137 protein-coding genes and 2 pseudogenes (2 of these 139 cut by a window edge) are annotated in these 164,487 nt (G+C 44.1%); 71 read left to right on the forward strand and 68 right to left on the reverse strand.

What is annotated here, in order from left to right:
* The 3 genes from FM038_RS00800 to FM038_RS00810 all read left to right on the forward strand — a co-directional run.
* Positions 1-475: the final stretch of an efflux RND transporter permease subunit gene (locus FM038_RS00800; protein WP_142873116.1), read on the forward strand. Its footprint begins 2,675 nt before the window's first position; 475 of the gene's 3,150 nt are visible here — the last part of the coding sequence; its start codon lies beyond the left edge, outside the window; it ends in the stop codon at positions 473-475.
* Positions 476-840: 365 nt separating this feature from the next.
* Positions 841-1,260 carry an RDD family protein gene (locus FM038_RS00805; RefSeq protein ID WP_142873115.1) on the forward strand — a complete coding sequence of 140 codons (420 nt, stop codon included), beginning with the start codon at positions 841-843 and terminating at the stop codon, positions 1,258-1,260.
* Positions 1,261-1,285: 25 nt separating this feature from the next.
* Entirely contained in the window at positions 1,286-1,996 is a 711-nt protein-coding gene (locus FM038_RS00810) for a lipase family alpha/beta hydrolase (RefSeq protein ID WP_142873114.1), read from the forward strand.
* Positions 1,997-2,012: 16 nt separating this feature from the next.
* On the opposite strand, the gene FM038_RS00815 is transcribed toward FM038_RS00810, so the two are convergent.
* From FM038_RS00815 to FM038_RS00830, 4 genes are all read right to left on the reverse strand, one after another.
* Positions 2,013-5,099, reverse strand: coding sequence for a response regulator (locus tag FM038_RS00815; protein WP_142873113.1), 3,087 nt, complete (start codon positions 5,097-5,099; stop codon positions 2,013-2,015).
* Positions 5,100-5,126: 27 nt separating this feature from the next.
* Positions 5,127-6,143 carry an ABC transporter substrate-binding protein gene (locus FM038_RS00820; protein WP_185965798.1) on the reverse strand — a complete coding sequence of 339 codons (1,017 nt, stop codon included), beginning with the start codon at positions 6,141-6,143 and terminating at the stop codon, positions 5,127-5,129.
* A 216-nt stretch (positions 6,144-6,359) separates the two neighbouring features.
* Entirely contained in the window at positions 6,360-7,976 is a 1,617-nt protein-coding gene (locus FM038_RS00825; RefSeq protein WP_142873111.1) for an AbgT family transporter, read from the reverse strand.
* A gap of 227 nt (positions 7,977-8,203) precedes the next feature.
* Complete coding sequence (locus FM038_RS00830; RefSeq protein WP_142873110.1) at positions 8,204-9,367, reverse strand: helix-turn-helix domain-containing protein; 1,164 nt, start codon at positions 9,365-9,367, stop codon at positions 8,204-8,206.
* Between the two features lie 259 nt (positions 9,368-9,626).
* Here FM038_RS00830 and FM038_RS00835 point away from each other — a divergent pair, with 259 nt between their 5' ends.
* The 4 genes from FM038_RS00835 (at position 9,627) to FM038_RS00850 (ending at position 15,251) form a co-directional block, all read left to right on the forward strand.
* Positions 9,627-12,008, forward strand: coding sequence for an acylase (locus tag FM038_RS00835; RefSeq protein WP_142873109.1), 2,382 nt, complete (start codon positions 9,627-9,629; stop codon positions 12,006-12,008).
* 824 nt (positions 12,009-12,832) lie between these two features.
* The gene (locus tag FM038_RS00840) at positions 12,833-13,402 is read left to right on the forward strand and encodes a LemA family protein (RefSeq protein WP_142873108.1); all 570 of its coding nucleotides are present in this window, start codon (positions 12,833-12,835) and stop codon (positions 13,400-13,402) included.
* A gap of 67 nt (positions 13,403-13,469) precedes the next feature.
* A complete protein-coding gene (locus FM038_RS00845; protein WP_142873107.1) occupies positions 13,470-14,480 on the forward strand; it encodes a DUF3137 domain-containing protein in 1,011 nt (336 codons plus the stop codon).
* A 69-nt stretch (positions 14,481-14,549) separates the two neighbouring features.
* Positions 14,550-15,251 (forward strand): lytic transglycosylase domain-containing protein, encoded by a 702-nt coding sequence (locus FM038_RS00850; RefSeq protein WP_142873556.1) that lies wholly within the window; start codon positions 14,550-14,552, stop codon positions 15,249-15,251.
* On the opposite strand, the gene FM038_RS00855 is transcribed toward FM038_RS00850, so the two are convergent.
* A complete protein-coding gene (locus tag FM038_RS00855; RefSeq protein ID WP_223292974.1) occupies positions 15,248-16,693 on the reverse strand; it encodes an MATE family efflux transporter in 1,446 nt (481 codons plus the stop codon). The genes FM038_RS00850 and FM038_RS00855 overlap by 4 nt on opposite strands.
* Before the next feature lie 128 nt (positions 16,694-16,821).
* On the opposite strand from FM038_RS00855, the gene FM038_RS00860 reads away from it, so the two are divergent.
* Genes FM038_RS00860 through FM038_RS00870 form a run of 3 tightly spaced genes read left to right on the forward strand, consistent with a single transcriptional unit; the run spans position 16,822 to position 18,569 of the window.
* Positions 16,822-17,715 (forward strand): LysR family transcriptional regulator, encoded by an 894-nt coding sequence (locus FM038_RS00860; protein ID WP_142873106.1) that lies wholly within the window; start codon positions 16,822-16,824, stop codon positions 17,713-17,715.
* A 39-nt stretch (positions 17,716-17,754) separates the two neighbouring features.
* A complete protein-coding gene (locus FM038_RS00865; RefSeq protein WP_142873105.1) occupies positions 17,755-18,132 on the forward strand; it encodes a nuclear transport factor 2 family protein in 378 nt (125 codons plus the stop codon).
* A gap of 53 nt (positions 18,133-18,185) precedes the next feature.
* Positions 18,186-18,569, forward strand: a complete 384-nt coding sequence (locus tag FM038_RS00870) for a GFA family protein (RefSeq protein WP_142873104.1) — start codon at positions 18,186-18,188, stop codon at positions 18,567-18,569.
* 72 nt (positions 18,570-18,641) lie between these two features.
* Here the strand turns inward: FM038_RS00870 and FM038_RS00875 are convergent, their stop codons facing one another.
* The 3 genes from FM038_RS00875 to FM038_RS00885 form a co-directional block, all read right to left on the reverse strand.
* The gene (locus tag FM038_RS00875; RefSeq protein WP_142873103.1) at positions 18,642-19,484 is read right to left on the reverse strand and encodes a 23S rRNA (adenine(2030)-N(6))-methyltransferase RlmJ; all 843 of its coding nucleotides are present in this window, start codon (positions 19,482-19,484) and stop codon (positions 18,642-18,644) included.
* A 75-nt stretch (positions 19,485-19,559) separates the two neighbouring features.
* Positions 19,560-20,807 carry a winged helix-turn-helix domain-containing protein gene (locus tag FM038_RS00880; protein ID WP_142873102.1) on the reverse strand — a complete coding sequence of 416 codons (1,248 nt, stop codon included), beginning with the start codon at positions 20,805-20,807 and terminating at the stop codon, positions 19,560-19,562.
* Positions 20,808-20,998: 191 nt separating this feature from the next.
* The gene (locus tag FM038_RS00885; protein WP_142873101.1) at positions 20,999-23,296 is read right to left on the reverse strand and encodes an OmcA/MtrC family decaheme c-type cytochrome; all 2,298 of its coding nucleotides are present in this window, start codon (positions 23,294-23,296) and stop codon (positions 20,999-21,001) included.
* 284 nt (positions 23,297-23,580) lie between these two features.
* Between FM038_RS00885 and FM038_RS00890 the strand changes: the two genes are divergently transcribed.
* The 4 genes from FM038_RS00890 (at position 23,581) to FM038_RS00905 (ending at position 26,385) form a co-directional block, all read left to right on the forward strand.
* Positions 23,581-24,330 carry a class I SAM-dependent methyltransferase gene (locus tag FM038_RS00890; protein ID WP_142873100.1) on the forward strand — a complete coding sequence of 250 codons (750 nt, stop codon included), beginning with the start codon at positions 23,581-23,583 and terminating at the stop codon, positions 24,328-24,330.
* 233 nt (positions 24,331-24,563) lie between these two features.
* Complete coding sequence (locus FM038_RS00895; protein WP_142873099.1) at positions 24,564-25,580, forward strand: hypothetical protein; 1,017 nt, start codon at positions 24,564-24,566, stop codon at positions 25,578-25,580.
* Positions 25,581-25,611: 31 nt separating this feature from the next.
* Positions 25,612-25,785 carry a hypothetical protein gene (locus tag FM038_RS00900; protein WP_185965797.1) on the forward strand — a complete coding sequence of 58 codons (174 nt, stop codon included), beginning with the start codon at positions 25,612-25,614 and terminating at the stop codon, positions 25,783-25,785.
* A 24-nt stretch (positions 25,786-25,809) separates the two neighbouring features.
* Entirely contained in the window at positions 25,810-26,385 is a 576-nt protein-coding gene (locus tag FM038_RS00905; protein ID WP_142873098.1) for a hypothetical protein, read from the forward strand.
* A 123-nt stretch (positions 26,386-26,508) separates the two neighbouring features.
* On the opposite strand, the gene FM038_RS00910 is transcribed toward FM038_RS00905, so the two are convergent.
* From FM038_RS00910 to ompR, 4 genes are all read right to left on the reverse strand, one after another.
* A complete protein-coding gene (locus FM038_RS00910) occupies positions 26,509-27,387 on the reverse strand; it encodes a hypothetical protein (protein ID WP_223292975.1) in 879 nt (292 codons plus the stop codon).
* A gap of 69 nt (positions 27,388-27,456) precedes the next feature.
* Positions 27,457-29,421 carry a methyl-accepting chemotaxis protein gene (locus FM038_RS00915; protein WP_142873097.1) on the reverse strand — a complete coding sequence of 655 codons (1,965 nt, stop codon included), beginning with the start codon at positions 29,419-29,421 and terminating at the stop codon, positions 27,457-27,459.
* Between the two features lie 113 nt (positions 29,422-29,534).
* Positions 29,535-30,845 (reverse strand): two-component system sensor histidine kinase EnvZ, encoded by a 1,311-nt coding sequence (gene envZ / locus FM038_RS00920; protein WP_142873096.1) that lies wholly within the window; start codon positions 30,843-30,845, stop codon positions 29,535-29,537.
* A 55-nt stretch (positions 30,846-30,900) separates the two neighbouring features.
* On the reverse strand, positions 30,901-31,626 hold the full coding sequence (gene ompR, locus FM038_RS00925) for an osmolarity response regulator transcription factor OmpR (RefSeq protein ID WP_142873095.1): 726 nt from the start codon (positions 31,624-31,626) through the stop codon (positions 30,901-30,903).
* 232 nt (positions 31,627-31,858) lie between these two features.
* Here ompR and FM038_RS25365 point away from each other — a divergent pair.
* Positions 31,859-31,953: pseudogene (locus FM038_RS25365) on the forward strand (transcription elongation factor GreAB); the annotation flags it as partial.
* A gap of 1,492 nt (positions 31,954-33,445) precedes the next feature.
* Here the strand turns inward: FM038_RS25365 and greB are convergent.
* Positions 33,446-33,937 carry a transcription elongation factor GreB gene (gene greB, locus FM038_RS00930; RefSeq protein WP_142873094.1) on the reverse strand — a complete coding sequence of 164 codons (492 nt, stop codon included), beginning with the start codon at positions 33,935-33,937 and terminating at the stop codon, positions 33,446-33,448.
* 476 nt (positions 33,938-34,413) lie between these two features.
* Here greB and FM038_RS00935 point away from each other — a divergent pair, with 476 nt between their 5' ends.
* The 3 genes from FM038_RS00935 (at position 34,414) to FM038_RS00945 (ending at position 41,026) form a co-directional block, all read left to right on the forward strand.
* The gene (locus FM038_RS00935) at positions 34,414-36,207 is read left to right on the forward strand and encodes a thiamine pyrophosphate-binding protein (RefSeq protein ID WP_142873093.1); all 1,794 of its coding nucleotides are present in this window, start codon (positions 34,414-34,416) and stop codon (positions 36,205-36,207) included.
* Between the two features lie 130 nt (positions 36,208-36,337).
* Positions 36,338-38,680, forward strand: a complete 2,343-nt coding sequence (locus FM038_RS00940) for a Tex family protein (protein ID WP_142873092.1) — start codon at positions 36,338-36,340, stop codon at positions 38,678-38,680.
* A gap of 294 nt (positions 38,681-38,974) precedes the next feature.
* Complete coding sequence (locus tag FM038_RS00945) at positions 38,975-41,026, forward strand: LTA synthase family protein (RefSeq protein ID WP_142873091.1); 2,052 nt, start codon at positions 38,975-38,977, stop codon at positions 41,024-41,026.
* A 317-nt stretch (positions 41,027-41,343) separates the two neighbouring features.
* Here the strand turns inward: FM038_RS00945 and FM038_RS00950 are convergent, their stop codons facing one another.
* A complete protein-coding gene (locus tag FM038_RS00950) occupies positions 41,344-41,856 on the reverse strand; it encodes a hypothetical protein (RefSeq protein ID WP_142873090.1) in 513 nt (170 codons plus the stop codon).
* A 78-nt stretch (positions 41,857-41,934) separates the two neighbouring features.
* Entirely contained in the window at positions 41,935-42,720 is a 786-nt protein-coding gene (gene bioH / locus FM038_RS00955; RefSeq protein WP_272877523.1) for a pimeloyl-ACP methyl ester esterase BioH, read from the reverse strand.
* A 135-nt stretch (positions 42,721-42,855) separates the two neighbouring features.
* On the opposite strand from bioH, the gene FM038_RS00960 reads away from it, so the two are divergent.
* A complete protein-coding gene (locus FM038_RS00960; protein ID WP_223293072.1) occupies positions 42,856-43,521 on the forward strand; it encodes a ComF family protein in 666 nt (221 codons plus the stop codon).
* Positions 43,522-43,523: 2 nt separating this feature from the next.
* On the opposite strand, the gene FM038_RS00965 is transcribed toward FM038_RS00960, so the two are convergent.
* A complete protein-coding gene (locus tag FM038_RS00965) occupies positions 43,524-46,070 on the reverse strand; it encodes a M14 family zinc carboxypeptidase (RefSeq protein WP_142873089.1) in 2,547 nt (848 codons plus the stop codon).
* Between the two features lie 250 nt (positions 46,071-46,320).
* On the opposite strand from FM038_RS00965, the gene nfuA reads away from it, so the two are divergent.
* Positions 46,321-46,899 (forward strand): Fe-S biogenesis protein NfuA, encoded by a 579-nt coding sequence (nfuA, locus tag FM038_RS00970; RefSeq protein WP_142873088.1) that lies wholly within the window; start codon positions 46,321-46,323, stop codon positions 46,897-46,899.
* A gap of 116 nt (positions 46,900-47,015) precedes the next feature.
* Here the strand turns inward: nfuA and FM038_RS00975 are convergent, their stop codons facing one another.
* Entirely contained in the window at positions 47,016-48,353 is a 1,338-nt protein-coding gene (locus FM038_RS00975; protein ID WP_142873087.1) for an MATE family efflux transporter, read from the reverse strand.
* Positions 48,354-48,374: 21 nt separating this feature from the next.
* Between FM038_RS00975 and FM038_RS00980 the strand changes: the two genes are divergently transcribed.
* Positions 48,375-49,436 carry a polysaccharide deacetylase family protein gene (locus FM038_RS00980; RefSeq protein ID WP_142873086.1) on the forward strand — a complete coding sequence of 354 codons (1,062 nt, stop codon included), beginning with the start codon at positions 48,375-48,377 and terminating at the stop codon, positions 49,434-49,436.
* Positions 49,437-49,484: 48 nt separating this feature from the next.
* Here FM038_RS00980 and FM038_RS00985 read toward each other — a convergent pair whose 3' ends face one another.
* The 13 genes from FM038_RS00985 to FM038_RS01045 all read right to left on the reverse strand — a co-directional run bounded on the left by FM038_RS00985 (position 49,485) and on the right by FM038_RS01045 (position 63,229).
* Positions 49,485-50,525 carry a protein-glutamate methylesterase/protein-glutamine glutaminase gene (locus FM038_RS00985; RefSeq protein ID WP_142873085.1) on the reverse strand — a complete coding sequence of 347 codons (1,041 nt, stop codon included), beginning with the start codon at positions 50,523-50,525 and terminating at the stop codon, positions 49,485-49,487.
* A 62-nt stretch (positions 50,526-50,587) separates the two neighbouring features.
* Positions 50,588-51,436 (reverse strand): CheR family methyltransferase, encoded by an 849-nt coding sequence (locus FM038_RS00990; protein ID WP_142873084.1) that lies wholly within the window; start codon positions 51,434-51,436, stop codon positions 50,588-50,590.
* Positions 51,437-51,597: 161 nt separating this feature from the next.
* On the reverse strand, positions 51,598-54,339 hold the full coding sequence (locus FM038_RS00995; RefSeq protein WP_419555636.1) for a methyl-accepting chemotaxis protein: 2,742 nt from the start codon (positions 54,337-54,339) through the stop codon (positions 51,598-51,600).
* A gap of 654 nt (positions 54,340-54,993) precedes the next feature.
* Positions 54,994-55,569: a chemotaxis protein CheW gene (locus FM038_RS01000; protein ID WP_142873082.1), complete on the reverse strand. Its 576-nt coding sequence runs from the start codon at positions 55,567-55,569 to the stop codon at positions 54,994-54,996.
* A gap of 68 nt (positions 55,570-55,637) precedes the next feature.
* Positions 55,638-57,743 carry a chemotaxis protein CheA gene (locus FM038_RS01005; RefSeq protein ID WP_142873081.1) on the reverse strand — a complete coding sequence of 702 codons (2,106 nt, stop codon included), beginning with the start codon at positions 57,741-57,743 and terminating at the stop codon, positions 55,638-55,640.
* A 39-nt stretch (positions 57,744-57,782) separates the two neighbouring features.
* Positions 57,783-58,145 (reverse strand): response regulator, encoded by a 363-nt coding sequence (locus FM038_RS01010; RefSeq protein WP_142873080.1) that lies wholly within the window; start codon positions 58,143-58,145, stop codon positions 57,783-57,785.
* Positions 58,142-58,456 carry an STAS domain-containing protein gene (locus tag FM038_RS01015; protein WP_142873079.1) on the reverse strand — a complete coding sequence of 105 codons (315 nt, stop codon included), beginning with the start codon at positions 58,454-58,456 and terminating at the stop codon, positions 58,142-58,144. Before FM038_RS01015 ends, FM038_RS01010 begins: the two co-directional genes overlap by 4 nt.
* Before the next feature lie 299 nt (positions 58,457-58,755).
* Positions 58,756-59,451: an SCO family protein gene (locus tag FM038_RS01020; RefSeq protein WP_142873078.1), complete on the reverse strand. Its 696-nt coding sequence runs from the start codon at positions 59,449-59,451 to the stop codon at positions 58,756-58,758.
* A 69-nt stretch (positions 59,452-59,520) separates the two neighbouring features.
* A complete protein-coding gene (gene cyoE / locus FM038_RS01025) occupies positions 59,521-60,435 on the reverse strand; it encodes a heme o synthase (RefSeq protein ID WP_142873077.1) in 915 nt (304 codons plus the stop codon).
* Positions 60,436-60,516: 81 nt separating this feature from the next.
* Positions 60,517-61,500: a COX15/CtaA family protein gene (locus FM038_RS01030; protein WP_142873076.1), complete on the reverse strand. Its 984-nt coding sequence runs from the start codon at positions 61,498-61,500 to the stop codon at positions 60,517-60,519.
* The gene (locus tag FM038_RS01035; RefSeq protein ID WP_142873075.1) at positions 61,500-62,045 is read right to left on the reverse strand and encodes a hypothetical protein; all 546 of its coding nucleotides are present in this window, start codon (positions 62,043-62,045) and stop codon (positions 61,500-61,502) included. The genes FM038_RS01030 and FM038_RS01035 overlap by 1 nt, the downstream gene beginning before the upstream one ends.
* A 198-nt stretch (positions 62,046-62,243) precedes the next feature.
* Complete coding sequence (locus FM038_RS01040) at positions 62,244-63,080, reverse strand: SURF1 family protein (RefSeq protein ID WP_142873074.1); 837 nt, start codon at positions 63,078-63,080, stop codon at positions 62,244-62,246.
* Positions 63,080-63,229, reverse strand: a complete 150-nt coding sequence (locus tag FM038_RS01045) for a hypothetical protein (protein ID WP_185965796.1) — start codon at positions 63,227-63,229, stop codon at positions 63,080-63,082. Before FM038_RS01045 ends, FM038_RS01040 begins: the two co-directional genes overlap by 1 nt.
* A gap of 135 nt (positions 63,230-63,364) precedes the next feature.
* Between FM038_RS01045 and FM038_RS01050 the strand changes: the two genes are divergently transcribed.
* Positions 63,365-63,583, forward strand: coding sequence for a DUF2909 domain-containing protein (locus FM038_RS01050; RefSeq protein ID WP_142873073.1), 219 nt, complete (start codon positions 63,365-63,367; stop codon positions 63,581-63,583).
* A gap of 179 nt (positions 63,584-63,762) precedes the next feature.
* On the opposite strand, the gene FM038_RS01055 is transcribed toward FM038_RS01050, so the two are convergent.
* The 6 genes and pseudogenes from FM038_RS01055 to lexA all read right to left on the reverse strand — a co-directional run bounded on the left by FM038_RS01055 (position 63,763) and on the right by lexA (position 69,561).
* Positions 63,763-64,638, reverse strand: coding sequence for a cytochrome c oxidase subunit 3 (locus FM038_RS01055; protein ID WP_142873072.1), 876 nt, complete (start codon positions 64,636-64,638; stop codon positions 63,763-63,765).
* Complete coding sequence (locus tag FM038_RS01060) at positions 64,635-65,204, reverse strand: cytochrome c oxidase assembly protein (protein ID WP_142873071.1); 570 nt, start codon at positions 65,202-65,204, stop codon at positions 64,635-64,637. The genes FM038_RS01055 and FM038_RS01060 overlap by 4 nt, the downstream gene beginning before the upstream one ends.
* A 2-nt stretch (positions 65,205-65,206) precedes the next feature.
* A complete protein-coding gene (gene ctaD, locus FM038_RS01065; RefSeq protein WP_419555637.1) occupies positions 65,207-66,802 on the reverse strand; it encodes a cytochrome c oxidase subunit I in 1,596 nt (531 codons plus the stop codon).
* 51 nt (positions 66,803-66,853) lie between these two features.
* A pseudogene (gene coxB, locus FM038_RS01070) lies at positions 66,854-67,966 on the reverse strand (cytochrome c oxidase subunit II); the annotation flags it as partial.
* A 432-nt stretch (positions 67,967-68,398) separates the two neighbouring features.
* A complete protein-coding gene (locus FM038_RS01075) occupies positions 68,399-68,911 on the reverse strand; it encodes a cell division inhibitor SulA (RefSeq protein WP_142873068.1) in 513 nt (170 codons plus the stop codon).
* Positions 68,912-68,943: 32 nt separating this feature from the next.
* Positions 68,944-69,561 (reverse strand): transcriptional repressor LexA, encoded by a 618-nt coding sequence (lexA, locus tag FM038_RS01080; RefSeq protein WP_142873067.1) that lies wholly within the window; start codon positions 69,559-69,561, stop codon positions 68,944-68,946.
* Between the two features lie 268 nt (positions 69,562-69,829).
* Here lexA and plsB point away from each other — a divergent pair, with 268 nt between their 5' ends.
* From plsB to bluB, 3 genes are all read left to right on the forward strand, one after another.
* Complete coding sequence (gene plsB / locus FM038_RS01085; RefSeq protein WP_142873066.1) at positions 69,830-72,253, forward strand: glycerol-3-phosphate 1-O-acyltransferase PlsB; 2,424 nt, start codon at positions 69,830-69,832, stop codon at positions 72,251-72,253.
* A 40-nt stretch (positions 72,254-72,293) separates the two neighbouring features.
* Entirely contained in the window at positions 72,294-73,550 is a 1,257-nt protein-coding gene (gene mtr / locus FM038_RS01090; RefSeq protein ID WP_142873065.1) for a tryptophan permease, read from the forward strand.
* A gap of 68 nt (positions 73,551-73,618) precedes the next feature.
* A complete protein-coding gene (gene bluB / locus FM038_RS01095; RefSeq protein WP_142873064.1) occupies positions 73,619-74,266 on the forward strand; it encodes a 5,6-dimethylbenzimidazole synthase in 648 nt (215 codons plus the stop codon).
* A gap of 11 nt (positions 74,267-74,277) precedes the next feature.
* Here bluB and FM038_RS01100 read toward each other — a convergent pair whose 3' ends face one another.
* The gene (locus tag FM038_RS01100) at positions 74,278-75,279 is read right to left on the reverse strand and encodes an AraC family transcriptional regulator (RefSeq protein WP_142873063.1); all 1,002 of its coding nucleotides are present in this window, start codon (positions 75,277-75,279) and stop codon (positions 74,278-74,280) included.
* Positions 75,280-75,495: 216 nt separating this feature from the next.
* Between FM038_RS01100 and FM038_RS01105 the strand changes: the two genes are divergently transcribed.
* Positions 75,496-75,843, forward strand: a complete 348-nt coding sequence (locus tag FM038_RS01105) for an MFS transporter (RefSeq protein ID WP_142873062.1) — start codon at positions 75,496-75,498, stop codon at positions 75,841-75,843.
* A complete protein-coding gene (locus FM038_RS01110) occupies positions 75,836-77,059 on the forward strand; it encodes an HlyD family secretion protein (protein ID WP_142873061.1) in 1,224 nt (407 codons plus the stop codon). The genes FM038_RS01105 and FM038_RS01110 overlap by 8 nt, the downstream gene beginning before the upstream one ends.
* A gap of 83 nt (positions 77,060-77,142) precedes the next feature.
* Here FM038_RS01110 and FM038_RS01115 read toward each other — a convergent pair whose 3' ends face one another.
* Entirely contained in the window at positions 77,143-78,348 is a 1,206-nt protein-coding gene (locus FM038_RS01115; RefSeq protein WP_142873060.1) for a GGDEF domain-containing protein, read from the reverse strand.
* Between the two features lie 165 nt (positions 78,349-78,513).
* The gene (locus FM038_RS01120) at positions 78,514-78,927 is read right to left on the reverse strand and encodes a globin family protein (RefSeq protein WP_142873059.1); all 414 of its coding nucleotides are present in this window, start codon (positions 78,925-78,927) and stop codon (positions 78,514-78,516) included.
* A 190-nt stretch (positions 78,928-79,117) separates the two neighbouring features.
* Between FM038_RS01120 and FM038_RS01125 the strand changes: the two genes are divergently transcribed.
* Positions 79,118-79,924 (forward strand): VOC family protein, encoded by an 807-nt coding sequence (locus FM038_RS01125; protein WP_142873058.1) that lies wholly within the window; start codon positions 79,118-79,120, stop codon positions 79,922-79,924.
* Between the two features lie 487 nt (positions 79,925-80,411).
* Positions 80,412-82,433, forward strand: coding sequence for a methyl-accepting chemotaxis protein (locus FM038_RS01130; RefSeq protein ID WP_142873057.1), 2,022 nt, complete (start codon positions 80,412-80,414; stop codon positions 82,431-82,433).
* 122 nt (positions 82,434-82,555) lie between these two features.
* Here the strand turns inward: FM038_RS01130 and FM038_RS01135 are convergent, their stop codons facing one another.
* The 6 genes from FM038_RS01135 to FM038_RS01160 form a co-directional block, all read right to left on the reverse strand.
* A complete protein-coding gene (locus tag FM038_RS01135) occupies positions 82,556-85,687 on the reverse strand; it encodes an efflux RND transporter permease subunit (RefSeq protein ID WP_142873056.1) in 3,132 nt (1,043 codons plus the stop codon).
* Between the two features lie 167 nt (positions 85,688-85,854).
* Positions 85,855-87,525 (reverse strand): efflux RND transporter periplasmic adaptor subunit, encoded by a 1,671-nt coding sequence (locus tag FM038_RS01140; RefSeq protein WP_142873055.1) that lies wholly within the window; start codon positions 87,523-87,525, stop codon positions 85,855-85,857.
* A gap of 22 nt (positions 87,526-87,547) precedes the next feature.
* The gene (locus FM038_RS01145) at positions 87,548-88,060 is read right to left on the reverse strand and encodes a heavy metal-binding domain-containing protein (RefSeq protein WP_142873054.1); all 513 of its coding nucleotides are present in this window, start codon (positions 88,058-88,060) and stop codon (positions 87,548-87,550) included.
* A 261-nt stretch (positions 88,061-88,321) separates the two neighbouring features.
* On the reverse strand, positions 88,322-88,765 hold the full coding sequence (locus FM038_RS01150; RefSeq protein ID WP_142873053.1) for a hypothetical protein: 444 nt from the start codon (positions 88,763-88,765) through the stop codon (positions 88,322-88,324).
* A 222-nt stretch (positions 88,766-88,987) separates the two neighbouring features.
* A complete protein-coding gene (locus FM038_RS01155) occupies positions 88,988-89,425 on the reverse strand; it encodes a DUF2057 family protein (protein WP_142873052.1) in 438 nt (145 codons plus the stop codon).
* Between the two features lie 192 nt (positions 89,426-89,617).
* Positions 89,618-90,121 (reverse strand): hypothetical protein, encoded by a 504-nt coding sequence (locus FM038_RS01160; protein WP_142873051.1) that lies wholly within the window; start codon positions 90,119-90,121, stop codon positions 89,618-89,620.
* 414 nt (positions 90,122-90,535) lie between these two features.
* Here FM038_RS01160 and FM038_RS01165 point away from each other — a divergent pair, with 414 nt between their 5' ends.
* The 7 genes from FM038_RS01165 to fhuB all read left to right on the forward strand — a co-directional run bounded on the left by FM038_RS01165 (position 90,536) and on the right by fhuB (position 99,209).
* Entirely contained in the window at positions 90,536-91,099 is a 564-nt protein-coding gene (locus FM038_RS01165) for a NapC/NirT family cytochrome c (protein ID WP_142873050.1), read from the forward strand.
* 253 nt (positions 91,100-91,352) lie between these two features.
* Entirely contained in the window at positions 91,353-92,276 is a 924-nt protein-coding gene (locus tag FM038_RS01170; protein WP_142873049.1) for an AraC family transcriptional regulator, read from the forward strand.
* 211 nt (positions 92,277-92,487) lie between these two features.
* Positions 92,488-94,674 (forward strand): TonB-dependent siderophore receptor, encoded by a 2,187-nt coding sequence (locus FM038_RS01175; RefSeq protein ID WP_199242721.1) that lies wholly within the window; start codon positions 92,488-92,490, stop codon positions 94,672-94,674.
* 59 nt (positions 94,675-94,733) lie between these two features.
* Entirely contained in the window at positions 94,734-95,456 is a 723-nt protein-coding gene (locus FM038_RS01180) for a siderophore ferric iron reductase (protein ID WP_142873048.1), read from the forward strand.
* Positions 95,444-96,211, forward strand: a complete 768-nt coding sequence (locus FM038_RS01185) for an ABC transporter ATP-binding protein (RefSeq protein ID WP_142873047.1) — start codon at positions 95,444-95,446, stop codon at positions 96,209-96,211. Before FM038_RS01180 ends, FM038_RS01185 begins: the two co-directional genes overlap by 13 nt.
* Positions 96,205-97,206 (forward strand): iron-siderophore ABC transporter substrate-binding protein, encoded by a 1,002-nt coding sequence (locus tag FM038_RS01190; RefSeq protein WP_142873046.1) that lies wholly within the window; start codon positions 96,205-96,207, stop codon positions 97,204-97,206. Before FM038_RS01185 ends, FM038_RS01190 begins: the two co-directional genes overlap by 7 nt.
* Positions 97,206-99,209 (forward strand): Fe(3+)-hydroxamate ABC transporter permease FhuB, encoded by a 2,004-nt coding sequence (gene fhuB, locus FM038_RS01195; protein ID WP_142873045.1) that lies wholly within the window; start codon positions 97,206-97,208, stop codon positions 99,207-99,209. The genes FM038_RS01190 and fhuB overlap by 1 nt, the downstream gene beginning before the upstream one ends.
* 49 nt (positions 99,210-99,258) lie before the next feature.
* Here the strand turns inward: fhuB and FM038_RS01200 are convergent, their stop codons facing one another.
* Both FM038_RS01200 and rsmD read right to left on the reverse strand, forming a co-directional pair.
* Positions 99,259-99,543 (reverse strand): DUF1145 domain-containing protein, encoded by a 285-nt coding sequence (locus FM038_RS01200; RefSeq protein WP_142873044.1) that lies wholly within the window; start codon positions 99,541-99,543, stop codon positions 99,259-99,261.
* 76 nt (positions 99,544-99,619) lie between these two features.
* Positions 99,620-100,201: a 16S rRNA (guanine(966)-N(2))-methyltransferase RsmD gene (rsmD, locus tag FM038_RS01205; RefSeq protein ID WP_142873043.1), complete on the reverse strand. Its 582-nt coding sequence runs from the start codon at positions 100,199-100,201 to the stop codon at positions 99,620-99,622.
* Between the two features lie 270 nt (positions 100,202-100,471).
* Between rsmD and ftsY the strand changes: the two genes are divergently transcribed.
* From ftsY to rpoH, 4 genes are all read left to right on the forward strand, one after another.
* Positions 100,472-102,190 carry a signal recognition particle-docking protein FtsY gene (gene ftsY, locus FM038_RS01210; protein ID WP_142873042.1) on the forward strand — a complete coding sequence of 573 codons (1,719 nt, stop codon included), beginning with the start codon at positions 100,472-100,474 and terminating at the stop codon, positions 102,188-102,190.
* 48 nt (positions 102,191-102,238) lie between these two features.
* Positions 102,239-102,934: a cell division ATP-binding protein FtsE gene (ftsE, locus tag FM038_RS01215; RefSeq protein ID WP_142873041.1), complete on the forward strand. Its 696-nt coding sequence runs from the start codon at positions 102,239-102,241 to the stop codon at positions 102,932-102,934.
* 38 nt (positions 102,935-102,972) lie between these two features.
* A complete protein-coding gene (gene ftsX, locus FM038_RS01220) occupies positions 102,973-103,938 on the forward strand; it encodes a permease-like cell division protein FtsX (protein ID WP_142873040.1) in 966 nt (321 codons plus the stop codon).
* Between the two features lie 363 nt (positions 103,939-104,301).
* A complete protein-coding gene (gene rpoH / locus FM038_RS01225; RefSeq protein ID WP_142873039.1) occupies positions 104,302-105,162 on the forward strand; it encodes an RNA polymerase sigma factor RpoH in 861 nt (286 codons plus the stop codon).
* A gap of 102 nt (positions 105,163-105,264) precedes the next feature.
* Here rpoH and menE read toward each other — a convergent pair whose 3' ends face one another.
* Genes menE through menD form a run of 4 tightly spaced genes read right to left on the reverse strand, consistent with a single transcriptional unit; the run spans position 105,265 to position 110,258 of the window.
* Positions 105,265-106,689, reverse strand: coding sequence for an o-succinylbenzoate--CoA ligase (menE, locus tag FM038_RS01230; RefSeq protein ID WP_142873038.1), 1,425 nt, complete (start codon positions 106,687-106,689; stop codon positions 105,265-105,267).
* 13 nt (positions 106,690-106,702) lie between these two features.
* A complete protein-coding gene (gene menC / locus FM038_RS01235; RefSeq protein WP_142873037.1) occupies positions 106,703-107,770 on the reverse strand; it encodes an o-succinylbenzoate synthase in 1,068 nt (355 codons plus the stop codon).
* Entirely contained in the window at positions 107,767-108,549 is a 783-nt protein-coding gene (gene menH, locus FM038_RS01240; protein WP_142873036.1) for a 2-succinyl-6-hydroxy-2,4-cyclohexadiene-1-carboxylate synthase, read from the reverse strand. Before menH ends, menC begins: the two co-directional genes overlap by 4 nt.
* Positions 108,549-110,258 (reverse strand): 2-succinyl-5-enolpyruvyl-6-hydroxy-3-cyclohexene-1-carboxylic-acid synthase, encoded by a 1,710-nt coding sequence (gene menD, locus FM038_RS01245; protein WP_142873035.1) that lies wholly within the window; start codon positions 110,256-110,258, stop codon positions 108,549-108,551. The genes menH and menD overlap by 1 nt, the downstream gene beginning before the upstream one ends.
* A 752-nt stretch (positions 110,259-111,010) precedes the next feature.
* On the opposite strand from menD, the gene FM038_RS01250 reads away from it, so the two are divergent.
* From FM038_RS01250 to FM038_RS01270, 5 genes are read left to right on the forward strand one after another with little or no spacing between them, the layout of a single operon-like run.
* Positions 111,011-111,961, forward strand: a complete 951-nt coding sequence (locus tag FM038_RS01250; RefSeq protein WP_142873034.1) for a DmsE family decaheme c-type cytochrome — start codon at positions 111,011-111,013, stop codon at positions 111,959-111,961.
* Positions 111,962-111,975: 14 nt separating this feature from the next.
* Positions 111,976-113,985, forward strand: coding sequence for an MtrB/PioB family decaheme-associated outer membrane protein (locus FM038_RS01255; RefSeq protein ID WP_142873033.1), 2,010 nt, complete (start codon positions 111,976-111,978; stop codon positions 113,983-113,985).
* A gap of 23 nt (positions 113,986-114,008) precedes the next feature.
* Positions 114,009-116,525: a DMSO/selenate family reductase complex A subunit gene (locus tag FM038_RS01260; protein ID WP_142873032.1), complete on the forward strand. Its 2,517-nt coding sequence runs from the start codon at positions 114,009-114,011 to the stop codon at positions 116,523-116,525.
* 14 nt (positions 116,526-116,539) lie between these two features.
* Complete coding sequence (locus tag FM038_RS01265; protein WP_142873031.1) at positions 116,540-117,217, forward strand: DMSO/selenate family reductase complex B subunit; 678 nt, start codon at positions 116,540-116,542, stop codon at positions 117,215-117,217.
* A gap of 45 nt (positions 117,218-117,262) precedes the next feature.
* Entirely contained in the window at positions 117,263-117,922 is a 660-nt protein-coding gene (locus FM038_RS01270; protein WP_142873030.1) for a TorD/DmsD family molecular chaperone, read from the forward strand.
* Positions 117,923-118,028: 106 nt separating this feature from the next.
* Here the strand turns inward: FM038_RS01270 and FM038_RS01275 are convergent, their stop codons facing one another.
* The gene (locus FM038_RS01275; protein ID WP_142873029.1) at positions 118,029-118,466 is read right to left on the reverse strand and encodes an Lrp/AsnC family transcriptional regulator; all 438 of its coding nucleotides are present in this window, start codon (positions 118,464-118,466) and stop codon (positions 118,029-118,031) included.
* A 305-nt stretch (positions 118,467-118,771) separates the two neighbouring features.
* Between FM038_RS01275 and yjeH the strand changes: the two genes are divergently transcribed.
* Together yjeH and FM038_RS01285 are read left to right on the forward strand one after the other, a co-directional pair.
* Entirely contained in the window at positions 118,772-120,037 is a 1,266-nt protein-coding gene (gene yjeH, locus FM038_RS01280) for an L-methionine/branched-chain amino acid transporter (protein ID WP_142873028.1), read from the forward strand.
* A gap of 180 nt (positions 120,038-120,217) precedes the next feature.
* Positions 120,218-121,042 (forward strand): HDOD domain-containing protein, encoded by an 825-nt coding sequence (locus FM038_RS01285; protein ID WP_142873027.1) that lies wholly within the window; start codon positions 120,218-120,220, stop codon positions 121,040-121,042.
* A 48-nt stretch (positions 121,043-121,090) separates the two neighbouring features.
* Here FM038_RS01285 and FM038_RS01290 read toward each other — a convergent pair whose 3' ends face one another.
* Positions 121,091-121,543 (reverse strand): tellurite resistance TerB family protein, encoded by a 453-nt coding sequence (locus tag FM038_RS01290; protein ID WP_142873026.1) that lies wholly within the window; start codon positions 121,541-121,543, stop codon positions 121,091-121,093.
* A gap of 142 nt (positions 121,544-121,685) precedes the next feature.
* The gene (locus FM038_RS01295) at positions 121,686-122,204 is read right to left on the reverse strand and encodes a DUF2780 domain-containing protein (protein WP_142873025.1); all 519 of its coding nucleotides are present in this window, start codon (positions 122,202-122,204) and stop codon (positions 121,686-121,688) included.
* A 182-nt stretch (positions 122,205-122,386) separates the two neighbouring features.
* Here FM038_RS01295 and FM038_RS01300 point away from each other — a divergent pair, with 182 nt between their 5' ends.
* The 3 genes from FM038_RS01300 to FM038_RS01310 all read left to right on the forward strand — a co-directional run bounded on the left by FM038_RS01300 (position 122,387) and on the right by FM038_RS01310 (position 126,003).
* A complete protein-coding gene (locus FM038_RS01300; RefSeq protein WP_142873024.1) occupies positions 122,387-123,112 on the forward strand; it encodes a hypothetical protein in 726 nt (241 codons plus the stop codon).
* A 59-nt stretch (positions 123,113-123,171) separates the two neighbouring features.
* Entirely contained in the window at positions 123,172-124,605 is a 1,434-nt protein-coding gene (locus tag FM038_RS01305; RefSeq protein WP_185965809.1) for a DUF4145 domain-containing protein, read from the forward strand.
* A 120-nt stretch (positions 124,606-124,725) separates the two neighbouring features.
* The gene (locus FM038_RS01310) at positions 124,726-126,003 is read left to right on the forward strand and encodes a hypothetical protein (RefSeq protein ID WP_223292976.1); all 1,278 of its coding nucleotides are present in this window, start codon (positions 124,726-124,728) and stop codon (positions 126,001-126,003) included.
* Between the two features lie 23 nt (positions 126,004-126,026).
* Here FM038_RS01310 and FM038_RS01315 read toward each other — a convergent pair whose 3' ends face one another.
* Entirely contained in the window at positions 126,027-126,386 is a 360-nt protein-coding gene (locus tag FM038_RS01315) for a hypothetical protein (protein WP_142873022.1), read from the reverse strand.
* 188 nt (positions 126,387-126,574) lie between these two features.
* A complete protein-coding gene (locus tag FM038_RS01320) occupies positions 126,575-127,537 on the reverse strand; it encodes a LysR family transcriptional regulator (RefSeq protein WP_142873021.1) in 963 nt (320 codons plus the stop codon).
* A 107-nt stretch (positions 127,538-127,644) separates the two neighbouring features.
* Here FM038_RS01320 and FM038_RS01325 point away from each other — a divergent pair, with 107 nt between their 5' ends.
* Positions 127,645-128,847, forward strand: coding sequence for a multidrug effflux MFS transporter (locus FM038_RS01325; RefSeq protein WP_142873020.1), 1,203 nt, complete (start codon positions 127,645-127,647; stop codon positions 128,845-128,847).
* Positions 128,848-129,063: 216 nt separating this feature from the next.
* Here FM038_RS01325 and FM038_RS01330 read toward each other — a convergent pair whose 3' ends face one another.
* Together FM038_RS01330 and FM038_RS01335 are read right to left on the reverse strand one after the other, a co-directional pair.
* On the reverse strand, positions 129,064-129,825 hold the full coding sequence (locus FM038_RS01330; protein ID WP_142873019.1) for a hypothetical protein: 762 nt from the start codon (positions 129,823-129,825) through the stop codon (positions 129,064-129,066).
* Positions 129,804-130,040 (reverse strand): hypothetical protein, encoded by a 237-nt coding sequence (locus tag FM038_RS01335; RefSeq protein ID WP_142873018.1) that lies wholly within the window; start codon positions 130,038-130,040, stop codon positions 129,804-129,806. Before FM038_RS01335 ends, FM038_RS01330 begins: the two co-directional genes overlap by 22 nt.
* A 258-nt stretch (positions 130,041-130,298) precedes the next feature.
* Here FM038_RS01335 and FM038_RS01340 point away from each other — a divergent pair, with 258 nt between their 5' ends.
* From FM038_RS01340 to FM038_RS01350, 3 genes are all read left to right on the forward strand, one after another.
* Positions 130,299-130,892, forward strand: a complete 594-nt coding sequence (locus FM038_RS01340) for a tRNA-uridine aminocarboxypropyltransferase (protein WP_142873017.1) — start codon at positions 130,299-130,301, stop codon at positions 130,890-130,892.
* Between the two features lie 446 nt (positions 130,893-131,338).
* Entirely contained in the window at positions 131,339-132,931 is a 1,593-nt protein-coding gene (locus FM038_RS01345) for an EAL domain-containing protein (protein WP_142873016.1), read from the forward strand.
* Positions 132,932-133,291 carry a hypothetical protein gene (locus FM038_RS01350; protein ID WP_142873015.1) on the forward strand — a complete coding sequence of 120 codons (360 nt, stop codon included), beginning with the start codon at positions 132,932-132,934 and terminating at the stop codon, positions 133,289-133,291.
* Between the two features lie 11 nt (positions 133,292-133,302).
* Here the strand turns inward: FM038_RS01350 and FM038_RS01355 are convergent, their stop codons facing one another.
* Complete coding sequence (locus FM038_RS01355) at positions 133,303-134,019, reverse strand: flagellar brake protein (protein ID WP_142873014.1); 717 nt, start codon at positions 134,017-134,019, stop codon at positions 133,303-133,305.
* 259 nt (positions 134,020-134,278) lie between these two features.
* Here FM038_RS01355 and FM038_RS01360 point away from each other — a divergent pair, with 259 nt between their 5' ends.
* The 4 genes from FM038_RS01360 to FM038_RS01375 all read left to right on the forward strand — a co-directional run bounded on the left by FM038_RS01360 (position 134,279) and on the right by FM038_RS01375 (position 138,320).
* Positions 134,279-135,607 carry a M16 family metallopeptidase gene (locus FM038_RS01360; protein ID WP_142873013.1) on the forward strand — a complete coding sequence of 443 codons (1,329 nt, stop codon included), beginning with the start codon at positions 134,279-134,281 and terminating at the stop codon, positions 135,605-135,607.
* On the forward strand, positions 135,604-137,061 hold the full coding sequence (locus FM038_RS01365) for a M16 family metallopeptidase (protein ID WP_142873012.1): 1,458 nt from the start codon (positions 135,604-135,606) through the stop codon (positions 137,059-137,061). The genes FM038_RS01360 and FM038_RS01365 overlap by 4 nt, the downstream gene beginning before the upstream one ends.
* Positions 137,062-137,248: 187 nt before the next feature.
* Positions 137,249-137,809, forward strand: coding sequence for a hypothetical protein (locus tag FM038_RS01370; RefSeq protein WP_142873011.1), 561 nt, complete (start codon positions 137,249-137,251; stop codon positions 137,807-137,809).
* A complete protein-coding gene (locus FM038_RS01375) occupies positions 137,790-138,320 on the forward strand; it encodes a hypothetical protein (RefSeq protein WP_142873010.1) in 531 nt (176 codons plus the stop codon). The genes FM038_RS01370 and FM038_RS01375 overlap by 20 nt, the downstream gene beginning before the upstream one ends.
* 21 nt (positions 138,321-138,341) lie before the next feature.
* Here FM038_RS01375 and trmL read toward each other — a convergent pair whose 3' ends face one another.
* Positions 138,342-138,806: a tRNA (uridine(34)/cytosine(34)/5-carboxymethylaminomethyluridine(34)-2'-O)-methyltransferase TrmL gene (trmL, locus tag FM038_RS01380; RefSeq protein ID WP_142873009.1), complete on the reverse strand. Its 465-nt coding sequence runs from the start codon at positions 138,804-138,806 to the stop codon at positions 138,342-138,344.
* A gap of 181 nt (positions 138,807-138,987) precedes the next feature.
* On the opposite strand from trmL, the gene FM038_RS01385 reads away from it, so the two are divergent.
* Positions 138,988-139,941 (forward strand): LysR family transcriptional regulator, encoded by a 954-nt coding sequence (locus FM038_RS01385; protein WP_142873008.1) that lies wholly within the window; start codon positions 138,988-138,990, stop codon positions 139,939-139,941.
* A 250-nt stretch (positions 139,942-140,191) separates the two neighbouring features.
* Here the strand turns inward: FM038_RS01385 and FM038_RS01390 are convergent, their stop codons facing one another.
* From FM038_RS01390 to exaC, 3 genes are all read right to left on the reverse strand, one after another.
* Positions 140,192-141,088 carry a YjjW family glycine radical enzyme activase gene (locus tag FM038_RS01390; RefSeq protein WP_142873007.1) on the reverse strand — a complete coding sequence of 299 codons (897 nt, stop codon included), beginning with the start codon at positions 141,086-141,088 and terminating at the stop codon, positions 140,192-140,194.
* Positions 141,060-142,613: a YjjI family glycine radical enzyme gene (locus FM038_RS01395; RefSeq protein WP_142873006.1), complete on the reverse strand. Its 1,554-nt coding sequence runs from the start codon at positions 142,611-142,613 to the stop codon at positions 141,060-141,062. The genes FM038_RS01390 and FM038_RS01395 overlap by 29 nt, the downstream gene beginning before the upstream one ends.
* Positions 142,614-142,917: 304 nt before the next feature.
* Positions 142,918-144,438 carry an acetaldehyde dehydrogenase ExaC gene (exaC, locus tag FM038_RS01400; RefSeq protein ID WP_142873005.1) on the reverse strand — a complete coding sequence of 507 codons (1,521 nt, stop codon included), beginning with the start codon at positions 144,436-144,438 and terminating at the stop codon, positions 142,918-142,920.
* 299 nt (positions 144,439-144,737) lie between these two features.
* On the opposite strand from exaC, the gene FM038_RS01405 reads away from it, so the two are divergent.
* The 3 genes from FM038_RS01405 to FM038_RS01415 all read left to right on the forward strand — a co-directional run bounded on the left by FM038_RS01405 (position 144,738) and on the right by FM038_RS01415 (position 148,789).
* Positions 144,738-146,528: a sigma-54-dependent Fis family transcriptional regulator gene (locus tag FM038_RS01405; RefSeq protein WP_142873004.1), complete on the forward strand. Its 1,791-nt coding sequence runs from the start codon at positions 144,738-144,740 to the stop codon at positions 146,526-146,528.
* A 123-nt stretch (positions 146,529-146,651) separates the two neighbouring features.
* Positions 146,652-148,160 carry a catalase KatE1 gene (gene katE1, locus FM038_RS01410; RefSeq protein ID WP_142873003.1) on the forward strand — a complete coding sequence of 503 codons (1,509 nt, stop codon included), beginning with the start codon at positions 146,652-146,654 and terminating at the stop codon, positions 148,158-148,160.
* Between the two features lie 134 nt (positions 148,161-148,294).
* Positions 148,295-148,789 (forward strand): ankyrin repeat domain-containing protein, encoded by a 495-nt coding sequence (locus tag FM038_RS01415; protein WP_142873002.1) that lies wholly within the window; start codon positions 148,295-148,297, stop codon positions 148,787-148,789.
* A 12-nt stretch (positions 148,790-148,801) separates the two neighbouring features.
* Here the strand turns inward: FM038_RS01415 and FM038_RS01420 are convergent, their stop codons facing one another.
* Entirely contained in the window at positions 148,802-150,847 is a 2,046-nt protein-coding gene (locus tag FM038_RS01420; protein ID WP_142873001.1) for a winged helix-turn-helix domain-containing protein, read from the reverse strand.
* 159 nt (positions 150,848-151,006) lie between these two features.
* On the opposite strand from FM038_RS01420, the gene FM038_RS01425 reads away from it, so the two are divergent.
* Positions 151,007-151,810, forward strand: coding sequence for a hypothetical protein (locus FM038_RS01425; RefSeq protein WP_142873000.1), 804 nt, complete (start codon positions 151,007-151,009; stop codon positions 151,808-151,810).
* Positions 151,811-151,912: 102 nt separating this feature from the next.
* Complete coding sequence (gene acuI, locus FM038_RS01430; RefSeq protein ID WP_195873187.1) at positions 151,913-152,893, forward strand: acrylyl-CoA reductase (NADPH); 981 nt, start codon at positions 151,913-151,915, stop codon at positions 152,891-152,893.
* Between the two features lie 93 nt (positions 152,894-152,986).
* Here acuI and FM038_RS01435 read toward each other — a convergent pair whose 3' ends face one another.
* The gene (locus tag FM038_RS01435) at positions 152,987-153,904 is read right to left on the reverse strand and encodes a LysR family transcriptional regulator (protein WP_142872999.1); all 918 of its coding nucleotides are present in this window, start codon (positions 153,902-153,904) and stop codon (positions 152,987-152,989) included.
* A 268-nt stretch (positions 153,905-154,172) separates the two neighbouring features.
* Here FM038_RS01435 and ardA point away from each other — a divergent pair, with 268 nt between their 5' ends.
* The 4 genes from ardA to FM038_RS01455 all read left to right on the forward strand — a co-directional run bounded on the left by ardA (position 154,173) and on the right by FM038_RS01455 (position 159,104).
* Positions 154,173-155,693: an acrylate reductase flavoprotein subunit ArdA gene (gene ardA, locus FM038_RS01440; protein WP_142872998.1), complete on the forward strand. Its 1,521-nt coding sequence runs from the start codon at positions 154,173-154,175 to the stop codon at positions 155,691-155,693.
* A 27-nt stretch (positions 155,694-155,720) separates the two neighbouring features.
* Positions 155,721-156,074 carry an acrylate reductase cytochrome subunit ArdB gene (gene ardB, locus FM038_RS01445; RefSeq protein WP_142872997.1) on the forward strand — a complete coding sequence of 118 codons (354 nt, stop codon included), beginning with the start codon at positions 155,721-155,723 and terminating at the stop codon, positions 156,072-156,074.
* A gap of 475 nt (positions 156,075-156,549) precedes the next feature.
* Positions 156,550-157,794, forward strand: coding sequence for a dimethylsulfoniopropionate lyase DddY (gene dddY, locus FM038_RS01450; RefSeq protein WP_142872996.1), 1,245 nt, complete (start codon positions 156,550-156,552; stop codon positions 157,792-157,794).
* A 182-nt stretch (positions 157,795-157,976) separates the two neighbouring features.
* On the forward strand, positions 157,977-159,104 hold the full coding sequence (locus FM038_RS01455) for a hypothetical protein (RefSeq protein WP_419555611.1): 1,128 nt from the start codon (positions 157,977-157,979) through the stop codon (positions 159,102-159,104).
* A gap of 196 nt (positions 159,105-159,300) precedes the next feature.
* On the opposite strand, the gene FM038_RS01460 is transcribed toward FM038_RS01455, so the two are convergent.
* Positions 159,301-160,170, reverse strand: coding sequence for a LysR family transcriptional regulator (locus tag FM038_RS01460; protein ID WP_142872994.1), 870 nt, complete (start codon positions 160,168-160,170; stop codon positions 159,301-159,303).
* Positions 160,171-160,306: 136 nt separating this feature from the next.
* On the opposite strand from FM038_RS01460, the gene FM038_RS01465 reads away from it, so the two are divergent.
* Positions 160,307-160,975, forward strand: coding sequence for a TetR/AcrR family transcriptional regulator (locus FM038_RS01465; protein WP_142873549.1), 669 nt, complete (start codon positions 160,307-160,309; stop codon positions 160,973-160,975).
* Between the two features lie 318 nt (positions 160,976-161,293).
* On the opposite strand, the gene FM038_RS01470 is transcribed toward FM038_RS01465, so the two are convergent.
* Positions 161,294-162,673 carry an ATP-binding protein gene (locus FM038_RS01470; protein WP_142872993.1) on the reverse strand — a complete coding sequence of 460 codons (1,380 nt, stop codon included), beginning with the start codon at positions 162,671-162,673 and terminating at the stop codon, positions 161,294-161,296.
* A complete protein-coding gene (locus FM038_RS01475) occupies positions 162,673-163,356 on the reverse strand; it encodes a response regulator (RefSeq protein ID WP_142872992.1) in 684 nt (227 codons plus the stop codon). The genes FM038_RS01470 and FM038_RS01475 overlap by 1 nt, the downstream gene beginning before the upstream one ends.
* Before the next feature lie 246 nt (positions 163,357-163,602).
* Between FM038_RS01475 and FM038_RS01480 the strand changes: the two genes are divergently transcribed.
* Positions 163,603-164,091 (forward strand): Spy/CpxP family protein refolding chaperone, encoded by a 489-nt coding sequence (locus FM038_RS01480; protein ID WP_142872991.1) that lies wholly within the window; start codon positions 163,603-163,605, stop codon positions 164,089-164,091.
* Positions 164,092-164,197: 106 nt separating this feature from the next.
* Positions 164,198-164,487, forward strand: partial view of a cation efflux pump FieF gene (gene fieF, locus FM038_RS01485; RefSeq protein WP_142872990.1) — the beginning only. Its footprint extends 580 nt past the window's final position; the window shows 290 of its 870 coding nt (coding positions 1-290); its start codon is at positions 164,198-164,200; its stop codon lies beyond the right edge, outside the window.

Below are 164,487 nucleotides of genomic sequence, written 5' to 3' on the forward strand. Positions count from 1 at the left end.
TTGGTCAGTGCCATTTGCTGTGGTCTTGGTTGTGCCTCTGGGTATTATCGGCTCCTTATTGGCGATGAATGCTCGTGGCCTGCCAAATGATGTGTTCTTCCAGGTGAGCTTGCTGGCGACTGTGGGGCTTGCTACTAAGAACGCCATCTTGATTGTAGAATTTGCTAAAGAATACTATGAGAAAGGTGCTGATCTGGTTGATGCTACGCTGCATGCGGTTCGTGTGCGTCTTCGTCCAATCATCATGACTTCATTAGCCTTTGGCTTAGGTGTTGTGCCACTTGCTATCAGTACGGGTGTTGGCTCAGGTAGCCAAAACGCGATTGGTACAGGTGTGTTGGGTGGAATGATGAGCTCGACCTTCTTAGGCATCTTCTTTATCCCAATCTTCTTCGTCGTTGTTGAGCGTATCTTCAGCAAGCGAGAGAAAAAAGGGGCTAAGCTTGAGTCTCAGATAAAAACGTCAACGGACTAATCATCTCCAATAGTTTGTTTATATCTTAAAGCCCGGCATCTGCCGGGCTTTTTTTTGCTCAGCGAAGCTGGTAAACCCGAGAGGTTGAAAGAAACCTGTATCACCCGAATAAGGGGAAGATAATCCGAATGGCAAGGGCGTTGCTGACCAACGGCCGGGTCTGAAGGAAGTCATAGGAAAACTAGAAAAGAGTATGCAGGAGCCGTATAAGAGGCCCGTACGTACGGTTCTGTTAGTGGGATGCAGTAGGGGCGGAGTAGGCTAGATAGATAAACATTAGTTAACTGTTTTTACTCCAGTGGGTGATATATCTTATCATTGATGGATTTAAATGGATTTTGATTAATCAGGGAGATAATTATTTTATGGATAGCCAGAGATACGCAGGTTTTAGAATTCGATTGGTCGCGGCAGTTATTGACCTTCTTATTATGGTACCTGCTGTTTTCATCCCTTTGAGTCTGATCTATGGCGGTGACTATTGGGAAGGAGATCAAATCATATATGGTTTCTGGGATCTATTTTTAGGCTATATTCTCCCCTTTGTTGTCACTATTTTCTTCTGGTTAAGATACCTCGGAACCCCAGGGAAAATGTTCACTAAGTTACGCGTGGTTGATGCAGAAACAGGGAACAAGCTGACTCTTGCTCAAGCTCTTGGACGATACTTTGGTTATATTCTTGCTATGCTTCCTTGCTTTATTGGCCTAATCTGGATTGGGTTAGATGAAAAGAAGCAAGGCTGGCACGATAAGTTGGCTAACACTGTGGTTGTCAGGGGCTAGATAGTTACAAGGGGAGAATCACCTGATGAAAATGGTACCGACACTCTTGGTATTCTTAACCTGTGTTGTTTCGACTAATGTATTTGCGGATGAATGCGTTGTACTGTTGCACGGGTTAGGCCGAAGTGCTGCTTCAATGGAAAAGCTTGCCGGGGTACTGGAACTGCAAGGTTATCACATTGCAAATATCAGTTACCCGTCCCGAAAAATGTCAATTGAATCTCTGGCCAATATCGCTGTGAGGGATGGGTTAGCACAATGCAACAAAGCGAAAGCGACTCAAGTTAATTTCGTAACTCACTCACTTGGTGGAATTCTTGTAAGGCAGTTCTATAGTCATCATAGCGCAAGTGCTGTTAATCGAGTCGTGATGTTAGGCCCGCCAAATCAAGGTAGTGAGATAGTAGATAAACTAGGCTTATTACCTGGTTATGAATTGATCACAGGAAAAGCTGGTACGCAGCTAGGTACTGATATCAATAGTGTTCCAAAGCAATTAGGACCTGTGAATTTTGAATTGGGTATAATCGCAGGAACTCAATCCATTAATCCGATCATGTCGAGTATGCTTCCTAACCATGATGACGGAAAGGTCTCTGTAGCTGCTACTAAAGTGAAGGGAATGAGTGATTTTGTTGCATTGCCAACGATACACTCGCATATGATGAAAAATGATGCTGTGATCAAAGAGGTTGTAAGTTTTCTCAGTGAGGGACGCTTTACGCTGAGTCATTGATTTTGAAATCTATAATTTACGCGCTTAGGTATTGCTCTAACTTTGCATGGATGCGCTCGCTATCTATTGGCTTGGCAAGATAATCATTCATGCCTGAATCTAAACATTTTTCTCTATCGCCAAGCATGGCATTGGCTGTCATAGCAATAATGATGATGTCTTTACACTTGTCTCCAGCAGTGCCGGCACGAATGGCTTTCGTGGCCTCATAGCCATCCATTTCAGGCATCTGGCAATCCATTAAAATAACTGAGTATTGATCGCTGCTTTCCTGTGATTGATTGAGTTTTTTGATGGCCTCAATACCATTATTAGCAATATCTGCTCTAAGTCCGAGCTCATCTAAAATCCCTGTTGCGACCAGTTGGTTAACCCTGTTGTCTTCAACCAGGAGTACTCTACTACTCCCTAGGCCTGTTAAGCACTTAGGGGTGTTCAATGAGTTGGCTTTTGCTAATGCATCACTATTATCGGAAATCATCGCGAGAGAGTGATATAGATTGGAGGGGGTAACGGGTTTAGATAGGTAGGCATCGAAACCTATATTAGATAAACGATCTGTGTCGCCATGATCCGCGACCGAAGTCATCATAATGAGCCGTATTGGCATAAATTTGGGCGCTGTCTTTATTAACTTGCCTAATTGAGCACCATCCATATTAGGCATATTCATATCAATAAATGCAATATCAAAGAAGGGCTCGTTAGTGGACTTGAACATTTTTTTACACAGCTTTAATGCTGCTCTGCCACTATTAGCTTCAGTCACTTTCGCACCCCACAACTCTAACTGTTGCCTAAGTACTCGTCGATTGGTTTGGCTGTCATCAACGATGAGTAAGCTCTGCTCCGAGAGATCAATATTCGCAGTGACAGGCTTAGGCTGTGAACTTTCATCAAGTAGGATCTCCATAGAGAAACAACTGCCTTGATTGGGCTGACTTGAGACGTGGATGTCTCCGCCCATTAAATGGCAGAGTTGCTTCACTATGGTCAGGCCTAAACCTGTGCCGCCATATTGCCGAGTCGTAGAGGCGTCTATCTGCTGAAATGAATCAAAAAGTATGGAGAGCTTATCTTCTGGAATGCCAATACCTGTATCTCTGACATCACAGCGAAAAACTAGCCTGTTGTCTTTCTGATAAGATATTTTTGCGATAAGTACAATCTCTCCTTCATGGGTAAATTTTATCGCATTAGCGACTAAGTTGGTAAGAATTTGACGGATCCGTCCAGGATCACCTTTTACATTGAGATGATGAAGTTCAGATAAATCTATGATGAGTTCAAGTTGTTTCTCTTGAGCAAATTGGGCCATTCCTTGGGTCAATTCACACAATAGTTGTTCTAGATTGAAATCAATAGATTCCAGTTCTAGTTTCCCAGCCTCTACTTTTGAGTAATCTAAGATGTCATTGATGAGTGTCAGTAACGATTGTGCGCTGGATTTGGCAATACTAGCTTTTTGACATTGATCTTCGTCCAGATGAGTTTTTAATAACAGATCTAACATGCCAAGCACGCCGTTCATTGGTGTGCGGATCTCATGGCTCATGCTAGCTAAAAACTCATTCTTAGTTTTAGCGGCATCCTCTGCAACTTCCTTGGCTTTTATCAGAATTTTCTCTGACTCTATATGTGATGTTATGTCTCTATAGCTCCATACCCGTCCACACAACTCACCCTCAAGCAGCATAGGGTTAGAGGTTCTTTCAATGGTTTTCCCGTCTAAAGTCGATATCACATCTGTGGTAATTTCGAGGGAAAACTCATCTGATTGAGTTTCAATGATTAGCCTCTCATCATCTAAGATACGGCTGACTAAATGATGTTGTAACTTGGCTTTATTTAGAGCTATTTCAGGTATCTGCCATAGAGTAAAAAACTCTTGGTTACTTCTTAGGATCTCTCCCTTGATGTCAGTGACTAAGATACCGTTATCGGTCGACTCTAGCGTCGATGATAGTAGGCTGAGAGTCGCTTTTATTTCAGCCTCAACCCTCTTTCTCTCAATGATTTCGATATCGAGTTTATCTTTACTCGTCGTCGTGGTTTGTAAGCTATTAGCCATGCTATTCATGGTGCGGCCCAGTTGGCCTATCTCATCACTTCCTAGATCAGGAAGACGATAGCTTAGTTTGCCTTTGCCTAATGTTTCCGAGCCAAACTGTAATATTTTTAATCGCTGAGCTAGACCATATTTTGATAGCAAGTAAAGCAGTAGAGATAAAGAAATAAGGCCGATAGCAATAGAGGCGAGGATAACATTAGAAATTTTTTCCAATGGCTTGAATGCTTGCTCTTGGTCATAAAGTATATCTAACCTACCTTTCATTCCCCCGATGGTGAATTGACGACTTTTGATAAGCTCATTGCTAGTTATTTGTGTTCCCTTTGAATTATTGAACTTGTATTCAATAAGAGCTGCGTCACCTGTTTCATATACGGTAGCTGATGTGATGGCGCTGCCGGATGCGTTAAGCTCATCCACGACATTTTTAAGTATTGAGCTATTTAATGATTGCCAATCGACACTGAGTATCACATAGCCAATCAGTTCTCCTCGCTTAAGAATACGGGTCATCAACCATTGGCTTAAATGAAGGGGGACGCCGATTATTTTTAAATATGGGTCGGCTTGTGGTTGACTAGAACTGCTAGTTTGACCTTCATTGAGTGGGGTATAGAGCGGGTTGTCAGAGATATTATTGAGTAGCAGTAACTCTCCATTGATGCGGTTGTTATTGGGATCTCGGGTACTGACAGAAAATATGGTTCCATCAGGCTCAGTGATTATCGCGTAGTTTATAAATGGGTAGATACTGGGTAGATCATTAAGGACTTGGCTGACACCACGATTCTCGAATAGATCGAGTGCTTTGCGGATCTGACGATTTTTTGATGCGACATGTAATATGCTGATTGATTGCTGGTGGTTTGTGGCAATTTTGTCTATCGCGAGCTGAACATTTCCTTCAAGTTGGCTGGAGTGTATATGAGAAACTAAGTTCAGCAACTGATGTTGAAGATAGTAACCTAGTGATCCGAAGACTAAGATTATTACCATCGAACTTGAAACAAGAAGCTTACTGACTAGTGTCATTGAGCATTTTCCTTCACTTCACCAGGGCTAGTCTTCAGTAAGCGTGAGTCGCTGTCTGGCATCTAGGGGTAGTGTTAAGCCAACCGCTGCGATGCTCCTTGGGTTAGCAAGGAATAGTGGTGGGTTTTGCACCTCTGATTTTATTTGAGTTGGAGCCATATTCTGCAATAAAACCTGAGCGGCTTTTTGTCCTGCCATTTCACCTAGAATATAAAAGTCGGCTACAGGGCCAAACGTTGAACCAGCTTCGATGCCTTGTTTATTTGAGCTTAAAATAGGAGTTTGACTGGCAATTGATACTTCAATGAGTGCTTGCTCTCCGCCTCCTTGGAGTAAGGTATCTGTTGTGGTAATAAACAGATCGACTTTTTCAGCGTTGGCGCTGGCTAGTTCGACCAGCTCCTCAATATTGGATGGCTCTAAGTTTAATACTTTTATTTTTTGACGTTTGAGCAGCCGGATGAGGTTCGCTGCTTGTATATTTGAATTGGGCTCGCCTTTTCGGTGGATAATAGCTGCTGTTTTTGTGTCAGGTAGCACCAGATTTAGTAAGGTAATATAGTTAGACAAGGGCACATAATTACTGGTGCCGACTAAGTTATTGCCTGAGTAGTCGAACGATTCTATTAGGCCTGAATCAGCAGGGTAAGTAACAATGGAGAATATGATAGGAAGATCTTTGGGTAAGGTATTCTTCATGATCGAAGTACCTGGGGTTGTTAACGAGTACACCAAGTCGACTTTCTCTTCTAAGAAACGCTTAGCGACAGCGGTTTGTATTTTTTTATCTGCAACTGATTCGCCTTGCAAATAAGTGACATTGTGGCCTTCTTTAAGTCCAGCCTGATGCATACCTGCTTTAAAGCCCTTAACGCTATCTTCATATCCTGACCATACCGCTAATCCAACCGTATAGTTTTCATCTCCCCAAGCAGGCAGGCTCAGCATGAGTGAGATGAGTAGCAGTGGGTGAATAAACCTAGAGATGGAATTATTCAGGGTGTTGAGTCGATAGAGACAGAGGTGTTTGATTCCCTTCGGCATTGACCTCTCCTTGGTTGCATTTAGCGATGTCGATTTCATTTGTCCCTATATTCTAGTTAAAGATTTCGAGATTGCTTACTTTTAACCATGTTTTCCATAAGGTTTAACGTGTGGGATGAGTTGATTTTAAGGCGGGGTTAGACTCAAGTGTGAGAGCTTATAAAAATTTCTCCGTTTGATAATAAGCTCATCCATGAGCTTATTATCAAACATTATTTATGGTGTGTAATAGGTCTCTGCACCAGGACCAACTGGTAGCCCAAGTGCAAATACCCAGATGAAAAAGAAGATTGTCCAACCAATAAAGAACACAATTGAATATGGCAACATGGTTGCAATGAGAGTGCCTATGCCTAAATTCTTCTTATATTGGGAGGCGACCGCTAAGATTAATCCGAAATAACTCATCATAGGGGTGATTAAGTTAGTCACTGAATCACCAATTCGATAGGCTGCCTGTATCGTTTCTGGAGCATAACCCACGAGCATCAACATAGGCACGAAGATAGGCGCCGTAACGGCCCACTGGGCTGAGGCGCTACCTAACATTAGGTTGATAAAACCACACATCATGATGAACAGCACAAATACCAAGGGGCCAGTTAACCCGATGGCGCTCAATGCATCGGCACCAGATACTGCCAGCACCGCACCTAAGTTAGTCCATTTAAAGAAGGCTACAAACTGAGAGGCGAAGAACACCAGCACAATATACATGCCCATAGAGCTCATGCTGTGAGACATAGCATCGATAACATCTTTGTCTCGTTTCATTGTGCCGACGACCTTACCGTAGACTAAGCCTGGAATAGCAAAGCAGACAAAGATAAAGGCAACAATTCCCTCGAGGAAAGGTGAGCCAGCCACTAAGCCTGTTTCCGGGTTCCTAAGCGGGCCGTTTTCAGGGACCACGGTTAATGCTATCAGTGCCGATAGGATTAGAACCGAAATTCCCGCAGCTTTAAGCCCACGTTTCTCTTCGGCACTAACGCTGTCCATTTTTTGGTTAGATAGGTCGGTGCTAGCTTCATCGGCATCGTACTTGCCAAGTTTTGGCTCAACAATTTTTTCAGTTACCAGCGCACCTAATGTGGTGATCAGAAAGGTTGAGACAAACATGAAGTACCAGTTCACCTCAGGACCAACAGTATATTCAGGATCGATCATCTGAGCTGCCGCTTCTGTGATACCTGAGAGCAAAGGATCGACAGTGCCTAATAATAGGTTGGCACTATAACCCCCAGAAACACCTGCGAAGGCGGCGGCAAGTCCAGCCAGTGGGTGACGTCCCAGCGAGTGAAAGATCATCGCGGCCATAGGAATTAAGACAACGTAGCCCAGTTCGGATGCAGTATTAGAAATAATCCCTGCGAAGACGATAGTTAATGTGACTAAGCGTTTAGAGGCGCCCATTACTAGCAAGCGCATTGCGGCTGAGAGCATGCCAGAGCGTTCGGCAATTCCCACCCCTAAAAGGGCAACGAGCACGGTACCTAATGGCGTAAACCCAGTAAAGTTGGTGACCAGGTTTGAGACAATCATTCTCAGTCCTTCACCATTCATTAAACTTACAACATGGATCAACCCATCTTCACTGCGCCCAGATGAACCAATAGGTCTAGGATCGGCTATCGAAAGCTCAAAGTAGCCTGCGATGCCACTGATAACAATAACGGCCATACAGAACATGGCAAAAAGAGTGATAGGATGTGGGAGTAAATTACCTAACCGTTCGACAATATTAAGAAAGCGGACAAACGCTCCGCTTTGCTCTGTTGATTTCTCCGTTGAATTGAGAGGTATATTTACACTCTCGTCTTTATTTGAACCCATACCCTGCTTCCTTCAATTTCGGTCTCTGTGGACCTTATGATTGTCACTTTATCGCTGACTTTTTCGTTATACCGATTGGTATAACAAACTCGGAACTTCCGAGTGAACCGGTCATCATGTATCAAAAGGTTTAACTGAAACTTAAATTTATAAAGGAATGTGTATAACAGTTCCGTTACAAAATGGCTGGTTCTTATCTAGCAGGCACATTTGAAGGAAAGGCGTAATTAATGTGTTTGGGATTTTTTGAATTTATGCGGTGTCGTTTCTGTTCGACGTTTGAATTCGGTATAAAAAGAAGACTTACTGTTGTACCCCACCTCATAGGCAATATCGATGACGCTCATCTTGCCGTCGATTAACAACTGTTTAGCATGCTTGATACGATATTCGTTGATTAGATCGAAGTAATTGCCTTGGGTCTGTTGATTGATGATTTGAGATAGGTGATGTGTGCTGGTTTGTAGTTGTGATGCCAGTTTGCTAAGAGACAATTTTGAATCTTTATAGATACCATCCTCCATGAGTTGGGTCAGATTTGTTATTACCTGTTTAGCTTGGGTAGAGGTGACAGAGGAGCGGTACTGTTTATGAAAGAGCTGTTCGGACACAGCAATATTATCTGCTGTATCTGCTGTGATTTCTGGCACTAAGTCATAAAAAAGTTTATGACTGGTGAGCTTTTTTCCAAGCACTGGAAGGTAATAAAAAATCATTGAGCTCATGGCCGTAACCACTAATACAATGGTGGATATCATCCAGGTAAATTGGTGTGGCAGCCTAAAGATAAAGAAAGAAAAAACAATGGCAAAGCTGATACTAATCGCTATAAATCCCCCTTTAAGACGACCCATCTCTCGCAGTACATCGCTTTTCTTATTGTTGATTTCAATGTGCAGCTCTCGCCAACTCAAATAAAGGTAAATGGATCCTAAGCCACTCATTAACAACAGCCTAGTAAAGCGGATAGGCATAAAAGACAGTTGCCATGGAATGGGTTCATGAGTGTAGATACGAGAAAAGAACCATTGCTTGCTAGCTTCGTCGAGAAGGTTATAGGGCATCATTGCCAAAATGTAGAGCAAGGGGAAAATTAAATGCATGATGTTTTGCCACTGAAACTCATCGTTTAAGCGCATGCTGGCCTTGAAGTAAAGATAGAAAAAAATAGGTACTGAAACAGAAAGCGGGCCAGAGATTGAAATGATATATAGGTAACTTGCCCCTTCTTCGAAAATGGCCAGCTCGAGCATTAGGCTGACAAGGCCAATCAGCATCATCGTAAAACAGAGTCTTGCCTTACGATTCTGATAAGGCGTTGTTGCCACATACCCCATCATAAAGAAGGTGAGTCCCACTGAGATTAGTAACAAAATGGTCATCAACTGCATGGCCTATATCAATCCTTACTTTTAGCCAGCCTGTTCATCATGCAGGTTGGATCATTTATATAAATTGGCTGTTAGATTAAACAATCGTTTAAATACTTGATTATTAGTAAGAATAAAAAAGTCCGAACGGGTCGGGACGGTCGAGTTGTTTGCCTAAAGTGAATAAAGTAACAAATGATTAGCAAATCATAAACTTATTTTAAATAAAACCCAGGGTGCATAGTTGATTAAGGATGCGACTCAAAAGGAATAAGACCTAATGGAAAATAATAAATATAAGACATATCTTACGCCAATAGCGCTAGCAATGACGCTGTCTTTATCTGGCTGTGGTGGAAGTGATGATGACTCAACTGAACCTGAGGTGCTTCCCAGTACAGTGAAAATTGAATATACCTCTTTTGGTGTGCCACATATCACCGCTTCTGATTACAGATCATTGGGCTATGGCCAAGCTTATGCGCATGCACAGGAAAATATGTGTACCTTGGCTGAACAGATCATCGAGGTCAGGGCGCAAAAAGCGATGACATTTGGTGCTGGTAATTCCAATGCGAACGTTTTAACAGATTTCGGTACCTTAGCACTGAATATCTATAATGATGCCGAAGCTGCAATCGACAGTATGACTGAGGAGCAAACCGATTTGTTGGCAGGTTATGCTGAGGGCTTTAATCAAGCCGTGTTGGATAAAGCAGGCTCGCAAAATTACCCATCACCATGTCGAGGAGCCGATTGGATCCCTGAGTTGAGTATTACCGATCTGCATGCTTATCATTTAAAGCTGGCGTTATTTGCCAGTGGTGGAGCCTTATCGAATCAAATAGCCACAGCATCACCGACACCATCAAATAAAAGTCTACTAACGATGTTTAGTGAGGTGGCCAGTAAGAATGAAGGTTTAGGCAGCAATGGCTGGGCCCTCGGCAGGGATAAGACTGAGTCTGGCAGTGGTATGCTGCTTTCAAATCCACATTTCCCCTGGGCGGGTAGCTTACGTTTTGTTGAAAACCATCTGCAGATCCCTGGAGAGATCAATGTTACCGGAGTCTCATTCGTAGGCGTGCCCGGTGTACTTATAGGTTTCAATGAAAATATTGCCTGGACGCATACTGTTTCTCAATCTAAGCGGTTTACTACCTATCAATTAACCTTAGATCCTGAAAATAACACGCGCTATCTCTATGACGGTGAATATAGGGAGATGTTGAGCCAAGAATACACGATTGATGTAAAAAATGATGACGGCACAAACTCGGAGATCACTAAGACACTTTACTCGTCGCATTACGGTCCAATGATCGGTTGGTACCCAGATGGATCTGCCGTGAGTTATCGAGATGCTAATGCGAATAACGGTAACATGGTGAGTCAGTGGTTAGCCATGGATCGCGCCAAGACCATCGAAGAGTTCGAAGCTGCATTTGAGACATATCAAGGCATTCCGTGGGTAAATACTATGGCGACAGATGATAAAGGCAATGCTTTCTTTATTGATGGATCCAGAGCACCTAACTTAAATGCATTTGCGGCAGTTTTTGTAAAAGACTTTGTTAATAATAACCCTGTAGGTAAGGCCTTATGGCAAGGCGGTAAGGGTCAGTTAGTACTTGATGGCAGCATGTCGTTATTTGAGTGGGTTGATACAGGTACGACACCAATTCCTGGTGTTGTACCCTTTGAAAAAGCCCCTAAAGTGTTACGAAGTGACTATGTTTTTAATGCCAATAGTAGCCATTGGCTTAATCATGTAGAAGAACCGCTTGAGGGGTACTCGATTGTTTATGGTCCCGAGCAGACGATCCGTAGCCCTCGAACTCGAATGAATGCCACCATGTTGCAGGAGAAGTCGGCACAAGGGATATCAGGGGAGAATGGAAAGTTTAATCTTGATGAACTAAAAAACGTAGTGATGAGCCAGCGAGCTCAGCTTTCAGAGTTGCTCAAAGATCAGCTTGTTGAGCGTTGTAGCGGTGTGAGCAATATCATTCTTGAGAGCCAAGAATCTGTTGATATTTCCGCAGCGTGTACCACGCTAGCCAATTGGGATGGTTTGTACAAAAATACCAGCCAAGGTGCTCATGTGTTTAGGGAGTTTTTGAAAGTATTTAATGTTGGAGGAGAGCAAGCCTTAAGTGACAGCTTATTTGCAACGGCATTCAATGTTAGCAAGCCAGTATCTACACCAGCAAATTTAGCGCAGCATAGTGGTTCAACCAATAGTGACCCGGTTTTACAGGCATTAGCGAGCACAGTGCAACACCTTGCGAGCGTGAATATTCCTTTAGCCGCTCCTTTAGGTTCGATTCAATACCATATGAAAAATGAAGAGATGTTATCCATTCCTGGTGGTGGAACTATTGATGGCGTGTTTAATATCAATACGGGAAGCAGTGCTAAAGTCAAAGATTATGGCTATCCGGTATTTCATGGTGCCAGTTGGTTGATGGCGTTGGAGTTTACAGATAATGGCCCTCGAGCAGACGCGTTTTTAACCTACGGTCAGTCTCACGATCCTGAGTCGGACCATTTTGTTGATCAGACTCGTTTGTTTTCAAAAGGAGAGTGGCGTCCTGTGGTATTTACTGAGCAAGATATCAAAGCTGATTTAGTGGATACCATAGAATTAACCTTACCCTAAGCGCATTTTGGATAAAAAAATGGACTCAAAAGTGAGTCCAAAAGGGATGATTGATTTGCGCTTGCACTAACAATTAAAAATAGAGAAGTAACAAGCAAGGGTGAAAGATAATGGGGGAACTCTCACTGCTTGCTTGACAACTAATTTAGCAAGGTGTGGCTGTACAGGAACTGAATCAAAAACTTTATATGTTATATGGTGACTAGAATTTCAGGCAAAAAAAAGCCTCTATTCTAAGAGGCTAAAGGGATGTGGAACTATAGGTAAAACAGATAAGTGATGAGTCAAATTCCTGTAACACCACTATAAAGCGATCTAGCTGTATAGCGGCTGAACCAGATAAGTAAAGCTAGTTTTTATATGGTTTAAGCGGCTTTATGTTGAAAAAGTCACAGATTACGACCTCTGTGTATCAAAATTGACTTAAATCAAGGTTTACCAGAGTAAACTCAGGCTGAAAACCGCTAATACCGCCAAGTTTTATTGGCAGTTGTTTGTTTTTTACCTAGTTTAAATATCTGGCTTTTTCATTGAAAAATAATAACTTTCTTATTTTGTTCATTTATTTATTAATATTTACTCATTGTTTTATCTTCTCTTATGCGATCGAAGGATGACCTCTACGTTTGCCTATGTTTAATCCACTAAAAAGTGATTTAAACGTTAAGCTATCTTAAATAAGTGCAATTAATACCCTGAGATACTCTCGTAGGTATTAATATAAATGTATGGAAATATGAGAAAAAATAGGTAAAGGTAGGGGGTTAAAGCTTAAACGAAAAGCTGAGTAAATAGTCGATAAAATAGAACTATAAGGACGCAAGATGGAAGGGTTGTTGTTAGCTTTAGGATTGGTACTGATCATCGCTTATCTTTGGTACGTGAGTCTGGTGAAAAAGCGTAATACTGGCCGAGAAGCGCTATCCGGTATCGATGTTCAGATAAAGAAACGTTCAAATTTAGTGCCGAATATTTTAAAAATTGCCCAAAAGTTTATGGAGCATGAAAAGGCATTATTAACAGATATCACAGATCTACGTGCTCAAACTGGTAAAGCTTATGACACTAATGATGCCGAGGCTATCAGGGAGCACCTTGTTGTCGCCGAGCAGTTAAACAGTAAAATGGGTCAGCTGATGGTAAATGTAGAGGCTTACCCTGAGCTTAAATCTGATAATACTATGTTGCAGGCGATGCAGACCTACAATGAGGTTGAAGCGCATATCTCAGCTGCGCGACGTTTTTATAATGCTTCAGTCTCTGAGCTCAATAATGCCGTTGAGATTTTTCCAGGGTCAATTATTGCTGCTATGGCAAGTATTAAGGTGATGCCTTTCTATGAAGCCGATGAAGCGTCGAAAGCACCTGTCGATGCTGCCGATTTTTTGAAGTAAATTGAGCCTGTAAATTATTAGTACGACTGCCTAATGGCCTTTTATGAACCAAATAGCTTGATATAAGATGAATATAGTTAGTTTTATTCTCGGGGCGCCTATTAAGGCTAAGCGACAATCTCAGCAGCTTGTTGCCCCCGACGGTGATATTACATCACTGCAAGCGCATTATGATCAGCATATAGAACCATTGACCAGAAAGTTTGAAAATCGACGCGTATCTTCACTTAAAACGCTCAGGCAGCGTATCTATTTCAGCCTTATTATTTTTTCAATTATTACCTTTGTTACCTATCTCTTTGATACTCGTGAGCGATTGGGTATTCCTTGGTTTCTCTACCTAATTCCTGCACTCCCGCTATTTTTGTGGTCATCTCGTCCTGTTAAACGTTATCAAAGCGATGTTAAAGCAAAAGTTTTTCCTAAAATATTTAGCTATTTTGGTAGTGATTTTATCTTTAGCTCTTCTCATAGCATGAGCTTATCTGGGCTTAAGCGTTCTAAGCTACTCCCTTATTATGATGATGCTCGATTTGAAGATTATGTACAGGGAACTCATAAAGGGGTGGAGATCGTGATTAATGAGCTTGAACTAACAAAAGAGGTTAAGCGCGATAAGCGAACAGAAAATGTGACAAGGTTTAAGGGCGTGATGGTGCAACTGAGTAGTCACAAAAAGTTTAGCGGCCATACTGTGGTCGTGCGCAGCCGAGGTGGTCTAATTAACTTTTTGTCGGACTCATTTAAGCGACTTTCGAGAGTAAAACTTGAAGACCCAAGATTTGAGAAACAGTTCGATGTATTCTCCTCCGATCAAATTGAGGCAAGGTATCTACTTACTGTCAGCTTTATGGAGCGGCTTCAGGAGTTGGCAAGTTGCTTTACAGGTAAGATACAGTGTGCATTTTATGAAGACAAACTACTGATTATGCTGGCTAGCCGTGAAAGCCGATTTGAGCTTGGCTCTATCTTTAATGGTGCAACATTTGAGTATGAGTTTAGTCAGATAAATAGAGAGATGCAGCAGCTGTTTGCTATGATTGAGATACTTAAGCTTGATGAATACACGGGATTATAGATGAACATTAGATGGGAGGCAGCACGAAACAGCTATGGATTTTGGCTAGTGTTTAGTATCTGCTTTCTAATGGTTCACTCTCAAGTTTCTGCTAAAGATAAGCCACATTACAAGGCCAGTTATTCGAAAAATGGGCTTAGTGAGCTCGCCACAGAACAAGGTGCTGATACCGCTGTTTTAGACAACGACAGCTTTCAAAAGCAAAGTAACACTAGCACCACAGCCAGTGAGCAACTCAAGGTATATCAATATAAGCAGGCGAATGGTGTCGTGGCTTTCTCCGATCATGCTCCAGGTATGAATGAATATCAGGTACTGTTTTATGATTGTTACGCATGTCGGCCTGATTCCGAACTCGATTGGAACAAGATGCCGTTATTCTCACATGATTATGATGAGTTGATAGGACGTGCGGCTAAAAAGCATAAAATAGACCCTGCCCTGATCCGTGCGATAATACATGCCGAATCTGCTTTTAATGTGTTTGCCTTGTCACGCACCGGAGCGATGGGGCTAATGCAATTAATGCCCGATACTGCCAAAGAAATGGGTGTGAGCAATGCTTTTCGCCCGGATCAAAATATCGATGGTGGGACTAAGTATCTTGCTAAGATGCTAAAGCGCTTCGATGGCAATATAGACTTGGCTTGTGCAGCTTACAATGCCGGACCCACAACGGTGACAAACTATAACGGCATACCACCCTACCCAGAGACTCAGGCTTACATAAAACGAGTCAAAATCCTGCTAAAGCGTTACCGTAAAGCCTAGTTCCTCGTTCCTAAGCACTCGCTTATTTCATCTTGTCTATTGGTGTTTATATGATGCCAAACCATAGGTGCAACGATAAGGAACATCACTACGTTCGATATTGGCATAGCAAGCCAGACGCCGTTGAGTCCTATGATTTTCGGCAAAAAATATAGGAATGGTAACTGGATCATCATGTTACCTATCGATATCCCTAGAGACCTACCCCCTTGGTTTACCGCCATAAAATACATGATGGCCAATACAATAAAGCCGTCAAGAAACATGGCAAATAGGTGCAGTTGAATGCCTGTAACGGTTTCCTGTAATAGCAGCGGATCGTCACTATTGAACAGCTCTATGATGCTATGGGGAAATAGATTCAGGATAGCGACCCAAGCGACCCCCGCAGTAATCGTGACCTTGGTTGCCAATATGACCATCTTCTTAATATTTTCTGGCTGATTTGCACCAAAAAAGTAGCTAACAGGCGGCTGCATACCCTCACCAAGCCCTTCAGCGACAAAGTAGTACAGCACCATCAGGTAGCCAACAATGGCAAATGCCCCTACGTTGATTGAGTCGCCATACTCCATAAAAAGACGATTATGTAGCGCAAATACAAAGCTAGTATATAGGTACATAACAAAGCTTGAAGCACCCAATAGCAAGATCTGTTTTGCGAGTCGAGAGTCAAATCTGAAACTCTTAGGATTTATGGTTAATTTGCTAAATTTAAATTTAGTTACTGCAGAAAGAAAATAGATCACTCCACAGAAAGCGACACTCATCTGTGCGGCTACAGTCGCAATGGCTGCCCCCTGTAGCGCCATATCTAAGCGCACGATAAAGATGTAATCGAGTAAAATATTTAGGCAAGCTCCCATGACCATCAAGCCTGTTGCAATATTAGGGCTCTCATCATTACGGATAAGGATGGGGATCGCAGCGGCTAATATCGTGAAGCTAACGGTCCAGATAAATGGAGTGATATATTGATCCGCTTGATACAGTGAGTTGTTTACACCGCCCTGAATAAGCAGTAGCTCTGTACCGTAATTGGATAGAAACCAGGAGCCCATGAGGCCGAAGCCTAAGATGAGCAATAGGGCTGTAGCGATAGTGCGACTAATCGAGTCACTATTTGTGCTGTCAGAATCTGGATTATTGATGGTTTTTGTTAACTTATCTTTACCTCGATTTATTGAGAGTAAGCTTCCCGAGCCCATACCAATCATTAGGCCAATACCGGCAAAAATATAGATGATTGGCCACGCCATATTGATACCAGCCAAGCCTTCATGACCAACATATTGACCAATAAAAATACCATCAACAATTTGATATAGACCGTTGACCAGCATGGCGGCTACTGATGGGATCGCATATCGCCAGAACGTACGATTTAGCGTGGTTCCTGATGGTGATGAGGCTAATTTAAGGTCTTCTGCTTGCATAGTCATAGGTTGGTTTTTCTAGGTGGGCCGAGTCTACCCGTTAATTATGGATTGATTAAGTTAGTTAGTATCCGAAAATCGTATAGGTTTCTGCTAAAGTAGGCCTATATTAGCGCACGACTAAGGTAGATAAGATGAACTGGACACTGTATCAACTAGAAGCCTTTGTGTTGTCAGTCAAACATGGCTCTTTCTCTGCTGCTGCGAGAAAACTGGGCAAGGCACAATCAAGAATTAGCACTGCCATAGCAAATCTAGAGGTCGATCTTGGCTTTGAACTGTTTGATCGCAGTGGCAAGCTACCCGTGCTGACGACACTGGGTGAGGATATGTACATTGAAGCACAGGCTGTGCTTGAGCAGTGTCAGCGATTACAGGCAAGGGCGATGACACTGAGTACAGGCCAAGAGATAGCGCTTACCGTTGCTATGGATGAGGCGGTGCCTGTTAATGCATTTGAATCTCTATTTGAACGGGTTGCTCTCGAGTATCCGCTGCTAAAGCTTACGATTATTAACGGTTCACGAGATGATATTAGTTCCTGGGTCGATGAGGGAAAAGCCGATATGGGGATCCTATTTCATGTAGGAAAGCTGCCTACTTCACTAGAATTTATGTCTGTTGCGCAGTTTAAACAGTCTCTTATCGTCTCCTCGACTCACCCGCTTGCCAATTGTCCTTCTCCCAAAATAGCCGACCTGAATCAATATCGTCAGTTAGTGATTAGAGATCGAGTCGGTGACACTCAGGAGAAAGCCTTATCGGCTAATCATTGGTATATCGATAGCTATTTCTATATGACGGCTTTAGTGATCCGCGGAGTCGGTTGGGCCCTCGTTCCTGAGCATGTCGCTAATTCAGGTTGGTACAGTGATGATGTCGTTGAGCTGTCGACTGAGTACATTCCTAATCCCTTGTTAGTCGAAATTGGGGTGGTTAATCGTCGAGATAAAGCTTATGGACCTGTAATGGAGTGGATCTTTATTGAAATAGAGTCCATGTTTAACAATAAGCCTCAACATTATTGATTGTATTCACTATAGAAGTGCTGAGAAGGGAGGAGTTGCATGTTAACTAGTTTAAAGCAAAAACTCGTCGAATTAGAACTCTACCTGCTTAAGTCTGATGTTCGAGCTTCCCCCGAGGAACTGAATATTCTTATCCATGATGATTTTCACGAATTTGGCGCCTTTGGGGCCAGTTTTGGTAAAAAAGACGTATTAGAGCGTCTGCCAAAAGAAAAATGTCCAAATTTTTGTGCAACCAGTTTTGAGCTCAGAATGTTATCTAAGGATCTCTCACAGCTGTTATACCGTGCAACGATGAAGAAGCAGGATGAATTTAACACCCGCTACTCTTTAAGAAGCTCGTTGTGGAAATTCAATGAAGATCTAGACGAGTGGCAGATGATTTTTCATCAAGGTACGCCTTGTGAGCCATTTTAAGTGAGTGACAATTTTGATGATTTATCAAAAATTGAGATTGAAAAGGAAGTGTGATGCATCAGGGAAGTTGTTTATGTGGAAAGATAATATTTCAAATTGAATCTGAGCCAGTCGCTGTCTCAAATTGCCACTGCAATATGTGCCAGAAGCAACATGGGGCTGCCTTTGCGACCTATGCGAGATTTAAGCGTAGCCAAGTTAACTATCTATCAGGCGAAGACAAACTGGCTGTATACCAATCATCAGATAACGTGCAGCGAAAATTTTGTGCTGGCTGTGGCGCTAACATAGAGTGGGGCTATTGCAGTGGTGAGTACGCTATCTGGGTCGCCATGGCCTTAGGCTTGTTTGACACAAAGTTGGTGCCAGAGACTGTCAAAGAGCTGCATAAGGATACTCAAGTTAGCTGGTGGAAGTCGGCTAGTGAGATAACTTAAGCCATAGCCTAAGCAATAAAAAAAGCCGCGTTCAAGCGGCTTTCTCAGTGTTAACTTGTGATAGCAGAAGGCTTACTCAGCCACTTCCAATTTTATCGTGACCTTACCACCACCTTGATTCAGGAGCGGTGATAGGTATTCTAAGATCTCATCGGCTTTAGTATCGAGCTGCCAAGGTGGATTGATGATCCATAACCCTGCGGCCGTCATACCAAACTCATCACTGTCAGCTCTGACGGCTTGTTCAATACGTAGCTGGTTCTTAATGCCACTTTGGGCAAGGATTTTCAACATAGCTTCGGTTTGAGCACGTTTAACCACTGGGTACCACAGCATATAGACGCCAGTAGAAAACTTCTTATGAGCCTTGATGATAGCGTTAGGCACATCTTGATAATCGGTTTTCATCTCATAACTTGGGTCGACTAAGATAACTCCGCGTCGTTCGCGAGGAGGAACTGCCGCAATTAACCCCTTTAAACCATCATCTTTAACGATGCGAATACAGCGGTCGCCAGTAAACTGCTCTTCAAGCTGGGCATAGTCAGACCCATGAAGCTCATGTAAGACCATACGCTCTTTTTCATAGCGGTTCATATCCACAAAAGCGGGAGATCCTGGATAGAAAGAGAGTTCTGCTTTACCTTGATTGAAGTGAGTGACATCAGCAATATATTCAGCTAATGGCTCTGGGAGATCCTCTTTGCCCCATAGCTTAGCGACACCCTCTAAATATTCACCCGTTTTTTGAGCAAACTCATCGCTAAGCGCATAACCGCCAGCACCTGCATGGCTATCGATGTAGACAAAAGGGGTTGGCTTTTTATGCATGAGTTTCAGCACCTGCAGTAAAACAGAGTGTTTTAACACATCAGCATAATTTCCGGCATGGTAGCCGTGGCGATAACTTAGCATCGATATTCCTAATAGGGAGAAAATGGTTGGCGTCTGTACCAATCAATAGAGTATATCGCATGAGCATGAGGTTTTTTACAGAAAAAGTGTCAGCTTCTGCATCCAAACCATTTTGTGCTCTCCCATAGGTACGAGCCAAACGGCAGTGCCATCATCTTGGTATAGGCGATAAAAGCGTAACTCTGATTGAGTTAGGTGTTGTTTTCTAAGCTTTAGGTAGAGCTTCTTTGCCGTCTCTGATAGCGAATGAGGTGAGGCTAATTCTGTTTTAGTAATGACGACATCAAATTGTTGAATTTCGGTGTTCTGCCAGTGATGCGTGCTCTGAGTGTATTCACCTCGAATGGTATATTTCATCGGGCTAGTGTGACAGTTCTCATCGGTGATACAGGCAGCAAAATAGATTAAGCCTTTGTCATCGCCTAAATTAACCAGAGATATGCGAAAGTCACTTCGAACTAACAGACTATCTTTAGCGCCAAAGTAAAGATCGCCATGATAAACATCCTCCTGTAACTCGCCGCTATACTCCACCAGATCAGGCAGTAGCAGCTTATTATAGGTTTTCTGTTCCATGCGAATCTTAGTGCTGAGGAAGTCTGATAGCGCCAGTTCGGCACCATTGTTAGGTGCCCCAGTAATATTGATGAGTTGCTTACCAGGGCACTGACCATTGGCATAATTGGGGCAGATAGCAAAACTATCAGCAGTAGAAGATATGGAAGCAAAGCTATGAAATGTCTTGAATGGAGGCTGCCATTGTTTCTCATCGATAACTTGCTGATTAAAACGTTGAGTCAGTTGCTGCTGTGTCGGTTGACGGGTCTCAGTATTTGATGTGAATACTTCAATATGACCATGTAGATTATCAAGAGAAATGCTTTGCTGTTGTTGCTGATAAGGGGCGACAGTATCTGAGATCGCTTCAACCCAAGGTGACCACCAGGCAATACCAATAATGTGAGCAATAAAAACACACGCAGCGATAGCAAGCATTATTGGCTTCTTATGGTTTCTGCTTGTGGCAATACTAGGTAGATGCAGAACGTAGCCATGACGCGGCACCGTTTTAAGTTCTATGTCTGATTCGTGGGCGAGTTTACGCCTTAATAAACTGATGCATTGTTGCAATGACGATTGAGCAACCACTCGTTCAGGCCAGCCAACTTGTATTAGCTGCTCTTTACTGACTAACGTGTTATGGCTGGTTACAAGAAGTTTTAGAACAGCGGCTTCAGCATAGCTAAGCTCGATCTCGGTACTATCTTCTAAGATTAATAGCTGCTTGGCGACATCTAGTTTAAGTTGCTGAGTGATTTGCAAATGTGTCTCGTTACTTGGTGAGTTTGTATGGAAGGCGGAGATCTCGATATTATATTGCTAGCTATTTCAACACGACAAACCATATCACTGTAAAATATGATCTGACTGGCAATTTCTCTCACATATTAACAAAAGGGTTGCCGCCTAGATAAGAAAACCTAGGCGGGGTTAATCTCATTGCAGGGAGACTTTTATAGCTTGTGAACTTGCTTTAGGTTTTCGATAGAGTGACAAACCGCACAAGACTCAACTTGCAGCTCATTTTCTGTGACACCAAAGCGTCCACCGTTTTGCTCCATATGAGCACGAACAGCCTTGTTGATCACCATTTCGCCTTCAGCATTCTCCTGCTTAGCATGACATGCATAACATGTAGCTGAGACTGGAGAGGTATAAGCATCAATCGTGATATCTGTAGCCGGGTGAGCGGTTGAATCTGGATCGTAATCAAGATCTAATGCTAGTGGGCGCCCCTGTGAAGTTAGACGTTCGACACCAAAAGTATCTCCCTCATGACAGCGGTAACAGTTAGCTTTATCCGCTGGGTAGTCGACATTACGCACACCATTAACAGTATCTTGTGTAGCACGCTGATTAGTATGCAGTGAGTGCATCCAAACCTTGTGATCTGGGTGCGTTACCGTTAGTTGCTCAACATAATCCCAATCACTCGGCTTAGTGTGCATCTCGCGAATGGCCTGAGTCGGTGGCGTATTAGGGTTATGACAGGCTAAACAAGGATCTATGATATCGGCTGTAGAGCTAATAAATCCTGACTTACCTGTAGGTAGCATAGCGCGCTCGGCAAATGGTTCGATATGGTTGCCTAGTTCGTCATGATCATGACCAGAGAAACAAGTCGTATCGGCGTGCTTCTTGTTCATCTCAGTCTTGCGGCTATGACAGCTACGACAAGCAAGCTCAGTATTTTGGCTAAACTCGTCGAAACCATGGCAAGAACCACACTTCTCGTTGCTGACGATAACTGGACGAGCCTCTGAAGGATCTTCAGTTAGACCATCTCTGTTAAAGAACCAGCGTTCATTCATAGAGGCATTCTTAGCATGGCCGCTCTCATCACAGCTCATTAGGCTTTGATCTGGAGCGAAACAGTAGATAAGGCGGTTAGAGATGAAACCGGCATCATCAATTAGGTCGCCAGAGATACTATCTTGGGTAACAACTGGCCCCATTAGGTAGGTGAACACATTGTCACTGCTGCTATGTAGCGGCGTGCGAGCACGTTCACCTGCAGGAGTAATTCCGCTGCCATCTTGAGTAATATCTTTCTTGTTACTCTTTACATAAATGGTGTAACCACGGCTAGTGGTAAAGTCGACCGAAGTTCCCCAGTTAACGTACATCTGCAGGTTCTTGATCCACTCGGCATCGGCTGGGTTGTTGTTTGCAACGGCAATCGCCTCACCCTGCTTGTTGAGTAGTGCAAAACTGATCTCAGCAAAGTGCTCGCCATCTTGCTCGACAAGTTTTGCATCACGCACGTCGACAGTGACGATACCGCGCTGCTGCTCATCGATTGCTTTTTCATATTTACTCAGGTGATCATCGTAGGTCTGCTCTGGTGCATGACAGGTTAGGCACTGACCGTTGCTTTCTTGACCTGAGTGATCGTAAACTTCGTTGCTAGTCATATCATGACAGCTAGAACAAGTTTCGCGGGTCGGAACTTGATTCCAGTTTAGCGCTTGCTGTAGAGATTCAGACTCTTCACCTTCATGGCAGCTTACACAGTTGCCAATAGGCTCTGAAGTGACACCAATATGTACACTATGAGCCAGTACGGGCCACACTTTACTTGGATCTGACATGTTATTGCTGGTATGACAGCTGGCACAGTTTTCTAGCTCATCACCACCATGTTTAATACTTTCGATGCTATCGTGACACTTTAAGCAGTTGCTAGCGTCGACGATGGCACGATTGTTAGTGATCTCTGAACCGTCGAGGTTAAAATCGTTATGAGTATAGCTCTGTGGTACTTGAGCTGACTCTTCTACTCGTAGAGTGACACGTTGGGTCCATTCACTATTAAACTCAACATCTTGACCTACAAGTGGGCCACTCATGGTATAGCGATAGCTGCCATCCATATTGTCCACTAAAATGCCTTCACAGCCTTTCTCAGGTGTACAGTATTCGCTTGATAGCGTTTGCCACTGTGAGCGTTCACCTTCAAACTCTGGTAGTAATTGAGCTGTATCTAGCTTGATTGCAGCAATTTTTACTACAGGAAGCTGCTTTTCATTATAAGCAGTAAAATCTAGTGATAGCTGTTGATTAACGATTTCACTGTTAGTGATATTCAGTGTCAATACTTCAGCTTGTGTACTGACTATTCCGCCTGGGTTACCAGGTTTTCCATCGGTGCCATCTTTGCCGTCGCTACAACCTAAGGTAGTTAGTGCGACAGCCGCCGATAATGCAAAGTAACTAAATCTACGTGCATGTGTTGTTTTTATGATCATCATCTTTCTTATCTCAATGGGTTTGAGGTTATTTGTTTTTTGTTGCGGCGTGATGGTGCATCAAGATGGTAAATTACGATGTGAGCTGGGCTTTAATTGAGTTTGTTTTAGCTTTTTGAGGGGGGGTTTTAGAAAAAATCAGAGGTTTTTAGCACAAGAGTACAGTCTCGGAACTTCTATGTTGGTTAGGTGACGACTGAGATTGATGGCATTTGTAGTAAGCTGTGGTCAGCCTATGACCCCATAGGGCATAATAAGCTTATTAGTCCTAAACAGAACTCAAAGCCGTGACTGCAATTTTTTTCAATTCTCAATATCCGACATTAGAAGCTATCTGTGAACGATGGGATCTGACCTTCGATAAAGCAGCGGAATTTGAGCTGGTTTTTGAAAATAACACCTTAACCCTAAACAAGCGTGATGAGCCAAAACTCAAGGGGATCAGTGTCGATTTTGTCTCCGGTGCGGTAGCTCATAGGCGTAAATTTGGTGGTGGGCGAGGCCAATCGATTGCTAAGGCCGTTGGTTTGAAGCAAGGAGTTAATCCTACAGTAGTCGATGGTACCGCTGGGTTAGGGCGCGATGCATTTGTGCTGGCGAGTTTAGGCTGTAATGTGACTATGGTGGAACGAAACCCTGTGGTTGCCGCGCTACTTGAAGACGGTTTGCGCCGCGCCTATGAGAGCGAAGAGATTGGCGATTGGATGCGTGAACGCATGAGGTTGGTACATGGCTCGAGTCTCGAGGCTGTGGCCGAGCTTGGCGAAGAGGCCGATGTGGTGTATCTAGATCCTATGTATCCACATAAAACCAAATCTGCATTAGTAAAGAAAGAGATGCGCGTATTCCAGACATTAGTCGGCGCCGACCTTGATGCAGATGGACTGCTCGCGCCAGCCATGGCACTTGCCACTAAACGTGTCGTAGTGAAACGTCCCGACTATGCCGAAGACCTAGACGGCGTAAAACCTTCTATGGTCATAGCGACCAAGAAAAACCGCTTCGATGTTTACGTTAAGGCTGCAATGACGAGTTAACAGCGGGATGCTGATATCAGATATGGCTCTTAGTTAAGAACATCGTAATAAGTATTTTCCTAAAGTGTCAGCTGTGACGTCGATGTCACGGGTGGCCACAGCCACACTGGGCAACTAGTAACCTCCTTTCAATTTACCTTCTTGGTGCTTATTTAGGCTTTTAAGTTATGTTGGGTACAAATCGCAAGTTTGCAGCTATATAGAATTACAAACACTACAGATGAGTAATTTATATGAATGTTGAGACAAAAGTGCAGCAGTATCGAGAAGTGCGAAAGAAGGTGTGGTTTGAGGCAACAAGAACAGCGACATCAAGCCTACAAGAGCATCAAGATAATCAGGCAATATTCCGTGAATTTGTAACGGGGTTATGTAACCGCTGTCAGCTATCAGAGCATGGCGGTACGGATGAAATAGCAGCAATTAAGCTGTGGCATAAGATGTGGACAGTGATTCGCTATGCCGGAATTAGGTCAAATATTGCAACGAATGAAATTTTGACCATTGAAGATATTTTTGATAACTATAAAGAGTTTACTTCAACAGATTGGGATATAGAAAAGCACGGTAGTCAGTTAATACTTGGTGGAAGTAAGGTACATCAGCTTGCATCACGTTCGGGAATTTTTGAAGGTCGTAAGCCTATTGCTAACTGGTCAAAAAATAAAAGAACAGTAGGTTTAGCTCGTGATCTTTCACGCTTTATGCGGCATAAAGCCAATACTACACCAGTGATAGAGTTTCTAACTGGTGGGGGCGATGTTGATGATGTATGGAATGTTCTAGAGCATCTTCAGAAAATTAATTACAAGCAGCGAATTACAGCATTGCATTTAATGATGGACCTTGGTTTTCAGGTGGTGAAACCAGATATTGTCCTTTCTAGACTTTTTTTTGAGCTTGGATGGACAAAAGATGCTATTCCCCTGTTACCTGGCAATATTTCAATTGATGACCTGAGCGGGAAAGGGTTACACGGCAATAAATTCCACTACACCAACTCAAAAATGTATAGACCTGTCATTGAGTTAGCACGCCAAATTGTTAAACATATTAATCCACAGGAGTTAAAAGAAGATATCGGCTGGGTGACGAGTAACCCGATTCGAGAATTTGATTTCTTTATGGTCAAATATGGGCAAGAGCCTGAGCCATCGCGAGGCATTGTTCGAAAGTTATATGGTGAAATGGCCTCAGGTTGTTTTATTAGAATCAATAGTCCTCTAAATACCCCTAAAGCATGTCGCTAACTATTATCAGCATACGTCTGGAATTCATTCAATGAAAATTAATCAGCAACTTATTATCGAGCTAAAAAATCGGGAGCAGTTTTCTCTTTCTGCAATTCAGCGCCATGAAAAAGTGGGCTATTTAAAAGCAGTTATAATAGCTAATTTCCTTGTTGAGACTGGGCTCGCAGTTAAAGTTAATGCCACTAGTTACAGTATAATTTAGCAGTGCATTTTAGAAAGGGAAAAGATGACAGAATTTGAATGGATGATTCAACCATATGACCGTGAAGAGTTTGTTATTCATACCGATAAAAACGTCAATGATATAGCAAACTTCTTTGACATTGTTAGTGAGAAAATGTCAGATAAAGTCAATCCATTGACTCAGGTTTTTAATGATATATCACCTTATGTGGTCCAAATTTTATCCGTGGCAAATAAAAGCGGTATCAGGTGTTATCTTAAGCAGCCAGGAAGAAATAATCACGATCAAACTATGCCTTTTCTGGGTGTGTACTTTGCCAGGTTTGGGCTGAAGGAGCGCAGGGACGATGGTCAACCTAATGTAACTGCCGGGGGAAAGTTACTAGGCATCGATATTTCACAACAGACGATAAACTTTCAGCTTTTTCAGCCTGATAAAGAGGGTTCAGCCCCTAAAATTCTTAAAGTCTATAAAGATAATTTTAAAGTGGTCCGTGGAGCCCTGAGGATACCTCTAATTGAAGAAAATATAGAAGTGATAATTACTTGTTTGCAGTTAGCAACACAACTTCTAAAAGGTGAGTATATGGCAGAGTGTTGCGGTCAGCATGGTTTATAATAAGTTAGGATATTAACGGTGCCATATATGGCACCGTTAAGTTCGGACTGAATTTCAGCTCTGATTAATGGTGGTAAGTTAGAGGTTAAAATGACCTCGTTATCACATATTTGATAGTAAAATTTAAAAGTAGTGCACGTATTCGACAGCGACGCGATATAAGGTATCTTCGAAGCCGATAAGGTCCAGCTCGTAGTCACGAGTGATATACTGACTGCTGAAATGCAGCAGGTTGTTCTCATTGGCGAGAGGCACCACAGCCCCTAAGGTGAGTCTGTCGACTTTATAGAATTGACCAGCATCATAGGACCAGTTACCGTCAAAACGGCTAAATTTTGCGGTTAGCTGCACGCCACTATGAGCGAATGTGTAGGCGTTACTCCATTCGAAGAAGTAGCCAAACCCTGCTCGATTAAGCACATCTTCACCATGGCCCATCTCTTCGCGTGGCCAGTCATCATCTTTCTCCTCTTCACTATAGCCAAGACCTAATATCAGACCTAGGTCATAGTGATTGGTGCCAGAGAAACGAGTGTTGAAGGCAAGACCTGCAACAGCAAGCTGTTCAAACTCTTCTAATTGCTGGCTGTTGTAGTGGCCCTCATAGCGTCCATGAATACTGAGTAGGTATTCTTGCTCTTCACCGAAACTGTAAAAAGGGCGTTGGTAGTTAAGTTTAAGATCTGCGGAATTACGATACCTGTCTTCATCATACTTCTCGGCATCACGTTCGTAATAGTAAGTACCACGCACTCTAAAGTAGTTAGTATCGAGTTGATAAACATTGTTATAACGTAAGTCATCCCAAATGAATGACAGCCCGCCGCCTCGCGACATAGAGCTGGCTTCGGAATCGGGATAAGATTCTAACCCAGCGAGAACAGAGATAGCATATGGGTTCACGCTTGATTCTTGGCTAGCTTGAGTGGGGGCGCTCATGACCAATGCTATGGTGATGGATGCTTTGATGGCAAGTCCAGCTAGCCGATGTATATGTTTCATTTCTATCCCGAAATACGTAAGTTGTGAACTAGGTTTTCGAGATTTTAACATTGTCGGCTATAAATGAAACTATGCAGCGTGAGATAGGTGAGTTTCTTTGTTCGCTATACCTAGATTCGCTTCAATATCTTGCACACTCTGTTGTACCTCATTGCCAATGACTTCGCTTTGCTGTGAAGCCGACTGAGCCTGATTTTTTAGCATCAACATGGCATGTACAAATTCATCCAGATAATTGACTTGCTGTTGGGCATTGATGGAGCCTTGTTTTGCCGTGACGGCCATGTCACTAGCTTGAGCTTGTACCGATAGAGCTACATCTGATAATCCTTGGGCTCGGGCTTTTTGTCTCTGTGTAGCTTGCTCGATACCCGTCATGTTGATCGCGAGTTCACCATTGGCTTGGTTGAGCTGATTCAGTATATCCATAATCTCTTTCAAAGAGGCTTGGGTTCTCTGAGACAGGCTTCTGACTTCATCGGCTACAACGGCAAAGCCGCGGCCTTGCTCGCCGGCTCTTGCAGCTTCTATGGCCGCGTTGAGTGCGAGCAAGTTTGTTTGCTCGGCAATATTGCCGATAACATCGATGATCTTAGAAACATCTTCGACTGATGTAGTCAGGCTAGACAGAGATAAGTGGGATTGAATCACAGCTTGCTGAGTTTCTTCGGTAGCCTGTAGCATTAACTCTGCCTCACTTTGGCTTATTTGCATCTGCAGCATGGTCTGCTCAGCACTTTGTTCCACCAAAGAGGAGGTTGTGCTGACTTCATGAGCTAGGCTTCTTATCTCATCAGTTTGTGATTGAGCCTGACTGACTACATGTTGTGTTTCATCTGTACTGTGAGTGATCTGTGAGATGCGTTCGACTAAGTTTGACAGTGATTGAGAGACCAGGCTCATCTGTTCTCGTTGGGATTCATCTTCCTCTTCGAACCTTTGCAGCAAAAGGTTGAAGTGCCCAGCTATCTGGCCTGTTTCACATCGTCTATTGATTTCGAGTCGTTCACGACTATTTGATTCGCTGAGCTTTTGAAATGCATGGTTTAGTTGTTTGAGTGGTGATACGACCCTACGCTGTTGTAATAATAGATAGATTACAGCGAAAAGCGCGAGCACCGAGACCACAGTATATAAAGCCAGCTGTAACTCTTTCTTTAGCTGTTGATTTTGTCTGGCTTGTGTCGCACTTAACTCGAGCATTGCTTGCTCAACCTCACTGATAGATTGCTTGAGCTGTTGTTGAATAAGCTGATTATCTTGAAGCAAGTTATAGGTGTTTGTGACTTCACGCTTATAGCGATTACTCAGGCTAAGAAGTTCAGAGCGGTAAGTCTCACCTATTTCTAGCACCTCTTCCTCGGCACCACCTAAGGCAAATTCATCGATTTCCTGACTTTCATATATACCAATCAAAGGTAGAGAGTCTAGCCTGTTATGCCATATTTCGAGTTCATCGATAGTACTTTGCAGAATAGATTGTAATCGTTGATCTTTGCCTATTAGATAGCCCTGCGTGAGTTGTGATAGCTGATAAACCAGAGGGGGTAATTGACGTGTTAGCCTGAGATATTGCTCAGATAAAGATAAACTGTTGCTGCGACCGACATCGGCATAATCGGCTAGGCGGCGGTTGTTATCTAGCATCTCAGCCTCTGCATGAGCAAGAAGCTGTCTGGGGTTACCAGCAAGTTTACCGGCGGCTCGATAGTCGGTATCTAAGCTTTGAATAAAGTGGCTGAGAAGTCGTCGGAGGGATTCAACGTCACTGTCATTATTGATAGCAAGAGATGACTCGATCTGTTCGAGTAAGGTTTTGGCAATTTCTAACTGATTAGCATCGCCAGTATTGAGGTAAGCATCGAGTTCCCGTCTTATCTCAACCAGAAATGTTTGCTGTAACTGCTGTAGATTATTCGATTTTACTTCAATGTCATGACGCTTTTCGTTACTCCAGACAACTAGCGTAGCCAAAACCGCAGCGAGTAGTAATAAGGTGGCAGAAGCTGATAGTGACAGTGTGGATATTTTCATTGAGAGTATCCCTTGCGACGAAACTTGCCGCAAGGGTAGGTGAAAGGTGTTACATATTTATTGCAGTAATATGACGCTTATTTCAGTTGCCGCTTATATAACAACCCAAGCCATCAAGCCATAGGTAACCAGACTTGGGCATGCAAACCACCGGCGACGCGATTCGTGAGTACGACTTCCCCTCGGTGGCGATCGACAATACGCTTGATAATCGCTAAACCTAAGCCTGAGCCGACACTACCTCGAGCCGAATCTCCCTGAGTAAATGGTTGGAATAAATTGGGGATTTCTGACTCCGGAATACCTGGACCGTCATCTTCGACGCTAAAGCCGACTCTGCGGCCATCAAAATGTGAACTGATCCTGACCCAACCGTTTCCATAGCGGAAAGCATTTTCGACTAAGTTACTCAAGATACGCTTAATGGCGATGCTTTGAATCGGGATCTCGGGGCACTCGTTAAGCACGACCTCAATTTCACCCTCTCGGTTTGACTCTGCTTGAGCGACATCTTCGATAAGGTAATTGATCTGCTCTTGCTCGCGGATGCTTTCCTGATCTTGTCTGATATAGGCGATGAATTGGTTGATAATCGCGTCCATATCTTCAATATCATGAACAATACCATCTTTAAGGTACTGATCTTCGGCCACCATCATCTCTGATGCGAGCCGAATACGGGTAAGTGGGGTACGTAAATCATGGGAAATACCCGCCATCAGCAGCGCTCTATCTTGCTCAAGCTGCTTCATACCGTGTGACATTCGATTGAAAGCATTGGTTACTTCGACGAGCTCGGTTGAACCTGTTAACGGCAGAGGCTCAGGGTAGTCGCCCATTGAAACGGAAATAGCCGCCTTCTGTAATCGCCTGAGCGGTCGATTCTGTTGTCGGGCAAACCACCAACCTCCAGCAACACTCAATGCACCAATAACCATCAAATAGAGTGTTAGAGGCGACAGGTCGTATTCGTTAAAGCCGGTGAGTGGAACTTTAATCCATATTGAAGGGGCTTGGGGGGGTCTTATCCAGATCTCGAAAAACTCCGATTGAGCTATTCTTACTTCTGCTTTACCGCCTAAATGCTCCGACATCTGAGAGGATAACAGCGCATAATACGTGGCTTGTTCAATACCAGCTTCGCGTGCCTGTTTTTGGTTATAAACTTGCATACCATCGTCACGAACCTTGGCATTAAGCGCATCCACCATCGTCAGGTGTTCACGACCAACATCGACCCCATCGACAAATAACAACTTAACCTGCCGAGCTATCAGCTGGTTAATCTGTTGGTACGTCGGCTGGATAAAATAAGCCGCCACGGAAAGGTAAGAAACCAATTGGTTGATCAGCAGTAAGCTGCCGATCAGCATGACTGTTTGGCTAAATGCACTGCGGGGTAAAAGCTTTTGCAGCCACTTCATGTAACTGTTACCCCTTAGGACTTATGAAAATCATCGTTGAAAAAAACAAGATTGTTTATCGACGCGAAGTGCCATCAGGCACAAAAACATATCCTAGGCCCCAAACCGTTTGAATATATCTTGGGTTTGCTGGATCTTTTTCAATTAAGCGTCTTAAGCGAGAGACTTGTACGTCAATAGAGCGCTCTAGCGCTGAGTAGTCACGACCACGAGCTAAATTCATTAATTTATCTCGAGACAGAGGTTCGCGAGGATGACTCACAAGCACCTTAAGGACAGCAAACTCACCACTCGTCAACGAGATAGCTTCTTCGCCATGATACATTTCGCGAGTCGCTAGGTTGAGAGCAAACTCTCCGAAGGATATCTCCTCCTCCTGCTGAGTCGGTGCACCTGGCACATCTTGACTCTGTCTGCGCATTACGGCTTTTATACGTGCAAGTAGCTCACGTGGATTAAACGGTTTAGGTAAATAATCATCGGCGCCGAGCTCAAGCCCGATAATGCGATCAACTTCATCACCTTTAGCGGTAAGCATCACGATTGGAATCGTGCTTCCTGTTTGACGCAATCTACGACAGATAGAGAGACCATCTTCACCAGGAAGCATTAAATCTAAAACCAGCAAATGAAAATTTTCACGTTCTAGTAGTCTATCCATCTGATCTGCATTGGCAGCACTTCGAACCTGATAACCTTGCTCCATAAGATAACGCTCGAGTAAGGCTCTTAGCCTCATATCATCATCGACGACGAGAATCTTTGAGGTTTCCTGTCCCATGGTTATTATCCTTTTTCTTGGAACCCGATAGTGATCGGTAGCCAACTGGCTGATATTGATATTCTTTATTTAGGCTAATATAGCCGCTTTAAATACTCCATGACTAGAGGCATGTGGGTGAGATTGATAATATTATTGGGGTTGAACTCTATATCTAATGCGTAACCAGTTGTATTATAATGAGAAGTAAGTAGTTCTGCACTCACTTCTGAAATTGTAACTAAATTGATACAGACAGAAAACATATCTCTGGAAAGAGTATCGCCCGCAGATCACTAAAAAGTGCAAGAGGCTGCAGCCCAAGGTGATAGATCGGAAAATGCTGATTCACGCTTAGTCCCATAGGCTAGATACTCATTATAGCTAATGGCCTCCTAATTTTTTTGCTACAAAATTCTAATCAACTCACCTTTTTACCTAAAAATTATCATCTCGCAATAAACCCCTAAATTGCTTTTGCCCCAAAGTGAGCCAGCCTTCGAATGAAGGTCTATTGCATTTTCGTTGATACGACCGTCTTTCCGGCAGAGCTTTTGAGCCGGAATCCCGCATTTGTTGGACTGTGTGTTTGAAAGTCGTACTTTCATGGCAACCTATCGCTTCCCAGCGGGGGCTATGCAGATGCTTCTGCGAGACGCCGTGAACACGTCCGTGTGGGCTCTGCCAAAACATCCATGTTTTGGAAGCTCGCAGCCGCACCTACACTGAGGTTTTCACAAGCAGTCGATCTCTTCTGTTTAGGTTTATGGCTAGGCTTCGTGACACGTTTCTGCCCCAAAGTTTGCTAGCCTTCGAATGAAGGTCTATTGCATTTTCGTTGATACGACCGTCTTTCCGGCAGAGCTTTTGAGCCGGAATCCAGCATTTGTTGGACTGTGTGTTTGAAAGTCGTACTTTCATGGCAACCTAACGCTTCCCAGCGGGGGCTATGCAGATGCTTCTGCGAAATGCCGTGAACACGTCCGTGTGGGCTCTGCGGCAACGTCCATGCTGCCGAAGCTCGCAGCCGCATCCACACTGGGTGTTTTACAGAAAGGGGCATCTTCAACTCGAGCGAAGTATCACCACGGAGCGCTTCGCTTCCACGAAGAACACGGAGGTAAAGATTGAGCTAAAAGTTGAGAGTTGCAAAGACTTTAGCTGTTGCCTTTCTCCGTGTCCTCTGTGTTCTCCGTGGTGAATAGCTTTAGGATTGATGCTTTACCAAGAAACAAGCACTCTTACCACGGAGCGCTACGCTTGCACGGAGAACACGGAGGTAAAGCTAAAACCTACACCAGAAAGCCTTAGAGCTAGCTTATTATGTCCAAAAACGTGTTTAGCTAGCACCTTTAAGCTCCAATCGAAGAAATGAATAACCTGATGTAGATGCGGCAGTGGGCTTCGGTTTCAAGGATGAAACCGCAGAGCGGCCAGGGATGGCTTTACAGCGTCCCACTGAAGTATCTACATGTGAGCCTGCTGCAAGCAATAGATAACAATGAAGTCATGCTTACCAGATAATAACCAAATACCGAGTTAGCCCAATGAATCCACAGTAGATATTTCAGAAACGTGTTATCCGACAAGTAAACACATTCTTGTCCAGAAGCGAGCTAGAACTCTACAAATTTATTCCCTGAAAGTAATTCCAATCGAAGTGATAAATATGCAGTGTTCGCACATCCCTCGCCGGGCAGGCGATTGATAACAAGACTGTAATGGTGACCAGAAAACTGCCAAGTATCAAACCAGCCCAATGAACCGAAAATTAAAAGAGATTTGAAACTTGTTATCCGACAAGTAATCCAACTTTTATTGAGCAGATAATGACTAACGACTAGTCATTATCAAGGCTAGGGTTTTGGTAGGAAATGTTATTCACATACCAAGTTTGCTCACCTGTAGGAGTCTTAACGACGGCCTCGTCATCGACCTCTTTTTTCAGTAGGGCGCGGGCCATTGGGGCATCGATAGAGACGTAATCGTTTCTGCCATAGATTTCATCTGGGCCAACAATTTTAAATTTCTTCTTTTCACCATCGTCATTTTCAATTTCGACCCAGGCACCAAAAAAGACTTTGCCGTCTTGTTGTGGTGAATACTCAACAACTTTAACAGCTTCAATACGCTTTCTTAGAAACCTCACTCGAGAGTCTATTTGCCTGAGGAGTCGCTTATTCTCTTTGTAGTCAGCGTTGTCTGAACGGTCGCCAAGGCTGGCAGCCCACGCTACCTTTTTGGTGATCTCTGGTCTGTACTCACGCCAAAGGTAGTTGAGTTCTTTATTGAGTTTATCAAACCCTTCACGGGTGATTAGGTTGGTTTTCAACTTGCTGTTCCTAGTCCTTGCTTGCAAATGTTGTAGTGCTGTTTTGATGGCATCTAATGTTGCAACAGGGAAAATGTCTCTTTTTATTAGTCGTTAATATACTGCCATTTTGCCCCAGCTCCAATCCTTGTTTCCGCATCAACTCGCTAGAGATAAGCTGATCTAGTTTCTTCCTCTACCTATACTAGAGGTTGGTTTATCTGGTTTGGGGCTTAGGCCCATCACCTCATCTGCTAATCGACATGGCTTCGAGATACTGATTAATCGAAGAAGTATGCCCGAGCATACCCTGTAAAGTTTAATCTACATCATTAATAGCCCTGTAACCTCAGTGCTGTTAGGGTGATGACTGTAATTGTAATCTTGCCTTTCCACTTCGCTGGCTCATCTCATTTGGTCACAAATGATCTCGATCAACGCCTGAAACTCCTATAGCTACTAGCCTGCCGATAATATTAATTATTAAGGACTGGGTTGTGGCGACATCAATTGAAGACAATTTTGGCGACGAATATTATCAACACTTACCTCAGTTTGGCGCTAGCTTGGGAGAGCTTCTCTGTTTTTTTGGAGTAAAACGCACCTATGGTGTTGGTGGTGACTTTGTCGCTAACTTGATAAATGCCTTAGAACCTCATGTTGAAGTGCTACCTTCGAGCAATGAGATGCATGCAGGATTTAGTGCTTGTGCTCAGGCTGAGCTAAATCCTTTAGGCGTATGCATGACGACGTATACGGTCGGTAGTTTACCTTGTGTGAGTGCTGCAGCGCTGGCGCGAACTGAAGGCTTGCCTGTGGTGTTTATCTCTGGCGCTCCAGGTGAGAACGAAGTGAATAGTCATGCTTTACATCATAGCGTCCATCCAAGTACGGCCTGGAATACCGATCTCGATGCGGCATTAAATGCCTTTCGAGCATTGGGGATCCGCGCCGAGCGCCTTCAAGGGCAAAGGCATTCTGGTCAGCCAAATATTGCCGCCGAGCAATGTTTAGATCTACTCACCTATGCATATTTGAACCGTCAGCCAGTATTTATCGAGATCCCTCGAGACTTAATCAATCAACCGACCCAGTCTTTACGCCTACCCAGCCAGTTAGCTCAGTTAACTGGCGATCAGCAGTTAAGCCTTAGCGGGGCTGAGCTGATCGCTAGAAATATTGAAAAGAAGCTTACTGCAGCGAGTTCACCTTTGGTGTTTTTGGGTGAAAAGCTCAGGCTCAACCAAGCCTTACTAACAAAAATCATCGCATTCTGTCGGCAGCAAGGTTTGCCCTATGCAACGAGTTGGTTTGGTAAAGGTATGTTGGATGAGAGTGATAGCCTTTGCTTAGGAAGTTATAACGGCGCTTTCAGCGAGATAGAGGGTAAGGCGTATATAGAGTCTGTGGCTGATTATGTGCTGGAGCTTGGCACTGCCATATCACCGAGTGATACCAATAATGCGTTTAGTAGCCAAACGCATGCAGTCGATAGTCATAAGAATAAGACGATGCTGAAGGGAACATCGAGATGGGAGCAGGATATTTCTGTGGTGATGGACTTGCTTCAGTCTGCTCATTTAACGCCTAGGAAATTACCCGCTCAGTTCGGTGATGGTGTTATCGCATCAAATATCGATTCCTTGATGCTGGGTTATCACAATCTGGCTGCAACGATTAACTTGGCTCAAGGAGAGTTATCTAAGCCTTATATTTTTGTCCCTGAGGTTGGGAGTGCTCTGTTTGCCAGTTTTGAGCTACAAACGTTAAATGGCGACCTAGGTCGAAGCTATTTGGCCAATCCTTGGTACGCCGCGATGGGAACGTGTTTACCCTATGCTAGGGCGATTGCCGATCAACTGATTGAGATGGGCAGTAAACAGCCCATTTTGGTGTTGACCGGAGACGGTGGCTTTAATTTTCAGGCTAATGAATTAATCAATCTGCAAAAGCAGGCGGCCAATGTCACGATTATCTACATGCGTAATAATATTTTTCATCTAGGTAAGGCGGGTGATGCCCCTGTTTACGCCTGTAACCATCTAGCGTTCGACCCTAAGCTGTTAATACAAGCTTATGGTGGTCAAGGTCATTTGTGTGAGACAACAGGCCAGCTGATAGATTGTCTTGTTCAAAGTGCTGCGGTAGGTGGCTTGCACCTGATTGAGGTGCCGACATCAACGGAACCTGAATATCAGAGTGAAATAACGAAGAAGCTCAATACCTATATTGGCTTTAGAAATGGCAACGAGGAGGCAACGTCTGCCTGGAAGACTCTTTGTGGTGAGTGATTGCCGATTGATTGCACTATAGAAAGCTGCTTGCTTGTTCAAAGTGTGCAGCTTTCACATGCAAGCATGCCTTTTCCTGTGGTATCTTGAGCATCACTCGATTTTTCAACCCAGGCACGACACTACTTTTATGCAGATGACGCAAAATATTGCCCAGATCATTGCTCAGGAACTCAATGTTCGCGAGCAACAAGTCCGTTCGACAATTTCTCTACTCGATGATGGTGCTACTGTGCCTTTCGTCGCTCGTTATCGTAAAGAAGCAACTGGAGGACTCGATGATACTCAGTTGCGGACATTAAATAGCAGATTGAGTTATCTGCGAGATTTGAATGATAGGCGTGATGTGATCGTCTCTAGTATTGAAGCCCAAGGTAAGTTAACAGCTGAGCTGAAATTTGCCTTATTCGATGCTGATAGCAAGACACGGCTTGAAGATCTCTATTTGCCTTATAAGCCTAAACGCCGCACTAAAGGGCATATCGCTATCGAAGCGGGACTGGAACCTTTAGCTGATTGCTTACTCGCTAACAGAAGTGCCGATATAGAGGCTGAAGTGGCCAAGTACATCAAGGCTGATGCTGGATTTACTGATCATAAGCTGGTGTTAGACGGTGCACGCTTTATCTTGATGGAACGCTTCGCTGAAGATGCCGCTTTATTGCAGAAAGTGAGACAACATCTTACTCAAAGTTCAGTATTAGAGAGCCGTGTCGCCAAGGGTAAAGAGAAAGAAGGCGCGAAGTTCCGAGACTATTTCGAACATACTGAAAAGCTAACCAAGATCCCTTCTCACCGCGCCCTTGCTATGTTGCGTGGCCGTAATGAAGGCATGCTAACGCTGAGTATGAATGCAGATCCAGATAATGAATCTAAGCAAGGCAGTTACTGTGAAGTGATAATTGCCGAGCATTTTAAATTAAATCTTGGCAGCGGTGATGTCGATGCCTGGTTGAAGACGGTAGTGACCGCGACCTGGCGTATTAAAGTTGCCTTGCAGATGGAGAATGAGTTTGTTGCCAAGATGCGTGAACTTGCTGAGTCTGAAGCGATAAATGTGTTTGCCCGTAACCTAGGCGATTTATTGATGGCTGCTCCAGCAGGTGCTAAGGCAACCTTAGGCTTAGACCCTGGACTCAGATCTGGCGTCAAGGTCGCTATTGTTGATAATACTGGCAAGCTGGTGGCTCATTCGACTATTTTCCCCCACGCACCACAAAATCAGTGGGATAAATCTGTCCGCACGTTAGCTAACTTAGCCAAGATGCACAAAGTAGAACTCGTCGCTGTGGGTAATGGAACCGCATCGAGAGAGACAGATAAGCTTGCCGGTGACTTGATTGCCAGCGTTAAGGCTGAATTGCCAAAACTGACTAAGATCATGGTGAGTGAGGCGGGAGCATCTGTTTATTCTGCCTCTGAACTCGCTGCTAATGAATTCCCTAATCTTGATGTTTCTATTCGCGGGGCGGTCTCTATCGCGCGTCGTCTGCAAGATCCACTGGCAGAATTAGTCAAGATTGAGCCTAAGTCTATCGGTGTTGGTCAATATCAACATGATGTGAGTCAGAGTCAGCTATCGCTATCATTAGAAGGTGTCGTAGAAGACTGTGTGAATGGTGTGGGAGTCGATCTGAATATGGCATCGGCGCCATTGCTGGCACAAGTTGCAGGCCTAAATAAAACACTAGCACGTAATATTGTCACTTACCGAGACGAGAACGGCCAGTTTACTCAGCGTAAGCAGCTACTAAAGGTTGCGCGCCTTGGCCCTAAGGCCTATGAGCAAGCAGCGGGTTTCCTGCGTATATTTAATGGCGATAATCCACTGGACGCTTCGTCTGTTCATCCTGAAGCCTATTCTTTGGTTGAGTCTATTGCCAAAGCAAAAGGCCAAGGTGTGGAAGCACTAGTGGGTAATAGTGATTTGCTAGCCACTCTTTGTGCAGAAGAATTTACCACTGAGAAATTTGGTCTGCCAACGGTGACTGATATTTTAACTGAACTTGATAAGCCAGGACGCGATCCTCGAGGTGAGTTTAAGACGGCGACATTTAAAGAGGGCGTTGAGCAAGTTAAAGATCTTAAGCCTGATATGATCCTCGAAGGCGTTGTCACTAACGTGACGAATTTCGGTGCATTTGTCGATGTCGGCGTCCATCAAGATGGACTGGTTCATATCTCTTCACTCACGGATAAGTTTATTAGTGACCCTCATACAGTCGTTAAGGCTGGTGATGTGGTTAAAGTGAAGGTGATGGAGGTCGATGTTGAGCGTAAGCGTATTGGTCTGTCTATGCGTCTCGATGATAAGGCGGGGGATAAGCCTGCTCCTAGAGCAAATCAGAAAACGACTAATACGGGAAAACCCAATCAGCAGCGTAAATCGCAGCAGAAATCTCAACCTAAGCAGCAAGCGAATGCTGCGATGGGAAATGCCTTTGCGGATGCCTTCGCAAAATTGAAAAAGTAATGCCGTAAAAGCTAAGCATGATTATCTATGTCGAAAGGGTTTGCTCTTTCGACATTTTTTTGCATGTTTTTTGATACCTTGATTGTGGCTAGCTCTAATTGTTGTGTAAATGTGTACCTTTTATGGCTGGAAGGTGAACTTTAGTATTAGCTTTCTGTCATAATAAGTGGCTAGCACTCCGTAGAGGGTGATCGGCTACAAAGGATGCTCGATAGAGTAAAAGCGCATGGACCACTCTAAAGTTTCATTTTATTAACTTTAGATTAATAATTAAGTTTACTATTTGGGTGCTCCATGGCCACTCGTTTTTCTTTTTTGGGTCCCTTTAGATCCACCTTATGTTTTTGTCTAATTGCATTATTACTCGTGACCTTAAGTCGTATTGGCTTAGGTGTATGGCAAATCGAAAGGGTTACCGCTGTTAATGGTTGGTCCCACCTTTTGCTTCAAGGGCTGAGAGTCGATTTTGCGACCTTGTGTTGGTTGTGGGGGATCGCTGCATTAGGTACGGCCATTTTTTCCGGCGATCATGCTATTGGTCGTGGCTGGAATAAAGTACTGCAACTCTGGCTGACCTTAGGGCTTTGGCTCATTCTATTTCTGGAAGTATCCACTCCCTCGTTTATTGAGGAGTACGGTATTCGCCCCAACCGTCTATATGTTGAATACCTTATCTATCCTAAAGAAGTTTTCTCAATGCTTTGGGGCGGACGAAAACTGGAAGTCATCTTCGGTTTTGTCGTCAGTGTCGCTACGCTTTTTGGTGGTTGGAAATTAAGTGGCTATCTGCTCAAAAATCTTATTTACTCACGCTGGTATTGGCGTCCTGTTATTGCTTTAGCTGTGATTGTGGTGACCTTACTCGGTGCTCGTTCGAGTTTAGGCCATAGGCCTCTTAATCCAGCGTTAGTGGCGTTTGCCGATGACCCTTTAGTCAATTCCTTAGTGATTAACTCATCATATTCACTGGTTTTCGCCATTAATCAAATGGGTAACGAGGCTAATGCTGCCAAGATATATGGCCGAATGGATGAACAGAAGGTTATCGACACCATCAGGAAAGAAAGTGGTAGAGCGAGTAATCACTTTCTATTAGAAGATGCACCGAGTGTGTCATTTAATCCTGCCAGCTATCAAGGAAAGCCAAAAAATCTGGTTATTATCTTGCAAGAAAGTCTGGGAGCGCGTTTTGTCGGCGGATTAGGCGGCTTGCCATTAACACCTAATATTGATGCGCTTGCCCAGCAAGGCTGGTCATTTGAAAGGCTTTATGCCACAGGTACACGTTCAGTTCGCGGTATAGAAGCAATTACGACAGGGTTTACACCAACGCCTGCTCGTTCTGTGGTTAAATTAGGTAAAAGTCAGCAGGATTTTTTCACTATTGCCGAGTTACTTAAGGCGCATGGCTACGAGACTCAGTTTGTGTATGGTGGCGAAAGTCATTTCGATAACATGAAGAGCTTCTTCCTCGGTAATGGTTTCAGTCATATCGTCGATGAAAATAATTATGATGATCCCTCTTTTGTAGCATCGTGGGGAGTGTCGGATGAAGATCTGTTGCGTCGTGCTCATCAAGAGTTTGAGCAGTTTCATGAGCAAGGTAAGCCGTTTTTTAGTTTAGTATTTAGCTCCAGTAATCACGAACCTTTTGAGTTTCCTGACGATAAAGTTGAGCTTTATGAGCAACCTAAGCAGACTGTCAATAATGCAGTTAAGTATGCAGATTATGCTGTGGGAGAGTTTTTCAAACTCGCTAAAGCATCTGAGTACTGGAAAGATACGCTATTTTTGATTGTGGCTGACCATGATAGCCGTGTCGGCGGCGCGAGTTTAGTGCCTATTTCTCGCTTTCGGATCCCAGGAATTATCTTAGGGGATGGCGTCGAGCCTAGACAAGATCAACGAGTGGTAAGCCAAATTGATATGGCACCCACGCTATTGTCTATGATGGGAGTCTCAGATAGCTACCCAATGCTTGGGCAAGACTTAACCCGAGTTAGCGATGATTGGCCGGGACGTGCCTTGATGCAATATGATAAAAATATGGCATATATGCGCGGCGATGATGTGGTGATATTACAGCCTGAGCGTGATGCTGCTGGTTTTAAGTATGACTTTGCGACGGAGAAACTGAGTACAGCACCTCAAGCTGAAGAAATGAAACAAACAGCGCTTGCTTGGGCATTATGGGGAAGCATGGCGTACAACCGTGGCCTCTATCGTTCATTGTCTAATGAAGAACGGCTCGCAGTGAATCATCCGCAAAGTGATACGCTTCAGCTAGCGCTAGAAGATGGGGCACTTGTACCATCTGCTGCGGTTAATGAAGTACTGCAAGATTAAGATTATACCAATCAGTATAAAGATGTGATCGCTCAGCGAGAGTTTAGCGCTTCAGAGGCAAGGCAACGAGTGAAGAGCATAGTTATTCTACGTTCTAGCTCGTTAACACAGCGTATGAAGCGCTAAAACTCGCCTTTTAGGAGTGTTTTTGGCCGCCTACTTCTTCGTTGAATAGCTTCACAAGGGAATAACCATTCCATCAGCTATTCGCCTAGAATTAGTTGCCAAAAATCACTCTGAGTAGATCACTTTCTTATACTGATTGGTATTAGCTATGCCTGAACTTATTCTACAGAGGGATCGCTTGGTATGATTGTTTAAACAAATGATGAAATAGCATGCTGAGGCTGGGGAGTTGTTTGTTGTAGATAATAACTACTGACATGTTGCGCAACAGCTTGATAGAACTCATCAGGCTGGTTCTGCAAGGCTGCACTCTTCTCATTAATCGGTTGATTATTATTAGTTGGCGTCATCTGCTGACTAACGCGTACGTCACGCCTGCTAAGTGCTGGTCTGTTTCTGAGTATATCTTTAATCGAGGCTGGAGCCGATGTTGTTTTTTCGGCTTCTTTTTGCTGTGGACTATCCTGTTGCTGTTGCCCACTTCCTTGCTGTTTCCCCTGTAAACGCTCATTCAGCTTAGCCTGTATTTCTGGTTGCTCAGCTGTGCGTTCATGTTGCGGGGTAAATGGACGTTCTTCGTGGCTCTTAACTATTTCTGGTGTCGGCACGACAGGCGGTCTTTGCTGACTATCTACGCGCGCAGAATCGGTAGCGACATTGGTTGTCGCTATCGGTACTTGCGGGTAGTTTGTGACGACTAGCATAGTAAGGCCCTTTACTTGTATGGTTAAATAATAACCATTTATGGGCAAAAGATAAAGCTAGACAGGTTAGTGGGATGCTTAATTAGTGACTTTTTCTATCCAGGTCACAAATTCGTCTAAAAATTCATCGGTATGTGAGATAAATGGCGCGTGAGAAGCCTTATTAAGTATGACATCTTGGTAAAGTTCGACATTCTTTGGCATTAAAGCAGGAACATGTCTGGGCACCAGACTGTCTAGTCGTCCCCAAATTCTTAGCCAAGGCATTTCTATCTGGTTTAACTTAGGCCTCAAATCAACCTCTTCGAGCATTTTCAGCCCCTGAAGTAGGGCGTTAGAATTTGGAAGCGGTTTAGCTAAGACTAAGCTTCTAAGTTGCTTGATATCTTCTTTTGCCGTCGCACTCCCCATGGCCTGAATGGCAAGGAATCGCTCTACTGTCTTGCTGAGATCTTTATGCAGCGATTGTCCGAATTGGGCAAGAACCTGAGGTGGGATCCCTGGCCACTTCTCTTCTTCTCGGGCCATAAAACAGGGGGAAGAAGCAATGGTTATCAGACCTTTTATCTTCTGTGGATATTGAGTCGCAGCGAGTGTTGCCACAAGCCCACCCAGTGACCATCCCACCCAAATAGCTGATTCAGGTAGAACCTTTATCAATGCTTCTAGCCAATTATCTATTTCACCATCGATGGCAGTGCTATTACCGAAGCCCGGCAGATCGACATAGTGCACCCTATACTGAGATAAAGAGGAGTGGAGAGGGGTAAATACTGCGCTATTCATTCCCCAGCCATGGATCATAACAATTTCAGGGGCTGAAATAGGGCCAATAGATTTTATATGTAACAGCGTTTGGCTCACTGGTATACCTCAATGGAAAAGTCGATGAAATTGGTTCAGCTTACACAGCGAATAATACTGGTTAGACAATTGGCACAGAATGCTTTTACAGCTATCAAACTGTGGCTGGCTGCAAGTTTACCCAATCGGTGTTTGATGTGCCATCAAAGTGTGATGCTGCCTGAAAGCGGAATATGTTCTGTCTGTTTATCGGCTGGTATTTATCAAGCGTCTGTCTGCTTAGGCTGTGGTTGCACCTTAGTCACTCAGTCTCGATATTGTGGCTCATGCCTCAAGCAAGAACCTCTGATGATTGTTGCGCCCTGCAGTTATCATCAGGGATTAGGCCCTTGGGTTGCAGCGATTAAATATCGCGCTCAATTCGCGGCTCTACCTGTATTAACTAAGGCATTAGTTAATCGGGTACAGGAGCTAGAGCATTTAGGTTTATTAAAATTACCACAAGTACTCATTCCTGTTCCCCTGCATGTAGATAGATTAAAGCAACGAGGCTTCAATCAGGCTTGGATCATTACTCAAGCGTTAAGTCAGCAGCTCGATATTCCATTTTCTACCAGTGGTCTCAATCGAGTCTTAGATACCCAGCCTCAAGCAGGATTAACAGGTAAGCAGAGGCGCAGAAATTTGGCTAATGCATTTGAGTTAGAACAAGATTTTCCTTATCAACGTATTGCATTAATTGATGACGTGGTGACGACGGGGACAACAGCAAAAGAGATCGCTTCACTATTTGAGAAAAGGCATGTTCATGTGCAAGTCTGGTGCTTAGCGAGAGCTGAAGCACCAGGATTGTTAGACTAGTATTAATTCAATGCTGGAACCAAGTAGAGTGCGTTGGCATAAATCTTTTCTGAGCCTAGCCAGATGTTTCGAAACATCAGGTTATCGGCGAGGGCGACGATGGCTCCCTTGCCTCTGGTTTCTAGTACTATGGCGGGATTATTGGAGAAGCTACGCTGATACTCTTTAGCAAGATAGCCACTTATTAATGGTTCATCGGCATACTTCGCAGCAACAGTGAATGGGGCTGAACTGGTGGTTAATCCAATGGCCATATTTTTTAAAATGGCTAGACGATTACCTTCGATACCGAAGTTAATTGGATTGCTTGGGTCGAGTGATAACTCTACGATGGCACCACCTATAGATTGTCTTGCTGAGAGTTTTTCTTTATCTTTATAGCTTAAGCCTGTGGTGTCGAATAACTGTTTATAGAAACGCTTTCCCTTGATGTCACTCTTGAGTACGTTATTTTTATTCAACCAAGTTAATGCGCCTTTCTGGGCGATGATGGTGCCGCCATCAGTCGTGAACTGGCCTAATTTCCTAGCGAATTTCTCGTCGAGTGAAGAGTATGTTCCACCAGCCATAAACACATGGGTGTATTGATTTAACTTTATTCTGGAAAGGTAACCTACGTCTATCAGGGTGACAGGCACTGAAAGCTTGCGATCTAAGTAGTACCATAACTCCCCAACCTCAGAAGCATCTGTGCCACGGCCTGTGATCAGCAGAGGCTTAACGGGTTTGATGACATTGAAGTTAGGGCTGCCAAGATCTATACCTGAGATGGCTGCGCTAGTGGTGGCTGAGTGCATCTGTAGCGTATATTTAGAGGCTAGCTCTGCCAGTGTGGTATTAATTTTATTAGCACTATGTTTGGGCTGTTTTAGTGGTACTTGTAAGGTGCCTGCGGGAAAATTCTTTGTCTCACCATTGATTAATATACTGAATGGTTTTTCGGCATATTTAACTAAGATATTATCATCTAATAAAACCTGTAATGCTGGGGCCGCCATATCCTGCTGCCAATTAATGAGTACTGCTACGGATTGGTCGTTTTTGTTAAATTCTGGTTTCTTTGGGGCATCTTGTCTTAAAACATCAATATCTAACTTACTACGTCTGACCATTTTCAAGTGATAAGCACTTTCTAAATTCCAGCTGGAAACATCATAAAATGTCGGATCTTCGAATTCGGTGCTGTTATCAAACATCGCAATGAGTAAGCTTTTTTGAGGCTGATTGATTGGAATAAACAGACTGCTTTCGGCAAAGAAATCAATATTTCCTTGCTGCACGGTATCGGTTAAATAGTAAAACTCAATTTTGTGTCGCCTTAGCAATTGAGTGATATCTTCGATACGAGCTTGGTTAGATGATGAACCGATAAGGTAACCAGTTTGACGTCCACGCTTTAGTTGCTTATCACGGCCCTGATAAAACTCGCTTTGGTACTCAATCAGTTCATCTTTTAAAGCGAACGCGCCCTTTAAGCTAGATATTGAGGTGGCGAACTGATTATTGATGGCATCGGTGAGTCTAAGTTCACCATTCTTAGTTTGCTGTACCTGTCCCCTTGGACTTGCCTGTTCGAATAGCACGCCTATTGAGCCGTTAATATCAGGATAAGTAGAGCCTTTACCGTAATAAAAGTCATCAAATATCTCACGGCTAAAGTAGCCTTGTTGGATTTGATCTAGAGCTTGTCTGTGGAATTGGGCTAGCTTCTCGGTTAGCGCTTGATTAGTCTGGGAGGTCGCTGGATTGGTTCGTGTGGGAACTCCTGGCTGAAAGAAATAGCTTTGATCCCTGCCCATTTCGTGAAAATCTCCCACATAGTGCGGTTGCCACTTATGGAATAATGCCACTCTTCCCTGAGATTCTGGATGACGAAGAAATAGCCAGTCACGATTCAGATCTGCGAAGTAATGGTTGGTTCTTCCGTTAGGCCAATTTTGTCTATGCTCCTTATGCTTGCTATCACTGACTTCAGTCTGGCCTCGGTAATTGTTGGTCCAGGTGGAAAATCGGTCCATACCATCGGGATTTTGGCTGGGAGTGATCAAGACAATGGTGTCGTCTAGGAGTTGTTTTATCCATTGCTCATTACTTGAAGCAAGAAAATAGCTTAATGCCATGGCCGAATGAGCGCCACTGGCTTCGTCACCATGGATAGAATAAGCCAACCAGATCACTAAAGGACCTGATTGTTTGTCACCGGTTTTGACTCGTTGACGTTGATTTATAATGTCGTCTAAATTGTGCTGATTCTTTTTTGAGGTGATCACAGCCGTGAGTTGTTGCCTCGCCTCATGAGTTTGACCACTTAATTCGAGTGATACCCTTTCGCTATCATTGGCTAGCTGCTTCAGATAGAAATTGAGTTGGTCATGACGAAGGTGCCATTGTCCTAGTGGATAGCCTAAGAAAGATTCAGGTGAGGTAAGGGTTGGATCTGAACCTGATTTTGAGATCTGGATCACCGTTTGCGGATCTGCAGCAAGAGAAGTAGCAGTGAGGCAAAACGAACTCACTAACGTTAGAAGCAACAGGAAAACTCTCAACATAGATATGATTTTTATTCTTGTATTATATAAGGTTAAATTATCAGCTAGAGGGAATTATAGCCACAGTTAACGCTTGATTCCATCAGAGAAAATGTCGACTCAGTCATGATGATGAGATAAAAAACACTCAATTTATCTCCGAAAAGGCCAAAGCAATTTACAAAGGGACTACAAAGCTTCACTGAGTCGGAGTATCATACCTCTATATCTTACTAAAACAGTCAAGTTTTACCAGACGGAGCATGTCTTAATGATCACCATTTCCGATGCAGCTCAGGCTCATTTTGTTACCTTGTTAGCAGATCAGTCCGAAGGAACTCATATTCGTGTATTTGTAATCAGTCCTGGTACTGCTACAGCTGAGTGCGGCGTTTCATACTGTCCACCAGATGCCGTTGAAGCCGATGATACGGAACTAGAATTTAATGGCTTTAACGCCATGGTCGACGAAAAGAGCGTACCATTCTTAGAAGATGCCACCATCGATTTCGTTACCGATCAACTTGGTTCACAGCTTACCCTAAAAGCACCGAATGCTAAGATGCGTAAAGTTGCTAGTGACGCCTCTCTCAATGAGCGTATCGAGTATGTGATTCAATCTGAAATTAATCCGCAACTCGCAAGTCATGGTGGCAACATTATGCTGATGGAAGTGTCTGAAGAAGGCGTGGCTATCTTGCAGTTTGGCGGTGGTTGTAACGGTTGTTCTATGGTTGATGTCACCTTGAAGGATGGAATCGAGAAGCAACTACTTGAGATGTTCCCTGGTGAGCTTACTGGTGTTAAAGACATCACAGAGCACCAAGCTGGCGATCACTCATACCAGTAACGGACGTTTCTAGGTTATAAAAGAGTAAGAAAAAGCGAGTTGGCTATCTAGCCTACTCGCTTTTTTTATGTCTGCTAGAACCTAGAACCTAGAACCTAGAACCTAGAACCTAGAACCTAAAACTCTTCATCTCTCAATTTATATCGATAATGCAGTGTCAGGGTTAGGCTTCTGGCTAGCATGAAGCAGCTCATGGCAGCCCATAGGGCATGATTACCGCTATCTTGTAGGAAGAACCAGATGGGGAAGAAGACGCCAAACGTCGAGATGATCATACTATTTCGCATGACCTTGCCCTTTGCTGCGCCAATATAGACACCATCGAATAGATAGGAGCCGAAGGAGAGCATAGGGAGAAGCACAATCCAGAACAGATATTCACCCGCGACGACACGTACTTCATTAATGTTGGTGAGTAGGTTGATAATACTCTCGCCACCGAATGCAAAGACGAGTGTGAATAAGAGTGCCGATAGAGCAGACCATAGCCAGGCAAGCGTAACCGTTTCCCGCATGAGTGTTTTATTCTTTTGGCCATAGGCTTTGCCTACCTCTGCCTCGGCATAATAAGCAATGCCATCTAATGCGTAGCTGATGAGTAGTAATAAATTGAGCAAAACAGCATTGGCTGCAACTGTGTTATCTCCTAGGCTAGCCCCATGAAATGTCATAAATGCGAACGAAATTTGTAAGCAGAGGCTGCGAATGAATATATCAGCATTCAGACTGAGCAGTTTGTGATAACTCTTTAGGCTGAGACTGTTGCAAAGCTCGAGAAAGTGAAAGCCGCCGGTCTTTTCTAGTTGTCTGTAGACCATAGTCAATGCCACTAAGAAGCCTGCCATGTCGGCAAATACAGAGGCTAGGGCTGCGCCTTTAACTCCCCATCCTAGGCCTAAAACAAAAATCAGATCTAGGCCAATATTCGCTAAGTTAGCGACGATTAATTGCCACATAGCGGCTTTGGGTTGTTGTCTGCCTAACAGCCATCCGAGTAACACTAAATTGAGTAAGGCGAAGGGGGTAGACCAGATCCTTATCTGAAAATATTCGCGGGCATATCTTTGAACTTCCTGACTCGCATCGGTGAGCTGAAGGGCTGTATTGAGTATGGGGAGTTGCAGAAGTACCGCACTTAATCCTAAAATAAGCGCTAAACTGCCTGCTTGTAGCAATAATTTATATTGGGCTTGGGTGTCTCCAGCACCATAGGATTGGGCTACTAGCCCGGTTGTTGCCATCCTGAGAAACCCTAACATCCAGAGGATAAGGGTGATCATCGTCGAGCCTACGGCTACACCGCCAAGGTAATAAGCATTGCTTAAGTGGCCGACAACGGCGGTATCAACCAGACCAAGCAGGGGCACCGTGATATTGGATAATATCATGGGCAGGGCGAGTGCAAATAGCTGTCTATTTTTCTGTTTATTACGGATCAGTTCGACAGGGGTCATATCATCTCAGAGGTTTTAATTATGTTTAAGAATATCCTGATAACGCTCCTGGTGTTATTCAGTCTATCGCTGCAGGCCTTCACGGCTCAAGCTGCAGTGATCTTACAATATCATCATGTATCGGCAAGCACTCCCGCAATAACCAGTGTAACGCCGGTTCAATTTAAAGAGCAGATGCAATATTTGGCAGATAATGACTTTATCGTGATGCCCTTGTCTCAGGTTGTAGATGCGATTAGAAACCAGCAACCGATAGCAGAAAATGCCATAGTGATCACTTTTGATGACGGGTATAAGAGTATTGCGAATACGGCGCATCCCATCTTAAAGGAATACGGTTATCCCTACACACTATTTGTCTCGGTTGAGCCTATTAAAGCTAAGTATAGCGAGATGATGAGTTGGGAAGAATTGATTCAGCTCTCGAAAGAGGGCGCTGAAATTGCTAATCATAGCTGGGGCCACGAGCACCTTATCCGTAAGTTAGCTGGAGAGTCTGAGTCTCAATGGTTAACGCGGATTGAAGCCAATATTCTCAAGACTGAAGCTGAAATCAAACAAGCCACAGGTCAAAATCATAAGATGTTGGCCTATCCCTACGGCGAGTATAATCAGGCGATAGAAACCATGCTAAGTCGCCACGGTTTCGTTGGTTTAGGCCAGCAATCTGGTGCAGCTGGCGCCTATTCTCCTATCACTGCTTTGCCGAGATTCCCCGTTGCTGGAGTCTATGCTGATTTATCTAGCCTGAAAGTAAAAATGCATAGCTTAAATATGCCAGTAGTTTCAATGACACCTAGAGATCCTGAATTAAAAGAGGGTCATTGGCGTCCGGAATTAAAGGTGACGTTAGATATGAGTGACATCTATCCCCACCAGTTGATGTGTTTTATACAGGGGCAAGGTGCCAAGAAGCCACTTTGGTTGAGCGAAACTGAGTTCTCGGTCAGAGCAGAATTAGATCTTCCACCCGGAAGGTCTCGCTATAACTGTACGGCACCGAGTAAAAGCCAAACTGGCTATTACTGGTTTTCACAAGCTTGGGTCAGACCCAAAAATGACGGAACTTGGATAGAAGAATAGGCAAAGGTCTTTTAGTTCCTAGTTCCTAGGTTCTAGGAACTTATTTTATTAACTCGCCTTGCTATTTTCTGCCTTCAACAGGAATAGTAGCTTTTGTGGGATCTTATCTAAGTGCATCTGTTCATGATGAGCATCTATCTCTACAGCTGCTCCAGGCATGCCCCAGACGACTGAACTCGCTTCATCCTGCGCTATGGTGTAAGAGCCATTCTGTTTCAAGTTGAGAAGGCCTTTAGCTCCATCTTTACCCATACCAGTCAATATGATTCCGATAGTCGATTTAGCTGCGCACTGAGCAACGCTGTCAAATAGTACGTCGACGGAGGGCTTATGACGGTTAACTGGTTCGCTATCTAGCAATTTAGTAAATAGTGAGCTGCCTTTGCGGACTACGATCATATGTTGATTGCCTGGTGCCAAGTAGGCGGTACCCGCTTTGAGTAATTCGCCTCCTTGAGCTTCGATAACTTTCATTACACAGTGGCTATCTAAGCGTTTGGCAAATGAGGCGCTAAAAGCGGCAGGTATGTGCTGGGCAATCACCACGGGTGGTGTGTTTGAAGGTAATCGAGTCAAAACGCTTTGAATCGCTTCAGTGCCGCCGGTTGAAGCACCTATAGCAATCAATCTGTTACTAAACATCACGCCGCTTAAAGGCTTATTGACAATGGGTTGTGTGGCTCTAGGGCGTACTTTACTTCTATAAGCTAGGCGCACCTTGTCGATTAGCTCTTGCTTATAGTGGACCAGTTGATTCGTAAGGTCGGATTTAGGTTTGGAAATAAAGTCTACGGCGCCGATTGAAAGTGCTTCTAATGTTACCGCAGCGCCTTTGGCCGTGAGTGTTGAGACCATGATCACAGGCATGGGCCTAAGTTTCATTATATTTCTAAGGAAAGCGATACCATCCATCTTGGGCATTTCGATATCTAAAGTTAAAACATCGGGATTGAACTTTTTAATCAGATCTCGTGCTTCATAAGGATCTTCTGCCGTTGCGATAACCTTGATGTCATCGGCATCATTTAATAAATGGCTTAGCAATTGCCTTACCAGTGGTGAGTCATCGATCACTAACACATTAATCATAAGTTCATCCTTGTTATCTGTCTTGTACCTTAGTTAGATCTAATTGGTGCTCAATCCTTGTCTCAATAAGACATAACTAGCTTCTTTTCTTTATTTTTATCTGTATTTATCTTGGTGTGACCTCCTTGAAGAGGCTGGTACATGGTCTGACCTATTAGATCAAATTCATCGGATATATTGGTTAGCGTCTCACTGTGGCCGATGAAGAGTAGCCCGTCAGGCGCGAGTAGCTTCCTGAACTTGGCGATGATTTTTGCTTTTGTCTCATTATCAAAATAGATTAATACATTACGGCAGAATATGAGATCGAATGGCCCTGTCATGGGCCAGTTTTGCAGTAGGTTAAGCTGCTTGAAGTGGATCATCTTCTGAATGCTCTGTTTAATCTGAATGCCAGCTTGATTCGACTGTATATATTTACTTCTATATTGTTGTGGCAGTCCTGTAGTGCTCTCTTCAGCATACAAGCCCTTCGATGCCTTGCTGAGCACATTGGTATCTAGATCTGTGGCCAGTATTTTCAAGTCCCACTCCGCTCCGGAAAAATGTTCCGCTAGTGTCATCGCAATACTGTAGGGTTCTTCTCCTGTCGAGCAAGCCGAAGACCAGACTCGTATGCGTTTGTTACGCCTCTTCTTCCATTGAGGTGAAACTTCTTCATTTAAATATTCGAAGTGATGCCCCTCTCTAAAGAAGGCGGTTAAATTGGTAGTTAGTGCGTTAACAAAGCTAACCAGCTCACTGGGCTCATTTTGAACTCTAAGGCAATATTGGGAAAAGTTCTTTAATCCTAACTGACGCAGACGACGACTCAATCTGGAGTAAACCATGTGTTTTTTTCTGGCTGGGAGAACAATACCTGTTTCCTCATAGGCAAGACTTTGAATAAAATCAAAGTCTGCTTGTGTCATAGAAAACTCCTTTTCATCTATGATTTCCAATGTTGTTAACTCCTGTTGATTTAGTGGATGTATTAGGCTGTGTTGTAGATATGCTAGTTGAACAAGCATAGGCAGACTTTGAATTAAAACAAAGCCTGCCTATGTCAAAAGCTTCTATCTACCTCGAGTCGCTAAAACTCGTTCCACTCCTCTTTGCTGATACTCAAGTTACCGTGACTATCTCCCGAGACTAGCGCCAGTGGCGCCGATGCCATACCCGATGTTTTAAGCTCATCAGTCTGGAAGAAGCCAAGCTGGGTTTTCATATTTCTAGCTTGGTCTGCCATGGCTTCACCAGCTGCCGAGACTTGTTCTACCAGAGCGGCATTTTGTTGGGTCATCTCATCCATCTGAGAGATGGCCTTATTGACCTCTTGAATACCGGAAGACTGCTGATCTGAGGCGATACTTATCTGACTAATCATGTCGGCCACTTTTGTCACAGCTTGTACTATGTCTTCAAGCGTCTCACCTGACTGATTCACTAACTGAGTGCCATCAGTAACCTTGCCTACACTGTCGCGAATGAGCTCTTTAATCTCCTTAGCTGCGCCCGCGCTTCGCTGGGCAAGATTACGAACTTCGCCAGCAACCACTGCAAACCCTCGTCCTTGCTCACCGGCTCGTGCAGCCTCTACTGCAGCGTTGAGTGCGAGTAAGTTAGTTTGGAAAGCAATTTCGTCGATGACACCTATGATGTCCGAGATACGCTTACTGGAATCGTTAATCGCTTCCATGGCTGTGACAGCCTGCTCTACGACCTTACCACCATGTTCAGCCTTAGAATTCGCTTGCTGAGCCAACTCATTGGCTAATGTGGCGTTTTGAGCGCTCTGGGTGACTGTTGCAGTCATCTCCTCCATGCTTGATGCCGTTTCTTCCAAGGATGCTGCTTGCTCTTCGGTTCGCTGACTGAGATCTGCGTTGCCCTGGGCTATCTCTTCGGCGCCGCTAGTCACCGTATTGGCCGACTCGTTGATGCCGCCTAAGACCTCGGTGAGTCTGGATACGGTCGCATTGGCATCTGTCTGTAGCTTACCGAATTGACCTTCGTATTCGCCGTTGATCTGACGGGTTAGATCTCCCTTGGCTAAGCCGTCGAACATGTTAACCACATCCGAGATAACGTTATCTGCGATACCCACTAAGCGATTAAGGCCGTTAGAGAGGTTGAGGAAGAAGCCGTCCTTACCTTCGGTGGAGACTCTATGACTTAAGTCACCAGCTGCTGCAGACGAAATGATGGTATCTATTTCATGCTCGATAGCGACCTCTGCGGTGCGATCGGTCCATTCGACGACTGTGCCTATGCGCTCGCCATTGTCATCCTTGATGGGGTTAGCCACCACCTTGAAGGTGCGTCCTCCGACTAATAGCTGGCTCGAGTAGGTGGAGGTGAGTCCACCTAGTAGGCCTCGTTGATGGGCCGGATTCTTATGGAAGTCATCGATATTGACCCCCATAAGGTTATTGGAATCGAAATTAGGCAGATCTTTGACTATATCGGCTTGTGCATTTCTGAACATGTTGCCTACGGCGTTGTTCATATAGATGATGTTAAGATCGGCATCTGCCACCATGGTATTGGCTGAGACATTGTCCAATGCCTGCTTGATGCGGGCATTTTCTGCTGCTAGCTGTTGCTGTTCGGCTTCACGGGCTAACTTGACGGTCAAATCTTGCCACTCGACAACTGTGCCGGTTCGCTCGCCATTATCGAACACTGGGGTGGCGATCAGACCGAAGGTGAGGCCCGACACTTCTATGTTGGTCTCGAAGGTTTCAGTGAGCCTATCTAACATGCCGCGTTGATGAGCCGGTTTCTTATGGAATATATCGATATTACTTCCCATCAGAGTGCGCATGTCGAAGCGACTCAGGCTCTTCTTCAGGGTCTTCTCATTCTCGCCGAGCATTTCGTTGAGTGATTCGTTGAAGTAGATGATGTTGTAGTCCGCATCGGCCATCATCACATTTGCCTTACATACATCCAGCGCCTGCTTGATACGACCGGTTTCAGCGGCTTGTTGTTGCTCCTCTTTCTCTTTCGCTAGCTTAGCGGTGACATCTTGCCACTCGACCACTGTTCCGCTTCGCTGACCGTTATCGAAAACCGGGGTGGCGATGAGCTCAAAGGTGAGTCCAGACACTTCTATGCTGGTTTCGTAAGTGCTAGTGAGTTTGTCTAGCATGCCTCTCTGATGTGCTGGATTCTTATGGAAGATGTCTATGTTAGTGCCCATAAGGGTCTTCATATCGAACTTAGCGAGGCTCTGCTGTAGGGTGCGTTCATTCTCGCTGAGCATTTCGTTGAGTGACTCGTTGAGGTAGATGATGTTGTAATCTGCATCGGCCATCATCACGTTGGCTTTACATACGTCTAATGCTTGCTTGATGCGTCCCGTATCCGCGGCTTGTTGTTGCTCCTCTTTCTCTTTCGCTAGCTTAGCCGTGATGTCTTGCCATTCGACCACGGTCCCGGTACGTACATCGTTGTCAAATACTGGCGTGGCGATTAAGTCGAAGGTGAGCCCAGATACTTCGATGCAGGTTGCATAGGTACTTGTCAGTCTGTCTAGCATGCCACGCTGATGAGCAGGGTTTTTATGGAAAATATCGATATTAGCTCCCAGTAGGGTCTTCATATCGAAGCTTCTAAGCTCCTGCTGTAGCGTCTTCTCATTCTCGCTGAGCATCTCGGTGAGTGAGTCGTTGAAATAGATGATATTGTAATCGGCATCGGCCATCATCACATTGGCTTTACACACATCAAGTGCCTGCTTGACGCGTCCGGTTTCTGCTGCTTGCTTCTGATCTTCTTTCTCTTGCGCAAGCTTGTCGGTAATGTCCTCCCATTCGACAACGGTTCCCATTCGGACGCCATTGTTGAAAATAGGGTTAGCAATTAAGCTAAAGTTAAGCCCAGCGACCTCAATGCTTGTCTCATAGGTAGTCGTTAAACCTTCTAGCATACGTCTCTGGTGATCTGGATTCTTATGGAAAATATCAATATTTTGTCCGACTAACTTTTTCACATCGAAGCTGACTAGAGCAGATTTTAGGGTTTGCTCATTCTTGCTTAGCATGACATTGACTGAGTCATTAAGGTAAGTGATGTTGTTATCGGCATCAGCCATCATGACGTTGGCATTACAGATATCTAATGCCTTTAGCGAGGTCTCATCTTGTTGCTGCTTTAGGTGTCGCTCTTCAAATCGATTGGTGATCAACTCCCAACCAGGAAGTGATAGATCTGAAAATTTAGGAGCTTCATTGCTCACCAGAGCACCGCTTATCTCACTAAATGCTTGGCTCAATAGCTTGCTTAATTGGTTAAATTTATAAACGCCGGCGGCGAAAAGTGCGATTGCAAGAATCTGAGTCGCTGCTATCCAGCTTCCAGGTTGTCCCGCAAATGTTAATCCTAACGCAATAAGGCTTACCACCAATCCGGCAACTGGCAAGCTGTTTACATTAGTTAAATTGGAGTTTTGTGCTTCCATTCGTGTTTCCTCAGTGTTACCAGTTTATGCATTAACAGCTTGCTGCTGGTGGGTATCAAGCGTATTGATTAAGTTAGAGAGTTGCTCTGCTTCAGGTAAGACTTCACTACCCAGTAATTTATTGATATCAAGCAAAATAACCATCTTCTCACCAACATTGGTTAGTCCTTTAATAAAGGTAAGATCTGTATCCTCACCAAAATGAGGTGCATCACGTACATCGACATTATTGACGCTGAATACATCCGATACCGCATCGACGACTATGCCTATGACCTTATGCTCTTCTGCTATGGCGACCTTGACCACTATGACCACAGTAGTGGCACCATAATCCAAGACCTCTATGCCGAAGCGTTGGCGGAGGTCTATGATGGGAACTATGGTGCCCCGCAGATTAATCACCCCCTTCACATGACTCGGTGCATTGGGGATCACTGTGGTGGGCTCCCACCCCCGGATCTCTTGCACCGATAGTATTTCGACTCCGTATTCTTCGTTGGCCATAATAAAGGTCAGATACTGCTGACTGTCTTCATCGAGATCTTGCTTCATCCCCTGATCAAGTTGGGGCTGCATCTTTTGAGTTTGCTCTGTCATTGCTCCAGGCTCCATCTTCCTTAATTTAAAATTTTCATCGCGAGTTAGCGTGTTAATTCTTAGCCTTGTTAGGCTGCGTGTTCCTTCATATTGGTAATGCCGGCCATGCTCACTAATCCGGTAACATCTATGATGAGAGCAACCGTGCCATCACCGAGAATCGTGGCGCCTGATACGCCTGGGACCCGGTTGTAGTTATCTTCCAGGCTCTTGATCACAACCTGTTGTTGTGACAATAGCTCATCTACAAGTAGGCCTATTTTTTCATTATTTGAATCGACTACCATTACCAGGCCATCTTTGATCTCGCTGGCATCGGATTTGTGGCAAAACTCTTGATAGACCTTGATCACTGGTAGGTACTCATCTCGTAGGCTTATCAATTCGTGGCCATCACTGAGACGATTAATCTTATTCGGTTCGACCTGTAGTGACTCGTGAATGGAAACAAGAGGAACCACGTATGTATGGGATCCGACTCTGACTAATTGACCATCTAGAATTGCTAGGGTGAGAGGTAATCTAATGGTAAAACGACTGCCTTTGTCTTGGGTTGACTTGAGCTCTATGGTGCCATTGAGCTCGTTAATATTACGCCTCACAACATCCATACCCACACCTCGACCAGACAGATCAGAAACAGCATCAGCAGTGGAAAATCCAGGTTTGAAAATAAGCTGGTGAATGGCTTCTACACTTAGCTCTTCATCTTCGGCAACCAGACCTTTATCTCTGGCTTTCTCAAGGATTCTGTCGGTATTGAGTCCTGCTCCATCGTCGATAATTTCAATGATGATACTTCCTCCCTGATGGAAGGCATTGAGTGTGATAGTGCCGATTTCTGATTTGCCCTTGGCGAGGCGTTCTTCCGGAGTTTCTAGGCCGTGATCCAGTGAGTTACGGACTAGATGAACCATAGGATCGACAATTTTCTCCATCACCGTTTTATCGAGCTCGGTATCTTCACCTTTTAGAACTAACTCGACTTTTTTATTCAGCTGCTGGCCGATATCACGTACGAGTCGCGGAAATCTATTGAAAGCGAAGCTGATGGGGAGCATACGGATCTGCATGACGCTCTCTTGCAGATCTCGAGTATGGGTGGCGAGTTGTTCCAGTCCTTGCTTGAGTGATATGAGTGACTCTTCGTCTATCTCATCCTGTTGACCTATCTGGCCAAGCATGGCTTGGGTGATAACCAGTTCGCCTACCATATTTATCAGTAGATCTATTTTGTCTATGCTGACACGAATAGAACTGGTTTCGGGTGTTTTAGCCTGTGAGACCGCTTTAGGTTTAGGTGCTTGGCTCGTTGCTATGGCGCCATCAACTTGATTATCTTCACTGTTATTCTGGGCATCTTCGCTCCCTAGCTGCGCTTGAGGAATAGACTCCTCGTCCGTTTGTATGAGAGAGGTCTCATCGTTATCTTGCTCAGCACTGTCATTCACAGCCGGGGTAGAGGAATAACTGATGATGCACTCGTCCTCAACCCATTCAAAAACCTCTTCGAGTCGCTTGAGGGGCTGCTCAGTAATGAGTTCAAGCTGCCAGCTTAAGTAGCATGCTTCTGGATCTATATCTTCAAAATCTGGTGAATTACACTCGGCTAAATTAACGGTTAGCTCACCCAGTTGTCTGAGTTCGTTGAACATCAGAGCGGGGTCGTTACCGCACCTTAAGATATCTATCCCTGCCTGAAAATCGATAGTCCAACGGGTTAGACTCGATGATTCTTCAGTTACCACATCGTCGACAGGCTCAGTTTCTCTAGATGGCTTGTTACCCTTTTCGATCTCAAGGGTAAATTGTTTCTCAAGTTGTTCTAATAACGGATCATTGAAGTCAATTTTTCGCATTAATGCATCAAACATATTGCGTAACAAATCGACTGAAAGCAGTAGCATGTCCTGATGTTCGCTAGTCATCTGTCTACGCCCATCGCGGATCTCATCGAGTAACGTTTCTAGCAGGTGAGTGTATTTAGCGACCTGATTGAAACCAAAGGTCGCGCTACCGCCCTTGATAGAGTGAGCAGCTCGAAAAATGGTATTGATGGCTTCATCATCGGGGTTATTGACGTCGAGATTAAGTAGCTCAGACTCCATGGCGTCTAAGCCTTCGAGGCTCTCTTCGAAGAAAACCTGGCTGAATTGACTGAGATCGATTTCCATATTAAATATCCGTTAGATCCATCTGATGAATTGGATTTTCTAGCCAAGTACTTTACGTACTGTCGCAAGTAATTGGTCTGGGTTGAAAGGCTTTACTATCCAGCCTGTGGCACCAGCAGAACGACCCTCTTGTTTCTTTTCTGTCCCTGACTCAGTGGTCAGCATTAACAGAGGAGTAAACTTATAACTGGGTAAAGTTCGTAAGTTTCTTATCAGAGTTAGGCCGTCCATGATGGGCATGTTGACATCTGAAATGACGAGGTCATATTCACCTTTTTGGGCCACTTTTAAGGCTTCGTCTCCATTACACGCCTCTGTGACGTCGAAGCCTGCTGTTTTCAGAGTGAAGCCGACCATTTGACGCATAGAGGCCGAATCATCAACTGCGAGTATTTTTTTCATAGGACCTTTTCCTCATTCTGATCGGCTTGTTGCTCTGGGTTCGCTAATTCTGAAATAGTAATACCCAGTTTGTTTAAATCAGTTCTAAGTTCCGGCTGACAGTTAAGCCAGTCGATTTTGAAAGAGCGGGATTCGCAAGTTTGGGAGAATAGATAGAGAAGCTGAGCTCCGGCGGTGTCAACCCTAGACAATTCACTGGCATCGATATGCAGTTGCTCGTCATGGGTTAATAACTTTGAAAGTTGTGCGAATATTGGCTGTATATTTCGAATTGTTAATTCAGAATCTAATTTAATTGTATGTTCCGACATTTAAATTTCCTTTGGCTAGCTTTCCTCATCCCTGCAAGATCAAAAGATAGTCGGCAAACTTGAGTATTTCCTCTTTTATTGATATTTTTTTATGATTATTTGATTAAGAAATTAAAGCCGAACTAGATGTAGGTAGAGAACATTTGGGGTTAGATAGTTGTTAGCGGGTATTTTGTCAAATGTGCTTGTTTGTTATTGTATTTTAAGTATTTTAATCAAAATTAAAATTACTGATTTAGAATGGGCAATGAGAAAGGTTAGGGTTAAATTTAGTTACAAATTGGCGGATCTCAAAGAACCTAGGTCCTAGGTTCTAGGACCTCATAATTGGCTATTATGGTTTTAATATCAGCTATCAAGTTTCTATTAGAGATTTGAGGCAGCTTGCCTGGTTCCAAAGACTTAGGCTTAATAATAGCGACTTTTTTGCCGTCTGGTGAGATTAGAGCCATAGATGCACTGTGATCTACCTGGTAGTCCTCCCCGTCACCAATCATGGCATAGACGAAACCTAGATCTCGAGTCAATGGAAAGAGTTGAGAGTGAGGCCCTGTTATGGCAACAAACTCTGGATTGAAGAAGTTCATATAATCTAACAGCTTATTTTGGGTATCTCTTTGAGGATCAACGGAAAGAAAGATGATCTGAACGTCTGCTCCCTCTAATAATTCAGGGTATGCCGCGGTGAGTTTCCCCATCGTTGTCGGGCAGACATCAGGACAAGATGTAAACCCAATGAAAAAAAGACTCCATTTATTATTTAGCTGAGTATTAGTAAACAAATTGCCATGTTGATCTGTGAGAGAGAAAGGTGCCAATGGTTTCGCTATTGGAAACACAAAGCTAGTGGCAAGGTCCAGTTCAGTGTTTTGCATGGAGGTGATGATGGCATTAGTCTGCTTATTTTTTTGAAGCTGAACCGCGGTTACACCGCCGAGGCCGAGCAGGACTAAGCCTAGTAGCGCAACGGCGATTATTCTAAGCTTCTTTGCCATATTGGAAGGCTCCATTTTTAACTTCGAGTTTGTATAGCAGCAACGAACTAATCACTTATATTCTCTGGCTTATACCCAGAGGTAATGATCGACCAAGAGCACAATAAATAAGATCATCAGATGATAGATGGAGAAACGAAATACTTGCATCGCTAGGCCAGGCTTATCATCATATTTAAGCTCCCATGCCTTATAGATGAAGCCGCAGCTTAATATTGTCGAGCCCACGAGGTAGATGGGACCGCACATACCAACAATCACAGGTAATAAGCATGCGATAGCGAGCAACATTGTATAAAGTAAGATGCAGGTTTTGGTGAACTCGATGCCATGGGTGACTGGCAACATAGGGATATCAACTTTGGCATACTCATCTTTTCGATGAATTGCCAGGGCCCAGAAATGCGGCGGTGTCCAGGTGAAGATGATGATCACTAACAGCAGGGCATGACCGTGAAACTCTCCAGTTATCGCTGTCCAGCCAAGGAGTGGTGGCATGGCTCCTGCGAGTCCACCGACGACGATATTTTGTGGTGTAGCACGCTTGAGATAAGCAGTATAGATGATGGCATAACCCACAAGGCTAGCAAAGGTGAGCCAGGCAGTCAGCTCGTTGACTAAGGTGTAGAGTAAGATGAAGCCTAATATTGCTAGGCTAACGGAGAAGATGAGAGCCTTAGCGATAGAGACACGCCCCTTAGGCAAGGGACGATTATAGGTGCGGGCCATCAGGCCATCTATGCGTCGATCTATTAGGTGGTTAAAGGCCGCGGCAGCGCCGGCCATCATACCAATTCCCATCATGCCAATGATTAAGGGCTGTATAGGTACAGACCCAGGTACTGCCAGACACATACCGACTAAAACCGTAAGCAGCATGAGTGCGACCACCTTAGGTTTGGTCATCTCATAATAGGCTCGCCATTGAAGTGACTCGCTGTTGGTCTTAGGCCCAGTGGTTGAAATTGAAAGTGGTTTTGCCATGGCTTTCCCTCGCTTAGGCTTTACGCCCTTAAAATTATTATTTTGCTTAAAACTTAAAACTTAAAACTTAAAACTTTCGCTTTATGCTTTTCGCCACAGGGCGTAGTTGATAAACACTAATGTCATTAGCAACATGGCCGCCCCAGCATTGTGAGATACCGCTATACCCAAGGGCAGGTGCAACACAACATTACTGATCCCGAGCCCCACTTGGAGTATGACTAAACCGACTAAAACCAATGATGCTCGTCTCAATAACGCCGATTGAGAACGAGTAAAAAGTTTGTAGGCAAGCCAGAGCAAGATACCTGTGGTCAATATCGCACCAAATCTATGGGCGACATGTATGGTCATGCGTGAGGAGTAGTCGAGTACGCCAAATTCATAGGTTTCGTGCACGCCTTGGAACGGATTAAAAGCCTGAGTGAACTGTAAATTCTTGTACCAGTCTCCCTCACAGATAGGCAGTGAAGTACAGGCTAGTGCGGCATAGTTAGATGAAGTCCAACCGCCAAGAATGATCTGTAAGATCAAGACTCCGATGCCAACTAAGGCTAATGGGGCAAGTTTTCTAGCGACAATATCGCCACCTGGGATCCTCAGTGGTTTAGTCCTGAGATAGAGTAGGAGTAACAGAGATATTAAGGTGAAGCCGCCGATAAGGTGAGACATGACCACTATGGGCATGAGTTTCATGGTAACTGTCCACATTCCTAACGCGGCTTGAAATAGGATCAAAATGGCGATAAATGTTGGTAGTTTCTTTGGGGCGTCCAGCTTCTTTAGGCAAAGAATGAAGATCAGCAGCACCAGTAATCCAAGGGCTCCTGCGATATACCTGTGGATCATCTCTAACCAGGCTTTGTTTGGTTCAACTTCATGTCCCGGGAAGGCATCTTGTACCTGAGCAAGTTCATGTTGCTGACTGGGGACCTTGAGCATGCCATAACAACCGGGCCAATCGGGACAGCCTAGGCCAGCATCGGATAATCGGGTATATGCGCCCATTAAAATGACGCAAAGGGTGAATACAAGAGTGACTCTGAGTAGGTTTTGGATCCCCATTAGCCAACTCTCGATAGCTTTAGCATCTTTCTTAGATCTGCAACCAGTGATTTCCCCTGCATGATCTGTTTGTCCATGCCGTTAACTGCGGGGTATCGCATGACTAGGCTACCTAACGGATCGACCACTATCATCTGTTGATGATCCAGCAGATTTATCATGGCCTTATTTGCCTCTGCCGTCTCGAACGAGTATGAAGCAAGGGCGAGAGGATCGCTATCTTGACTCAGTAAGATCAAGGTATGAACTCTATCCTGATCCCGGCCCAGTGCGATATGGCTTTGTTGCAGGATATAGAGGTGATCTTGGCATTGCTGGCCACACTTGTTTGGCAGTAAGTAGAGGAGTTGCCACTCTTTAGGCTTAGGGTTGTTCATCTGAAGGCTGTGGTAGCTAGTACCGATAGGGAGTAACTCTCCCTTGTTGGTGGCACCGCCCTGATAGAGATCTAAGCTGAGCACAATTTTGGCCGCAGCCACAGGCAGGACGAAGACTAAAAAAAGTAAGATTAAAGGTTTAGCGCCGCTCTTTTTTGGGGAGTTCATACTCTCTCCTAAGAAAGCCCATATGAACGCCTGCATAGGCTAATAAAATTCATATGAGTCATACTCATCAAGTTTCCCGAGACGGCTAGGAAACACGTATTTATACCAATTCCATTAAATATATGATCACTTGTTTGATGGAACTGGTATTAATTATCACTTCTTATTTGTAGAAGTTCTTACTGCTTAATCTCTAACCTACTTGGTCTTGTTTTCATTGGCAACAGTCATTTCGTCGATATTGGTCCGATCTGAATTATTACTTACTGTAACTTCATCTTGTTGTTTTGTTGAGGCTTTGGATCTTCTGCTATAGATGAAATATAAAATCAGCAGTGCAAAAGCCAGTGCCATCGAAAACCACTGTAGGGCGTAGCCTCTATGTTTCTGTGAAGAAAGTGGTATCGGAGTCCAAGGGTGGGGCAAGTCAAAACCATCGAGATGATCTGGCTGCAACACGGCTGGTGCTAAAGGCTGGTCTAGTAACTGACTAATTGCATTAATATTAAGGTTTTGGATACGCTTGGGCCAGCCAGGCTCAGGCATTAATGCTGAACTCATTGGGTTCGCTTGTTTCTGATATAACCTGCCATTCAAGCTGACTTCTCCTGTGATGACTTTAACCTTGGGCAGTATTCGTCTATCTAAGCCCGCAGGTACGAAGCCAAGTTCTACTAGCATCCAGGGGCCATCAGGTGTTACCTGTATAGGCTGTAGTGCCAGATATCCCACCCGTCCGTTAAAAACTTGGTTATCCAGTAAGAATATATTCTGTGTTGCGGGAGATGCCAGGACCGAGAGACGGTAACCTGTGATCTGCTCTGTTGGGGGAAATGAAACCAGCTGGTCATATGTCAGCGGGGCTGATGATTGACGTTGGGTTAATTCGCTTTGCCATTGCTCTTTCATCTCGGCGCGATCGAGTTGCCAAAAACCTAGTTTGACTAAGATGAGGAACATAGCTGTAGAGAACAGAGCTAATGCTATTCTGGTCGCCCATAAATACAGGCCACTACGTTGAGAGAGGTTAGTCATTATCTACTCTCCTCGACACAGCTCTGAACATTATAAAGTTGCCAAAAACCTAGTTTGACTAAGATGAGGAACATAGCTGTAGAGAACAGAGCTAATGCTATTCTGGTCGCCCATAAATACAGGCCACTACGTTGAGAGAGGTTAGTCATTATCTACTCACCTTCTTGTGCTGGGGATAATTAATCAGTAGCCAAAAACCTAACTTGACCAAATGGATAAACAGCTCCAGAGTAGAAATAGTAAATAAGGCCCTAGAGCCCCATGACTCAATGTGAGGATAACCGGTGAATCTATTAATTATCTTTAAAATTGTCTTAGTACTGCTACTGCTATTCATTATGTTTAATCTTGTCCGATCCCTGTTTCTCTTGGTTAAAGGTGACAGTGAGACGCCCGTGAGTCACTTCTTAGGGCGTCGGGTCATCTTCTCTGTGCTGGTGGTCCTATTCATCCTAGTAGCAATAGGCACCGGGGTTATCACCCCAAACCCAAGACCTTATTAACTTTTTTAAATATTAATACCTCTGATATGAATAGATTTAATCTTTATTCGTGCTCAATCAAATACACCTAATTAGCAGGCATTTCGTCTGAGTTTTAGGAGAGTGCGCGGAGTTTATATGCATAAATGAGCACTCTCGACAACAAAATCGGACGAAATGGCAATAATATATGGCCTAGATTAGAGGACGTAGACGAAGATAAACAAACACAACCAAACTACGTCAACAAAGTGCCAATACCAGCTGCCTGCTTGGAAGGCGAAATGCCTATCTGGAGTAAAGTGTCCTTTCAATACCCGTAAAAATAATACGATCAGGAATACGGTTCCTAAGGTGACGTGCATGCCATGGAAACCAGTCAAGAGGAAGAAGGTATTACCGTAAATGCCAGAGGCTAAGGTTAACCCCATCTCCTGATAGGCGTGAATATACTCTTCGACTTGTAGCGTCAAAAAACTCAAGCCCAGCAAGATGGTGATACCCAGCCAGACTGTGATTGCCGAGCGTTTACCCTTTTCTAGACTCACGTGAGCCATATGCAGAGTCACAGATGACGTGAGTAGAATGATGGTGTTATACAGGGGTAAACCAGTCCAAGGCATGGCCTCGGTTTTGGTGCCATCGGGCGTTGTTATTAGTGGCCAGATGGCTTCAAATCCTGGCCAAAGCACCTCACTCGTCATGGCGTTATTGGAGTCGCCACCCAACCAAGGCACGGCAATCATTCTGGCGTAGAGCAGGGCACCGAAAAATGCCCCGAAGAACATCACCTCGGAGAAGATAAACCAGCTCATTCCTTGGCGAAAGGATCTGTCCATCTGCTTGGAATAGAGGCCACTCATCGACTCGGCGATAACGGTTCTAAACCAGCCAAAGATCATAAATATAATCACGGCGATACCGGCGAGTAAGATCATTCCGCCACTGCCGCCATCGGTTTTGAGTTGTTGTACATAACTTCCGGCGCCAAATGCGATGAGGAATAATCCTACTGCCCCTATGATGGGCCATGCACTCTGTGCGGGAACGTAATAGTGTTCGTGCTTCGGTGTCATCTTGCTGCTCCTTGCTCAACTGAGCCGACATAACCTCGGTCGGTGATGTTGTAGAGGGTATAAGAGAGAGTCAGTGTGGTTATCGAATCGGGAAGATCAGGATCCACAAAAAATATCAGTGGTAGCTCAGCGCTCGCAGTGGCCGTTAGTTTCTGCTGGTTGAAGCAGAAGCACTCGGTTTTATTGAAGTAAGCGGCTCCCTGTCCTGGTGATACCGAGGGTATAGCCTGACCAATGGTCTCCTTTAGAGACAGATTTTTGGCATTGAAATAAGTGTGGATCAACTCTCCGGGATGCACCTGCATACGCTTGACTTCGGGCGTAAACTCCCAGGGCATATCACTCTGGATCTGCGCCATAAATTCAACTGTAATGGTACGACTCTCATCGATTGTGATCGGTTTATAAGTACTGGCGCTGTTTTGGGGCTTGCCATTGATCCCCAATTGCTCGCAAAGCACATCGTATAAGGGCACCAAGGCGAAGCCGAAGCCGAACATGCCCACAGCACCGGCAATCAGCATACCGATAAGTTTTCGATTGGACTTGCCTTGGCTGCTGCTCATATCTACTTAATCTCGGGTGGTGTAGAGAAAGAGTGATAGGGTGCCGGACTCGGTAGGGTCCACTCCAAGCCTTCTGCACCTTCCCAAGGTTTAGCCGCTGCTTTTTCGCCACCGCGTATACACTTGATGACCAGCGCGAGGAAGATAAACTGAGACAGTCCAAAGGCGAAACCGCCTATGGAGACTATCTGATTAACATCGGCAAATTGCACCGCGTAATCCGGAATACGTCTCGGCATACCCGCTAAACCTAAGAAATGCATAGGGAAGAAGAGCACGTTTACCGATATGACTGAGCACCAGAAATGTATCTTGCCTAGTCTCTCGTCATACATATTACCAGTCCACTTCGGCAGCCAGTAATAAGCTGCAGCCATGATGGAGAAGATGGCTCCTGTCACCAACACATAGTGGAAGTGTGCCACCACGAAGTAAGTATCATGGTATTGGAAGTCTGCCGGAGTGATGGCCAGCATCAGGCCAGAAAAGCCACCTATAGTGAAGAGTATGATGAAGGCAACGGCGAATAACATGGGGGTTTCGAAGCTGAGTGAGCCTCGCCACATGGTCGCCACCCAGTTAAACACTTTCACCCCAGTGGGAACCGCAATCAACATGGTGCAATACATGAAAAATAGCTCGGCGAATACGGGCATGCCTGTGGTGAACATATGGTGTGCCCAGACAAGGAATGAGAGTATTGCGATACTTGAGGTGGCGTAGACCATAGATGAGTAACCAAACAGCCTCTTACGGCTGAAGGTGGGTACTATGGCCGAGATGATACCGAAGGAGGGTAAGATCATGATGTAAACTTCGGGGTGACCGAAGAACCAGAATATATGCTGGAACATCACAGGATCGCCACCACCCGCCGCATCGAAGAAGCTGGTACCAAAATATTTATCTGTGAGCACCATAGTCACAGTGCCAGCGAGTACCGGCATCACAGCAATCAAGAGGAAGGCGGTGATAAGCCAAGTCCAGACAAAAAGTGGTAACTTCATCCAGGTCATACCCGGAGCCCGCATATTGACTATGGTCACGACGACGTTAATTGCCCCCATGATGGAACTGATGCCCATGATATGGACGGAGAAAACAAACAGAGCCGTACTATCAGGACTGTAAGTGGTCGACAGCGGCGCGTAGAAGGTCCAGCCAAAGTTAGGTCCGCCGCCCTCCATAAACAGAGAGCTCAGCAGGATAGCGAAAGCAAAGGGTAAGATCCAAAAGCTCCAGTTGTTCATCCTTGGCAGTGCCATGTCTGGCGCGCCTATCATCATAGGTATCAACCAGTTTGCTAAGCCTGTGAAAGCCGGCATCACAGCACCAAAGACCATGATAAGTCCATGGACTGTGGTCATCTGATTGAAGAAGTTAGGTTCTATCAGCTGCAGTCCTGGTTGAAACAGTTCAGCACGAATTACCATCGCCATGGCGCCACCCGTGAGGAACATGATAAAACTGAACCAGAGGTAGAGTGTGCCTATGTCTTTGTGGTTGGTGGTGAACAGCCAACGTTTTATGCCCGAAGGGTGCTGCTGGTGATGTTCATCATGGTGCTCGCTGGCTTCTTCGACCTGGGCGATTTCCATATTTGGTTCCGCTTCGCGGGTTAAAGTATTCATATTGCCTCCCTATTGGCCATGCTGACTGACGTCAGATGCCTGAACCATATCGCCTGTGTTGTTATCCCAAGCGTTACGTTCATAAGTAATTACTGCGGCAATTTCTTGCGCGGTTAATTGCTTTCCAAAAGCCTGCATCGCAGTGCCCGCCTTGCCATTGATAACCATCTCTAAGTGATCTATTAATGGTCCAGTGGTGATTGGGCTGCCTTTCATTGGAGGGAATACGCCAGGTAGACCCATGCCGTTGGGCTGATGACAGGCGGCACATCGAGACATGTAGACCTGTTCACCTTGGGCCATAAGCTCATCCATGGAGAGAGATTTACTCAAGGAGGCTTGGGCATCTGCCGCGGCTGCGCTGGCTTGATTTTTTTGTTCTGCTATCCAAATGTCGAAGTCGGCTTGGCTCAGGGCCTCGACCACGATAGGCATGAAGCCATGATCTTTGCCGCAGAGTTCGGCGCATTGGCCGCGGTAGGTACCTGGTGTATTGATACGCGTCCATGCTTCATTGATAAAGCCCGGATTAGCGTCTTTCTTGACGGCAAATGCGGGAACCCACCAGGAGTGGATCACATCTTCCGATGTCATCAGAAAGCGTATTTTTTTATTGATAGGAAGCACTAAGGGCTTATCGACTTCTAGGAGGTAGTTCACTCCCTTCTCTTCGGTTCCCTCAATCTGCTCTCTTGGCGTTGAGAGTAAACTATAGAATTCTATATCTTGATCGAAATAGCTGTAATGCCATTTCCATTGAGAGCCTGTGATCTTGATGGTGATGTCGGCATCACTAGGATCTTCCATGGCGATTAAGGTCTTTGTCGCCGGAATAGCCATAAGGATAAGTATGATGAAAGGGGTAACGGTCCAAGCTATCTCGACCTTAGTACTTTCGTGGAAATTGGCTGCGACGGCACCCTTAGATTTACGATGGTTGATCATGGAATAGATCATCACACCAAAAACCACAACACCGATGGCGCAACAGATATACAGGATGATCATGTGCAGGTTGTATACCTGGCCACTGATATCTGTAACGCCCTTTGTCATATTAAGGGGCATTTCTGATGCCAAAACGTATGGCGTAAACAGCAACGCCAGAAAACTATACAACACTCGCTTCACTAGACTTCTCCTCTGTCAAAAATTAAGACAAAGAAGAGTCACACAGTAAGTCTCTGCTCTATGCAAACTCTTCAGTTCCCAAAAAAGCAACGATGACTTCAAAGTGCAGTGGCGGTTTACCTGTTATTTTAGTTTGGTAGTCACTGACTACCAGAGTTAACCACACTCGCACCTACGGCTGAATATATCAGTACCGATCTCAGCGAGGTAAATATCTGGCCTTTTACAGATGGCAGAATTTTACTACGCCGACTACTAAATCGTTTGGATATAACAAATTATCGTTGTTATCACTCTAACTTACTTGGTGTTGAAATATTGATCAAGATCACTTTTAGCGAAACTTTTAAATATTTTAAATAAAAATCAGACACAAAAAAGTCCCTCACGGGACTTAAATAGTCAATTTCTATTCGCTATATTGACTCGAGATCAGTGCAGAGAAACAAATAAACTGGCCTGGCTGAAGTGAGTATCTGTTTGGCGGTGGGGCTTAGCATGTAAGTGACTATTCGCATCCTCAATGACAATACCTAGGGCGCGCGCACTTTTTTCTACCAGTTTGAGTCGGCGATTGTCCCTTGAATCTAAGGCACTAGTCCAGCAGATGACGGCACTGGATGTACCACTGGTGAGCGCCTTCTCCATGGCCCATAAGGTTTCGACTTCGTCTTTAGCATGAACGAGAAGGACGCGGTCCATTCTGACTCCTGCTTCGGCTAACATCTGCTTGTAACCTATGTTAGGAGGACTGATCAATACAATCCATTGCCCCTGATGGCTCAAAGTAGCAAGCTGATTACTCACTTTTCTCAGCTCCACGCGGCCCTGAGTGTGGGTGCTAACTGTGGTGATACTCGCATTGCTTTGTTCGATGGACACTTGGTCAAGGGGATTCGACCATAAACCTGGGTGTCTAGGGCTGTTTCCGATTAAATCATTCATTGCCAAGCTCCTTCGTCAATCAGCGAAATCAATTATTGCCAGTCGCCGTTACGGATCACACCAACAGCTAGGCCTTCAATGGTCAGGCTTTGGCTGGTGAGATCAATAATAATGGGCGAATACTCTTCATTTTCCGCATGTAGATAAACCATGCTGCCTTTTTTCTCAAAACGTTTTACTGTTACGTCGTCTTCAACTCGTGCTACTACTACTTGACCATTTCTTGCTTGTTCTATTTTGTGAACAGCAAGTAAGTCACCCTCGAGAATGCCGATATCTTTCATGCTATCGCCACGCACCCGAAGGAGAAAGTCAGCACTGGGGCGGAACATAGCTGGATCAACTTGGTAATGTTGTTCGATATGTTCTTGAGCGAGAATAGGCTCTCCTGCTGCGACTTGACCTATCAAGGGTAAGCCTAACTCTTCCGGCTCCGCAGCTTGGGTTAATCGAATGCCACGTGAGGTGCCGGGAATTATCTCTATGCAGCCTTTCTTTGCTAATGCTTTTAAATGCTCTTCAGCCGCATTGGCACTCTTGAAACCTAAACGTTTAGCAATTTCAGCACGGGTTGGCGGCATACCAGTATCGGAAATATTACGCTTGATGAGCTCAAGGATTTCGGCTTGTCTTGGTGTCAAAGGTCTCATTATGAATCCTGTCTTTCTATACAGTTACTGTCAGTATATACAGTATTGTGACCAGTGCAAGGATTAACCAAGTTTTATCATAGTTTCAATATTTATGATTTAAGTTCAACAGTTAAGCTGGCCAGTATTTCTCTCGTTGAATTTGAGTCCTTAGCTAATATATTACTGACCATGACTTATAAGTGGCTTTTATTAATGACATTAGGGCTATCTCTGCTTTATCTGGTATTCTATACGGTTATTAAGATGGCTCACATTGCATAAGAAAATGTCTAAAAAAGATTCTCTTTGGTATAAATCATTACGTTGGATTCAAAAACAGTTGGTACTGACTGTCGTCGTGCCCCATGAACCTTTCGTCGATCTCAATTTGGACCCTGATAAGCCAGTGGTTTATGTGATGAAGACTGAGTCTCTCAGTGACATTGCAGCATTGAGTGAAATCACCAGTAAGTATGGACTGCCAAGCCCATATGATGACCTTGTGGTCGATGGTGGAAAGACACCAAGAGTCGTATGTTTAGAGGGAGCTAAGCCTCTATTTGGCCAAAGGAAAAGTAACGAATTTTTCTTAAACAGTTTTATGGAACTGTTGAAGGTGCATAAGCAGAAGCCAGAGCTGGACATACAGTTAGTGCCTGTGAGCCTGTACTGGGGACGAACTCCTGGTAAAGAAGACGATACGATGAAGGCGGCAGTGCTTGAGCGTCAAAATCCAACCTGGCTTCGCAAGTGTCTGATGATTCTTTTTTTAGGACGACACAACTTCGTTCAATTTTCTAATGCTGTTTCAATTCGTCATATGGCTGATGAGCATGGCACTGACAAGCGGATTGCTCATAAGCTAGCTCGAGTCGCTAGGGTTCACTTTAGCCGTCAGCGTAAGGTGATGACCGGACCCGTTTTACCTAAGCGTCAGGTGCTTTTCCAAGACCTATTAAATTCAGAATCTCTCAAAAAAGCGATTCTCGAAGAAGCGGCGAGTAAGAAAATATCGGAAACCGAGGCTAGAGCTAAGGCGATGGAGTATCTGGATGAAGTCGCTGCAGATTACTCAGAGAGTCTAGTTCGTATTGCTGAACGCTTCTTGACCTGGCTGTGGAACAAACTCTATAAAGGCATCAATATTAGAGGAGCTGAACAGGTTAGACAGCTGCATCATGATGGGCATGAGATTATTTATGTTCCCTGTCATCGTAGTCATATGGACTACTTATTGCTTTCATATATCCTCTATTACCAAGGAATGGTTCCGCCACATATTGCTGCTGGTATCAATCTTAATTTTTGGCCAGCGGGTCCTATGTTCCGCCGTGGTGGTGCCTTCTTTATTCGCCGAAGCTTCAGAGGTAACAAGCTCTATACCGTCGTTTTCCGTGAATATTTAGATCAGCTATTCAAGAAAGGTTATTCAGTTGAATACTTTACTGAAGGTGGCCGTTCACGCACCGGACGTTTGCTGGCGCCCAAGACCGGCATGATAGCTATGACGCTTAATAGTGTGCTCCGTGGTATGGAAAGGCCTGTGACCTTAGTGCCTGTATATCTTGGCTATGATCACGTCATGGAAGTGGCTACTTACCATAAAGAGTTAAGTGGTAAGAAGAAAAAGAAAGAGTCCGTTTGGCAGTTATTTGGTGCCATCCGTAAGTTAGGTAACTTTGGTCAAGGTTATGTTAACTTCGGTCAGTCTATTACTCTGCAAAATTACCTCGATGAGCAAGTACCAGATTGGAGGACTGAGTTGGCTAACGATCCTGAGCAGAAGCCTAAGTGGTTAACTCCTGTCGTGAACACCTTAGCCAATCGGGTCATGACTAATATCAATGATGCCGCAGCAGTCAGCTCGGTCACTTTGACTAGCCTTGTTCTACTCGCCTCGGAGCAGCATGCCCTAGAGCGTTCTCAGCTTGAAAAGCAGCTAGATCTTTATCTTAAGATACTTAAAGATCTGCCCTATACCGATTACACGTCGGTACCAGAAGGTGATGGCAAGCTGTTAGTTCAGCAAGGGTTGGAGCTTAAGAAATTACAACTCGATAGCGATCCTTTAGGCGATATAGTGTCTATTGATGGCAGCATTGCAGTTGCTATGACCTATTACCGTAACAATATCATCCACCTCTTGATCGTTCCGTCTCTGGTTGCAAGCTGTTTAGCTCAACATGACCATGTCACAAGAGATGAAATTGTCGATACGGTAAAAGATTTCTATCCTTTGCTTAAAGCGGAATTGTTTATGGGTATCGAGGACATAGAAGTTCATGTTACCCAAATTTTGGATCTATTTATCGCACAAGGCTTAGTGACCGAATCCGGACACTTCTCGCCTGTAGAGAGTCAGATTAATCAACTCTTGTTACTCGCTGGTACTGTGAGTGAGACGATGCAGCGCTATGCCATCATATTTAATCTATTGGCAGTCTGTCCCAAAATGGAACGTTATGAGTTGGAGCGTGAGAGTCATAAGTTGGCACAAAGACTTGGTGCTCTTCATGGCATTACCGCACCAGAATTTTACGATAAGAAACTCTATGGCACTCTGAGCGTCAAGCTTAAAGAGCTGGGTTACATATTAGACAGCGAAAAAATAGATGAAGTTCAGAGAATAAGAGGCCGTGCTAATGGTTTGCTTCGTTCATCTGTAAGACAAACCATAGAAGATAGTGTGGCTGCGGAGCATAAGGCTTAATGAAAAAACTAGTTCGTTTGACAACTGAGGCCTGCATTTAATGGCTAACCATATGAATGCCGCCAAAAATAAAGTGGCCAGTAAATCTCTACTTGGTGGAGCCATGATTATTGCGGGTACCGCAGTGGGTGCCGGTATGTTTTCTTTGCCCGTTGTCGGTGCGGGGATGTGGTTTAGCTACTCGATAATCATGATGATTGGCGTGTGGTTTTGTATGCTCGTTTCCGGTTTATTGTTACTTGAGACCAATCTACATTTCGAGCCCGGGGCTAGCTTCGATACATTGACTCGTGAAACTTTAGGTAACTTCTGGCGAATTATTAACGGTCTATCGATCGCATTTGTTCTCTATATTCTGGCTTATGCTTATATTAGTGGTGGCGGTTCTATTGTGAACCATAGCTTAGAGGCTGCTGGTATTGAGCTCCCTCAGAGTGTGGCAGGACTGGTTTTCGCTTTAGGTTTGGCATTTATTGTTTTTATCAGCACCAAGGCTGTGGACAGGATCACAACCATAATGCTGGGTGGTATGGTTATTACTTTCTTTCTCGCTGTAGGCAATTTGCTGATCGATATCGATACTGTGAAACTATTTAAACCCGATGGTGAGACAAGCTACCTGCCATATATGCTAGCTGCGTTACCATTTGGTTTAGTCAGCTTCGGCTATCACGGTAATGTGCCTAGTTTAGTTAAATATTATGGTAAAGATCCTAGTACCATAATTAAGGCTATCGTTTTAGGCACTGTGATTGCCTTTATTATTTATGTCTGTTGGTTAGTTGCAACCATGGGTAATATCCCCAGAAGTGGATTTGTCGATATTATTGCTCAAGGCGGTAATATGGGGGTACTTGTAGGGGCTCTTTCCGGTGTTATGGCCAGTGATTGGCTAACGAGTATGCTAACCGTTTTTGCTAATCTAGCTGTCGCTTCCTCTTTTCTTGGGGTTACCTTAGGTTTGTTCGATTACCTTGCGGATCTTTTTGGCTTTGATGAGTCTCGTTCTGGTCGTTTGAAGACTGCGACTATTACGTTTGTTCCTCCAACGGTATTGGGCCTGCTATTCCCTAATGGTTTCTTGATTGCCATCGGCTTTGCAGCCTTAGCTGCGACAATTTGGGCTGCCATAGTGCCGGCTATGATGGCTTATAAAGTAAGACAAATATATCCCGAATCCGATAGTTTTACTGTACCGGGTGGGACGCTAGTCATCGCTATCGTGATCTTATTTGGGATAGTCACTGGGGCCTGCCATCTACTGGCTATGGCTGAGCTGTTACCCGTTTATGGCTAGTCTAGATAAAGTGTAGAAATGGGGCCTATTAGGCTCCTTTTTTTTGTCAAAATAAAAAGAGAGAAACGTTGAAAATCACTCAAGCTGAAAGAGATGCAGTTTATAAGACGATCTTTAATCGTCGTGATGTCAGATCTGAATTTAAGTCCGACACCATCCCGGATGACGTTTTGATGCGAATTCTGACAGCAGCGCATCATGCGCCAAGTGTCGGTTTTATGCAGCCATGGGATTTTGTGATTGTCAAAAGTGATGAAACTAAACAACGACTCAAACAAGGTTTTTTGAAGGCGAATGCCGAGGCTGAACTGCTGTTTGAGGGGGAGCGTAAAGATCAATACCGTGCTTTGAAATTAGAAGGGATCTTAGAAGCACCTATTGGCATCTGTATTACCTGCGATCGAACCCGAACAGGCCCTGTAGTGTTAGGGCGTACGGCAAATCTGGACATGGACCTTTATAGCTCTGTTTGCGCAGTACAGAATTTATGGCTAGCTGCCCGAGCAGAAAATATAGGCGTTGGTTGGGTAAGCATTATTCATGATGAGGTTTTGCATCAGACCTTAGGCATTCCGGAGCACATAGTGCCAGTTGCTTATCTCTGTTTAGGCTATGTAAGTACGTTTTATGAAAAACCTGAATTAGAGAAAAAAGGTTGGCTTAGAAGAAGGCCTCTCGAGACGCTCATTCATGAAGAGCAGTGGCAAGCAAAGTAAAGCTAGATGCATCATGGCTTGATTCTATCAAGGTATTGCTGTGGGGTGCAGTTTCTGGTTCGTTTGAAGGCTTTGCTGAAGCTCTGTTTATTCGCGTAACCTAGTAATTGAGTGATCTCCTCAATATTTTTGCCTTCTAACATGTATTTGATTGCCTGATTGCTAATTATGTACCCGCACATATTACTAAAGTTAAAGCCATGAAGCTGTAACCGGCGTTGAAGCTGTTGCCGGGAAATATTAAATAGAGCAGCGACATCATCGACCTTAGGTAAGCCGTAATACCTAGCATAATTTACCATTTCAAATAATATTTTAGGTGTGTCGTGTGGCTGAGGCATATCCAAATATTGCTCGAACAGAGAACGTGGCATAGAAACAGTACTATCTAGCTGTAGTGAACTTGGCTGCTGCACGAGTACGCTAGTATCTATCCAGATCTCTGTTTGAGGAGCATTCCAGACAACCTGGCAATTGAAAAGAGATTCAGCTTCTTGTTGGCCGACACTGGGGCCACTGAGATAAAGCTGTAATGGTCGATAGTCATCACCAAGAAAGTGTTTTAGCGCGTTGGAGAGCATGATCGCGACCCGTAGTGAGTCATGACTTTTTTGCTGGTTAAAGACATAAGGGTTGCGGTAACACCATTTAATTATCTTGCCTGATTGAATGATGTAGTAACTGGCACCCGAGTGAAAACTAGAAATACCATAGTTTATTCGCCTTACACTCATAGCAAGATCTGTGCTTGATAAGAAGCTAATTCCAGGAATGTCCAATCTAGAATAATGCAAATATTTAGCAATCTTCATCATGTAGCTAGGATCTTGACTGAGCTGTTCAAGGCGACTTAGCCAACTGGACACCTCTGAAAAAGGGATCAGAGTCATCGGCTCCTTCATGAGTGTCTGAGGTATACCGAGATCCGCAGACGTTAACCCAAAGACCTCTTCAACGCCTCTAAATATCATCTTGATGTAACACACCCTAATAAATGAGGTATTAAATTTCATCGTTTAACCTAATTACATGAAAGTCTAATTAAATCATTATTTAGCTTTATTTGATACAACTAGCGGTCTGGTCTTGTTCAAAAAATAGCTGAAGTCAAACTGGTTACAATGTTTTACATCTATCGTGAAGTACCAGTATTTTTACCAGTTAAAAATTTTTGGGGAAAGGATGGAATTTGTAAGGTTCTAGTTTAGATAACTTGAGGTCTGTGTTGTATGAGTTTAATCAGTATGCCATTTGTTGATACAGGAGTGGATAGCTTACTTCATGTCGTAGCGGCTGTTGTTATGGTTGCAACGGTAGCAGCAATGGCAATAGGTTTTTGGAAAATTCATGAGCTACCAATCAATAAAGCGCATAAGGAAGATCATCACCAGATAGGTTTGATAACTGCACTGACTTGGATAGGCTTTGTGTGGCATTGGGTATGGGTTGTCGCGGTATTTGTAGCATTTGTTGATGGTGAAAAGGCATTACGTCGTATACGGGATATTTGGCGAGAAGAACATTCTAGTAAAGGCAAACCTGTGATTGAAAATAACGAGGGGAATACCAATGCTTGAAGGTTTAGCCGTATGGGCGCTTTTTATCTACTTACTTCGCATGGTCGGTATGCCTTGGAATAAATTAACTCAAGGGTTCTCCTATATTGGTGGTGGGGCTTGGTTGCTATTTGTTTGGGTTGGCTTACTTAACTACACGCCTATGGATCTGTCTGGCGGTTCATTAGTTCAGTCGCCTCATATTCAGCTTAGACCCGCATCAAGTCAGATAAAGGGGCAAGTGAAGCATATCTATGTTTTGCCTAATCAGAGGGTTGAAGCCGGTCAGCTTATTTATGAGCTGGATGATGAGCCCTATCAAATATCCTTAAATAAAGCGGCAGTGGCTAAGACATCAGCTGAACTTGAACTCGCGCTGGCTAAAGAGGATGTTAACCTGGCTAAGAAAGAGCATCAGGCTGCAATTACAGATATTGATATCAGTGAAAATCAACTCGCTGCGGGTACAAAAGATTTAAAATGGAAGCAGAAAACACTGGCGCGTTTTATTGAGCAAAACCGGGTAGTTCCGGATACGATCACTAAGAGCCAACTTGACGAACAGGCAAATAATGTTGATATCGCCCAAGCAAGAGTCAATGCATACACCTCCCAGGTAGAGAAGGCGAATCTTGCTGCCCACACGACAAAATTAGATATTGATAAAGCCATGTTGACTGTTCAGAGTAGAAGCTCTGATCTACAGGGTGAGCTTGAAAATGTGGCACAGGCGCAATGGAATCTAGATAGCACAAAAATATATGCTCCTGCCAATGGATATGTAACAAACTTCATCATGCGTGAGGGGCAGTTTGTCGGTGTTATGCCTAGAATTCAGATGTATACCGACGAAAAGTATGTCTTGATGCGAGTTAATCATCAGGCCATTCGTAATGTTAAAGTCGGCCAGAGGGCTGAGTTTGCTTCTGCTGTTTACCCTGGAAAGGTTTTTAATGCCGAAGTAGAAGGGATCATCGAAGCGACAGGAGAGTCACAAGGTAGTTTGCTCGCTAGAGACGATAATGTTCGTCAGACGACAGGCCTTAATGTGAATAACAAGCATCACTTCGTGCGCCTAAAGCTTAATGAGCCCGGTGATTATGATATTCCGGTTGGTGCTGTGGGGCTGGCATGGATTTCGGGTGAGAAGCCAATTGCTTTCTTGGCTTTTCTAGATGTGATCCGTGGAATAGTGATAAGAATGAAGTCACAGATTTACTACTTTTACTCACTCTAACCTTTAAATGATGAGTCGACTTCACATCTATGGGTGGAGTCGACTTTCGTTTTCTCGTTTTCTCGTTTTCTCGCTAATCGGTATTATAGGCAAGTTTGGTTGCGACCCTTTTTCTTAGCACGATAAAGCGCCTCATCGGCTCGTTTCATTGACTGGTCGAAGGTTTCACCACTTAGGCGTTCTGCCACACCTATAGAGATAGTCACACTCACGGTCTTGGTCGCTGGAGATTTCGCTTTGTTTCGCTTAGCTTTGTTTTGACTGTTATTTTGTTTCTTGCGCTTATCATTGCGTAAGACGATGCGGTACTCCTCAATGGACTCTCTTACATCTTCTAAATCATCGAGTATTGAATCTGCATCTTTTCTCGGAAAGACAATAGTGAACTCCTCGCCACCATATCTAAACACTTTACCTCCTCCTGAAACGCGGGCCATTTTTGCGGCTACCAGCCTAAGTACCTGATCGCCAACATCATGGCCATAGGTATCGTTAAACTTCTTAAAATGGTCGATATCCAGCATGGCTACGCTGTACTTTCTACCGAGAGAGAGTACTAAGTTATAGAGGGCACGGCGCGAAGCTAGCCCGGTCAGTTCGTCTCGGTAGGCAAGAAAATAGGAGTCTATCAAGATGGTAAAAAGATAGATCACGGCTAATGATGACATAAGCACGGCAAGAGGCAGAGTGTTTGGCTGAAAGTAATAAAATATCCAGATACCTAATGTTGTTAAGATAGAGGTATTGACTAAATTTGCCTGCCAAATAGCACGACTGATCAGTAGAGCAGAGCAAACATACACAGGCAGCATAATTTGAAACTGTTGTGATAGCGCAAAAGGGAGTGCTGTTCTTATTTCAGCTTGGTACAGGTTTAATCCTGATAACCAAAGGAATCCCAAACCCATCCCTATAGCAATCCCAAGACCCCGTATAACACCATGTGAGGAAAGAAGTCCGCGATCTTTTGTGAAGCCAAAGCATGCGATGACAAGTGTTCCACCGATAAATATTTCAGTGGTGTATTGGCTTAAGGGAAGAAAAATTTGAGCGGAACTATGCTGACTCAAATAGAAGGCCAACAGCAACACGGCTAAATAAGCCAGACGACTGCGGTTAAATTGTAATGCCAATAATGCCGCGATAGACAGAAGCCAATAGGGGAGTTGTTCGATTATCCCGTCCCAGATTTGCCAGCTCGATTTAGTCTCCTGAATAAAGAAAAGTGTTAGGGCTGTAATTAAAAGTGGCAGGATGAAATAACGACATCCTTGAATAAGAGATGACAAAACAAACCTCAATAGTGATTTATGTTAGCGAGTAAGGAGCTCAAGCTCCCTTTAACTCAAACTACTGAAGCAGTAGATTGAGCTTAGCTATAATAAGTCGACGTTTCTCTTCTGTTGATGAAGAAGTATATGGAGTTTATTTCGTGATTAATAGTAGTTTGAAAATTAGCCCTTAATCTCAGGTTTCATCGTATCGACTACAATATGAATAACTGAGACCCAAGCCTGTCTGACCTCCTCGGTAAACCCGTCACCTAAGCCTGTTTTCAACGTATATAGAAGGGCATTACCTACAGGAGTAAAATGGCTTTTCTTGGTGCCGTAATCGTTGTGTCGCTTGGCAAGTTGCTGTAATGCAGGTACTAAGGCTTCAAGATCATTTAAACCATCTACAGCGGCCTTTAACATGGTCATCAGTTTTCGACCTTGTACTTTCATATCATTGCGAAAAAGAGGTTTTAGTGAGGGGTCTATGCCAAATAGGGCGTCATAGAAAATTTCGGCAGCTTTCTCTGCTATCGGTTCAACTTGACTAAAGGAGTCTTGCACAAGTCGGATCTGTTTGTTTGTTAATGCCATGGTGTCATCCTTAATTGTAACTTGCTCATCCCGATATTCACTGCATTAAAATATCTGCTTGAGACCTGAGTATGCTCGCAGTTGGTTCTATATTGATTACGAAAAAAATTCTACTCCAATTAGCATAGACAGAAATTAGAAAACAAGCTTAACTAAATGCAATTGGTATCAGTATTTAAGGATGCAAGTTATGAGAGTTGATCAATATGTTCAGGGGCAAGCCTGTTGGGTCGAGCTTGCCAGCCATGATGCTGTGGCTGGAAAGCAGTTTTATGCGGAGCTTTTTGGCTGGAAAAGTCAGGATATGCCTATCCCTGATGGGATTTATACCATGTTTGGATTAGCTACTGACTCAGGTGAGGGTCAGGATGATATCGGTGCCGCCTATCAGATGCCTGCACAGATGGCTGAGCAGGGAGTGCCTACATCTTGGTTGGTATATTTTGCTGTGGACAGTGTGGATGAAACGGTAAAAAATGTTGAGTCCGAAGGTGGTAGCTTATCTATGGGACCATGTGATGTAGGAACTGCAGGCAAGATGGCAATGTTCACCGATACAGAGGGAGCAAAGTTTGCCGTTTGGCAAGCTGGAGATCATGTTGGCTCCCGTCGACAAGGAGAGCATGGCACCTTGTGCTGGGTAGAGCTGGCAAGCCGAGACCCAGAATCTGCCAAGGCATTCTATCCAAATGTATTGCAATGGCAAAGCCAGCGCGGTGATATGCCTGAATTTGAATATACTGAATGGCTTGTCGCTGGAAAGCCTATGGGAGGTATGTTGCAAATGACTGAAGAGTGGGGCGATCTGCCACCTCACTGGATGCTCTATTTTTGTGTGGATGATTGTGACGAAGCGGCAGCTAAAGCCAGCCATTTAGGCGGTAAGGTTTGCGTACCTCCAACAGACATAGAGAAAGTTGGCCGTTTTTCCGTTATTAATGATCCTCAGGGGGGCTTCTTCTCTGTTATAACCTTGAGTCAGGATCTATTAAGCTAGTGTTACCACGAGGCGCAGGGTGTGTTTTTTGGTGTTTACATTGTGTAAATTATGTTGATAACAGGTTAAAGCTCTATTAATATGCTCGTTGGATATATTATTAGATGGATTTGTAATGATTAGGGTTTTGAAATTATTAACTGTTCTATGCTGTTTTTCTGTATTAACTGCTTGTAGCTCCAATTATCAAGGTGGAAGTGCTGGAGAAGAAGCTGACATCACGCAGCCTGAAAAGGCTAAGTCTACTAGTTGTACTTCGGTTAAGACAACAGGGTCACGCTTGCCATCTAAGCGTTGTTAAAAGGGGCTGTAATTCTAGCTTGTAAAAAGTGAAACGATCACGCAAATGTGCTCGTTTCTAACATTTATTAATCTATTCTCATCGGCCTATTTTCATCGTTTAAGTGATGAACAACTCATCAAAATAATTCCCTGCTAAACTTTAATGAGTCAATCCCCTCCGTACTCGGCTGATGGACTTTTGATTATGCAGCAAGTATCAATTCGGCAGAAGATAATCCTGGGCTTTAGTGCCATAGGGTTATTACTACTCACTGCCAGTAGTTTTTTTTACCAATCATTGAGTCACATTAGTCGTGCTAACCTGGATATTGAAACTTTAGCGGTTCCGGTGCAGAAGCAGAGTAACGTTCTACAACTTAAATTATTGCAATTGATTAAGTTGGTGGCAGTGGCTAATACCCAAAAAAACAGTGCAGAAATAACTCGCAGTCAGCAAGTATTTAATCAGTTAAAGCTAAGCTTCAATAATGCTTCTATAGCTCTGAATCAGAAGGTCTCAGATCAAGTTCAGATGCAGAGTGCACTTAATCAGGCTGATGCGCACTTCAATCAATTTATCCAAGCGAGTGAAGAGATGTTTGTTGCTAAACTTGAGAACTTAGCCGCAAGCGAAAGCTATAAAACTCACTATCAAGTATTCGATGATGCCAGGGTGAGCGCAAGTAATGCCATGCTAGATCTAGAGTTGATCGTCGTAACTGAAGACCAGCAGCGTCTTTTAGAAGAAGTTGTTGGTACTGGTACTCGTATTGACGACATGCTCTTTACCATGGGAAATACCATGTTGGGCTTATCTCGCAGCGAGGATGTGGTAGCCCATAAAGAGGATATGATTTTTCTGATGAGTAACCTCAATAGTAATTTTGATTACCTAAAGAGACAGGCTGAGCCTTTGGATAGCCTAATGAGTATTGCTGTCGCCAGTGAGACGTTATCTATTATCGCGCACTACCTAGACCAACCTGGTGAATTGTATCTGTTACAACAAAAAATCATCGAACAAGAATCAGTATCCCTTATCGCATATGGACATTCGCAAGACTATTTTTCGTTAAGTGTGAGTGAATTAGAAAAATTAATTTCATTGGCTGATGAGCGGTTTGTTTTCCTACAAAATACTGCAAAAGATGAAATTAAAACGGGTGAAACCTTAGCAATAGTATTGGCGATTGTCTTTGTCATTATGGCGAGTTTTATCTCATATATGACCACAAGAGCCATGCTTGTCCCGTTAAATTCAGTCAATAATGCCCTAGCAAGAATTGCCAGTGGTGACTTGAGTCGAAGGGTGAAGAAATATAATGATGATGAGTTTGGTACCTTAATAGACAGTATTAATACACTGGCTGAAGATTTGACTCAGTTGCTCAACGATATTCAAAAAAATGCGCATAGATTAGATGAATCTGCAGTTTCCTATAGTGAGCAGAGTCAACGTATAGCTGGAGTTGCCAGTGTACAAATTACCCGTATCGATGATGTGAAGCATGGTGCCGAACAGATGTCTGTTAGCGCTAATACGGTAAAGGATGAGGCCGATACTTCCGCAATGAATGTCAGTGAGGCTACTGAACATAGCCATGAAATAAAAGGTATTGCTGATGCCAATAATGAAAGGGTTTCAAGCTTGTCAGCACGATTACTCGGGGCGGTTGAAATTATGGATAGATTGAATGGCCATAGTCAGAGTATCGGCGGGATCTTAGATACCATAGTGTCAATCGCAGAGCAGACTAATTTACTAGCCCTTAATGCCGCGATTGAATCTGCCAGAGCGGGTGAGCATGGTCGGGGTTTTGCTGTGGTTGCCGATGAAGTCAGGACTTTGGCTCTGCGAACTCAAGAGTCTACTGCCGAGATCCAAACCACGATAACAGCTTTACAGCAAGAAACATCGAATGCTGTGAAAGAGATAGGCTTAGGACAATCGCAGGCCATGGAATGTGTCACTCAAAGTCTAGAATTAAGCCGGGCTATCGAGTTAATGGACGGTGCGTTAAGTGGCATCGAACAGATGAGTAAAAATATTGCACTGGTTGCTCAAGAGCAATTGTCTGGTAGTGAGCGTATCGTGTTGGGTATGGCTGAAGCCGCAGATGCCGCTGGACAGAACGAAGAAGAAGCAAAGAATATGGCCAAACGCAGCGAAGAGATGAATGAACTTGCACGTTCTTTAACGAGTTCGGTTGAACGATTTCAACTTTAACGCTTCTGATACTGCGCTAAACTCTCGCTGAGTGACCACACCTTTATACCGATTGGTATAACTTCGAGAAGTGAGTATAAAAAAACACCCAGCATTGCTGGGTGTTTAGTGTTACAGAGCGCTTATTTACTTAGTTTACGTGAATAAACCAAGAGATAGAGAGCTGGTAATACAAATAGTGATAACAAGGGTGCTGTTATCATGCCACCGACCATAGGTGCGGCGATCTTCTGCATTACGTCATTACCGGCCCCAGAGCCCCACATGATAGGTAGCAGACCGAAAAAGATGGTCGCAACTGTCATTGCCTTGGGGCGAATTCGCATCACAGCGCCTTCAATCAAGGCCTCTTTCAGATCGTTGACTACCTCATATTTACCTGTCTCTTTTCTATGCTTGATGGCGTTGTTGAGGTAGACCAACATCACCACACCAAACTCAGCAGCCACACCCGCCAGAGCTATCATACCCACTGCTACCGCCACTGACATATTGAAGTCCAGAGCATATAAGAGCCAGGTACTGCCAACGAGTGCAAATGGTAAGCTGAACATGATCATGCTGGCTTGTATTGTCGAGCCGAACGTCATCATCAACATGATGAAGATGACACCCAATGCCATTGGGATCACTTTCTTAAGCTTCTCATCGACACGCTGCATATATTCATACTGGCCGGCAAAGTCGTAGCTGTATCTTGGTGGTACGGCGAGCTCATTTTCCAGTGCTGCCTTAGCTTCATCGATATATTCACCAATAGAGGTGCCTTCTATATCGACAAACACCCAAGAGATTAAACGACCATTTTCACTCTTGAGCATAGGAGCACCGTCGGTGATCTCGATATCGGCTAAGTTACGCAGCGGCAGATAATGCCCCGTCTTAGTGATAACCGGTAGCTCTCTGAGTTTCTCGATATTGTCTCTTAGCTCTCTCGGGTATCTAAGGTTGATAGGGTAACGCTCCGCTCCCTGAACAGACTCGCCAATATCCATACCGCCGATGGCGTATCGGACCACATCTTGGATATCGCTTAGGGTCATACCATAGCGAGAGGCCACATCCAATTTAGGCGTGATATCGATATAACGGCCGCCACCCACACGCTCGGCATAGGCCGACTTAGTGTGCGGTAGTTTACTGAGTATGGCTTCGATATCCGTGCCTATCTGTTGCAACTCATTCACGTCAGCACCGGTGATCTTGATGCCTACCGGAGTCTTGATCCCGGTGGAGAGCATGTCGATACGTGTCTTAATTGGCTGAACCCAAGCATTAGTAAGTCCTGGCACCTTAACGGTTTGTTGCAGCTGTTCTATGACATCTTTCAGGGTGTAACCTTCACGCCACTCATCCCTAGGCTTAAGCATTATTGTGGTTTCTAGCATGGTTAGCGGTGCCGGATCTGTTGCTGTTTCAGCACGCCCCACTTTACCGAATACTCGCTTCACTTCAGGGACTGTCTTAATCAACCTATCGGTCTGCTGTAGTATCTCGGCGGCCTTACTGGCGCTAATACCGGGTAAGGCTGTAGGCATATAGAGTAGATCACCCTCATCAAGTTCGGGCATGAACTCGCTACCTAAGTTACTCATTGGATACCAGGCACTCATCAGTGCGATTAATGCGACTACCAGTGTCATCTTTGGAAACTTAAGTACTAAGGTCAAAGAAGGCTTATATAAAGCAATGAGGAAACGGCTGATCGGGTTGCTGGTTTCCTTAGGGATCTTGCCTCGGATAAAGAACCCCATAAGGACTGGCACTAGCGTGATGGATAACACTGCAGCGGCTGCCATCGCGAAGGTTTTTGTGTAAGCCAGCGGGCTAAAAAGTCTACCCTCTTGAGCTTCCAAGGCAAATACCGGCATAAAACTCAAGGTAATGATAAGCAAGGAGAAGAATAGCGCCGGACCCACTTCGACCGAGGCCTCAGCAACCAGCCTCCAGTGCTCTTTCATGTCCGGTTGGCGTTTGTTTTCCTGCTCGAAATGCTCCAAATGCTTATGCATATTTTCGATCATCACGATCGCGCCATCGACCACGGCACCGATAGCGATGGCGATACCACCTAGGCTCATGATGTTGGCGTTGACGCCCATCTTATTCATGATTATGAATGCAATGAGTATCGCCAAGGGCAGAGTGATCACCGCGACTAAGGTTGAGCGTGCGTGCATTAGGAATAACAGGCAGACCAAGCCTACGACAAACATCTCTTCGATCACCTTATGGAACAGGTTTTCTACCGAGCTTTCGATCAATTGAGATCTGTCATAGGTCGGGATGATCTCGACCCCTTCAGGCAAGCCAGCTTTGAGTTGTTCTAGCTTATCTTTAACCGCTTCTATGGTGGCTAAGGCATTCTCACCGTAACGCATGATGATGATGCCGCCAACCACTTCACCTTCACCATCTAGCTCGGCGATACCGCGGCGTGATGCAGGCCCTTTACGTACCGTTGCTACGTCCTTGAGTAATAATGGGGTCCCCGATGGACTCGTGATCCCGAGAGGGATCTCCCTAAAATCATCCAAAGTTTGGCGATAGCCTTTGGCGCGAACCATGTACTCGGCTTCAGCCATCTCGATAACCGAGCCGCCAGCTTCGGTATTCGACTTAGATATGGCATCTTTTATCGCTGCAATATCTAGCTTATAGATGGCTAACTTATCGGGTTCTATAACTATCTGATAGGTCAGCTCCATACCACCGACTGTGGCAACTTCGGAAACGCCTGTCACGCTTTGTAGTTCAAGTTTCAGGTACCAGTCTTGCAAGCTCTTAAGCTGTGAAAGATCTAAGTTCCCCGATCTATCGACGAGGGCATATTCGAAGATCCAACCGACGCCAGAAGCATCCGGACCTAGTGATGGCTGAACCCCTTGAGGTAAGCGGCTACCTACTTGATTCAGGTACTCCAACACGCGAGAACGAGCCCAGTAGATATCTGTACCATCCTCGAAGATGATATAGACATAGGAGTCACCGAAGAAGGAGTAACCACGAACCGTTTTGGCTCCAGGAACCGCCAGCATGGCTGTAGATAGCGGGTAAGTGACCTGCTCCTCGACCAATTTAGGTGCCTGACCCGGGAATGGTGTCTTGATAATAACTTGTACATCCGAGAGATCCGGTAAGGCATCTAAGGGCGTATTTCTTAGCTCCTGAACACCCCAGACAGTGAGCATTATGGTGACAATAAGTACCATTAATCTTTGTCTGATAGAGGCTTCGATGATTTTCTTAAGCATAATCAAACCCTCTCTTCGTTAAATCGTGGCTAAGGATATGTCTGCCTATAGAGGCTTCGTCATTAATGTTCTTAAACATGATCAAAGCCCCCAGTACCAAGTCGTAATTAGGGAAAGTTCTGCCTATAGAGGCTTCGTCATTAATATTTTTAAGCATGATAAATCCCCTAGTGCTGGTGGCCGCTGGTCAGACGCATCAAGCTACCCTTGAGGCTGGCTTCTGAATCGAGTAAAAATTGACCCGAGGTGATCACAAGCTCGCCTTCGGCCAAACCATCGAGAATCTCGGCCTTGCCCTGACTTAGCATACCCACAGTGACCTGACGTGCGGTAAAGCTGTTATCTTCAAGCTTTACTATGACGCGATTCTCTTTACCCGTTTGTATGAGAGCCTCTTGAGGGATCACTAAGGCATCCTCATTGGGACCTCCGAAGATATCTATCTTGGCTAGGGTATTAGGTCTAAGTTCAATATTATGATTTTTTACCACGATTCTGACGCGCAAACTGCGAGTTACTGGGTCGAGTTCTGGATAGATATAATCTATTGCACCTTCGATACCTTTGATGCCCATCGCGGGTACTGATACTTCTGTCTTTTGACCTACTTCCAACCAGCTTTGCTCATTTTCAAATACATCGGCAATGACCCAGACTTTAGACAGATCAACAACCGACATTATCTCGGTAGCAGGTTGAATGTACATGCCGTCTCTAACGGTTAATTCTTTAACTATGCCGTCACTCTTGGCATAAAAGGGGACACGATATTGAGTCTTTTTCGATCTAGCCAATGTTTTTATCTGAGCTTGATTAAAGCCCAGAAGCTCTAGTCTTAAACCGGCTTTTCTGAGTAACTCTTCATAACTGGCATTCTTGCCTATACGTTTTAGCGTGTCTTGAGCAAGTAGGAAGTCATCCTGTGCATTGATTAGATCCGGTGAGTAGATCTCGTACAGGAGTTGGCCTTTAGTGATCTTATCGCCGACAGACTTAATGGTCAGTTTCTCGATCCAACCAGTAACCCTTGCGTGGATGTGATTGATCTTACTTTCGTCATAATCTATCTGGCCTACGGTCTGAACAAACTTCCATAGGGTATCTTTTTCAACTTTAGCGACCTTTAGGGCTAAGGCTTGTTGCATGCCACCGGAGACATTTATCTCGATCTCTTTGCTATTGCCACCGACTTCGACTTTCTCTAGGTTCATACCGCATATAGGGCAAGATCCTGGCACATCACTGATGATATGTGCATGCATGGGGCAAATATACTTTATCGTGCCACCGTCATTGAGAGAAGCTGGCTCAGCACTGTTAAATACAGTGTCTGCCGGAGTGAGAGCTTCTTGACTCATATTTTTGTGGTTCGAGTGCTCTTCTGGGATAGCCTCACTCATGTTATGGGCCGAGTGATCCATAGGCCCTCGCTCTTCTTCCTCCTCCTCTTCTACGAGGAACATATTACAGATGGAGCAGCGGCTACCCGATTCATGACTGGTTTCTTCCGGGTGCATAGGACAGACATAGGTTTTTTGTTCTGCCATAGCTGTCATAGCCATAGTGTCACTATTTTGATCTCGCTCCTTGCTACCTTCATCTAAGGTAAGGAACATGTTGCACTTAGGGCAACGGCTGCCGGGCTCATGACTCGTCACCTCTGGATGCATTGGGCAAGAGTAGCTTGCTTGCTCTTGGCTGTGGCTATGCTCTGTGTGATCGGTCACCGGGCTCTGGGCTATCAGTGACTGAGAGTGTGCTAACTGCGGGGTAACAACCATAAATAGGCTGAGCAGGTAGGCTAGTTTTTTGCGTTTGTTCATTTCAAATTGACTCATGATGCCTCATCTCCACTCAAAATTAGTGCTTGTGCTTAACTGCAGGCTTAGTGTCAGCTTTTGCCTGTATCGGCTTCAGGTTCATGCCGCATTTAGGACAAGTATCGCCTTCTTTACCTGTTATTTTTGAATTCATAGGGCAGGCGTGAGTATCAGCCTTAGCTTGCATAGGCTCAAGGTTCATGCCGCATTTAGGGCAGGTATCACCTTCACTTCCTGTGATAGCTGGATTCATTGGGCATGCGTGAGTATCAGCCGTTGCACCATGTTTATGTGCACCATCTTTATGGTGCGGGCAGTTGTCACAGCTTTGACCATTAGAGGCGCTTTTAACTGCAGTCAGGTTCATACCACATTTAGGGCAAGTATCTCCTTTTTCCCCCGTGACTTCTGGATGCATAGGGCAGGCATGATCGGCTTTCATTTCATGATGTTGAGCGTGCTTTTGCTCTTGTGAGTGCTCATGTGCAGAGACTGCTGGCACAACAGAAACTAAGATAAAGGCAGATAAAATAAGGCTAATAAGGGTTTTCATTTATAAATTCCATCATATAGGCGGCCGTCTAGGTTAGATCTAATAGATCAAAATAAGTAACGGCTAATATAAAACCAATCGCAATGAATAACAGTCTTGATTAAGCACAATAAGTCATTCGTCTGACAGACAGAACAAATTGAGCCGTTAAGAACTTAGTTAACAATCGGATCGATATTAATAATTGTTTTAAAGATATAGCTAAGCAAGTAATCAAAAGATTACTGAATTTAAGATAAATGTATCTTAAATCTTGTGTGATTAAGCTATAGGAGGTTTGATATCTTTAGCGATAGAGATTGAATGGAAATGAGGCATTTGAGTGGCCATAGCTAACTCTGAGGGACTAAATCCTGGCCAAGAAGTAGTTTCAAATAGAGTACCTGTCACTGAGATAACCAGACAATGGTTACAATCACCCTGGCAATATCCGTTGCCGTTACAGCAGCTCTGAGTTTCGTCGGGAAGCACTTCGTCGATTTGCTCTGAGTCGCAGCAAGGGGAGGTATCACTTGTCTGTTGCTCTGTATGGCAAGTAGCTCCATTTTTCATGGTCATCATCTGTGAATGATGAGAACTAGACATCATCGCTTCATGAGCTTGTGCTTTTCCGACCATAAATGATCCATTAGATAGCAGCCCTTGGCTCAGCATAGCGAGCAGGGTAAAAGCTATTAATGTATGGCGGCGAAAAAACGTAAGCATAAAGCATCCGATAATGAAGTGTGGCTAGTTTATCATGAGTAAGTAATAGTGCATTGACTGAATTCACATTTATCGAGTTAAATTCGAAATGATAACCCAATATTCATTGCCTAATGACTATTACCCATATTCACGTTAGGTAGCGCTGATGTACTGATAACATAGTATCTAGCCATTACAAGAAGTGAATGTCTTGCAATGGCATAGAAAAAGATACAAGTATTATTGCCTAGCAAGTAATAGCTTAGCCATAAGCTGGTGGTGAGTCAGCAAGGCGACGTCTTTACTGTCTCCTTGTGCACCGGTGAGGGTGATCACTGGATTATCGATAAAGTCATAGGCTTCTTCTTCAGTATCAATGACTGGGGTCATCGCCTGGTATTGCCCTTGATCTGATTCCAGAATCAGATATAAGGGGGCCGATTTGACCCATGCTCCTGAATCATCAGCATTAACTTCAAAGATATCGTGATACTTAAGCTCAATAAGGTTTTTGCCATCTGCGAGCTGGATCTGATGAGCACCAAACTTAGTTTCACCATTGATGCCTGTCACAGCAAGTGAATCGGGAAATGATACGCTTGCAGCAGACGATGCGAAGCTAGTAACGGCAGTAAGACTTGCAACGGTTAGGGCGATAGCAGTGATAAATGTTTTCATAATAGACTCCAATTGGGTACCGAGCTAAGACAGGAGTGAGTAATAAGTATCAACCAGCTATGAAGTGCTCTTCGATTTATTCAAGAGCTCAGCTTCATAGACATAGGCAATAGACTCTGTCTTATGGCATAAATAATTTATTAATCTTTGGGTGCGCAAGAGTAAAATTTTCAAGCGCCAAGCTGTAAACGGTTAAGTTAAGCGAGTCCAAATTGGAGGGGGATTTACACTAGCAAGTTCTGCTGTTTGGGTTGACCAAGACAAGGTTTGTACTGGAGCACTCGATTCAGGAGTTGTCAGAGTAAACTGAGCCTGAATCAGGATACCAGTCGTACTGGCACAATGTGATACGCAATCACCAGCAGCTATCATTTCACAAAGAGCATCACAGTCGATAAGTATATCACTGTCATTACTACTCATATTAGACACCATCATGTCACAGTCTTGCTCACCATGTTTCATGATCCCAGCTTCGTTAGAGAAGGTGGTAGCGTCTACAATGGATGATTGCATCATACTCGACGTAAGCGTTGGACTCTGCTGGATGACTGGCATTAACTCTGAACTATCGTCATGTGTCATTTCAGCGTGAGTAAATGCATGCAAAAAGCTCGGCATCGCCATCGCTGGCGTAAGCAAAAATTGCCCGACCAGTGAGATGATTAATACCAAATGTGCTAATTGCTTTGTCATTTTTCTGGTAATTCGCTAAATGAATACTGTGATGACTTAATAGACCCAGTGGATCTTAAAAAAGTTTCAAATTTTTAATTTTTTTTTCGTGATTAGGGTCAAAAAATAGCTTAATAGGACTAAAATATATCTAAACAGATATAAAAGTACTTACCTATCAACTAATTACGCGTATTTCCTTGCTATAAGTATGGCTTTCCGCTAACTTTAGCTTGTGTGAATATAATTTGAACTAAGTACAAAATTCTATTTTTCGTAAATAGAGTTAGAGCTAGATCTCATTTTGTACTTTTTCAGCCAGATCAATGAGTAGGTTCTGGTTTATAATTTGCCTTAATAGAGATGAAGTAATAATAAGTACCAATACATTGAGTATTAAGTACTAAATAAAAACCATATTTACGGAGAAGAGTGATGAACTGGCGTGCACTATTTAAACCAAGCGCGAAATACTCAATACTAGCCCTACTAGTAGTTGGTATTGTCGTTGGTGTTGTTGGCTATTTTGCTACACAACAAACTTTACACGCGACAAGTACAGATGAGTTCTGTATGTCTTGTCATAGCAATCACTCTTTGAAAGATGAAGTGATGGCATCTGCACACGGTGCAGGTCGCGCAGGTGTGACGGTTCAGTGTCAAGATTGTCACCTTCCGCATAACCCTGTTGAGTATCTAGTGAAGAAGATCATCGTGTCTAAAGACCTTTACGGTTTCTTGACTATCGATGGATTCAACACTCAAGAGTGGCTAGATGAGAACCGCAAAGAGCAAGCTGAACATGCGCTTAAATACTTTAAGAGCACTGATTCTGCGAACTGCCAACATTGTCATACTCGTATTTACGAGAATCAGCCTGAAGCGATGAAGAAGATGGCTAAGAGAATGCATGAACGCAACTTCAAGAAAGACGCTGATAAGCGTAAGACTTGTGTAGACTGCCACAAAGGTGTAGCACACGTTTATCCTAAGGGATAAGTCTTAAAGGCTTAACGCCAATATAGAATAATGTGAAAGCCCCATAGTTAACGCTATGGGGCTTTTTTATGTTTGTGCTTTCCATTGATAAAAGCAGTGGCTGCGAAGCTTATACCAATTGGTATTAAAGTGAGTTTGTACCAGCTTGTATCATTATGAGTTAATATACTACAAGGGTATTACTCATCACCTATCAGCCCTAGTAAACTAATTTCCTATTTCGCCATTTTCATCTACTGCTCAAGGGAGGTTTATGTCTAATCGTTCACCTCTTACCCGCATCGAAGGGGTATTGGACTATATCCACGACAATCTGGATAAGACTCTGTCACTGGAGGATCTAGCCGATCAGAGTTGTTGGTCAAGATGGCAGTTGCAGCGAGTATTTCAGAGCCAGACAGGCTTAAGTGTTGCTCAATATATCAGAGAGCTAAAGCTGAGCTTAGCTGCAGAACGTGTGCTTGCTGGACAAGAGCGTATGCTAGATATTGCCTATGAACTGGGTTTTAACTCCGAAGTCAGTTTTAGTCGCGCCTTTAAGCAGTTTTTTTCCTCTAGTCCAAGGGAATATAGACAGAGAGGCTTGAGAGTTGGTTTAAGAACACCTTTGGCTAAGTTATCTAAACTGGCTTCTGACTATGTTGTAGATAATGCATTTTTGCAGACACGCATTGAATATAAGCCATCTTTTATCTTCTATGGTGTCTCTTCACCTTTTAAGGGCTTACTTTCCGATAAGCCTGATTTTTCTACTATCGTGCCAGAAACCTGGCATCAGTTGCACAAGATTATTGATGCTATTAACTTGCCTGAAGTTAACTTGTTAGGGGTTATCGATACCCGCAATGAGTTTGATGAAGTCACACAGCTGAATTATTGGGCCGGTGTCACATGCATTTCCGCCCAGAATGAGGTAGATGTCGATATCAGGCTGACCAGGCTAGATATTCCTGCACAAGAATATGCGGTGGTTTCCTATGACGGTGCCGTCAGTGGCTTCGGCCATGTGGTGGAATGGTTAATCTGTCATTGGTTACCTGAGTCTGAGTACGTTGGAATTGAAGGTTTCGAATTAGAGAATTATGGGACATCATCAAAAAATGAACTCTTGGTAGAGGGGGAGACTCAATCAAGAGTTAAGATGGAATATTGGCTTCCAGTAAAGAAAAAGCGCTAGCGCTTTCAGATTTGATTAAATTGTGATGTCACTCCCGATCCTATGAACTAACTCAAAATTTACATTCATCATGCACCAAATTGTTAATTTTCTCTCCGCTAAAGCCTATACTATTCACGCCTGATAATCATTCTCATTTATATTCTCAAAGGTGAAGTTGAATTACTTAATCACTTTTGGGCGTGCTTAACCGGAATTAGTAGAGGGCTCCATGGTCTCAAGTAAGCGTAATAGGGTATTTCATCGCACAGTCTTAGCGATGGCGATCACATCTTCATTATCATTATCATTATCATTATCATTTTCAATTTCGGCTTTTGCTGCGACAGAAGATGAACTAGTGATTGAAGTTCCTCAGATGGAGACGATTACCGTACTCGGTCATGCATATCGCAATACGGCAACTAAGACCTCGCTACTTCCTGAAGATACCCCACAGGGGATCACGATTATCGACAGCGAGCTGCTCAAAGAGCGTGGTGTAAAATCGTTAAATCAGGCGCTCCGTTATGTTCCGGGCGTGACTACCGAGCAAAAAGGTGGCGCGGTGACCATGTATGACACCTTTAATATTCGTGGTTTCGATGTGAGCCAAAGTTACTACGATGGCCTAGTACTTCAGTCATTAACAGGCTGGAACCTACAGCCTCAGATAGATCCTATTGCCATTGAGCAAGTTGAGGTCTTCAAAGGACCGACATCTGTACTTTATGGCTCTATGCCACCGGGTGGCATGGTGAATATGATCGCCAAAACACCGCAGACTACAGCTAACACAGAGATCACTGCTGCTACAGGTTCAAATAACCTGATGGAAGCTTCGATCGATACTACGGGTCAGATCGGTGACAGTGATTTTTCATACCGCATAATAGCCCTAGCCCGGAAGAAAGATGGCCAGGTAGATCATACCGAAGAGGAGCGCTACGTTTTTGCACCTTCCTTAGATTGGAACATATCAGATAGCACCTATATCAACTTCAATCTTTACTATCAAAATGATCCTGCCATGGGGATGAACTCATCTTTGCCGGCTTCGGGAATGATCTATGATAATCCAGCGGGCAGTACCAGCCCATCAACCTTTGCCGGTGATAAAAATTGGAGTAGCTTCGAGCGTGAATTCTGGATGGCGGGTTATAAGCTAAATCATGATTTCAACGATAATTGGTCTTTCCTACAGAGTTTCCGTTATCTGGATGCTCAGCTGCATCAGGAAAATACCTATCATGTGGCGGGTAACTTCGACCCGGTCACGGGGAACTTAGACAGAAATATCTACAGTACCGATGAAGACTCTAGCGGTTATACGGTCGATAACCAGTTATCGGGTAACTTCTATACCGGTAATCTAGAACACAATGTGTTGATCGGGGTCGATTACCAGAGGATGAGTGGAACGTCTGCATACTCTGAGTTTGGTACCACTAGCCAGTTTGGTGATTTCAATATCTTTAATCCAAATAATGACATGATAGATCCGAGCAAACTGACCTCTACCTATGAAGCCAGAGACAATGTAAAACTTGAGCAGTTAGGCTTCTACTTTCAGGACCAGCTACGTATAGACAAGCTTATCCTGATCGCCGGTGGCCGTTTCGATGACTTTAGCGCTTCGAGTCAGTACGCCGATAGTGATGCCAAGAGTGAAGCCAATCATAATCAGTTCTCTTACCGTGTCGGTGCCATGTATGAGTTCGATAATGGCGTCTCTCCCTTTATGAGCTACGCCACGAGTTTCGAGCCTGCGGCCGGCACTAAGTCCGATGGCAGCACTTATAAACCTGAACTCGGTGAGCAGTTTGAGGCGGGGCTCAAGTATATCTCGCCGGCTCAGGATATGACGGCCAGCATCTCCTATTTCAACATAGTGAAGAGCGATGCCCTGATGGCAGATCCGAGCGACCCCTGGGGAAATAAACTCCAGGTTGGTGAGGTGCAATCCCAAGGAGTCGAGCTCGAGGGGCAGTGGTACCTGACGGACAGTTTCGATATTTTAGCCAGCTACACCTATATAGATATGGAGATCACCAAAGACAGTGGTAACGATCTTCAGGGTAAGACGCCCATCTATGTACCCGAGCATACGGCGACACTATGGACTAATTATTACATAGATTCTGGCGTCCTCAGCGGCACGCGTATCGGTGGTGGCGTGCGTTATGTCGGCGAGATGCAGATGGATGCAAATAACACGGATAAGGTTGATTCATATACCTTAGTTGATCTGTCTCTTGGTTATGACCTGAGTACATTAAGCAGTAACTTAAATGGCGCGAGCATGACGCTTATCGCTAATAATCTATTCAACGAGGAGTATTACACTTGCTACGACTCGATGAATTGCTGGTATGGCGCAGAACGAACTGTCGAATTGAACATTAAGTACAACTTCTAGCTACTCACTATGGCGGAGCTCGATTCTCCGCCATAGTGCATCAATTTTGGAGGGTTTAGATGAGCCAAGCCGTTTTAGCGCAACTCTTTAAGCAATGTGAGCGAGTCACTCCCTATTTGAAGGGGGAGCTTGGCCGTTCGACTAAAGAGATGATTTCAACGCAAGGTTCAAATCTGGTGCAGATCAAGTCGCTCTACCGTGGTCTTCAAACCAACAGCCCAGAAGCAGAAAAGGTATACTGGTTAACTCGTAGCTGGGATCTTTTAACCTGGCAGCCACTCTATTTAGCCTTTACTGCTATCTATAGTATGAAGTCACTGCCTAACCTGAGTCATATGGCTCAGCATCAAAAACATGGCTTGATAGCCGGATTCAGGTTGAACGAAGTGGAATGTACCCGGGGCGATTATGCATGCTTGATCCACAAGGCGGGTCAACAATTGTCGCAGATGTTCGAGCATTATAGAGTCGAGCTGGATCTATGGTTAAGGTGTCGTCCGGGTTTTGTACAGCACTTAGTCGCAGATGCGATACTGGCTAAATTACTCGAGGTGCAAAAGCAGCACTCAGAGATGACAGATAGCCTTGTTTTACATCATGCGACGTTATGGTTGTCAGCATTCAATATCTCGAATAAACATTTAGCCTCTCTTTATCTATCCAAGCTAGACAATAAACTTAAGTTGAGCCGTACTAGTTGCTGCTCAGTCTATAAAACCAAATCGGGCACCGTTTGTGACAATTGTCCTCGATTAAGGCAAAAGAAAAGATGTATCAATTAACCAATGTCAAAGTTATCCGCAGTGAACGTACTATTCTGGATATTGATGAATTATCAATAGATCCTCACGCACTTACAGTTGTACTTGGCCACAATGGCTCGGGTAAATCGACATTAGTTAATCTGCTCGCTAATCAGTTCTCGCCGGAAGAGGGGGAAGTGACTCTAGCTAATAAGCCCTTGAGTGCATATGGTGCTAAGGAGCTCGCGCAAACCGTGGCGTATCTGCCGCAGAAACTGCCTGAAGTTGCTGGACTGAATGTCGCTGAATTGGTTCGGCTGGGACGTTTTCCATGGCGTGGAGCATTGGGTAGATGGCGCAAAGAAGATGATGAAATCATCCATAATGCCATGTGTGAAACTGGGGTCGAAGAGTTCAAGGATATCCTTGCCGATCAACTCTCAGGTGGTGAGCGTCAACGCACTTGGGTTGCTATGTTACTTGCCCAGCAAGCCGACCTACTCATTTTGGATGAACCGACTTCCGCCTTAGATATTCAACATCAATACCAATTAATGCAATTGCTTAGTGAACTCAATAAACGCACCGGTAAAGGCGTCATCGTTATTTTGCATGATCTAAACCTAGCTCTACGTTATGCGACTCATATTTTGGCATTAAAAGCGGGCAAGATTGCTTTCACGGGGGAGGTTGATGTCTTGCTGGATGAGAAGTTGTTGTCGGATCTTTATTCGACCCCAGTGCAATTGATCGATCACCCTGAGCTAGACCATAAAGTGGCCGTTGTATGTTAGCTTCTGTTCGTTTTATTACTGCTGTCACTCTTCTATCGCTATTGTCGAGTGTCAGTCATGCAGAGATCACGGTTGAAGATAGCCGTGGCCAGCAGCAGTTAGTGAAAACTCCCACCAGAGTTGCAGCCCTCAATTGGGATATTGCCGAGCAGGTTTTAGAGCTTGGTGTCATTCCAATTGCCATGCCAGATATCGATGGCTATCGGGAATGGGTGATGAAGCCAGCAGTACCCGATTCAGTGTTAAATATTGGTACCCGAGTAGAGCCAAACTTTCAAAGGTTAGCGGCACTTAAGCCAGACCTGATTATTATCGCATCACCTCAGTTAGATCTAATGCCAAAACTTGAACTGATAGCCCCTGTGCTTTTTTATCAAACCTATAGCGAACACCACGACAATGCTCAAGCGGCGATCGACAACTTCAAGCTGCTGGCTAAAGCACTTGGACGCGAGCAGTTTGCAAAGGCAAGGCTTGCAGAGATGGAGATCAAGATTGCCACTATGAGACAGCAACTGGAACAAGCTTACGCAGGCACTCTGCCAAAAGTCACCAGCTTTAGATTTGCTAGCATGACCTCAATTTATCAGTTTGGGGATAACTCTACAGCGCAATATGCGCTTTCTTTGCTTGGTATGAAGCCTGCGATTGAGCAGGGGAGAACTCAATGGGGGGCAAGACAGAAGCGACTAAAAGAGTTGCGTCACGTGGGGGATGGTATCGCACTTTATTTTCAACCTTTTGCCCAAGAGGCTGAATTAGAAGCTAGCGTAATGTGGCAGGCTATGCCCTTTGTTCGCGGTCAACGGATGAATAGTGTTGAATCTGCATGGAACTATGGCGGTGCGATTTCGATTGAATATATGGCTGCTGCGTTAACCCGCAGCTTGTTAGAAATAGCGCCTATTAAGCTTGACCCTTATAGCGAGACTGAAGTTAATTCAGTTTCTAAACTTGATACCACACCTACAGCAACAGGCGAGACATACCAATAATGCCACGGGACCAATTTATTCGTTATTCGAGCACCTTTGCTCTCTTGCTACTGTTTGTGGCTATCTCGGCTCAAGTTGATACTCAGATCTCGCTGTCGAGCCAGTGGGAGCTGTTAAAAAGCTTCTCCCAAAGGCAGTTACTGGCTAACAGCTTTGATGAGATCATGTTTGTTGAATCTCAGCTACCTCGTATTGTGATGGCCATCCTAGTAGGAGCAATGTTGGGATTAGTGGGCAGCTTGATGCAGCAACTGACCCAAAATCCACTCGTGTCGCCACTTACCTTAGGCACTGCTTCGGGGGCCTGGTTAGCCCTAGTTATCGTTAATGTATTTTTCCCTAGTGCGGTGGGCGAGTATGCCTCATTTGCAGCCATGCTTGGTGCCATGTTAACGCTAGGCTTAGTGATCTTGATTGCAGGTATTCGTAACATGTCTGGCTTGCCAGTAGTGCTAGCAGGCATGGCGGTCAATATCTTGCTTGGCGCGATAGCGACGGCGATCATTCTGCTTAACGATCAATACGCCAAAAACCTGTTTATTTGGGGAGCGGGCGATCTCGCTCAGAATGGCTGGCAGCAGGTGCAATGGTTACTACCAAGGTTATCGGCTGCAGTACTGATCTTCATCTTTGCACCGCGAATATTATCCTTGCTGCGCATGGGCCAAGCAGGCGCAGCCGCTCGCGGTCTCAATATCATCCCAGCATTTTTAGGTCTGTTTGCTGTTGGCCTTTGGTTGGTAGCTTCCTCAATCACCGCTGTTGGTGTGATAAGTTTCATCGGGCTACTCGCGCCCAATATCGCCCGTCAGCTCGGTGCGAGAACCCCGAAGGATGAGTTACTATTTAGTATGTTATTAGGCGCTTTGGTGCTGGTGGCAACTGATGCCTTGGCGATGTTGATGAGCATCTACACGTTCGACCTTGTGCCGTCTGGTACGGCTGCTGCACTGATTGGTGCCCCAGCGCTTATCTGGTTTACCAGGCGTAAGATGGGGGCTCAAGATCAGCTATCCTTGTCGCTACCTAAGAGCCGTTACCAGATGACCTCCAAGGCTCTGCCCTTGATGGCATTATGCTTACTGGCCCTCACGATCATCTCTTTGTTTATCTCTAAGGCAACCGTAGAGCTGGAGATTGTTTGGCTGTTTTCACTGCCAGATGCCTTTGGTTGGGAGATCCGCTGGCCAAGACTACTGACCTCTATTGCATCCGGAGCAGGCCTAGCGGTGGCAGGTGTACTATTACAAAGACTTATTTATAACCCACTAGCCAGCCCGGATATCTTAGGTATCTCGGCGGGTGCGACATTAGCCCTAGTTGGCGGAAGTATCTTTCTCGGGCTCAATATCTTCGAAGGTACAACGGCTCTTGCCTTTATCGGTAGTATGTCGGTGCTTGGCTTGCTGCTTATATTAGGTAAGCGACACCAATATGCGCCATCTATGTTGATTTTAACGGGTATCGCCCTGACCGCATTGATTGAGGCTATGGTGCAGTTTGCCCTAGCTCGAGGTGATGAAACTTCCTATACCATTTTAAGTTGGCTCGCGGGTTCGACCTACCGCGTCACACCTATGTCGGCACTAATATTGGTGGCTGCAGTGGGGTTACTCATCGGTTTTGCACTGCTCACAGTACGTTGGTTAACACTTATCTCTACTGGGCGAGAGTTTGCTAAAGCTCGGGGACTCGATGTGCCCAAAGCTTTCGTGTTGTTGCTTTGCTGCGTGGCATTGCTTTGTGGCGCTGTGACGGCAACCATGGGACCGGTAGCCTTTGTTGGACTGCTTGCGCCCCATATGGCGGTGATCTTAGGTGCAAAAAGAGCGGAGTTACAGATACCCGTAGCGGCCATGATTGGCTCGGGACTGATGATTTTCTCAGACTGGTTAGGACAGAATTTAGTTTACCCGTCTCAGATAGCGGCTGGGACATTAGTCGCCATCGTTGGTGGGCTCTATTTTATCGCACTGTTAATTCAAGGGAGGCGGTCTACTTAGAAGGTGACTAAAAATATTCCTAGGTTCTAGAGCCTAGGAACTTAAAAAATTAGCTGCTCTTTGCTAATTTTTGTATCACCTGACTACGATACTTAAGCAGGCTAAATATTCCGAAGGTAAACACGCTGAAGTAGTCTGATTTGCTTAAGGTTAAAAGCGACTTGAACAGGGTATGGAAGATGATGACTTGAAAGCAGTGCATAAAGATGGTCACTGCAAACAATATATTTAGAATGACAGCGATATCGCCATCAAAGGGCATGATTAAATTGTAGGCCATCAAAAACCAGGCAAGTAGAGTAATAGCTTTTCCTGTTTTTACAATAAAATTCATTCAGTTTCTCTTTATTGGTATATTCTTTCGTAGCTCGTAGCTCGTAGCTCGTAGCTCGTAGTTCGTAGCTCGTAGCTTAAGGCTGATATTGATATAAGCGATATAAAACCTGACCGGCCTTTTTCTCTTTGAGCTGTACCCAATTGGCTGGCACCTGAAGTTGAGCCTGCTCACTTTCAGTTTCTACATAAATTTGAGCATTCTCTTTAAGCCAGTTGTTTTCGTCGATTAACTGAATACTCTTTTCGGCGAGCTCCTTTCTGAAAGGGGGATCGATATAAACAATATCGAAACCTTCAGTAGGTGCAATTGCTAATAGTTTGAGCGTGTCCCCCTTTACTACATCAGCTGTTGTGGGGTCACACTTAAGTGTTTGAAGGTTTTTGTTTAGCTGCTCAGCCGCGTTAGCTTGCAGTTCAAAAACCTTTCCATAACTAGCGTATCGAGAGAGAGATTCGAAAAACAGTGCCCCACTGCCGCCGAAGCAGTCCAGTACTCTTGCACCAGCAAGATCTCCAGCTAGCCAGTTAAATAGAGTCTCTCTGACTCTATCCGTCGTAGGGCGTAAGCCTTCAAGGTCGTGAATAGGAAGGCGGCGAGAGCGCCATTGCCCTGAAATGATACGGACTTGTCCGCTAGCGGGTCGATTTTTTGCCATTTTTTCCTGCCGATGCAGCTGTGATGTTGCCCTAAGCGAGAAAGTGATAGACTGTCTCGCTAATTTGAGTCGGCTATTTTACCCGAAAGCTTACAAAAATGGTGAAAACCTCAGGTTATCCTGTAAATTTTGTGCAGTTTAGCTTTATATAACTCTGTATCTGCAGGTTAATTTTTCTCACTATTGGGTATAATAGCGGCCATAAAGAGATCCCTTAAATCAAAGTGGGATAGAGAATTTTTGATCGTTAGTTGAGCACTGGACGTACACATGGCAAAGAAAGGTTTTTTTTCCTGGTTCCGCAAAGATAAATCGAAAGATGAAGTAAAGGCGCCAGAAGCAGAAGTTACAACTCCAGTTGCAACTGAGGCGAGTGATAATCAGCAAGATCAAGATGCGCTTGCTCGTAATGAGGCAGAACGTCTTGAAGCTGAACGTCTTGAAGTAGAAAAAGCAGAGGCAGCACGTCTTGAAGCTGAACATCTTGAGGCTGAAAAAGTAGAAACAGCACGTCTTGAAGCTCAAAGAGTTGAATCTGAACGTCTTGAAGCTCAAAGAGCTGAATCTGAACGTCTTGAAGCTCAAAGAGTTGAAACAGAACGTCTTGAAGCTCAAAGAGTTGAAACAGAACGTCTTGAAGCTCAAAGAGTTGAATCTGAACGTCTTGAAGCTCAAAGAGTTGAAACAGAGCGTCTTGAAGCTCAAAGAGTTGAAACAGAACGTCTTGAGGCTCAAAGAGTTGAAACAGAACGTCTTGAGGCTCAAAGAGTTGAAACAGAACGTCTTGAGGCTCAAAGAGTTGAAACAGAACGTCTTGAGGCTCAAAGAGTTGAAACAGAACGTCTTGAGGCTCAAAGTGAGGCTCAAAGAGTTGAAGCTGAACGTCTTGAAGCTCAAAGAGTTGAGGCAGAACGTCTCGAAGCAGAAAAAGCTGCAGAAGCTGCGCGCATAGAGGCTGAACGCCTTGAAGCTGAAAGTGCAGCAGAGGCTCTTGCAGCAGAAACAGCAGAGGTCGACGTAGAGCTGCAGCCTGAACCTCAGGTAAAACCTGTTAAAGAGGGATTCTTTGCTCGATTGAAGCGTGGCTTAAAGCGTACCAGTGAGAACATTGGTAGTGGCTTCGTTGGTCTGTTTAAAGGCAAGAAGATTGATGATGATCTTTTTGAAGAACTCGAAGAGCAGTTGCTTATTGCTGATGTTGGCGTCGAAACCACCACACGTCTTATCGATAGCCTGACCGAGCAAGCAAGCCGCAAGCAGCTTAAAGATGGTGAAGCCCTCTATGAGCTGCTTCGAGAAGAGATGCAGAAGACATTAGAGCCTGTTTCTATTCCACTGGTCCCTGAAAATGCAGATGGTCCTTTTGTTATCTTGATGGTAGGTGTCAATGGTGTTGGTAAGACAACAACCATAGGAAAGCTTGCCAAACAGTATCAGGCTCAAGGTAAATCGGTTATGTTAGCAGCAGGTGATACCTTCCGTGCTGCTGCGGTTGAGCAGTTGCAAGTATGGGGACAGCGTAATGATATTCCCGTCATTGCTCAGCACACTGGTGCTGACAGTGCCTCTGTATTGTTTGATGCCTTGCAAGCAGCACGAGCCCGAAATGTTGACGTATTAATTGCCGACACCGCAGGCCGTTTGCAGAATAAGGCTCACTTGATGGACGAACTGAAGAAAGTCGTTCGGGTGATGAAGAAGTTGGATGAAAATGCCCCCCATGAGGTGATGTTGACCTTAGATGCGGGCACAGGACAGAATGCGATTAGTCAGGCTGATCTGTTCAAGAAAGCGGTAGGTGTAACGGGGATTACTATCAGTAAGCTAGATGGTACGGCAAAAGGTGGGGTGATCTTCGCCATTGCCGATAAGTTTGGGATCCCTATACGTCATATCGGCGTCGGAGAGCAGATTGATGATCTTCGCACTTTCAATGCCAAAGACTTTGTCGATGCGCTGTTTACTCAAGAGAGTGATGAGAATAAGTAACTTATTTAGCGCCTAGACCAGACTCTTTCAGAGAGAAATGAGAAATAGATGATTCAATTTGAGCAGGTAAGTAAAGTTTATCCGGGTGGGCAGAAAGCGCTTACGGATGTGAATTTTCACCTTAAGAAAGGTGAAATGGCTTTTTTGACCGGTCACTCAGGGGCTGGGAAAAGTACCTTGCTCAAATTGATCACAGTTGTTGAGCGCGCAAGTGCCGGTCGTGTGTCGATCCATGGTCACAATATTGCTGACTTATCCCGTAAAGATGTCCCATTTTTACGACGCAACATAGGCATGATCTTCCAAAATCATCATCTGTTAATGGAGAAGAGTGTTTTCGATAACGTGGCGCTACCTTTAGTGATTGAAGGTTTTTCTCATGGTGAGATTAAAAAGCGAGTGCTTGCCGCATTAGATATGGTTGGTCTATATGGTAAAGAGCGCCATCAACCTATTATGCTATCAGGTGGTGAGCAGCAGCGCGTCGGTATCGCACGGGCTATCGTCAATAAACCTCCAATACTATTAGCGGATGAGCCCACAGGAAACTTAGATCCTAAGTTATCTATGGATATCTTACGCTTGTTTGAAACCTTTAATGATGCGGGCACCACAGTGCTTATTGCGACCCATGATCTGGGGCTTATCGCAAGAATGAAGTACCGTACTTTGACGCTAAAACAGGGAAGCGTACTAGGCGCAGAGGAGCTTCCTTCTTCTCTAGCTCATTCATTTAGCGTTTAACTCCTTTAACATTTGCCTAACGGAGCACAGGGAATAACATGAGCAAGAAGCCTCAGTTAATCAGAAGTAAATTACCAATCTCTGGCCGTATCGTGATGTTTTTTATTCGCCATATTCAGCATGCTATGGGCAGCATGGGCGAATTGTGGCGCAACCCCCTCTCCTCATTAATGACCATGGCTGTACTCGGTGTTAGCCTTAGCTTACCTGCCGCGCTGCAGGTTTTAGTTAAGAATGCTGAGACAATTACTCAGTCTTGGAATAATGCTGCCGAAATTTCTCTGTTTGTTGATGACGCGCGCAGCGAGAGAACGATTCAGAGCTTAATCACGCGTATTAAAGTGTATTCTGAGGTTAGTGAGGTCAGTTATATTAATCGCGATCAGGCATTGGAAGAGTTTCAAGCATTGTCTGGATTCGGTGAAGCCCTATCTTATTTGGACACTAACCCATTGCCTGCTGTGGTAACAGTGACTCCAAACTTAAGGTATTCCAGCCCAACTGGTGCACGTGAACTGCTTAAAAAATTAGAGTTAGAGCCTGAAGTGAGCTTTGGTCGCTTAGATATAGAGTGGTTAGAACGTCTTCAAGCCGTTGTACATTTGCTTGAGCGTACCGTATTGGCAATTGCAGCCTTACTGGTTTTGGCGGTGGTGCTAGTGATAGGTAACACAATACGTTTAGCCATCATGAATCGTCGTACTGAAATCGAGGTTATGAAGCTAGTGGGTGCGACAGAAGCCTTTATTCAGCGACCTTTTCTTTATACTGGGATCTGGTTTGGTATCATAGGTGGTGTGTTAGCTTGGATTATTATCAACCTTTTGGTTTGGTACTTAGACAGTGCTCTGGCCGAATTACTAGGCTTATATGGTAGTAAGTTGCAGATGCAGTCTTTATCTTTGGCCGAATTAGGTCAGCTAGTTGGTTTGGCTTCATTCTTAGGCTGGCTAGGCTCTTATCTGTCGGTACGCTATCATTTAAGAGCTATCGAACCTTCATAATTACAAGCTATAAGACTCATGGTTATAAACCTTCCAGTCTTATAGCTTTTATTCGCTTAATAAGCTTTATGAACTAATCTTCATTTGCTTTGTCTACTGTTTTGAGTCAAAACTATTCTAGGTAGGAAACCGTCTCTACCGAGATATTCAATTAATAGCAATTATTTCCTTTAAGGCATGTTGACATAAGTTGTCGGATCGCCGATAGTTCATCAGCTTGCCTTTATCGAAAAAGGGTAGGTTGCTACAAATTCTTTCACCGTGTTGTAATAAGTCGACAGAAAACACTGTCTTATAGGGCTGTGAAAGTTAATTAGCTGTATTTTGTTAGACGAATAAGATTTTGAAAAAGTAGGAGCGTGAATGACAAACCAAACGCAATCAATGACGTTAGCTGTTCCCCAAACAAGTGGCAGCTTAGAAGCTTATGTTCACTCGGCACACAACATCTCAATGTTGGAAGCTGGGCAGGAGTATGACTTGGCTAAACGTTTGCAAGAAACGGGTGATCTACAAGCAGCGAAAAAGCTGATTATGTCTCATCTACGTTTCGTTGTTCATGTTGCTAAGGGGTATTCCGGTTACGGTTTGCCTCAAGCCGATCTTATTCAAGAAGGTAATATTGGTCTGATGAAGGCGGTTAAGCGTTTCGATCCTGATGTTGGGGTGCGCTTGGTTTCTTTTGCCGTACATTGGATTAAAGCCGAAATACATGAGTTTGTGCTTAAAAACTGGCGTATTGTCAAAGTAGCGACCACTAAGGCTCAGCGTAAATTATTCTTTAATCTTCGTAAATCGAAGAAGCGTCTTGGTTGGTTTAGCGATGCAGAAGTGGGTATGGTTGCTGAAAACTTAGGTGTGTCTAAGGCCGATGTGACCGAGATGGAGTCGCGTATGGCGGCACAAGATCCCGCATTCGACCTTACTAGTGATAGCGATGATGATAACCAAGATTACGCGCCAGCGCTTTATCTTGAAGATCACTCTTCAGACCTTGCTAGTCAGGTTGAAACTGATGACTTAGAAGCTAGCAACCAGGCTCGCTTGTTATCAGCAATTAAAACACTCGATGAGCGTAGTCAGCATATCTTACAGGCTCGCTGGTTAAGTGAAGATAAAACGACTCTGCAAGAGTTAGCCGCAACGTATCAAGTATCTGCCGAGCGTATCAGGCAGCTTGAGAAAAATGCGATGAATAAGCTTAAAGGTCGAATGGAAACTTAGTCTTTCCCTCTATTCTATTAAGTGTAATTAGAACCTGCTACGGCAGGTTTTTTTATATTCTTAGAACCTAGAACCTAGAACCTAGAATCTAGGAACGAGTTTCTAAGATTTTAAAACCTCTTCTATCACCTGCTTGCGTGACACCTTTAGGCTGTTACTCTTCATTTCTGGCCAAGGAAAGTAATGGCGTGGACGCTTAAAGCGAGCGGCATGTTTGCAGACTAATGCGTCAAGCTCACTTTGAGCAAAGACCTTGCCTTTGATGATTGCTGCTGGCAGGTTGCCAAATTCCTCATCTGCTTGAGGGAAGAGGATAGCGTCTTCAACTTGAGGGTGTTGTTTAAGTATCGCCTCTATCTCCTCTGGCTGAACGTTCTCTCCACCACAGATAAACATGTTGTCACTACGGCCTAAAATTTTCAGATCGCCATTCGCATTCCACTCTCCACGATCTTTAGTGTTGAACCAGCCGTCGGAGTCTAGTGTCAGTTCAATCTGTTTCCTGTCTGTCGCGTAGGGCTTTAGGTAGCCTAAAAACAATGTCTCGCCCTTCACTAGAATATGACTATCTAGAATTTTGAGTCGCCGGTTTGCTAATAATTTACCGCTACTAGCATCTGCTTTGGCAATGCCTGTGGTGATCTGTGACCCCATCTCGGTCATACCATAACTGGTATAGCTGGTCACTCTTAGCTGTTTTAGTTTAGAAATCAGGCTTGCTGATATCGCACCGCCCCCGAGTAGTAGCGCCTTTACCTTGACCAAGCTGCTGGGATCTTGATTTAATATCCTAACAAGTTGAGTCGATACCAGTGAAAGATGAGTGATCTCATCTTGTTGAACTTGCTCTGATATCTGAGTGGTTTTATTTTCGAGAACAACAGTTGCGCAGGCTAAGGCGCAGCGGTTGATGATAGCTAAACCACCAATATGAAATAATGGTAGGGTCAGTAACCAGCGATCTTGTGACTGAAGTGAAATCAGCATTCGAGAACCTTCAGCGCTGGCAATATGATTGCTTAAACTATGCACTGCGGCCTTAGGGTTGCCACTGCTACCTGAGGTGAGAATAATATTCGCAGCCTGATGGATATCGATTGATTTGGCTTGTAGATCTACTCTTTTGGAAAGCGCTAGCTTGGAGAAATCTACAGCTATAGCCTCACACCCTAGCAGATCCTTATTTGGCTCAGCAGACCAAATTGCCTTGAGGTGATACTGCTCAATTAGCAGATTAATCTGACTTGCTGGGAAGCGTGGTGATAGAGGGCAAAAAAGCAGGCCCTGATCGATACAGGCCCAGTAAAGCTTGATTAACTCAACCGAGTTATTGTCGATACAAGCCAGTCTATCACCGCGTGTTAGCCCAGCAGCCAAAAGTTGCTCTCCAACTGCAACAACGCTTTGGCTAAGGGTTTGGTAATCTAACTGATGTTTAACGCCACCTTTATGCCAAGAGATAGCTATAGCGTTTGGTTGGGACTTAGCAGCCTGATGAAGCGGAGAGTGCGTATCGATACCAGTCATGGACTCTCCTTTATTAAACCGATTTTATTTCAGTGAGGCAGCTAAGCTTTAGACATTGAGCCTTACCTGAGTTGATGAGCAGATCTTTGCTAAATGCCGAGAGTGTATCTAGCCCAGGGATCTCATCGGGTGTCATGACTCGACTTAATTTGGCTAGGGCTTCAATGCCTAAGCTTGCTTCTAAACTTGAACTCAGGATTGTTCGGACCCCATGATGTTCGGCTTCATGCTGCAGCTTTTGTAATTTTACCAAAGTACCTATAAGCATAGGTTTGATGACTAACGCGGTTAAGCCTGGCTGCATAGTAAATTGATAGCTTGGATCATTAAGGGTTTCATCGAGTGCCCACGGCATTGGGATAGCATGGAAAAATTTTTGATTATCTTTATGGTCTATGCACGGCTCTTCAATATATTCGACTGCATCGAGAGGCAGGCAGGCGGCAAATTCGATAGCTTGCTCTAAGGTGAAGCCCCGATTTGCATCGAGTCTTAGCTTTATATCAGGCCTGATTGCTAATATCTGATGCACCAGCTTAATCTCATCTTCGAGTGAAGTCTGCGCAACTTTAACTTTTACCGCGTGAATGTCTGTAGGTATCGCTCTGATACGTGCGTCAAAGCACTCTTTAGACTCATCGGTGACTCGATAGATAAGAGGAACAGTTTTGCTCTCTTGTAGTGACAAGTTATGTCCATCTAACTGCCCACTTAACTTAGCGTGAAGTAAACTTAAACCAAAGGCGAGGGAGGGGATGTCTGAGTTATCCGCAAGCTTAATCAGTTGGTCAATGTGTTGACCGACTAAAACATCAACAAGGTTACTGAGCTGATGGCTGGCATCATCTAAGCTTTCCAGACTAAAGCCTAAGAGTGGATTAGCGTCTACATCTAAGCCAGATAGCGGACTGATCTCCACCTGTTCAACTCGCTTTAATTCTGAGCCAGTCTCATCACTATTCTCAATGGCCTCTAGCTGTAATACCAGACCTTTGCGCTTATCTATACGCTGTCTGCCTACTGGTAGCAGCTTGTCTAAAGGGATCTGATAAGAAAAGAGCTGAACAGAAGATATGATCATTTGTGGTTTCCGATGAGTTGGTAGACTAATTGCTGACAAAAGCTGGCTGGCGCGGCAAGGTGAACATTATGTCCGGCATTTTTTATTGTATGAACCTTGATGGAAGAAACATTCTGCCAGCGCTTTGCAAGGTCTGCAAATTTACAGTCTTTATCGCCGACGTAGTAGTGGCAAACGAATTCCACCTGGTTAGGCAGTTGCCAAAGATTCTCTTGTTGGGCGAGTGATGTGGGCAAATAAATGCTTTGTAGCGATTGCGGGTGATTATCACGGCGCTTTTCGACTAGGTTATCTATGGCAGATGTTGATAACTCGGCAAATACGCCTTGTTGATACCAATCTACTAGAAAGCTTTCAATTGTTTGAGTACTGAGCTTATAGCTCCACTGTTTATCATTTTTTAGTCTGCTAGCTTTGTCATTGTTATTTATCAGGCCGGGGTGTGCAGACTCAAGGTTCAGGCTAAGAAGGTTCTCATAATGTAGCTTGGCAATATGCATGGCAATGCGTCCACCTAGTGAGTAGCCAAGCAAATGATATTTACTAATATTGAGTTGAGAGAGTGATAGTTGAATAGCGTTGGCAACTTGGACAAATCCAGATGTTTCAAGTGTCATTGTTTCGCTTTTACCATGGCCAGGCAGATCGATACAGACACAGTAAAAGTACTGAGTTAGCTCACGAAGCAAGTCACTCCAGTCAGATTTATCACCAAGAAACCCGTGTAGCATAACCAAGGCTGGTTTAGTGTTATCGCCATGGCAGCTCAAGGCTAACATTAGTTTTGTTTTACCCAAGAAGCGATTTTAGCTATTTGATCACTGGCTTGATTTTGTGAAACTGTAACTTCGATAACTGATGCGCCATTAAAGCCGATGGCATCTTGGTAAGCTTCATTGAAACTCTCAATATCATCCACTTGATTGTAGGCTAAACCAAACATAGCGGCAGCATAACCAAACTCGAGTCCATGGGAGAGGCGATAATAGTCGTTTCTAAGCTTTTCATCGGGTACAGGCAGCAAATTGAAGATGTTACCACCGTCATTATTTAAGATCACGACCACAAAGGGGCTGTCTATTGTACGGGCGATAGCAAGTGAATTGAGGTCATGCAGCTGTGAAATATCACCAATGATCAGGGTTGTCGGTATCCCTTTATGTTTTGCTGTGCCGCATGCCGTTGCGAGTAATCCATCAATACCCGAGGCGCCACGGTTGGTATAGGTGACACCATATTCAGGTGTTGTTGGAGCATACATATCGTAGAGACGTATTGGCAAACTGTTGCCAATAAACAGTTGCTGAAGGGGCCGCTGGGCTTTGGCTATCGCACGGACGATCATCGCTTCACCGAACTCGCCATTATCTATTTGCTGCTGAAACAGAGTCTCAACTTTGTCATTAAGCTGAGTTAACTCTAGCGCCCAATTGATCTCAGAGGAGCGTGGCCATGACTGAGTCGAGAAACTCTTTAAATCACAGTGCCAAACCTGTTTAGCGCTGTGGCTTGGATCTAAGCGAATGTGATGAGGCAATACCTGCCAGTAGCTTTTCCACTTCTGCTCAGCAAGGTAGTTAATTAGGCTCTTAGAAAGCAAACGCCCGCCAAAGACTATTACGCGTTCTGCCTGCTGTAATAGTGATTTGGCTTTTGGGTGATGCAGAAGTTGATCTATATTGCCGATAACGCCTGGGTGCTGTCTGAGTTGAGACTGAGCATCTGTTAATAGTGGCCACCCTAGCTTCTGTGAGAGAAGTATTAATGCTTCAGGCGACTCCTCTGGCGTAAGTGTTCCTGCAATAATCACCCCTTTACCGTGAACGAAGCGGGCTAAGCTGTCCTGAGTTGGCATACTTTGCTGCTTAGCCTGGCCATATTGCACATAGGGCTGCGATGCATGTTGCCAATTCCCAAGCGTACTGAGGTACTTGGTGAAGTTTGCACTCATGGTTGATGGGTAGAGTGGTTCACGATACATGCAGTTGATATGTACAGGCTGGCTTTGATTGCTGACAGCCTCATCGAGTGTGGTGAGCAGGGCTTCAGGACGAATCGTAATGTCGGGTGTTGGCAGATTTATCTGCTTAGCGTACTGAGCAAAAATCGCCGGTTGAATGATCGCCTGGTTCGCGCCGCAGTCAATGAGCTCTGGCGGTCTATCACCAGATAGCACGATAAGAGGAACATGGGTTAACCAAGCCTCGATAATTGCAGGATAAAGGTTGGCAACGGCTGTGCCAGAGGTGGTAATTATCGCAACAGGTGCTTGGCTAGCCTTGGCTAAGCCTAAAGCCATAAAGCCTAAGCCACGCTCATCAAAATGCAGGTGCTGCTTTAGTTTTATCTGCTTAGCAGCAGCTAATGTTAACGGCGTAGAGCGAGAGCCTGGAGCCATACATATATGTTTTACGCCAAGACGAGCAAGCTCTTCGAGAATAAGAGTGCCCCATAGCAAGTTCAGTTCAGCTGTCTTTTCGATCTGCATGGATAATTACCTGGAATTGAGTATCCATAGTGTACCCCTATTCACTTTAAAGGAAAATAACTAGCCCTGATAACAGCTTAACGGGGGCATTACCCTCTCAATTATTTCTAGAACAGAAATGTTGGTATTATGTATTTCATTAAACAATTAAATAAACAGTTAAAACAATCATAAGAAGCAATTAAAATGCATCAATTATATATTTATGGGTATTTCCATAAATATATTCAACTTGGTTAGGTAACCCATAAATATCACTAAGCCATAGTACTTTTGAACTAGATCAAAATAAAATTTTCTTCTGATGTGTTTATTATCATAGTTAATACAGTTATTAAGATATCGACTGCCTAATCACATGTGTAGTTAAAAAGAACTTAATTTATAACTAATTATTAAAAATTTGAACTTCATCATTTAGTATCCCTTAAGTAGTAAATGCGAATTTAACATCTTGATACTTGGCGATTAACATTGGCTACGTCTTGTCTCGTTTAAATTTTAGCCATCACCATAAAATTCAATGACCTATATCTAGCCTCTCAGTGTCGTTAATAATATTCATTCTTAATTGTATCTTGTGCGAGTTCACAGTTTTCGTTTATTCATTGAACCTATCCCAAATTCATTTTTGACCTATTTAACAATCAAGTTTCTGTAATTCTTTGCCTTAATATATAAACATCTTAACTGGTTAACCTCCTGTTTAAATGGTGAGTTAATTATTGTGTTAATTATGTAAGGTTCGATTAATGATCTCTCATCTTTTGAATAAGGTATTAATTGGGATAGCAACACTCGCGTGCTTATCTCTTAGCGTAAATGCTACCCCTTGGAATCATCTCCCCGGTGAACAACTTGAACAAATATTAGTTGAAAAATTTTCGGCTGGTGAATATTCATCCAAAGGCGCCGATTCCTGCTTGATGTGCCACCGAAAAAATGACGCTGTAATGGCTATTTTCGATGGTACCCACGGCATGATGAACAATAAGCAGTCACCAATGGCTGGCTTACAGTGCGAAGCCTGTCATGGGCCTCAAGGCAAGCACAATAGAGGCGGAAAGGAGCCGATGATTAGCTTTGGTCCTCAAAGCAAGTTATCAGCGAGTGCTCAAAATAGCGTTTGCCAAGGTTGTCATAACGATCCTAAACAGATGGCATGGCACAGCAGTACTCATAACCTTGAAGAGATAGCATGCTCTGACTGCCATACGCTGCATAGCGCCAAAGACCCTGCTCTGGACAAGCTTAGTGTCAATGACACTTGCACGTCGTGCCATACCAAAGAGAAAGCCGATATGAATAAGCGCTCATCTCATCCTCTGAAATGGGACCAGATGACCTGTATCGATTGCCACTCACCTCACGGCTCTATGAGTGAAAGCGCCCTGAATAAACCAACCATTAATGATACCTGTTACTCATGCCATAGCGAAAAACGTGGCCCAGTGTTATGGGAACATGCACCCGTTACCGAAAACTGTGTCACCTGCCATAACCCTCACGGCAGTGTCAATGAAGGCATGCTCAATAGCCGTGCACCTCAACTGTGTCAGCAGTGTCACGCCCCCGATGGTCATGCAAGCAGAGTCGTACAGGAACCTGGAATGGATGCCTTCGGCGGCGGTAAGAGTTGCTTGAACTGTCACAGCAAGATCCATGGTTCTAATCATCCATCAGGCAGCCTGCTGCAGCGCTAATAGGGAGCAATATCATGAGATTTAAACTCAATATCATTACAGTGTCGCTCCTAGCCGTATCAAGCTCGGCAATGGCGACAAACTTCGGTGTTGGTAATGCCAATACTGACTCGCTCAATATGGATAAGTACCAGTGCAAGCGTTGCGTATCTACCAATGGTTATAACGGTGAGGTGACGGTCTCAACGGGCTATAACTCTGTGGACGATATCCATGCTGGTAATGCTCTGGGAACCGCTGAAGATGGTGTGATTGCTGCCGTAAGTGGTGATATTCGCTATCAAAATGAAACCGGCTATCAGGCCCAAATTCAAGCCCATCAGCTGGGTATGGATAATGGCTTTGCCAATCTTAAGGTGGGTAAGTCAGGACTCTATGAACTGGAGTTGGATTACCAATCGCTTAAGAGTTATCAGGCGGGCGATGTACAGAGTCAGCTTTGGCACAACAATGGAATGTTGACCCCCAGTCCCTATACCAATGAGTTAGATCTGGCGCTAAAACGCGAAAAGTCTGCCATAGGTTTCAGTTATGGAGAGGGGATTTATAACACCTTCATCCGCTATAGCCAGGAAGATAAAACGGGTCATCAATCGACGAGTCTTGTTGCACCAAGCCCAGTTAACTTTGGTCTGCCTGTCGATGCCAGAACTAAGCAATTAGATGTAGGCGCTTCTTTAGCTGGTGATAACTGGATAACTGAACTGAGCTATTTCGGTAGTTATTACAGTAATAACATCACAGATCTGAGCTTACCTCATATGAATGATGTGTACTCGGCAACCCCAGATAATGAGGCTCATCAGGTGTCTCTTTCGGGTCAGTATCAGCTCAATCGCACTGTGATGAGCGGTCGCTTAGTGACAGGACGGATGATTCAGGACGATGCACTTATTCAGATGAGTGGTAATCCGCTGCAAAGCTGGGATGGGCAGATAGATACCTTAGATGGTCGGTTTGCGGTGACCTCTATGTTGAGTAATCGTCTGCGTTTAGGCGGTAGTGTCGATCACAGCAAGCGAGACAACCAAAGCTCTGTATGGGAGTTTGCCCAGTATAGTTACAACGGTTTAAGCGGCACATTTAAGCAAAATGTGCCTCAGGATATCGAGCGTAACACTTATAAAGTCAATGCGAGTTATCGCATCGCCAGCGGCTACCGACTACAAGCGGGTTACGACCGAAAAGAGGTTGATCGTACCTATAGTGAGCGCGAGCAAACCAATGAAGATAGCTTGTGGGCCAAACTGAATGTGCGGGCTTTCGACAAGTTCAATGTCAATCTAAAAGCCAGCCATGGCAATCGCGGTGGCTCGGATTATGAAGTGAATCAAGTTACCTCATCTGAAGATAATGCGCTGATGCGCAAATACTATCTTGCGGATCGTAAACGTAATGCTTTCGAGCTAAAGGTAAATCACACCCCTCTCTCCTGGATGAGTATCGATGTTACCGGTCGTTACGCCAAAGATGATTATGACGCTACCGAGATTGGTCTGACGGAATCGGAAGACTTTGGTTATGACGTCAACCTAAGCCTGCAGATGAGCAAGCATCTGTCAGCGTATGGATTTGCTGGTCAGCAATGGATCAACTCGGCACAAGCTGGTAGTCAGAGCTTCTCGAGCCCGGACTGGAACGCCGATATCGAAGATGAGTTTATTAATATTGGTGCCGGCTTTAGTTATGGCGGTTTGATGCAGGACAAGCTCACGTTAGGCGGTGATTACCTGTTTAGCAATTCAATCAGTGACACCTCGGTCGGGGGCACTCTTGTCACGACCAATGGTAGTCAGCCATATGGTGATTACTTCTCCTATAACCACAGCGTGCGTATGTATGCCGACTATGCCTTGAGCAAGCAGATGGCATTGAAGCTGAGTTATCAATATGAACGTTATTACGACACAGATGCGGCCCAAGTCGCGACCAATACTGTGCCGGGGCTAACCACGTTAGGTGAGCTTAATCATGACTATAACGCGCACCAAGTGATGTTGTCGTTTAGCTATTTGTTGCGTTAGAGCAATCGTAAGAGGAAATATTAATGGAACGTAGAAGTTTCTTAAAAATGAGTGCTGCCATGGGTTGTGCAGCAAGCGTAACAGGTTGTAAAACCAGTTCAGATGACGCCAATGTTGTGCCACCAAAGCCGCCTGTAGGTGAAGAGCAGATCACTTGGTCATCTTGCCTGGTTAACTGTGGTTCTAACTGTCCGGTTAAAGTATTCAGCCGTGATGGTGTTATCACCCGCGTTGAAACCGATCACGACGTTGTCGACGGCGATGATATTTATCAAGTGCGCGCCTGTGCACGGGGTCGTTCACTGCGCCAGCGTACTTATGCCGTCGATCGTTTAAAAACACCGATGAAGCGTGTTGGTAAGCGTGGCGAAGGTAAGTTTGTACCAATCAGCTGGGATGAAGCGGCTAAAACTATCGGTACTAAGCTGACCTCTGTGATTGCTGAACACGGCAACAAGGCTATCTTCCGCAGCTACGGCTCGGGGGCTTACTATGGTTTTGCTTCTAATGCCTGTTTTAACCGTCTGTTTAACCTAAATGGCGGTTGCCTCAATGCCTATGGTAACTATTCTTGGGCGCAGCAGATGGAAGCGGCTAAGCATACTTTTGGTACGGGGAGCACCTCGGGTTCATCGACGGTGACTCTGGCCAACAGTGACTTCCTATTAGGTGTAGCTTATAACCCAAGTGAGATCCGTCAGTCGGGTTCAGGCGAAGGTTATGACTACCTTAAAGCATTGCAGAAGAGTAATGGCTTGAAAGTGGTGATGATCGATCCTCGCTACACAGATTCTATGCTTGGCAAGGAGTCTAAGTGGTTACCTATCCGTCCGGGAACAGATGCGGCCTTTGCTGAAGCGATTGCTTACCAGATGATCAGCTCAGGTTGGGTTGATAACAATTCACTTAACTTTATCAATAAGTATGCAGTAGGTTTCGACGCCGCTTCGATTGCGCAGCAAAAAGAGATTTTTGCCGCCAGTGGTGATGCCACTAAGCAAGAATACGCCAAGGTGATGAAGCCTGAAGAAAACTACCGTGATTATATTTTAAGTCAGGGTATCTACGCCGATCAGCCGTTAAAGACGCCTGAGTGGGCGGAAAAAATCACCGGTATTCCAGCGGCTCAACTTGAGCAGATTGCCACCGACCTACAAAATGCTAAAGCGCCTTACATAGTTGTTGGCGCCGGTGTTAACCGTCAGGCCAATGGTGAGCAAAGTATGCGCGCCCTGTACATGCTGTCGGTATTAACAGGCAAGTTAGGTACCTTAGGTGCATCGAACGGTGAGCTACCGTTTATGAGCAGTATGTCGCGATCTGGTATTCCTACAGGCAGTAATCCGGTTAAAGAAAGTATTTCATTCTTTACCTGGTCAGAAGCTATCCATAACGGCGAAACCATGACGGCACGCAGTCACGGTGTTCGTGGTACAGATGATTTAGACACGCCGCTAGGTACCAATATCAAGGTCATCATCTCTGCATCGGATAGCTCGCTACTGAACCAACACGCCGAAATCAATAACACCGCTAAGATCTTAGAAGATGAAACCGGTGTTGAGCTGATTGTAAGTTGTGATTGTTGGATGACGCCTGGTGCTAAGTTTGCCGATATCATTTTGCCTGACACTAGCTGGTTGGAATCTAATGATTTAGTCAATGACAGCTACGCATCAGGTGCGCTGGGTTATATCACTGCGATGAAGTCAGCGATTGAGCCTATGTGGGACTGTAAGTCTATGTATGAAGCTGCTGCGTTAATTGCTAAATACATGGGCTGTGAAGCTGAGTTTACCGAAGGTAAAACTGAAGAGCAGTGGCTTGAAGAGTTATACCAAAAGACCAAAGACAACAGTAACAACTTAGGTGTTGTACCAGCATTCCCTGCGACTTATAAAGAGGCGCAGGAGGTCGGTTTCTTCCGCAAGAATATGAATGACAATCATGTTGCCTTAGAAAGCTATATCAAAGGTGGTAAGGCCCTATCGACGCCAAGTGGCAAGATTGAGATCTACTCGGCCGAGCTTGCATGGCGAGCGGCTAACTGGGATCAAGAGTCTACGACTGACGTTAAGGGTGACACCATCACAGCCATTCCTCAGTACACAGTCACTTGGGATGGTTACGAAGATGAAGACACTAATATCGATTACCCCATTCAGTTAGCGGGTTATCACACTAAAGGGCGCACCCACTCTAGTTACCACAACGTCCCTTGGCTGCGTGAAGCAGTAGAAGATGCCGTTTGGGTCAACCCTATGGATGCCGCTGAGAACGGTCTAAGTTCTGGCGATAAGATTGAGATGTATAACGAACGTGGTTCGATTGCCGTCAAGGTGCGTATTACGCCACGTGTCGCGCCAGGGGTGTTTGCGTTAGGTCAAGGTGCTTGGTTTAGCCCTGGTAATACGGTTGGCAGCACAGGTCACATCATAGATGAAGGCGGTGCGATCAACACACTAACCCGTTATCAGCCAAGCCCTGTCGCTAAAGGCAATCCACAGCACACTAACCGTGTTGCCATTAAAAAGATTTAAGAGACTCGTTAATTATGACTCAAGCAACTCAATATGGTTTTTATGTAGACAGCACTAAGTGCAGTGGCTGTAAAGCATGTCACGTGTCTTGCAAAGACCGTCAAAGCAACGAAATTCGTAATAATAGTAACCCAGAGGGTAATGCCTTACCTGCACTTGAGGGCGTAACTTGGCGTCGTGTGTATGAATACGGCGGCGGAGAGTGGACCAAAGGTAACAATGGCTGCTTCGAGCAAAATGTATTTGCTTATTATATGTCTATTGGCTGTAACCATTGCTCTGAGCCGGTGTGTGTTAAAGCTTGTCCAACGGGTGCGATGCATAAACGTCGTGAAGATGGCCTAGTGCATATAGCATCAGAGCTATGTATCGGTTGTGAGAGCTGCGCCCGTGCTTGCCCTTATGATGCGCCGCAAATTGATCGCGAACGTAAGGTCATGACTAAGTGTGATGGCTGCTTTGAGCGAATCGCCGATGGTCGTAAGCCTGTCTGTGTCGAGTCTTGCCCGTTACGAGCATTGGACTTCGATACTATGGATAACCTACGTGAGAAGTATGGCGATGGTGACGGTCATATTGCGCCGCTACCATCACCTTCAATCACTTCGCCTAACTTGATCATCAAGGCAAACGTCAATGGTCGTCCGTCTGGCAGCGGTGAAGGGCAGATCTTAAACTTATCGGAAGTTTAATTGTTTATGGCGCCCATGTGGCGCCATTTTTAATGGGATGTAATTGTGATATCAGATAGCGTAAATACTTATTCAGATCTGCAGGCGATAGCACGAGTGCTGCATAATGTTCTGTTGGATTACCCCAGTGAAACTTCGATTGACTGTCTAGCTGAAAATAGGCTCGGTGACACCTGGCCAAACTTAACTCACTCGAAAGAAAATCAGCAAGGCAAAGTACTGCTTGATCGCTTTTTGGCAAAGTGGAACCCTGAACAGATAAATGAGCTAAAACTTGATTATGGTCAGCTGTTTTTTGGCCCTGGCGAGCCGACAGCAATGCCATGGGGCTCAGTCTATCTGGGTGAAGAGCAGTTGCTCAATGATAAATCAACGATCGCCTTGATGGCGTTTTATAAACAGAACGGGATTAGTTTTGAGCTAGCACAAAACCAGCCATTGGATCATATTGCACTGTTTTATGCTGTACTCGATCAGCTGTTAAGCCAGCTAGTCGCAGAGCCGAGTAATAAAGCTGTGTATGAAACTATGGTGATCTTGATACAGCAACATATGCTGCCTTGGTCTGGACGCTGTTTAACGCTAGCCGTTGAGAATGCTCAAACCGATTTTTATAAAGGCATTGCACTGTTAGCTTTAGATTTTCAAGCTGCATTAATCTCAGAGTTTAATATTATCCCAGTCGCAACACGACTATTTAAGTAAGGAAATTGATGGGGTGATACGTGCTGTAGGCGCACAATGGGAAAAGACGGGCTTTCCCTAGTTGAGCACCTTTTTATTCGGATAAGCAGACGGGGTGCCAAATTAACTAGCCCCTATTATCGATCCACTCGCTCATCACCACATGAGTCTTAAGCTTAATAATGTCTGTCTGTGCGTCGATATGTTCACGGATCTCATGCAGACGTTTCATCGAGCTTGCCTGGACGTAAACGAGCAGATCCATATCACCAGTGATGCCGCGACATGTAATCACTTCAGGAATGGCCTGGAAGACATGAACGACATCGGCGCAGCGAGGACATCTGTGTTGGATTTCAAAATAGGCGGAGACTCCCTCCTTTTGAGATTCACTGAGTAGCACCTGATAGCCGCGGATGATACCTGTGTTTTCAAGCTTTTTAATTCGTTCTGATACCGCAGAACGAGATAGATTTACCGCTTCCGAGATATAAGAGATGCTCTGTCTGGCATCAATCCTGAGTTCGGCGATAATGGCTTTATCGAACTTGTCTAGTTTGTCCATTTATTGCTCATCTCCTAAATATTGTGTCGATTGGTATTATCAAGTTACATCTCACAATTAACACCTCACGAACGAATTGACGGTAAAAGTCTTAATGGCCGTCATTCTGTCGGTATTTTTGTCAAAGTAACAGATTAACTCCGACAGTTTGTCTCGAAGCCTAAGTCTATACTAATGCAGCACATTCCAATAGGTATGGGAGTAGTTCGCAGACGTTCTCTCATGTGAAGCGTCTATTTAACTGTATGTGTGAACAAGCACTTTGAAGGTGCAGGTAAAGATGAATTGATAAGGAAGTGGTGAGAATGGATCAAGTTAAGGGAACAATTGGGCGATGGCAGGGAGCAGGTCTCATGGCGACGACGCTATTGGGGACGGGGGTGTTTATCTTGCCTCAGATGACCATTGCCATCGCGGGTACTGGCGCATTGATTGCGTGGCTATTACTGACTTTGGCAATTATTCCTGTGACCTTGGTTTTTGGCCGTTTAGCGGGGGTATTTCCCCATGCCGCTGGCCCCGCCTATTTTGTAGAGAAAGCATTTGGCCGCACAGCTGGCCGAACCATAGGGCTGATTTTCCTGTTTGTGGTTCCTTTAGGTGCTCCAGCTGCCATCTTGATGACCTTTCAATTTGTTGATGCATTGATTCCACTGTCAGGTTGGAGCCAAGTGGCAGTACAACTTAGTTTCTTAGTGGCGCTCTTCTTACTCAATTTCAGAGGGATCCATGTTTCAGCCAAGCTGCAGTTTGCACTGACACTCGCTATCGTTTCAGTTGTAGTCTTGATGTTTGGTGCGGGTGGATTAAATCTCGATAAATTGCAGTTACTCTCTCATGGGACGACAACGGATTCAGGTTTGATTATGGCAGCTGCAGGTATTGCTTTTTGGAGCTTTGTGGGCGTGGAGGCTATGACTCACTTGGCCAATGATTTTAAAGATCCTAAGAAAGATATGCTTCCCGCCATGATGATCGGTACTGTGTTGGTGGGCTTAGTATATCTTGCGTGCACAGGCTTACTTTTACTGATGCAAGTAGAGACAGTGACTGGTTTGGCAATGGTTACTGCGTTTGATAATTTACTGGGTGGTTACGGTGTTCAGGTTATCGCTATCTTAGGTATTGCTGGTGGGCTTGCTACGGTGAATGTCTATACTGCCAGTGTCTCCAGACTGATATGGAGTTTTAGTAAGGAAGGCATATTGCCACGATATTTTGATTCTCTGAATCAGCATCAAGTTCCTGTTAGGGCTCTATCGGTCGTATTGCTGGCAATGGCTGTGGTTATCGTTTTGACCTATGTATCGGGTCAGGAATTGGAACAATTAATTGCTTGGACAAATGGAGTATTTGTTATTATCTACTTAGCGTCTATGTTAGCCGCGGCCAAGCTCTTGAGTAAACGCTACCTTCCTCTAATCGGCTTAGGAAGTACCTTCTGCATTGTTCTTGGCTTTGCTCTAGGTTGGAACATGCTGTATGCCTTGGTGATGACTTTAGTTGTTGCACCTTTCTTATGGTGGCAAAAGAATCATCTGGGTCGCAAGCAAAAGTTTCAAGTGGCATAGTCCCGACCAGACAGCGCGGTTTTGATCGTTAAGTGAAAGATAAAGCCAGCTATTGCGCTCGAAACTTACAGCTATCAGGCTCAAAAATGCTCCTAGTATTTGATCGGTGAAAGCTCTGCAAGTTCTGAATTTGTGTCCTATATTTTTAACTCATAGTTTAGGAACTTTTGGAGAGATAGAATGGATTCAGCTGCATTACTTAGTCATATTGATGAATTACCACGTTTACCTAAAGCCGTTAGTGAACTATTAGATCTCGTAAACAAGGACGATGCTTCAGTGGCTGAGATCACCGAAAAGATCTCTCACGACCCCCTGGTTAGTGCCAGAATTTTACGCTTAGTAAATTCTGCCCATTACGGTCGAAGTCGAGAAGTCGGCTCTATCGATGAGGCAGTCGTTCGCCTGGGAATGCAAACGTTAAGAACCTTAGTCATAGCCTCAGCGGTCATTGGCGCAGTTCCTACCATTGCAGGGATTGAACTCGGTGAGTTTTGGGGGCAAACTTTTGAGGTGTCCTTGTATGGTCAAGAGCTTGCTAAGCGCTGTGGCGCGGCTCCAGATACCGCTTTCACTTGTGGGATCTTGCATGATATTGGTGATCTGCTCATTGCAACGATTGAACCTGATAAGTCTGTAAAAATTCGTGAAGCGGTAGAAAGTGGCGAAAATAAATGTCAGGTAGAACAAGATATTCTAGGCTATGAATCAGCTGAAGTTGCAGCGCTGCTTGCGAAGAACTGGAAATTTTCATCTGAATTGGTCCAAGGGATTAAATATCAAAACCACCCTGAGCAAGCCGCTCCCTATTCAAAACAGGCTGCACTTTTAGCCCTATCCCATCAGATTATCAATGACTGGGAACTGATTGATAAAAATGAGAAGACTAGTTGGCTCTCACAGCAGGCGACTTCTCTTGGTTTGAAGATGGAAGTCGGTGGTTTACAAGATAAATTAGCCGGGCTTAGAGGCAAGGGTTTTGATATTGCTAAGCAGCTTACGTAAATGCTCTAATGGAATGGGTATCATTGGCCAAACTAAATTTACGTAAGGTTAAGTTTGGCTTTCAATGGCTATATTTCGCATCTGAATAAGCTCGCTGTGCTTGAGATAGAGTAACTCTGAAGTTCTGCGAATGATCTGATCTTCATACTGACATAGTTGACCATCGGCATAGGCCAGTTTCCACATAGCAAGGATCAACTTCTGCTTTTGCTCCACGTCAAACTGATCATTGATCTCTTTGGTGAATTCATACAAAGATATGGCATCGCCCTGGATTTTTTTGGCTTCAGCAATTAACTCTTCTGCTTCTACTTGAGTTAGAGACAGAGTTTTTGTGAGCAATTGTGGCAGTAACTTTGCCTCATCATCACTTAAAGTTTCATCGGCAAATACGACTTCAAGCAGTAAACTGATAGCGGCTAAATTTAATTGACGGCTTTTCTCTTCTGGCGAGACAGCTTCTGAGTGAGAAGTAAGGAATTGTTTTAATTTCGCTAGCATGCATTTTCCTTCTAAGTCGATATGTTGGCTTTAAACTCATAGAAACTTAGAGTTAAAGTGATGCGAAGAGTTCATTTCTTATTTTATAGAAAAATGAACCCTTGATAGCATATACAAACTAATGTTTGTGAAGCTTGGCTATTTATAGAATAGCCCCGAGCCCTTTCATTAGCATATCGGTCGTTCCGTCACCGGCGTTGGCATCTAGATAGCCTTTGACTATGTCTATCATAGGTGCGGCTAACTCCTTTGAAATACCAAGCTTTTCAAATGCATCATAGACCTGTGCACCACCTTGAAGTGAACTGCCAAAGTCGCCTGCTTTAGCCAACAGTCCTGACATGCCTGATTCATTATCTAACTCAGGTGCGGCAGACAGTAACGCATCGACTCCAGGGATCGCGCTAGCAATCGAGCCAAATTCATTACTATTCAGGCTTGACTGAGCCAGTGACAGTAAACTTCCTAAGCCCCCTTCAGCTTGTGACTGGTTGAGCCCAAGCTGAGTCATGACACTGGATACTAGATCGTTATTCTGAGTTTGTGCAGCCTGAGGCTTTACTTCTTCTTTCGAGGTCAGATCATCAAACCAGCCAGCGGTTACTGGGATACTGAGCGTTGCGCTGACGAGGAATAGACCGAACACAGCAGATAATTTCATTTTTTTCCTTCCAATGGTAAATAAGTCTGACTATTGCCACTATTCTAGCTTTTTTAACAAAACTATTGCATCTATTTTACCTAGCTGCTGAGTTAATCACGGAATCTTCGGTGCAAAAAAGGTCAAATTTCTGTATCCTGTTTGCCTAATTTTGCTTTTTTAATTATCTATTGGAACCACGCATGTCATTGTCTGCGATATTAACGGAAGCCTTTAACTTCTTTCGTAATCACATTAGTCAGTTAGCTGCTTTAACTGTGCCAATTCTTTTTATTCAGGTTGGTATTCAATTATGGCTCGGTATGGAAATTGGCAATGCCGATTTAGAGAACCCTCAATTTGGCGGTTCACATATGGCCGCTATGATGGCCTTACTGCTGGTATTCTCTTTGCTGATAGCCTCTTTGACCATCTTCTTGGAGATCCGCTCACAAGGGCATGAAGCAAGTACCTTACTTATTTTGAAAACCAGTTTGAACTTTGTTCCAGGCTTGTTGCTTGCAGGGGTGTTCTCTGGTCTAGCCATTCTTGCCCCTGTGATGATATTTGCAGCCTTTGGTCCTTTATGGCTGATAGGGTTAACCATGAGTATCTATATATTTGCCAGACTGGCCTATGTGAACTTTATGATAGTGGTTGAACGCTTGAGTCCCTTTGAGGCAATTAAGGGTAGTTTTAAGTTTAGTGGCCCAATCGCTTTTAAGACCTTGATGGTATTGATGCTCTATATCCCATTATCTTTGGTTGGTGGCTCAATTTCTGGGTTGGTACAATCTTTAGGATTCCCAGTTCAGCTTATTGTTGAAGTCTTTGTGGCCTTTATGGGCTTGTTCGTTAATGTCGCACTGTTCCGTTTGTATATGGTGTCACGTCCAAAGCCAGCAGAAACAGTAGATGAAGAAGTTTAAGGTGTAACAATTTTAGGGCTTAAAATCATTGCATTAAATATGTAACTTAAGCCCTAAGAATATGGAGCAGAGCTGTGCTTACTGATGTGGAATTTGTTAGCCAATTTTCTACCGAATTGGGCCGAGATTATGGTGTCGCTAAAAGTTATGTAAGAGATGTGCCAACCCAGGCATTACTTTTATTGCGTAGCTTTACCCATAAATTAACGGATCTATTAGCTGAGTCCCAAGGCGTTGAATTCGACAGCCCAAATTTATATGACCGAATAGAAACCCTCAATAGTAAGCGTGTTATCGATGTACGTATTACTAGAGCCTTGCATCGTTTGCGTGGTGATGGCAATCGTGGTGCTCACCCTGAAAAATATCACTTAACCTCAGAACAATTACTGCAACTTAGCGAAAAGTCGATAAAGAATTTACTGAAACTTATCGAGTCACTCTTTAAGCAAGTCACAAGAAAATCACTCCCTAAGTATAAATTTGAAGCCTTTGATTCATTTGCAGGCCGAGATCTATGTTATCGAGCGATAATGGATGATGATGCCGAGGCTCAGTATTTGGTTGGTATGTCTCTAAAGACGCGCGCCTTGATGCAACAAGAGCAAGAGCAGGCTTTAGAAGCGACCTCAGCTGACACTAACTCCCAAGAGTCTGCTGCAACTGAAACGTTAGTTAAGGCGCAATATTGGTTCGAACAAGCTGCAGAGCGGGATATGAACGCCATGCATGAGCACGGTGTTGCCTTGATCCATGGCTATAATGGTGAACCAGACCTTGTTAGCGGCGAACATGCGGTCGCTAAGGCTGCCGAGGCTGGTGTTGCTAATGCTATGGCCCTGTTAGGCTATTTTTATCAAGTAGGCAGTGAGACAGTTGCTGTGGATTTGAGTAAAGCCGAGTTTTACCTGCAAAAAGCCGCCGATCTGGAACAGTCCGAAGCAATGGCAAATCTAGGGGTCCTTTTTTACCAGCAGGGTAATTTACTCCAAGCCAATGACTTCATTTCTCAAGCTGCTAAGGCCGGTTTTCCTCATGCTCAGTATCATCTAGCGCTTATGTTGGCTAATGGTGAAGGTGCCGACATAGATTTACCAGTCAGTGGACGCTGGATGAAAGAGGCTGCGGAGCAGGGGCAGTTAGATGCTATGTTTTCTCGTGCTCAGGCGATGCTAAATGATGACAGCGCTACTAAGGAAGATTTACAGCAGGCTGAGTCATACCTTAGGGAAGTGATCAAATACGGCCATAGTGTACCTGCCATGATTGAGTTGAGTATTGCATTGGCAGATGGCATGTTAGGTAAAATTGATGTGGTAGGTTCAGCAGCCTTACTTAAACTTGCCAAAGAGCGCGCAAATACTGAAGAGCTGGCTGTCATCAATCCTTTGTGGGACTCCCTGTTACAACAGATTGAAAATGTGCTTTCAATGTCGACTCAGGCCGATGAGTTAGCTGCACTAGAAAAGGCACAAGAGCTTCTGTCTGGTTAAGCCATAAATCCCCTTGTTATTTAACTTTTAAATTCGATAGAGGGATCTTTGAATAAATGACGGTTGCATACAATATGCAATATGTTACATTTGTGTTATTCGAGTTAATAGGAGAGTTCATTGCTGACACATGCAGATGAAGTAATAGCTAGGCAAGATGTTGGTTTTGACTGCCTTCACGCTAATCAGGCACTTAATGAGATAGCTGAGGCTTACGTTAAGTTGGTTCTAGCTGTTGGATCACATGATCCTTTCTATGTTGATGCCTATTATGGACCTGAGATTTGGCGAAGCGAGTGCGAGCTTTTTTCGTTAGTGTCCTTACAAAAAACAGCAGAGTTTCAGCTGAAAAAGCTGATGTTACTCAAGTTAACTGCCGCCGATCCTAAACTGATTTCTCGTCAGGTGTTTTTGCAAAAACAGTTAGCATCTGTGGTGTATTACCTCAAACACCTCCAAGGTAATAAGGGGAGCTTTGATGTTGAGTCTGAAGGTTTATATGATACTCAATCACAGAAGTTTGGCCTGGAGTCATTTGAGTCGGTTCATAATGAAATAGACAAGCTTATTCCCGGTAAAGGCTCATTGGCTGAACGTTTCGAACATTTTCGGGCCAGCTTTGTAGTCCCTCAGAGTAAGATCCCCGCGGTATTTGAAGCTGCAGTGGATAAAGCAAGAGCGCTTACTGGGGCGCATATTGAACTGCCTGATGATGAAAGTTTCAGTATTGAGTTCGTCAACGATAAAATCTGGACGGCGTACAACTGGTACCAAGGTAATTATTCTAGCCTTATACAGCTGAATCAAGATCAGCCACTGTATATAGAGCGCTGCATGGAGTTGGCCAGTCACGAAGGATATCCGGGTCACCATGTATTTAATCTGCTACAGGAACGGGATTTAGTCCGGTGTGAGCAGTGGATAGAGTATGCGGTTTATCCACTTTATAGTCCGATTTCGTTTCTTTCAGAAGGAAGCGCTAACTACGGTCTTAGTCTGATCATGTCCGCCCAAGAAGTGATAGATTTTGAACGAGACCATCTAATGCCATTAGCTGGTATAGAGGGGGATATTGAAAAGTATCACCAAGTGTTAGCTTGCTATAAGAAGCTAGTGTATCTAGATAATTTAGTTTGTGAGCAGTTAACGGATGGGAAGATATCTGAAGAAGATGCTCAAGGTCTACTGATTAAATATGGACTCTATACATCATCGAGAGCTCAGCAGAGAGTTAAGTTTTATCTTTCAAACCGAGCTTATGTGATTAATTATAATCATGGTGAAGATAGTGTAGCGCGTTGGGTGGAAAAGGATGGAGAGACCACAAAATCTGAACAGTGGAAGCGCTTCGAAGCCCTGTTAAAAAGACCGTTAAGCGCCTCACAATTCAAATTATAACTTCGTGTCAGTCTAGCTAATGGTTAGCTGGGGTCGTGCTCGAACGTACGGCCTTGATGGGGTTTAGATTGAGGGCGTTTAGCAGCAAAAGGGTGCTCGTTGAAGATACGACCGTCTTGAGCTTCTGTGAACTCAGCTTGCTGTCCTTGGGTGTCGAAAGCGCTATGCTCTTGCTGCTGGCGAAAGCGAGCTAACTGTTTTTTCAAGAATATTCTGCCAAAAAGGCTCAATAACAGAAAGCTGAACGCGCCAATAAGTAACACGAAAGGCAAGGCGATAAGTGTTAACGTGATAACGGCCAGACCGACTGCAAATGCCATCCAACCTTTGGCGCCGGAGAATCTAGCCTGAAAAGGTGATTGCTGAAATTGACTGTAGATCATAATAACTCCAAAAATTTATCTGTGTTCAGTCTGCTTTTTTATTGACCAGATATCACGTTAAATTGCGTTAATCTGGCTTCGAAAGTGTAACAGATTGTCTGCAAACAGAAGGAGATCTATAGGTTTCCCCCTTCGTTAGTGCGCTAATGATAAGTCATCATCGATTAATCTAAGCTGAATGAGAGTGATTAATTATCATCAAAAGCGTCGGCGACGCTCTTACATATGGTTTCTCTTATCCATTTATGTCCAGGTTCCTCATTATTTCGGCTATTCCACAATAGGACATAGGCTAGAGGTATAAAGTCAAAAGGCAGTGGCAGCTCAGTCAAGGGATATAGCTTTTGGGCGTGACGAGCAAAACTGGAGGGTAAGGTAAATATCAGATCGCTATGGGCACATACACTGGCGGCGCCATAAAAGTCAGGGACTGTGGTACTGAGTTTACGTCTGTGACCTAAGTTGGCTAAGTGATAATCCAGTGCCCACCAATCATTGCCTTCACAACGAACTTGCACATGAGACATCTCAAGATAAACCTCCAGATCCCAATGACCTGAGCCCACAGCGGCAATGATGGGGTGTCCTTGCCTGACTAAACAGATCTGTTTATCGGTAAACAGCGTTTTATGAGCGATACCGTCTGGCAATCTATCGATTTTAAAGTCAGATTGTGGGTGCAGATCTCTGCCTGCGATGCCAAAATCTATCTGTCCTTTTTGTAATGATTGCATCGATTGCTCCATCCAAACGTAAGTGTCTAATTTCAGGTTTGGGGCTGTATTAAGCAGGGGACCGATGAAATATGGCAGTAAAGTTTCATAGGCGCTCTCGACCATAGCAAAGGAGAATTGTCGATTACTGCTGGCTGGAGTGAACCTTGGCGGCTGAGTGAGCTGATATAGGCCCTGCAACATGGCTGGTAGATGTTGGCCGAGTTGGGCTGCATGAGCTGTAGGTCTGAGCCCGTGAGCAGTACGGTGAAATAGAGGATCGTCCAAGGTATCACGTAAACGATTGAGGCTTTTACTTAAGGCGGATTGACTCACGTGAAGTCGACTCGCAGCACGAGTGACACTTTGCTCTTCTAGAAGTACTTGTAGTATCACCAGTAAGTTAAGGTCGATTCGAGCCAGATTATCTAAATTCATCAGTTATTCCTTAAAGGAAATTCAGTTCTGAAATAATACCATTTCTGTTCATATCATGATTGAGCTAAAATTATTACATAGAATATTGCTTCATCCAGAGAATAATCATGCGCCGAAATCTGTTACCCATCTTGATGTCTTTAGTGGTATTAAGCCCACTTGCCATCGATATCTATCTACCCTCTATGCCAACCATGGCTGCTGAGTTTTCTGTCTCAATGAGCGAGGTTCAGTCAACATTAGTTTTGTTCCTTTTTGCTATGGGTGTTGGCCAGATCTTGATAGGCCCACTAGCGGATCGTTATGGTCGACGCCCGATTGCTCTTGGTGGGATTTTGCTATATATCGCCAGTAGTATATTCGCCGCCACAGCCATGGAGTTTCATTGGCTACAGCTTGCGAGAGTGCTTCAAGGTTTAGCGGCTTGTTCGACATCCATCGTTGTCTTTAGCGCCGTTAGAGATTGCTTTACCCCTAAAGAGGGCGCACGCTATTACAGTTACCTCAATGGTGTGATCTGCGTGATCCCGGCACTTGCTCCGACATTGGGTGGCTTGCTTGCCATGCAGTTTGGCTGGCGTTCAACCTTTGTGTTTATGACGCTCTATGCCATAGCCATGATGTTATTGGTAGGCTATCGTCTGCCAGAGACTCGCCCTAGTCACACTGTGACCACAGGACCTTTATATCGATGGTCTCGCTTTAAGCCTGTGTTGAGTGAGCCTCACTTCATGTTTTATGCTTTGTGTTGCATGGCAGGTATGGCGGCGATTTTAAGCTATGTTTCCTATGCACCAGTTTGGTTGATTGATAAATTAGGCGTGTCAGAGCTGACTTTCAGTGGCTTGTTTGGTCTCAATGCTGCCGTCAATATTGCTGCCTGCTTCCTTGCTCCTATGGTGATCAATAAGCTTGGTAATCGCCCTACCGTTATATTAGCGCTCAGTACCATGGTGCTGTCAGCATTATTGCAGGTGTTTGTTCAAGCTGTGGGGCCACAAACTGGTCTACCAGCGGCCTTTAGCTTTATGCTACCTATGATGCTGCTTTGTGTCGGTTTTGCATTACTACTAGGTCCAGCAACCAGTATGGCGCTAGCCGCATTCGGTGAGCGCGCCGGAACTGCAACGGCTATGCTTGGTTTTATTCAGATGAGTGGTGCTTCATTGTTAGCTGGGCTCGTGCAGCAAACGAGTCTAACTGCACCCTATGCAGTGGCGCTTGTGATGGGATGTTTGGCAGTTTCGCTACTGACTATGATGGCCATGTCACGTTTCGATCATTGGCATCAAGAGCAGTATGCGCATTAATAGAAGTTCCTAGGTTTTAGTATCTAGAGCCTAGGATCTGACCTATTTTTAAGCAACACCCTTTGCCCGCTAACTGCTAACCACAGAGGCGGGCTTTTTTATACAAGGCCCTGCTTACCTCGAAAGAGTTGCTCCATTCATTTATTGGCATTCCCACCTTCCATGGCAGTCAGAACATTGATGCCACAACCCAGGGCTGGACTGAATTAATTAGCGTTAAAACCGACCATTGATAGTAGCACCGACTAAGAAGCCATCGGGCCTGTTAGCGTCATCTGAACCAAACAGCTTTGCTGCACTGAAGTTAGCTGCAAAATGTTGGGATATCTGCCACCAGTAAGCTGTTTTCAACCCGTAAAAACTATCGCTATGAGACATATTGGTATGCCATTCAAGATCGCCCGTAGCGATATGTTCAGCGTCTATATCTAGCCATTGGTAGTTTGCGCCGATGGACCATGAGCGATTGATATACCAGTTTAAGTTAATTATCGCCGTATTGACTGTGTTATTTGAGAGGTTTTTGGTGTTAGATGCTCCGGAAGAGACTGACACATAGTCGAGCTTTTCCTGACTTAACTTCGCAGACAGATCTATGCCTGATAGTGGAGTAAATGCAAAGAAGTGGCGATATTCGACTCCGTAACTATCAACAGATTGCTCCATAGCTAGCTGGTACAGTTCATAATCTTTTTCATCGGATTGTTCACTGTTACTGTAGAAGGCACTGAGGGAAGCGCTATTAGTAATGTAGTACCCTGCATTGATGGTGTACGTATCGCTATCTTGATCATAAACGCTGTTCTGTTCGTTTGGATTCACATCTTGATAGGCTAGCCCTAAAAACCAACTTGAGTCAAAAACATAGGTGCCATCAATACTGTAGCTATCAGTATCAAAATCATTATTACCCCCAATACCACGGTATTCGGTATTCATTAAGCTGTATTGTGCGCCTATGTTGGAGCTTTGCGCCATGAAACCATTGAGTGCGTAGGGGCTTTACCGCTGTCCACTTTATCTAAATAGTAGCGATAGTTTAGTTGCCATAGCGTACTGCCATCGTCTCCCAAATCGTCCGCGTAAGTGAGGTTTGCTTCGTGTTGGAATCTATTTGAAATGTTATGTTCTTCGGCATTGATGCTAATGGAAAGCGTCATCAGTATGGTGACTGCTAGACTTGTTTTTTTCATGCTACATCCTTGTTTTTACCATATTTTAACTGCTTCGTACTGTGAGAGTGAAAGAGTCTCTCGACGAAATAAATATCACTCAGGAAAGGCAAAGTTAAAAGAGTATTTTAAAACCATCTTTTCAAGCGTTTAAGGCTCTTTCCTGAGGATATATAAATGTAATGGAAGTGGGCTAAAAATGTAAAGAAACTGCTTGATACAGTTTGTATCTGATGTCAGTTACAATAACTGACTTGCTGATTGAAAATAGAGAGTTCAGTGTCCCGTCCTAACTGCCCTAAATGCCATTACCCTTTAAAAGCTTGCTTATGTGAGAGCATTGAGCAGATGCACGTCTCGACAGAGTTGATCATTTTGCAAGATCCCAGTGAAGTGGGTCATGCTAAAAATAGTGTTCGTTTGTTATCCTTAGTGATCCCTGAAACGCAAGTTATCGTTGGGGAGTTGCCTGAAGACTTTTTGAAGTTGCGTCAATATCTTAATATCAGTAGCAAGCCTATTTATCTGGTTTACCCTTCCGATAAGAGCCGCAATGTTGAAGAGGTAAACTTAGAAGGGGAGGTCATTTTATTGTTGCTCGATGGTACCTGGAGAAAAGCGTATAAACTTTTGCAGCTCAACCCTTGGTTGTTAGATTACCCTAGCTTACATCTGGACCTTGAGTCTGCATCGAACTACACCATCAGAAAAGCGAGTCGCAGTGACAGCCTATCGACTCTTGAAGCTTCGGCTATGATGTTGCAAGCCATTGAACCAAAAGTAAATGTAACTCCTCTGACTAAAGCTTTACGTGCTTTGGTGGATCAAAGGTTGAACGCTATGCCTGCTGAAGTAAGAAAGCGCTACCAATGAGTAGATAGTAATGTTCTTCACGGGATGAGTATTTTGTGATGAATATCAGATAACTCTTAATAAAACAGTAAATTGATCACGCTAATTTACGATTAGATGGGGTCTAATGTACTTGAATCATCTGTATTGCAGGTGGTGTGAAAGCTGCGTCGGTATACTGTCCATGCAGGGAGGCAGTATGTGAGGCATTTGTTTGCCTAAATCGACGCAGCTTTTACTCTTTGTTACATTCTCTTGAGTAAGAACACTTTTCACTACCCTTTTTTACTTCTCTCAAAACTGAAATTGCTCTTTTGTAATATATATCTATATTTAGATGATTTTTATGCTCTTTTTGATAAATCAGAGGGTAATATATAGGTTAACTTGTACTTTGTTCTTGGGAGAGAGCTCAGTGAACCTTGCAATCCTAATGAGCTATGCAGCGTTAGAAGGCCATTATCAAAATGAAGTTTAAATCGCTATCTTCTTTTGGACTTTACTCTACATTCATGATTATCATTTTAGCTGTTATATCCTACCTGTATGCATTTTGGAAAGTTTTTAGTGAAGTTGAATCCGACTCTAAGCAATTGCTCAATTATGTCGAACATAAATTGTGGGTTGCAGGCAATAGCCTAGAAAAGCTTAACCAAATTTACTTCTCTTCCTGTGATTATCTGGGGCAAGAAACGCTCGAAGAATTTCTTTTCGATCATCTTGGCGCGGGTTTATTTCTTATTCGGCATAAAAGCTCTAGCCCCTGGACCTATTGCTCTGTGGTTGGAAATATAAAGGTGTCACAGAGAGATCGTAATTTTAAAAACTTGATGTATCTGGATGAAGGTAAAAGAAGAGCGATATCTGTAATGGGATATGATTGGCAGGGGATTGAGAAGAGAGATTTATTTCTCTCCTTAGAATCCACAGATAGAATCAATGCCGTACGGATCGCACTGGAAGACAGCTACTCATTTTTTGAAGATCAATGCACTGATTGCAGACATGTTGAGGTCAGGCTGGCGAACGATGACTTAATTTTTGAATTGGGTGGGATTAAAAGCGGTGTACTGACCGGTATTAGAGCCATAAGTACGAAGTTCCCACTTTATATTGATGCAGTAGTAGGAATAAATCGGGTAAGGGAAGTGATGTTAAGTTCGTTAATTTTCACTGCACCTATATCAGTAGTATTTTCCTTACTGTGTTTATATATCGTTAATCTACTCAAAGTACTGCATAACTCTTTGAGCTATCGATTGAAAGTCGCAATAAAAAAAGGTGAGTTGGTCGCATACTATCAACCTATTATCGATGCTCAGACTGGTTATATCGTTGGTGCGGAGGCCTTAGTTCGCTGGTTCAAACCCGACGGAACCATAGAGCCTCCCGGGCGTTTTATCCAAATTTTGGAAGAAAGCGAACTGATTAATGAGTTAACGCTGCAACTGCTTAGAAATATTCCAGTCGATTTAGTGGATGTACTCAAGGAGTCACCTAACTTCCGCTGTAGCATTAATCTTGTCCCGCAGCACCTTGAGTCAGCTGACTTTTCTGATCAATTGATTTTGCTTGCTGAGCAAGGTTTTCCTTGTCATCAGTTAGCGATAGAGATAACTGAAAGATATCCGCTTAAAAATCTTCGTCAAGCTAGAATTAATGTAGATAAAATGAAAGCATTAGGGGTTTGTATTGAATTAGATGATGCAGGCACTGGTTACGGCGGCGCCTCTTATCTGCAAGAGCTAAATATCGATGTAATGAAGATTGATAAGCTTTTTGTCGATACCTTGATTATCTCACCAGATAGAACTCAGGTGCTAGATGCCAACATTCAGATGGCACTTACTTTGGGTATGCAAATTATTGCCGAAGGAGTAGAAGCTAGCTCTCAATCAAAAACCTTACTAGACAAAGGTGTTCGTTTTCAACAAGGTTTTTTATTTGCAAAACCTTTATCTGCTGTCGAATTTGTTGCCTTTTGGCATGAAAGTTATCAAGCTCATGATAAGAGTGACAGTACTGATATACCGAGTTTATGCGCGATCAAGGAGGAGTAAATGCCGTTCAAAATTAACCGTCTTAGTAGTAAATCTTGGCTCGTAGCCGGGATCTGCCTATGTGTCTCAACACTTGCTGCTGCATCAGATAAGCAAAGCTTGTCTGAAAAAGCGGATGTAGCAAGAGAGGAGTCTAGGCAGATAGAGCAAGAGCAGCTACAAAAAGCCAGTGAAGCCGCTGCAAAAACTCAGGCTCGCGAAACAAAGATTTATAAAAAAATGTTGCCCAATGATTGGGAAGCAGAGCAGAAAGATAAAGCGCAAAAACAGTTTAATGAACGAGAGTCCCGAGAGAACAAGTATCTAAGAGAAGCCAAAGAAGCTGCAACACAAGAGCGAAAAATACCTAAACCGGGCTAAAAATTATCGAGTTAGTCAGTGTCAGATTGCTGTAAAAGGTGATTGAGAATAACTTTTTGTACGAATATTTCTGCTTCACGTTGGACGCTATCTAAGACAAAGCCATACTGAGTATGCTGTTTGTCATGCTCTATGCTGAGTATGTTTTTGACTGTGATTGGCATAAATAAGGTTTCCATTTCTGGCATGATTTTAACTTGGAGTAAGTAGGAGTGCTCTTTCTTTATCGTGTTTATTTTTTTGCATACAAAGGCACCTCCTTTTATTGATATATCGCTCAAGTATCCATGTGCTAGAGCCGCTACTTCATTAGATTCTCCAACTTGATCCGATGTAGGTTTGAGTGAAGATTCAACATTAATTGGGATCCTAGAATGTTGCCTTAGTGCTACCTTCTGTATCTCTTTTGGGTAATCTATAAGAAGCCAGCGACCCGAACTATTGACGAGTTTTTGAATGCAAGTTCTAAAAGCTATGACATTCGCATCTGGCTCATCACTTTTAACTATTCGAATAATGACTCCTTGTGATTGAGCAATAAAGTCACTGGCCTGTTGCCAATTTTTGTCCGAACCAAGGGCCAGAATAATCGCCACCTGAGGATCGACTCCGATCAGCCTGGTTCTCAGCCTTATTGGTTGAGTTGGAGTGAGAATTTGGATATTGACCTCGGTATTACAGGCAATATTATCAAGATAAGAAAATTCGTAAGCTTGTGATTGAGGCACGTATTACTCTCCCTTTTTCTACCTAAACCATAGCAGTTGTAAAAAAAATGGTCTGTCTATTTTATTTTCAATTAGTTACAACTGTTTAACCTTTACTTGCTGCCATCACTTGATTTTATTCCTGTTTTACCATCTTATAGTGGCACTGATTTTATCTCTTAAGTGTGGTTATACACTTTAAGAACGAGATCGATTCTTAACCATTATACCGATTGGTATTACTTCATAAATTAAGTCTGCTCAAATAGAGGGAGCGAAAATGATTCGCAATATTTTAGGGATAGTGCTGATGTTAGGGGCCTTTGCCTCAGCTGCAGTGCAGGCGACCCAAGCTGAAGATATCAAGAGTTTTACTCTAGATAACGGTATGAAAATTATGGTGTTGGAAGATTCATCGATTCCAAATGCCAACATGTATCTATTTTGGAAAGTCGGCTCTCGTAATGAGGTTCCTGGCATCACTGGTATCTCTCATTTCTTCGAACATATGATGTTTAATGGGGCTAAAAAATATGGTCCTAAGATGTTCGACCGTACTATGGAGGCCGCTGGTGGGGCAAACAACGCCTATACCACAGAAAACTTAACCGTTTATACAGACTGGTTTCCTGCAAATGCGTTAGAAACCATCTTTGATCTCGAAGCAGATCGTATTGCTCATTTAGATATCGATGCCAACATGGTGGAGAGTGAGCGTGGTGTTGTAGCCTCTGAGCGAACTACTGGCTTGGAGAACTCTAACTGGCGCACTCTACAAGAAGAGTTAAAAGGTATTGCCTTCAGGGCACATCCATATAGCTGGTCGGTGATTGGTCATGAGTCAGATATTGCCGCTTGGACCATAGATGATCTGGTTGAGTATCATAAGACCTATTATGCGCCAAACAATGCAGTGGTCGTCATTGCTGGAGATGTAAAACTTAACGAAGTTAAAGCATTAGCCAATAAATATTTCGCTCCAATCCCTGCCCAAGCCCCACCAAGGGAAGTAAAAACCGTTGAGCCGCTACAAAAAGGTGAGCGTCGCACTCACATTCAAAAAGCATCGGTAAGCACACCCAATGTCATGCTTGCATACCATGTTCCAGCAACGTCTCATGCTGACTACTATGCGTTGGATCTGCTGTCTACTGTACTGAGTCAGGGTAACAGTTCGCGTTTGTATCAGTCGTTAGTGGAGAAGCAAGTTGCCATAGAGGTGGAGACTTATCTGCCGATGACAATCGACCCTAACCTTTTCTATGTGATGGGGGTCGCCAATCCCGGGATCACTGCACTCGAATTAGAGAAAGGCATGATTGCGGAGATTAATAGCATCGCCCATGAGGGAGTGGCGAAAAATGAACTTGAGAAAGCTAAGAATATTAAACTAATGGATTTTTATCGCTCGATGGAAACGATAAATGGTAAGGCAAACACAGTTGGTACTTACGAGCTTTATTTTGGTAGTTTCGAGAAACTTTTTAATGCGCCTGAAGCATACAACAAAGTCACTCCGGAAGATCTTCAGCGTGTGGCTCAAACTTACTTACGACGAGCAAACCGTAGTGTTGCGGTGCTGGCTGCAACAGAGGAGACAGATGAATGAAAACATTAACTCATCTTACAAAGCGTTCTAATACGTTGATAGCAGCAATCACACTGGGCAGTGTTTTAGCGTTATCAGCCTGTGCATCTACGTCCACATCCACATCAATAAATTCAAATGTCGATACCGCTAGCTTTACAATGCCAGCCTATGAGCAGTTGGTACTAGATAATGGGCTAACCATTTATTTAATGCCCCAAAGAGAAGTTCCTCTGGTGACTGTGAGTGCCATTGTGCGGGCCGGTGCAGTCAATGATACAACTTCTGGTGTCGCTGGAATGACTGCGCAGAGTCTGTTACTCGGCGCCGATGGAAAATCTAAAGCTGAAATAGAGCTGATGGTTGATTTTCTGGGAGCTTCTATTTATGCCGATGCAGGTAAAGAGGGAAGTTACTTAGGTGCTGACTTTATGGCTAAAGACAGCGATAAAATGCTAGCTCTTATCAAGGGTCTGCTGTTATCGCCAAACTTCGATGGTGATGAATTTGATAAGCTTCGCCAACGTCAGATTGCAGGGCTATCTCAGTCAAAGGAAAGCCCGCGTTCTGTGATAAGTCGTTACTTCGATAAACTTATCTTTGCGGATCATCCGTATGGCAATGCGTCATCGGGGACCAGCGCTTCTTTAGCCGAGCTGAATATTTCGCAAATAAGAGCTTTTCATCAAAGTTTTTATCAGCCAGGCAACACGGCAATCAGTGTGGTCGGTGACTTTGATATTAAACAGATGAAAGTAAAACTCAGTAACTTGTTTGGCCAATGGCAAAATGGTGAAGCTATAGTAGCCCCCTCGCTTAAGGCGCAACAGCCTGAGTTAACAGCTCCTAAGGTGTTATTAGTTGATAAGAGCGATGCCATAGAAACAACGTTTTTAATCGGTGGCAAAGGAGTCTCGCGTGATAATCCAGATTATGTGGGTTTGAATGTCGTTAATACTATCTTAGGTGGTCGCTTTACCTCTTGGCTCAATGATGAGTTGAGAGTCAATGCTGGCCTTACTTATGGCGCAAGATCTGGCTTTATTCGCTATTCAGAAGGTGGTGTCTTTAGGATTAGTACCTTCACTAAAACGGCGACGACCAAAGAGACTATCGATCTGGCATTGAAAACTTATGCAAGGTTGTGGGAGCAAGGCATAGATCAACAGACCTTAGATTCGGCCAAAGCCTATGTGAAAGGCCAATTTCCACCTAAGTTTGAAACCAGTGGTCAGTTAGCAGGTTTGTTATCTGATATGTATCTTTATCAGTTCGATGATGGGTTTATCAATGAGTTTCAAGCTAAAGTTGATGGACTCACTTTAGCAGAGACTCAGAGACTCATCGGCAAGTATTTTCCTCAAGAAAATCTTCAATTGGTCTTGATTGGTAACGCTGAAAAAATTGCACCTATAGCGGCTGAGTATGGTGAGGTGAAAACCTTAGATATAAAAGCAGTTGGCTTTGGAGGCTAGTTAGCTCGACTCCAACTTCGAGTGATCGAAGGCTATAAAGCTATTTGGCTTTATAGCCTTTTTTATTTTAAGTATACCGACCCAGATTTTAGCATTTACTTGCCTTGCTTATACATCGAGCTTTCCTTTTGCTTTTGCTGTTCTACACTTGTTGCTAGGAATAGAATGACAAGGAGGGCTGAAATAGATGAATAATGCCCAGCTCAGCAGTCAAGCAATGGCGATCCAACAAACTGATACTGAAGTCGATTGGTGTCATATTCAAGAAAGTATCAAAATTCTCTTACTCGCGATGGCACAGATTGAACTGTCATTAACTGATGGTGAGCAAAATGTCACATCACTGGGTGAGTTGTTTACCGATATGGCTAAGCATTTAGAGGGGATGAATAATTATCTGATCCAACTCAAAGATACCCCCAGCGAAGTGTTATCCCATGGTGAAAACCTTGCCTCTGCCGTTAATGAAGGAGTGGTAGCATTCCAGTTCTATGATCGTGTTTCTCAACGTCTACAGCACGTGATAATGGGGTTAGCATTGATGGAAGAAGTGCTTAGTAACCAAAAGGAGCGGATCTCGCCAGATGCTTGGGATAAACTTCAGGAGGAGATAGAAGCAAGTTATTCACTTGATTGTGAGAAGAAAATGTTTGATCTTGTTCTACAAGGAGTCCCGGTACATGAAGCGTTAAAGCTTTATAAGGATCAACATCAAACCACACCAGAAGATGATATCGAGTTGTTTTAGACTAGGTTTATTGCTTGTACTGCTTTTTCCTTGCTTATCTTGGGCTGAAAAGGTGAAGTTTAGTGAATTCTGTGTGGCCATGGCTGGTGATTGGCAAGGGAGTGCTGCTAAGTTAAAGCAGCTGCCAGTTCAGGTCTCAGTACAGTCGATCTGTTCTCATGACCAACGCCAATTACTTATCTCTGTAAGTCGCAATGCTAACCATAAATTTAGTGAAACTTGGTGGTTCAGGCATAGAGGTGAGTCGACTTTTCTCACCTATTTTGATGGCGTCACCGAGGACAAATATCAAAGCTTTAGCTTGTATCGTCAATATGGCAATTATACCTTGCTGGGCGAGGGAGAACTAAATAAGCGTCCCGCGCTAATTCAACTCAGATTTGAACGTAAAGCCCCCGGCTGGCTATGGCTGCAGAATGTGCAATATCTTGACGATGACACTGATAGATATCTCTTTTATCGCGGCATCGAGATGATGCCTATTTCCCTGCATAAAGCTCCTAGGATCTAGAATCTAGGAACTAGGATCTGCTTATAACGCCCCTTCGAAACCCACTTGTCTCCATGCCTCATAACTGATGATAGCCACTGCATTTGACAGGTTGAGGCTGCGGCTATTAGCCATCATCGGGATTTTTAGACGCTGTGTCGTGGGAAGTGATTCGATGATCTCTATCGGTAATCCGCGAGTCTCAGGTCCGAACAGCAGTACGTCGTCTTTCTCATAAGCGAGCTCAGTATGGGGTCTGCTGCCCTTGGTGGTACATGCCATGATGCGTTTTCCAGCCATTGCCTCCAAAAAACTTTCAAAATCTTTATGGCGGGTTACCCGGGTTAGGTCACTGTAATCTAGCCCAGCACGACGAAGTTTCTTCTCTTCCAGATCGAAGCCCAGAGGCTCTATCAGGTGTAACTGACAGCCATTGTTGGCACAAAGACGGATGATGTTACCTGTATTGGGTGCGATTTCTGGCTCAAAGAGTGCGATATGAAACATGCTGACCTGCTAAGAAGTTGAATAGGTAATAATCTGTGATTATACGGGAAATATTGCTGGGTAGAAAACGGCGCTTGTTTTGTTCCAGATTCAGGCGCAGCGCATTGGTATTACCCCATTTTTCGGTATACTCAGCTCAAGCAGCTGATAGCTAGTGTGCACTTGGTAAATGGAACAGGTAATGGATTTAATAAAACTCTCACGTATCAGTATGAAGCATTTGATCACCTTGCATGTGATGCTAGATACCCTCAGCGTAACCGCCAGTGCACAGAGGCTCTGTTTAAGTCCATCTTCAATCAGTAAGACTCTGGGACAACTGAGAAGTAGCTTGAATGATGAGCTGTTTTATCGTCATGGGAATAAATTAGTAGCGACTCCTTTAGCACGCCGCCTCGGTCCAAGTGTGCATCAGATGATCAATGATATGAATCAGATCATGACACAAGAAGCCTTCGATCCCGCTCGTTATCAGGGACGCTTCTCGTTAGCCATGCGAGAGAGTACCTTTGAGCTACTGGCGGCTAAGTTAAGTGCACATGTGTTGGCACTGGCACCTAATATTCGTTTGGATATCTGGTCGAAGGACAGTGTCGGTTTCGATGGCTTGTCGAAAGGGACCTTGGACTTTATCATTTTACCCCATGATCGTAGCCAGCCACCTAGTACTCAGAGCGATCTTGTGTGGGAGACATTGATTAATGATGAGATGGTTTGTCTGATGAGTCCGGCGCACCCTTTACTGAATAAAGCGAATAAAGCGCCGGTTTTCACCTTAGATGATTATTTGAGTTACGGTCATATCGGTATTACTGATAAGGATCTCAATACGCCATTTTTTGAAATGCAGCTAGCGCAACAAGAGTTGCAGCGTAAAGTGGCTATCTCTGTACCGGATTTCGGTGCAGCAGCCTTGATGTGTCACCACAGTGAGTTGTTGTTTACCTGTTCTCGTCGTTGGGCCGAAACGGCCTTTCAGGCGAAAGGTTTACAGATAAAGCCTTTGCCTTTTAGTTATGGAGAGGTGGTGTATAGCCTAGTTTGGCATAGACCGAGTATGAATGATCCGGCGCATCGTTGGCTGTATCAACAGATTTTAGCATGTCATCAAGAGGCGCTTCGCTTCCAAGGATGAAACCGCAGAGCGGCCAGGGGTGGCTTTACAGCGACCCACAGAAGTAGCTACATATTGGCCTGCTGCAAGCAATAAATATCAACGAAGCCATGCTTGCCTGATGACACCCAAATACCAAGCTAGCCAAATGAACCGACAACAGGTACTTACTAACTTGTGAGCTGACAAGTAAATACGTTTTTGTTTACACGCGTGACAAGAATGGCCATAGATGATTGTCAGCTGGAAGTAGTCGGGTAATGAGCGGCAGTTAAATATAAACTTTGGGCAAAATTATCGGTTTTACGCCTCGCGCTGTCAGCTGACTTGCCAGTCTTTCGATATTATCCTTTGAACAGGTTTGCCATGTTAATGCTTCTCCCGTTACACCGTGGTGTTGAAATGCATTGAGCTTGATCCGTGTCTCACAAGGAAGCTGAGTTAAGAAGCTTGCCAGCGCATCAATTTCAGATTCAAAATCAGTCACGCCAGGTATTTGTAATAATCGTACTTCATAGAGTTTATTGTGCTGACTTAGTAGTTTTAGAGACCTAAATACCTTGTGGTTATCACGACCCGTGATGTACCTATGGGTCTCCTGTTGCCAGGCTTTTAGATCTATCATTGCGCCATCTATATAGGGGAGAAGCTTTTGCCAGCCGAGTTCGCTTAGGCTGCCGTTACTATCGATCATGCAAGATAAGTGCTGCAGCTCATCACTGGTCTTGATGGCCTGAAATAGGGCACTAACGAAATGAAGCTGTAGTGATGCTTCACCGCCGGAAACGGTTATCCCCGAGATAAATGGATTCTGCTCGCGGATCACTTCCAGCAGCTGATCGACATTATATTTTCGAGTCTTAGGGCTGGATTGCCGAGGGCATACGGCTAAACAGGTGTCACACTCTGAGCATAAGTCGCTATTCCAGCGGATGGTATTTTTACCACCCGTTGATGTCATGATCAGGGCTTGAGTAGGACAGTGTTCAATGCAATCACCACAACTATCACACCTGTCTATTGTATGCGGATTGTGGCAGTTCTTGCAGTTGTAGTTGCAGCCTTGCAAAAAAATAACCAGCCGGCTTCCAGGCCCATCGACACAGGAGAAGTTGATAATCTGATTGACTGACGCCGTTTTACTTAGCGTAGACAGGCGATTGCTCATGACTCGTGACTCTTGGTTTGCGATTTAAAATTCCGGTATTAGCGGCCGCTTCAGCACCTAAACCTGTGGTATTGGTACGGGAGCCTTGCTGCTTGAAGTTAGCTATATCGGATAATTTAATCATGTAGCCTGTGACTCGAACTAAATCGTTAGAGGCTACATTGGCGGTAAACTCACGGAAACCTAAGCTGAGTGCCCCTTTACAGAGTTGGTACATGGCTTCGGGATTAGACTTTACTGTCTCATCGATAGTTAAAATATCGCTGATCCCGGAAGTGTAATACTGGTGATGTGCGGCTAACGCTCGTATATGGGATATGGGATCGGGTTCGGTACCATAAGGGATCCGTACACCGGGAGTCACGTCAATATCTAAGCTGATCCCTCCTTGTGAATGCAGGAGAGCACGCCCATGGTAGCCATAGGTGACGGGAGTAGATTTTACTATGCTATCCAGCGCGGCAGAGATCCGATGGCCTAGGTCATTGGCGACCTTATTATGACCGTAATGCTTACTCGGCTTCTCTGATGCCACTTCTGATAACTCTGGATTCCCCAGCAATATGTTTACCGCTTCTGCCATGCCGTAAATGCCGAACATAGGTGCAAACCTTTGCTCCTCAATTAACCCCTCTTTGACCAGAAAACTGTCGAAGAAGTGTGATTCTTGGTGGAGAAATTTGCTACGTGCTTCGATCAGTTCATAGGTTAGTTGGCAATAATGGGGCAAGGTCTGGCTAAAGAAACCCTCTATGTTGTCAGCTTTAAGTGCGACCTCTTTAAGATTAAGGCGGACTAAAGTATTGGCGCCACCTGCTAAAGGTAATGAGTTATAACAGCTTACAATTCCGAATCCCTGTTTGTCATAAGCATTTTTGTGTATGGGATAGTTGGCGATATGCGGCTTGCTGCATTCGCAGATGTTACTCGCGGCGACCTGCAATAACGCATCCGGTGTAATATCTGGATCGTACATAAAGGTGAGGTTTGGCGCTATCTGCTTTAGCTCGGCATCGACCCTAAGAATCGTTCGACAGATGATATTGTCGCTTGGCCCTATGTTGACATGCATAAAGGCGTCGGGAAGCGTACGATCGAGCATGATCCAGAAGAGTTTTATTTTTCGGTAAATTAGCTCTTCATCTAGGCCATCAACGAAAGGCATCAGAATCTCATCAAGCTGACCCAGATAAACGGGGATATTAGTCACCGAGGGAACGTGGTGATAGATGATGGTCAATGCGTTGAGTGCTTCATCGAGATCTTGAGCAGCTTGCAGTTCAAGGTAATCAGATCCTTGCTGCAAGAATTTAGCATAATCGGGTAAAACATAACGTGGTTTGAATGGCGCATTACCCTCAAACATATCACAGATGATACCTGTACTCTTGGCCTGAGTAACGGCTTCAGAAATTGAGAGGTAAGGTAAACTTGAATCGGCTTCTAATGCTAGATAATTCGATTTTTGCTTTGGAGACAGTCTTGAGTCTCTAACGATTAGTGCCAGTTTTTCCTGCAGGGTCATGGTGTGATATCCACTTATAAAACATGGTTATTAATCTACCTCGTACTAACTATTATCTAAAGTGAAAAACAGTGAGGTTAATATTTCCAAAGAGTAAATCCGTGGGTGGCATTCACACTTAATCAAGTGTGAATACTGGTTTATCTATTCGCAGTTTGCTTGGTTTGCTTTGAAGTTGTCCTGGTGATGAGGTTTAGTACTTAGATTTAGCACTTAGATTTACTGCTTAGATGTAGTGAGCGAAACAGCCATACCCATGAAAGGTATGGCTGTGGATGTGCTACTTTTTAATTTTTACCGATTGTTAGAAAAATCCTAGTGGATTAACATCATAACTTATCAATAAATTCTTGGTATTTTGGTAATGATCTAGCATCATCTTGTGAGTTTCACGTCCGATACCCGAACGCTTATAACCACCGAATGCCGCGTGAGCTGGATAGGCGTGATAACAGTTAATCCACACGCGTCCGGCTTGAATGCCACGTCCCATGCGCTGCGCCTTGTTCATATCGCGAGTCCATACTCCAGCGCCTAAGCCGTACTCGGTATCATTGGCGATAGCCAAGGCTTCGGCTTCATCTTTAAAGGTGGTCACTGAGATAACCGGGCCAAAAATCTCCTCCTGAAAGATACGCATATCGTTAGTGCCTTTGAGGATCGTGGGTTCGATATAGAAGCCACTACTCTGGTCTCCTTCGAGCGTGCACATATTGCCGCCCAGTAACAGCTCAGCACCTTCCTCCTTGCCTATTGCCAAGTAACTTAAAATTTTATCAAACTGTTCCTTAGAAGCTTGGGCGCCAACTTGAGTATCGGTATCGAGTGGATCACCTTGCTTGATGGTCTTAGCACGCTCAATCACCTTAGCGATAAACTTGTCATAGATAGACTCATCGATAAGTACTCTCGATGGACAGGTACACACTTCGCCTTGGTTGAAGAAGGCGAGCAACATGCCCTCGATGGCCTTGTCTAGATACTCATCTTCGTGATCCATCACATCGGCGAAGAATACATTAGGGGACTTACCGCCTAGTTCCACCGTCGAGGGGATCAGTGACTCTGCAGCACACTTGAGAATATGTTGACCAATATTTGTCGAGCCGGTGAAGGCCAGTTTGGCAATACGTTTGCTGGTGGCCAGAGCCTGTCCAGCTTCGGTGCCAAAACCATTGACGATATTGAGGGTTCCCGCGGGCAGCAAATCGCTTATCAGCTCGATGAGTACCAGAATAGATACCGGAGTCTGCTCAGCAGGTTTAAGGACGATACAATTACCCGCTGCTAGTGCTGGGGCGACTTTCCAAGCCGCCATCAACATGGGAAAGTTCCATGGAATTATCTGACCGACGACACCTAATGGCTCCGGGAAATGATAGCTGACGGTATTGGCATCGATATCGGCGGCGCTGCCTTCCTGGGCGCGGATGCAACCGGCAAAATAACGAAAGTGATCGACAACTAAGGGCAGATCGGCGGCGAGAGTCTCACGTACCGCCTTACCATTTTCCCACGTTTCGGCGATGGCTAGGTATTCGATATTTTGTTCGATACGGTCGGCAATTTTTAGTAAGAGGTTAGAACGTTCTGTGACGGAGGTTTTTCCCCAGGATTCTCTGGCCTCGTGTGCCGCATCGAGTGCCAGTTCGATATCTCTCTCGTCTGAGCGAGCCACCTGACAGAACACCTTGCCATTAATCGGTGAGCTATTTTGGAAGTATTTGCCGCCGACTGGGGCTACCCATTCTCCGCCGATATAGTTGTCATACTTGTTTTTGAAATTTATCTTGGCGCCGTCGCTTCCAGGTTGTGCGTAGTTCATGCTATTTGTCCTTTAATTTGTCTTGTTAGATCGCTGTTGCTAAATAGATAGCCGATACTTGTGGTGTATCTTGTTGTTTTAAAATGCAAAGGATTTTCTCTGCTTATGTGAGCTTTCTAGAGGGATATCGCAAACATCGGGCCAAGCTGGCAGGAGTTGTGATATTTGTGAGGTAACAGTATGATGAAAAACTAATTTTTGATGTCTTAATGTGCGAAAACCAGAGAGGCGTTGCACTGGAAGCCTTGCGCACTGTGACATAAGAGCACACTGTAAGTGTGCCAAAATGGAACACTGCTATGACACTAAAGCTCAGCACTCAGCAATTAAATATGCAGCATTGGTTATCTGATTCTTGGCTTCGTAGTCAGGGAGCGGGTTTATCTGAGGCTAGCAACCCTGAAGAGATGAGATTAGATCGCGGCGCGTTGGAAGATCGTCATTTCCATCATAAACAGCTCATCGAGCTGGTTCAAAAGCATGCACTTCCTCTTTTTAGTCAACTTATGTCGCACACCAAGAGTCGATTGATCTTGTCTGATAGCGAAGGTTATGTGCTTTGCCATTGGGGGGTGAGTCAGTATTCGGACAAATTAGCTAACGTTGCCTTAGATGTTGGTGTCAACTGGCAAGAGCAACACAAAGGCACTAATGCCATTGGAACAGCACTAACGGCACAGCAAACGATCTCTGTGGTAGGTGAGCAGCACTTTATCAAGCAACATAGATTTATGAGCTGCACTGCCAGCCCAATCTTCTCGCCTTCTGGTGAATTGATAGCCGCTATCGATATAACCACTGAGCAGCAAAAACACACTCAACAGACCTTACTTTTAGTATCTAGTTTGGCACAGCAAGTTGAAACTGCTCTACTCTGTCATCTGCCACATAGTCACTACCGTATAGACTTGGCCGAGGAGGCTTCCTTGATACATTCAGGTTGGCAGGGGATCGTTATTGCAGACAGTGAAGGTAAGATCTTGGGCACCAATTCTATGGCGAAGAAACTGCTGCATGCGCCAAGCTTAGGCGAGGATATTGGGCGCTACATAGGTAACAAGTGGTCAGAAAATGATGCTATATCTCAACATAGAGAACTGCATTTAAAAACCCAAGCGATTAAGCCAACTAAACCTCAGGTATTGGGGCATCAAGTCGCGGTGCGCTTTAAAGACCCTAAATTGGAGCGTGCATGGCAGCAAGCAAACAAGGTGGTGAGCAGATGTATTCCGCTACTGGTATTGGGTGAGACAGGGGTAGGGAAAGAGCAATTCGTGACTAAGTTGCATAGTCAAAGCCAGCGTCGAAACCAGTCGCTAGTAGCGGTCAATTGCGCCGCCTTACCTGCAGATTTAGTTGAATCTGAATTGTTCGGTTATCAGGCGGGTGCCTTTACCGGGGCGAATCGAAATGGCTATCTAGGAAAAATTCGTCAAGCTGATGGTGGCTTTTTGTTCTTGGATGAAATCGGTGAGATGCCCCTGGCAACGCAAAGTCGTCTGTTGCGAGTATTACAGGAGAAAGAGGTGACTCCTGTTGGCAGTAACCGTTCTTATAAGGTGGATATTCAGATTGTTGCTGCAACTCATACTGATCTGCAACAGCAGGTCGATAATGGCCAGTTTAGGCTGGATCTATTTTATCGGCTCAATGGCTTACAAGTGACCCTGCCGCCCTTAAGGTTGCGTAGTGATATTGAGCGGATTATTCATAAATTGCATAGAAAATATCGAGTCAGAGAGCAGTGCATCTCAAGGCCACTTCTGGAGAAGTTGTTGGCCTACCAATGGCCTGGAAACTTACGTGAGTTGGATAACTTAATGCAGGTGGTATGTTTACTATCCGAAGGGGAGGCTGAGATTAGCTGGCAACACTTACCAGACCATTTACAGCAAACATTGGCTCAAGAACCAGTAGATCTCGTATGCGATACAGATCTAGAAGGTCGTGAATTAGAGAATGTGGTTAATAGCAATATCATTGCCTCCTATGCGCAGTTTCAGGGGAATGTGACTCAATGTGCTAAGCATTTGGGCGTCAGTCGCAATACCCTTTATCGCAAGCTAAAAGTATTAGGCATTAAGAGTTAAGTGATCGCTAATAGAGTTTATTGATTACCTTAATCGATTTAGATTTCTTCTTTTAATTCGTTTTTCGAATATACTGTTTGCAGGCAGAAAAGAGCTTTAGATAATGCATATGGAGGAACTGATATGCATGTTTCCAAGAGCCTTTTATTTATATCTATGGGTTTGACGCTTAGCGTACAAGCCGAGACTATCACTCGTGATAACGGCGCAGCCGTTGGTGATAATCAAAACTCAATTACAGCTGGTAGTAATGGCAGTGTGTTGTTGCAGGATGTTCAGTTAATACAAAAACTGCAACGATTTGCTCGTGAACGTATTCCTGAGCGTGTGGTACATCCACGTGGCGCCGGAGCACATGGCGAATTTGTTGCCAGTGGTGATTTCAGTGAACTGACTCGTGCGACTCCCTTTGCGCAAAAAGGCAAGGTGACACCTGTATTCGTGCGTTTCTCCTCAGTTATTCATTCGAAAGGATCTCCTGAAACCTTAAGAGATCCACGAGGCTTTGCGACAAAATTTTATACTGATGAGGGTAATTGGGATCTGGTAGGTAATAATCTGCCTGTGTTCTTCATTCGAGATGCAATCAAGTTCCCGGATATGGTTCACTCACTCAAGCCATCTCCAGTGACCAATATTCAAGATCCGAACCGCTTCTTTGATTTCTTTAGCCACGAAGCAGGTTCGACCCATATGTTGACCTGGGTTTATACCAATTTAGGCACGCCGAAAAGCTATCGTGAGATGGATGGCTGGGGCGTTCATGCCTATAAATGGGTAACCGAAGACAATAAAGTCAATTACGTTAAATTTCACTGGCAGAGTCAGCAAGGTGTAAAAGGCTTGCGACCTGAAGAAGTTGCTGAAGTACAAGGTAAAAACTTTAACCATATGACAGATGACCTCTATCGAGAGATAGGCCAAGGCAATTTTCCTAAGTGGGATCTGTATGTGAAAGTGTTATCACCAAAGCAGCTAGGTGACTTTGATTACAACCCGTTAGATGCGACTAAGATGTGGCTGGATATCCCCGAGACTAAGGTGGGCACCATGACGCTAAATAGAATGCCGGATAATTTCTTTCTGGAAACTGAACAAGCTGCATTTTCACCTGCAAACTTGATTGCCGGAATCGAGCCATCGGAAGATCGCTTACTTCAGGGGAGAATATTCTCTTATGCCGATACCCAGATGTATCGTCTAGGGGCTAATCATTCCATGCTGCCTATCAACAGAGCAAAGACTAAGGTGATAAATCACAATCAGGAAGGCGCTGCAAACTACGGTAATACTCGTTCCGATATCAATTATCAACCGAGTGCACACTTAGATTTAGCCGAAGATGAGCAGTATAAGGCGGTAAACACTCAGCTGACTGGATACGTTCAGCAGAAGGCCATGACTAAACAGGATAACTTCTCCCAAGCTGGTGTGCTTTACCGTAGCCTGAGTAAGCAAGATAAAACAGATTTGATCACTAACCTGGCTGGTGACTTAGGCAAGGTCAGTGACATTAACGTGAAGACACAGATGCTAAGTCATTTCTATCGCGCCGATAAAGAGTTCGGTCAAAGACTAACTAAAGCTGTAGACGGTAACCTTAGTGATGTGAAGCAAAGCGCCAAGATGTAGCCATGACCTAGTTTGAATTAAGCTGTTATCGATTAAGTCCCGCAAGACGTATATTAAGCTCTTTTCTGCCCTGTTTAGAGAGTGCGTCTTGCGGGCATTTTTTAAGAAATACAACAGTTAGTAAGGAAAGATAGATGAGACTCTACTTCATTTTAATTTCATTTTTCATCGTGGGACTGAGTCATTCTTTCCCAGTAAAAGCCAATGTACTTGATGAAAGCCAAGCACAAAATGCACCAGCCTATGAGAGCAAGGTCGATGAGCTGACAAGTTATTTCTTTGCTGCCGCGAGATTGGGAGATATTGAAGTATTGGCAGCCTTTCTCGATGGAGGATTTCCGATAGATCACCCTAACCAAAAGAGCTACACCGCCCTGATGGTCGCAGCCTATGCGGGACAGCAAGAAGCTACTGAACTGTTATTGCAAAAAGGGGCCGATGCCTGCATTCAGGATAAGCGAGGCAACACCGCCATCATGGGAGCCATGATTAAGGCTGAGTTTCGTATTGTCCGCACCCTGTACACTCACAAATGTGATGTGGCACTAACCAATAAGTCGGGGATGACACTGGAAGAGTTTGCTTTATATTGGGGGCAGGAACATCATTTAATCAGAACTGATAAGTAATGTTTTGCTGGCTTAGTCTTGATGTATTTTCAATAGCCAAATTTTGCTTTTACTTTCGTCAATCTGTGTTTGGATGAGTTCTTGTTCATCAAATGAGATGCTGAAGTGTTCTGGCTGATTTTGTGAAAACTCTGCGATACTTTGCGTTTCCTTAGTCGCTAAGTTGTATTTTATGAGTTGCTTATCCGATATGAAATAGAGGTGTTCACCTATAAGCTGCCAGCGATTCCAGGATGTTATTTTAAAATCCGAAAGAACAATGACCTCTTTCATTGTGTGTAAATTTAATTCATATAGACCTGGATGGTTGAATTTTGTTAGTAAAATCTTAAGGCCTGCTCTGTCGCTTTGAACGCTATACCCTCCAGAATGGGATACTTGTTCCACCTTCATATCGTTTAGAGTTAGTGACCATATTTGCCAGCTTCCCTCTTTTTCAGCACTAAAAAGTATCTGTTGATTATTGGCATAATGAACAAAATGAACCTTATTAAACTTAGGGGCTACTGCTCGCCATTGATTCTCTGCTCGCTCATATATGTACAAGGAATCATTGATACTCGCAGCTAAGTATTTGTCATCTGGAGACCAAGCTAGGTGATTGATGCTTGTTATCTTTGGTTGAAAATTAGTGGCAATATCTTGCTTTCCTTCATAGCCAATGTAGATATTTGGCGTGCCACTCTTATCTGAGATATAGGCAAAGTATTGCGATAGGTTGGCAAATTTCGCAGTATGGCTAACCGAATCGGCATGGGTTAATGCCTCTGTTAATTTACCTGTTGATACAAGACTTCTGCGGTATATATTTGCAATGATTTTTTGTTTTTCAACCAAAAATGAACTTGGTTCAAATCCGTTGGTGATCCTGCCTAAGTCTTTATCTAAAGCGATAGCTGCTGTGGCGTTAGACGTTAAGCTATGGGAGTAAACTCCATTTTGGTTAGTGGAGATGATGGTGTCATCTGTGAGCCACGAAATGGCTATTGGAGCTTGGTCGATAGTGATTGATAAGACTATTTCTTGTGTTTGAAGATCCTGTATTTTGATAACTGTATTTTTGGAGGGAGAGTATTCGACAATAGCCAAGCGTGTTTTATTTGGAGATATTGCGAGTAGATAATCTCCTCGTCCATTATGCCCTTGAGTGGCTAACGTTATCTGCTGGACCCTTCCTGTGTTGCCATGATAGGCATAAATCGAGTAAGGAGAATTCACTGATGCACGATTGTTAAAATATAAAGAGCGCTGATTGCTATTATATGCCAATTGCACAATGGCTCTTTGGCCACACTCTAGTAAAGGGGTTATCTCAAGGTCGACTAAATTGATAGAGACAATTTCACACTTTCTATCTACCAAGTTGTTAAAACGAGATGCAAATAGTTGATTCTTTTTTCCATAAACAACATCAGTATAATAATAGTTATCAGCTGTTATTGCCGATGCTTGATCATTTATCGTCTTTTTCCAAATCTGTGAAAAATCATTTGAATTAGCTTTATAAAGGTATACGACGTTGTTTTCGATTGTTACAGGGGCAGGGTTAAATGCGATGCCTTTTGTTGTTGTGATAGGGATTATTTCACTAATATTGAGTTTTTTTTCTGAGTTTGTTTTTGTGCCGAAGTACAACAAGGCCATTATAACAAGACACATCGTCAATATGAGTATCGCCCATTGATAACGAGTTAAGCTTCTACTGTGATTTGTTGATTGAGCAGGCTGCTTGGTTAACTTTGAAGAGGAGAGGCTTGTCGGAGTTACATTTAGCTTATAGCCGACTTTACTAACGGTAAGTATCCACTTTGGATTGTTGGGTTCATCTTCAATCAGTTTTCTGAGTTCACTGACGGCACGATTGATAGCGGCATCGCTTACAGTACGCTGATTCCAGACGTGCTCGATGAGCTCTTGTCGAGATATGGCTTTTTCAGGGTGGTTACAAAAATAAATAAGCAGCTCAAAAACTCTAGGTTCGAATTGAATTTCGTCTCCGTTCCGAGTGATCGATCTCTCCTGAGTATTGATTTGTAACTCACCAAAAGTAAAAAGCATCCATACCTATCTATATGATTATTATCGTCATAGTTTTTTCATTATCATTTCATTTTGTCTTGATTATTGTTTTTTTGCAAGATAAGCATCAAGTTGTCCCCATCTAATTGTTATCCATTTGTGGGTCAACAAGTGGCAATAATATAAATGGAGACTGTAATGATAAAAGCCCTGTATATGCTCTTATACTGCTTATTTATCACCGCGTGTGGTGATAGCACTCAGCCCAAGGTGGCTGAGATATTAGAGGAAAATGTAACAACCGAAATAGGGATAGTTAATGGTTTAGATTTACCTAATAATCAGGAATTGGATGACTATAAAATACTCATGTATGGAAATAGTCATACAGTGGGTTTATCTTCCATTATAACCCGCATGATAAAGATTGGCTTACCGCATAAAAATGTAGAGATAGTTAATGCTGGTGGAGGTTTTTTGGATGATTCAATAAAAAGTACTGTGGCAGTGGATACTCTCTATTCGAAAAAATGGTCACATGTGATTCTTCAGGGACAAAAATATTCGCAGTCAGGTTCCTATCATTATTCGACAGATGCTGCGGTTAGTTGGATACAGTACGCTAAAGGAATAAGTGCGACTCCTATCTTGTACCCAGAACACCCCCAAAAAGGTAACAGTAATGAAGGGCAAGAAGTGTATGACTTACATCTAAGTATCGCAGCGAAAGAGTCAAGCTGTGTGGCACCTATTGGACCTGTTTGGGATGAAGTGATTTCAAGAAACCTAGCCTTAAATTTGTATGCTGACGATGGAAACCATGCAAGTGAAAATGGGCGTTTTTTAACAGCATTGATATTTTATGAAGTCATCACGGCACAATCTGCCGATCTTTTGCCTTATATTGCGGATCTTAGTATCGATGAAAGTACTCAGGACATTTTAGGCCAAATTAGCTCTGAAGTATTAATACAGCTCTCTTCTTGCTTATTTCCTAACTAGTCATAGATTATGAGCTCGTTGCATAGATGACATGCAAAATATGCATTTCAAGCATGATGTGTTTTGCATTATGCTGATAGCATCATTTTAGAGGAGTTCATCATGTTCAAAGCACTGGTTTTAACTCAGGAAGACAAAAAAATGTTAGCAAGTATCACTCAGATCCAAGAGTCTGATCTGCCTGAAGGTGAAGTGCTAGTCGATGTCGCGTATTCATCGTTGAACTATAAAGATGGACTTGCAGTAACGGGAATTGGGCGCATTATTCGTAATTTCCCTATGGTACCGGGTATCGACTTTGCTGGTGTAGTGAGTGAGTCAGCCGATCCACGTTATAAAAAAGGTGATGAAGTCATTTTAACGGGTTGGGGCGTGGGTGAAAATCATTGGGGTGGCATGGCTGAGAAAGCACGCGTAAAAGCCGACTGGTTGGTTCCTATGCCACAAGCTTGTAATGCCCAAAAGGCGATGATGATAGGCACAGCGGGCTTAACTGCCATGTTATGTGTGCAAGCACTACAAGATGCCAAGGTTACACCTGAGTCAGGAGTTGTTTTAGTGACTGGTGCGAGTGGAGGAGTGGGATCTGTTGCAGTGTCTCTACTTGCGAGACTGGGTTATAAGGTTGTGGCAAGTTCTGGACGTGTCGAGCAAAACAGCGAGCTATTACGTTCACTCGGAGCCAGTGAAGTCATAGATCGTAGTGAACTCGAGCAAGATACTAGACCGTTAGACAAGCAGCGTTGGGCAGGCATTGTCGATACTGTAGGCAATAAAGTGTTGGCAACGGCTTTGGCTCAAATGAACTACGGCGGCGCAGCGGCTATTTGTGGTTTAGCGGGGGGATTTGCACTGCCAACGACAGTGATGCCGTTTATTTTACGTGGTGTAAGCCTACTCGGTATCGATTCGGTTTCATGTCCTTTGGATAAGCGCCAAGCAGCTTGGGAGCGAGTCATTGAGCTATTACCGGACAGCTATTTTCAGCAAGCGGCTCAGACAATTGAACTCGATGAAGTGGCGGCTTATGCCGATAAGATAGTTAAAGGACAGATCACTGGCCGAGTGCTAGTTAAAATTTAACTTTACGGCTCCGTAACTTTGTCATTTAAGCCCTGTTTTTTGCAGGGCTTTTTATTGTCTTGCTATTGAAACTAGATGTTGAACTTAGCTGGGTTATTGCTTAAGTAGTTGACGAATTGAAGCCGTTATCTCTTCCCTTAACCACTTGTGGGCTTTATCCAACTCAGATTTAGAGTGCCAAAATAGGTTGTAGTCTAATTCTGGGATCTGAAAGGGAAGTGGCTTAAGTCTGAGCCTGTGCTTCGATGCTGCGAGTTCAGCCATACCTTCTGGCAAAGTGATGATTAAATCATGAAATTTTAGCAAGGCAAGCGCGCAGTCCAGATGAGAGGTCCTCAAGAGTTCATTACGGTCAGGATGCAAAGAAATAGCGGCATCAACCAGAGACTTTACCCCGTCACTGATGGCGATTGTCGCATGAGGGTAATGCAAGTAATCATCGAGTGTGAGTGGCGAATCAGCCAATGGGTGCTCGGGTGATAATAAGCAGCTAACTCCCACTTTTCCGAGAACTTGTTGACTCAGCTGCTGGGTCTGACTGATCGCGCGACAGATAGCCAGATCAGCCCCTTGCAGGCTCAGTTGTGATTGCAGTTCTTTATGCTGAACCGGTATGACCTCAAGTTTGATATTGGGCGCTTTACTGTAAATTTCCGGTAACATAAACGGCACGAGTGCCTGCATCGCATAGTCTGTGGCGGCGATGGTGAATTTTTGCTGACATTCACTTGGGCTAAATTCTTTGGGGGTCAGTAGCTCAATCAGTTGCCCTGTAGGTTGTTGTAACTGTGAATAACAATCGAGGGCGAATTGAGTTGCTACTAATTTTTGCCCTACACGGGTAAAGAGAGGGTCATTAAGCATTTCTCGCAGACGAGCTAAAATTCTGCTGGTGGCAGATTGGCTCAGATGTAAGCGCTTAGCGGCTTGAGTAACACTACACTCTTCAACCAAGATCTGTAATGCGATAAGCAAACTGAGATCTTGCCGGTAGATATCTTCTAGTTCCATACATACTTATTTAGTATTTTCTCTCATAACAGTAACACCATGACGTGCTCCACGCTTGGTTTTCCGTTTCTTTCTAACGCTGAATCTCATTTTGGAATCGAATCCAAAATACCTCTAAAGTTGTAATTATAAGTGAATTTGAACCTAGGTTTAACTTTTGGCATGTTATCAAATTGTTTTTTGGACACTGTTTTGTAACTCCCATTTTGGAACTGATTCCACCTTTATGATCACAGTGTCGATTAAAACTAAAAAAGGGTGATGACAGATGAGCAATAACAATCTGCTTGGACGCCGTAATTTCATAAAAGGAATGGGAGCAGCTGCCGGCGTGGCAATAGCTGCACCAGCAATGGCCATTTCAGAAAAAGCGGACGGAGTTAAATGGGACAAAGAAGTTGAGGTGTTAATTATAGGTTCTGGTTTTGCTGGCTTAGCTGCAGCAATCGAAGCCACACGTAAAGGTGCAAAAGACGTTCATATCTTCGAGAAGATGTCTTACTTTGGTGGCAACTCAGCCATCAATGGTGGCCTCTTTGCTGCCCCCGGTACGCCTATGCAGAAGAAAGAAGGTGTGCAGGACTCAGTAGAAAGAATGGTTGCCGATCAGATGAAGTCGGGGCGTGGAGTTGCCGATGAGGCGTTACTACGACATGTGGCTGAGCATGCAGTTGAAGCGCTACAGATGACTATGGATGCGGGCTCCGAGTTTCATCCATACTTACAGCAGTTAGGTGGTCATTCGGTTGCCCGTACTTACCAGACAACTGTGAGCTGTGGTGCCGGTATTACTCAACCTCTCTATAAAGAGTGTCAAAAGATCGGTGTTAAGACACATAACCGCTCTAAGTTTGAAGGTTTCTTAGTGGGTGAGGCAGGCGAAATTCTTGGCGTGAAAATGCGTGAGAACTATCACTTCGGTGAAGATCAGCCAGGTAAAGTCATTAAGATCCGAGCAAAGCGCGGTGTGATCATGGCGACGGGCGGTTTCGCTCAGAATATCGATCTTCGTATGGCGCAAGACCCAACTTTGACTGCTGAAGTGGGTTGTACTAACGCACCAGGCGCGACGGGCGAAGGTATGTATGAGATGTTCCGTTTAGGGGCTATTCCTGTTCACCTTGCACATATCCAGTCTGGCCCTTGGGCATCACCTGATGAAGGTGGGTTCGGTTATGTGTCTAACTACTCTATCTATAACTTCCCTCATTCAATGGCGATCAACCGTCTGACTGGTAAGCGTTTCATGAATGAAATTGCCGACCGTAAGACTCGTGCTGATGCAGAACTCTCTTGTCGTGATGAGAAAGGCGAGGCGCTACCTCCTATCTTGATCACCAGCTATAAGGATTCAAAGAAGCATCCTAATACCAAGAAAGTGATCAAGTACAACGTAGGTTGGAAATTTGACACGATTGAAGAATTAGCTAAGCACTTCGAAGTACCACTGAAGCCGCTTAAGGCGCAGATCGAAGAGTACAACAGCTACGTTAAGTCCGGCGAAGATAGCCAATTCGGTAAGAACATGACCAAGGCAAAAGATAAGTATATCCAAGCCCCATTTACCGTGGTTCGCCTGTGGCCGAAAGTGCACTACTGCCAAGGTGGTGTTCAGGTGAATACAGAAGCTGAAGTTAAAGATAGCTTTACCGGTAAACCTATTTCAGGCCTATATGCCGCGGGCGAAGTTTGTGGTGGCATTCATGGTGTTAGCCGTTTAGGTAGCTGCTCAATTCCAGAGTGTATGGTAATGGGTATGACTGCAGCACGTAGCATGATGAAAGCCTAATTAGACCTGTAATAAGAGGAATCAATAATGAAAAAGTTAAATATTGTACTCGCACTGGTCTTAACTGGCTTAGTGAGTTTATCGGCTCAAGCGGTAGAGTTACGTGATCATCATAAAGAGGTGATCGGTAAGGATTGTAAGACATGTCATGACAATGGCATCAAGCAGTTCCCATCTGATCAAGCCTGCCTGCAGTGTCATGATATTGATGACTTAGCCGAGCAGACAGCGCGTAGCGAAGAGGACAGGTGGCAGAATCCACACAATAACCTGCACTATGGTAAGGATCTTCCGTGTCAGGAATGCCATGGTGAACATAAGCCTAAGAAGCCTATGTGCAGCAACTGTCATACGTTCAAGTTTGATAAGCATAAAGAGTAAAAATTCCGATTGATCGGTTTTTTTATAACACCAACCGTAAATGCCCCATCTTTTACGGTTGGTATTTGAGTCATTTCAAATTTTATTCATATAGATTAGTAAGAAAATATATATCCCTGCAAAGATAATTGATATTAGTCTTATTAGTCTTTAGTGAACCCCTTCCTCTATATTTTGAGGAGGGCGGATTTTGAATTTAATAGTCAATGATATGTTTGTCATTTCAACTCGATATTGATGAGCGGAATTTTTAATTATGCAGCAAGAAATGTAAGTGTGAATTCAATTCAATGTTGTTAAACCAATTTTAGTTGCTGTGTTAGTTTTAGATGCAAAGTCAGTTTTAATTAAAACGTTACAATATAATGAATTTAAGTTTTAAGTGTAATGCTAAAAGATCTTCCTGGTTGAATATAAAAGTTAATTAAATAAATAAAATATTCTTAATGTAATACGATATGGTGATGGAACGATTATGAAAAAAAGTGTAATTTTTTTAAGTTTGGCATTAGCTAATAGTGCTTATGCTGTAGAAACTCCTAGCTTTCTTGATGGGAATGATATTAAAGATGCTGAGTTCAAGTGTTTGGGTGAAGTATCAGAGTATTCCAAAGCAGATCAGAAGTATGTTGATATCCTCTGGGATGAGACTCTCACTTATTTAAAAGCCTATGCCCTAGCATTAACAAATGGTGAAGAGAGTAGCTGCATTAACTCTGATGAAGCACTGTTTGATTCCACCGAAGGTGGCAAGAAGATGTGCATCATGGATCGTCGTGATATGAAGATCATGGTGAAAAATATCTATCAGGTGATCAACAACCCAGAAAAAGCCAAGCAATGTTTTGGTGCGCGAAAAGATGTTAGCTGGATCTATAGCCCAGGTGGCGAATTAGAGAAAAACTCTCCAGTAGCGCAATGGGCCAAGCGTACATCATTCGAAGAATTTTTTAATACTAAAGTGACCAATAAAGAGGTCAGAAAGATAGGGCTGAACTTCACTAAAAACTTCGCCAAGATGGTTACCGGTGATGAAGTGAAAATGCCATCCTCTTTTCCATACGATGTGAGTGCTAATGCACTGCCAAACTTATGGGCTGCTGCCGGCTGGTTCCCTATGTATGGTGAAGAGAGCAAACGCAACGATAAGAACTTCAATAATATCCGTGGTGGTTACGCCTACGCCGAAATCTTTGGGCATTGGGGCTTGCTGCGCATCGATGAGATTAATGGTGAAAAAGTGGGTGCTGAAGTGGGAATGACGGTGCAATCTGTCGATACTTTATATCCATACCACAATCACGCCATATCAGAAATCTACTACAACATGCGTAAGCCGGCATGTACCAACCAATTCAAGAGCTTTGCTGTCAGAGAAGACTCTCCATTGGTTAAGACGGTAAAAGAAGATAACAAGATGCGTCGAGTGCAGTTTGATGCGAGTCAGGTGAATGAAGCTTCGATGTGGCAAGCGGGTAGTGCTGAGCAAGATTCCTTATTGTATTTCCATCAAAATACCATTCATGCATTTGATGTCGATGGCAGCTGTGAAGCTAAGCCTGAAGAGCGTGCAATTGTGTCTGTGTGGGCAAGAAGTAATGCTAATGACAAGCGTAATGACTATGGCACAACATTGCTGTGCGAGTCGGCTAAAAATCCAGGTACACCCGCAAATCGCGGCGAAGTCATTCAGTGTGATCTGACTAAAGTAAAGTGGTAATAGTTAATTTCTAATTATTCCAAAATAACATTTCTGGTTTATTGCAATATTAATATCTATTAATAGTAAATATTAGTATCTATTAATAGTAAATATTAGTATTGCATCTAGCTCTGTGAAATATCAAGTTTAAACTCTTAAGTAAAACATAAAACATAAAACATAAAACATAAAGGGTTGTGATGATGAAGGTAAATAAGATTCTGTTGTCTATGGTTGCGAGTGCTATTGCGCTATCTGGTGTTTCTACTTTGGCTCAGGCTGAAGATGGGATTAATGTTGGTGGTGCTGTACGAGTTAACTATGCTTATAAGGATTACAGTGAAAGCTCAAAGGATAAAGGCGGCGATCTAACATTTGACATGGCTGCTATCAAGTTTAATGGTAAGAAAGGTGATTGGGGCTTGTCCGCGGAGTATCGCTTTACTTCCAGTACCGATTATATTAAATACGGTTATGGTTATTATGATCTGGATACAGACTGGCAGCTTCAATTTGGTATTAACAAGGTCCCATTTGGTAACCCTGGCTTTATCTCTAATAGCTTCTGGTTCGGTATTCCTTACTACCTTGGCTTTGAAGATGACCATGATATTGGTGTAAAAGCGGTTTATGAGAAAAATGGCTGGCATACCGATATGGCGTTCTATAAGAATGCCGAGTACGGTGCAAGTGAAAACAAACGTTATGCTACCGATCTTTATACCGGCACCATTAATGGTACCGAGTACAATAACGAAGAGACCAACCAGTTAAACCTGCGTCAGACCTACAAAATTGAGCATGAAGGTGGTTCAACCACATTTGGTGGTTCGGTTGAGGCAGGGCAGATCTACAATAGTAAAACAGGTAATACAGGTGATCGTTATGCTGTAGCGGCCCACCTCGATAGCAGCTTTAACGGCTGGAATCTGCAGTTGCAAGCTATGCAGTATGAATATGATGCTGCAGATAGCGCAGATGCAAACAAAATTGGTGTCTCTGTGGTTAGCTGGCAATATGAAATTGCCTCAAAAGGGCAGGCTTACAGCGCGAATATCGCTAAAACTGTCACAACGGATTGGGGTAGTCTGAAGTTTTATAACGATTTTGGTTTGATGACTCCAGATGTGGCCGACAGCAGCTATGATGACAGTTTGCAAAACGTGACAGGTGTTGCTATCTCTGCAGGTGCAACTTACACCATGATCGATTTCATCATGGGTAAGAACATGACCTTCTCAACGGCGAATAACGACCATGTTGGTCTTCCTGAGATGGGTGATGACTGGGACAAGCGTGTCAACATCAACTTCGGTTACTACTTCTAAAGGATTTGGAAGTTAGCGATTTGGATAAGTTACCAAAGCTCCCGGTAGCTTATTCATAAACATCTTTTGGCTATTGTGCCGACACCAATCACTGGCGTGTGATTGGTGTTTTTTGTGTTAAAGCCTAGGGTTTAAATACCGATGTTACAGGTGGAAGCTTGATTGTTATTCGGTTACCTTGATAATAAACCTTTGTCTATTGCGAGGTAGACAGGCTTTCAGTATTCGCCTTAATCAGAGTAATTAATTGGTTGGTTGCCTCGGTTTGTGTATTTGGGTTGAGATACAAAGACTCATTAAAGATAGGTAAAGGAGGAATATTATGTTCAACCGGGTCGAGAATTTCCATCTTGTCGTTAATACGAAACTCAGCGATAGGGGCTATGGCTAAGTCATTCTCAACCGCCATGCACAGGGCATTTGGCGATGGAGTGGAAAGTAGCACATTAATCGGACGCATCGATATCTGATGATTGGCAAAGACCTGAGCTCGAATAGGACAGTTCTCAGGGTAGAGTGCCATAGGTATGGTATCGCGCTTGTGGGCATTGCCGCCTTTGGCCGCTACCCAGTGAAAGTGGCGTTCAAACAGTAGCTCACCATGCCCTGGTGCTGGTGCTTGCCAGTGAGTCGCGACGATAACATCGAACTCGCCCTGATGCAGGCGTTTATAGAGATTTCCGCTCACATCGGTATCTATGACTAATTCGATACAGGTGAATTCGCGAATAAACTCAAGTAGGCAGCTATCGAGGTAACGATTAATATAGTCGGTAGGAACACCGAAGCGAATCACCTCTTTGTTTTGACATTCTTTCAGTTCATCGAGCGCCTGAGAGTTTAGTTGCATCATCTTATATGCGTAGTTAAGCAGGGTTTCACCCGACTCTGTTAGCGTGACACCTTTATTATCTCTCAGTAACAATGACTGACCCACGCTCTCCTCAAGCTTTTTAATTTGCAGGCTCAGGGTTGATTGAGTTCGGCAGATCTTTTCCGCAGCCTTGGATAAATTTCCGCACTCGGCAACAGCGATAAAACCTTCTAATAATTCAATCTTAAGCATAGTCAGGGTGTTTTTGATATTGGAATAGTAAATAGTGCTACCAGTATTACTCAATATCGAAATTGAGTGAAGCTTGTTACCTTATGATTGTGAAGTTGAAATTAGATTGTTTACTGGAAGTGTGACGGGGTTGATGATGAGTAACTGGGAGCAGCGTGGTAATTACTTGATAGAGGTCGCTCAAAGATGTCTGCAAGGGCATAAGACATTCGATCTGTGTCGCTCACACTTAGTGAAGGCAAGCCAGATCTCTAAAGGAACCATATACAATCATTTTACCTCGGAAGCCGATCTTATTGTCGCAGTAGCTTGTGCCGATTACAGTCGCTGGCTGAGCCAAGCCAAAGAAGATGATCTCAATTATAGCGATCCTCTCAAGCGAATTCTGTTCCACCACTGCAGTCGTCTACGAGATACGCTATCTAATCAACGTTTCGTCATAGAACGTGTGATGCCCAATACTGAGATTTTACTGCAAGCGACTGAGTATTACCGCCACCGCTTCGAGAAACTTCATTCTCAGTATGAGCAATGGAATAAGGACCTGATTAGCCAAGTCGGTGATGTTGCTGGTTTTGACAGGGCTGAACTCGTGGTCAACTATTTACGCGGCGCCATGATTAATAGCGACGATGCTAATAAGCATAGCGGTGACGTGCAGATGTATTATCAATTCAGTTATGCACTCACTCACCTGATGGGACATTCAGATAAACGTATTCCCACTAAACTCGCATTTTCAGCTTGGCTGTCAGACTATAACCAAGTGCATGATCAACAGAATATGGCGAATTCGGTAGCTTGATAGTGACTCTGAGATCATGGTGAGCATCCATTACGGTCCTTAGTCTCACTATTTACGTACTCTAAATGGCTAGCTCGGTAATTTTATAGTGACTCTGAGACGATGGGAGGCAAGGTTATCTGCAACGATTTCCCCTTGGTGAGCATCCATTACGGTCCTTAGTCTCACTATTTACGTACTCTAAATAGCTAGTTTGGTAGTTTTATTGTGACTCTGAGACCATGGGGAGTCAGGTTGTCTGCAACTATTTCCCCTTGGTGAGCATCCATTACGGCTCTTAGTCTCACTATTTACGTATTCAAAATGGGTTAAAACTAGCTAACTCGGTAGCTTGATAGTGACTCTGAGACCATGGGGAGTCAGGTTATCTGCAACGATTTCCCCCTGGTGGGCATCAATGGCTGCCTTAGTAATAGCTAAACCTAGCCCCCAGCCGCCAGACTCTCTTTCTCGAGCTGTTTGAGGCCGATAGAAGGGGTCAAAAACAGCCTTTAGATCTTGTTCATTTTCAATGCCTGGTCCATCATCAGCAATGGTTATTGTGACTTCCTTCTCTGATGATTGAGCTGTAATGCTTATTTGTTGCTCAGCATAGCGAATTGCATTTCTAAGTAAGTTTTCAATGGCCCGAGCAAGAGGCCTGGGATTAGTCGGTAGTGAGATCGCATCATCAATATCGATCACTAGCACTTTACCCTGCTGAGCCGCTTCAAAGTCCGCATCGTCGAGTACCTGGCTCAAGGTTTCATTGAGAGACACTAGGTGCTTAGTATCGTGAATGTTGAGCTTAACTCGAGAAAGCTCAAGCAATTCAGCAATCATCTGCTCCAATTGTTCAGCTTCATAACCAATTCGTTGAGTTTCAGCTGTATCTTGTCCCTTTTTTCGAGCCAGTGCCAAGGCTAATTGCAGCCTAGTGAGCGGGGTTCTCAGCTCATGAGATATATCACTAATTAACCTTTGTTGGCTGTGCACCATATTTTCAACCGAATCAGCCATGCTGTTAAATGCTAGAGCGAGTTGACCAATTTCATCTTTACGTTTTGTGGTCGATTTATCTACTCGGTTAGCTAGGTCTCCAGCGGCCAATGAGTCTGCAGTTAACTTTAGTGTGCGCAGAGGTTTACCTAAGTGCCAAGCAAGTAGCCCACATAAAAGTCCCGATAATATGATGGCTAAACCTAAGGTCAGTAATTTATTTTCGGCAAAAAAGAAAAACCAAGGGCGTGGATGGTGATCGGCTAGCCTGCCATAAATTGAGTATTGCTCTCCTGCCGCATTAAATTTATAGGGTCCAAAGATCAATTCACTCTTAAATTGATGAGTCATAGGGCGGTCGACTTCATCGGACATCAGCATGAATCGTCGTAAACCCCGTGATACCTTATGAGAGTTAATGACTCTTCCTTGATGATCGACAATATAGAAACGAACAGGTTTGTCATTTCTATCTCTAAGATGGGTAAGGCGTTTAAGTCGACTTGTGTTGATGGTTTGTGGATCGCTTATTAAGCGCTCACTGATGTTATTGGCAACCCTTGTCAGCATCCTTTCTAAATGTGGAGGCAAGGGAGCACGATCATGATTTTGCTGCAATAAAGGCAGCAAGCCAACAATGGCGATAATTAAGGAGCTACAAAACCAGAAGCCGAGCAGCAACTTAATAAATATTCGATTGGGAAGTTTACTTACAGTCATCAAGTTAGCCAGATATAACCTTTTCCACGAATGGTCTTAACTCTAGGTCGCCCATCTGTACGTTCAGGTAATTTTTTACGTAAATTAGAAAGATGCATATCTAAGCTTCTATCGAATGGCATTAGCTTTTTATTGAGCACTTTTTCGCTCAAATCATCTTTACTGATGAGCTCACCACTGTTTTGCACCATCTCGAACAATAAACCAAATTCAGTTCCGGTAAGTATGAGTAGCTGCTCCTGGCAATAGACTTCCTGACGACTCGGATCTAGTGTTATATCGCCATATTCATAGACTGTTGGCTGAACTTCTTCAGGTTTAATTTGAGTGCGGCGTATTATTGCTTTTATACGGGCAACAAGTTCACGGTCGTTAAAAGGTTTAGGTAGGTAATCATCGGCTCCAATTTCTAGTCCGACGACTCGATCTATCTCATCGCCGCGTGCTGTTAGCATTAATACCGGGGTCTGTTTTTTCGATCTAAGGGATTTAAGCACTTCAAACCCGTTTAACTTGGGCAGCATAACATCGAGTAAAATGAGGTCGTAATTATTGCTGAGGGCTAAATCTAGTCCTGACTGGCCATCATGTGCAAGAGTGAGCTCGAAGCCTTCAAGTTCCAGAAGTTGTGCTAATAATTCAGATAAGCCTAAATCATCGTCGATAAGTAACAGCTGGTTCATATATGTCTTTAACCTTAAATGAATATGCTAACAAGGTGAGTATACCTCTTTAGATGTCAATTGCAGTTTATCAATGTAAGTCTAAGTAAAGATGGTAACGGGATGCATTAAAAAGATATTGAAATAGATGTGAACACTAAATTTACAATATTTTACCTTGTACAAACCCTGACTTACATTGGACTCGCTAAACTTGATTGTGTTGAATGACGTGAGATAACTCACCCACAAATAAAGGTCAGTGATATGAAAAAGAACACTTTGAAAGCAGGATTACTCGCAATCGTAGCAAGTACTGCCCTTATGGGCTCAGCGGTGTACGCAGATGAAGGGCAGCAAGACTGTCAACACCATATGAAGAGTGAGGGTAAGTCCCACCATGGTGGTATGCGCAAAATGTATCGAGGTTTAGACTTAACCGCTGAGCAAAAAACTGAAATAAAATCCTTAATGAAAGAGCAGAAAACAGCGATGAAAGATACTCGTCCAACAAAGGAAGAGCGTCAAGCTAAGAAAGCTGAGTTTTTAGCTCTGATCACCGCAGACAGTTTTGATGAGGCTAAAGCACAAGAGATGATGCAGACAAGGCAAGAGCATAGCCAGTCTAAAAGGCTTAGCATGGTAAAAGTGCAAAATAAGATCTACCAACTTTTAACTCCTGAGCAGCAAGTGCAGTTTAAAGCAAACTTTGAAAAGAGCCATTCACGTAAAGGCGAACGTAAAGGTGGGCACTAGTCATCAGTTTTAAGAGGTGAATTGATATACACTGAGATCATAGGCTTCCCCTGCTTGCTATTCTTAATAAGAAATTAATAGCTATATATAGTAGAAATATGAACTCATGAACCAAACTTCCCAATACGACTTTTGGGTCAAGTTAGCTAGTCGCGCTGCAGTCGCAACAGCCTTGACCCTCATTACTATCAAAATGGCTGCCTGGATGTATTCAGGTTCAGCCAGTATGTTAGCGTCTCTGACAGATTCTTTTGCCGATGCGCTAGCATCAATAGTTAACTTCATCGCAATTCGATATGCGATAGTCCCAGCCGATAAAGACCATAGATATGGCCATGGTAAAGCGGAGCCATTAGCGGCATTAGCGCAATCAGCCTTTATCCTAGGTTCTGCCTT

Source organism: Shewanella eurypsychrophilus (assembly GCF_007004545.3).
Taxonomy (GTDB): domain Bacteria; phylum Pseudomonadota; class Gammaproteobacteria; order Enterobacterales; family Shewanellaceae; genus Shewanella; species Shewanella eurypsychrophilus.

What these genes read in the sequence shown, in the direction of transcription:
- FM038_RS00805 (WP_142873115.1), top strand. Translation starts at nt 841, where the DNA reads ATGGATAGCCAGAGATACGCAGGTTTTAGAATTCGATTGGTCGCGGCA.
- FM038_RS00810 (WP_142873114.1), top strand. Translation starts at nt 1,286, where the DNA reads ATGAAAATGGTACCGACACTCTTGGTATTCTTAACCTGTGTTGTTTCG.
- FM038_RS00815 (WP_142873113.1), bottom strand. Translation starts at nt 5,099, where the DNA reads ATGACACTAGTCAGTAAGCTTCTTGTTTCAAGTTCGATGGTAATAATC.
- FM038_RS00820 (WP_185965798.1), bottom strand. Translation starts at nt 6,143, where the DNA reads ATGCCGAAGGGAATCAAACACCTCTGTCTCTATCGACTCAACACCCTG.
- FM038_RS00825 (WP_142873111.1), bottom strand. Translation starts at nt 7,976, where the DNA reads ATGGGTTCAAATAAAGACGAGAGTGTAAATATACCTCTCAATTCAACG.
- FM038_RS00830 (WP_142873110.1), bottom strand. Translation starts at nt 9,367, where the DNA reads ATGCAGTTGATGACCATTTTGTTACTAATCTCAGTGGGACTCACCTTC.
- FM038_RS00835 (WP_142873109.1), top strand. Translation starts at nt 9,627, where the DNA reads ATGGAAAATAATAAATATAAGACATATCTTACGCCAATAGCGCTAGCA.
- FM038_RS00840 (WP_142873108.1), top strand. Translation starts at nt 12,833, where the DNA reads ATGGAAGGGTTGTTGTTAGCTTTAGGATTGGTACTGATCATCGCTTAT.
- FM038_RS00845 (WP_142873107.1), top strand. Translation starts at nt 13,470, where the DNA reads ATGAATATAGTTAGTTTTATTCTCGGGGCGCCTATTAAGGCTAAGCGA.
- FM038_RS00850 (WP_142873556.1), top strand. Translation starts at nt 14,550, where the DNA reads ATGGTTCACTCTCAAGTTTCTGCTAAAGATAAGCCACATTACAAGGCC.
- FM038_RS00855 (WP_223292974.1), bottom strand. Translation starts at nt 16,693, where the DNA reads ATGACTATGCAAGCAGAAGACCTTAAATTAGCCTCATCACCATCAGGA.
- FM038_RS00860 (WP_142873106.1), top strand. Translation starts at nt 16,822, where the DNA reads ATGAACTGGACACTGTATCAACTAGAAGCCTTTGTGTTGTCAGTCAAA.
- FM038_RS00865 (WP_142873105.1), top strand. Translation starts at nt 17,755, where the DNA reads ATGTTAACTAGTTTAAAGCAAAAACTCGTCGAATTAGAACTCTACCTG.
- FM038_RS00870 (WP_142873104.1), top strand. Translation starts at nt 18,186, where the DNA reads ATGCATCAGGGAAGTTGTTTATGTGGAAAGATAATATTTCAAATTGAA.
- FM038_RS00875 (WP_142873103.1), bottom strand. Translation starts at nt 19,484, where the DNA reads ATGCTAAGTTATCGCCACGGCTACCATGCCGGAAATTATGCTGATGTG.
- FM038_RS00885 (WP_142873101.1), bottom strand. Translation starts at nt 23,296, where the DNA reads ATGATGATCATAAAAACAACACATGCACGTAGATTTAGTTACTTTGCA.
- FM038_RS00895 (WP_142873099.1), top strand. Translation starts at nt 24,564, where the DNA reads ATGAATGTTGAGACAAAAGTGCAGCAGTATCGAGAAGTGCGAAAGAAG.
- FM038_RS00900 (WP_185965797.1), top strand. Translation starts at nt 25,612, where the DNA reads ATGAAAATTAATCAGCAACTTATTATCGAGCTAAAAAATCGGGAGCAG.
- FM038_RS00905 (WP_142873098.1), top strand. Translation starts at nt 25,810, where the DNA reads ATGACAGAATTTGAATGGATGATTCAACCATATGACCGTGAAGAGTTT.
- FM038_RS00910 (WP_223292975.1), bottom strand. Translation starts at nt 27,387, where the DNA reads ATGAAACATATACATCGGCTAGCTGGACTTGCCATCAAAGCATCCATC.
- FM038_RS00915 (WP_142873097.1), bottom strand. Translation starts at nt 29,421, where the DNA reads ATGAAAATATCCACACTGTCACTATCAGCTTCTGCCACCTTATTACTA.
- envZ (WP_142873096.1), bottom strand. Translation starts at nt 30,845, where the DNA reads ATGAAGTGGCTGCAAAAGCTTTTACCCCGCAGTGCATTTAGCCAAACA.
- ompR (WP_142873095.1), bottom strand. Translation starts at nt 31,626, where the DNA reads ATGGGACAGGAAACCTCAAAGATTCTCGTCGTCGATGATGATATGAGG.
- FM038_RS00940 (WP_142873092.1), top strand. Translation starts at nt 36,338, where the DNA reads ATGCAGATGACGCAAAATATTGCCCAGATCATTGCTCAGGAACTCAAT.
- FM038_RS00945 (WP_142873091.1), top strand. Translation starts at nt 38,975, where the DNA reads ATGGCCACTCGTTTTTCTTTTTTGGGTCCCTTTAGATCCACCTTATGT.
- FM038_RS00950 (WP_142873090.1), bottom strand. Translation starts at nt 41,856, where the DNA reads ATGCTAGTCGTCACAAACTACCCGCAAGTACCGATAGCGACAACCAAT.
- FM038_RS00960 (WP_223293072.1), top strand. Translation starts at nt 42,856, where the DNA reads ATGTGCCATCAAAGTGTGATGCTGCCTGAAAGCGGAATATGTTCTGTC.
- FM038_RS00965 (WP_142873089.1), bottom strand. Translation starts at nt 46,070, where the DNA reads ATGTTGAGAGTTTTCCTGTTGCTTCTAACGTTAGTGAGTTCGTTTTGC.
- nfuA (WP_142873088.1), top strand. Translation starts at nt 46,321, where the DNA reads ATGATCACCATTTCCGATGCAGCTCAGGCTCATTTTGTTACCTTGTTA.
- FM038_RS00975 (WP_142873087.1), bottom strand. Translation starts at nt 48,353, where the DNA reads ATGACCCCTGTCGAACTGATCCGTAATAAACAGAAAAATAGACAGCTA.
- FM038_RS00980 (WP_142873086.1), top strand. Translation starts at nt 48,375, where the DNA reads ATGTTTAAGAATATCCTGATAACGCTCCTGGTGTTATTCAGTCTATCG.
- FM038_RS00985 (WP_142873085.1), bottom strand. Translation starts at nt 50,525, where the DNA reads ATGATTAATGTGTTAGTGATCGATGACTCACCACTGGTAAGGCAATTG.
- FM038_RS00990 (WP_142873084.1), bottom strand. Translation starts at nt 51,436, where the DNA reads ATGACACAAGCAGACTTTGATTTTATTCAAAGTCTTGCCTATGAGGAA.
- FM038_RS00995 (WP_419555636.1), bottom strand. Translation starts at nt 54,339, where the DNA reads ATGGGAACCGTTGTCGAATGGGAGGACATTACCGACAAGCTTGCGCAA.
- FM038_RS01000 (WP_142873082.1), bottom strand. Translation starts at nt 55,569, where the DNA reads ATGACAGAGCAAACTCAAAAGATGCAGCCCCAACTTGATCAGGGGATG.
- FM038_RS01005 (WP_142873081.1), bottom strand. Translation starts at nt 57,743, where the DNA reads ATGGAAATCGATCTCAGTCAATTCAGCCAGGTTTTCTTCGAAGAGAGC.
- FM038_RS01010 (WP_142873080.1), bottom strand. Translation starts at nt 58,145, where the DNA reads ATGAAAAAAATACTCGCAGTTGATGATTCGGCCTCTATGCGTCAAATG.
- FM038_RS01015 (WP_142873079.1), bottom strand. Translation starts at nt 58,456, where the DNA reads ATGTCGGAACATACAATTAAATTAGATTCTGAATTAACAATTCGAAAT.
- FM038_RS01020 (WP_142873078.1), bottom strand. Translation starts at nt 59,451, where the DNA reads ATGGCAAAGAAGCTTAGAATAATCGCCGTTGCGCTACTAGGCTTAGTC.
- cyoE (WP_142873077.1), bottom strand. Translation starts at nt 60,435, where the DNA reads ATGGCAAAACCACTTTCAATTTCAACCACTGGGCCTAAGACCAACAGC.
- FM038_RS01030 (WP_142873076.1), bottom strand. Translation starts at nt 61,500, where the DNA reads ATGGGGATCCAAAACCTACTCAGAGTCACTCTTGTATTCACCCTTTGC.
- FM038_RS01035 (WP_142873075.1), bottom strand. Translation starts at nt 62,045, where the DNA reads ATGAACTCCCCAAAAAAGAGCGGCGCTAAACCTTTAATCTTACTTTTT.
- FM038_RS01040 (WP_142873074.1), bottom strand. Translation starts at nt 63,080, where the DNA reads ATGACTAACCTCTCTCAACGTAGTGGCCTGTATTTATGGGCGACCAGA.
- FM038_RS01045 (WP_185965796.1), bottom strand. Translation starts at nt 63,229, where the DNA reads ATGACTAACCTCTCTCAACGTAGTGGCCTGTATTTATGGGCGACCAGA.
- FM038_RS01055 (WP_142873072.1), bottom strand. Translation starts at nt 64,638, where the DNA reads ATGACACCGAAGCACGAACACTATTACGTTCCCGCACAGAGTGCATGG.
- FM038_RS01060 (WP_142873071.1), bottom strand. Translation starts at nt 65,204, where the DNA reads ATGAGCAGCAGCCAAGGCAAGTCCAATCGAAAACTTATCGGTATGCTG.
- ctaD (WP_419555637.1), bottom strand. Translation starts at nt 66,802, where the DNA reads ATGGAAATCGCCCAGGTCGAAGAAGCCAGCGAGCACCATGATGAACAT.
- FM038_RS01075 (WP_142873068.1), bottom strand. Translation starts at nt 68,911, where the DNA reads ATGAATGATTTAATCGGAAACAGCCCTAGACACCCAGGTTTATGGTCG.
- lexA (WP_142873067.1), bottom strand. Translation starts at nt 69,561, where the DNA reads ATGAGACCTTTGACACCAAGACAAGCCGAAATCCTTGAGCTCATCAAG.
- plsB (WP_142873066.1), top strand. Translation starts at nt 69,830, where the DNA reads ATGTCTAAAAAAGATTCTCTTTGGTATAAATCATTACGTTGGATTCAA.
- mtr (WP_142873065.1), top strand. Translation starts at nt 72,294, where the DNA reads ATGGCTAACCATATGAATGCCGCCAAAAATAAAGTGGCCAGTAAATCT.
- FM038_RS01100 (WP_142873063.1), bottom strand. Translation starts at nt 75,279, where the DNA reads ATGAAATTTAATACCTCATTTATTAGGGTGTGTTACATCAAGATGATA.
- FM038_RS01105 (WP_142873062.1), top strand. Translation starts at nt 75,496, where the DNA reads ATGAGTTTAATCAGTATGCCATTTGTTGATACAGGAGTGGATAGCTTA.
- FM038_RS01110 (WP_142873061.1), top strand. Translation starts at nt 75,836, where the DNA reads ATGCTTGAAGGTTTAGCCGTATGGGCGCTTTTTATCTACTTACTTCGC.
- FM038_RS01120 (WP_142873059.1), bottom strand. Translation starts at nt 78,927, where the DNA reads ATGGCATTAACAAACAAACAGATCCGACTTGTGCAAGACTCCTTTAGT.
- FM038_RS01125 (WP_142873058.1), top strand. Translation starts at nt 79,118, where the DNA reads ATGAGAGTTGATCAATATGTTCAGGGGCAAGCCTGTTGGGTCGAGCTT.
- FM038_RS01130 (WP_142873057.1), top strand. Translation starts at nt 80,412, where the DNA reads ATGCAGCAAGTATCAATTCGGCAGAAGATAATCCTGGGCTTTAGTGCC.
- FM038_RS01135 (WP_142873056.1), bottom strand. Translation starts at nt 85,687, where the DNA reads ATGCTTAAGAAAATCATCGAAGCCTCTATCAGACAAAGATTAATGGTA.
- FM038_RS01140 (WP_142873055.1), bottom strand. Translation starts at nt 87,525, where the DNA reads ATGAGTCAATTTGAAATGAACAAACGCAAAAAACTAGCCTACCTGCTC.
- FM038_RS01145 (WP_142873054.1), bottom strand. Translation starts at nt 88,060, where the DNA reads ATGAAAACCCTTATTAGCCTTATTTTATCTGCCTTTATCTTAGTTTCT.
- FM038_RS01150 (WP_142873053.1), bottom strand. Translation starts at nt 88,765, where the DNA reads ATGCTTACGTTTTTTCGCCGCCATACATTAATAGCTTTTACCCTGCTC.
- FM038_RS01155 (WP_142873052.1), bottom strand. Translation starts at nt 89,425, where the DNA reads ATGAAAACATTTATCACTGCTATCGCCCTAACCGTTGCAAGTCTTACT.
- FM038_RS01160 (WP_142873051.1), bottom strand. Translation starts at nt 90,121, where the DNA reads ATGACAAAGCAATTAGCACATTTGGTATTAATCATCTCACTGGTCGGG.
- FM038_RS01165 (WP_142873050.1), top strand. Translation starts at nt 90,536, where the DNA reads ATGAACTGGCGTGCACTATTTAAACCAAGCGCGAAATACTCAATACTA.
- FM038_RS01170 (WP_142873049.1), top strand. Translation starts at nt 91,353, where the DNA reads ATGTCTAATCGTTCACCTCTTACCCGCATCGAAGGGGTATTGGACTAT.
- FM038_RS01175 (WP_199242721.1), top strand. Translation starts at nt 92,488, where the DNA reads ATGGTCTCAAGTAAGCGTAATAGGGTATTTCATCGCACAGTCTTAGCG.
- FM038_RS01180 (WP_142873048.1), top strand. Translation starts at nt 94,734, where the DNA reads ATGAGCCAAGCCGTTTTAGCGCAACTCTTTAAGCAATGTGAGCGAGTC.
- FM038_RS01185 (WP_142873047.1), top strand. Translation starts at nt 95,444, where the DNA reads ATGTATCAATTAACCAATGTCAAAGTTATCCGCAGTGAACGTACTATT.
- FM038_RS01190 (WP_142873046.1), top strand. Translation starts at nt 96,205, where the DNA reads ATGTTAGCTTCTGTTCGTTTTATTACTGCTGTCACTCTTCTATCGCTA.
- fhuB (WP_142873045.1), top strand. Translation starts at nt 97,206, where the DNA reads ATGCCACGGGACCAATTTATTCGTTATTCGAGCACCTTTGCTCTCTTG.
- FM038_RS01200 (WP_142873044.1), bottom strand. Translation starts at nt 99,543, where the DNA reads ATGAATTTTATTGTAAAAACAGGAAAAGCTATTACTCTACTTGCCTGG.
- rsmD (WP_142873043.1), bottom strand. Translation starts at nt 100,201, where the DNA reads ATGGCAAAAAATCGACCCGCTAGCGGACAAGTCCGTATCATTTCAGGG.
- ftsY (WP_142873042.1), top strand. Translation starts at nt 100,472, where the DNA reads ATGGCAAAGAAAGGTTTTTTTTCCTGGTTCCGCAAAGATAAATCGAAA.
- ftsE (WP_142873041.1), top strand. Translation starts at nt 102,239, where the DNA reads ATGATTCAATTTGAGCAGGTAAGTAAAGTTTATCCGGGTGGGCAGAAA.
- ftsX (WP_142873040.1), top strand. Translation starts at nt 102,973, where the DNA reads ATGAGCAAGAAGCCTCAGTTAATCAGAAGTAAATTACCAATCTCTGGC.
- rpoH (WP_142873039.1), top strand. Translation starts at nt 104,302, where the DNA reads ATGACAAACCAAACGCAATCAATGACGTTAGCTGTTCCCCAAACAAGT.
- menE (WP_142873038.1), bottom strand. Translation starts at nt 106,689, where the DNA reads ATGACTGGTATCGATACGCACTCTCCGCTTCATCAGGCTGCTAAGTCC.
- menC (WP_142873037.1), bottom strand. Translation starts at nt 107,770, where the DNA reads ATGATCATATCTTCTGTTCAGCTCTTTTCTTATCAGATCCCTTTAGAC.
- menH (WP_142873036.1), bottom strand. Translation starts at nt 108,549, where the DNA reads ATGTTAGCCTTGAGCTGCCATGGCGATAACACTAAACCAGCCTTGGTT.
- menD (WP_142873035.1), bottom strand. Translation starts at nt 110,258, where the DNA reads ATGCAGATCGAAAAGACAGCTGAACTGAACTTGCTATGGGGCACTCTT.
- FM038_RS01250 (WP_142873034.1), top strand. Translation starts at nt 111,011, where the DNA reads ATGATCTCTCATCTTTTGAATAAGGTATTAATTGGGATAGCAACACTC.
- FM038_RS01255 (WP_142873033.1), top strand. Translation starts at nt 111,976, where the DNA reads ATGAGATTTAAACTCAATATCATTACAGTGTCGCTCCTAGCCGTATCA.
- FM038_RS01260 (WP_142873032.1), top strand. Translation starts at nt 114,009, where the DNA reads ATGGAACGTAGAAGTTTCTTAAAAATGAGTGCTGCCATGGGTTGTGCA.
- FM038_RS01265 (WP_142873031.1), top strand. Translation starts at nt 116,540, where the DNA reads ATGACTCAAGCAACTCAATATGGTTTTTATGTAGACAGCACTAAGTGC.
- FM038_RS01275 (WP_142873029.1), bottom strand. Translation starts at nt 118,466, where the DNA reads ATGGACAAACTAGACAAGTTCGATAAAGCCATTATCGCCGAACTCAGG.
- yjeH (WP_142873028.1), top strand. Translation starts at nt 118,772, where the DNA reads ATGGATCAAGTTAAGGGAACAATTGGGCGATGGCAGGGAGCAGGTCTC.
- FM038_RS01285 (WP_142873027.1), top strand. Translation starts at nt 120,218, where the DNA reads ATGGATTCAGCTGCATTACTTAGTCATATTGATGAATTACCACGTTTA.
- FM038_RS01290 (WP_142873026.1), bottom strand. Translation starts at nt 121,543, where the DNA reads ATGCTAGCGAAATTAAAACAATTCCTTACTTCTCACTCAGAAGCTGTC.
- FM038_RS01295 (WP_142873025.1), bottom strand. Translation starts at nt 122,204, where the DNA reads ATGAAATTATCTGCTGTGTTCGGTCTATTCCTCGTCAGCGCAACGCTC.
- FM038_RS01300 (WP_142873024.1), top strand. Translation starts at nt 122,387, where the DNA reads ATGTCATTGTCTGCGATATTAACGGAAGCCTTTAACTTCTTTCGTAAT.
- FM038_RS01315 (WP_142873022.1), bottom strand. Translation starts at nt 126,386, where the DNA reads ATGATCTACAGTCAATTTCAGCAATCACCTTTTCAGGCTAGATTCTCC.
- FM038_RS01320 (WP_142873021.1), bottom strand. Translation starts at nt 127,537, where the DNA reads ATGAATTTAGATAATCTGGCTCGAATCGACCTTAACTTACTGGTGATA.
- FM038_RS01325 (WP_142873020.1), top strand. Translation starts at nt 127,645, where the DNA reads ATGCGCCGAAATCTGTTACCCATCTTGATGTCTTTAGTGGTATTAAGC.
- FM038_RS01330 (WP_142873019.1), bottom strand. Translation starts at nt 129,825, where the DNA reads ATGGCGCAAAGCTCCAACATAGGCGCACAATACAGCTTAATGAATACC.
- FM038_RS01335 (WP_142873018.1), bottom strand. Translation starts at nt 130,040, where the DNA reads ATGAAAAAAACAAGTCTAGCAGTCACCATACTGATGACGCTTTCCATT.
- FM038_RS01345 (WP_142873016.1), top strand. Translation starts at nt 131,339, where the DNA reads ATGAAGTTTAAATCGCTATCTTCTTTTGGACTTTACTCTACATTCATG.
- FM038_RS01350 (WP_142873015.1), top strand. Translation starts at nt 132,932, where the DNA reads ATGCCGTTCAAAATTAACCGTCTTAGTAGTAAATCTTGGCTCGTAGCC.
- FM038_RS01360 (WP_142873013.1), top strand. Translation starts at nt 134,279, where the DNA reads ATGATTCGCAATATTTTAGGGATAGTGCTGATGTTAGGGGCCTTTGCC.
- FM038_RS01365 (WP_142873012.1), top strand. Translation starts at nt 135,604, where the DNA reads ATGAAAACATTAACTCATCTTACAAAGCGTTCTAATACGTTGATAGCA.
- FM038_RS01370 (WP_142873011.1), top strand. Translation starts at nt 137,249, where the DNA reads ATGAATAATGCCCAGCTCAGCAGTCAAGCAATGGCGATCCAACAAACT.
- FM038_RS01375 (WP_142873010.1), top strand. Translation starts at nt 137,790, where the DNA reads ATGATATCGAGTTGTTTTAGACTAGGTTTATTGCTTGTACTGCTTTTT.
- trmL (WP_142873009.1), bottom strand. Translation starts at nt 138,806, where the DNA reads ATGTTTCATATCGCACTCTTTGAGCCAGAAATCGCACCCAATACAGGT.
- FM038_RS01385 (WP_142873008.1), top strand. Translation starts at nt 138,988, where the DNA reads ATGGATTTAATAAAACTCTCACGTATCAGTATGAAGCATTTGATCACC.
- FM038_RS01390 (WP_142873007.1), bottom strand. Translation starts at nt 141,088, where the DNA reads ATGAGCAATCGCCTGTCTACGCTAAGTAAAACGGCGTCAGTCAATCAG.
- FM038_RS01395 (WP_142873006.1), bottom strand. Translation starts at nt 142,613, where the DNA reads ATGACCCTGCAGGAAAAACTGGCACTAATCGTTAGAGACTCAAGACTG.
- exaC (WP_142873005.1), bottom strand. Translation starts at nt 144,438, where the DNA reads ATGAACTACGCACAACCTGGAAGCGACGGCGCCAAGATAAATTTCAAA.
- FM038_RS01405 (WP_142873004.1), top strand. Translation starts at nt 144,738, where the DNA reads ATGACACTAAAGCTCAGCACTCAGCAATTAAATATGCAGCATTGGTTA.
- katE1 (WP_142873003.1), top strand. Translation starts at nt 146,652, where the DNA reads ATGCATGTTTCCAAGAGCCTTTTATTTATATCTATGGGTTTGACGCTT.
- FM038_RS01415 (WP_142873002.1), top strand. Translation starts at nt 148,295, where the DNA reads ATGAGACTCTACTTCATTTTAATTTCATTTTTCATCGTGGGACTGAGT.
- FM038_RS01420 (WP_142873001.1), bottom strand. Translation starts at nt 150,847, where the DNA reads ATGCTTTTTACTTTTGGTGAGTTACAAATCAATACTCAGGAGAGATCG.
- FM038_RS01425 (WP_142873000.1), top strand. Translation starts at nt 151,007, where the DNA reads ATGATAAAAGCCCTGTATATGCTCTTATACTGCTTATTTATCACCGCG.
- acuI (WP_195873187.1), top strand. Translation starts at nt 151,913, where the DNA reads ATGTTCAAAGCACTGGTTTTAACTCAGGAAGACAAAAAAATGTTAGCA.
- FM038_RS01435 (WP_142872999.1), bottom strand. Translation starts at nt 153,904, where the DNA reads ATGGAACTAGAAGATATCTACCGGCAAGATCTCAGTTTGCTTATCGCA.
- ardA (WP_142872998.1), top strand. Translation starts at nt 154,173, where the DNA reads ATGAGCAATAACAATCTGCTTGGACGCCGTAATTTCATAAAAGGAATG.
- ardB (WP_142872997.1), top strand. Translation starts at nt 155,721, where the DNA reads ATGAAAAAGTTAAATATTGTACTCGCACTGGTCTTAACTGGCTTAGTG.
- dddY (WP_142872996.1), top strand. Translation starts at nt 156,550, where the DNA reads ATGAAAAAAAGTGTAATTTTTTTAAGTTTGGCATTAGCTAATAGTGCT.
- FM038_RS01455 (WP_419555611.1), top strand. Translation starts at nt 157,977, where the DNA reads ATGATGAAGGTAAATAAGATTCTGTTGTCTATGGTTGCGAGTGCTATT.
- FM038_RS01460 (WP_142872994.1), bottom strand. Translation starts at nt 160,170, where the DNA reads ATGCTTAAGATTGAATTATTAGAAGGTTTTATCGCTGTTGCCGAGTGC.
- FM038_RS01465 (WP_142873549.1), top strand. Translation starts at nt 160,307, where the DNA reads ATGAGTAACTGGGAGCAGCGTGGTAATTACTTGATAGAGGTCGCTCAA.
- FM038_RS01470 (WP_142872993.1), bottom strand. Translation starts at nt 162,673, where the DNA reads ATGACTGTAAGTAAACTTCCCAATCGAATATTTATTAAGTTGCTGCTC.
- FM038_RS01475 (WP_142872992.1), bottom strand. Translation starts at nt 163,356, where the DNA reads ATGAACCAGCTGTTACTTATCGACGATGATTTAGGCTTATCTGAATTA.
- FM038_RS01480 (WP_142872991.1), top strand. Translation starts at nt 163,603, where the DNA reads ATGAAAAAGAACACTTTGAAAGCAGGATTACTCGCAATCGTAGCAAGT.